The sequence below is a fragment of the Pandoraea anhela genome (assembly GCF_902459655.1).
Taxonomy (GTDB): domain Bacteria; phylum Pseudomonadota; class Gammaproteobacteria; order Burkholderiales; family Burkholderiaceae; genus Pandoraea; species Pandoraea anhela.
Map to the genome: position 1 here is coordinate 173,015 of NZ_CABPSB010000004.1, position 176,951 is coordinate 349,965.

Annotated in this window: 164 protein-coding genes, 1 tRNA gene, 1 other RNA gene and 1 pseudogene (1 of these 167 cut by a window edge); 59 read left to right on the plus strand and 108 right to left on the minus strand. The window is 62.3% G+C overall.

Features of this window, described 5'->3' with window-relative positions; genetic code table 11:
- The 27 genes from PAN31108_RS08085 to PAN31108_RS08215 form a co-directional block, all read right to left on the minus strand.
- On the minus strand, positions 1-957 hold the 5' end (the start) of the coding sequence (locus tag PAN31108_RS08085; protein WP_174994895.1) for an RHS repeat domain-containing protein. The gene continues 1,776 nt to the left of window position 1, outside the view; only the first 957 of its 2,733 coding nucleotides appear in the window; it begins with the start codon at positions 955-957; the stop codon falls past the left edge of the window.
- Positions 954-2,999 carry a hypothetical protein gene (locus tag PAN31108_RS08090; protein WP_150668363.1) on the minus strand — a complete coding sequence of 682 codons (2,046 nt, stop codon included), beginning with the start codon at positions 2,997-2,999 and terminating at the stop codon, positions 954-956. Before PAN31108_RS08090 ends, PAN31108_RS08085 begins: the two co-directional genes overlap by 4 nt.
- 101 nt (positions 3,000-3,100) lie before the next feature.
- Complete coding sequence (locus PAN31108_RS08095; RefSeq protein WP_150668364.1) at positions 3,101-4,114, minus strand: hypothetical protein; 1,014 nt, start codon at positions 4,112-4,114, stop codon at positions 3,101-3,103.
- A gap of 197 nt (positions 4,115-4,311) precedes the next feature.
- Complete coding sequence (locus tag PAN31108_RS08100) at positions 4,312-4,767, minus strand: MaoC family dehydratase (RefSeq protein WP_150668365.1); 456 nt, start codon at positions 4,765-4,767, stop codon at positions 4,312-4,314.
- Positions 4,768-4,937: 170 nt separating this feature from the next.
- Positions 4,938-5,414 (minus strand): DUF1178 family protein, encoded by a 477-nt coding sequence (locus PAN31108_RS08105; protein ID WP_150668366.1) that lies wholly within the window; start codon positions 5,412-5,414, stop codon positions 4,938-4,940.
- Positions 5,415-5,496: 82 nt separating this feature from the next.
- The gene (locus PAN31108_RS08110) at positions 5,497-6,090 is read right to left on the minus strand and encodes an NUDIX domain-containing protein (RefSeq protein ID WP_150668367.1); all 594 of its coding nucleotides are present in this window, start codon (positions 6,088-6,090) and stop codon (positions 5,497-5,499) included.
- Positions 6,091-6,169: 79 nt separating this feature from the next.
- Positions 6,170-6,481 (minus strand): DUF2818 family protein, encoded by a 312-nt coding sequence (locus PAN31108_RS08115; protein WP_150668510.1) that lies wholly within the window; start codon positions 6,479-6,481, stop codon positions 6,170-6,172.
- Positions 6,482-6,583: 102 nt separating this feature from the next.
- Positions 6,584-8,053: an NADH-quinone oxidoreductase subunit NuoN gene (nuoN, locus tag PAN31108_RS08120; RefSeq protein WP_150668368.1), complete on the minus strand. Its 1,470-nt coding sequence runs from the start codon at positions 8,051-8,053 to the stop codon at positions 6,584-6,586.
- 20 nt (positions 8,054-8,073) lie between these two features.
- Complete coding sequence (locus PAN31108_RS08125; RefSeq protein WP_150668369.1) at positions 8,074-9,555, minus strand: NADH-quinone oxidoreductase subunit M; 1,482 nt, start codon at positions 9,553-9,555, stop codon at positions 8,074-8,076.
- An 18-nt stretch (positions 9,556-9,573) separates the two neighbouring features.
- Positions 9,574-11,625 carry an NADH-quinone oxidoreductase subunit L gene (nuoL, locus tag PAN31108_RS08130; protein ID WP_150668370.1) on the minus strand — a complete coding sequence of 684 codons (2,052 nt, stop codon included), beginning with the start codon at positions 11,623-11,625 and terminating at the stop codon, positions 9,574-9,576.
- Between the two features lie 17 nt (positions 11,626-11,642).
- Positions 11,643-11,954, minus strand: a complete 312-nt coding sequence (gene nuoK, locus PAN31108_RS08135; protein WP_023596640.1) for an NADH-quinone oxidoreductase subunit NuoK — start codon at positions 11,952-11,954, stop codon at positions 11,643-11,645.
- 9 nt (positions 11,955-11,963) lie between these two features.
- Positions 11,964-12,599 carry an NADH-quinone oxidoreductase subunit J gene (locus PAN31108_RS08140; RefSeq protein ID WP_150668371.1) on the minus strand — a complete coding sequence of 212 codons (636 nt, stop codon included), beginning with the start codon at positions 12,597-12,599 and terminating at the stop codon, positions 11,964-11,966.
- An 88-nt stretch (positions 12,600-12,687) separates the two neighbouring features.
- On the minus strand, positions 12,688-13,179 hold the full coding sequence (gene nuoI / locus PAN31108_RS08145) for an NADH-quinone oxidoreductase subunit NuoI (RefSeq protein WP_150668372.1): 492 nt from the start codon (positions 13,177-13,179) through the stop codon (positions 12,688-12,690).
- Positions 13,180-13,202: 23 nt separating this feature from the next.
- A complete protein-coding gene (gene nuoH / locus PAN31108_RS08150) occupies positions 13,203-14,267 on the minus strand; it encodes an NADH-quinone oxidoreductase subunit NuoH (RefSeq protein WP_044455301.1) in 1,065 nt (354 codons plus the stop codon).
- On the minus strand, positions 14,268-16,580 hold the full coding sequence (gene nuoG, locus PAN31108_RS08155; protein ID WP_150668373.1) for an NADH-quinone oxidoreductase subunit NuoG: 2,313 nt from the start codon (positions 16,578-16,580) through the stop codon (positions 14,268-14,270).
- A gap of 29 nt (positions 16,581-16,609) precedes the next feature.
- Positions 16,610-17,902: an NADH-quinone oxidoreductase subunit NuoF gene (gene nuoF, locus PAN31108_RS08160; protein WP_047907635.1), complete on the minus strand. Its 1,293-nt coding sequence runs from the start codon at positions 17,900-17,902 to the stop codon at positions 16,610-16,612.
- On the minus strand, positions 17,899-18,399 hold the full coding sequence (nuoE, locus tag PAN31108_RS08165; RefSeq protein ID WP_150668374.1) for an NADH-quinone oxidoreductase subunit NuoE: 501 nt from the start codon (positions 18,397-18,399) through the stop codon (positions 17,899-17,901). Before nuoE ends, nuoF begins: the two co-directional genes overlap by 4 nt.
- 171 nt (positions 18,400-18,570) lie before the next feature.
- A complete protein-coding gene (locus PAN31108_RS08170; RefSeq protein ID WP_044455297.1) occupies positions 18,571-19,824 on the minus strand; it encodes an NADH-quinone oxidoreductase subunit D in 1,254 nt (417 codons plus the stop codon).
- A 9-nt stretch (positions 19,825-19,833) separates the two neighbouring features.
- Positions 19,834-20,433 carry an NADH-quinone oxidoreductase subunit C gene (locus tag PAN31108_RS08175; RefSeq protein WP_150668375.1) on the minus strand — a complete coding sequence of 200 codons (600 nt, stop codon included), beginning with the start codon at positions 20,431-20,433 and terminating at the stop codon, positions 19,834-19,836.
- A gap of 12 nt (positions 20,434-20,445) precedes the next feature.
- Positions 20,446-20,925, minus strand: a complete 480-nt coding sequence (locus tag PAN31108_RS08180; RefSeq protein ID WP_010807413.1) for a NuoB/complex I 20 kDa subunit family protein — start codon at positions 20,923-20,925, stop codon at positions 20,446-20,448.
- A gap of 48 nt (positions 20,926-20,973) precedes the next feature.
- Positions 20,974-21,333 carry an NADH-quinone oxidoreductase subunit A gene (locus PAN31108_RS08185; RefSeq protein WP_039368621.1) on the minus strand — a complete coding sequence of 120 codons (360 nt, stop codon included), beginning with the start codon at positions 21,331-21,333 and terminating at the stop codon, positions 20,974-20,976.
- A gap of 130 nt (positions 21,334-21,463) precedes the next feature.
- A tRNA-Leu gene (locus PAN31108_RS08190) sits at positions 21,464-21,548 on the minus strand.
- Between the two features lie 142 nt (positions 21,549-21,690).
- Positions 21,691-22,059, minus strand: a complete 369-nt coding sequence (gene secG, locus PAN31108_RS08195; RefSeq protein ID WP_150668376.1) for a preprotein translocase subunit SecG — start codon at positions 22,057-22,059, stop codon at positions 21,691-21,693.
- Positions 22,060-22,161: 102 nt separating this feature from the next.
- Positions 22,162-22,929: a triose-phosphate isomerase gene (gene tpiA / locus PAN31108_RS08200; RefSeq protein ID WP_150668511.1), complete on the minus strand. Its 768-nt coding sequence runs from the start codon at positions 22,927-22,929 to the stop codon at positions 22,162-22,164.
- 181 nt (positions 22,930-23,110) lie between these two features.
- Positions 23,111-24,115 carry an NAD(P)H-quinone oxidoreductase gene (locus PAN31108_RS08205; RefSeq protein WP_150668377.1) on the minus strand — a complete coding sequence of 335 codons (1,005 nt, stop codon included), beginning with the start codon at positions 24,113-24,115 and terminating at the stop codon, positions 23,111-23,113.
- A 335-nt stretch (positions 24,116-24,450) separates the two neighbouring features.
- The gene (locus PAN31108_RS08210; protein WP_150668378.1) at positions 24,451-24,879 is read right to left on the minus strand and encodes a response regulator transcription factor; all 429 of its coding nucleotides are present in this window, start codon (positions 24,877-24,879) and stop codon (positions 24,451-24,453) included.
- A 187-nt stretch (positions 24,880-25,066) separates the two neighbouring features.
- The gene (locus PAN31108_RS08215) at positions 25,067-27,001 is read right to left on the minus strand and encodes a sensor domain-containing diguanylate cyclase (protein ID WP_174994896.1); all 1,935 of its coding nucleotides are present in this window, start codon (positions 26,999-27,001) and stop codon (positions 25,067-25,069) included.
- A 453-nt stretch (positions 27,002-27,454) separates the two neighbouring features.
- Here PAN31108_RS08215 and mutS point away from each other — a divergent pair, with 453 nt between their 5' ends.
- Both mutS and PAN31108_RS08225 read left to right on the plus strand, forming a co-directional pair.
- Positions 27,455-30,154, plus strand: a complete 2,700-nt coding sequence (gene mutS / locus PAN31108_RS08220) for a DNA mismatch repair protein MutS (protein ID WP_150668512.1) — start codon at positions 27,455-27,457, stop codon at positions 30,152-30,154.
- A 9-nt stretch (positions 30,155-30,163) separates the two neighbouring features.
- Entirely contained in the window at positions 30,164-31,579 is a 1,416-nt protein-coding gene (locus PAN31108_RS08225) for a hypothetical protein (protein WP_150668380.1), read from the plus strand.
- A gap of 173 nt (positions 31,580-31,752) precedes the next feature.
- Here the strand turns inward: PAN31108_RS08225 and PAN31108_RS08230 are convergent, their stop codons facing one another.
- Positions 31,753-32,280, minus strand: coding sequence for an FKBP-type peptidyl-prolyl cis-trans isomerase (locus PAN31108_RS08230; protein WP_150668381.1), 528 nt, complete (start codon positions 32,278-32,280; stop codon positions 31,753-31,755).
- 86 nt (positions 32,281-32,366) lie between these two features.
- Between PAN31108_RS08230 and PAN31108_RS08235 the strand changes: the two genes are divergently transcribed.
- Both PAN31108_RS08235 and PAN31108_RS26330 read left to right on the plus strand, forming a co-directional pair.
- Positions 32,367-33,659, plus strand: coding sequence for a ribosomal protein uL16 3-hydroxylase (locus tag PAN31108_RS08235; RefSeq protein WP_246183838.1), 1,293 nt, complete (start codon positions 32,367-32,369; stop codon positions 33,657-33,659).
- 178 nt (positions 33,660-33,837) lie between these two features.
- Positions 33,838-34,095, plus strand: coding sequence for a hypothetical protein (locus tag PAN31108_RS26330; protein ID WP_072617452.1), 258 nt, complete (start codon positions 33,838-33,840; stop codon positions 34,093-34,095).
- Between the two features lie 133 nt (positions 34,096-34,228).
- On the opposite strand, the gene PAN31108_RS08245 is transcribed toward PAN31108_RS26330, so the two are convergent.
- The 10 genes from PAN31108_RS08245 to PAN31108_RS08290 form a co-directional block, all read right to left on the minus strand.
- On the minus strand, positions 34,229-35,020 hold the full coding sequence (locus tag PAN31108_RS08245) for an MBL fold metallo-hydrolase (protein ID WP_150668384.1): 792 nt from the start codon (positions 35,018-35,020) through the stop codon (positions 34,229-34,231).
- Between the two features lie 8 nt (positions 35,021-35,028).
- Complete coding sequence (gene bamC / locus PAN31108_RS08250) at positions 35,029-36,171, minus strand: NlpB/DapX family lipoprotein (protein WP_150668385.1); 1,143 nt, start codon at positions 36,169-36,171, stop codon at positions 35,029-35,031.
- 51 nt (positions 36,172-36,222) lie between these two features.
- Positions 36,223-37,140 carry a 4-hydroxy-tetrahydrodipicolinate synthase gene (gene dapA / locus PAN31108_RS08255; protein ID WP_150668386.1) on the minus strand — a complete coding sequence of 306 codons (918 nt, stop codon included), beginning with the start codon at positions 37,138-37,140 and terminating at the stop codon, positions 36,223-36,225.
- 42 nt (positions 37,141-37,182) lie between these two features.
- The gene (locus tag PAN31108_RS08260) at positions 37,183-37,782 is read right to left on the minus strand and encodes a class I SAM-dependent methyltransferase (RefSeq protein WP_150668387.1); all 600 of its coding nucleotides are present in this window, start codon (positions 37,780-37,782) and stop codon (positions 37,183-37,185) included.
- Positions 37,779-38,981 carry a tryptophan--tRNA ligase gene (locus tag PAN31108_RS08265; protein WP_150668388.1) on the minus strand — a complete coding sequence of 401 codons (1,203 nt, stop codon included), beginning with the start codon at positions 38,979-38,981 and terminating at the stop codon, positions 37,779-37,781. The genes PAN31108_RS08260 and PAN31108_RS08265 overlap by 4 nt, the downstream gene beginning before the upstream one ends.
- Positions 38,982-39,007: 26 nt before the next feature.
- Complete coding sequence (locus PAN31108_RS08270) at positions 39,008-39,673, minus strand: site-2 protease family protein (protein WP_150668389.1); 666 nt, start codon at positions 39,671-39,673, stop codon at positions 39,008-39,010.
- 97 nt (positions 39,674-39,770) lie between these two features.
- Positions 39,771-40,397 carry an L-threonylcarbamoyladenylate synthase gene (locus PAN31108_RS08275; RefSeq protein WP_150668390.1) on the minus strand — a complete coding sequence of 209 codons (627 nt, stop codon included), beginning with the start codon at positions 40,395-40,397 and terminating at the stop codon, positions 39,771-39,773.
- Positions 40,398-40,409: 12 nt separating this feature from the next.
- Entirely contained in the window at positions 40,410-41,243 is an 834-nt protein-coding gene (locus tag PAN31108_RS08280) for a 3',5'-nucleoside bisphosphate phosphatase (RefSeq protein WP_150668391.1), read from the minus strand.
- A 275-nt stretch (positions 41,244-41,518) separates the two neighbouring features.
- Positions 41,519-42,409, minus strand: coding sequence for an alpha/beta hydrolase (locus tag PAN31108_RS08285; RefSeq protein WP_150668392.1), 891 nt, complete (start codon positions 42,407-42,409; stop codon positions 41,519-41,521).
- A 102-nt stretch (positions 42,410-42,511) separates the two neighbouring features.
- On the minus strand, positions 42,512-43,444 hold the full coding sequence (locus tag PAN31108_RS08290) for a ferritin-like domain-containing protein (RefSeq protein ID WP_150668393.1): 933 nt from the start codon (positions 43,442-43,444) through the stop codon (positions 42,512-42,514).
- A gap of 49 nt (positions 43,445-43,493) precedes the next feature.
- Here PAN31108_RS08290 and PAN31108_RS08295 point away from each other — a divergent pair, with 49 nt between their 5' ends.
- The 3 genes from PAN31108_RS08295 to PAN31108_RS08305 all read left to right on the plus strand — a co-directional run bounded on the left by PAN31108_RS08295 (position 43,494) and on the right by PAN31108_RS08305 (position 45,914).
- Entirely contained in the window at positions 43,494-44,018 is a 525-nt protein-coding gene (locus PAN31108_RS08295) for a gamma carbonic anhydrase family protein (protein WP_150668394.1), read from the plus strand.
- 302 nt (positions 44,019-44,320) lie between these two features.
- Complete coding sequence (gene hslO, locus PAN31108_RS08300) at positions 44,321-45,253, plus strand: Hsp33 family molecular chaperone HslO (protein WP_150668395.1); 933 nt, start codon at positions 44,321-44,323, stop codon at positions 45,251-45,253.
- Positions 45,254-45,416: 163 nt separating this feature from the next.
- Positions 45,417-45,914, plus strand: a complete 498-nt coding sequence (locus tag PAN31108_RS08305; RefSeq protein WP_150668396.1) for a hypothetical protein — start codon at positions 45,417-45,419, stop codon at positions 45,912-45,914.
- Positions 45,915-46,084: 170 nt separating this feature from the next.
- Here PAN31108_RS08305 and ftsB read toward each other — a convergent pair whose 3' ends face one another.
- The 9 genes from ftsB to PAN31108_RS08350 form a co-directional block, all read right to left on the minus strand.
- On the minus strand, positions 46,085-46,510 hold the full coding sequence (gene ftsB, locus PAN31108_RS27070) for a cell division protein FtsB (protein WP_150668397.1): 426 nt from the start codon (positions 46,508-46,510) through the stop codon (positions 46,085-46,087).
- Between the two features lie 73 nt (positions 46,511-46,583).
- Positions 46,584-47,867 carry a phosphopyruvate hydratase gene (eno, locus tag PAN31108_RS08315; protein WP_150668398.1) on the minus strand — a complete coding sequence of 428 codons (1,284 nt, stop codon included), beginning with the start codon at positions 47,865-47,867 and terminating at the stop codon, positions 46,584-46,586.
- Between the two features lie 414 nt (positions 47,868-48,281).
- Positions 48,282-49,136, minus strand: coding sequence for a 3-deoxy-8-phosphooctulonate synthase (gene kdsA, locus PAN31108_RS08320; RefSeq protein WP_069341671.1), 855 nt, complete (start codon positions 49,134-49,136; stop codon positions 48,282-48,284).
- Between the two features lie 32 nt (positions 49,137-49,168).
- Positions 49,169-50,827 (minus strand): CTP synthase, encoded by a 1,659-nt coding sequence (pyrG, locus tag PAN31108_RS08325; RefSeq protein WP_150668399.1) that lies wholly within the window; start codon positions 50,825-50,827, stop codon positions 49,169-49,171.
- Positions 50,828-51,197: 370 nt separating this feature from the next.
- A complete protein-coding gene (locus PAN31108_RS08330) occupies positions 51,198-52,028 on the minus strand; it encodes an alpha/beta fold hydrolase (protein ID WP_150668400.1) in 831 nt (276 codons plus the stop codon).
- 180 nt (positions 52,029-52,208) lie between these two features.
- Positions 52,209-55,100 (minus strand): ComEC/Rec2 family competence protein, encoded by a 2,892-nt coding sequence (locus tag PAN31108_RS08335; protein WP_150668401.1) that lies wholly within the window; start codon positions 55,098-55,100, stop codon positions 52,209-52,211.
- Between the two features lie 44 nt (positions 55,101-55,144).
- On the minus strand, positions 55,145-56,011 hold the full coding sequence (locus tag PAN31108_RS08340) for a TatD family hydrolase (protein WP_150668402.1): 867 nt from the start codon (positions 56,009-56,011) through the stop codon (positions 55,145-55,147).
- Between the two features lie 195 nt (positions 56,012-56,206).
- The gene (gene lolD / locus PAN31108_RS08345; protein WP_150668403.1) at positions 56,207-56,932 is read right to left on the minus strand and encodes a lipoprotein-releasing ABC transporter ATP-binding protein LolD; all 726 of its coding nucleotides are present in this window, start codon (positions 56,930-56,932) and stop codon (positions 56,207-56,209) included.
- Positions 56,925-58,178: a lipoprotein-releasing ABC transporter permease subunit gene (locus PAN31108_RS08350; protein ID WP_150668404.1), complete on the minus strand. Its 1,254-nt coding sequence runs from the start codon at positions 58,176-58,178 to the stop codon at positions 56,925-56,927. Before PAN31108_RS08350 ends, lolD begins: the two co-directional genes overlap by 8 nt.
- A gap of 183 nt (positions 58,179-58,361) precedes the next feature.
- Here PAN31108_RS08350 and PAN31108_RS08355 point away from each other — a divergent pair, with 183 nt between their 5' ends.
- Both PAN31108_RS08355 and recJ read left to right on the plus strand, forming a co-directional pair.
- The gene (locus tag PAN31108_RS08355; RefSeq protein ID WP_150668405.1) at positions 58,362-59,441 is read left to right on the plus strand and encodes a regulator; all 1,080 of its coding nucleotides are present in this window, start codon (positions 58,362-58,364) and stop codon (positions 59,439-59,441) included.
- Positions 59,438-61,135: a single-stranded-DNA-specific exonuclease RecJ gene (gene recJ, locus PAN31108_RS08360; RefSeq protein WP_150668406.1), complete on the plus strand. Its 1,698-nt coding sequence runs from the start codon at positions 59,438-59,440 to the stop codon at positions 61,133-61,135. Before PAN31108_RS08355 ends, recJ begins: the two co-directional genes overlap by 4 nt.
- 23 nt (positions 61,136-61,158) lie before the next feature.
- Here the strand turns inward: recJ and PAN31108_RS08365 are convergent, their stop codons facing one another.
- Entirely contained in the window at positions 61,159-62,055 is an 897-nt protein-coding gene (locus PAN31108_RS08365) for a LysR family transcriptional regulator (protein ID WP_150668407.1), read from the minus strand.
- Positions 62,056-62,308: 253 nt separating this feature from the next.
- On the opposite strand from PAN31108_RS08365, the gene PAN31108_RS08370 reads away from it, so the two are divergent.
- The 4 genes from PAN31108_RS08370 to lysS all read left to right on the plus strand — a co-directional run bounded on the left by PAN31108_RS08370 (position 62,309) and on the right by lysS (position 65,781).
- Positions 62,309-62,530 (plus strand): hypothetical protein, encoded by a 222-nt coding sequence (locus PAN31108_RS08370; RefSeq protein ID WP_150668408.1) that lies wholly within the window; start codon positions 62,309-62,311, stop codon positions 62,528-62,530.
- Between the two features lie 102 nt (positions 62,531-62,632).
- A protein-coding gene (gene prfB, locus PAN31108_RS08375; protein ID WP_174994898.1) for a peptide chain release factor 2 occupies positions 62,633-63,737 on the plus strand; the annotation gives its coding sequence in 2 pieces (ribosomal slippage) (positions 62,633-62,704 and positions 62,706-63,737; 1,104 coding nt in all).
- Positions 63,738-63,740: 3 nt separating this feature from the next.
- On the plus strand, positions 63,741-64,220 hold the full coding sequence (locus tag PAN31108_RS08380; protein WP_150668410.1) for an Ivy family c-type lysozyme inhibitor: 480 nt from the start codon (positions 63,741-63,743) through the stop codon (positions 64,218-64,220).
- Positions 64,221-64,236: 16 nt separating this feature from the next.
- Complete coding sequence (lysS, locus tag PAN31108_RS08385; RefSeq protein ID WP_150668411.1) at positions 64,237-65,781, plus strand: lysine--tRNA ligase; 1,545 nt, start codon at positions 64,237-64,239, stop codon at positions 65,779-65,781.
- Between the two features lie 59 nt (positions 65,782-65,840).
- Here the strand turns inward: lysS and PAN31108_RS08390 are convergent, their stop codons facing one another.
- The 3 genes from PAN31108_RS08390 to PAN31108_RS08400 all read right to left on the minus strand — a co-directional run bounded on the left by PAN31108_RS08390 (position 65,841) and on the right by PAN31108_RS08400 (position 69,118).
- Positions 65,841-67,004 (minus strand): hypothetical protein, encoded by a 1,164-nt coding sequence (locus tag PAN31108_RS08390; RefSeq protein WP_150668412.1) that lies wholly within the window; start codon positions 67,002-67,004, stop codon positions 65,841-65,843.
- A 119-nt stretch (positions 67,005-67,123) separates the two neighbouring features.
- On the minus strand, positions 67,124-67,741 hold the full coding sequence (locus PAN31108_RS08395; RefSeq protein ID WP_150668413.1) for a hypothetical protein: 618 nt from the start codon (positions 67,739-67,741) through the stop codon (positions 67,124-67,126).
- 15 nt (positions 67,742-67,756) lie between these two features.
- A complete protein-coding gene (locus PAN31108_RS08400; RefSeq protein WP_174994899.1) occupies positions 67,757-69,118 on the minus strand; it encodes a glycosyltransferase family 87 protein in 1,362 nt (453 codons plus the stop codon).
- A gap of 279 nt (positions 69,119-69,397) precedes the next feature.
- Here PAN31108_RS08400 and PAN31108_RS08405 point away from each other — a divergent pair, with 279 nt between their 5' ends.
- Complete coding sequence (locus tag PAN31108_RS08405) at positions 69,398-70,105, plus strand: glycine zipper 2TM domain-containing protein (RefSeq protein ID WP_150668415.1); 708 nt, start codon at positions 69,398-69,400, stop codon at positions 70,103-70,105.
- 132 nt (positions 70,106-70,237) lie between these two features.
- On the opposite strand, the gene iscX is transcribed toward PAN31108_RS08405, so the two are convergent.
- The 11 genes from iscX to PAN31108_RS08460 all read right to left on the minus strand — a co-directional run bounded on the left by iscX (position 70,238) and on the right by PAN31108_RS08460 (position 79,157).
- Positions 70,238-70,432, minus strand: coding sequence for a Fe-S cluster assembly protein IscX (gene iscX, locus PAN31108_RS08410; RefSeq protein ID WP_046291488.1), 195 nt, complete (start codon positions 70,430-70,432; stop codon positions 70,238-70,240).
- A gap of 56 nt (positions 70,433-70,488) precedes the next feature.
- On the minus strand, positions 70,489-70,830 hold the full coding sequence (gene fdx, locus PAN31108_RS08415) for an ISC system 2Fe-2S type ferredoxin (RefSeq protein WP_150668416.1): 342 nt from the start codon (positions 70,828-70,830) through the stop codon (positions 70,489-70,491).
- Between the two features lie 21 nt (positions 70,831-70,851).
- Entirely contained in the window at positions 70,852-72,729 is a 1,878-nt protein-coding gene (gene hscA, locus PAN31108_RS08420) for a Fe-S protein assembly chaperone HscA (protein ID WP_150668417.1), read from the minus strand.
- An 87-nt stretch (positions 72,730-72,816) separates the two neighbouring features.
- On the minus strand, positions 72,817-73,347 hold the full coding sequence (hscB, locus tag PAN31108_RS08425; RefSeq protein WP_150668418.1) for a Fe-S protein assembly co-chaperone HscB: 531 nt from the start codon (positions 73,345-73,347) through the stop codon (positions 72,817-72,819).
- Positions 73,348-73,468: 121 nt separating this feature from the next.
- Positions 73,469-73,720: a DUF3565 domain-containing protein gene (locus PAN31108_RS08430; RefSeq protein ID WP_246183839.1), complete on the minus strand. Its 252-nt coding sequence runs from the start codon at positions 73,718-73,720 to the stop codon at positions 73,469-73,471.
- Positions 73,701-74,024 carry an iron-sulfur cluster assembly protein IscA gene (gene iscA, locus PAN31108_RS08435; protein WP_069341690.1) on the minus strand — a complete coding sequence of 108 codons (324 nt, stop codon included), beginning with the start codon at positions 74,022-74,024 and terminating at the stop codon, positions 73,701-73,703. The genes PAN31108_RS08430 and iscA overlap by 20 nt, the downstream gene beginning before the upstream one ends.
- A 29-nt stretch (positions 74,025-74,053) precedes the next feature.
- On the minus strand, positions 74,054-74,461 hold the full coding sequence (iscU, locus tag PAN31108_RS08440; protein WP_150668419.1) for a Fe-S cluster assembly scaffold IscU: 408 nt from the start codon (positions 74,459-74,461) through the stop codon (positions 74,054-74,056).
- Positions 74,462-74,479: 18 nt separating this feature from the next.
- Positions 74,480-75,703 carry an IscS subfamily cysteine desulfurase gene (locus PAN31108_RS08445; RefSeq protein WP_150668420.1) on the minus strand — a complete coding sequence of 408 codons (1,224 nt, stop codon included), beginning with the start codon at positions 75,701-75,703 and terminating at the stop codon, positions 74,480-74,482.
- A gap of 31 nt (positions 75,704-75,734) precedes the next feature.
- The gene (gene iscR / locus PAN31108_RS08450) at positions 75,735-76,262 is read right to left on the minus strand and encodes a Fe-S cluster assembly transcriptional regulator IscR (protein ID WP_044455252.1); all 528 of its coding nucleotides are present in this window, start codon (positions 76,260-76,262) and stop codon (positions 75,735-75,737) included.
- A 125-nt stretch (positions 76,263-76,387) separates the two neighbouring features.
- On the minus strand, positions 76,388-78,496 hold the full coding sequence (locus PAN31108_RS08455) for a site-specific recombinase (RefSeq protein WP_150668421.1): 2,109 nt from the start codon (positions 78,494-78,496) through the stop codon (positions 76,388-76,390).
- 184 nt (positions 78,497-78,680) lie between these two features.
- Positions 78,681-79,157 carry a low molecular weight protein-tyrosine-phosphatase gene (locus PAN31108_RS08460; RefSeq protein ID WP_150668422.1) on the minus strand — a complete coding sequence of 159 codons (477 nt, stop codon included), beginning with the start codon at positions 79,155-79,157 and terminating at the stop codon, positions 78,681-78,683.
- A gap of 749 nt (positions 79,158-79,906) precedes the next feature.
- Between PAN31108_RS08460 and PAN31108_RS08465 the strand changes: the two genes are divergently transcribed.
- The 3 genes from PAN31108_RS08465 (at position 79,907) to PAN31108_RS08475 (ending at position 82,308) form a co-directional block, all read left to right on the plus strand.
- Positions 79,907-80,335, plus strand: coding sequence for a hypothetical protein (locus PAN31108_RS08465; protein ID WP_150668423.1), 429 nt, complete (start codon positions 79,907-79,909; stop codon positions 80,333-80,335).
- A gap of 1,087 nt (positions 80,336-81,422) precedes the next feature.
- Entirely contained in the window at positions 81,423-81,908 is a 486-nt protein-coding gene (locus PAN31108_RS08470; RefSeq protein ID WP_150668424.1) for a hypothetical protein, read from the plus strand.
- Positions 81,909-81,975: 67 nt separating this feature from the next.
- Positions 81,976-82,308: a 7(1) septoil knot domain-containing protein gene (locus PAN31108_RS08475; protein ID WP_246183840.1), complete on the plus strand. Its 333-nt coding sequence runs from the start codon at positions 81,976-81,978 to the stop codon at positions 82,306-82,308.
- A gap of 74 nt (positions 82,309-82,382) precedes the next feature.
- On the opposite strand, the gene uvrB is transcribed toward PAN31108_RS08475, so the two are convergent.
- The gene (gene uvrB, locus PAN31108_RS08480; RefSeq protein ID WP_150668425.1) at positions 82,383-84,470 is read right to left on the minus strand and encodes an excinuclease ABC subunit UvrB; all 2,088 of its coding nucleotides are present in this window, start codon (positions 84,468-84,470) and stop codon (positions 82,383-82,385) included.
- A 391-nt stretch (positions 84,471-84,861) separates the two neighbouring features.
- Between uvrB and PAN31108_RS08485 the strand changes: the two genes are divergently transcribed.
- Both PAN31108_RS08485 and PAN31108_RS08490 read left to right on the plus strand, forming a co-directional pair.
- Positions 84,862-86,061 (plus strand): amino acid aminotransferase, encoded by a 1,200-nt coding sequence (locus PAN31108_RS08485; RefSeq protein WP_150668426.1) that lies wholly within the window; start codon positions 84,862-84,864, stop codon positions 86,059-86,061.
- Between the two features lie 220 nt (positions 86,062-86,281).
- Positions 86,282-87,523, plus strand: a complete 1,242-nt coding sequence (locus tag PAN31108_RS08490) for a polyhydroxyalkanoate depolymerase (protein ID WP_150668427.1) — start codon at positions 86,282-86,284, stop codon at positions 87,521-87,523.
- 139 nt (positions 87,524-87,662) lie between these two features.
- Here PAN31108_RS08490 and PAN31108_RS08495 read toward each other — a convergent pair whose 3' ends face one another.
- Positions 87,663-88,301, minus strand: a complete 639-nt coding sequence (locus tag PAN31108_RS08495; protein WP_150668428.1) for a TetR/AcrR family transcriptional regulator — start codon at positions 88,299-88,301, stop codon at positions 87,663-87,665.
- Between the two features lie 104 nt (positions 88,302-88,405).
- Here PAN31108_RS08495 and rsxB point away from each other — a divergent pair, with 104 nt between their 5' ends.
- Both rsxB and nth read left to right on the plus strand, forming a co-directional pair.
- A complete protein-coding gene (gene rsxB, locus PAN31108_RS08500) occupies positions 88,406-89,341 on the plus strand; it encodes an electron transport complex subunit RsxB (protein ID WP_150668429.1) in 936 nt (311 codons plus the stop codon).
- A 73-nt stretch (positions 89,342-89,414) separates the two neighbouring features.
- Positions 89,415-90,059, plus strand: a complete 645-nt coding sequence (gene nth, locus PAN31108_RS08505; RefSeq protein ID WP_069341704.1) for an endonuclease III — start codon at positions 89,415-89,417, stop codon at positions 90,057-90,059.
- Positions 90,060-90,203: 144 nt separating this feature from the next.
- Here nth and PAN31108_RS08510 read toward each other — a convergent pair whose 3' ends face one another.
- Both PAN31108_RS08510 and PAN31108_RS08515 read right to left on the minus strand, forming a co-directional pair.
- Positions 90,204-90,797 carry a malonic semialdehyde reductase gene (locus PAN31108_RS08510; RefSeq protein ID WP_150668430.1) on the minus strand — a complete coding sequence of 198 codons (594 nt, stop codon included), beginning with the start codon at positions 90,795-90,797 and terminating at the stop codon, positions 90,204-90,206.
- Between the two features lie 109 nt (positions 90,798-90,906).
- Entirely contained in the window at positions 90,907-91,779 is an 873-nt protein-coding gene (locus PAN31108_RS08515; protein WP_370819594.1) for a DMT family transporter, read from the minus strand.
- Positions 91,780-92,050: 271 nt separating this feature from the next.
- Between PAN31108_RS08515 and PAN31108_RS08520 the strand changes: the two genes are divergently transcribed.
- A complete protein-coding gene (locus PAN31108_RS08520) occupies positions 92,051-92,482 on the plus strand; it encodes a DUF1841 family protein (protein ID WP_150668432.1) in 432 nt (143 codons plus the stop codon).
- Positions 92,483-92,635: 153 nt separating this feature from the next.
- Here PAN31108_RS08520 and PAN31108_RS08525 read toward each other — a convergent pair whose 3' ends face one another.
- Both PAN31108_RS08525 and PAN31108_RS08530 read right to left on the minus strand, forming a co-directional pair.
- Entirely contained in the window at positions 92,636-93,049 is a 414-nt protein-coding gene (locus tag PAN31108_RS08525) for a c-type cytochrome (RefSeq protein ID WP_370819595.1), read from the minus strand.
- 25 nt (positions 93,050-93,074) lie between these two features.
- The gene (locus PAN31108_RS08530; RefSeq protein WP_370819601.1) at positions 93,075-93,383 is read right to left on the minus strand and encodes a c-type cytochrome; all 309 of its coding nucleotides are present in this window, start codon (positions 93,381-93,383) and stop codon (positions 93,075-93,077) included.
- A gap of 332 nt (positions 93,384-93,715) precedes the next feature.
- On the opposite strand from PAN31108_RS08530, the gene PAN31108_RS08535 reads away from it, so the two are divergent.
- The 4 genes from PAN31108_RS08535 (at position 93,716) to PAN31108_RS08550 (ending at position 97,524) form a co-directional block, all read left to right on the plus strand.
- A complete protein-coding gene (locus PAN31108_RS08535) occupies positions 93,716-94,558 on the plus strand; it encodes an AAA family ATPase (RefSeq protein WP_150668434.1) in 843 nt (280 codons plus the stop codon).
- A gap of 13 nt (positions 94,559-94,571) precedes the next feature.
- Complete coding sequence (locus PAN31108_RS08540; protein WP_150668435.1) at positions 94,572-95,747, plus strand: vWA domain-containing protein; 1,176 nt, start codon at positions 94,572-94,574, stop codon at positions 95,745-95,747.
- A 136-nt stretch (positions 95,748-95,883) separates the two neighbouring features.
- Positions 95,884-97,098: a benzoate/H(+) symporter BenE family transporter gene (locus PAN31108_RS08545; protein ID WP_150668436.1), complete on the plus strand. Its 1,215-nt coding sequence runs from the start codon at positions 95,884-95,886 to the stop codon at positions 97,096-97,098.
- Between the two features lie 87 nt (positions 97,099-97,185).
- Positions 97,186-97,524, plus strand: a complete 339-nt coding sequence (locus tag PAN31108_RS08550; RefSeq protein ID WP_150668516.1) for a DUF2322 family protein — start codon at positions 97,186-97,188, stop codon at positions 97,522-97,524.
- Between the two features lie 147 nt (positions 97,525-97,671).
- Here PAN31108_RS08550 and PAN31108_RS08555 read toward each other — a convergent pair whose 3' ends face one another.
- From PAN31108_RS08555 to PAN31108_RS08575, 5 genes are all read right to left on the minus strand, one after another.
- Positions 97,672-98,514, minus strand: coding sequence for a spermine/spermidine synthase domain-containing protein (locus PAN31108_RS08555; RefSeq protein WP_150668437.1), 843 nt, complete (start codon positions 98,512-98,514; stop codon positions 97,672-97,674).
- Positions 98,515-98,631: 117 nt separating this feature from the next.
- Positions 98,632-99,168, minus strand: a complete 537-nt coding sequence (locus PAN31108_RS08560; RefSeq protein ID WP_150668438.1) for a DNA-deoxyinosine glycosylase — start codon at positions 99,166-99,168, stop codon at positions 98,632-98,634.
- A 5-nt stretch (positions 99,169-99,173) separates the two neighbouring features.
- Positions 99,174-99,770, minus strand: coding sequence for a chorismate--pyruvate lyase family protein (locus tag PAN31108_RS08565; RefSeq protein WP_150668439.1), 597 nt, complete (start codon positions 99,768-99,770; stop codon positions 99,174-99,176).
- Positions 99,771-99,936: 166 nt separating this feature from the next.
- Positions 99,937-101,823, minus strand: coding sequence for a molecular chaperone HtpG (htpG, locus tag PAN31108_RS08570; protein WP_150668440.1), 1,887 nt, complete (start codon positions 101,821-101,823; stop codon positions 99,937-99,939).
- Positions 101,824-102,175: 352 nt separating this feature from the next.
- Entirely contained in the window at positions 102,176-103,621 is a 1,446-nt protein-coding gene (locus PAN31108_RS08575) for an aminotransferase-like domain-containing protein (RefSeq protein ID WP_150668441.1), read from the minus strand.
- 279 nt (positions 103,622-103,900) lie between these two features.
- Here PAN31108_RS08575 and PAN31108_RS08580 point away from each other — a divergent pair, with 279 nt between their 5' ends.
- From PAN31108_RS08580 to PAN31108_RS08600, 5 genes are all read left to right on the plus strand, one after another.
- The gene (locus tag PAN31108_RS08580) at positions 103,901-104,263 is read left to right on the plus strand and encodes a DUF2917 domain-containing protein (RefSeq protein WP_150668442.1); all 363 of its coding nucleotides are present in this window, start codon (positions 103,901-103,903) and stop codon (positions 104,261-104,263) included.
- A gap of 238 nt (positions 104,264-104,501) precedes the next feature.
- Complete coding sequence (locus PAN31108_RS08585; protein ID WP_150668443.1) at positions 104,502-105,197, plus strand: VOC family protein; 696 nt, start codon at positions 104,502-104,504, stop codon at positions 105,195-105,197.
- A 71-nt stretch (positions 105,198-105,268) separates the two neighbouring features.
- Positions 105,269-106,165 (plus strand): DMT family transporter, encoded by an 897-nt coding sequence (locus tag PAN31108_RS08590; protein WP_150668444.1) that lies wholly within the window; start codon positions 105,269-105,271, stop codon positions 106,163-106,165.
- 141 nt (positions 106,166-106,306) lie between these two features.
- Positions 106,307-107,497, plus strand: coding sequence for an aminotransferase-like domain-containing protein (locus PAN31108_RS08595; RefSeq protein ID WP_150668445.1), 1,191 nt, complete (start codon positions 106,307-106,309; stop codon positions 107,495-107,497).
- A 159-nt stretch (positions 107,498-107,656) separates the two neighbouring features.
- On the plus strand, positions 107,657-108,112 hold the full coding sequence (locus tag PAN31108_RS08600; protein WP_150668446.1) for a RidA family protein: 456 nt from the start codon (positions 107,657-107,659) through the stop codon (positions 108,110-108,112).
- Positions 108,113-108,323: 211 nt separating this feature from the next.
- Here PAN31108_RS08600 and PAN31108_RS08605 read toward each other — a convergent pair whose 3' ends face one another.
- Positions 108,324-109,592: an MFS transporter gene (locus tag PAN31108_RS08605; protein ID WP_150668447.1), complete on the minus strand. Its 1,269-nt coding sequence runs from the start codon at positions 109,590-109,592 to the stop codon at positions 108,324-108,326.
- A 132-nt stretch (positions 109,593-109,724) separates the two neighbouring features.
- On the opposite strand from PAN31108_RS08605, the gene PAN31108_RS08610 reads away from it, so the two are divergent.
- Complete coding sequence (locus PAN31108_RS08610; RefSeq protein ID WP_150668448.1) at positions 109,725-110,648, plus strand: LysR substrate-binding domain-containing protein; 924 nt, start codon at positions 109,725-109,727, stop codon at positions 110,646-110,648.
- A 62-nt stretch (positions 110,649-110,710) separates the two neighbouring features.
- Here PAN31108_RS08610 and PAN31108_RS08615 read toward each other — a convergent pair whose 3' ends face one another.
- The 9 genes from PAN31108_RS08615 to PAN31108_RS08655 all read right to left on the minus strand — a co-directional run bounded on the left by PAN31108_RS08615 (position 110,711) and on the right by PAN31108_RS08655 (position 121,571).
- Positions 110,711-111,163 carry a CopD family protein gene (locus tag PAN31108_RS08615; protein ID WP_069341724.1) on the minus strand — a complete coding sequence of 151 codons (453 nt, stop codon included), beginning with the start codon at positions 111,161-111,163 and terminating at the stop codon, positions 110,711-110,713.
- An 11-nt stretch (positions 111,164-111,174) separates the two neighbouring features.
- Entirely contained in the window at positions 111,175-113,511 is a 2,337-nt protein-coding gene (parC, locus tag PAN31108_RS08620) for a DNA topoisomerase IV subunit A (RefSeq protein WP_150668449.1), read from the minus strand.
- A gap of 277 nt (positions 113,512-113,788) precedes the next feature.
- Positions 113,789-114,628, minus strand: coding sequence for a transglycosylase SLT domain-containing protein (locus PAN31108_RS08625; RefSeq protein WP_246183841.1), 840 nt, complete (start codon positions 114,626-114,628; stop codon positions 113,789-113,791).
- 82 nt (positions 114,629-114,710) lie between these two features.
- On the minus strand, positions 114,711-115,130 hold the full coding sequence (locus PAN31108_RS08630) for a DUF4399 domain-containing protein (protein ID WP_217426289.1): 420 nt from the start codon (positions 115,128-115,130) through the stop codon (positions 114,711-114,713).
- Between the two features lie 150 nt (positions 115,131-115,280).
- Positions 115,281-117,260 carry a DNA topoisomerase IV subunit B gene (locus tag PAN31108_RS08635; RefSeq protein ID WP_150668451.1) on the minus strand — a complete coding sequence of 660 codons (1,980 nt, stop codon included), beginning with the start codon at positions 117,258-117,260 and terminating at the stop codon, positions 115,281-115,283.
- Positions 117,261-117,582: 322 nt separating this feature from the next.
- Entirely contained in the window at positions 117,583-119,514 is a 1,932-nt protein-coding gene (locus PAN31108_RS08640; protein ID WP_150668452.1) for an ATP-binding cassette domain-containing protein, read from the minus strand.
- Between the two features lie 134 nt (positions 119,515-119,648).
- On the minus strand, positions 119,649-120,104 hold the full coding sequence (locus tag PAN31108_RS08645) for a GNAT family N-acetyltransferase (protein WP_150668453.1): 456 nt from the start codon (positions 120,102-120,104) through the stop codon (positions 119,649-119,651).
- Between the two features lie 173 nt (positions 120,105-120,277).
- A complete protein-coding gene (locus PAN31108_RS08650) occupies positions 120,278-120,511 on the minus strand; it encodes a hypothetical protein (protein ID WP_150668454.1) in 234 nt (77 codons plus the stop codon).
- Positions 120,512-121,055: 544 nt separating this feature from the next.
- The gene (locus PAN31108_RS08655) at positions 121,056-121,571 is read right to left on the minus strand and encodes a hypothetical protein (protein ID WP_150668455.1); all 516 of its coding nucleotides are present in this window, start codon (positions 121,569-121,571) and stop codon (positions 121,056-121,058) included.
- Between the two features lie 158 nt (positions 121,572-121,729).
- On the opposite strand from PAN31108_RS08655, the gene PAN31108_RS08660 reads away from it, so the two are divergent.
- From PAN31108_RS08660 to PAN31108_RS08670, 3 genes are all read left to right on the plus strand, one after another.
- On the plus strand, positions 121,730-121,930 hold the full coding sequence (locus tag PAN31108_RS08660) for a hypothetical protein (protein WP_150668456.1): 201 nt from the start codon (positions 121,730-121,732) through the stop codon (positions 121,928-121,930).
- Between the two features lie 175 nt (positions 121,931-122,105).
- The gene (locus PAN31108_RS08665; RefSeq protein WP_150668457.1) at positions 122,106-123,824 is read left to right on the plus strand and encodes a glutamine--tRNA ligase/YqeY domain fusion protein; all 1,719 of its coding nucleotides are present in this window, start codon (positions 122,106-122,108) and stop codon (positions 123,822-123,824) included.
- Between the two features lie 241 nt (positions 123,825-124,065).
- Entirely contained in the window at positions 124,066-125,004 is a 939-nt protein-coding gene (locus PAN31108_RS08670) for an urea transporter (protein ID WP_174994900.1), read from the plus strand.
- Positions 125,005-125,313: 309 nt separating this feature from the next.
- Here the strand turns inward: PAN31108_RS08670 and PAN31108_RS08675 are convergent, their stop codons facing one another.
- Positions 125,314-126,810, minus strand: a complete 1,497-nt coding sequence (locus tag PAN31108_RS08675; RefSeq protein ID WP_150668459.1) for a cryptochrome/photolyase family protein — start codon at positions 126,808-126,810, stop codon at positions 125,314-125,316.
- Positions 126,811-126,942: 132 nt separating this feature from the next.
- On the opposite strand from PAN31108_RS08675, the gene PAN31108_RS08680 reads away from it, so the two are divergent.
- Positions 126,943-127,398: a hypothetical protein gene (locus PAN31108_RS08680; protein WP_150668460.1), complete on the plus strand. Its 456-nt coding sequence runs from the start codon at positions 126,943-126,945 to the stop codon at positions 127,396-127,398.
- Between the two features lie 256 nt (positions 127,399-127,654).
- Here PAN31108_RS08680 and PAN31108_RS08685 read toward each other — a convergent pair whose 3' ends face one another.
- From PAN31108_RS08685 to PAN31108_RS08725, 9 genes are all read right to left on the minus strand, one after another.
- Positions 127,655-128,164, minus strand: a complete 510-nt coding sequence (locus PAN31108_RS08685; RefSeq protein WP_150668461.1) for an MgtC/SapB family protein — start codon at positions 128,162-128,164, stop codon at positions 127,655-127,657.
- A gap of 32 nt (positions 128,165-128,196) precedes the next feature.
- The gene (gene dinB / locus PAN31108_RS08690; protein WP_246183842.1) at positions 128,197-129,345 is read right to left on the minus strand and encodes a DNA polymerase IV; all 1,149 of its coding nucleotides are present in this window, start codon (positions 129,343-129,345) and stop codon (positions 128,197-128,199) included.
- Positions 129,346-129,452: 107 nt separating this feature from the next.
- Entirely contained in the window at positions 129,453-130,166 is a 714-nt protein-coding gene (locus tag PAN31108_RS08695; RefSeq protein ID WP_246183843.1) for a hypothetical protein, read from the minus strand.
- Positions 130,167-130,585: 419 nt separating this feature from the next.
- The gene (locus PAN31108_RS08700; RefSeq protein ID WP_150668462.1) at positions 130,586-131,668 is read right to left on the minus strand and encodes a CaiB/BaiF CoA transferase family protein; all 1,083 of its coding nucleotides are present in this window, start codon (positions 131,666-131,668) and stop codon (positions 130,586-130,588) included.
- 109 nt (positions 131,669-131,777) lie between these two features.
- A complete protein-coding gene (locus tag PAN31108_RS08705; RefSeq protein WP_246183844.1) occupies positions 131,778-133,061 on the minus strand; it encodes a CaiB/BaiF CoA transferase family protein in 1,284 nt (427 codons plus the stop codon).
- 3 nt (positions 133,062-133,064) lie between these two features.
- Positions 133,065-135,119, minus strand: coding sequence for an aconitase family protein (locus PAN31108_RS08710; protein WP_150668463.1), 2,055 nt, complete (start codon positions 135,117-135,119; stop codon positions 133,065-133,067).
- A gap of 128 nt (positions 135,120-135,247) precedes the next feature.
- A complete protein-coding gene (locus PAN31108_RS08715; RefSeq protein WP_150668464.1) occupies positions 135,248-136,324 on the minus strand; it encodes an ABC transporter substrate-binding protein in 1,077 nt (358 codons plus the stop codon).
- A gap of 192 nt (positions 136,325-136,516) precedes the next feature.
- Positions 136,517-137,476, minus strand: coding sequence for a LysR family transcriptional regulator (locus PAN31108_RS08720; RefSeq protein ID WP_150668465.1), 960 nt, complete (start codon positions 137,474-137,476; stop codon positions 136,517-136,519).
- 575 nt (positions 137,477-138,051) lie between these two features.
- Positions 138,052-139,839, minus strand: a complete 1,788-nt coding sequence (locus PAN31108_RS08725) for an ABC transporter permease (protein WP_246183845.1) — start codon at positions 139,837-139,839, stop codon at positions 138,052-138,054.
- A 428-nt stretch (positions 139,840-140,267) separates the two neighbouring features.
- Here PAN31108_RS08725 and PAN31108_RS08730 point away from each other — a divergent pair, with 428 nt between their 5' ends.
- The 3 genes from PAN31108_RS08730 to PAN31108_RS08740 are packed head-to-tail and all read left to right on the plus strand — an operon-like array spanning position 140,268 to position 142,715.
- Complete coding sequence (locus PAN31108_RS08730; protein WP_150668466.1) at positions 140,268-141,377, plus strand: ABC transporter ATP-binding protein; 1,110 nt, start codon at positions 140,268-140,270, stop codon at positions 141,375-141,377.
- Between the two features lie 58 nt (positions 141,378-141,435).
- Positions 141,436-142,230: a thymidylate synthase gene (locus PAN31108_RS08735; RefSeq protein ID WP_150668467.1), complete on the plus strand. Its 795-nt coding sequence runs from the start codon at positions 141,436-141,438 to the stop codon at positions 142,228-142,230.
- The gene (locus tag PAN31108_RS08740) at positions 142,227-142,715 is read left to right on the plus strand and encodes a dihydrofolate reductase (RefSeq protein ID WP_150668468.1); all 489 of its coding nucleotides are present in this window, start codon (positions 142,227-142,229) and stop codon (positions 142,713-142,715) included. The genes PAN31108_RS08735 and PAN31108_RS08740 overlap by 4 nt, the downstream gene beginning before the upstream one ends.
- Before the next feature lie 29 nt (positions 142,716-142,744).
- Here PAN31108_RS08740 and PAN31108_RS08745 read toward each other — a convergent pair whose 3' ends face one another.
- The 7 genes from PAN31108_RS08745 to pmbA all read right to left on the minus strand — a co-directional run bounded on the left by PAN31108_RS08745 (position 142,745) and on the right by pmbA (position 150,657).
- Entirely contained in the window at positions 142,745-144,193 is a 1,449-nt protein-coding gene (locus PAN31108_RS08745; RefSeq protein WP_150668469.1) for a sensor domain-containing diguanylate cyclase, read from the minus strand.
- Between the two features lie 302 nt (positions 144,194-144,495).
- Positions 144,496-145,209 (minus strand): ABC transporter ATP-binding protein, encoded by a 714-nt coding sequence (locus tag PAN31108_RS08750; protein ID WP_150668470.1) that lies wholly within the window; start codon positions 145,207-145,209, stop codon positions 144,496-144,498.
- Positions 145,206-146,009 (minus strand): ABC transporter ATP-binding protein, encoded by an 804-nt coding sequence (locus tag PAN31108_RS08755; protein ID WP_150668471.1) that lies wholly within the window; start codon positions 146,007-146,009, stop codon positions 145,206-145,208. The genes PAN31108_RS08750 and PAN31108_RS08755 overlap by 4 nt, the downstream gene beginning before the upstream one ends.
- Before the next feature lie 18 nt (positions 146,010-146,027).
- The gene (locus PAN31108_RS08760) at positions 146,028-146,903 is read right to left on the minus strand and encodes a branched-chain amino acid ABC transporter permease (protein ID WP_150668472.1); all 876 of its coding nucleotides are present in this window, start codon (positions 146,901-146,903) and stop codon (positions 146,028-146,030) included.
- Positions 146,904-146,916: 13 nt separating this feature from the next.
- Positions 146,917-147,798 (minus strand): branched-chain amino acid ABC transporter permease, encoded by an 882-nt coding sequence (locus PAN31108_RS08765; RefSeq protein ID WP_150668473.1) that lies wholly within the window; start codon positions 147,796-147,798, stop codon positions 146,917-146,919.
- Between the two features lie 130 nt (positions 147,799-147,928).
- The gene (locus PAN31108_RS08770) at positions 147,929-149,080 is read right to left on the minus strand and encodes an ABC transporter substrate-binding protein (protein WP_150668474.1); all 1,152 of its coding nucleotides are present in this window, start codon (positions 149,078-149,080) and stop codon (positions 147,929-147,931) included.
- A gap of 218 nt (positions 149,081-149,298) precedes the next feature.
- Complete coding sequence (gene pmbA, locus PAN31108_RS08775) at positions 149,299-150,657, minus strand: metalloprotease PmbA (RefSeq protein ID WP_150668475.1); 1,359 nt, start codon at positions 150,655-150,657, stop codon at positions 149,299-149,301.
- A gap of 114 nt (positions 150,658-150,771) precedes the next feature.
- Between pmbA and yjgA the strand changes: the two genes are divergently transcribed.
- Complete coding sequence (yjgA, locus tag PAN31108_RS08780) at positions 150,772-151,377, plus strand: ribosome biogenesis factor YjgA (RefSeq protein WP_150668476.1); 606 nt, start codon at positions 150,772-150,774, stop codon at positions 151,375-151,377.
- Positions 151,377-151,997 (plus strand): molybdopterin adenylyltransferase, encoded by a 621-nt coding sequence (mog, locus tag PAN31108_RS08785; protein ID WP_150668477.1) that lies wholly within the window; start codon positions 151,377-151,379, stop codon positions 151,995-151,997. The genes yjgA and mog overlap by 1 nt, the downstream gene beginning before the upstream one ends.
- A gap of 86 nt (positions 151,998-152,083) precedes the next feature.
- Here the strand turns inward: mog and orn are convergent, their stop codons facing one another.
- Positions 152,084-152,701: an oligoribonuclease gene (gene orn, locus PAN31108_RS08790; RefSeq protein ID WP_150668478.1), complete on the minus strand. Its 618-nt coding sequence runs from the start codon at positions 152,699-152,701 to the stop codon at positions 152,084-152,086.
- A 102-nt stretch (positions 152,702-152,803) separates the two neighbouring features.
- Between orn and PAN31108_RS08795 the strand changes: the two genes are divergently transcribed.
- Together PAN31108_RS08795 and rsgA are read left to right on the plus strand one after the other, a co-directional pair.
- Positions 152,804-154,051: a M48 family metallopeptidase gene (locus PAN31108_RS08795; protein WP_150668479.1), complete on the plus strand. Its 1,248-nt coding sequence runs from the start codon at positions 152,804-152,806 to the stop codon at positions 154,049-154,051.
- Positions 154,048-154,989 carry a ribosome small subunit-dependent GTPase A gene (gene rsgA, locus PAN31108_RS08800; protein WP_150668480.1) on the plus strand — a complete coding sequence of 314 codons (942 nt, stop codon included), beginning with the start codon at positions 154,048-154,050 and terminating at the stop codon, positions 154,987-154,989. Before PAN31108_RS08795 ends, rsgA begins: the two co-directional genes overlap by 4 nt.
- An 80-nt stretch (positions 154,990-155,069) precedes the next feature.
- On the opposite strand, the gene PAN31108_RS08805 is transcribed toward rsgA, so the two are convergent.
- The 6 genes from PAN31108_RS08805 to rpsP all read right to left on the minus strand — a co-directional run bounded on the left by PAN31108_RS08805 (position 155,070) and on the right by rpsP (position 159,374).
- On the minus strand, positions 155,070-156,008 hold the full coding sequence (locus tag PAN31108_RS08805) for a CobD/CbiB family protein (RefSeq protein WP_150668481.1): 939 nt from the start codon (positions 156,006-156,008) through the stop codon (positions 155,070-155,072).
- 135 nt (positions 156,009-156,143) lie between these two features.
- Positions 156,144-156,830 carry a CoA pyrophosphatase gene (locus PAN31108_RS08810; RefSeq protein ID WP_246183846.1) on the minus strand — a complete coding sequence of 229 codons (687 nt, stop codon included), beginning with the start codon at positions 156,828-156,830 and terminating at the stop codon, positions 156,144-156,146.
- Between the two features lie 202 nt (positions 156,831-157,032).
- Entirely contained in the window at positions 157,033-157,419 is a 387-nt protein-coding gene (rplS, locus tag PAN31108_RS08815; protein WP_150668482.1) for a 50S ribosomal protein L19, read from the minus strand.
- A gap of 102 nt (positions 157,420-157,521) precedes the next feature.
- Positions 157,522-158,292 carry a tRNA (guanosine(37)-N1)-methyltransferase TrmD gene (gene trmD / locus PAN31108_RS08820; RefSeq protein ID WP_150668483.1) on the minus strand — a complete coding sequence of 257 codons (771 nt, stop codon included), beginning with the start codon at positions 158,290-158,292 and terminating at the stop codon, positions 157,522-157,524.
- A 60-nt stretch (positions 158,293-158,352) separates the two neighbouring features.
- Positions 158,353-158,994, minus strand: a complete 642-nt coding sequence (gene rimM / locus PAN31108_RS08825; RefSeq protein WP_246183847.1) for a ribosome maturation factor RimM — start codon at positions 158,992-158,994, stop codon at positions 158,353-158,355.
- Between the two features lie 128 nt (positions 158,995-159,122).
- The gene (gene rpsP, locus PAN31108_RS08830; RefSeq protein ID WP_017234865.1) at positions 159,123-159,374 is read right to left on the minus strand and encodes a 30S ribosomal protein S16; all 252 of its coding nucleotides are present in this window, start codon (positions 159,372-159,374) and stop codon (positions 159,123-159,125) included.
- A 200-nt stretch (positions 159,375-159,574) separates the two neighbouring features.
- Between rpsP and PAN31108_RS08835 the strand changes: the two genes are divergently transcribed.
- From PAN31108_RS08835 to PAN31108_RS08855, 5 genes are all read left to right on the plus strand, one after another.
- Positions 159,575-160,702, plus strand: a complete 1,128-nt coding sequence (locus tag PAN31108_RS08835; RefSeq protein ID WP_150668484.1) for a PQQ-dependent sugar dehydrogenase — start codon at positions 159,575-159,577, stop codon at positions 160,700-160,702.
- A 201-nt stretch (positions 160,703-160,903) separates the two neighbouring features.
- The gene (locus PAN31108_RS08840) at positions 160,904-161,713 is read left to right on the plus strand and encodes an META and DUF4377 domain-containing protein (protein WP_150668485.1); all 810 of its coding nucleotides are present in this window, start codon (positions 160,904-160,906) and stop codon (positions 161,711-161,713) included.
- A gap of 9 nt (positions 161,714-161,722) precedes the next feature.
- Entirely contained in the window at positions 161,723-162,172 is a 450-nt protein-coding gene (locus PAN31108_RS08845) for a TM2 domain-containing protein (RefSeq protein WP_150668486.1), read from the plus strand.
- A 12-nt stretch (positions 162,173-162,184) separates the two neighbouring features.
- Positions 162,185-163,117 (plus strand): Rossmann-like and DUF2520 domain-containing protein, encoded by a 933-nt coding sequence (locus PAN31108_RS08850; RefSeq protein ID WP_150668487.1) that lies wholly within the window; start codon positions 162,185-162,187, stop codon positions 163,115-163,117.
- A 227-nt stretch (positions 163,118-163,344) separates the two neighbouring features.
- The gene (locus PAN31108_RS08855) at positions 163,345-164,514 is read left to right on the plus strand and encodes a PA0069 family radical SAM protein (protein ID WP_150668488.1); all 1,170 of its coding nucleotides are present in this window, start codon (positions 163,345-163,347) and stop codon (positions 164,512-164,514) included.
- Between the two features lie 90 nt (positions 164,515-164,604).
- Here the strand turns inward: PAN31108_RS08855 and PAN31108_RS08860 are convergent, their stop codons facing one another.
- A complete protein-coding gene (locus PAN31108_RS08860) occupies positions 164,605-165,093 on the minus strand; it encodes an Lrp/AsnC ligand binding domain-containing protein (protein WP_069341766.1) in 489 nt (162 codons plus the stop codon).
- Between the two features lie 104 nt (positions 165,094-165,197).
- Here PAN31108_RS08860 and PAN31108_RS08865 point away from each other — a divergent pair, with 104 nt between their 5' ends.
- From PAN31108_RS08865 to PAN31108_RS08910, 11 genes and pseudogenes are all read left to right on the plus strand, one after another.
- Positions 165,198-166,484 carry a D-amino acid dehydrogenase gene (locus PAN31108_RS08865; protein ID WP_150668489.1) on the plus strand — a complete coding sequence of 429 codons (1,287 nt, stop codon included), beginning with the start codon at positions 165,198-165,200 and terminating at the stop codon, positions 166,482-166,484.
- Positions 166,485-166,580: 96 nt separating this feature from the next.
- Positions 166,581-167,714: an alanine dehydrogenase gene (gene ald / locus PAN31108_RS08870; RefSeq protein WP_150668490.1), complete on the plus strand. Its 1,134-nt coding sequence runs from the start codon at positions 166,581-166,583 to the stop codon at positions 167,712-167,714.
- Between the two features lie 319 nt (positions 167,715-168,033).
- Positions 168,034-168,732, plus strand: coding sequence for a bifunctional 2-polyprenyl-6-hydroxyphenol methylase/3-demethylubiquinol 3-O-methyltransferase UbiG (gene ubiG, locus PAN31108_RS08875; RefSeq protein WP_150668491.1), 699 nt, complete (start codon positions 168,034-168,036; stop codon positions 168,730-168,732).
- Position 168,733: 1 nt separating this feature from the next.
- Positions 168,734-169,459: a phosphoglycolate phosphatase gene (gph, locus tag PAN31108_RS08880; RefSeq protein WP_150668492.1), complete on the plus strand. Its 726-nt coding sequence runs from the start codon at positions 168,734-168,736 to the stop codon at positions 169,457-169,459.
- 117 nt (positions 169,460-169,576) lie between these two features.
- On the plus strand, positions 169,577-173,575 hold the full coding sequence (locus PAN31108_RS08885; protein ID WP_174994901.1) for a DUF748 domain-containing protein: 3,999 nt from the start codon (positions 169,577-169,579) through the stop codon (positions 173,573-173,575).
- A 30-nt stretch (positions 173,576-173,605) separates the two neighbouring features.
- Positions 173,606-173,976, plus strand: a transfer-messenger RNA (tmRNA) gene (gene ssrA / locus PAN31108_RS08890).
- A 178-nt stretch (positions 173,977-174,154) separates the two neighbouring features.
- Complete coding sequence (locus tag PAN31108_RS27075) at positions 174,155-174,535, plus strand: Arm DNA-binding domain-containing protein (protein ID WP_306440134.1); 381 nt, start codon at positions 174,155-174,157, stop codon at positions 174,533-174,535.
- A complete protein-coding gene (locus PAN31108_RS27150) occupies positions 174,496-174,978 on the plus strand; it encodes a tyrosine-type recombinase/integrase (RefSeq protein WP_370819603.1) in 483 nt (160 codons plus the stop codon). The genes PAN31108_RS27075 and PAN31108_RS27150 overlap by 40 nt, the downstream gene beginning before the upstream one ends.
- A gap of 258 nt (positions 174,979-175,236) precedes the next feature.
- Entirely contained in the window at positions 175,237-176,532 is a 1,296-nt protein-coding gene (locus PAN31108_RS08900) for an acyltransferase family protein (protein WP_306440135.1), read from the plus strand.
- Positions 176,533-176,613: 81 nt separating this feature from the next.
- Positions 176,614-176,724 (plus strand): annotated as a pseudogene (locus tag PAN31108_RS08905) (transposase); the annotation flags it as partial.
- Positions 176,725-176,768: 44 nt separating this feature from the next.
- A partial coding sequence (locus tag PAN31108_RS08910; protein ID WP_150668495.1) for a DUF1153 domain-containing protein occupies positions 176,769-176,951 on the plus strand: 183 nt, incomplete at its 3' end.

Below are 176,951 nucleotides of genomic sequence, written 5' to 3' on the forward strand. Positions count from 1 at the left end.
CGGCGCCTCGAATTCGCGCAGAATTTCGCGCCCCAGATCATCGTAGGTCAGTGTCGTCCTGAGCTTGTGCGCTCCGCCCTGCTTCAGGATCTGCTCGTGCACGCGATTGAAGGCATCGTAAGTCAACTCCACATGGATGTCGGCGCATTTCACGTCGGACAAGCGGGCGATGCTGGCATCGTAGTGGTATTCATGGACTTTACCCGTGACGTCCGTGTAACTCGACGGGCGGCCCGTCAATGTCCACGTGTGTTCCGCCACGCGCTCCCCTTCGTCGTCGGCCCATGTCTCCTCGCACAGATTGCCTGCGCTGTCGCGCTTGCAGGTGTACCCGAGCACAGACGGACCTCCCGTCTGGCTAGTGGCGCTCAGCATGAGACCCGACTGGGGATCGTAGTCGTAGGCCATCCGTAGCGTGCCCGACGTCCGATGCATCATGCGTGTGGGCAGCGACGGATTGACGTCGTATACAAGCGTATCGCCCGCGGGTGTCGTCTCCTCACACGGATGCACCCGGTCGCCGTCGAACTTCCATGTCGACTTTCGTGCACCGACGGTCTGGCACACCACGCGCATCAGCCCGTCGAACTCGCGCTCGCCGACCGGCACATCGTTCACGTAAATCCCGGCGACGGCATCGTCAAGCGAATGCGGCGCATACGTGTGCTTCACGACAGTGTCGTCAGGCAACGTCTGCGTTTCGATGCGATCGGCGACGTCGTAGGTAAAGGTCGTGGTGCCGACCTCGGGCTCGGTTACGCTCACACGCCGGCCCAGCCCATCGTAGACAAACACGTGGCGACTCACGAGCGAGTCGTCAACCCGCAGACGCTCCTCGCGCTCGACCTCGTCGAATCGATTCTTCAGGCTTACGCGACGGGCGCACTCCAGTTCCCCCGCGGCAAGCCATGACGTCTGCACGCGCGTCACCGGATTGAACGTCGTATGTTCGGTCACACCGTCGGCACGAATGACTTCGGTGCGGGGGACGCCCTCGTTTCGCCCACCACCAGGCCGGTGCCGTCGAAATGCCGTGTGACGACGATGCCCGACGGGCTACGTGTCTGGTGAGTGACGTCTCCACCGGACTGCTCGGGCAGACCATACACATGTTCGACCGAAGCGGCATATGCGCGCTCTCCCGTCGCGGGTTCGACGCTTTGCCAGGTGACGCGCCCGAGTGCATCGTGCTCATAGCGGAGAATCTCTTCGTCGTCCTCGCGTCGCGTTTCCAGTCCGCTGAATACCGAACGATGCACTTTCGTATGCGTCGATGTCTCGTCGAAATCGGTGGTCGTCGTCTCGTCGATCACAAGCTCGTTACCGACGATCTCGTAGGTAAAAGTGGTCGTCGTGGCAAAACCTCCGACGGTCTCGGTCTTGCTATGCAGACGGCCATGCAACAGTGTTGAATCCGGCACGTCGTGGTAATCGAATCCGACGCTCGCATACTCGCCGTCTTTCGTGCTCAGGCACTGCGATTCGCACAGGAGATGCGCAGGCGCGCCCGGTGCCAGTGAGGACAGCAATGCGTAGCGGTAAGTCACTGTCGTGGGCGAGACGGTGTCGTCAGCGACGGCCGGCGCCCTGACGACAGTCTTCTCCTTGCGTGGCGACGCCCATACAGGGTCCGGCGGACAACCGTCTTCTCCGGCAGGGTCGTAATAGGTCGTTCTCTCGACGATGCCGTCGGGGCCGGTTTCTTCGACCGGGTTGCCCCACGTGTCGTAACGGAAGGTCCGCACGTCTTCGCGCGAAACACCGTCGCGCTCATAGCGCATGACGCGACGTGAGGGCAACTCCACCAGATTGCTTTGCTCGTACCAGGTCTGGCCCGGCACGTCATGGAAATCCTCCAGCATTTCCTGAATACAATCCCCTTGCGTGCGGCGTTCGATGCGCATGGCATGGAACCGGTCGTACTCGCGATAAATCGTCACGAGCGTCTTCCCTTCGGCGTCGAGTTGTTTCTCCGTACTGTCGAACCGGTAGTCGGTGCGCACTTTGTAGAGCGTGTCGGTGCTGTCCTCCCAATCGACGCCCGCGCCGAAGCCAAGATAGTTTTCGGTCGAGTACTCATAGGTCGAGATCCGCTGGGGCTGCCCTGCGCCCGGATCCATCACATATCGAACGACGTACGGCGTACGCTCCGGCTCTTTGTCGGGCGGATCCGTGGCGCGTAGCGGAATGGCGTGCCCATCCTCCTTGTACACAATCGTCTCGACGCTGCCGGTCGGCGATTCCACCCGCGTAAGGAACGGCAATTCCGCTTCGGTGTAGCGCGTGTAACCCAGCTTCCACGCCGCGCTCTCTGGGGTCGGCAGCGAGATCGAGGAGACCAGATCGCCCGACAGATTGAGCCGAAACGCCGCCATCGCCCCTTCGGACGTTGCCACCGAGATCGTGACGGCGGCCGCGTCACGCGACACGCTGAGCAACTCGCGATCGTCGTGATCGAACACAGCGCTCAATGCCGCATTGCCACCGAAGCTTGTCCACGCCAGCTGCATGGCATGCCCTTCGGGTGAGCGGATCTCCACGGGTACATAAGGCGACACCGGGTCGGTCGGATCGAACCGCTCCAGGCGTTCGCTGCGCCCCGAGCGGAACGTAATCAGCACGGCATTCTCGAGACGTTCCGCCTTGAATGTCGGTAGTTTTCTGTCGGGGAAAGCAATGTCGTCTTCAGAGAGTATCGCCAGATGCGTCTCGCCATTGGAGAGCGTGAGACGCTTGCTCGCCGGCGCCAGCCGCGACGTTCCCCAGGACCAGCCGATGCCCAGACCGAGGTCCACGTTTTGCATGGCGCTGAACGAAACCGACAGCACGATATCCGGGCCGGACAGCGCGTTGACGGCAATCTCCGGCATTGCGATCCGGATGGAATAGGTTCCGGTGCGGGGGTCCACGCCCTTCTCAAGAAAACTGAGAAAACTCTGCGCGCCGGAGTACAACGTACTGCTATCCGCCTGTGAGCGATGCTGACGATTCCCGGACATGGATTCCCCCTCTTCAAGCCCCGCTCTCTAGCCGCTGACGATTGCCGACCAGTGCCGACCAATGCCGATGAATGCCGATGAATGCCGATGAATGCCGACGATCACTCGAGCCCCAGGTTGAGTTGCATGGCGTCGCACTGCTCGGTGACAGTCAATCGCAGCAAATTCTGGCTCCCGTACTGATCGCGCAGACGATAAGTGACGCTCGGGCCGCGCGCTGCGCTCTGATACGGGCCCAGCGCCGGATCCGAGATGAAGGCGACCGCAGCGCAGTCGGTGCGAGGCAAGTTGTTGCGCTCGTACCGATACGACCCGATGAACTGGGTCTGCGAGTATTCGACAGCGCGAATGCGCTCGTCGCTCGTAGGCGGTCGCGCGAAGCCGCAAAACGCCCCGGTGCGCGACGTGACGGCGAGCCAGCGGAAAGCACTGGCGAACTCGTCGAAGACTTCGATATCGCGAATCTCGCGTCGCACACCGTTCACCATCAGCCCGAGGTAATACACCGTGACGTTGATACCGCCTGCGACGGCGAATTTCTCCGGGGTCTCCCACTCGGTCTGCCATGCCGAGAGCGGAGGCGGGCCACCGGTACCGACCGAGATGACATCGACCTCCCCATCGACGCTGCTGACAACGTCCGAGTAAAAGATGCGGCCGTTGTCGAGTTCGATCGAAGCCGCCAGTCGCTTGCGCGTACCTTCGGCATCGCCGGTCTGGACGTAATAATGGAAGTACTCTCTTGCCGGAGCGGGGTCGTTGGGCTGGTTGGGCTCGTGGCGCGCGTTGGATGTGCCTTGCGCAGGGGATGCCTCGCCGGGAAGCGTCGTCGCCACCGGGAAAAAATCGTACATATTGCGCTGCGTGGATGCCCCCCACTTACGCGCCTCCACCGGCACGGAAGCATCTACGAGCGGTATTTCCAGCCGGGAGATACTGTCGATGATGCGCAGCGAATCCATTTCTGCCAGCGACAGCGGGGCGTCGGCAACGATCTCGAGTTGCAGCATTACCTGACACAAGCCGTTGTTGTACAGCCGCTGATCGGGTGACCAGATATCGACCTTGAACGTCGTGACGTTTGTCGCGAAGACGCCCGGTTTGCCTGCTTGCATGACGGCACCAGCCTGAGAAGTGTCGGTCCTTCGATACTAGCCGCGCAAAACAAAGGGGCAACTGTCAACGTTGACAGTTGCCCCGCGTGAAACCCGGTCGATACGCATGGCGCGAAGGGACCGCGCACTACCGCATCGCTATCGATGATCGCGCCGACACGCCATTCGAGCGAACGGCGAATATCGTGAAAAGATGCTCAGGCGCCCCGCTTCCGGTACAACCCGGTCCCGCGAAAGCGACAGACTTCCTCGCCGTGCTGATTCGTGGCGGTCCAGAGTTGACGCACGATGCCACGGTCGGGCCGGCTCGCCGACGCCCGCACTTCGAGCGTGCTGCTTGTCACCGTCACGGTATCGCCCGGACGCACCGGCTTGAGCCATTCGATCTGTTCGACCCCGGGCGAGCCCATGCTGGCCGAGCGCGACAACAGCTTATCGACGTTCATCCGCATCATGATGCTGCACGTGTGCCAGCCGCTGGCGACCAGGCCGCCGAAGTGCGACTCGCGTCCGGCCGCTTCGTCGACGTGAAACGGCTGTGGGTCGAACTGACGCGCGAATTGCACGATTTCGTCTGCCGTGAACGTGTATTCACCGAGATCGAACGTGTCGCCGACCGCGAAGTCCTCAAAGTAGTATTCGAGCGTTGCCATCCCAACCTCCCGTGGTACGAGTGATCGATGCGAGGCCGACAACGGCCCGCGTCAGGGACATTATGCATGAGCGCCACGCGCCGGTATGCGCCTGAACATCAGGAGACCTGAGCCGTGAACGAGAGATGGGCAAACTGACGGCGCCCGCAATGGCGCGTCCGCCCGAAACGCTATTGCAGCGTTTCCTTCGCCCCGTCGGGCAACGGCAACGACATGATGTCGATGCCCTCGTCGGCAAGCGCTTCGGCTTCCTCGCGAGAGGTCGTGCCGCGAATATTGCGCTCAGGCGCTTCCCGGTAATGGATCTTGCGCGCTTCCTCGGCGAAGTGATTGCCAACGTCTTCGGTGTTCGCCATGACGTGCCGCACCGCCTTCATCCAGAGCGTTTGCAACTGCCGTTGCGCGTCGGCGACTGCCGGCGACGGCACGTTGGCGTTTGCAGCGGCATTTCCTTGCTGCGCCTCGGGGCGCGACGTCGCGCCCGACAGGTTCAGGCGCGGCGCAGACGGCATGCGCACGATCGCCGTGTCGCCGCAGACCGGGCAGCTGACCAGCCCCCGGGACTGTTGCGAGAGGTAATCGTCCTCCGAGCCGAACCAGCCCTCGAAGGTGTGCTCGTGGGCACAACGCAGATCAAAAACCTTCATGATGCGACGGGTATGGCCCTGCCCCGGCGATTGACCGGGGCGGGACCCCAAAATAATCGAAAAGTGACCGTATGACGGGAAATCAGCGCAACGGCGAACGCTCGCCGGGCTGCCAGACTCCCGATAATATCTTTTCCAGCCAAAACGCGCCGATGATCGTCTTGACGTCCGTCACCCGCCCATCGCGCACCCATTGCAGCAACTCGGTCGCCGGCATCTTGAAGACGTCCAGAAACTCGCCTTCATCGAGCTTCTGCTCACCCTTCGTGAGATCGCGCGCCAGCCAGATGTCGATGAACTCGGTCGAATAGGAAATGACCGGGTGAATGCGCGTGAGATAGTCCCAGCGCTTCGCCATGTATCCCGTCTCTTCGAGCAACTCGCGCTGACCGCACACGAGCCCGCCTTCGGCTTCGTCGAGCTTGCCCGCGGGCAACTCCGTCATGACACGCTGAAGCGGATATCGATACTGACGCTCCATGAGCACCTGATCGTCGTCGAACAGCGGAATGACCATCACGGCGCCCGGATGGGTGGTGTACTCGCGAACGGCCGTCTTGCCGTCCGGCAGACGCACGCGATCGCGCTTGATGGTCAGGAAAGCGCCGTCGTACACGGTATCGCTCTCGATGCCCGTCTCGATCAGGTGCTGATCGTCGTTTTGAGGTTGGGTCATAAGCCCTCCACGGCTGAAAATTGGCGAACCCGAAATACAAAACGCCGCCCCCTGGGCGGCGTCTTGCAAAGCCATCATCTTACGCGGCGGCCGCCGGTCGATGACGCCACAAATACCGGTACACAAACCCGGGGAACGCGAATACGACAAACAGGCTGGCCGTCACGGCGTAGAACTCCCAGCCTTGCGAGAAGACGTTGCCGATGCCCGACTCGATCAGATAACCGAGCGCGCCGACGACGAAATACGCCACCACCATCTCGATCAGACGCAGCCACAACGGCTTGGTCGCCGACTTGCGCCCGAGAATGCCGAACAGCCGCTGGTTCACGAACGGCAGGTTCGCCCCCAGCACGGCCAGCAGAATCACCAGCATTCCCCCTGCCGACATGCCCATCGTTTGTGTCTCCTGCACGGCTCAGTCTGTCAAACGACAAGGCAGATCGTTCCGATCCGCCCCGCCCTGTCCCCGAAATGATGTCTTGCGGGCAGTTTAGCTGGCCAGCGTCAGCTTGATCGTACGCAGGCACCAGTCCATCAGCGAGCCCGGCATCAGGCCCAGATAGAGCATGGCCAGACCGTTGATCGACAGCACGAAGCGCATCGTACCGCTGCCTTGCAGCGCGTTGGTGTCTTCCGCCTTGTCGAAGTACATCAGTTTCACGACACGCAGGTAATAGAACGCGCCGATCAGCGATGCCACGACAGCCACCACGGCCAGCCACACCATACCGGCGTTCACGACCGCCTGCAGCACGGCCAGCTTCGCGTAGAAGCCTGCCAGCGGCGGAATGCCCGCGAGCGAGAACATCAGCATCAGCATGACGAAGGCGAACCACGGGCTACGCTGGTTCAGGCCCTTCAGATCCGACAGGTTTTCGGCTTCGAAACCCTGACGCGAGAGCAGCAGCACGATACCGAACGTGCCGAGCGTCGTGAGCAGGTAAATCACGCTGTAGAACAGCGACGAACCGTAAGCGTCGGCAATGCCGTCGATCTTGCCGCCCACCACGCCCGAGAGCATGCCCAGCAGCACGAAGCCCATGTGCGAGATCGTCGAGTACGCCAGCAGACGCTTGACGTTGGTCTGCACGATCGCCGTCAGATTACCGATCACCAGCGAGAGCACCGCCAGAATGATCAGCATCTGCTGCCAGTCGATCGCCAGCGGCAGCATGCCTTCGACGAGCAAACGCAGCAGCAGTGCGAAGGCGCCAAGCTTCGGTGCGCCACCGATGAGCAGCGTGACCGGGGTCGGTGCGCCCTGATAGACGTCCGGCACCCACATGTGGAACGGTGCGGCCCCCAGCTTGAACGCCAGACCGGCCACGACGAATACCACGCCGAACACCAGCACGATCTTGTTCACGGCGCCCGAAGCGATCACTTCGAAGACCTTGGCCAGTTCGAGCGAGCCCGTCGCGCCGTACATCATCGACATACCGTACAGCAGGAAGCCCGAAGCGAGCGCGCCCAGCACGTAGTACTTCATGGCCGACTCGGTCGCGTTCGTCGACTCGCGCCACACAGCGGCAAGCGCGTACAGCGACAGCGACATCAGTTCCAGACCGAGATACAGCGTCAGGAAGCTGTTGCCCGAGATCATCACCGACAGGCCGAGCAGCGAGAACAGGCTGAGCACGTAGAAGTCGCCGCGAGCCAGGCCGCGGGCTTCCAGATACTTCTGACCATAGATAAACGTGACGAACGTTGCCAGACCACCGAAGGCCTTGAGCAGGTTCGACATCGGATCGGCGACGAAGACATTGCCGAACATGTAGTGCGACACCGGGTCCGCGGCGTTGCACGCCCACAGCACCGACACGACAGTCGACGTGATGAGCGCCAGTACGTAGTTGAGCTTGCGCGTCTGGCCGAGGAACGCGTCGCACATCATGATCACGAGGATCATGAGCAGCAGGATGGCCTCCGGCAACGCAGGCAGCAGATTAATGTTTTGCATGATCTAGATGTCCTCCCCGATTACGGCAGCTTGGTCTGCGCCACGTGGGCGAGGAGGTTAACCACGGAGGTATGCATCAGGTCCGTAAAAGGCTTCGGATAGATACCCATGAACAGCGTGAGGGCGGCCAGCACTGCCAGCATGAAGAACTCGCGCTTGTTGATATCGATCAGCTCGCGCACATGATCGTTGGCGATCGCGCCGAAAATCACGCGCTTGTACATCCACAGCGAATACGCAGCGCCGGTGATCAGCGAGGTGGCGGCCAGAAGCCCCACCCAGAAGTTCAGCTTCACGGCGCCCAGAATCACGAGGAATTCGCCCACGAAGCCCGACGTTGCCGGCAGACCGCTGTTCGCCATCGCAAACAGCATGAAGAACGCGGCGAACTTCGGCATCGTGTTCACCACACCGCCGTAGTCGGCGATGTTGCGCGAGTGCATGCGGTCGTACAGCACCCCGATACACAGGAACATGGCGCCGGACACGAACCCGTGCGAGATCATCTGCACCAGTGCGCCCTGCATGCCGATTTCGCTGAACATGAAGAAGCCGAGGATCGCGAAGCCCATGTGAGCGATCGACGAGTACGCCACGAGTTTCTTCATATCGGTCTGCACCAGCGCGACAAGGCCGATGTAGACGACGGCGATCAGCGCAAGCGCGACCATGAAGCCCGACAGGTAGTGGCTGGCGTCCGGTGCGATCGGCAGCGAGAAGCGCAGGAAACCGTAGGCGCCGAGCTTCAGCATGATGGCGGCCAGCACGACCGAGCCGCCCGTCGGGGCCTCCACGTGGGCATCCGGCAGCCAGGTATGCACCGGCCACATCGGCACCTTCACGGCGAAGGCCATGAAGAACGCGACGAACAGCAGTATCTGCACGTTCATCGGCAGCTTCGCGGCGTACCAGTCGGTCAGCGTGAACGAACCCGTCACGTTGTACAGATAGATCAGCGCGATCAGCATCAGCAGCGAGCCGAGCAGCGTGTACAGGAAGAACTTGAACGCCGCGTACACACGGTTCGGACCGCCCCACACGCCGATGATCAGATACATCGGGATCAGCGTGGCTTCGAAGAACACGTAGAACAGCAGGCCGTCCTGCGCCGAGAACACGCCGATCATCAGACCCGACAGGATCAGGAACGCGGCCATGTACTGCGCCACGCGCTCGGTGATCACTTCCCAGCCCGCGATCACCACGATCACCGTGATGAGTGCGGTCAGCACGACCAGCCACAGCGAGATGCCGTCGATGCCGAGGAAATAGTTGATGTGGAAGCGCTCGATCCAGGTCGATTTCTCGACGAACTGGAACGCAGAGGCCTTGGCGTCGAAATTCGAGATCAGCGGCAGCGTGACCAGGAAGCTCACCAGCGAACCGATGAGCGACAGCGCGCGTGCGCCGCCCGGATTGCGGTCGTTACCCACCGCGAGGACAACGATCCCCGAAACGATGGGCAGCCAGATGGCCAGACTCAGAAGCGGTAGCGATTGCATTGTTATTGGCTCCCCCTTTTACTTGCCGTTCAACGTCACAAACAGCGTCAGGAGCCCGAGCATGCCGATGATCATGGCGAACGCGTAGTGGTAGATGTAACCGGATTGCACGAAGCGGATGACACCGGCGAACCAGCCCACCAGACGCGCGCTGCCGTTCACGACAGCGCCGTCGATCAGGCCCTGATCGCCCGCCTTCCAAAGGCCGCGACCGATCTTGAGCGCGCCCTTGGCGAAGACCACTTCGTTGATCTTGTCCATGTAGTACTTGTTATCGAGCAGCTTGTAGACGCCCGAGAACTTGTGCTTCAGCGCTGCCGGAATGTCCGGACGCTTGAGGTAGAAGAACGCCGCGAGGATGATGCCCAGCGCCGACAACGCGATCGGCAGCGTGCCGAACGAGTGCAGCGCCATGGCCACCCAACCGTGGAACTCGTGGCCGAGTTCTTCCATCGCCGGGTGATTCTCGCCGATGAAGATCACGTCCTTGAACGCCACGCCTTGCTTGAAGAACTCGCCGAACAGCATCGGGGCGATCGCGATGGCGCCGATGATGACCGACGGAATCGCCAGCAGGATCAGGGGAATCGTGACGACGGCCGGCGACTCGTGCGGCTTCTGGCCCGGGGCCAGACCATGGTGCTCGTCGTGCGAATCCTCTTCTTCCTCGTGATGCGCGTCGTGATGATCGTGCGCATGCGCCTGACCGAAACGCTCCTTGCCGTGGAAGACCAGGAAGTACATACGGAACGAGTAGAACGCCGTGACGAATACGCTCGCGACCACGGCAAAGTAGGCAAAGCCCGAACCCGGCAGATGCGAAGCGGCAACCGCTTCGATGATCGAGTCCTTCGAGTAGAAGCCCGAGAAGAACGGCGTGCCGATCAGCGCGAGCGAGCCCAGCAGCGACGTGATCCACGTGATCGGCATGTACTTCCACAGGCCGCCCATGTTGCGCATGTCCTGATCGTGATGCATGCCGATGATGACCGAACCCGCTCCGAGGAACAGCAGCGCCTTGAAGAACGCGTGCGTCATCAGGTGGAAGATGGCGACCGGGTAGGCCGACACGCCGAGCGCGACCGTCATGTAACCGAGCTGCGAGAGCGTCGAGTAGGCCACGACACGCTTGATGTCGTTCTGGATCATGCCCAGGAAGCCCATGAACAACGCCGTGATCGCACCGATGATCGTAATGAACGACAGCGCGGTGTCCGACAGTTCGAACAGCGGCGACATGCGGCTCACCATGAAGATACCGGCCGTCACCATCGTCGCCGCGTGAATCAGCGCCGAGATCGGGGTCGGGCCTTCCATCGAGTCCGGCAGCCAGACGTGCAGCGGGAACTGCGCCGACTTGCCCATCGCGCCGATGAACAGGCAGATGCACGCCACGGTGATCAGGCGCCAGTCGGTGCCCGGGAACGACAGCGCCGCGACATCGTTGGCCTTGGCGAACACTTCGCCGTAATTCAGCGTTCCGGTGAAGGCCAGCAGCAGGCCGATACCGAGCAGGAAGCCGAAGTCACCGACGCGGTTAACCAGAAACGCCTTCATGTTGGCGTAGATCGCGGTCGGACGCGTGTACCAGAAGCCGATCAGCAGGTACGAGACCAGACCCACCGCTTCCCAGCCGAAGAACAGTTGCAGGAAGTTGTTGCTCATCACGAGCATCAACATCGAGAACGTGAACAGCGAGATATACGAGAAGAAGCGCTGGTAGCCGGGATCTTCCGCCATGTAGCCGATGGTGTAGATGTGCACCATCAGCGAGACGGAAGTGACCACGCACATCATCGTGACGGTAAGCGTGTCGACGAGGAAGCCGATCTCGAGCTTGAGTTCGCCGATACGCGCCCATTCGTAGACCGTGGCGTTGAAGCTCGCCCCGTTCAGCACGTCGATGAAGGTCATGACCGACAGAACAAAGGCGACGAGCACGCCGAGGATCGTGACCGTGTGGGCGCCCGCGCGTCCGACTTGCTTGCCGAACAGGCCGGCAATCATGGAGCCGACGAGCGGCGCCAGCGGAATCGCGAGCAGCAGGTTGGGATTCAATGTGGATGCCATAACAGCGTTCGCTTTTGTTAACCCTTGAGGCGGTCGAGATCTTCGACGTTGACCGTTTCGAGCTTACGGAACAGCGTGACCAGAATGGCCAGGCCAATCGCAGCTTCTGCGGCGGCCACCGTAAGAATGAAGAACACGAATACCTGGCCGGCAATGTCGCCCAGGTAATGCGAGAACGCGACGAAGTTCAGATTGACCGCGAGCAACATCAGCTCGATGGCCATGAGCAGCACAATCACATTTCTGCGGTTGAGGAAGATACCGGTAATGCTGATCGCGAACAGAATCGCACCCAGCACCAGGTAATGCGCTAGCGACAACGACATCATGCTGTCTCCTTATTCCGCCGCCGGCTTGTCGGTGCCGGTGGATTGCTGCCGGGCTTCGGCGGGCATCGACACCAGACGCACGCGGTCGCGCTTCTTCACGCGCACCTGCTGGCTCGGGTCGGTCTGTTTGTGGTCCTTACGGGTACGCATCGTGAGCGCAACGGCTGCCACGACGGCCACCAGCAGGATCAGACCTGCCACTTCGAAGGCGAAGATATAGTCGGTGTACAGCGCAACGCCGAGCGCCTTGGTGTTCGGCACGTCCGGCGCGGACACAGCCTTGACCGGCGCGCGCGTGGCACCGTAGCCGCGCATCAGCACGAGGGCCGCCTCGACAATCATGATCGCGCCGACGGTGCTCGCCAGCGGAATGAACTTGCCGAAGCCGCGACGCAGTTCGTCGAGATTGATGTCGATCATCATCACCACGAACAGGAACAGCACCATCACTGCGCCGACGTAGACGAGCACCAGCATGATCGCCAGAAACTCGGCTTCGAGCAGCATCCAGATCGCCGCAGCATTGAAGAAGGCCAGCACCAGGAACAGTGCCGACTGTACGGGGTTGCGCGAGGTCACGACCTTGAGGCCTGAGACCACGAGGATCAGCGCAAACACGTAAAAAAGAAAGGTTGTGAATTCCATAATCACCGGGTGTGCCGAGAATTAGCCAACGAGCCAACGTCTGTTGCCGTACCGGGCGCGCTACCCATGCACCGCGCCCTGCCCTGCCTTAACGGTACGGCGCATCGGCCGCCTTGGCCGCCGCGATTTCGTTTTCGTAACGATCGCCCACCGCGAGCAGCATCTCCTTGGTGAAGTACAGATCGCCGCGCTTCTCGCCGTGATACTCGAGAATGTGCGTCTCGACGATCGAGTCCACCGGGCAGCTTTCTTCGCAGAAGCCGCAGAAGATGCACTTGGTCAGATCGATGTCGTAGCGCGTGGTACGACGCGTGTTGTCCGCGCGCACGTCCGACTCGATCGTGATGGCCATTGCCGGGCACACCGCTTCGCACAGCTTGCAGGCGATACAGCGCTCTTCGCCGTTCGGATAACGGCGCAGCGCGTGCAGACCGCGAAAACGCGGCGACAGCGGCGTCTTCTCTTCCGGAAACTGCACCGTCACCTTACGTGCGAACGTGTAGCGCCCCGTGAGCGCCATGCCCTTGAGCAGTTCCAACAACAGGAAACTGCCGAAAAAGTCCTTGATTGCCCTTACCATGGGATTCCTCTACTCCGTTCGCCTCAGCCCCAGATGTTCCAGGGCGACATGATCCAGCCCCCAACCACGATCACCCAGAGGATCGTCAACGGCAGGAACACCTTCCAGCCCAGACGCATGATCTGGTCGTAGCGGTAGCGCGGGAACGTCGCACGCACCCAGATGAATACCGACAGCAGCAGGAACACCTTGAACGCCAGCCAGAACACGCCCGGGATGAACGACAGGAAGCCGAACGGCGCACTCCAGCCACCCAGGAACAGCACCGACGCCAGCGCCGAGATGATGATCATGTTGATGTACTCGGCCAGGAAGAACAGGGCGAAGCCCATGCCCGAGTACTCGATCATGTGACCGGCCACGATTTCCGACTCGCCTTCCACCACGTCGAACGGGTGGCGGTTCGTCTCGGCAATGCCCGAGATGAAGTAGACGACGAACATCGGCAGCAGCGGAAGCCAGTTCCACGACAGCAGATTCAGGCCCATGCCCGCGAACATGCCGTGCTCTTGCGAGCGCACGATGTCCGACAGGTTGAGCGAGCCGGCCGTCATCAGCACGGTGACCAGTGCAAAGCCCATCGCGATTTCATACGAAATCATCTGCGCCGACGCGCGCATGGCGCCGAGGAACGCATACTTCGAGTTCGAGGCCCAACCGGCGAGAATCACCCCGTACACGCCGATCGACGAGATCGCGATGGCGTAGAGCAGACCGGCGTTCACATCGGCCAGCACGGCGCCCGGCTGGAACGGGATCACCGCCCAGATGGCGAAGGCCGGCAGCACGGCCATGACCGGCGCGATGGCGTAAATGCCTTTACTGACTTGCGACGGCGTGATCACTTCCTTGAGCAGAAGCTTCAACACGTCGGCGATCGGCTGGAGCAAACCAGCCGGACCGACGCGGTTCGGACCGAGACGCACGTGCATCCAGCCGATCAGCTTACGCTCCCACAGAATCAGATACGCCACGCACAGCAGCAGAATCACGGCGACGACGAGAATGCGGACCAGCGCCCACACCGTCGGCCAGGCAACGCCCAGCAACTGCGTGCCGTATTGATTGATGACTTCGTTCAGGCTCATTTACGCCTTCTCCACCGAAATTTCACCGAACATCGCGCCAAGCGCGGCGGACGCCGGCGTGGCCGCCGGCACGCGCACCACATTCGCGGGCAACGTTTCCGAGCGAACGGCTGGCAGCGTAACCACGGCGTCGCCCTGACGCACGCGGACGGCATCGCCCTTGGCCAGCCCCAGGCTGTCGAACAGCGCAGCCGGCAGCGTGGCACGCAGCGCAGCCTTGGCGTCGTTGGTCAGTTGCAGCGACGGCGCACGGCGCACGAGCGCGTCGGCGGCGTAGATCGGCACATCGGCCAAACGCTCCAGCCCCTGAGCGGGAGCCTTCGGCGCGGCAAGCGCGGCCTTGGCGCGGTTGTCGAGCGACGCTGCCGAGAAACCGGCCAGCGCCTCGTCGCGCACCTGTTCGGCAGTGTCCTGCTCGAAGCCTTGCAGCTTGAGCAGATTGCCCAGCACGCGCAGCACCTTCCAGCCCGGGCGGGTCTCGCCCAGCGCACGCACGACACCGTTGAAGTGTTGCGGCAGACCTTCGGCATTCACGAACGTGCCGGCCGTCTCCGTGAACGGTGCGATCGGCAGCAGCACGTCGGCGTATTCGAGGCCGTGCTTGAACGACGAAAGCGAGACAACCATCTTCGCAGCGCTCAGCGCGGTGAGCGCTTGCTTCGCATCGGCCGCATCGAACTCCGGCTCGGCGTTGAGCAGCAGGTAAGCCTGACGCGGTTGGGCGAACAGCGCTGCGGCGCCCTTCGCGTTCGTAGCCTTCACGGCGTAACCGCCGACTGTGTTGGCGCCTTCCGTCAGGAAGCCCAGCTTCGCGCCGGTGATGTCAGCGATCACTTGCGCGATCGCGTGCAGTTGAGCGAATTGCGGATGCTGCACCACGGCGTTACCCAGCAGAATCGCACGACGCTCACCGTTGATCAGCGAAGCGGCGATGGCCTTGGCCGTGTCGCTTGCGCTCACGCCGGCCAGTTCTGCCGGCGCGGCAACACCCTTGGCTGCCGCGGCGGCTACGGCGATACCGGCCAGTTCGCCCACCCAGGCACTCGGTGCCGCGATGATCTTGTTGGCGAGCTTCACCAGCAGATCGTCGTCCGCGCCGTGCAGCACGTTCAGTTGGCCACCGGCCTTCACTGCCGAGCGCAAACGCGAGGCGAACAGCGGATGATCCTTGCGCAGGAACGAACCAACGACCAGAGCGCTTTGCAGCGTATCGAGTTCGGCGATCGGCAGGCCGAGCCACGGCGCGCCCTGCGTGCCGCCCGACACGTCAGTCTGGCGCAGGCGGAAGTCGACGTTGTCGCTACCGAGCGCGCGCACGAACTTCTGCAGCAGGTGCAGTTCCTCGACGGTCGCGTGCGGCGAAGCCAGTGCAGCAACGGCGTCGGCGCCGAAGTCGCGGATGATGTCCGTCAGACCGTGACCGACATATTCGAGGGCCGTCTGCCAGTCGACTTCATGCCACTCGCCGCCTTGCTTGAGCATCGGCTTGGTGAGGCGCTCGTCGCTGTTCAAACCTTCGTACGAGAAACGATCCTTGTCGGAGATCCAGCACTCGTTGACCGCTTCGTTCTCAAGCGGCACGACACGCATGACCTTGTTGTTCTTCACTTGCACCACGAGGTTCGCACCCACGCCGTCGTGAGGACTCACCGACTTGCGGCGCGACAGTTCCCACGTCCGGGCGCTGTAGCGGAACGGCTTCGAGGTCAGTGCGCCGACCGGGCACAGGTCGATCATGTTGCCCGAGAGTTCGGAGTCGACCGTCTTGCCGACGAACGACGTGATTTCCGAGTGCTCGCCACGACCCAGCATGCCGAATTCCATGACGCCGGCCACTTCCTGACCGAAACGCACGCAACGGGTGCAGTGGATGCAGCGCGACATCTCTTCCATCGAGATGAGCGGGCCCACGTTCTTGTGGAACACCACGCGCTTCTCTTCCTGATAGCGCGATGCCGACTTGCCGTAACCGACGGCCAGATCCTGAAGTTGGCACTCACCGCCCTGATCGCAGATCGGGCAGTCGAGCGGGTGGTTGATCAGCAGGAACTCCATCACCGATTGCTGTGCCTTCACAGCCTTCTCGGAGTTCGTACGCACGATCATGCCGTTGGCCACCGGCGTAGCACATGCCGGCACTGCCTTCGGGGCCTTCTCGACCTCGACCAGGCACATGCGGCAGTTCGCAGCGATGGACAGCTTCTTGTGGTAACAGAAGTGGGGAATGTAGGTGCCGTTCTTCTTGGCAGCCTGGATCACCATGCTGCCTTCGGGCACCTCGACCTTTTGGCCGTCAATTTCGATTTCAACCATAGCGGTTCAATGCCAAGCGTCAAAAGGGATTAGTGAGCGCCGACCAAGCAATGCTTGTGCTCGACGTGGTAGGCGAACTCGTCCCAGAAGTGTTTGAGCATGCCGCGCACCGGCATCGCTGCGGCGTCGCCCAGCGCGCAAATGGTGCGGCCCATGATGTTCTCGGCCACCGAGTTGAGCAGATCCAGATCTTCCTTGCGGCCTTCACCGTGTTCGATACGGTTGACCACGCGCCACAGCCAGCCCGTCCCCTCACGGCACGGGGTGCACTGACCGCACGATTCTTCGTAGTAGAAGTACGACAGGCGCAGCAGCGACTTCACCATGCAGCGCGTCTCGTCCATGACGATCACCGCCCCCGAACCCAGCATCGAGCCAGCCTTGGCGATGCTGTCGTAGTCCATGGTGGTTTCCATCATCAGGCCAGCCGGCACGACAGGCGCCGACGAACCGCCAGGAATCACCGCCTTCAACTTCTTGCCGCCACGCATGCCGCCGGCCAGTTCGAGCAGTTCGGGGAACGACGTGCCCAGCGGCACTTCGTAGTTACCCGGCAGCTCGACGTCGCCCGACACGGAGAAAATCTTGGTGCCGCCGTTGTTCGGCTTGCCCAGTTCCAGATACTGCTGCGGGCCGGTGGCCAGCAGGAACGGCACTGCGGCAAACGTTTCGGTGTTGTTGATGGTCGTGGGCTTGCCGTACAGACCGAAGCTCGCCGGGAACGGCGGCTTGAAGCGCGGCTGGCCCTTCTTGCCTTCGAGCGATTCGAGCAACGCGGTCTCTTCGCCGCAGATATAAGCGCCGTAACCGTGGTGCGCATGCAGCTGGAACGAGAAATCCGTGCCGAGAATGTTGTCGCCCAGATACCCGGCGGCGCGCGCTTCTTCCAGGGCCTCTTCAAAGCGTTCGTACACTTCGTAGATTTCCCCGTGGATGTAGTTGTAACCGACGGTGATGCCCATGGCGTAACCGCCGATGGCCATCCCTTCGATCAGCGCGTGCGGGTTGTAGCGCAGAATGTCGCGATCCTTGAACGTGCCGGGCTCGCCTTCGTCCGAGTTACAGACGAGGTATTTTTGCCCCGGGAACGCACGCGGCATGAAGCTCCACTTCAGGCCGGTCGGGAAGCCTGCGCCGCCACGACCGCGCAGGCCCGACGCCTTGACGTCGGCAATGACCTGCTCCGGCGTGATGCCCTCTTTCAGAATACGCGCGAGCTGCTGGTATCCACCGCGCTTGACGTAATCTTCGAGGTGCCAGTTCTCGCCGTTCAGATCGGCAAGAATCAGCGGCTTGATGTGACGGTTGTGCAGCGACGTCATGCTTTCTCTCCTGCGGCGCCCTTGGCCTTGAGCTCGTCGATGAGCGCATCGACCTTGTCTTCGCTCATGAAGCCGCACATGCGATGGTTGTTCACCAACATGACGGGCGCGTCGCCACAAGCGCCCATGCACTCGCCTTCCTTGACCGTGAAGAGGCCGTCGGGCGTGATATCGCCATACTCGACGCCCAACTTTTCCTTCAGGTACTTGGCCATCTCTTCGCCACGCGTGAGCTGGCAAGGCAGGTTCGTGCACACGGTCAACTTGAACTTGCCCACCGGGCTCGTGTTGAACATGGTGTAAAAGGTTGCGACCTCTTGCACCGCGACCGCGGGCATTTCGAGGTAGTCCGCCACGAACTGCATCACTTCGGGCGACAACCAGCCTTTTTCGACCTGCGCTACGGCAAGCGCGTGCATCACCGCCGACTGCTTCTGCTCGGCAGGGTATTTGGCAACGGCACGGTCGATTTTCTTCAGGGCTTCGGGAGAAAGCATTTCCGATCCGACTGTTTTCTAAAACGTTATCCCCGCTCGTGCCAGCGCGGGCGCGCCGAAGTTTTCGACGGCCCACGCACGACTGGCACGGCTACTGGAACGGCAATGGCATCGACCTGCGAAACCCTGCCGAAATAAAACCTGCGGGCGCCTGAGGCGCCCGCTGCGCATTTAGCGATCGATCTCGCCGAACACGATGTCCTGGGTACCGATGATCGCCACAGCGTCTGCAATCATGTGACCCTTCGCCATCTCGTCGAGCGCGGAAAGGTGGGCGAAGCCCGGCGCGCGAATCTTCAGGCGGTACGGCTTGTTGGCACCGTCCGACACCAGATAGATGCCGAACTCGCCCTTCGGGTGCTCGACAGCGGCATAGGTCTCGCCGGCAGGCACGTGGAAGCCTTCGGTGAAGAGCTTGAAATGGTGAATCAGCTCTTCCATGTTCGACTTCATTTCGACACGCGACGGCGGCGCCACCTTGTGGTTATCCGTGATCACCGGACCCGGATTCGCACGCAGCCACTTCACACACTGGCGGATCAGGCTGGCCGACTGGCGCATTTCTTCCACGCGCACCAGATAACGGTCGTAGCAATCGCCTTCCTTACCCACCGGAATTTCGAAATCGAGGCGGTCGTACACTTCGTACGGCTGCTTCTTGCGCAGGTCCCAGGCAATGCCCGAGCCGCGCAGCATCGCGCCGGAGAAGCCGAGTTGCATCGCACGTTCGGGCGACACCACACCGATACCCACCAGACGCTGCTTCCAGATACGGTTGTCGGTGAGCAGCGTTTCGTACTCGTCGACACACTTCGGGAAGCGAATCGCGAAATCTTCGATGAAGTCGAGCAGCGAACCCTCGCGGGCTTCGTTCATCTTCTTGATTGCGCGCTCGTTATGAATCTTCGACGCACGATATTTCGGCATCGTGTCCGGCAGATCGCGATACACGCCACCCGGACGGTAGTAAGCCGCGTGCATACGGGCGCCCGAGACGGCTTCGTACACGTCGAACAGGTCCTCGCGCTCACGGAAGGCGTACAGGAACACCGCCATCGCGCCCACGTCGAGCGCGTGCGAGCCGATCCACATCAGGTGGTTCAGCACGCGCGTGATCTCGTCGAACATCACACGGATGTATTGTGCGCGAATCGGCACGTCGACGCCGAGCAGCTTTTCGATCGCCATGACGTATGCGTGCTCGTTGCACATCATCGACACATAATCGAGACGATCCATGTACGGCACGGACTGGAGGAACGTCTTCGATTCGGCGAGTTTTTCGGTCGCGCGGTGCAACAGGCCGATGTGCGGATCGGCACGCTGGATCACTTCGCCATCCAGCTCGAGCACCAGGCGCAGCACGCCGTGCGCTGCCGGGTGCTGCGGACCGAAGTTCAGGGTGTAGTTCTTGATGTCTGCCACAAGGCCACCTTAATGTTTCAGACCGGCGTAATGCGCTTCGCGGATGATGCGCGGCGTGATTTCGCGCGGCTCGATCGTCACCGGCTGATAGATCACTCGCTTCTGCTCCGGGTCGTAACGCATCTCGACATAACCCGATGTCGGGAAGTCCTTGCGGAACGGATGACCGATGAAGCCGTAGTCCGTGAGAATGCGGCGCAGGTCCGGATGACCTTCGAACACGATACCGACCAGATCGAACGCTTCGCGCTCGAACCAGTTGGCCGAACTCCACAGGTCGATCAGGGAGGTCACGACCGGCAGATCGTCTTCCGGTGCGAACACGCGCACACGCAGACGCCAGTTGTGGGTGAGCGAGAGCAGATGCGAGACGGCGGCATAACGCGGACCGTCATAAGCGCCATCGCCGTAAGCCGAATAGTCCAGACCGGCAACGTCCATCAGTTGCTCGAACTTCAGCTCGGGATGATCGCGCAAGGTGCGCGCCACTTCGAGATAGTCGCTCGCCTTGACGGTAAGCGTGAGCTCGTCGAGGGCTTCCACCAACTGCTCGGCGCGGGCGCCGAGCACGTTTTGCAGGGTGGTCTTGAGTTGTTCTAGTTTAGACATGGGCGGGAGCGGTTATTTACGCGCGATCGTCGCAGTCCGCTTGATCTTCGACTGCAACTGGATGATGCCGTAGACCAGCGCCTCGGCCGTCGGCGGACAGCCCGGCACATAGACGTCGACCGGCACGATGCGATCGCAACCGCGCACCACCGAGTAGGAATAGTGATAGTAGCCGCCGCCATTGGCGCACGACCCCATCGAGATCACCCAGCGCGGCTCGGCCATCTGGTCGTACACCTTGCGCAGCGCAGGCGCCATCTTGTTGCACAGCGTGCCGGCCACGATCATCACGTCCGACTGGCGCGGGCTGGGGCGGAACACCACGCCAAACCGGTCCAGATCGTAACGCGCCGCACCGGCGTGCATCATTTCGACGGCACAGCACGCGAGGCCGAACGTCATCGGCCACAGCGAACCCGTGCGCGTCCAGTTGATGAGTTTGTCAGCCGTAGTGGTGACGAACCCTTCGCGCAAAACCCCTTCGATGCTCATATGCTTACCCTGAATCCTTCTGCAATGCTGCCAATTACGTTGACGGCCTTATTCCCAGTCGAGCGCACCGCGCTTCCACAGGAAAACGAAACCGACGAGCAGCTCAAGCAGGAAACCCATCATGGAGATAAAGCCCACCCAGCCGATGTCACGCAGGGCAACGCCCCACGGAAACAAGAATGCCGTTTCGAGATCGAACAGGATGAAAAGGATGGCGACGAGATAGTAGCGCACATCAAACTTCATGCGCGCATCTTCGAATGCCTCGAAGCCGCACTCGTACGGAGAGAGTTTTTCGCTGTCGGGATTGTTGGGGCCGAGGAATTTACCGACGCCAATCAGGACCGCCCCAAGACCGCCACCTACCAAAAGAAACAGCAGGACGGGATAATAGGTTCCGAGGTTCAACTCTACCCTCTTTCGGTTAGTTCAAAGAACCGCTCTCGTCGATGGTGTGGGGACCGGAAAGCGGATGAACGGTGAGCACAAAATAAAATGCCAGCCAAAGCATAAACGCAAGGCTGGCATCGTAGAACTGTGGTGCCGACGGCGAGACTCGAACTCGCACAGCTTTCGCCACTACCCCCTCAAGATAGCGTGTCTACCAATTTCACCACGTCGGCATTCATAGTCTGCAATCCGCTGTCACTTACGAATCGCTTCAAGACCGCTATAGTAGCGCCCTTCGGCATTTTGTTCAATGCACAAATCGATTTTTTTTCAACTTTCTTTACAACGTATTACTTGTCACAAACGCGTCGCGAATCACTTCGGCACGTCTTGCTGATTCGCCACCGAGGCCGGCGCCGGCGCACTTGCAGCAGCAGGTGCGGACGCCGCGACCGGCGCTGTCGCCGCAGGCAAATTACCAAGGACACCGATGTTTGCCGCCGGCTTGTACGAGCCCAGATAAGTGAGGCCCAGCGTGGTCACGAAGAACACGGCAGCCAATACAGCCGTGGTGCGCGACAGGAAGTTGGCCGACCCCGACGCACCAAAAAGACTGCCCGACGAACCGCTGCCGAATGCCGCGCCCATGTCGGCGCCCTTACCATGCTGCAACAACACCAGACCGATGATGCCCAGCGCGGAAAGCACCTGCACCACGATCAACAACGTTTTCAACAACCCCATCTGATCACCCGTAGAGAAGAATCCAATTCGTCCGGAGCACGGCAAAAATTGATGCGCCGCGTCATGACTTATTTCACGCCGTTACAAAGAACGGCATTGACGTCAGCGCGGCAGGCCCGCCTCGCAAATCGCCAGAAAATCGACCGCCTTCAATGCCGCACCGCCGATCAGACCACCATCGACGTCAGCCATCGAGAACAATTCCACCGCGTTGTCCGGCTTCACGCTGCCGCCGTACAACACCGCCACATCCGATACCGCCTCACCTTTCGCGCGCAGCAGCGAACGCAGATGCGCGTGCACTTCCTGCGCTTGCGCCGACGTCGCCGTCTTGCCCGTGCCGATCGCCCAGACCGGCTCGTAAGCCACGACGATCTGCGCGGCCTGCTCGACCGTCAGCGCAGCCAGCACGGTTTCGAGCTGACGCGACACCACCGCCATCGTTTCACCCGCCTCGCGCTCGGCCAGCGTCTCGCCGATGCACACGATCGGCGTCATACCGGCATCGAGAACACGCAACGTCTTCGCCGCAACGCTCGCATCGGTCTCGCCGTGATAAGCACGACGCTCCGAGTGACCCACGATCACGAACCGCGCGCCGAACTCGGCGATCATCGGCGCAGCGACTTCGCCCGTGAAGGCGCCGCTCACCTGGGCCGACACATCCTGCGCACCGAAGCTCAGCACCTGCCCCGAGAGACGGGTCTGACATTGCGCGAGATAAGGGAACGGCACACAAACGGCGGCGGTCACGCCCGGTGCGCTCAGCACAGGCGACGCCAGCAGGTCGCCCAGCAGCGCCTCGTTGCCGGCCAGACTGCCGTGCAGTTTCCAATTGCCCACGACGAGCTTGCCAGCCTTGCGGCTGATGGTGCGAGCCGAAGCTGCGGTACCAGTTGTCACGCCTTATCCCCCAATGCGTATGGACGAAAAACCTCTCATTCTAGTGCGTCCGGGGCATGGGGGTCAATTTCGCTGGCTTTGCATCGAGCGAAACCGCACAAATCGGGGCGATGATGCGGTTTCACCCGACGAACCGGGCCAAACGTGCTTACCAGAACAGCACGATCTTGCCGACGTGCGCGCTCGTTTCCATGAGCGCGTGGGCTTTGTCTGCCTGTTCCGCAGGAAACGTCTGATAAATCACCGGATGAATCTTGCCTGCGGAGAACAACGGCCAGACCTTGTCGTGCAGTTGCTTGGCGATCGCCGCCTTGAACGCGACCGAGCGCGGACGCAGCGTCGAGCCCGTCACCGTCAGACGACGACGCAGCAGCGCCCCCATATCCAGCGTCGCCTTGCTACCGCCGAGCAGGGCGATGATCGCAATACGTCCGTCGAACGCCAGCGCCTGCACTTCGCGCGGCAGATAATCGCCGCCCACCATGTCGAGCACGACGTCGACGCCGCGATCCTGGGTGAGTTCCTTCGTCACGGCGACGAAATCCTCGGTCTTGTAGTTGATGCCGCGCTCCGCGCCAAGCGCCTCGCAGGCGCGCGCCTTATCGTCGGAGCCCGCCGTGGCGAACACCCGGTGGCCGAGCGCCACGGCCAGTTGGATCGCGCTCACGCCGATACCGCTCGTGCCGCCCTGCACCAGCAACGTCTCTTTCTCTCCGGCTTCGGTTTCGCCAAGACGCGCACGATCGAATACGTTGCTCCATACGGTGAAGAACGTCTCGGGCAACGACGCCGCCTCGACATCCGATAGCCCCTGCGGCACCGGCAGCACCTGCGCGAGCGGGGCCGCGCAATATTCGGCGTAGCCACCGCCCTGCACCAGCGCGCACACCCGTGAGCCGACCTTCAGGCCCCAAGGGTTGTCCGCGCCGTCGAGCGCACCGTCGACGATCTCGCCGGCCACTTCGAGACCCGGCAGATCCGACGCCCCCGGCGGCACCGGATACTGCCCGATGCGCTGAAGTACGTCCGGACGGTTCACGCCCGCAGCCTTCACCTTGATGAGCACTTCGCCCGGCTTGAGTTCGGGACGCGGCCGCTCGGTGAGCTTGAGCACTTCGGGTCCGCCGTACTGGGTGATCTCGATCGCCTTCATCGTGTCTGTCCTCGTTTCTCGGGGCGGCGCAGCGGCGCCCCTCATGATCGGGAGGGAATGGCCGCGCAGGCACGCACCATCCGCAAAAATTATGTCGAGCCGGTACCTTATCACCGACGGCGTGATCGCGCCGGCTGTCCATGCGAGTCGGGTCCGTCGGCGAGAACATTCGGAATTTTCGGGACACGCGATCGCAATCGCCATCGAGGTGACGGGATGCGTGGTGTGCACCGGCATGGGCCGGCATGGACGGGCGCGCCGCAACGATCCCGAAGACCGTTCGCGACGCGCCGGGTTGACCAGCAATGCGCGGACCTGGCTTGCACCGGCGCCCCCTAGGTGACGCCCTCGCCCCCTTCGTCGATCAGCCCGTGCCGCACGGCGTAGCCGATCAGTTGCGCGCTGTCGTCGAGCGCAAGCTTATGCAGGATGTGCGCGACGTGAGACTCGACCGTGCGACCGCTCAGGTGCAGCGCATGGGCGACCTCGTTGACGGCCAGACCGTCGACCAGCATATGAAAGACTTCGTTTTCTCGCACCGACAGACTGCGATGTCTCGCATCGTCGTCATGTCCGTCGGCTTTCGACCGGGTGAGCGGCCCCCGATGCGATGCCCGCGGCAAATCACGGCGCGCCCCGTCGCGCCACCCCGCGTCGGAAGCCGCCCGCGTGACTGCACGGCCTCGTCCGCCTTCCAGTTTCATGCCCACCTCCGCTTGAGAAGACTTCCCCACACCCGAACCGTCGGCGATATCGGAAAGCATGTACGTCGCCAACGGCGGGCGTTGCTCATTGTGCGGCAGACAATGGATGTTCGTAACTTCAGGGAAGATGATCGCCGCGGCACTTTCGATTGCCTGCGACTAACGCCCGACCGGGGACGTGCACGCCGCAGCCCTGGAAAAAGCGAGCGCGCCGCCAACGTCTCTCGACACCCCGGTGAGCGCCCGCTTACTGAAGACGCCCCGCGGTACCGAAAGCGGTTTCCTGGCTGAGAACGAAACGTCCGCGCCCGCCATGCTTGGCGTCGTACAGGGCACGGTCGGCGGCTTCGAACAGCATGTCGGGCGTTCGGTCTTCACCACTCGCGACGACCGCCACCCCCACACATGCGCCGACCGAGACTTCGCCGACCGACAGCATCATCGGCCGGGAGGCCGCGTCGAGGAGCGCCATGGCGGCCCGTTCGATATCGAGCGGGTCCTGGACATCGCGCATGATGACGGCGAATTCGTCGCCACCGAAGCGGGCGATCACATCGGCCTCCCGCACACTGGCGACCATGCGTTTGGCCAGACGCCGCAACAACTCGTCGCCGAGCGAATGGCCCCACGTATCGTTGACGACCTTGAAGCGATCCAGATCGACGAACAGCAACGCCTGCGCCCCCGCCCCTTCGCGCGCGCGCCGCACCGCCGCCGTCAACGCCTGATCGAAGCCCTTGCGGTTGAGCAGCCCGGTGAGGTGATCCGTATGCGACTCGCGTCGCCAGCGTCGCTCGTTCGAACGCTCGACGCTGATGTCGCGAACGAACACGTGAACCCCCGCGAGCACGTTATGCGTCGCCCACTCGGGTTGGTAGCTCACTTCGAAGCAACGGTACGACGCGTCCTCGCCGAAATCCCACACGAACGTTGCCGCCTCACCCGCGAGGGCACGCGCCAGATACGGCGCAAATTCGCGGTAGAGCGACGGTCCGAGCAACTCACGCGCCGTGGCGCCGATAATGCGCTCGCGCGGACGCCGCAGCCGCACCTCGCAGGCCCGATTCACGAATGCGAACCGCTCGTCGCCATCGAGAAACGCCACCAGATACGGCACCCGGTCCGCCACTTCCTGCATGCGCCGCACGCTCGCCCGCGCCGCTTCGCGCGACATCTCCAGCGCCTCGGTCCGGTCGCCCAACTGTTGCATCAGGCTGCGAAACGTGTTCGCCAACGCGCCGATCTCGTCCGCACGCTGCACCGGCAGCGACTGCACGGCGCGCATATCGCCGGCACTGCGCTCCACGAGAACGCGCAACGTATCGAGCGGACGCAACAGACGACGCGCGACCCACCACATGACGAGCGCCGCAATGCCGATGGCCGCGATGGCCAGCAGGAACACCTGACGCCGCACGCGCGAGATCGGACTGAACGCCTCGGCGCCCGGCAATACCGCCACCACGAACCACCCCGTCGTCGCCATCGGCGCACGTGCGATCAGCGGAAGCATATGCACGAGGTTATTCGCACCGACATCGCGCACGCCGCACAGTGTCTGCGACGGCCCGACGGCAGTGAGAATCTTCGTGACATCGGACTGAATCACATAACGCGGAGGCGTCTCGTTGGAAATGAGGCAATAGCGCCCCGTCTCACCGACACGGTTGCTCGCCAGATCGACGATGAAGTTTTGCCGCAGCAAGTTGATCGCACCGCCGACCACCGCGATGACCTTGCCTTGCGGGTCCGTCACGGGCACGGCGAGCACCACGCCCGGCGAGCGCGTGATCTTGCCGGCGATCACACTGGATGCGGCCTGCGGCGCGCCCGCCAGCAACTGCCGGAAATAGTCGCGATCGGCAATGTTGATGGGCATATCGGGGAACGTCGAGTCGTAGAGCATACGACCGTCGGACGCCGCCACGAATACGGTATTGAAGGTCTCGGGCATCGACACCGAGAGATTGACGAACCGCTCGAACTGCGCGCTGGTCATGACGTTGGGATCGCCGATGTTGCGCGCCACGCGATGGAGAACGAGAAATTTGGAGCGCAACTTGTCGTCGAGCTGATCGGCGGCGAGTTTCACGTGCGTATCGAGTTGCGCCTGCATTGCGCTACGCAACTCGCCATAGACGAAAAACTCGATCCCGAGGGCCAAGCCGACGATCAATATCATCGAGACGAGTGCTGTCGCCGCTGCGACCCGTCCCTTCAACGACTTCACCATACTGGCCCGAACGAAAGTAGCTTTTGTCTTGCTTTTGCTTGTTTTTGCGAGAGCTTACCACCCAAAACGACACATTTCCGGGAAACTTGAGAAAAATTCCCTGCGTCGTGCGACACCCTCACCGACATCGATGAGTGACATTGACAGGGATGGGATACCGGTGGATATCGAACCCGTCGTAAAATTGCGCATCCAACGCGCCACGAGGGTGCGAACCGGCCGATCGTCGCAGCGCCAGCCGCCAGCGCATGGCGACCCGCTGCAAGATGCGCCCGACAGGCGCCTTGCCGGCATACCTCGTGGCCCGACTCGCCCGACCCGACTTCATTCATGACGAGCACTCAAGCGACACCCGCCCCCGCAGCACCGGCAGCCACCGCGTCGAATCCAGGGAATCCCGGCATGCCCCCTCATGGCGCGACACCCGCCATGACGCCGATGATGCAGCAGTACACCCGCATCAAGGCCGAGCATCCGAACATGCTCGTGTTCTACCGCATGGGCGATTTTTACGAGCTGTTTCATGACGACGCCGCCAAGGCCGCGCGTCTGCTCGATCTCACGCTGACCGCACGCGGCCAGTCCGGCGGTCAGCCGATCCGCATGGCAGGTGTGCCGCATCACGCCGTGGAGCAGTATCTAGGCAAGCTGGTCAAGCTCGGCGAGTCCGTCGCCATCTGCGAGCAGATCGGCGACCCCGCCACCTCGAAGGGGCCGGTCGAACGCAAGGTCGTGCGCATCGTGACGCCCGGCACGCTGACCGACGCCGCGCTGCTCAGCGACAAACTCGACCAGTACCTTCTCGCCGTCCAGATGCCGCCGGCCCGCCGCGCCAGCGAGCGCGTCGCGGGTCTGGCGTGGCTCTCGCTGGCGAGCGGCGAACTGCGTCTGATGGAAGTGGCAGCCGATAAATTGCCGCGCGAACTCGAACGCATTCGGCCCGCCGAGACGCTCGTGCCCGACAGCGTTGCCGAAGCTTTCGCCGGCCTCTCGCTCGGCACCACCACACGCGTGCCCGACTGGCACTTCGATATGTCCGCCGGCACGCAACGCCTGCGCGATCAACTCGGCGTGGCCAGCCTGACGGCGTTCGGTTGCGACGGCCTGGATCCGGCGCTGGGTGCGGCCGGCGCGCTCTTGCAGTACGCAGCCGCTACGCAAGGCCAGTCGCTGCGACATGTGCAAAGTCTGAACGTGGAGCGGGAAGCGGCCTATATTGGCCTCGACGCCGCGACCCGCCGTAATCTGGAACTCACCGAGACGCTGCGCGGCACCGAATCGCCCACGCTGCTCTCGCTGCTCGACACGTGTGGCACGACCATGGGCAGCCGTCTGATGCGACATTGGCTGCACCATCCGATGCGCGATCAGGAAGTGCCGCAATCACGCCAACTGGCGATCGCGACGTTGCTCGAAGGCCCCGGCGCGTGGCGCGCGCTGAACACCGAACTGCGTCACGTTGCGGACGTCGAGCGCATTACCGCGCGCCTGGCGCTGCTCACGGCACGGCCGCGCGACCTGTCGAGCCTGCGCGACGCCCTGCGCCGCCTGCCCGAACTGCACACCACGCTGCGCGCCGTCGAAGCCCGCTCACCGCTGCTGGCGATGCTGCACGAAGACCTGGCTATCCCGGACGACGCGCTCGCGCTGCTCACGAGCGCCGTCGCGGAAGAACCGGCGGCGATGGTGCGCGACGGCGGCGTGATTGCGCGCGGCCACGATGCCGAACTCGACGAGTTGCGCGACATCTCCGAGAACTGCGGTCAGTTCCTCGTCGATCTGGAAACGCGCGAACGCGCGCGCACCGGCATCAACAATCTGCGGGTCGAATTCAACAAGGTGCATGGCTTCTATATCGAGGTCACGCGCGGTCAGACGGACAAGGTGCCGGACGACTATCGCCGCCGCCAGACGTTGAAGAACGCCGAGCGCTACATCACCCCGGAACTGAAGACGTTCGAAGACAAGGCGTTGTCCGCGCAGGAGCGCTCGCTCGCCCGTGAAAAGATGCTGTACGACGCGCTGCTGCAAGCGCTGCTGCCGCACATTACCGAGTTCAAGCGAATCGCACAGGCGCTCGCCCAGCTCGACGTGCTTGCGTCGCTGGCCGAGCGCGCCGAAACGCTGGGCTGGGTGAAGCCCGAGCTGGTACAGGACCGCGTCGTCGACATTCGTCAGGGACGCCATCCGGTCGTCGAACAGCAGGTAGAGCGCTTCATCGCCAACGATTGCTCGCTGGGGGACCCGCGCCGCCTGTTGCTCATCACCGGCCCGAACATGGGCGGTAAGTCGACGTTCATGCGTCAGACGGCGCTCATCGCCCTGCTCGCTTATGTGGGCTGCTACGTGCCCGCCGAGTCGGTACGCATCGGACCGCTCGACGCGATCTTCACGCGCATCGGCGCGTCGGACGACCTCGCCGGCGGACGCTCGACCTTTATGGTGGAGATGACCGAGTCGGCGGCGATTCTGCACACGGCCACCGATCAGAGCCTCGTACTGATGGACGAAATCGGGCGCGGCACTTCGACCTTCGACGGCCTCGCGCTGGCATGGGCCATCGCGCGCCACCTGCTTGGCCACAACCGTTGCTACACGTTGTTCGCCACGCACTACTTCGAACTCACGCAGTTGCCCGACGAGTTCCCGCAATGCGCGAACGTTCACCTGTCGGCAGTCGAGCACGGCGAAGGCATCGTGTTTCTGCACGCCGTGCAGGACGGCCCCGCCAGCCAGAGTTACGGCTTGCAGGTCGCCCAACTCGCCGGCGTGCCGATGCCGGTCATTCGCGCCGCACGCAAACATCTCGCGCTGCTCGAACAACAGGCGCTCGATCCGGCGGCCCCACAGCTCGATCTGTTCGCACCGCGCGCCGCCGTGGACACGTTCGAGGACGAGCGCGACGATTCGGACAATGCCGCAGCGTCGCATGCGAATAGCGGTGGCGGAGACGCGCAAAAAGCGGTCGGCGCCTACGACCCGGCGGCCGAAGCGACGCTTGCTCGCCTCGCGCAAATCGATCCGGACGACTTGCGTCCCCGCGAAGCGCTCGACCTCCTCTACGAACTGCGAAGCCTGATGAGCGGCCGCAGCCACGACTGACGTCTCGCCATGCCGAGCCCGCGTCGCCCGCGCATTTGCCGTCACACGTGCATCGGCCTGCTGGCCGCGTGCGGCGTGGCGCTTGCACTGGCGATCGGCGCTGTCCCGGCCTCCGCTTCATCGGCCAACGCGAAGGGTTCGGCGAAAGCACAACCCAAAGCGCAACCCAAAGCGCCCGCGAAGCTGCCGCCCTTCGAGTTTGCCGTCCTGGGCAACACGCCTTTCAATAATGCCGACGTCCCCGTCACGCGAAACGTACTGGCGAGCATTGGCGACAGCGATGCGGCGTTCGTGGTGCATGCGGGCAACATCAAAAGCGCTGGCGAGTCTTGCCGGGACGACCTCGTGACGCAGCGCCTGAGTCTGCTCGCGAGTTCTCCCAAGCCGATGATTTACGTGCCGGGCGCGAACGACTGGGCGGACTGCGAGCGAGCGGCGGACGGCAGCTACAACCCCGTGGAGCGGCTCGATTTCCTGCGCGATCACGCGTTCGACGACGACGCCCTGCTCGGCCCGGGGCCACTCGGATACGCGCAGTTCGACCTTACCCGGCAAAGCGATATGGCGCGCTTTCGCCAGTATCACGAGAACGTGCGATGGTTCTATCGCGGGGTGGTCTTCGTCGGCGTCAATCTGCCGGGAAACAACAATAACTACCGCTCTGCGGGCGGCCGAAACGGCGAGTTCGAAGACCGTGTGATTGCCACACGCGTATGGCTACAGCATGCGCTCGTCTACGCGCAGCAAAAGGACGCGATCGGGATGGTGGTCATCGCGCAGGCGGACCCCGAGTTCGAACCGGCGCGCACTGGCGGGCTGAAAGGGATCTTCTCCGATCGCAACGGACGTCGCGGGGTAGACGGCTACAAGGACTTCCGTACGCAGTTGCAGCGGCTCGCGGCGCGCTTCAAAGCACCGATCCTGCTCATCGACAGCGGCAAGACAATGCATCACGCACAGCCGTTGCACGACGCGCACGGCGCGCCGGTGAAGACGTTCACGCAACTGAGCACTTACGGTTCACCGGCGACGAATCGATGGGTGCGCGTGCTGGTCGACCCGAGGAAGGCTCAACTCTTCAGTTTCGAAAGCGCGACACTGCCGCCAAACGGCGCGGCCACGTCGGCAACCGGTAGCCCGCGTCCGGGCAGTAACGCCTCTACGACGTCTGCATCGAACGCCGATCCCTCGCGGGCGTCCCCCGGGGCCTCCGCATCGGCAACGTCGCCAATGTCGGCAACGTCCGGCATAGGCGCCACGCCGACCACGTCGACACCCACCGCCATGCCCTACTCGGCGCTGTATCCGGCCTCCGGACTGTCGAGCGGTGCCCTGATCAGTTCGGACCCGAATCAGGGCGTCATGCCCATCGGTCCGGCGCTATTGCCCAGCGCATCGTCGCGCGGCACGACACACGGCAAGTAAGCGGCTGGCCACAACTTTCCGGCCGATGCGACACGCACCACAGCGGCAAGTACGGCGTGCGAGCACAAAACACAAACGCCGAGCAGGCGCATCGTCAACTCACGATGCGCCTGCCCGGCGTTCCTGGTCCTACCGCGCCAGACGATGCGTCGCACGACGCATCGTCGCGCTATTCAATGCAGCGTCGGTGCGTCGTCTTCGTCTTCGTCGACGATTTCGAGTCCCGATGCGCCGTGCGCATGCTGGTGCTCGATTTCTTCTTCGGTGGCCGCACGCACGTCGGTCACTTTCAGTTCGAAGCGCAGCGCCATCCCTGCGAGCGGGTGATTGCCGTCGAGCACGACCTTGTCTTCGGCAACGTCCGTCACCGTGTAGATCAGCGTATCGGACTCTTCGTCACCGTCTTCCGGCGTGCCTTCGAATTGCATGCCGACTTCGAGCGGCTCCGGGAAACGGCCACGCTCTTCGATCTTGATCAGCTCGGAATCGTAGTCGCCGAAGGCGTCCGTCGGTTCCAGTTGCAGATGCGTTTCAAAGCCGACGTCCTGACCATCGAGCGCTTCCTCGATCTTGGGGAACGTGCCATCATAGCCGCCGTGCAGATAAACCATCGGCTCGGCGCCGCTTTCTTCGATCAGGTTGCCCTGAGCGTCCGACAACTTGTAAGTCACCGAGACGACGGTATTCTTTTCGATCTTCATCAAACTCTCCGAAAAACAGCCCGCATTATACGCGCAGCCGTATGACAGCGCCCCGGCAACGGCTGTATCGATTACCTCGGTTACGCATGACGACCTCTCGCCACCCCTCGCCCAAGCCGGTCGATCCGACCCGTTCGAACCATTCGAACCGTTCAACGCCGTCGACACACTCGACACCCTCAACGCTACTCGGCGGCCTCACGCCCGACGCGTTCATGAAGCGCTACTGGCACAAGCGCCCGTTGCTCATCCGGCAAGCCATCCCCAACTTCACCGCGCCGCTCCCGCGTGAAGCGCTGTTCGCGCTTGCGGCGCAGGACGACGTGGAATCGCGTCTCATCAGCCACGCACGCAAGCGTTGGCAACTCGACCATGGTCCGTTCGACATCGACGATCTGCCGCCGCTCACACGCAAGCACTGGACGCTTCTCGTACAGGGCGTGAATCTTCACGCACCGGCCGTGGACGCGCTCATGCAACAGTTTCGCTTTATTCCCGACGCGCGTCTCGACGATGTGATGATCAGCTACGCGACGGACGGCGGTGGTGTCGGCCCGCATCTCGATTCGTACGACGTTTTTCTGCTGCAAGCCCATGGCAAGCGTCGCTGGCGCATCGGTCCGCAACGTGACACGACGTGGCGCGAAGACGTGCCGTTGCGCATCCTCAAACACTTCGACGCCGAAGAAGAGTGGGTGCTGGAGCCGGGCGACATGCTGTACCTGCCACCCGGCTACGCACACGACGGCGTAGCCGAAGGCGAATGCATGACGTACTCGGTGGGATTTCGCGCGCCGCTCGAACAGGAAATGCTGCAAAACTTCCTGTACTACCTTGCGGAAAACGCTGCGGAACTGCCGTTTGCGCGTCATTTCGCTGGCCGATACGCAGACCCGAAACAACCGGCCGTCAAGCATCCTGCGGCCCTGCCCGATGCGATGATCGACACCCTGCTCACGCAGTTGGAACGCGTGCGTTGGGGGCAAAAAGAAGTGGAAGATTTTCTCGGGCGCTGGCTGAGCGAACCGAAGTCGCATGTGTTCTTCGACCCGCCGGAAAAGCCGCTTTCGACGACACGTTTCGTGCACGAAGCATCGTCGCGAGGACTCACGCTGTCGGCAAAGACGCAGTTGTTGTATCGACGCAACCGATACTACGTCAACGGCGAGCCTCTCGAAGTCCCCGTCAGTGCGCGCTCGACGTTACGCATACTTGCCGATCAACGGCAACTGGATGCCAGCGAATGTGCGAAATTCGAGCAAAAAGACCAAGAAATCGTTGAAATTCTGTACGATTGGTACGCTTCGGGATGGCTGCAACTCGGGGCCGACTCGAACGTCGTACGAAAGTTGCGCGCCGTAAGGAAAAAAGCGGGGTAAATGCGCGAGATTGACGTGACGCGTTGGGGAAAACCCAATATAATTTCTCGCCAAGCAGCTTGCATGACCAAGGGTAATCCTCAATTGCCAATGTCTCGCAATCGGCTTTGCGCTGGCAAGAGCGTATTACCGTAACTAATATTCATTCGCTTGTCTTCTACCATAAAAGGACGTGATCATGAAGAAGTCTCTCCTCGTCGCTTCGTTGTTGGCTATCGCCCTGACCGCCTGCGGCAAGAAGGAAGAAGCCGCTGCTCCGGCTGCTGACGCTGCCGCTTCGGCTGCGACGGCTGCTTCGGACGCCGCTTCGGCTGCTGGCGCTGCTGCTGATTCGGCTGCTTCGGCTGCCGGTGCTGCTGCTGACACGGCCGCTTCGGCTGCTGGTGCTGCTGCTGACGCCGTCGCTTCGGCTGCTGACGCTGCTGCCAGCAAGTAAGCTCTCGCTGCCGCGAGGCAGTTGAGCAAAAAAAGCCGGTCTTATGACCGGCTTTTTTACGTCTGTACCTTTTGCCCGCATCGCACAGATTCGCCCCCCCCCGGCCAGACACCGGATACGCGAACGCGCAGCCTCAACACGTCAGCCAGTCGAATCCGCCCGCCTGCGTCGCGACCAGTATCTCCGTCGCTGCACTCCCGATCACGGCGGACATCGCCTCCATTGCCAGCGTCGGCGTATTGTTCTGCTCGCTCAGATGCGCACAAATGACGCGTTGCAGTTTCGCGCGATCGATGGCATCGAGAATTTGCGCAGCCGCATCGTTGGCCAGATGACCATATGTTCCGCCGATACGCGCCTTGAGCGACGGCGGATACTTGCTGTTCGCCAGCATCTCACGATCATGGTTGCATTCGAGCACCAGCGAATCGCAGCCGCCGAGCGTGGCAATCAGATGCGCTGTCGGACAGCCCGCATCGGTCAGCACGCCGAGACGCCGCGCGCCATCGGAAAACACGAACTGCAAGGGCTCGCGTGCGTCGTGAGGCACAGTGTAAGGATGAAGTTCGAGGTTGCCGACCGCCAGTCGCTCATCGGAGCGACACCAGCGCACGAGCGTGTCGTCGCCATCGGCTTTGAGCGTAGCGCCGACCTTGACGGCCTGCCCCGTCCCCCAGCTCATGATGAGCGGGATCCGGTACTTGCGCGTAAGGGAAAGGGCACTGCCGATGTGATCGGCGTGTTCATGCGTGATGACGATGGCATCGAGCGACGCCACGTCGACCGAGCGCGCCGCGAGGCGCCGCTCAACCTCTCGCATCGAGAAACCGCAATCAAGAAGAATACGTGTCGTGGAGGCGCCTTCCGACGCCTCCACCAGCAGGGCATTGCCTTCGCTGCCGCTGCCTAGACTGGCGAACCGCACACCCCGCCTTAACGGAGCTGGTTGCCGATCACGCTGATGATCGTTTGCGCGATCTGCGAGTTGTCGACGTTACCCTTGTCGTCGAGCACCTGCACGCGCGTCTGGCTGTCGCCACGACCTTGCACGTTGACGCTGTACTTCTTGGCCTTCTTCTGATCCTGCACTTCCTTCGCGTGGAACAGGCTGTAGAAGAAACCGTTGTCCTTGGCAAGCGATGCCGGATCGACATAACTCACGAAGTACAGACCCTTCGCGCGATCACGATCGTCCACGGTAAAGTTGCCGCGATCGAGCGCGACGCCGACACGACGCCATGCGCGGTCGAACGGTTCGTTGATGTCGAGATACGCCGCATCGGCCGTCTTCACGACCTGCGACGACGGACCGCCAGCCTTGGCATTTTCCACCTGAGCCTTCGCCTGATCGGCCTGAGCACCGAAGCGCTGCATCAGCTTGGTCAGCATGATCGCTTCGAGCCCCGGATCGTTCGGTGCCGGCTCCCACTTGGTCGTATCCTTCTGCGAGTTCGTGAACACTTCCACCATGCGACGGTGCGTGATGTAAATGTCCGTGCCGCCATTCGGATCGCGTTCGACACGCGTGCGGAAACGATCGCGTTCGCCGGTCGAATACAGGCCGTCGAGCACCTTGCCGAGCAGATCGCGGATGATGTCCTGGTTGAGCTTGGCACGGTTTTCGGCCCAGTCCGTTTCCATCACACCGGTGTCTGCCGAATCGATGGTCAGCACGAAGCCGTTTTCCTGCCAGAACTCGCGCAGCGTCGGCCACAGATCGCCGGCCGGCTTCTGAATCACGAGCCAACGCTCGTTGCCATCGCGCACGACCTTCATGCCGGGCACGTCCGGCAGCACGGTGTCGGTCGGGTTAGCCGCAACGACCTTCTGCTGGCTCTCGTAGGTCGACAGCGTGGCAGTGCCGCCCGGCGACACATACTTGCGGTCAGCGGCCTGAACGTTCGTCAGATCCGGCGGAACATCGAGCGAGGGGCCGGTCTTCGAGCTTTTGTAATCGACCTTATCGGACGAAAGCGCGCTCGACAACGAGCTGCATCCGGCAACGAGGGCCAACGAGGCAATAGCGGCCCATGCCAGCACGGGACGAGCTACGGAGTTACTGACGATTCGTTTCATGAGTCGCAAAAAAATGGGTGGGCAATCTAACCCGGGTGCCTGAACGACAGCTTAGACAACAGCGATGTTGGCCGACTTGAGGGCGTTGAGCACCGTTTCCTGATACGACTGCGCCAGCGGCGTGAGCGGCAGGCGAATGCCCGACGCGATCATACCCATCTTTTGCAGCGCCCATTTCACGGGGATCGGATTGGCTTCGACGAACATGGCACGATGCAGTTCGAACAACTTGAACTGCAACTCACGTGCCTTGGCCACATCGCCGGCCAGCGCAGCCGCGCACAGTTCGTGCATCGCACGCGGTGCCACGTTGGCGGTGACCGAGATATTACCCTGACCGCCCATGAGCATGAGCGCAACGGCCGTCAGGTCGTCGCCGCTGTAGACGGCGAAGCTCTTCGGGGCACGCCGGATCAGGTCGATGCCACGATCCAGATTGCCCGTGGCGTCTTTCACACCGATGATGCCGGACACGTCGGCCAGACGCAGCAGCGTTTCGTTGCTGGCGTCCGCCACGGTGCGGCCGGGCACATTATAGAGGATGACCGGAAGCTCACCGGCTTCGGCAATGGCGCGGAAGTGCTGGTATTGCCCTTCCTGCGTGGGCTTGTTGTAGTAAGGCACGACTTGCAGCGAAGCGTCGGCGCCGACCTTCTTCGCATGCCTGGTCAGCTCGATGGCCTCTGCCGTCGAATTCCCGCCGGTGCCGGCGATCACGTGCACCTTGCGCCCGCGCGACTGCCCGGCTTCCGCCGTCTGCTTGACGGCGATCTCGATGAGTTCGCAGTGCTCTTCGACGTTGACCGTCGGCGATTCGCCCGACGTGCCGACGATAACGATACCGTCCGTGCCCTCGTCGACGTGCCAGTTGATCAGGTTACGCAGTGCTTCACGGTCAAGGCTGCCGTCCTCTGCCATCGGCGTGACAATCGCGACGATACTGCCTTGAATCGGAGTTTGGGTAGTCATGTTTGATCGAACAATTCAGCGATAAGGGTGGATTGTAGCGGATTACGCTGTCGCCTCGTACAGCGCGGCAGTCCCGGGGTTTTCCCCGGGGGCGGACGCACGCGTGGCGCACAGCCGCTGCACACACGCCGCACGCGGCGAGGGCAGCGTGACATCCTCGAAACCCGCGACGCGCAGCCCCGCGTCACGCGCGACGTCGAGCAACTCGCCCGGCGCCAGCAGGAACAGCGGATTGGACGGTTTCCCGTACCTTTCGTTTCCTTGAGCGAAAGTTTCGTAAATCAGGACGCCTCCCGGCGCCACGCTTGCCGCGATACGCGCCAGCAGCGGCCGATGCAGATAGTGGGTGACGATGACCGCATCGAAGGTCATGCCGGCGGGCAACGGCCACGGCGCCCCTTCGAGGTCGGCGGCCACCGTCGTCACATGGGGCAGGCTTGCCATTGTGGCAAGGGCCGCCGCGTCCCGATCGATCGCCGTGACGTGCACCCCGCGCGACGCCAGCCAGCGGGTGTGACGGCCCTGACCGCACGCCAGATCGAGCGCATGGGCGCCGGGCGCAATGAGATGCGCCCAACGCACCAGCCACGACGACGGCGCCCCCGTGCCGTGCACGATGCCCGAGACGGCGACGTCCGTCATGAATACTGAAGCCCCATGGCTTCACGCACGTCGCGCATGATTTCCTGCGCCGATTTGCGGGCCTTCTCGCAGCCGTCGGCCACGATGGCGCGCAGCAGCGACGGATCGTCCATGTACTTCTGTGCACGTTCGAGCATCGGTTGCTGCTCGCGCAGAATGCCTTCGATGACCGGCTGCTTGCACTCGATGCAGCCGATGCCGGCGCTGCGGCATCCGGCCTGAACCCACTCGCGGGTGTCCTCGTCGCTGTAGACCTGATGCAGCTGCCACACCGGGCATTTGTCGGGATCGCCCGGATCGGTGCGACGCACACGCGCCGGATCCGTCGGCATGGTCCGCACCTTCTTGGTGATCGATTCGGCGTCCTCGCGCAGACCGATGGTGTTGTTATAGGACTTCGACATCTTCTGTCCGTCGAGGCCCGGCATGCGCGACGCCGGCGTCAGCAGCGCCTGCGGCTCCACCAGAATCAGCTTGCGCGCGCCTTCGAGGTAGCCGAAGAGACGCTCGCGGTCGCCCATGGACAACGACTGCGATTCGGAGAGCATGGCGCGCGCCTGTTCGAGCGCCTCGTCGTCCCCTTTTTCCTGATAGGCATTGCGCAGTTCCAGATAGAGCTTCGCACGCTTGCCGCCGAGCTTGCGCGCCGCCGCGAGCGCCTTCTCTTCGAAACCGGCTTCGCGGCCGTACAGATAGTTGAAACGGCGTGCGATTTCGCGCGTCATCTCCACGTGCGGTACCTGATCCTCCCCCACCGGCACGTGCAGTGCGCGATACAGCAGAATGTCGGCCGCCATGAGCACCGGATAGCCCAGAAAGCCGTATGTCGACAGATCCTTCTCCTTGAGCTTCTCGATCTGTTCCTTGTACGTCGGCACACGTTCGAGCCAGCCCAGCGGCGTGCTCATGCCGATGAGCAACGCCAGCTCGGCATGCTCGGGCACCTTGCTCTGGATGAAGAGCGTGGCCTGATTCGGATCGATCCCTGCGGCAAGCCAGTCGATCAGTACGTCCCATACGTTCTGTTCGATGACTTCCGGCGTTTCATAGTGTGTGGTGAGCGCATGCCAGTCGACCACGCAGAAGTAGCACGGATACTCCGACTGGAGCTGAATCCAGTTCTTGAGCACGCCGTGATAATGGCCCAGGTGCAAACGACCGGTCGGTCGCATGCCGGAGAAAACGCGTTCGGGGTACATGGTCTAGTGATGAGTCTGCAAAAACTTCAGGAAACCAGCGACAGCAGCGGCGTGAGCATCCAGACGATCACGTCGCGCCCCCACTGGATCAACGGCCAGAGCCACACTCGGCCAAGCACACCGCTGACGACCAGCGCCATCACGATGAAAAAGCCGTAGGGCTCGACGCGCGAGAGCGTATAGGCTGCGCGCGCAGGTAGCAGCGACACCAGCACGCGTCCGCCGTCGAGCGGCGGCACCGGGAACAGATTGAACATGCACATCACGAGGTTCACCACGAGACCGGCCTGCGCCATCATCATGAAGAACGGCTCGCGCACGCCGGCGATCTGGAGCCCGACACCGAGCAGGGCCCAGAGAATGGCTTGTGCGAAGTTGCAGAGCGGGCCGGCCAGCGCCACCCAGATCGTATCGACGCGTGGATTGCGCAAACTGCCGAACGCGACGGGCACCGGCTTGGCGTAGCCGAACAGGAACGCCCCGCTCGTCATGAAATAAAGTGCCAACGGCACGAGAATCGTGCCGATCGGGTCGATGTTTTTGAGGGGATTGAGGGTCACGCGCCCCATCAGAAATGCGGTGGGGTCGCCGAAGTGCTTCGCGACATAGCCGTGGGCGGCCTCATGCAAGGTAATCGCGAAGAGGACGGGGAGCGCATAGACCGCAATGGTCTGGATCAGGTCGGCATTCATAGCCGGCTATTGTAACAAGCAGACATGCACGCCAGTATTACCCGCCCTTACAAAGATTCTCGCACCCGGTGTTGCCCGCGCGACCGCGCCCCGTCGATCAGGACAGTCCGAACGGCGCCAGCGAGCCGCGTCCGCGACGCAGCACCTCGGGCGGCGTCACCGTCAGATCGACCACCGTCGACGGCTCCTTGGGACATGCGCCGCCATCGATCACCAGATCCAGCTGCTTTTCGAGCCGCTCGCGAATCTCTTCGGGGTCGTTCAACGGTTCGGTGTCGTCGGGCAGGATCAGCGTCGTCGCCAGCAGCGGCTGCCCTAGCGCTTCGAGCAACGCCAGCGTGATCGCGTGCTCCGGCACGCGCAGACCAATGGTCTTTCGCGACGGGTGCGAGAGCCGTCGCGGCACCTCTTTCGTCGCTTCCAGAATGAAAACGTACGGCCCCGGCGTGGTCGCCTTGATCAACCGGTACTGCCGGTTGTCCACAATCGCGAACTCGGCCAGTTCGGACAGATCGCGCACGAGCAGCGACAGCATCTGCTTCTCGTCGAGTCCGCGAATGCGACGCAACCGGTCGACAGCCTGCTTGTCGTCGATATGGCAGGCGATCGCATAGCTCGAATCGGTGGGCAACGCCACGATGCCGCCCTTGTCGATGATCTGGGCAGCTTGCTTGATGAGACGTGGCTGAGGATTTTCCGGGTGAATCTGGAAGAATTGCGACATAGTGTCGGAAGGTTACTGCCAGCGGCTCCAGACCGGCGTGAGATCGTCGGGCAACGCAGGCAGCTTACCGAGCAGCGCACGGCTCTCGGTCGGTCCATGGAAATCCGAGCCGCGCGAGGCCAGAAATCCGTACTGACGCGCGACGTCGGCATACTCGCGGTACTGCTCCGGCGTATGGCTGCCGGTCACCACTTCGATCGCTTCGCCCCCCAGGTCTCGGAACTGATCGAACAACACCCCGAATTCGAGCGGCGAGAATTTGTAGCGCCCGGGATGCGCCACGACCGCGATGCCGCCCGCGCCCCGAATCCATTGCACGGCGTCTTCGAGCGTCGCCCAACGATGCGGGACATAGCCGGGCCGCCCCTCGGAGAGGTACTTCGCGAAGACGTCGGAGACGGACGCGCACTTGCCGATCTCCACCAGAAAACGGGCGAAATGCGTGCGGGAAATCAGATCGGGATTGCCGACGAAGCGCAGCGCGCCTTCATAGGCACCGGGAATACCGGCGGCGGCCAGTTGCTCGCTCATCTGCTGCGCCCGCGCTGCGCGGCCGCCCCGCGTTGCCGCGAGTCCGTCGATCAGCGCGGGATTGTCGGCGTCGATATTCAGGCCGACGATGTGCACCGTCCGGTTCGCCCACGTAATCGAAATCTCGACGCCGCTCACGTAGCGCATGCCTAACGCTTCGGCGGCTGCCCGCGCTTCGCGTTGCCCGCCGATCTCGTCGTGATCCGTCAACGCCCATAGGTCGACGCCGGCCTCGAAAGCGACCTGCGCCACATCGGACGGCGACAGCGTGCCGTCCGACACCTTGGAATGACAATGAAGATCCGCGTTGAGCATAATGAGCCGCCAGGGGAAATACCGCGTGGCACCGAAGCGCCGCGGAGCCGTCTGGCTTCCCCGACACCGGCGTGTGACGTGGTAATGACGGCTTCATTCTACCGCTCAAGTGCACGCGACGCGAGTTGCCCGCGCTCCCCCGCCATCCCGGCTCGCGCCGCACCCGGTTCGTGGCGCCGCTTCTGCCCCGCTTCTGTCTCGCTTCTGTCTCGCTTCTGTCTCGCTTCTGACTTGCGCTCGGCACACCGCTGCCCCGCCGCCGTCTGCCTCGCCACTCACTCGCGGCAGAAGTCCTCGATCAGGCGCGCCACGGCTTCCGGCTGATCGTGATGCAGCATGTGGCCGGCATCGGCGACGAAGGCTTGCGTCAAATTCGGAAAGACCTCGAACCGTTCGCGGAAAGCCTCCTTACCCTGCGCCCCGGCGAAATGCTGAAGCACATCAGACTCCGTGGCTTCGACGTTCAGCACAGGCGCGCTGACATTGCCCCACACCGCCATCGCCTCATCCAGCCGATAGGGATAAGGGTTCGCGATCTTGTGCGCGGCATCGGCAAGCAAATGCCATTGCCCGTCCTGCGCCTGGCGCGCCCATCGCTGCGCCAGCCACTCCGCCCGCTCGGACGTGAGGCGCGGGTTGGTCTTGCGCAGGCGCGCCGCCACGTCGGCGAGCGATGCATAGGGGCGCAGCGTCGGCACCGTCTGGACATCGTCGAGCCAGCGACTGAGCTGGCGGATCGCCGCAGTCGGCGACGACGGCGGCAAGCCGAACCCCTCCAGATTCACGAGACGTCGCACGCGGGCGGGCCGCACGCCCGCGTACAGGCACGCAACGTTGCCCCCCATGCTATGACCGATCAGGTTGATGGCTTCACCGGGTTGCGTATAGACGTCGAGCAAGGCGTCGAGATCGGCGAGATAGTCGGGGAACCAGTAGCTGCCGGCGCGCCCGTCCGACACGGGCCAGTCGGTCAGACCGAAGCCGCGCCAGTCGGGGACGAGTACATGCCAGCGCTGCGCGAGCGTTTGGGCCACGAAATGAAATGAGGCCGACACGTCCATCCAGCCGTGCAGAGCGAACAACTTCGGTGCGCCGGGCGTGCCCCATTGACGAACATGATGGCGCAGGCCGCGCACCGTCAGAAACTCGGATCGGGAATCGATCATGATGCGGGCAGACGATGAATATCTGAACGATTGAGGAACGTCGAGTATATCGGTCGGCGCCGGCGCCCCGGTAGCGGCGTCAAAAACGAACCGGCTGCGCCGTCACTCACCGGCCTGAAGGGCGGCCAGTTCATCGTCGTCGAAGCCTGCGGCCCGGCGCGCCTCGAAATTGAACGGCCCTCGCAGGCGCGGCGCGCCGTACTGCGCCGCCAGACGCGCGTACGTCTCGACCGGCTCGCACCCGGCACGCTCACAGCCCCAGCGATACCAGCGGTTGCCGATGGCCACATGGCCGATTTCGTCGCGCAGAATGATGTCCAGAATGGCGGCGCCCGCCTGGTCGCCCGCGCCGGAGAGTTTTGCCCGGATCGGCGGGCTGGCGTCCAGACCACGCGCCTCCAGCGTACGCGGCACGAGCGCGAGACGCGCCAGCCAGTCGCCGGACGTGCGCCGCGCCATGTCCCAGAGGCCATTGTGGGCCGGGAAACACCCGTAGACGTAGGCGTCGCCCAGCGTCTTCAGATGCGCGGCCAGCAACGAGAAGTGGTAAGCCTCTTCGGCGGCGACCTGAAGCCAATCGTCGTAATACTCGACAGGCAGACCGTCGAAGCGCCACAGCGCGTCGAGCGCGAGGTTGATCGCGTTGAATTCGATGTGCGCGAGTGCGTGGAGTAAGGCGGCACGCCCTTCGACCGTCGTCACCGCGCGCTGCTTCAACTCCCGTGGCGACACCAGGTGCGGTGCCGCCGGACGCCCCGGAATCCCCGCGTCGCCCTCCCCGTCCCGATTCTCTGCCAGCGCAAACCGGCGCTGCGGATACCAGAGGGCACCGCCATCGCGCACGCTCTCGCGCAGCACTGTCACGCCCGCCGCTTTCTCTTGGGGATCGCAAACACGCAGAAGCTCGAGCGCGCGCCCACGTGCGCAGGCCGGGAATGCCACGGATTCGCTGGAGCGTGGAGCTTCGGACGGCGCATCGCCGGGTGCGCGGCGCAGCGGAGGTTCGGCGCCGGGTGCAGGAGTGAAATCGACCATGACGTTACAATAGCGGTTTCGTCGATTTTAACCGCGAACCAAAGCCGCTATGCCGATCTATAAACTTGGAGACAAGACCCCGCAGATCCACGAGAGTGCTTTCGTGGCCGACACTGCCACCATCATCGGCGAGGTGATTCTCGCGGAGAACAGCAGCGTGTGGCCGGGGGTGGCGATTCGCGGCGACAACGAACCGATCAGGATCGGGACGGGGACCAATGTCCAGGAAGGTGCGGTGCTGCACGCCGATCCGGGATATCCGCTCACGCTCGCCGAGGGCGTGAGTGTCGGCCATCAGGCCATGCTGCATGGCTGCACGGTCGGCGAGAACTCGCTGATCGGCATTCAGGCGGTGTTGCTCAACGGCGCCGTCATCGGCCGCGACAGCCTCGTGGGGGCGGGTGCGCTGGTGACGGAGCGCAAAACGTTTCCGGACCGTTCGCTGATCCTCGGCGTGCCTGCCAAGGTCGTTCGCGAACTGACGGATGAGGAAGTGGCAAACCTCAAGCGAAACGCCGACGTCTACGCAACGCGCCGGCAGGTGTTCAAGGAACAGTTGGTGCGCATCGGCTGAGCGCACGCCCGGCGGCGTCGCGTGCCGACGATTCGGCGCACGAAACCTCGCTGCCAATGTGTTGAAAATGCGGCGCGCGCCCTCATTTATGGCAGCAATGGCAACATCGACGCGCCAATCTTCGGCTGTGTGCCACCGGCCTCGCGGGAAACGAGCGAATCATGAGGAGTTCGTGCGGCTGTCGTGCGATTGTCGTGCGAATAGAACGCGAATCGAACGCAAAGCACGTCTCGCGCCGTCCGCCCCCGCCGGACACCGCCGGCACACCCATCGCCGTTGCCGCATTTTTCAGGAATTCGACCGTGTCCGACCAACTTCAGAAATTCATGTTCGACGCCGCGCCCGTACGCGGTGAATACGTCAGCCTCGACGCGACCTGGCGTGCCGTGCTCGATCGTCACGACTATCCGACGCCCGTGCGTCACCTGCTCGGCGAAATGATGGCTGCCGCCGCGTTGCTCACGGCCAACGTCAAGTTCGACGGCGCGCTGGTCCTCCAACTGCACGGCGATGGCCCCGTGAGCATGATCGTCGTCGAATGCAATGCCGACCTCACCATGCGCGCAACGGCGAAGTACAGCGGCGAGATCCCGGAAGACGGCACGCTCAAGTCGCTGCTCAACGTCAACGGTCGGGCGCACTTTGCCATCACGCTCGATCCGCGCGTCAAGCAGCCCGGTCAACAACCGTATCAGGGCGTGGTGCCGCTCTCGGACGAACACGGCCCGCTGCCTGATATGGCGTCGGTGCTCGAACATTACATGCATCATTCGGAGCAGCTCGATACCCGGTTGTGGCTGGCGTCTGACGACAATCACGCCGTCGGCATTCTGCTGCAAAAGTTACCGGGGTACGGCGGCACGGCGGGCAGCGGTGCCGAGCATGCGCCGGAAGACGACGACACCTGGAATCGCGTCTGCCAGTTGGGCAACACGCTCAAGCGCGACGAAATGTTGAGTACCGACCGCGAGACGATGCTGCATCGCTTGTTCTGGGAAGAAACGGTGCGCATATTCGACCCGCTGCCGACGGCGTTCCGTTGCACGTGTTCGCGCGAGCGCGTCGCCAATATGCTGCGCACGCTGGGCGAGGCCGATGTCATGAGCGTGTTCGACGAGCGTCCGAACGTGGAAGTGGCGTGCGAGTTCTGCCGCCAAACCTATCAGTTCGACAAGGTCGACGCCGCGCAACTCTTTACCGAGCAGCCGCACGCCGCACCGGCCGGACAGCACTGACAGCATGAATAGCGGAAGATGGGAAATCTCCGGCGCACGGAACGACCGGCGCGCCGGTGAATCTCAGCTTACATCCGGTGGAATGCGGTGCGTCGGCACCTCGCCTGCCCCGCCCGCCTGACGTCATTGCCGCCCCTCGCCGGGCCTTACGGGTTATTGCACCATGTCCCGACTCACTGCCACTTCGCTCTCTTGTGCTGCCGCACCGACGCAAAACGGTCGCACGTCGTCGATCCTTCGTGGCTCGATCCTGCTATCACTGCGGACCCGCCCAGCCCGATCGTCAGCCGGTGCGCTTGGCTTGCTGACCCTCACGCTGGCCGCCGGTTGCGCACCATTACAGCTACCGCCCCCCGATGCCCCATCGGCACGCCTGCCTGATGCGCAAAACGTCGCGCCGGCAGCGATGACGGATGCCCAAAAGCAAGACCTCACGCAACTGAACAAGCGCATCTACGACGAACAGGAAACCGCCATCGAACGCGAGCGCGCCCAACGCGCGCTCGATAATGCGGTACGCAGCTACAACAGCAACGCGTACTTCTATGGCGGCTGGGGCGGCCCCGGTTGGTATGGGCCCGGCTGGTACGGACCGGGATGGTATGGCCCCGGCTGGTATGGCGGCCCACGCTCGTCGGTCGGCGTGAGCATCGGCTTCTGATTCCGATTCGTCTGTCGACAAAAAAATGCCGCTTCGATTTACGTCGAAGCGGCATTTTTCGTTCCGGGGCAATGGCAAGCGACCGAGGAAAGCGGTGCACTACCCGGCTAGCCCGCTACCCTGGCCCGACACGACGTCTGCGCCGCCGGGCCAACGACCGTCCGTCATGATCAGTGATGTTGCGCCTTGTGAGCCGACGCTGTCTTGCCCTTCGTCTGCGACGGCGGGGGTGGCGGCGCGGACGCGACCGTCTTGTGCGCCGGTTCGGAAGACGACACGAGCGGTGCATCGGCCCCGGATGCACCCTGCGGCGCACCGGCGCCATCCGCACCAACGAATTGCACGAACAGCTCGCCGTCCTTGACCATCCCCAACTCGAAACGAGCGCGTTCTTCGATCGCCGCCGTGCCGTCCTGCAAATCCTGCACTTCGCCGGCCAGGCGATCGTTACGTTCTTTCAACTGCTCGTTCTTCTGCTGTTCGGCGCTCAACTCGTCGCGCAGTTCGTGCACGTACAACCAACCACCGTGGCCGAACCAGAGCGGATACTGGATGACCACCAATAGCAGCACCAGTACCAAGGTCACCATTCGCATGCTTTCGCCTGGCAAGAATTCCGGGAAGCGAGCCCCGACCTGAGTCGGGGTTCAACATCCCGGGGAATCGGAATTAGCGCAGATTGTAGAACGTTTCCTTGCCCGGATACGAAGCGATATCGCCGAGATCCTCTTCGATACGAAGCAGTTGGTTGTACTTGGCGATACGGTCGCTGCGCGAGAGCGAACCGGTCTTGATCTGACCGGCATTGGTGCCCACAGCGATATCGGCGATGGTCGAGTCCTCGGTTTCGCCCGAACGGTGCGACACCACGGCCGTATAACCCGCGCGCTTGGCCATTTCGATGGCGGCGAACGTCTCGGTCAGCGTACCGATCTGGTTGATCTTGATGAGAATCGAGTTGGCCACGCCTTGCTCGATGCCCTGCTTCAGGATCTTCGTGTTGGTGACGAACAGGTCGTCGCCGACCAGTTGCACCTTCTTGCCAAGCTTGTCCGTCAGGATCTTCCAGCCGGCCCAGTCGTCTTCCGACATGCCGTCTTCGATCGAGACGATCGGGAACTTGTCGCACAGGTTAGCGAGGTAATCGGCGAACTCTTCCGAGCTCAGCGACAAGCCTTCACCGGCCAACTCGTACTTGCCGTTCTTGTAGAACTCGGTCGAGGCGCAGTCCAGCGCCAGCAGCACGTCGTCGCCCAGGCGATAACCGGCGTTCTCCACAGCTTGCTGAATGGTCGTGAGGCACTCTTCATTCGATGCAAAGTTCGGTGCGAAGCCGCCTTCGTCGCCCACAGCCGTGCTCATTCCCTTATCGGCGATGAGCTTCTTGAGCGCGTGGAAAATCTCGGCGCCGCAACGCAGGGCTTCACGGAAGCTCGACTGACCGACCGGCATCACCATGAATTCCTGGATGTCCAGACTGTTGTTGGCATGCGCGCCGCCGTTGACGATGTTCATCATCGGCACCGGCATCTGCATCGCGCCCGAACCACCGAAGTAGCGATACAACGGCAGGCCGGCTTCTTCGGCGGCGGCCTTGGCGACGGCCATCGACACGGCCAACATGGCATTGGCGCCGAGGCGCGACTTGTTGTCCGTGCCGTCGAGTTCGATCAGGGTCTTGTCCAGGAACGCCTGCTCGGCAGCATCCAGGCCCATGATCGCTTCCGAAATCTCGGTGTTGATGTGCTCGACAGCCTTTTGCACCCCCTTGCCGAGGTAGCGCGACTTGTCGCCGTCACGCAGTTCGATCGCCTCACGCGAACCGGTCGATGCGCCCGACGGCACTGCCGCACGGCCCATCACGCCCGACTCCAGCAGCACGTCGCACTCGACCGTCGGATTGCCGCGCGAGTCCAGCACTTCGCGCCCGATGATATCTACGATTGCACTCATGTATTCCTCGGTATCTATAAGACAAAAACGCTAAAGGGAACCTGCTTCGCGCCGCGATCCTGCCGGTGACTTGCCGCAACCACGCCGGGCGCTGAACGAGAATCGGCAGCGCGCCGAATCCTGACGTGGATACCGATGCCGCGCATCGTGTGCGCGCGCCGGCCGGACAATACGTAGACGGGGGAACAACGGCGCCTCGAAATGAGGCACGGCGGCCTGTGGGATGACATCGATGTCGACGGTGCGCTCGGCGTGCTGCACGCGAGCATCTCCTCGGGGACTCGCCCTCGCGGCGATCGCTCACGACCGCTGCGCGACAAGCTTAACGACTCGACGCCATACTGCCAAGGCGTCTGACCGCTATACCCGTCCTGTGGGCGTGCTGATAGTGGCCCCAGGACGGCGTGTCTCATTTCAGTTGAAATTATTTTCCAGGAACTGCCCCTGCTTCACCGCCGCGTCGATGGTCTTGAGCGTGGTGAGCAGTTCACGCATACGGCCGAGCGGCACGGCGTTGGGGCCGTCCGAGAGGGCGCAGGCCGGGTCCGGGTGCGTCTCCATGAACAGCCCCGAGACGCCCACGGCCACCGCGGCACGCGAGAGCACGGGCACAAACTCGCGCTGGCCGCCCGAGCTGGTGCCTTGCCCGCCGGGCAGTTGCACGGAGTGTGTGGCGTCGAACACGACCGGCGCACCGGTCTCGCGCATGATCGCCAGCGAGCGCATGTCCGAGACCAGATTGTTGTAGCCGAACGAAACACCGCGCTCGCAGGCCATGAACACGTCATCCGGCAGGCCGGCTTCGCGTGCAGCGTCGCGCGCCTTGTCGATGACGTTGATCATGTCGTGCGGTGCGAGAAACTGGCCCTTCTTGATGTTCACCGGCTTGCCCGACTGGGCGCAGGCACGGATGAAATCGGTCTGGCGGCACAGAAACGCCGGCGTCTGAAGCACATCGACGATGGGCGCGGCCACGGCCACGTCCTCTTCCGTGTGCACGTCCGTGAGGACCGGCACGCCGAGTTGACGGCGCACTTCCTCGAGGATTTTCAGGCCCTGCTCACGGCCCGGACCGCGATACGACTTACCCGAACTACGGTTCGCCTTGTCGAACGACGACTTGTAGATGAACGGAATGCCGAGCGCGCTCGTGATTTCCTTGAGCTGCCCCGCCACGTCGATCGTCATTTGCTCCGATTCGACGACGCAGGTGCCCGCGATCAGGAAAAACGGCTTATCCAGGCCAACATCGAAACCGCACAGTTTCATGGGAACTCCTTGTTTCTCGCTCGCTGCGCGTCTTAAGCGGCCTTCTTGCGCGCTTGCTGGCCTGCCAGCGCCGCTTCCACGTATGCCTTGAAGAGCGGATGGCCGTCGCGCGGCGTCGAGGTGAACTCGGGGTGGAACTGCACGCCCACGAACCACGGGTGCACCTGCTGCGGCAATTCCATCATCTCGGGCAGGTTTTCCGTCGGCGTACGCGCCGAGATCACCAGACCGGCGGCTTCGAGCTGCGGCACATAGTGGTTGTTGACTTCATAGCGATGACGGTGACGTTCGTTGACCGTGTCGCCGTAGATGCGCGAAGCCAGCGTCCCGGTCTTGACCGGCACACGCTGCGAACCCAGACGCATGGTGCCGCCCAGATCCGAATCTTCCGTACGTTGTTCGATCTTGCCGTCACGATCCTGCCACTCGGTGATGAGGGCGACGACCGGATGCGGCGTCGACGGCTCGAATTCCGTGCTGTTCGCGTCCGCCAGATTCGCGACGTCGCGTGCGAACTCGATCACGGCCAGTTGCATACCGAGGCAGATACCCAGGTACGGCACGCGATTTTCACGGGCGTAGCGGATTGCCTTGATCTTGCCTTCGGTCCCGCGACGGCCAAAGCCGCCCGGCACCAGGATGGCGTCCAGATGCTTGAGGGCGTCGGTGCCGTCCTTCTCGATCTGTTCGGAATCGATGTACTCGATGTTCACGCGCGTTTCCGTATGGATCGCGGCGTGACGCAACGCTTCGATGAGCGACTTGTACGATTCGGTCAGATCGACGTACTTGCCGACCATACCGATCGTGACGTCGTGCTTCGGATTCTCGACGGCATGCACCAGACGCGTCCACATGGACAGGTCGGCCGGCTTGGCTTCGATCTTCAGTTCTTCGCAGATGATCCGGTCCATGCCCTGGTCGTGAAGCATTTGCGGAATCTTGTAGATCGTGTCGACGTCCCACACCGAAATCACGGCGTCTTGCGGAATGTTCGCGAACAGCGAAATCTTCGCGCACTCGTCTTCCGGAATCTGACGGTCGGCGCGGCACAGCAGCACGTCCGGCGAGATACCGATTTCGCGCAGCTTCTGCACGCTGTGTTGCGTCGGCTTGGTCTTGAGCTCGCCGGCCGTTGCAATGTACGGCACAAGCGTCAGGTGCACGAAGGCCACGCTGTTGCGGCCCAGGCGCAGATTCATCTGACGAGCGGCCTCGAGGAAAGGCAGCGATTCGATGTCACCGACCGTACCGCCGATTTCGACGATGGCGACGTCGGGATGGCCGTCCCACGTCGAACGCGCACCGCGCTCGACGAAGGCCTGAATTTCATTGGTGATGTGCGGAATGACCTGAACGGTCTTGCCCAGATACTCGCCACGGCGCTCTTTGCGGATCACCGATTCGTAGATCTGGCCGGTCGTGAAGTTGTTCGCACGACGCATCTTCGCGCTGATGAAGCGCTCGTAGTGCCCCAGATCGAGGTCGGTTTCCGCACCGTCCTCGGTCACAAACACCTCGCCGTGCTGGAACGGGCTCATCGTGCCCGGGTCGACGTTGATGTAGGGATCAAGCTTGAGGAGGGTGACTTTGAGGCCACGCGATTCGAGAATCGCGGCCAGAGATGCGGCAGCAATTCCCTTACCAAGAGAGGAAACCACGCCGCCCGTGACAAAAACGAATTTGGTCATCGCAGTAATTGCTCGCGGGAAAGCCGGATTATACCCGAAAGCCGCCTCGCCCTCGACGTGCAGCGCGGCAAATTTTGGCCTTGACAGGCATCGCGCGCGGCGTCCCGTCACGACCGGCGCGCTCGCCAACGAATCTGCCGCCCTGCCATCCCGGTTCAGTACAGTCGGCCTCGCGCGCGCCCCGATCAGACCGCAATCAGGTATGCATCCGGCTTCCGTTCAGGTTCCAGCAGGCTTGCATTGACCGGCTGCCGGGGCACCCGGCGTGAGTTTGGCCGGTCGCGCCCGGGGCACTATGCGCCATCGACGCCAATGCGGGCAAATGCCTGCTTCCCGCATGCCAAAGACCGGGGTGCGACTTCCTGAGCGATCACGCCGCCAGCGACCAGCGATGTTCGCCTTTCAGTTCCGCGAGCATGTCGCGAATGGCGGCGGCAGTCTCCAGCGGACGCTCCATCGGGAAAAGATGGGTACCCGGCACGTACCGAAGATGCGTCCCGACGATGCGCCGCGTGGCGCCGATCCCCGCCTGACGCAGTTCGCGAGACTCCGTACCGGCCAGAAATCCGACCGGCACCGGAACGCCGCGAAGGGCGCGCACGGCAAGCGACGGCGGCAGCGTCAGATAGATGCGATATTCGATTTCCCGTGCGAACGCCAATCGACGCGCCTCCCCCTCGCCCGTGGGCAACGTGCCGCAATCGATGTAGTCGCGAAGCACATCCGGATCCCAACTGGCGAATGCGGGTTTGCTCGCGAAGTGCTGCCATGCACTTTCCCAGTCCGGCCATTGGTCGCGACGCTTTTTCGTCACGCCGGCCGGCGACATCCGTTCGTACAAGCCGGTCAGCATGCCCAGACGCAGCATTTGCGTACGCCAGCCCGGCGTAACGATGGGTGAATCCACCATCACCACGCCACGCACACATTGCGGCGCCTTGAGCGCCGCCATCAGGCTGAGGAAACCGCCCAGCGAGTGCCCCACGAGCCAGACCGGCTCGCCACGATATTGGCGCACGAGTGTATCGACGAGTTCATTACGCAAATACCGCCAACCCGGCGTGACGGGATAACGCGGGTCATGACCGATGCGGTCGATCGCGCGTACGTCGTACTCGTCGGCCAGCGCGCCGAGCATCTTGCGATAAACGCCGGCCGGAAAACCGTTGCCGTGCGAGAAATGGATGATGTCTCTTGTCATGGGATGCTTTGTCCTGGCGAGCCTGCATCGCGCCCGTTGATCAGGTCGCATGACACTCGCCGGTCCATTCTAGCGAACCGCCCGTGGAGTACCGGTAGAGGTTTCCATCGAATCCCCAGGCCTCTGCGATCGAAACGCCCGCATTTTTCAACGTGAGCCCACCGAGCCGCGATGCCGGTCTCAGAACGTCTCCGGAAGATCGACATGCCAGTACCGCCGATATTGCTCCCGGTATGCCGTCGCGTCGATGCCGTCAGGGGTGCTGGAAAACCTGACGCCCCCATGCGTCACGCTCTGCCAGACGCGCGCGCCCAAGGCGCGGTAGCGCGCCACCACACGCGGCTTCGGATGACCGAAGCGGTTGCGATAGCCGGTTTGAAACACCACGTGAGCGGGCGACACTGCTGCCACAAACGCGGGCGTCGACGACGTCGCACTGCCGTGGTGGGGCGCGAGCAGGATGTCCGAGCGCAACGCCAACGCGGGAAGCCCCATGCCTCGCGACATCATCGCCCTTTCTTGCGGCGCCTCCGCATCGGCCGCGAGCAACGCGCTGTGCCGCGCGTTCGAGATGCGTAACACGCAACTAACGCTATTGGGTCCGTTTTTCCCGCCCCATCCCTCCCTCAACGCGGTCCTGTCGGGGTGCAAGAACCGAAAGGTAATGCCATCCCATGTCCATTGCTGCCCGACAAGACAGGTCCGATGCGACTGCGCGGCCCGACGCACCCTGTGCCCCTGAGGCAACGACGAGAATAGCGGCGTCGATGGGAACGCCCGCAGCACGCTCAGCGCACCACCGAAGTGATCGTCGTGCGCATGACTGACGACCATGCGATCGAGCCGTTGAACGCCCAACGCTCGTAAATAGGGCACGATCACGCGTCGACCGGTATCGCTGCGCCGCCCGATGGGCGGCCCGGCGTCGAAAAGCAGCGTGCGCGTTGCCGTTTCGACCACCACCGCATTGCCCTGCCCGATGTCGAGCATCGTCACGCGAAACTCGCCCATCGCAGGTCGTACCGCCGACGCAAGAAACGCCGGCCCCATGAGCGCAAACCCGGCAATGCGAACGCCAAGCCGCAGCATCGATCTTCCACACCCTCCGGATGGCATGGGCATGAGGCAGACGACCACACCGGCGACAGCAGCGGCTTGCGCCCACACGGGCGAAACCGGCGCACGCCACACTGCCCAGGGGACCGCCGCGAGCATGCCGAGCCAGTCCGCGAGCCAAGCCACCACCGCATGCGCGACGGCGAGCGGCCAATGCGCCAGCCCGACGGGCAGCAGCAGGCTCACCAAGGCGAGCGGCGTCACGATCAACGTCATGACAGGAATGGCAACGGCGTTCGCCAGCGGGCCGAGCAAAGGCACAGCGCCGAACCATGCCAACGTCAATGGCACCAACCCGATCGTGACCGCATACTGCGCGCGTGCCGCTTTCGCCAGTCGAACGCCAAGCACGCCGCCCCAAAACCCGACCGTGCCACGCAAGCGCACCTGCGCCTGCCCACCCCCGTGCCTGCCGCTCGATGCATCGCCCGCCACATCGACGTGCGCCGGGCCTGCGACATCCACCTCCGTCCCCTCGGATTGGCGACGCGTCGGGACCAGGGGCGTCTCCCGACGCCTGCCCGCCATCACCAGCGCCGCGACCGCGCCGAACGAGAGCCAAAGGCCGGGCGTGACGACTGCCCACGGATCGAGCGCGACGACAACCGCCAAGGCCCATGCGAGCACATACGAGGGTGCCGCGAACCTCCCGCTCAGCAGCGCCAGGACGACAATCGTCACCATCCCCACCGCACGCCTGACCGGAACACCCCAGCCAGCCACCGCACCGTACGCCACCGCTGCCAGCAAGCCGGCGACCGCCGCAGCCTTCGGTGCCGGCCACCAAAGCGGCAAGCTGACGCGCCGAAAGCAGGACCGACGCCAAAGCACCCCGACCAGTCCCGCAAATGCCCCAGCAACCAGTGACACGTGCAGCCCGGAGATCGCCAGCAGATGACTGACGCCCGTATCGGCAAAGGCTTGCCAATCGTCGTCCGCTATATCGCTGCGCTCGCCCAGGGCCAGCGCCATCAGCACACCGCCGTATCGCGCCGACGCCCCCAGCGCTGTCCGAAAGTCGTCCCGCAGGCGCTCGCGCCAGGCGGCAAAGCCATAGCCCGGCATCGGCCCCACCTGTAATCGAAGCGCTCGATGTTCCCGTGATGCCAAGTCCTTGCCGTAAGACGGCCTCACATATCCCGACGCACGAATTCCTTTTACCAGCGCCACCAGCTCGGCATCGACACCGTGCCAATTGGCGAAGCCTCTCGGCACCTTGAGCCGCACCGGCAATCGCCATCGCTCCCCCGCCCGTGGCAGGCTCGGGCCGGGTGTCGCCCGCCGCTCGCCCGGGTGCGCGGCGGCCATGGCACCGCCTTCGTGGACGCCGGAGCGTTCGCCGTCCACGCCAATGTCGCGACGCCGCCCGCGCTTCCGTCCGAATTTGCCCTCGAACGACGCGCGCCCCGACCAAACCAGTTCGATATGCCTCGGTACGTGAACGGCCGCGCCAGCAGGGCCCGCGACGAAGGCCTCCTCGACGTCGAATGCGAACCGCACGCCGTCTCCGGTAGGCGCCGGCAGCCCCGCGACGACACCCGTCACCGTCACGTCCACGCCCTCCAAATCGGGGGGCAAACGATCGTTGAGCCTTGCCTCGGCACGCCACGCTGCCCAGGCGTACCCGCCGACACCGGCGCAGACCGCGAGTACCATCACCGTCACGTATCGCCGCCAATCGGCGGCAACTGCACCTGTGCGCTCTGTCCACCCCGTCCGCTCCGTCCACCTCGCCACGCCATCGACGTTGCCTCCGACCGACTTACAGGGAGCGGCATCGCCGTCTTCCCGGCGCCTCGATGCCATCAAAGCGATCCTTAACGTGCCTAGCGCCCCCACACCGAACACACCTCCGGCGATGCCGACGGTCACGGCGAACCACCGCCCTGCCGGCAATACGGGCACCTGTTGCAGCCACCAGATGCCGGCGACCCAAGCGAGCAGCACAACTCTCATGACGTCACCACGTCATGTCCGCCTATCCGCGCGACGCCGTAGCGTCAGCGCGAATGCCCGGGAGCGTCTTCGGAAATCGGAGAGGAGAGAGAAGCGTTGGCCGCAGCGCCGTCACCGGGCCTCATCGCCATGGCGCCGGACAAACGCGGCAGCACTCGCCACGCATTCGCACACGCGGCTTTCGACAGCGCGTCGGAGGAAACGCCCCGCAGTTCCGCCAATACTTGCGCAATGCGCGGCAGTTCCACGGGACTATTGCGTTGCTTGTAGCGCCATTCCGGTGCGATATCGGGAGCGTCCGTTTCCAGCACGATGGACGAGAGCGGCATTTCCACCGCCAGACGGCGAATCTGCAACGCCCGGTCGAACGTCATCTGTCCACCGAACCCCAGACAGAATCCACGCTCGACGAACATGTCTGCCTGCTGGCGGCTTCCGTTGAACGCGTGCGCGATACCGCCACGCGGCGTGAAGATGCGCAGTTGTTTCAGCAAGGCATCCTGCGACCGGCGGACATGGAGGATCACGGGCAAATCGAAGTCGCGAGCGATCTTCAACTGCTCGACATAAAAGTATTGCTGGCGCTGCGGATCGAGCGTGTGGACGAAGAAATCCAGCCCGATCTCGCCAATGCCGACGAAGCGCGGATCGCTCATCGCACGCGCCACGGCACGACGCAGCGTGACGAGGTCGTCGTCACGCGCGCTCGGCGTGTAAAGCGGATGAATGCCCAGCGCATAGGCCCCGCCGGGTATCGCGCCCGCAACCGCACGCGCGGCGTCGAACGTGGCGCATTCGACGGCGGGCACCACGAGGCCCGTCACGCCCGCAGCAACGGCGTCGGCAATCACGGTCTGGCGGTCTGCATCAAACTCGGCCGCGTCGAGATGGCAATGGGTGTCGATCCACATGGTCAGGTGTCCTTGAGCGTCAATTCTACGGGTCAGTGACAAGGCTCGCACGTCGCGCCGGCCATGACCATCGGACAACACCGCATCCGGGTCTAGGACGTTGCCGAAAATCACGCCGAGCACCCACCGCAAAAATGCAAAACGCCGGGGCATTGCCCGGCGTCTCCTGATACTCGGCCAGCAAACTTGCAAAGCTCAAGCCGGCTCCAGCACACCGTCTCGCAACCGCAAGGCACGGTCGCAGCGACGCGCCAGATCGATATCGTGGGTGACGATCACGAAGCTGGTTCTGAGCGTCTCCGACAGTTCCAGCATGAGCTCGAACACGGTCTCGGCGGTATGCCCGTCGAGGTTGCCGGTCGGCTCGTCCGCCAGCACACAGGCCGGCTGCGTCACCAGTGCCCGCGCCATCGCCACGCGCTGACGCTCGCCCCCCGACAACGCCGATGGACGGTGCTTCACTCGCGACCCGAGCCCCACGCGTTCGAGCATCACCTGCGCCGCGGCGCGCGCCTGCTCGGTCGGCAGACGACGAACGCGCAACGGCATCGCCACGTTATCCAGTGCGGAGAACTCAGCCAGCAAATGATGGAACTGATAGACGAAACCCAACGACTGGTTGCGTTGCGCGGTCTTGTCGCGCTCGCGCAGCGACGAAAACGGCTTGCCCAGCAGCGACACTTCGCCGCGCAACGGATCGTCGAGCCCGCCCAACACGTGCAGCAAGGTGCTCTTGCCCGAGCCGGACGCCCCCACGATCGCGACCTTCTCGCCAGGGGCCACGTCAAGGCTGGCCCCGTTGAGCACCGTCACGTTCAACTGGCCTTGGCGGAACGTCTTGTGCAGATCTCTCGCGCTCAGCACAGGGCCGTCGTACGCCAGATTCGGCACGGGGGCCATCGATTGATTCGCGTTACTCATAGCGCAGGGCCTCCGCCGGTTTGACGCGCGAGGCACGCCAGCTCGGATAAATCGTCGCCAGTGCCGAGAGAATGAAGGAAATCACCCCGATACGGATCACGTCGGACGACTGCAGATCCGAGGGCAATTCGGAAATGAAGTAGATGTCTTGCGGCAGGAAGTGAATCCCCAACAAGCGCTCGATGAAAGGCACGATGGTGCCGATGTTCACCGAGATCAGGCAGCCCAGCCCCACGCCGAGCAGCGCGCCCGCAAAGCCGATGGTCACGCCCTGCACGATGAAGATCTTCATGATCGAGCCGGGCTGCGCGCCGAGCGTACGCAAAATGGCGATGTCCGCATACTTATCAGTCACCGTCATCACGAGCGACGACACCAGATTGAACGCCGCGACGGCAATGATGAGCGTCAGGATGATGAACATCATGCGCTTTTCGGTCTGCACCGCCACGAACCAGTTCTTGTTCTGCTGGGTCCAGTCGCGCACCCACATGTTGCCCGACAGCGTTTTGGCCAGTTCCCGCGCCACGAGCGGTGCCTGCTCCATATCCTGAATTTTCAGACGCACGCCCGTGGGCCCGTCCAGGCGGAACAGCGTCTCTGCGTCATGCAGATCGATCAACGCCAGCGAACTGTCGTACTCGTAGTGCCCGGCCGTAAAGATCGCGACCACGGTGAATTGCTTCACACGCGGCAACACCCCCGCCGGCGTAATGGTGCCCTGAGGCGCAACCAGCGTGATTTTGTCGCCGATGCTCACCCCCAGCGCTCTCGCCAGCTCCCTGCCGAGCACGATGCCGAAGCTGCCGGGCGTGAGGTTCGAGAGGGTGCCGTCGGTGATCTGTTTGCCGAGATCGGAGACCTTGGCCTCCTCGCCGGGAACGATGCCGCGCAGCACCACACCGCGTACGTTGTCGTCGCGCGTGAGCATGGCCTGCTCGCCGACATACGGCGCAGCCGCAATGACGCTCTTGTTCTGTAGAGCTTCGGCGGCCGTCCGCTGCCAGTCGGGCAAGTTGCCGTCGACCGCGAAGACCTCGATGTGCGCCAGCACGGAAAGCATGCGGTCCCGAACTTCCTTCTGGAAGCCATTCATCACCGAGAGCACTACGATGAGCGCCGCCACGCCCAGCGCAATGCCGGCCATGGAAATGAAGGAAATGAAGGAAATGAAACCGTTGCCGGATGATCGCTTGCCGGTGCGCGTATAGCGCCAGCCGATCTGCCATTCGTATGGGAATTTCAAACGGATTCCTGATTCTTGATAAGGATCGATCGGAACGCACCGACGCCGGCCTTCGCCAGCGCTGGTCAGCCACCCAAGCCCCGCACCCCGGCCCCTGCCCGGCGTGCTGGACGGCACGTTCCGTACCTGACGTCAGGGTCACCCAACTGCCAGCGCGAAGTTTGCCATACAATTCGCCTCGACATGGATACACCTGCCCTGCACTTTCTCTTGCCGTTCGCGCTCCCCGCGTCGGCTCATCTGCCCGCACTGCTGGCCGAATTGGAGTTGCCCGCGCTCGAAAAGTTGCTCGCGCGCGGCGTTCAGTCGGCGCAGGACGTGCCGGAAGACCCTTTCGTCCCCACACTGCCCCACGAGCGCTGGCTCGGCGACGCCTTCGGCCTGCCCGGCGGCCCGGCGCGCGCCCCGCTTGCGCCCTTCATGTTGCTAGAGGACGGCGGCACGCTCGACACCCGATTCTGGTACTGCGCGCAACCCGCCCACATCCACATCGCCACCGACCATCTGGTCCTGACGGATCCGGCCGAGCTGGAATTGAGCGCTGAGGATTCTGCCGCCCTTTTCGCCACGGCGCATGCGCTGTTCGCCGAAGAAGGCGCCGAACTGATCGCCCCGCGCCCGGACCGGTGGTACGTGAGTGCCCCGGCGCTCGGCGACCTGCTCACGGCATCGCCCGGACGTGCCGCGGGGCGCAACGTCGACATCTGGCTGCCGCAAGGCAAAGCCGAACTGACCTGGCGGAAGTGGCAGAACGAAGTGCAGATGGCGTGGTACGACCACCCGGCCAATCAGGCGCGCGAAGCACGCCGGCTGCCGCCGGTCAACGCACTCTGGCTGTATGGCGGCGGTCAGCGCATCGCCGCTCCCCGCATGAACCGTCCGTGTGTGACCGTTCTGGCTGACGCCACCGCAACGCGCGGGCTGGCAAACCATATGCAGATTGCGTTGCACCCGACATCTGCCGGCATCGGGAGCGCCGATGGCCGCACGCTGGTGCAGCTCGACACCCTGACACCGCATTTCCTGATGGAAGACTGGGCGCGCTGGCGCGATGCGCTGGTCGACATCGACCGTACGTGGCTCGCGCCCGCCCTGGCCCGCGTGACCAAGGGACAGGCCCGCGAGGTTGCACTGACCCTGTGCGGCGACAGCCACAGCGTGACGATCCGCGCCCGCAGCGGCGATCTGCGCAAATTCTGGCGCCGCCAGACGTTGCCGGCCCGTATGACTGCGATGGCCCGACTCGGCGAGCAAGTGGCATGACCGACATCGTCACCCGCCGTGTCGACGATGCAACGGCCGACGCGCTGTCGCGCGACGGCATTCATCCCGTGCTTGCCCGCCTGTTCGCGTCACGCGGCGTGTCGGAGAGCGCCGAGACCGAAACCGCCCTCGCCCGCCTGATACCGCCTACGCAACTCAAAGGGGCGCAAGAAGCGGCCGTATTTCTTGCGGACGCCATCGCCGCCGGCAAGCGTATGCTCGTCGTGGCCGACTACGATTGCGACGGTGCGACGGCCTGCGCCGTGGCCGTACGCGGGCTACGCATGTTCGGTGCGAAGGTCGAGTATCTCGTGCCCAATCGCTTCGAGTATGGCTACGGTCTCACGCCAGAAATCGTCACGCTGGCCGCAAAGGGCAAGCAAGGTCCGCCCGACGTCCTGATTACGGTCGACAACGGTATCGCCAGTCTCGACGGCGTGGCTGCCGCGCAGATGCTCGGCATCGAAGTCGTCGTCACCGACCACCACTTGCCGGGCAGCGAGTTGCCCAACGCGCGCTGCATCGTCAACCCGAATCAGCCCGGATGCGAGTTCCCCAGCAAGCATCTGGCGGGGGTCGGCGTGATGTTTTACGTACTGCTGGCATTGCGCGCGGAGTTGCGGGGACGCGGCGCGTTCGACGCCCGCGAGCAACCGCGTCTCGATACGCTGCTCGACCTCGTCGCGCTGGGAACCGTAGCGGACGTGGTCAAACTCGACGCCAACAACCGCATTCTGGTGGCGCAAGGCCTCTCGCGCATGCGCGCCGGACGGATGCACCCCGGTATCAACGCCCTCTTCCGGGCGGCCGCCCGCAATGCGCGTCAGGCCGGCAGTTTCGATCTCGGTTTCGGCCTCGGTCCACGCCTGAACGCTGCGGGGCGGCTCGCCGATATGTCGCTGGGCATCGAATGTCTGCTCACCGACGACGACGCCCGCGCCTGGACGCTCGCGCAGGAACTCGACGCGATGAACCGGGAGCGGCGCGAAATCGAAGCCGGCATGCAGCAGGAAGCGCTGGCGGATCTGGCCCGTTTCGATCCCCGCACGGCAACCACGCTATGTGCGTTCAACGAAACGTGGCATCAGGGCGTGATCGGCATCGTGGCCGCGCGCCTCAAAGAGAAGTTCTATCGGCCGACCATCGTGTTCGCCCCGGGCGACGACGGTCAGATCAAAGGCTCGGGCCGCTCGATCCCGGGTTTTCATTTGCGTGACGCCCTCGATCTGGTTACCAAGCGCGAACCCGGCCTGATCGGCAAGTTCGGTGGCCACGCGATGGCGGCCGGCCTGACCATCGCCGCCGATGCACTGCCGCGCTTTCAGGCGGCGTTCGAAGCCGTCGGGCAGGCTTGGCTCGATGAAAAGGCGCTCTCGCGCGTGATCGAAACCGACGGCGACATCGGCGACGATTGCTTCGTGCCGCCATTCGTCGCCATGCTCGACGCTCAGGTCTGGGGACAAGGCTTCCCGCCGCCGGTCTTCTCCGGAGAGTTCGAGGTCCTCTCGCAAGCGATCCTCAAGGACAAGCATCTGAAGCTACAACTCGGCCGAGGGCGCATGCGCTTTAACGCCATCTGGTTCAATCATGCGGATACGCTGCCAAGTCGGGCGCAGTTCGCGTATCGGCTCGCTGCGGACACCTTCAACGGCGTATCCCGCGTGCAGATGATCATTGAACACGCACAGGGCTGATGCGGTCGATGTCGGCGACGTAACTACGCGGGCTGCGCTTCAGCAACGTATTCGCGCATGACGCGCAGGAACGCCTCGCGCGCCGGATGCACGTCGACCCCACGGTGCCGGACAAAGAAGTTCGGCACCGCCGCCAACTCCTCCATCGCATGACCGATGATGTTCGCCTCCTGCCGGTAGCGCTGATAGATACCGCGTGGCACGAGGGAGTAGCCCACGCCGGCGCCCACACAAGCGACGATCGTGGCGTAGCTGCCGTAGCTCAGGATGCGTCCCGGCGTGACCGCGTTCGCCGCGAGCCACTGCTCCATCGTGCCGCGATACGGACAGCCCGGCGGCCACATCAGCAACGTGGCACCTGCCAGATCGGACGCCTCGCGCACCCGCCCCACCCGCGCCGGTGCGACCAGCACGATCGGCTCGCGGTAAATCTCGTCCGCCACGACCGACATTTGCGTCTGCGCCTCCAGACACGCCGTACCGGCAATGAGCGCCGCGTCGACACGACCATGCTGAATTTCGTCGAGCAGGTTCAGCGACGTATCCGTCACCAGATTCAGGCGCACCTTCGGATACGCGGCATGAAATCGGGCCAGCACGGCCGGCAACCGCGACGTGGCCGACGATTCGATCGCCCCCAGGGAAAAGTCGCCCGACGGCTCGTTCGCCGGGTTCAGCGCAGCGCTCGCTTCACGCGATAGCGCCAGAATCCGGTCGGCGTAGCCCAGCAGCGTGCGCCCGCTCGGGGTGAGTTGCAACCGGCGTCCCTGCCGGTGAAACAGTTTGACGCCGACGGCGTGTTCGAGCGACCGGATACGCGCCGTCACGTTCGACTGCACGCAATGCAGCGCCTCGGCTGCGCCCGACACGCTACCCTCGTCGACGATGGCTTTGAAAGTCTGAAGTTGCAGAAAATCCATGAGAGGCCCCGGGGGCGAAGCGCTTCGCGACGACACTGCGTGCGCCAGAAATCGGCAACGTCGGTCGGCGCGTACGCCTGAGATGGTACGTGACGGACGTCGACACTTCAATAATAGTGAACGGAATCTCCTAAACAATTCACTTTTTTAGTGATAGGGAAAGGCATAAGCTTCGGGTTATCCCTAGTGCGACGTGCGCCCAAGCATCCCGCTCCCGGCCCTCACGTCGCCCCCTTGTGAAGGAAGTCACATCATGTACCGCCCTCTGTCCGCCGCCGCCAACCTCAACGCCTACGCTCCGGTGGTTGCTGCGCCGGTCACGCCGCTCGGTCTGTTCTTCCGCGTCGTCGACCAGTGGCGCATGCACTATGAGCAGAAGCTTCAAGCCGAGGCGCTGGCATCGTTCGACGACACGTCGCTCGCCGACGTGGGCTACGCTCGCGACGCATTCGGTCTGCGTCAGACGTCGCGCTGAAGCACTGTCCGAAAGTCGTCAAAAACCCCCGAAAAGTGAGGGAAACGGGGGCTTCGCTGCGCTATAATTGCGGTTTTCCCGAATTCGCAACCGTCATAGCTCATGGAAGCAGAACGCCTCAACGCCCTCGAATCCCTGCTCGCCGACCTTCGCACTCGCGTCGGCGAGCTCAGGGGGTATCTTTGACTTCGATGTCAAGCAAGCTCGCCTGATCGAAGTCAACAAAGAACTCGAAGATCCCAACATCTGGAACGACGCCAAGCGTGCGCAGGCACTGGGCAAGGAGAAGAAGGCGCTCGACAGCGTGGTCACGAATCTGACCGAACTCGACGCCGGCATCTCCGACACGCAGGAGTTGTTCGACATGGCCCGTGAAGAGGGCGACGAAGACTCCCTTCTGGCGCTCGAGAGCGACACGCAGGGACTCGAAGCGCGCGTGGGCGACATGGAGTTCCGCCGGATGTTCAACAACCCGGCAGACCCGAACAACTGCTTCATCGACATTCAGGCCGGTGCCGGCGGTACCGAGGCCAACGACTGGGCCGGTATGCTCCTGCGCCAGTATCTGCGCTATTGCGAACGCAAGGGCTTCAAGGCCGAAGTTCTCGAAGTGTCGGATGGCGACGTCGCCGGCATCAAGAGCGCCTCGCTCAAGGTCACCGGCGATTACGCATACGGCTATCTGCGCACCGAGACCGGCGTGCACCGTCTGGTACGCAAGTCGCCGTTCGACTCGTCGGGCGGCCGTCATACGTCGTTCGCCAGCCTGTTCGTGTACCCGGAAGTCGACGACTCGATCGATATCGAAATCAATCCGGCCGACGTGCGTACCGACACCTACCGCGCCTCGGGTGCAGGCGGTCAGCACATCAACAAGACCGACTCCGCCGTGCGTCTGACGCACATTCCGACGGGCATCGTCGTGGCGTGCCAGAACGACCGCTCGCAACACCGTAACCGCGCCGAAGCGTGGGACATGCTCCGCTCGCGTCTGTTCGAACACGAGATGCGTAAGCGTCGCGCGGAGCAGGACAAGCTCGAATCGAGCAAGACGGACGTGGGCTGGGGACATCAGATTCGCTCGTATGTGCTCGATCAGTCGCGCGTCAAGGACCTGCGCACCAGCGTCGAGACCGGGAATACCGGCAAGGTGCTCGACGGCGATCTGGACGACTTCATCTCCGCGAGTCTCAAGCAGGGAGTGTAAGGAATGGCGTTTGTCCGCACGCTAGCCGTGTGGGTGGTGAGCGCGTTGTGTCTGCAGCGCGCCGCCGTGGCTGCCCCGGCGAGTACGCCAGGTGCACCGGGTGCAAGTCCCGAGACGGGACCGTACCTGCATGAACTGCTCAAGCGCCCGGATTTTTCGGGCGCTTATGCACGCATCGTTGCACCGCGAAATGTGCCCGCGTGGGTGCGTCAGGGCGGAACGTCGACGCCGTCGCAGCGCGTAAGCGTTGCCGGCAAGCCCTGGCTGCTGGTGCAGAGTTGCAAGCCGCATGACTGTCCGAGCGAGTACGTCCATATCCTGTACGAACCGCGCTCGCAAACGATCGCGGCGCTGTTTGTGCGAGACCCGAGTGCAGCGGCCAACGCCAGCCCGCACCAAGACCGCACCGAACTGATCTGGCTGGGCGCGCCCGACGGCTCGCTCAAGAATGCCCTGCTCCACACGCTGCGTTTTACCGAATAACTTCATCGTTCGCATCATGACCGATCAAAACACCCAGGCCGATTCGGCCAATCAGGCCAACGACCTGCCGCAGGACGACAACAAGCTCATCGCGGAGCGTCGCGAAAAACTGACGGCGATTCGCGCGGGCGGCGTAGCGTTCCCGAACGATTTTCGTCCCGAGCAGCACGCCGGGGACCTGCAAGCACGCTACCAGGACGTCGACAACGAAACGCTCGAAGCCGAACCTGTCGCCGTGTCGGTGGCCGGTCGCATGATGCTCAAGCGCGTGATGGGCAAGGCCGCGTTCGCCACCGTGCAAGACGGCAGCGGTCAGATTCAGTTCTTCATCGGCCGCGACGATGTCGGCGCCGATTCCATGGCTGCCTTCAAGGGCTGGGACATCGGTGACATCATTGCCGCCACCGGCACGCTGTTCCGCACGCGTACCGGTGAACTGTCGGTCAAAGTCAAGACGCTGCGTCTGCTGGCCAAGGCCCTGCGTCCGTTGCCGGACAAGTTCCACGGCCTGGCCGATCAGGAAACGAAGTATCGCCAGCGCTACGTCGATCTGATCACGTCGCCGGAGACGCGCAACACGTTCCGCGCGCGCGCCAAGGCCATCGCGTCGATTCGTCAGTACATGACGAACGCCGACTTCATGGAAGTCGAAACGCCGATGCTGCACCCGATTCCGGGCGGCGCCGCAGCGAAGCCGTTCATCACGCATCACAATGCGCTCGACATGCAGATGTATCTGCGTATCGCGCCGGAGCTTTATCTGAAGCGCCTGATCGTCGGCGGCTTCGAGCGTGTGTTCGAAATCAACCGTAACTTCCGTAATGAAGGCGTGTCGCCGCGTCACAATCCGGAATTCACGATGATGGAGTTCTACGCGGCTTATACGGACTACCGCTGGCTGATGGACTTCACGGAAGCCCTGATCCGTCGCGCCGCCGTCGACGCACGCGGCACGGCAACCATCGAATATCAGGGTCGCGAACTGGATCTGTCCAAGCCGTTCCATCGACTGACGATCGTCGAGGCGATCCTGAAGTACGCGCCTGAGTACACCGAGGCGCAACTCGCCGATATCGACTTCGTGCGAGGCGCACTCGCCAAGTACGGTGTCAAGACCGATGCACCGCAGTTCAAGAATGCCGGCCTCGGCGCGCTGCAACTGGCGCTTTTCGAAGAGACTGCCGAAAGCCAGTTGTGGGAGCCGACCTTCATCGTCGATTACCCGGTGGAAGTCTCGCCGCTGGCTCGCGCCTCGGACACGCTCCCCGGCATCACCGAACGCTTCGAGCTCTTCATTACCGGTCGCGAAATTGCCAACGGCTTCTCGGAACTGAACGATCCGGAAGACCAGGCCGCACGCTTCCGCGCGCAAGTCGATCAGAAAGACGCCGGCGATGAAGAAGCTATGTACTACGATGCCGACTACATTCGCGCCCTCGAATACGGCATGCCCCCGACGGGCGGTTGTGGCATCGGTATCGATCGCTTGATCATGCTGCTCACCGACAGCCCCAACATTCGCGACGTGCTGCTTTTCCCGCATCTTCGTCGCGAAGACTGATCGTCCGGCACGCAACACGCAAGACGAAGCCGCAGCCCCCGTCGGAGGCTGCGGCTTTTTTACAGCGACGCGCGCGAGCGACGCACACGCTGCGACGAAGCCGACTCATCGTCGGCATCACGATCTTCGGAGTCGGCCACCGGGACTGACGATGCGCAAACCGCAGCAGACGCAGGAGATGCGGCGGAGGTCGAGGCGAGCGTCGATGTTTCCGAGCACGCCTGCCGACGACGCGTCAGCGCGTCCTCCCCCTCCTTTCCGATAATCGAGTCCCGCCAATCGGCACCGGCACATTCCCGCATGAAATCGGCAATCTCGATCGCGGAGACCGACGTCGGTTGCCCATCGGCCGACATGCGCTCGACCGTTTGCGTCACGTTAGCCAAGCAGTCCACCAAGCCGCCCGCGTGCATGTGAAACGACACGATGCGGGCGCAAATCTCATCCACGAGTTGCCCCGACTCGTAGGTCGCGAGATGCGGAAGCACGGCGCGCCCGACAGCGCAAAACAGTTGGGTATTCGGGTCGGACGCCCATACGCCTTCATCGACCGATGGCATCACCGAACGCCACGACGGCGCAAGCGCGCGCCAGCCGAGGTCGTACTCCAGCGCCGCCATCGTCCCCGGTTCGAAACCGGGCTCACGGAGGTACACCGACGGGAGCGACAACGCCTCGACCGTAGCGAACTCGCTGGTGTCCACAGGAAGGGCGACGTCACGAACCCTATCGGCATCGAGGGCATCGACGGCATCCGCATTCGATAACGGCGGTGCGTCGGCGCGCCGAAGCTCGCCGGCACCAACCCCCAGGCACGACATGCGATCCGCGACGTCGGCGCCGACCTGTCCCGGGCGGACGTCAGTCGGGCAACCCGCCACGGCGCGCGCGGCACCGAGCATTTCTATCCACACGGCGCTCACCCGGTTTTCGTTGAGAAATGCGACACGATCCGGCTCGGAATGAAGATGCATGACGGTGCGCCCCTCAACCTGTACTTCGACGGGGGACGCCTGCGGCAACACCGTATGGCATTGCTCGCGCGGACGCGGCTCGGCGACAGCCCGAAGAACACGCGCGCTGTCGAATTCGTCAGCGAACGCAGCAAGGTGTACCGACCCGATGGGGGAGAGGAACAGGGATGACGCTTGGGCGGTCGATGAGGGCGTATAAGGTGCGTAGGGACTTGCCGCGTACGACGATACCGAGGGCAAAGCTGGCATACGTAGTCTCCGGTGAAGGCAACGGGATGTGCCCTCGACGAGTCTAGGTAGCGTCCCGCGCGGCGTTTTGGCGTCGCGAGCGCAGGCTATGTGAAACGAGACAACACAGAAAGCCCGTTTCAGAAAGCCGGCGTACCCCGATAAGCGGACGGCCAGTCGCCATCGAGTCGCAACCAGCTACGCGAAATGGGGAGAATCGCCCCCGTCGACGCCCCCTCGATCAACTGACGCAACGCGAGTGAAGACAGCGTCTTCGGATCCGTAGGGAATGCGACAAGAAAGGTACGGTTCACGGCAATCGCGACGAATTCCGTCACCTGGAAATGCTCGGTCAGCGACTGATAAAGATTGCCCAACACGAGCGCACCGGCCGGTGCCATCCAGTTGCCGCGAGAGCCGCCGATCATCGTGCCGTCGTCCAACCGCGCAATGCCGAATTCGAAGTGGCGTGCCGTCCAGGCGCGCGAGAGGTTCGATGCCGCCTGTGCAAACGCCGCCTCGAACGTCAACCCGGCGGCATGCAGATCGTCGCCCTGCAAACGCCGCAGGCCCGTGGGGCTATCGAGCACCAGCGTGACGAAAACGTCATCGGAAAACGGCTCGCTCACCGCGCCATCCGGATCGTGGGTGTCGACCCACGCACGTTGCACCACGTACGGATACAGATGCGGATGGCTCGCAGCGTCGAGCGGACTTTCGAGGGTGGGTAACGTATCGATCATGAGTGTGGGACCCATCGACAGATGCAGCGTTCACAGACGATGCGTGCCATTATGCGCGCTTGGCCCATGCGACGCTTTCTCCGAACCTGAAGTGCGGAATGCGCCTAATACAACCCCAACAACCCCAACAAGCCCACCAAGCCCACCAAGCCCATCGCGCAGAAAACGTAGGGCAATCAGCACCATCAGCGCAGGCAGCAGCACCACGCCCCACTGCCCCATCGGCGTCCAGAGGACTACCAGGTACGCTTGCAGCGGCAGCAGCCAGAGCGCGGCCCGCAAACGTGCGTCGAGCCAGGCCTGCCTCGCGTTTGGCCAGGTGCCTTCGCCGCCCGCCGACAGACACAGCAAGGGCACGATCAGCCACACCAACTCGTAGTAAAGCAGGTATGGCTGGCAGAGCAGCGTCGCCGTGATGGCCGCGGCGACCCGCAACGGCAAAGACGCGCGCTTCGCCCACAGCCACGCCGTCAAGAGTATCGATGGCACTGCGACGAGGGCGTATAGCGCGTACGCCGCAGACAACGTCATCCCATGTAACCGCGCCGCAGCAAACACCGTGGGCATCGCGTGCCAGATATCCCCAGCCCCTTGCTGCACCACCTCCACGTTGAACGTCGACACTGCCGCGAAAAACGCACGCCATAGCGTGACTCCCTCCCATGCGAGCGTGAGGGCACAGCCGATCATTCCCGTCGCCATCATCGTCAGCAAGGCGCGCCATTGCCGCCCGCATAACCACCACAGTGGCAGCAATACGGCAAATTGCGGCTTGATGACGAGCAGGCCGCCGCACAACCCAGCAAGCAACGGACGCGTTCCGGAATAGGTGAGCGCGACGCTCATCAGCAATAGCGTCACCACCGAATTCTGGCCGGCCAGAATCGCCACCCAAAGCCCCGGAAATGCAATGACCACGAGCCATGGCCACCCCGACCCACGCCGCAATGGCCTCACCGCGAGCGCAAACAACATGACGCTCACAACGGCGTACGTCCCATACGCCCACGCATAGGGCAGCTTCGAAAGCGGTTGAATCAGCCACTGAAATGTCGGCGGATAAAGCCAATGTCCAAATGCTGTGTAGCTCGGAAAAAAGCGGAGCTGTACCGCATTCAGCGTGCCGGGGTCGAATGCCGCAAGGGCGCCGAGATGCTCGGTGATCCAGGAGACGGTCCAGTAGACGCGCAGGTCATGGCCCAGCGGCGGCATGCCTTCGGCACCTCGGCTCTCGCTCGTCAGCCAGCTGAAGGCCCAGGCGCCGAGCGCCGCCCACTGCAACAACATGACGAGCCCCGCCGATATCACGATGCCACGCGGCAGTCCCGCCGAGCCCGGGGGCATGCGTGGAGGTATCGACGGCCATGCAGACGGCAGCATCTGTCGATTCATGTCTCGCCTCTCCCACGACTTGTTTCTTTTGTTAAGACAGCGGCCGGCGTCGCTCTCGGATTTCATCCTCGCCCGAGGAAAATATTTATATTTTTCAATAGGTTAGAAGATCACTTAACCTCAACTGCAGACCACCATGACGATGCACATCTTACATCGCGTTACAAAATGAAACGGATGCCGCGTTGGCGGTGACGGAAACTTTTCTCATGCGAAATCGCCCGTGCACGCCAGCACGCAGAAGGGGATTCACACTTACCGCACGATGGAGAAAACAACATGGATAACGATCTGCAACCGCGCCGCATGCATCCGTTGGTCGCTGCCGCCGCCGGCAGTATTGTCGTCGTCAGCCTGCTCGGCGTGGCCGCCATCACGGGCGCGCTGCCCGTCGCCAAGAGCACCGACGGCCCCGCAGCGACCAGCAATAGCGCCCAGTATGCGTTGACTGGCCCGCAACAAGCGTCGCCAGCGACCCCATCAGCGCAAACGCAACAGTCTGCGTATGCCGCCCCACAAACGACGCAGACGGCACAAACCGCACAAACGGCACAATACACACCGCAACGAGCGCCCGCACAGCGCCCCCCTGCCCCGCAGCCCTCGTACGCTCAACAGACGGCGGCGCCAGCACAGCCGCAGGCCGCAACCTGCTCGACATGCGGTACGGTGGAGTCGGTGCAACCGATTCGCACGGAAGGTCACGCGACCGGGTTGGGCGCCGTCGGCGGCGCCGTCGCTGGCGGTCTGCTCGGCAATCAATTCGGCGCGGGTAACGGCCGTACGGCCATGACGGTGGTCGGTGCGCTCGGCGGTGGTTTGGCCGGGAACGAAGTCGAGAAACGCGTCCGCTCGGATACCGTTTATCGCGTGTACGTCCGCATGGACACCGGCAAGACGCGCTATTGGACGTATCAGTCCGCCCCAGGCGTGCAACCCGGCGACCGCGTGCGTCTGGAGAACAACGGACTGGTGCGCGCCGGCTAAGCGGTCAGCCTTCGTCAGCTTCAGCTTCGCAGAAAACACAAAAGCCGCTCGACAGCTTATGTCTGAGCGGCTTTTGTTTTGAATGCCTCGTCGCAGCGACGTTCCCGTCAGCCCGAGGCCTTCCGGCCTGAATCAGTCGGCTTCGTCGATCCAGGCCAACTGAATGGCTTCGAGAATCTTCTCACCGGAGCGATCCGGCGCGTCGTCGAAACCGTCAAGCGCGATCACCCACTTGTGAAGATCGGTAAAACGCACATATTGCGGGTCGACATCGGGATGCGCTTCCGTAAGCGCAATCGCGATTTCCAGGCTGTCGGTCCATTTCATGGGGAAACTCCTTTTGTCCTATCTCGTCACCGCATGATGCCCAAGGGGCATCGCGCTCAGTGATTTTCCTTGGCGTGGTTGATCGTGTATTTCGGAATCTCGACAACCAGATCCGCATCGTCCGGCATCAGGGTCTGGCACGACAGGCGCGAGGTCGGCTCCAACCCCCAGGCCTTGTCGAGCAAATCCTCTTCTTCGTCTTCCGCCGGCGTCAGCGACTCGAAACCCTCGCGCACGATCACGTGGCAAGTCGTGCATGCGCACGACAGCTCGCAGGCATGTTCGATCTCGATGTGGTTGTCCAACAGGGCGCGGCACACGGACGTGCCCGGCGCGACCTCCAGCACAGCGCCCTCCGGGCACAGCTCGACGTGAGGCAATACAACGATTTGTGGCATGGCTTTGATTCCGTGTGTGTCTTACAGTTTGTCGATGTCCGCAACGCGACGACCGGCCAGCGCGGCGCGGATGCTCTTGTCCATGCGGCGTGCGGCAAACGCGTCGGTCGCGTGCGAGAGCGCGTCGGTCGCGGTCTTGATGGCGACCTGATCTTCGCCGGCGGCCTTCTGCCGCAGATCGGCCAGCAGGCCGTCGATCTGCGCACGCTCCCCGGCGTCGAGCAATTCAGGGTCGGCCTGCAGCGCGCTGTCGATCGCAACCAGCAGACGCTCGGCTTCCACCTGCTGCTCACGCAGTGCGCGGGCACGCATGTCCTGCTCCGCTGAGCCGAAGCTGTCCTGCAACATGCGGGAAATGTCTTCGTCGGCCAGACCGTACGACGGCTTGACCTCGATGGAAGCGGCCACGCCCGAATGCATTTCCTGGGCGAAGACGGACAGCAAACCGTCGGCGTCGACCTGATACGTCACGCGAATGCGTGCGGCACCTGCCGTCATCGGCGGAATGCCACGAAGCTCGAAGCGCGCCAGCGATCGACAGTCGGACACCAGCTCACGTTCGCCTTGGAGCACGTGAATGGCCATCGCCGTCTGACCATCCTTGAACGTGGTGAATTCTTGCGCACGCGCGACCGGAATCGTCGCATTGCGCGGAATGATTTTCTCGACGAGGCCGCCCATCGTTTCCACACCGAGCGAGAGCGGAATCACATCGAGCAACAGCCAGTCGTCGCCCTCGGCCTGATTGCCTGCCAGCAGGTTCGCCTGGACGGCGGCACCGAGCGCGACCACCTGGTCCGGATCGAGATCCACGAGCGGCTCGCGGCCGAAAAAGTTCGCCACTGCGGCACGCACTTGCGGCATGCGCGTTGCGCCGCCCACGAGCACGACACCCTTGACGTCTTCCGGCCCCATGCCGGCGTCGCGCAACGCCTTGCGCATCGGCCCGATCGTGCGCTGTACCAGCGGGGCGCCCAGCGTCGTGAACTGCTCGCGCGTCAGTGCCAGCGAGACACGGCGATCCCCCGACAGCGTCAGTGCGATCGGGGCCTGTTCGGCGTCCGTCAGCGCTTCTTTGGCGGTGCGTGCGTGGTCCAGCAAGCTGCGTACGTCTTCCGGCGTGAGCGATGCGCTGTCGATACCCGCAGCCTGCACGGCCCAGCGATAAATTTCCTGATCGAAATCGTCGCCGCCAAGCGCCGAATCGCCGCCTGCAGCGAGGACTTCGAACACCCCCTTCGTGAGACGAAGAATCGAGATGTCGAACGTTCCGCCACCAAGGTCGTAGACCGCGTAGAGGCCTTCCGCGCCATTGTCCAGACCATATGCAATCGCAGCAGCCGTCGGTTCGTTGAGCAGACGCAGCACATTCAGGCCCGCGAGTCGCGCGGCATCCTTGGTCGCTTGCCGCTGGGCGTCATCGAAGTACGCAGGCACGGTAATAACGGCACCGACCAAATCATCACCCAGCGTATCCTCGGCGCGCTGGCGCAACGTGGCAAGAATCTCGGCAGACACTTCGACCGGGCTCTTCACGCCACCTGCGGTGTTCATCTGCACCATGCCGGGCGCGTCGACGAAGTCGTAGGGGGCGTTGTCCGCATGGGCAACGTCCGCGAGACCCCGGCCCATGAAACGTTTGACGGAAACGATGGTGTTACGCGGATCGGTGGCCGCAGCCGTTTTGGCGTCGTAACCGATCTGGGTGCGGTGCCCCCCCAGATAACGTACGACGGACGGCAGCAACACGCGGCCCTGATCGTCGGGAAGGACTTCGGCCACACCGCTGCGCACGGAGGCAACGAGCGAGTGCGTCGTGCCAAGGTCGATGCCCACAGCGAGTCGCCGCTGGTGCGGCGCAGGGGACATGCCGGGTTCGGAAATTTGCAGAAGGGCCATGACTTTGCAATGCGGACGACACGCCGGTGCGTGCGCCCTGTTCTCAAGCGGTTCTCAATGACATGTGACAGCGCCGCACCGGGGCCGTCACGCGTTTTCCAGCGCTTCGATGCGCTGTGCGATGTCCTCTTGCGCGCGCGCAATGAACATCAGTTGTCGCACGGCTTCGGCGGCGGGCTGCCATGCAGCGCTGTCAAGCCATTCGCACAGTTTGGCGAGCCGCACGCGACGGTCGTCACGCAAGGTCTTGGCGAGCACATCGAGCGCACCGACGTTACGCGCGTCCACGGCGTCGTCGATGGCTTCGCGCCATTCCATTTGTTGCATCAGGAAATCGGGGGCCATCGCGGTGTTGTTTTCCGCGCCCACATCGATGCCCTGCAACGTCAGCAGATACGTCGCCCGTTGAAGCGGGTCACGCAGCGTGCGGTACGCAGCATTCGCCTGCGCAGCCCATTGCATGGCCACGCGCCGCTCCGCCTCGCTTGCGCTCGCGAATCGATCCGGGTGCACGCGCGATTGCACGGCACGGTACGCAGCTTCGAGCGCATCGTTGTCGAGCGCGAAGCCCTGCGGCAGATCGAACAGCGTGAAATAGTTGTCAGTCAGTGCACTCATCGCGCCCGTTCACCACATTGGATCTACGACCGGGCCGACACTCGGCCCGTAAAAAAAGCGGCTCGCGCCGCCTTGCTGCCTACGCCACTGCTCTTGCCTGCCGATTGCGCCTGCCGTCGCCTCAGGCATCCGACGGCTCACCGCGTTCGCACTTCCGGCAGGGCAATTCGCTGCCGAGCATGGCGTCGCGCCCTACGGCGCTTTGCGTCCATGTCCGGATCTGCCACGGGGGGAGATGCCGGACATGTTGCCCATGCCCACACGCCAGACGCGCTACCCACTGGCCTTCGTCATCCAGACGAAAACCGACGATCTTGCGTAAAGGCGGCGGATCGGCCGGCAATGCCGCTGCGTCAGACGCGGAACGACTCACCGCAACCGCACTCGTCCTTGACGTTCGGGTTGTTGAAGCGGAACCCTTCGTTCAGACCTTCGCGCGCGAAGTCCAACTCGGTGCCGTCGATATAAGGCAGACTCTTCGGATCGACGATCACCTTCACGCCGTGGCTCTCGAAGACGGTGTCTTCGTTCGCCACGTCGTCGGCGTACTCCAGCTTGTAGGCCAGGCCCGAGCAACCGGTCGTCTTCACGCCCAGTCGCAGGCCCACGCCCTTGCCGCGCCGCGTCAGATAACGCGAAACGTGCTGCGCGGCCTTCTCGGTCAATGTAATGGCCATCTTGCCTGATTCCTTATTCGTCGCGCTGCTTACGCAGCCTGAGCCGTCTCGGCCGTCTGGCCGTGCTTCTGCTTGTAGTCGGCAACGGCCGCCTTGATCGCGTCTTCGGCCAGAATCGAGCAGTGAATCTTCACCGGCGGCAAAGCCAGTTCTTGCGCGATTTCGGTGTTCTTGATTGCGAGTGCCTGATCGAGCGTCTTGCCCTTGACCCACTCGGTGACCAGCGACGACGAGGCGATCGCCGAACCGCAGCCGTAGGTCTTGAACTTGGCGTCTTCGATCACGCCGGCTTCGTTCACGCGGATCTGCAACTTCATGACGTCGCCGCAGGCCGGTGCGCCGACCATGCCCGTACCGACGGCGTCGTCGCCCTTCTCGAACGAACCGACGTTACGCGGGTTTTCGTAGTGATCCAGAACTTCCTTGCTGTACGACATGGCTAACTCCTTAAATGCTCAGTGTGCGGCCCATTGGATCGAATTCAGATCGACCCCGTCCTTGTACATTTCCCACAGCGGCGACAGATCGCGCAGCTTGCCGATCTTGCTCTTGAGCAGTTCGACCACGTAGTCGACTTCCTGCTCGGTCGTGAAACGACCCACCGTGAAGCGGATCGAGCTGTGCGCCAGTTCATCGTTGCGGCCCAGGGCGCGCAAAACGTAGGAAGGCTCGAGCGAGGCCGACGTGCACGCCGATCCCGACGACACGGCCACATCCTTGATCGCCATGATCAGCGACTCGCCTTCGACAAAATTGAAGCTGATGTTCAGGTTGTGCGGGACACGCTGCTCCATGTCGCCGTTCACATACACTTCTTCCATTTCCGTCAGACCGGTCAGCAGACGATCACGCAGCATACGAACGCGCTCGTTCTCGACGGCCATCTCTTCACGGGCCAGACGGAACGCCTCGCCCATACCAACGATCTGGTGCGTGGCGAGCGTACCCGAACGCATGCCGCGCTCGTGGCCACCACCGTGAATCTGTGCTTCGATACGCACACGCGGCTTACGGCGCACGTACAGCGCGCCGATACCCTTCGGACCGTACGTCTTGTGCGCCGAGAACGACATCAGGTCGACCTTCAGTGCGGCCAGATCGATCGGCATCTTGCCGGTCGCCTGGGCGGCGTCGACATGGAAAATGATGCCTTTCTCACGGCAGATGTCGCCCAGCGTGGCGATATCCTGAATCACGCCGATTTCGTTGTTCACCGCCATGATGGACACGAGAATCGTGTCGGGGCGCAGCGCCGCCTTGAAGACATCCAGATCCAGCAGGCCATCATCCTTGACGTCCAGATAAGTGACTTCAAAGCCTTCGCGCTCGAGCTCGCGCATCGTGTCGAGCACCGCCTTGTGCTCAGTTTTCACTGTGATGAGATGCTTGCCCTTGCCTTGATAGAAGTGGGCAGCCCCCTTGATGGCGAGGTTGTTCGACTCGGTCGCGCCCGACGTCCAGACGATTTCGCGCGGATCCGCGTTCACCAGCTTGGCGACTTCCTCACGCGCCTCTTCCACTGCCTGCTCGGCAGCCCAGCCAAACGAGTGGCTGCGCGACGCAGGATTGCCGAACTGCTCGCGCAGGTACGGCAGCATCTTGTCCACGACACGCGGGTCAATCGGCGTGGTGGCGCTGTAATCCATGTAGATGGGGAGGTTGAGGGTGTCGTTTTTCATGGGGTGCTCCAGGATCGTGCCGTGGCGCCTGTTATGAACGGGCCATATCGAAGACCGAATTGGGGATGCGCGTCGTCATTGTCTGGTTGCTGTTACCGGACTCGCGCGTGTCGCGCAGCACAGCTTGCTGTGCCTGCTTGCTGCGCTGCTGCTCGACCAGGTCGCGCAGCGAAACGGAATCGAGATACTCGACCATCTTCTGGTTGAGTGTCGCCCACAGCTCGTGCGTCATGCAGTGACCGCGATGGCCGTCCTGCCCTTTCTCGCAGTTACCTTTGCTTCCGCACTGTGTGGCGTCGAGCGGTTCGTCGACAGCAATGATGATGTCGGCGACAGTCACCTCTTCCGCGCGTCGCGCAAGGCTGTAACCGCCCCCCGGCCCACGTACGCTTTCCACGATTTCGTGGCGGCGCAGCTTACCGAACAGCTGTTCCAGATAGGAGAGGGAAATTCGCTGACGCTGACTAATGCCCGCAAGCGTCACGGGACCCGCGTCCTGGCGCATGGCCAGGTCGATCATCGCCGTGACGGCGAAACGGCCTTTCGTGGTAAGTCTCATGATGAAGCAGGGGATTAATCTCGACTATTTTCGTCAAGTATAAATTCCCTACGAATTTAGTCAAGTACTTCTGGCCCATTTTTTGCGGAAGTTCCCCTTTCGATCAGGGCAACTTCCCAAACTGCTCATTTTTCGGGACGCGCCTCCATGCGCGGGGAGCGCAGGGGGAACAGCAGCACCAGAGGATTGCGCAGCACGGCGCGCCAGATAGCACGGTGGATTTGCCGACGGTCGCCCAATCGCAGTGGACGCGATCTGAGCGCCATGTGGAATGCTAACGCAAAACTGACACCGACGTTGAGCAGGGCCATCGTCCCGACACCCGCGACGGCGAGCCAAAGCGCCGAATCGTGCAGCACCGGCAGCCCCAGCACCCCGATCGACGTGGCAATCGAGCCCGTCGACAGCGTGACGTGACGGACCTCGAACGGCAGCGCAAATGCGGTGAGCACCGCGGGCACCAGTCCCAGCATGAAGCCCAGCGTCAGATTTCCCAACACCGGTGCGATGTGACGTCGACACCAGTCCGCCAGACGCTCCGCCCCGCTCCGGCCGAAAACGAACCGCAGACGGCGGTTGTATGTCAGCACGTCGCCAATGCCATGCAGCGCAAACCAGTTGTCGGCCCACCCGGAGATCAGACTGGAGCACCACAAAAGCACGCCGGTCAATGCCGCAAAGAACGGCGTCACGCCCAGGATCGAGAAAGAATGCAGCGTGGCCTGCGCCTTCTCCGGCGTAATCGTATTGACGCCAAGCGCCGCCGATACGGCCCATTGCACCAGCAGGCAGAACGGGAAGACCATCGCCAGATTGCCGAAGATGGCCGCCGCCTGCGTTCGTACCAACGCGATCACTTCGCCCACGAACGCGTCCATCCCCGCCGGCGTATCGACGTCGTCGAGCTTGCTGGCAATCGCGGGGGCGGTCATTGCGGGCTGCTTGGTGGCAAGCGTGAAATGGCAGAAATGCATGAACAGGAAGCACACCGCATAGTTCGCGCCGGCGAAGAAGCCTTCGACGATCATCGGCAGATGCGCGCCCGCAATCATGAACTTCAGGTAGACCGTCACAACCGTCACCAGTCCGCCGCCGCACGCCATTTTCAGCATCGAAAAGTATTCGCTGCGGTTGCGTGCAATATAGTGCTCGCCGGTCTCGGCGCTGCGCTCGACCACTTTACGCGCCAACAATCCAAACGACGTCCGCGCCAGTTCGCCGACACTTTGACTCGCCTTGTTGGCCCGCACCAGATCTGCGAGAAGACGAACGCGCGCGGCTGCCCTGTCAGCGCGATCCCCGTCCGTCAGCCAAGCCTCGAGCAGACGCTCGAGCCGTCGGATACGCGCCTTGGCGCGCTCGACCTGAAACACGATGTCGACGCTGACACCGTTCTCGTCAAGATGCGCGTACACCTGACGCACCGCACGGCCACAATCGTCCAGCAGGGCGCGAAATACGTTGATTTCCTGGACGAAACGCTGTGATGGCGGCGCCCCGTGCGCAAATGCCTCGCCGGCATCTTCGAGGGCCTGCATGGCGCGCCCGAGCCGGTAGAACGGCGACTCGTTGACGCGGGCGTAGGTCAGACGCGAGCGCACCGCCTGGGACAACCCCGTCGATGCAATCTGATCGACCAGATGGTGCATTGCGGCCAGCAAATCCTCTGCAAACGGATTCCAGTCGGTTTCAGCATCGTCTGCCTCACCGTAATGCAACAGTTCGATGAGATCGCTCAGCAGTTCCGGTGGCATCGCGGCGATCCAGTCGGCCGCATCGCCGTCGGGGAACATCAGCGAGCACAACGCCGAGAGATCGCGCCGCGTGGGCGGCGGCGGAATCAGGGCCTTCTCGATGCGCTCGACGAGCGCGCCCCAGAATCCTGGACGCACCGGCATGCCGGTATCGCACAGCAGCGAAATCGCGTCGCTTTCATGGATGACGCTTCGCAGTGTGCGCGCCACGGGCAGGCGCCAATGCGGGTTACGGTCGAGCATTTGCAGCAAATAGCGCAAGCGCGTATGTGGGCGATATCGCACCGCTTCCCCGTCCGCGCGTGCCTCGTTGACCAGCGCGCCGCGCTTTTGCACCCAGTGCGCCAATTCGATGAGCCATTGGTTGCGAAGAGCCAGCGGCGCCGACGGGTCGGCATGAGCGAGCAGTTCGTCGAGCTGGTGGCCAGCATGACGCGATGCGCGCCATTTACGCCAGTACGAATTGAGCGAATTGAACATCTGTCGGGAAATGCGGGATCGAAGGAGAACAAAAAGCAGAGAAGACCGGCGCCACAGGCAGCCGGGCGTTAGCACAGGGCTGAATGCGTCCCATATGTGGCGGTCCGCATCATAGCGTCGAAAGCCCATCCACCGATACTGCCGGGCCGACCTGCGGCGCAATGACGCACAGCGGCCCGGGCGCTCAACCGCGCGTTTCCAGGTGCGCAAGCAACCCGTCGAGACCGTCTTCAATATAGTCGAGCACGGTCTCGAACCCTTGCGCGCCGCCGTAATACGGGTCGGGCACCTCGCTGGCTTCGTGACGCGTCGCAAAATCCATCAATCGCACAATCTTGTGACGATACGCTGAGGGACAACGCGCCATCAGCTCGGAAACGTTGGCGTCATCCATCGCGACAATCCATTCGAAGCGCTCGAAATCGTCGGCCTCGACGCGCCGCGCACGAAGCGCACTCAGATCATAGCCGCGCCGCAGGGCAGCGTCTTGCGTGCGCGCATCCGGTGCGTGACCGATGTGATAGCTGTGCGTTCCCGCGGAATCGACCTCGACGACCTCCGACAATCCGGCCGCAACCAGACGATGACGAAAGATGCCATCGGCGCTGGGGGACCGACAGATATTTCCCATACATACAAAAAGAACCGATGTTTTTTTCATAACAATCAATCAGTTGAATTTCATTTCCCAGATGGTGGCAACAATAGCGCCCCGCCGAACATTAGCATCCCGCCGCTACATCGCTACACCGCCACGTCGTCAGGTCGTCACACCGCTACCCCGTTAAGCGTTCATTTGGGCCGCGACCGATTCGCCGCCCCCCGAGCAAAAGAATCCACTAGAGGAACGCTGTGCTCGTAAAGTCATTCGGGCTAATCATCCGAGTTACGTAATGGGAGAGGTACGCCAATCGCCTGGATTTCGACGGGTCGCGAGCGATCTGCAAGATCGTCTTTTCGAGACAATCTCAAAAATTGAGACAAATGTTTCCGACTCATCGGGGAGTTGGATTCCGAAAAGAAAGCTGATCCATCTGACGAAGAGCCCCATCTCCGTTGGGCATTTTCACGAAAATCCCAGACCACGAAGTGCCTCGGACTTTCGAAACGCTTCCCTATCAATCAAAGCGCCAGTGGCACACATTCCGCGTCGGCATCTCGTACCGACCACACGCCACTTTCCCCGCCCCACAAGGCGCTACGGCCCGTCAATCAAGCACTTTCAGATCTCTGCCTTGCCGGATTTCAGTCATTCCCTCCCTCCTCCCATCGGCAGGCTTCTTATACGCTAACAGCGGTATCTTCGTGCGTTCTCACGGAACGCCACCTTACGCAGGTTGATCGGCGCTTTTAAAAAAAGCTCAAATCGTGTTACATTGTTTTGCTTTCAGAAACAAAATCGATACAAAAATGTGGCTGGACGTCCCATCTGAAGCGAAACTTGGATTTATCTTCGGCGGTTATGCAGGAATTGCGGTTGCGGCAGCGATTATTTTTGAACTCGCGTTGATCGGGCTACGCGAACGAAATCGGCGGCGCGCCAAACCTGAGCACACATACCGAATGGCAATGTTTATTCTTTTCGTGCTAATCGCTGCGGGATTCGATTTCCTTCGCGGATTCGGTATCGTTCAGACGCCCCGATATGCCGACTTTATGTCGATCTATCGCCCCGAGAGCTATTGGTACCTGGCCCGCGGCATCATTAGTACGCTACTGCTTCTCGTCTTTGAAGTCGCCGAGCGTACCGTCGTCGCCTACCTGAGCACCCTTTTCAGCGGCAGGCAGCATATGGCGTCGGACTCGATCCCGAGCGAACGATCAGGCACCCACCAATAGCGGTGTGAAACTCTCAGCTCAAGTCATCCTGCGAGTTGATTGCGCTTCAGCGGCATGAGTGCACTCGCTCGAGTGAGCACGCCGCAGACAGATCGTCGAGCGCGGCACCGCAATCCCGAGTGACATCATCCTGCGGACTTGTTTCGAGTCACGGCAGGAGCAGCAGAGTCAACGCGCTGCCCCGGCGAAGTCTAAGCGCTTCGGGACTGTTTGCTACGCGCCGGACTGCGGTCCCCAACCTAATCACCATGAGGGAACATTCCCGATCTCTGCGGTAAGCCGCAAACCGCGTTCTGGTTTAAGGCGCGACATGTCGAGTCGAACACCAAGAGAAACCTCTTCCGTCTCGGGAACTGTGGCGGCGCGCCTTCCGTCTTCACTGCGCTCCCGTCGACGTTCGATTACACGCAGTTTTTAGTACCGGAATTGCGTCAATAGGCATGATCAAGACGGTCGCACGCCTGTGCGATCGCAATTCCTTGACCAGCGCAGCAGTTCTTCAGCCAACGTGAACCTGGAGGCCATCTTAGCTGCGCTGCACTTCAACACCCGGTGATGGGCGTCCTTGAGCGCGCCGCCATCCGACGCAATGGCGTTGCGGGTCACGGCATGTACCCCATCAATTCGTAGACGCACAAGCCGTCGTCGCACGACTCGATGTCGGAGCATCCGGCGCCTCATGTTCAGCCGCACCTGAACGCCCCCCCCCGCAATGCATGCGGCCTTGCGGGAAGCGCCGAATTCCGTCGATACGAAAAACAGTATCTTTTCTTATCAATCAATATGCTGCTGATTTAATCGGCAACCCACGGCACTGTAGACGTTCGCCTCCGGCACGCTTCACATTTCGACTGTGCCCCGATTTAACTCCGCGCCATCCCTCTTCAAGATTCCTGGCAGGCGCCTCGCAGCCTACTCCGCCCCCGTACTTCGACTCGAATTGCATTTTGGATAACCACGATTCACAAGAGTTGGTTATGATCGCGCTGGCAATGATTTAGCATTGCCAACAAAAACTTCTCGATGCCTGCAAATCGATAACGACATCCAGAACAATACTTTCCAATCATTACACAGAGGATCCAGAATGCGTTTTCCACGTAAGGCCGCTTTGGCAGGCCTGCTTTCAGTCGCGGCAATCTCGGCACATTCGCAAGACATCTCGGCAGAGTTCTCACGATGCTCGGCAACGCAAAACGATAAGCAACGCCTGGCATGCTATGACGCCATTCGGGATCGTGCCGCTGCGGGCGCCAAGACTTCACAGGACAAGAACGGCAGCCAGCAAGTCGCGCTCGCAGATCTGAAAACGGATATCAAGGATCTCGTGGGCAAACGCGTTTCGACTAAAGGCAATATTCAGGCAGTCGGCGGCGAAAAGATGGTGTTGCTCAAGAGCGACATGATGGATATGACACCCGTGACGATGAACGGAGAAAATCTTCCCCGAGACGACCGAAAAAAGCTTCTCAACGACTGCCAGCACTCCGTTTGTAAGGGCAGCGTGACTGGCCGCATCCGTAAAGGCCCGCTCGGTCCGGAACTGGTCGCCGAAACGGTCGTCTGGCAATAAGCGATGACTGCCGGCAATGCTTTCGGATCGGCATTGCCGGCGCGTACTTTAATAATTGCGACGCAAAATGATAAGAACCATCATCGCCAAAAGCCTTTTGCCTGCACTGATATGCACACCGCTCCTCGCGCATGCAGCAGAGATCGATAAGCGGAGTTGCAGCCTTAAAGGCATCCCCCTTCACGGAAAGGTAAAAATCGTCAAGAATTTTGCCGACTTCAAGATCGAAGTCGTTCCGTCATTTCCCGATCTCAAGGTGGAAAAGGTGAGTTCCTTTGCCGACCGGTGCGGGCAATGGCAAATCGTCGACTCATTTCCCGACTTCACCGTCGAAATCGTCAACTCGTTCGGCGATTTCCGCGTAACGTGGGTCAATAGTTTTCCGGGCGTCGGAAACTAGCCAATAACGGGGGTACCGGCGAGGCATCGGTAGCCATCCCGGACATCCATCGTCCGGCCCCCTGACCTGCCCCCTCAGACCTTCGGCCCCAACTCCGCCTCGCTTGCGCCGTCGGTGCCAAACACCAGCGCCTTGACGTGCAACAGTTGGTCGCGCACCTTCGCGGCCTTCTCGAACTCCAGGTTGCGCGCATGTTCCTGCATCTGCTTTTCGAGCTTCTTGATCTCGCGAGCCAGTTGCTTTTCCGACATGTCCTGGTAGTGCGCCTGTTCCTTGGCCTCCGCCATTTCCGCCTTGGCGTCCTGCGGATCATAGACACCGTCGATGATGTCCTTGATGCGCTTTTTCACGCCCTGCGGCACGATGCCGTGCGCCTCGTTGTGCGCCATCTGCTTCGCACGACGACGTTCCGTCTCGCCGATCGCCCGCTTCATCGACTCGGTCATCTTGTCTGCGTACAGGATGGCCGTGCCGTTGACGTTGCGCGCGGCTCGACCGATCGTCTGGATCAATGACCGCTCGGCGCGCAGGAAGCCTTCCTTATCCGCGTCGAGAATAGCGACCAGCGACACCTCGGGAATATCCAGCCCTTCGCGCAACAAGTTGATCCCCACGAGGACGTCGAATGCGCCCAGACGCAAATCGCGAATAATCTCTACGCGTTCAACGGTATCGATGTCGCTGTGCAAATAACGTACCTTCACGCCGTTGTCGGACAGATACTCCGTCAGTTGCTCAGCCATGCGTTTGGTAAGCGTCGTCACCAGCACACGCTCTTCAACGGCAACGCGCTTGTTGATCTCCGAGAGAACATCGTCCACCTGGGTACGCGCTGGACGGACCTCGATAATCGGGTCGATCAGCCCGGTCGGGCGCACCACCTGCTCTACCACTTGCCCCGTACGCTTCGCCTCGTAGTCCGCAGGGGTCGCCGAAACGAAGATCGCCTGCCGCATCTTGCGCTCGTACTCGGCAAACTTTAGCGGACGATTATCGAGTGCCGAAGGCAAACGGAATCCGTAATTGACGAGGTTTTCCTTCCGCGCCCGGTCACCGTTGTACATGCCGTTGAACTGACCGATGAGCACGTGCGACTCGTCGAGAAACATGAGCGCGTCCGGGGGCAAATAATCGACGAGCGTCGGCGGGGGCTCGCCGGGCGCAGCGCCGGATAAGTGCCGTGAATAGTTTTCGATGCCTTTACAGAAACCGAGCTCCTGCAGCATCTCCAGATCGAAGCGCGTGCGTTGCTCAAGACGTTGCGCCTCGACCAGCTTGCCGTCCTTATAGAAGAAGTCGAGCCGCTCGCGCAATTCATCCTTGATCGTCTCGATCGCTCGCAACACCGTGTCGCGCGGCGTCACGTAATGCGACGACGGATATACGGTAAATCGCGGCACTTTCTGGCGGACACGTCCCGTGAGCGGGTCGAACAACTGGAGCGAATCGACCTCGTCGTCGAACAACTCGACCCGCAGCGCCAACTCGGCGTGCTCCGCCGGGAAAACGTCGATGGTGTCACCGCGTACGCGGAACGTACCGCGTCCGAAGTCGGTTTCGTTGCGCGTGTACTGCATCGCGATCAGCCGGGCGATGATTTCCCGTTGTCCCAGCTTGTCGCCCTGACGCAACGTCAGGATCATCTGGTGGTACTCGCTCGGATTCCCGATACCGTAGATGGCGGAGACCGTAGCCACGATCACCACATCGCGCCGCTCCAGCAAGCTCTTCGTTGCCGACAAACGCATCTGCTCGATATGTTCGTTGACCGACGAATCCTTTTCGATGAAGAGGTCTCGCTGGGGAACGTAGGCTTCAGGCTGGTAGTAGTCGTAATACGAGACGAAGTATTCCACTGCATTGCACGGGAAGAACTCGCGAAATTCCGAGTACAACTGCGCGGCCAGTGTTTTGTTCGGCGCGAACACAATAGCGGGACGACCCAGCCTGGCAATCACATTAGCCATCGTGAACGTCTTGCCTGAGCCGGTCACCCCAAGCAACGTCTGAAATGCAAGCCCGTCCTCCACGCCCTCCGTCAGTTGCGCAATCGCAGTGGGCTGATCGCCGGCGGCGGGAAACGGACAGTAGAGCTGGTAGGGCGAATCCGGGAACGTCAGGAACTTGCTTTCGTCGAGATCGTTATCAGCCGCAGGAGTCATGGCGGGGGCGCGAGCATGAGAGACGTAATCTGGCATTCTAGCGCGTCGGACGATTCCCTGACGCCGATGGGTAACGTCGCCCCTTGCAGCAGTCTTCCCTGTCGGCACCACCCCATCCGGTTCGCCGCGTCGTCATCCGCCAACGGCCGCGCCCCGGCGGATCGACGCCCTCGCCCCTGCGGCCTCGCCTGTGGCGTGATATCACGACGTTTTCGTCAAATTCTGGCAATACGTGGCACTTTTCGTGCCGAAAAGGCAGCATTTCGCAGTCTGAGGGCCGGTGTTTACCACAAGCGCGGGTAATCTTCGCTAAAATAACGCGCTGGGCCGATCCTGCGTCAGTTGCCGCCGCCCCGCTGCATTTTCCTACCACCTGCCTCGAGCCGTCGAAATGACTCTCTTTTCCGCTGTCGAACTCGCCCCGCGCGACCCCATTCTTGGTCTGAACGAAGCCTACAACGCCGATCACCGCACCGATAAGGTGAACCTGGGCGTGGGCGTGTATTTCAACGCGGAAGGCAAACTGCCCCTGCTCAAGGCCGTCAAGGCAGCGGAAGAACAACGTGTGGCCGCCGGTCTGCCGCGCGGCTACCTGCCGATGGAAGGCATTGCCGCTTACGACAAAGCCGTCCAAGAAATGCTGTTCGGCAAGGAATCGCCTGTGCTGGCCGAAGGCCGCGTCGTCACGGCGCAGGCACTGGGCGGCACCGGCGCCCTGAAGATCGGCGCCGACTTCCTCAAGCAACTGAACCCGAACGCCGCGGTCGCCATCAGCGACCCGAGCTGGGAAAACCACCGCGCCCTGTTCACGGCCGCCGGCTTCAACGTCGTTTCGTATCCGTACTACGACGCCGAATCGCATGGCGTGAACATCGCCGGCATGCTGGACATGCTCGGCAAGGAACCGGAAGGCACGATCGTCGTGCTGCACGCGTGCTGCCACAACCCGACCGGCGTCGATCTGACGATGGATCAGTGGGCGCAAGTCGTGGAAGTCGTGAAGGCCCGCAAGCTGGTGCCGTTCCTCGACATCGCCTACCAAGGTTTCGGTGACGGCATCGACGCCGACGCCGCCGTGGTCCGCCTGTTCGCCGCTACCGGCCTGAACTTCTTCGTCTCCAGCTCTTTCTCCAAGTCGTTCTCCCTGTACGGCGAGCGCGTTGGCGCTCTGTCGATCGTCACGGGCAGCAAGGACGAGTCGACCCGCGTGCTTTCGCAACTCAAGCGCGTGATCCGCACCAACTATTCGAACCCGCCGACGCACGGCGGCTCGGTGGTCGCCGCCGTTCTGGGCAACGCAGAACTGCGCGCCCTGTGGGAAGAAGAACTGGCCGAAATGCGTGAACGTATCCGCGCGATGCGTCTGGCACTGGTCGAGAAGCTGCGCGCCCACGGCGTGGAACGCGACTTTTCGTTCGTGATCAAGCAACGCGGCATGTTCTCGTACTCGGGCCTGAGCGCCGATCAGGTCGAACGTCTGCGTGAAGCGTTCGGCATCTACGCCGTGAGCACCGGTCGTATCTGCGTGGCGGCACTGAACGACAAGAACATCGATCACGTGGCTTCGTCCATCGCGCAAGTGCTGCGCTAAGCTCTTGTTCGCATCCAATGAGAAAGCCCGCCCGTTTCGGCGGGCTTTTTTTGGGACCGACATTGTTGCGCCGCAACAACGATAGTTAATGACAATCGCCGAAATAAGCTAAGACTATCGGCATGATGCGGAAATGCCATATATCAGGGTTATGCTGCGTTGCACAGCCGCGATAAACGGTTGCATAATCCCCCCCATCATCCGCCTCAGGGCACACAACATGCTGTATCAGATTCATGAGTACAACCGTGCGTGGCTGAACCCCCTCACCACGTGGGCAAAGGCGGCGGCGACGACCTTCGTCAACCCGGGCAGCCTGCTTGCCATGATGCCGGGCGCACCCCGCATCGCCGCCGGCTACGAACTTCTTTACCGGCTCGGCAAAGACTACGAAAAACCCGAATTCAACATCAAGGCAGTCGAGGTCGACGGTCACAACATCCCGGTCGTGGAAATGACCGCGATGGAAAAGCCGTTCTGCCGTCTGCTACGCTTTAAGCGGTACGCTGACGATGCCAGCGCCGTTGGTCAACTGAAGGACGACCCTGTAGTTCTGGTCGTCGCACCGCTATCAGGTCACCACGCAACGTTGTTGCGCGATACGGTCTCCACGCTGCTCAAGGACCACAAGGTGTACATCACCGACTGGATCGATGCGCGCATGGTGCCGCTCGAAGCGGGCGCGTTCCATTTGGACGACTATGTTGCGTACATTCAGGAGTTCATCCGCCACATCGGTGCGGAGAACCTGCATGTCATTTCGGTCTGCCAGCCGACGGTCCCGGTGCTGGGCGCCATTTCGCTCATGGCATCCAACGGCGAAACGACGCCCAGGACCATGACGATGATGGGCGGCCCCATCGATGCCCGCAAGAGCCCGACTGCCGTCAATTCGCTCGCGATGAACAAGTCGTATGAATGGTTCGAGAATCACGTGATTCACGCAGTGCCGGCCAACTACCCCGGTGCGGGTCGTCTGGTCTATCCCGGCTTCCTGCAACACGCGGGCTTCGTCGCCATGAATCCGGATCGCCATCTGAAGTCGCATTGGGACTTCTATCTGGATCTGATGCGCGGCGACAACGACGACGCCGATTCACACCGTCGCTTTTACGATGAGTACAACGCCGTACTCGACATGTCGGCCGAGTACTACCTCGACACGATCAAGACGGTATTCCAGGACTTCAGCCTCGCGCGCGGTACCTGGGATGTCGCCGGCGAACGCGTGCGGCCGCAGGACATCAAAACCACGGCGCTTTTCACCATCGAAGGCGAACTGGACGACATCTCCGGAAGTGGCCAGACGCAGGCTGCGCACGAACTGTGCACGGGCATTCCGGCCAAGCGCCGTGCGCATTTCACCGCGCCGAAGTGCGGGCATTACGGGATTTTCTCCGGTAGCCGCTGGCGTAATGTGATCTATCCGCAGATTCGCGATTTCATCGCGAAGCACGCCTGAGCCCTGAGCGTCACCGCCGTTCACTGATCCTCGTTCGCTAATCCGAACGGCCATACCAAAACCGCCACGTGAGCTCAGGCCCACGTGGCGGTTTTGTCTTTGGGAATCAACCCAGAAGCCGCAGATCGCGGCGCTACGCTCACCGCGTACGCAACGAGTCCAGCAGCATTTGCGTATTGAACGACGCGTACGTCGTTCTCGCCGCTTCGCTCATCATGTCGCGGCCCATCACGATAGACAACGTGTGCCGATTGGACATCACGTAATAGCCCATCGCCGAAATGGTCACATACAGATCGACGGGATCGATGCCTTCCCGAATCTCGCCGCTGTCCTGACCCCGCCTGAGCGTCTGCGCCAGCAGTTCCACGATCGGTGAGACTTGCTGGCGAATTTCCGTCGACTGACGCATCGACTTCGCCTCGTGCAGATTCTCGTTATTGATGAGCTGGATCAGTTCCGGATGGTCGGCGTAGTAATCCCACACGAAATGGGCCAGTTCGGCCACGGCATCGAGCGGCGCGAGCAGATCCAGCTTGAGCCCGTGTTCGGCACGGTTGAACTCGCCATAGACTTCTTCAAGCACGGCCAGATACAACTGGTCCTTGTTGCCGAAGTAGTAATAGAGCATGCGCTCGTTGATCTCGGCTCGCCGTGCAATGCTGTCCACACGCGCCCCACTCGAACCACGTTCCGCAAACTCCTCGATCGCAGCGGCAAGAATGCGCTGGCGGGTGCGTTCCGGGTCACGTTTGATCTTCGTTTCTAGTGTTGTCATGATCGGCCGGTCGTTCTCATCGGGCGGAATTATGGCACAACGGTTTCAGTGTTTCTGCAAAATGCAGGATAATTCGAATTTCCGCCGAATCCCCCACAAAAGACGTGTCCGAAGTCAACGCGCTCGCTCAGCGCATCGATGCCCTATTGCCCCAGACGCAATGCACCAAGTGCGGTTACGCAGGTTGCCGTCCGTACGCCGACGCCATCGCCAGCGGGCAAGCCAGCTACAACCAGTGTCCACCGGGCGGGGCGGAGGGCGTCGAACGTCTTGCGAAACTGCTCGGCCGCCCGGTCATTGCGCTCAACCCCGAGAACGGCGTGGAGCGACCGCGCCCGCGCGCCGTCATCGATGAGTCCCTGTGTATCGGCTGCACCTTGTGCATTCAGGCCTGCCCGGTGGATGCGATCGCCGGCGCCGCCAAGCTGATGCATACGGTAATCGCGGATCGCTGCACAGGCTGCGATCTCTGCGTACCGCCCTGCCCCGTCGACTGTATCGAAATGGTGCCGGTCACCGGGGAGCAGACTGGCTGGGACGCATGGTCGCCAGCGCTGGCCGACGAGGCGCGCGCCCACTTCGAAGCCCATCAGGCGCGTCTCGCGAAAGACAAGGCGGAGCGCGAGGCGCGTCTTGCGGCGCGGACCGCGCGCGTTGCCACGGGGGCACCGGGCCCGTCGACTACGCCGGTGGCGGCCCAACCTGACGCGCCGGTCACAGCCGACGCCGCCAACATACCGGCGGCTTCGCCAGACACCCCGCAGTCTGCGCCCTCATCAAACGACGTCGCCAACATGACCGACATGACCAACGTGACGGATGAGGCCGCCGCAGCCGCTGCGCGCAAGCAGACGATCATTCAGGCGGCCCTGGAACGGGCGCGTCAGAAGAAAGCCGCATTGGCGGCTCAAGGGCTCGGGCCGAAGAATACCGAAAACGTATCCGCATCGGTACAGGCGCAAATCGACGAAGCGCAAGCGCGTCGCAAGCGACTCGGGCTGGCGACGGACGACGATCCTTCCGGAAAAGACAAGGCCTGATCAAGCGACGACACGCTTCGATGGCCCCCCTTCCCGACAACAAGACAGACGCCATTCCCCACGCGCCCCCGCCATGAACGACGCCAAACGCCGTGCCCTGTTCGAGACGCTGCAACAGCTCAATCCGACGCCGACGACCGAATTGGAATACACGTCGCCATTTGAATTGTTGATCGCTGTATTGCTCTCCGCGCAGGCAACCGATGTCTCCGTCAACAAAGCCACACGCAAGCTCTACGCTGTGGCCAATACGCCGGCGAAGATGCTCGCGCTCGGCGAAGCCGGCGTGTCCGACTTCATCAAGACGATCGGCTTGTACCGCACCAAGGCCAAGAACGTCATCGCCACTTGTCAGTTGTTGCTCGATGTACATGGCGGCGAAGTCCCGCGCTCGCGCGAGGCATTGGAGTCGTTGCCGGGCGTCGGCCGGAAGACCGCGAACGTCGTACTCAATACGGCATTTGGCGAGGACACGATTGCCGTCGATACGCATATCTTCCGCGTGGCGAACCGTACCGGCCTGGCGCCTGGCAAAGACCCGCTGGCAGTTGAACTGGCGCTGGAGCGCGTCACGCCACGCGAATTCAAACACGACGCGCATCACTGGCTCATCCTGCATGGCCGTTACGTGTGTAAAGCACGCAAACCGGAATGCTGGCATTGCGCCATCGAACCGCTGTGCGATTTCCGTCCCAAGACGCCGGCGCCCAAAGCCTGATCATTGCCGGCGCCACGACACGGGACACGACGCGCCGACGCACGCCCCCGCGAACGACAACGGGCGGCCCGATAGCGGAACCGCCCGTTTTGTCTTGCAAGCGTCGAAAGACGCGTTTGCCGCGCAGCTTACGCAGCAAACGTGTCAGACGATACGTGCCGCTTCGTCGAACGACAGACGCGGATTGCGGGGGAACAACTTGCTATGGTCGCCGTAGCCAAGATTACAGATGAAGTTCACACGCCATTCGGTGCCAGCAAAGAACGCATCGTTGACCTTCTGTGCGTCGAAACCGGCCATCGGGCCGCAGTCGAGGCCCAGTGCGCGGGCCGCCAGGATGAAGTACCCGCCCTGCAAGGAGCTGTTCATATGCGCCGCACCGGCGGCCTTCGTGGCATCGGCCGAGAACATCGGCACCATCGTGGCGGCGCCGTTCGGGAACAGCCGGGGCAAGTGCTCGTAGAACTTCAGATCTAACGCAATGATGGCCGTCACCGGCGCCGTACGCGTCTTGTCCACATTCCCCGGCGCCATGCATTCGAGCAGCTTCGCCTTCGCTTCCGGGCTCTTCACGAACACGATGCGCGCAGGGGTGGTGTTAGCAGACGTCGGCCCCCATTTCACGAGATCGTAGAGTTCGCGCAGCGTTTCGTCACTGACCGGTTTGTCAAGCCACACATTGTGCGTGCGGGCGTCGGTGAACAGTTGGGCGATAGCTTCTTTAGTAATGCTGCTCATGATGGTTAACCTCTGGTGTTGAAGAGCCAACGATAGGCTCGCGATAGGCGATTGTACCGTCGTCGCATGACGAGCACAGGCGGGACTGAAATCCCTGGAGGGTCAGGGATCAGGCCCTTGATGCGCTCTCGGCGTCCGCGCACGCTCCTCTGGCCGAGAGCCAGACCACGCCCGCGAGGATCAGCGCGCCGCCGCCCCATTGCACCGCAGTGAGCGTTTCACCGAGCAGCATGGCCGCAAGCAGCACGGTGACGACGGGCTCCAGCGTCGAGAGCATCGACGCACGTCCTGCGCCAAGACGTTGCAAGCCGGCGAAGAACGTGAGAATGGCGACAACCGTCGAGCACACGGCAATGGCGGCAAGTGCCCCCCATCCCGCTACCCCGGCAGGCCAGTGCAGTGCCAACCCCTGCGATGCGCGAATCGCGGCCATGACACCGAAGGACACCGTCGCTGCCACGCAAACGAGCGTCGCCGTCGCCCGTGCGTCCACACCGCGCGTCACTCGTGCGCCGATGACGATGTACCCCGAGTAGATCAGTGCCGCCGCCACGGCCAACGCCACGCCCAGCGGCTGGCCTTGTCCGCCACCTACGGTAAACGCCGTTCCCAGCGAACAGAGCATCAACGCGCCCAGTTTCACTGGCGTGAGCCGCTCGTGAAGGAATATCGCGGCCAGAATCGTCACAAAAACCGGGTACAGATACAGGAGCAACGCAACGAGCGATGCCTGCGCATACTGGAGCGCGCCGAAAAAGCAAAGCGATTGCCCGACATAGCCGATTCCTCCCATCATCGCGATATACAGCGACTGACGGCGTGACGGGAAGCGAACACGCTGCAAGCGGCACCAGATCATCAGCAGCACGGCCGCCACGAAGAAGCGGAACAGCAGCATCGCGACGATATCCGCCCCGGCCGCCGTAGCGCCTCGCGCGAAGATCGCCATGGCGCCGAAGGCCGATGCCGATACCGCAATCAACGCAACGCCTCCCCATGCAGATGGTGCAGGCGTGGGCGGCAAGGCCGGAACGTCACGAGCGGCCGGAGCGATAGGGTTGCGGGGGCTTTGCGGCATGATTGAGCGAATTGAGCGACAATACGGCGTGTTTTTCTTGCGTTATTGGTGTGATCCGGTCACTTCCGGACCGCCGGGCATGTTGCGGCCGCACGGTACAGCACAGGCTGATGCGCCATTGTAGTCATGGCAAAGCGCGCTGCAAGATGCCCCAAAAGAACCCCACGGAGTCCCCATGTTCAATCCGAGCCGAGACGAAGTCCGGCAATTCTTCTGCACCACCTGGCAAAAACAGCGTAGCGGCGGCATTCTCACGCCGCTCGAAACGATTGCCGCCGACTGGATCCACGAACACCCCGAGTATCACGATGCCCTCGCCGATACGGAAGAGGCCAGCGCTCGCGATTACTCACCCGAGGCCGGACAGACCAACCCCTTCCTGCACCTGTCGATGCACCTCGCGATCAGCGAACAAGTCTCGATCGATCAGCCCCCGGGTATCCGTGCCGCCTATGAAAAGCTGACGAATCGTCTCGATTCGCCGCACGAAGCACAGCACCGCATTATGGAGTGCCTCGGGCAGACGCTTTGGGAAGCGCAGCGTAGCGGCCAGCCCCCTGACTCGGACGCATATTTGCAACGTATCGAACAGCAGGCGTCGCGCTGAGCGCCTGCCTCAAAGGGCAACGGCCGTTGCGGCACTACGCAATCAGCGCTGGTCGCGGCGTCGAACGCGCGCTCTCCGAACGAAAACAAACGACGGTTGCCGTGTTGGCAACCGTCGTTTTTTCATGCGCTCCCCCGGAGTAACGGCGAACGCTTACTTCCTGGTGACCAGATCGCCCGGCAGGGATTCGATGTAAGCCGAGATGTCCAACAACTCCTGCGACGTGAACGGGCGCGGCTTGCCGTCCTTACCGATCGTCGCGGGATTGGACATGACCTGCGTCTTCATGATCGCGTTACTGCGGCCGTACACGAGGCTGGTTTCGTTCTGATAAGCACGTAACGCGTTATACACGTAGTCAGCGTACTGACCGGCCAGCTTCGGGTATTCGGGGGCAATGGGCGCGTTCAAATTGGCGCCGTGGCAACTGGCGCACATTCCCTTGTCGACCAGCGCTTTGCCTTTAACGACGTCACCTGCGGCCATGGCCGAACCGCCAAGCGAGGCGAGCACCGCACCGAGCGTGAGCGACACCGCAGCAGCGGTCTTTGCCATCGAATGCTTCATCTTGTTCTCCTCAGCCACGCACGATTTACTTTTGGGGATTGACCGGCGACGACGCGGTCTGCGCAGCATAGTACGCAGCAATGTCGACGATATCCTGATCGGTCAGCGTGTACGCAATGGCATGCATGGTCGAGAACTTGCGCTCGCCCTTCTTGTATTCGTTCAGTGCGTTCTCGATGTACTTGGCATTCTGGCCGCCGATGCGAGGGGCCCGATAAACCGCGGGGAAAGCGGTGCGATATTCGGCAATGCCATGGCAGCCGATGCACATGGCGACCTTGCTCTTCGCGGCGTCGAGATCGGGCGCGAGCTCGGCCGCATGCACCGCCGGCATCAGCGACGTGCTGCCAAGCACCAGCGCCATCATCGTGAGGAACTTTTTCATGGTCTTCTTGGGAACGTTTTTGGTTGGAATACCGGCCCGCAACACGCAGGTCGACGTCCCGGCTCCAAGGCTGCCGACCTGTGAAAAAAGCAATCGATTGTAACCCACACCCTCCCGGGCGCAAACTCGGTGCTGACCCGCACAGTTCTCCGAAGTTTCCCCACAAGCCCTTGATATCAATGCACATTTTCAACGCCCGAGCGAGCCTTATGCGCAATGTCTTATACTGAACTTTTTCCCTGCCCGGCTGGCTGGCCGGCTGTTTGCGGACGGCTCAGACAATGCGCTTCGAAGGCTCTTCCCAGTACGTCGCCACCGACGACCTCAAGCTCGCCGTGAACGCGGCATCCACGCTGCAACGACCGCTGCTCATCAAGGGCGAACCCGGCACCGGCAAGACCATGCTCGCCGAAGAAGTCGCCGCGGCACTCGACATGCCTTTGCTGCAATGGCACGTAAAGTCCACCACCAAGGCGCAGCAAGGCCTCTACGAATACGACGCGGTCTCGCGCCTGCGCGATTCGCAGTTGGGTGACGAGCGCGTGCGCGACATCGCCAACTACATCGTCAAAGGCGTGCTCTGGCAGGCCTTCGAAGCCGACCAACCGGTCGTGTTGCTCATCGACGAAATCGACAAGGCCGACATCGAGTTCCCGAACGATTTGCTGCGCGAACTCGATCGCATGGAGTTCTACGTATACGAGACGCGCGAGCTGATCAAAGCCCGGCATCGTCCGCTCGTCATCATCACATCGAACAACGAGAAGGAATTGCCGGACGCTTTCCTGCGCCGCTGTTTCTTCCACTACATCAAGTTCCCGGACCCGGCGACGATGCAGTCGATCATCGACGTTCATTTTCCGAACATCCGCCGTGAGCTGGTCAGCGCCGCCATGTCGACGTTCTTCGAAGTGCGCGAAATTCCAGGCTTGAAGAAAAAGCCGTCGACGTCAGAGCTCATCGACTGGCTCAAGTTGCTGATGGCCGAGGAGATCGGCCCGGAAGCCCTGCGTAGCGCCGACAACAAGCTGGCGATCCCGCCGCTGGCGGGCGCACTGCTCAAGAACGAGCAGGACATGCACCTGTTCGAGCGCCTCGTTTTCATGAACCGCGCCAACCGGTAAGCGCGCCAATGTCATGCTGATCGACTTTTTCTACACCCTGCGCGCGGCGAAACTGCCGGTCTCGGTCAAGGAATATCTGACGCTGCTCGAAGCGCTGCAGCGTCAGGTCATCGCGCCCTCACTGGACGACTTCTACTATCTTGCGCGCCTCTCGCTCATCAAGGACGAGAAGCATTACGACAAGTTCGATCAGGCATTCGGCGCCTATGTCAAAGGCGTGCAACAAGTGGTGGATGCATCGGGTGAGGTGCCGCTCGACTGGCTCAGGAAACGTATGCAACGCGAGTTGTCGCCCGAGGACAAAGCACGCATTCAGGCACTCGGCGGGCTGGACAAGCTCATGGAGCGACTGAAGCAACTGTTCGAGGAGCAGAAGGGTCGCCATGAAGGCGGCAATAAGTGGATCGGCACGGGCGGCACGTCGCCGTTCGGTAACGGAGGGTTCAATCCGGAAGGCATTCGTATCGGCGGCGAGAGCAACGGCAATCGCACCGCAGTCAAAGTATGGGACCAGCGTACATACCGTGACTACGACGATACCGTAGAGCTTGGTACCCGCAACATCAAGGTGGCGCTGCGGCGTCTACGCAAGTTTGCGCGAGAAGGCGCCGCCGAGGAACTCGATCTCGACGACACCATTCGTTCGACGGCGGCCAACGCGGGCTGGCTCGATCTGAAGCTCGTGCCCGAGCGCCACAACAACGTGAAAGTCCTGATGCTGCTCGATGTCGGCGGATCGATGGACGACCACATTGCGCGTACGGAAGAGCTTTTTTCGGCGGCGAAGTCCGAATTCAAGCATCTCGAGTTCTACTACTTCCACAACTGCGTCTACGACTATCTTTGGCGGCAGAACCGACGCCGTCACAATGAACGCTTCGAGACGTGGGACGTGTTGCGCAAGTACCCATCCGACTACAAGCTCATCTTCGTCGGCGACGCGACGATGAGTCCGTACGAAGTGCTGCAACCGGGCGGCTCGGTCGAATACAACAACAAGGAAGCCGGGGCCGTCTGGCTGCGACGTTTCATCGATCGCTTCCCGCATCATGCGTGGCTCAATCCGGAACCGGAAGCGATTTGGCAGTATCGTCAGTCGATTTCGGTGATCCGCCAATTGTTCGCCAATCGCATGTATCCGATTACGTTGGCGGGACTGGAGTCGGCGATGCGGGTGCTCAGCAAGTAACCACGCACCTTCGCATTTCGGCGGCGTTCCCGCCGAAAGCGTGCCGGAACTGCCACCGCCTCTCGCGCGCTACGTGATTTACGGATACGCCGCAAGACACAATAACAATGCAACAAGACAGAGACACCACGCCATCATGACGTCCCGCTCTTCGCCCGTTCCGCCCGTGCCGCCCCTGCCGCCGCTGAGACCATTGGCGGACACCTCACCGTCGGCCATCGTGGCAGGTTTCGTCGCGATGATGACCGGCTACACCAGTTCCCTCATCCTCATGTTTCAGGCCGGACAGGCCGCACATCTCACGCCCGGCCAGATTTCCTCGTGGATCTGGGCACTGTCCATCGGCATGGGTGTGACGACGATCGGCCTGTCGCTGCGTTACCGCACACCGGTGGTCGTGGCATGGTCGACCCCGGGGGCGGCACTCCTGATTACCTCGCTCCCCGGCGTGCCCTACGGCGAGGCGATCGGCGCTTTCATCGTCTGCAATGCCCTCATCGCCATTTGCGGCCTGACGGGTGGCTTCGAGACGATCATGCGGCGTGTGCCGCCCGCGTTGGCGTCCGCGCTGCTCGCGGGCATTCTGTTCCGGATCGGGCTGGAGATTTTCGTCGCAGCGCAACATCAGACGGCCCTCGTGCTCTCGATGTTCTTTACCTACCTCGTTGTCAAACGCTTCGCCTCGCGCTACGCAATCTTGTTGGCGCTGATCGTGGGAACCGCTGTCGCCGGCGGACTCGGGTTGCTCGATTTCAGCCACTTCAACATCTCACTCGCGAAACCGGTTTGGACGACGCCGGCGTTCTCGCTATCGGCAACGATCAGCATTGCAATCCCGTTGTTCGTCGTGGCAATGGCCTCGCAAAACGTACCGGGACTGGCCGTGCTTCGGGCCGATGGCTACACCGTTCCCGCATCGCCGCTGATTTCGACAACGGGGATCGCATCGGTGCTGCTCGCGCCGTTCGGCTCGCACGGCATCCATCTGGCCGCCATTACCGCCGCCATCTGCACCGGGCGGGAAGCCCATGAAGACCCCGCCAAACGCTATACGGCAGCGGCGTGGTCCGGCGTCTTCTACCTGGTAGCGGGTACGTTCGGTGCGACCATTGCCGCCCTGTTTGCCGCATTTCCCAAGGCGCTGGTCGTCTCCATCGCGGCCCTCGCGCTGTTCGGCTCGATCATGAACGGGTTGGCCAATGCCATGCATGACGCGACGCAGCGTGAAGCGGCACTCATCACGTTTATGGTGACGGCATCCGGCCTGACGCTGCTGTCCATCGGCTCGGCCTTCTGGGGACTGATCGCCGGCGTGCTGACGCTGACGATTCTGCAATGGCGCCGCGCCTGAGTCTGTCGCGCCGAGGTGATACCATTCGGCCCGCAACGTTTTTCAACTCACTTTTGACGTAATCGCAGGAGCAGCAGAACCATGGCAGTGATCGAACCGACCCCGGTCTTCAAGGACAACCTGGCGCTGATGGCCGGCATCGGCAGCATCGAAGGCATCGCCCGCATAGACCTGCGCAACGGCAGTGGCGCCGTGGTGGGCACCATCGAGAACGCGCCGGGTAAGCAAGGCTCGCTCGCCGTGTACCACTATCTGAAGCAGGCATTCGGCACACTCGACGCCCAAGCGGCCGAGCACGCGCTGGCCGTCTTCGCGGAGCATACGGCCGACGCCCGCAATCGCCCGGGCGCCCATCCGAACGTCGATCGCCTGCTCGCTATCGTTGCGGGCGGCGAGTCGCTGACGATCGACGAGGTCGCGGCCTGAGGCCGCAGCGGACACGTTGGGTGCAGTGAATGCACTGGATAAGCTGGGTACGTTAGCTACCGCCTCCAGCGCGCAATAAAAAGCCAGCCGTCCGGCTGGCTTTTTTGCATCTTCCGCAAGCGACGGCCCGCGGCTACGCATCACGCGTCAGACCGTAAGTACCGGCCCGCCATCGCCGTTGGCTTCGCGCAGTTGCTTGACCCAACGCTTGGCGGGCAGGCCCGTGGAAGCTTCCACGACCTTGGCGCGCGCTTCCACGTCTTTCCATTGCACCGACAGCAGCGGGCCGTTGAAGGCCAGTACGATCACGTTGCCGTCGTGCACTTCCGGGAACTCGATCACACGGTTGTCGAACGCCTGACGCAGGCGACGGATGTTTTTCGGATAGCTGTCGTGATCGCCGAAGAGGTTCATCGTCAGCATGCCCGGCTCGCGCAGCGTTGCGCGACAGGCTTTGTAGAACGCCGGGGTGTCATGCACCGGGCCGCGCGCAGTGGCGTCGTAGAGATCGACTTGCAGCACGTCGACGGTGCCGTGATTTGCGGTGTCCGTAACGAAGTCCCAGGCATCGGCTTCAACGACCTTAAGACGACGCGAATCGCTCGGCAGGTCGAACATCGTACGGGCGGCCACGACCACGGCCGGGTTCAGCTCGACAGCCGTAACTTGAGTACGCGCAAACTGTTTAGCCGAAAACTTCGTGATCGCCCCCGTGCCGAGGCCGAGTTGCACCACGTGCTTCGGTGCGCGCATGAACAGCAGCCACGCCATCATTTGCTGCGCGTACTCGAGTTCGATCCGGTCGGGCTTGGACAAACGCATCGCCCCTTGCACCCACTCCGTGCCGAAATGCAGGTAACGCACGCCACCGATTTCGGAGAACGTCACCGGCGCGAAACGCGGCTTGTAAGTCGGACGCGGGGAACGGGCGGCACGATCGTCTGCGACGAACGCTTCGGCTTCGATGGATTTGCGTTTGATGAGGGTCATGTGTCCTTCAGTAAAGCTCGGGAAATTCCGATGGGTCCGCATTGTACCGGGTTCGGCGCGTATGCCTTCGGGAGCGGTACGTTCGCGACGCATACGTACCTTAGTGACGACCACGACTCAGCAAGAGCTCACCGATCCGGAATCGTCAAGCCATTCGCGCAATGCGAGCCACGCGTCGCGCTTCGTCGCCAACGGAATCGTATAAGCGGGACTGCTTGAGGGAAGCAGCACGACCGGCAATGTCACGCCGCCCTGCGCGAGCGCGCGCTGTCCGATGCGCGCGGCAGTCCCACCGTTGAACGCGACCGCGCGAAGCGACGGCAAGGTCTCGATCAGCCCGACGAGATCGCTGCCTGCGTGCAGGCGGATATTGCTGTCGAGGCTGCCTTCGCGGCGCGCTTGCGCCACCACGTCCCAAAGCCCCACGCCGCGTGCCCGCAGCACATTGAGCCGCACCTCATACGCAAGCGACGGAAGCGGCTCGCCGATCACCTCACCGACGAGATACCAGAAGCGGTTTTGCGGATGAGCGTAGTACTGCTGCTGCGCCAGCGACACTTCGCCCGGCAGACTACCGAGGATCAGGAGGCGCGTGTGCGTATCCACGACAGGTGGGAAGTTGCGCTTCAGCGCGGGAACGGCAGGCGTCGGCATAGCGCTCAGTCCCGTTCCGTCACGCCGTGGGCCGCCTGCAAACGCCGCCAGAAACGCGGCAAAAACGCCTCGGTGACGAGCAGTGGCGCACCATGCCGCAAAAACACCGAGCGACGTGCCCACAGCCGTGCGCGCGGATGGGTGCCGATCAAAGGATCACGCGCATCGTGCCGCGCCCGCGCATGCAGCAGATGGCGGGGGCCTAGCGGACGGGATACCAGCACGGAGCGCGAGACCGTGGGGTCGTGATATAGCAGGTCGGCGAGCGGACGTGTCCGCAAGCGACGCATCGCCTGCCAGATCGAGCGACTATACGTAAGCGGCGTAACACTGTGCGCCACGACCACAGGTTCGTCGTCGACCAGCAAGATGACGTCGCGCGCCCACATCGGGGTACGCAGCGGCACACCGATGGCGCGGCATTGATCCGCATCGGCAGGCATCACCCGCTCGGCCACGACACGCACGCTCACGCGCCCCAGCGTGGACAGATGGCGTGTGAGCGCCCCGCCCCGGGTCAGCCAGTCCTTGTGACGACGCGTAAGCGCCGGTGCCGGGACAGCCTGCCAACGCCGCCCGCTTACTTCGAATGGGAAAGTCATGGCTCGGCATTATAAAGGCGCAACCGGGTGACGCGCCGTGCACCGTGTCGGCATCAGATGCACGCCCCAAGCTCCGCAATGCACGGCTACCGACCAATCTGCACAACGCAAAAAGGCCCCCGCGACATTTCGTCACGGGAGCCTTTCGATGTCAGGCTGCCAAAAATCAGCGGGCTGCCAGCAACAGCGCGTTGGTGCGCTTCACAAACGCGGCCGGATCCTCAAGACTGCCGCCTTCGGCCAGCAACGCCTGATCGAACAGCAATTGCGTCCAGTCCGCCAGATCGGCGCTCTGCGCGCTAAGACGCTTGATCAGCGCATGCTCCGGATTGATCTCGAGAATCGGACGGAACTCCGGCATCTTCTGCCCGGCGGCCTTCATCAGACGCTGAAGCGTGCCGCTCATGTCGTTTTCGTCCGACACCAGACACGACGGAGAATCGGTCAGACGGAACGTCACGCGCACGTCCTTGGCCTTGTCCGCGAGCACTTCCTTCATCTTCTCGACAAGCGGCTTGAGGTCGTCGTTGGTTTTCGCCTGCGCTTCCTTCTCGCCGGCATCCTCCAACGCGCCGAGATCCAGATCGCCGCGCGCCACGCTCACGAGCGCCTTGCCGTCGAAATCGTGGACGTAGGACAACATCCACTCGTCGACACGGTCGGTCAGCAGCAGCACCTCTACGCCCTTCTTACGGAATACCTCGAGGTGCGGGCTGTGACTTGCGGCCACCCAGTTCTCGGCGGTGACGTAGTAGATCTTGTCCTGACCTTCCTTCATGCGGCCCACGTAGTCCGCCAGCGACACGTTCTGCTCGGCCGAATCGTTGTGCGTGCTCGCAAAACGCAGCAGCTTGGCGATGCGCTCGCGGTTGGCCTGATCTTCGCCCGTGCCTTCCTTGAGCACTTGACCGAAAGCGCCCCAGAATTGGGTGTACTTCTCCTGCTGGTTCTCCGCCAGGTCTTCGAGCAGCCCCAGCACGCGCTTTGCGCAACCCTCGCGAATTGCCTTCACATCCCGGCTTTCCTGAAGAATTTCGCGCGAGACGTTCAGCGGCAGATCGGCGGAATCGACGACCCCACGCACGAAGCGCAGATAGTTCGGGAGCAGCTGCTCGGCGTCGTCCATGATAAACACGCGCTTCACGTATAGCTTGAGGCCACCTTGCGAATTACGGTCCCAAAGATCGTAGGGCGCATGGCCCGGCACATACAGCAGTTGCGTATATTCGCTACGTCCCTCTACGCGGTTATGCGTCCACGCGAGCGGCGGCTGCATGTCATGGGCGATGTGCTGGTAGAACTGCGTGTACTGCTCGTCCGTAATCTCGCTCTTGCTGCGAGTCCACAGCGCGCTGGCCTGGTTGACGGTTTCGTCCGTATCGGCGGGCACCATCGCCTGCTTCTCTTCGTTCCACGATTCGCCGCGCATCACGATGGGCAGTGAAATGTGATCGGAGTACTTGCGGATGATCGACTGCAGTCGCCACGCCGACAGCAATTCGTCCTCGCCTTCACGCAGGTGCAGCGTGATCGCCGTGCCGCGCTGTGCACGTTCGATGGTTTCGACGGAGAAATCGCCTTCGCCGGACGACGACCAACGCACGCCCTCAGCGGCGGGCAGACCCGCGCGGCGCGATTCGACCGTCATGCGGTCCGCGACGATGAAACCGGAGTAGAAGCCCACGCCGAATTGACCGATCAGGGCGGCGTCTTTCTGCTGATCGCCGGACAGGCGCGAGAAAAACTCTTTGGTACCGGACTTGGCGATCGTGCCGAGATGCGCAATGGCTTCGTCGCGGCTCATGCCGATGCCATTGTCCTCGATCATGATGGTGCGGGCGTCTTTGTCGAACGAGACGCGAATCTTGAGTTCCGGATCCTGCTCGTACAGCGCGCCGTCGTTGATCGCTTCGAAGCGCAGCTTGTCGGCGGCGTCCGAGGCGTTGGAGATCAGTTCGCGCAGGAAGATTTCCTTATTGCTGTACAACGAATGAATCATCAGTTGCAGAAGCTGTTTGACTTCTGCCTGAAAGCTCATGGTTTCTTGCGCCATGGTCGGGAACCCTCGTGAATCGGTGAGATGGATGAAATATCGACGCGAATCGCGCCAACCGCGCCGCCGGGCGCACTTGCGCGCGCGCTGCCGCAACGGCGGTACAGGTCGGAACATAGGGACTGGCCGCCGCATTTCAAGGCCGGCGAAAGGGTTATTTTGCCCAGAACAACAGGAAGCGGCCGTGAAACACAGCAAGACCCGGCAAAAGCCCAAGGCGGCACCGGAGCGCCCTTAAGCCCATACCTTAAGCCCCTTATACGCAACTGACGGGTTTGTCGCCCCACGCCCTCGGAAAGCCCGAGCGCGCCGCCTCCCCTACCAACCGATGGGCTGGGCAGCACGGCAGGCGTCACGCCGCGAGTTCGAGCTGTCGCGACAGGAAGGACAGCATCGACGGATCGCTGGAGCACGCGACATTCATGCGCATCCATGTGCTCGGCGCCTGACGTGGCGAGAACAGCGCTCCCGGCGCGAACAGAAATCCCGCTTCGTGACCGGCCGCGGCAATGGCACTGGTATCGATCCCCGTATCGACCCAGAAAAACATGCCGGCGGTCGGCTCGCCAAACATCCGCAGCCCCAGTCGCTCCAGGTGACGTCGCGTGCCGTCGCGAACCTCGTCCAGCCGCGAACGCAACCGTTCGACGTGACGTCGATAGTGCCCTTCGGTCAACGCTTTGTAGACGATGCGCTCATTGATCTCCGGTGTGGTCGAGCCGGAGAGCATCTTGTGATCGACAAACGTCTTCGCCAACTCCGGTGAACACGCCACGAACGCCACCCGCAGATTGGCCGCAAGCGTCTTGGAGAAGCTGCCCATATAAATCACGCGCTTGAGCTGATCGAGGCTCGCCAGACGCGCCACTTGTTGGTGCGGCGGGCAAAGATCGCAGTAAATATCGTCTTCCAGCACCATGAAGTCGTACTGCTCGGCCAGCCGCAGAATCTGGAACGCACGCGCCGGCGTGAGCGACGTGCCGGTCGGGTTCTGCAGAATCGAATTGAGAATGAGCAGCTTGGGACGATGCTGCTGCACCAGACGCTCCAGCGCCTGCATGTCGAGCCCGTCGGGCGCGTACGGCACGCCGATCGTATGCGCCCCCTGTGACGCAATCCGGCCAAACATCACGAACCACGCGGGGTCGCCCACCAGCACCGTATCTCCCGCGCCGACGTATAGACGCAGCAGGAAGTCCACAGCTTGCGTAATGCCAGACGTCAGCACGATCTGCTCCGGACGTGCGCCTATCTCAAGCTCGGCGAGTTGCGTCTGCAGTTGCACGCGTAGCGGCAGGAAGCCCTGCGGATTGCCGCTCTGGAGCAGGTGTGCGCTCGACTGGCGGCTCATGGAACGCATGGCGGACGTCATCATGTCCGCGTCGAGCCAGCCCGGCGGCAGATACCCCATGCCCGGACCGCGCTCTGGCGCCACCTGGTGCAACATGCTGCGCACGAGCCACGCGACGTCCAGCGGGCCCGGCGTCATTATCGGTGCAGCCGCATTCTGCGGCGGCAATGCCGGACGCTCGCGCACATAGAAACCCGAACCGCGCCGCGCCTCGAGATACCCCTGGGCGACCAGCCTTTCATACGCTTCGACGACAGAAAAACGCGATACGCGCTTGTCTTCGGCCAACGAGCGGATCGACGGCATCCGCATTCCCGGCAAGAAAACGCGCTCTTCGATACGCAGTCGCGCCCAATGCACCAGTTGATCGACGAGCGTCATGCGCGCCGTGTCGAGCGCGGCGTTGTCCGCCAGAATGAACGGAGAAATGCGGTTCGTTGTCGTCATCGTCGTCTACCTTGTCGGCGTGCTGCGCAAGCGGCGTCTTGCCCATGGACCACATCGGTCGTGCCGATGCGGCCAATGTCGAGGTTCACGGGTCGGCGTTCCTCGTCGGGTTGATAGGGCCACTTCGGCCAAAGTGTCAGCCGATGCGACTCATGGGTCGCCACTCTACGCCAACCAAATTCCCTGTCAATTCCGAACTGTACCGAAAACTTGCTCGGCATCTGTATCGGTACTGTACCGGAATTAACCGATAAAGTGTCTACTCAACTGGAGACCGCCATGCGTGAAATCCGACTCTTCGAACTGGACCCGGGACAGACCGTTTTCTGGCAGAGCCCGGCTGTCGAATCGCCTCAGTCGCTGCAAGTGCTGCAAGGCGTACTGTGGCTGACGGTGGAAGGCGAACCGGCCGACCATTGGCTGCGTGCCGGCGAGAGCTTCGAGATTCGAGGGGGTCAGCGAGTGTGGCTGGGCACCTGGCAGGACGGCGCACGCATGCGCGTAAGCCAGCCCGCGACGACGCTGTCACCGTCAGGGCGTGGCAGCGCCGTACGCAGCGGATGGCGTCTGGCGTGGCGCGAAATTGCCGCCCGCGTACCCCATCTGACGAATCGGGCGGTGACGCCGCTCTCTCGCGGGTGAACCGGGGCGCGGGAGATATCGCGAACATCGCGGATGTCGCGGATGTCGCGGATAGGCGAGTCAAGCCTGAAAGCGCGACCTCGCCCCGACAGGCCGACAGGCACGCGAAATCGACATGGCTCGTCCGGCACACCTTCCTTTGCGCATGGAATGCGCAAACGTCACGTAGCAGACGTGTCACAGGTAAGCTATCGCTTTTGCGGCCCGCTTCGGCCGCCGGACTTAGCCAGAACCGAATATGACCGCACTGAATGCCTCCGGGGCCTTGAAACTGGATCACCTCGTCGTCGTCGCACAAACGCTGGAAGCGGGTGAAGCGCATGTCATCGAGCAACTGGGCCTCACCGACGTTGTGCCGCAACGCGGCGGCAAGCATGCCCGGATGGGAACGCACAACAGTTTGCTGGGCCTGTGGGGAGGCACCTATCTGGAGATCATCGCGATTGATCCGGAGGCACCGGCGCCGGACCGTCCGCGCTGGTTCGGGCTCGACGACGAGACGGTGCAGGCGCGCCTTGCCAGAGGGCCGTACCTTGCGCATTGGGTGGCGCGCGTGGACCGTCCGCGTTCGTTACCCCGATGGCAGGCGCAGTATCCTCAGCGGTTGGCGCCGGTCGTGGCGATGCAGCGCGGTGCGCTGACGTGGCAGATCGGCGTACCTGACGATGGCGGCCTTCCCTCATGGCAAGGTGCGGGACAGGGACTGTTACCTACGCTGATCCAGTGGGATACCCCGCAGCATCCGGCGGATTCTCTACCGTCCGCAGATTGCGCAGTCACCTCATTGCGTGGCTTCCATCCGCAGGCAGCGTTGATCACAGAACAATTGCAGTGGCTGGGCGCCGATACGCTCATCCACGTGGAAGCAACGTTGGTCGAGCCTTCGCTCGCCGCAGAAATCGAAACCCCTCAGGGTCCCCGCACCTTGCGGTAGACCTGAAGGATCCAAACGCCCGGCCACAGCGCATGGCGGGCGGATCATCACCAGAACTACGAGGCGACACCATGAATTCGCGTGAATCCCGGGGCATGCTGATCGGATTGATCGGCGTGCTTATCTTCAGTCTGACGTTGCCGATGACGCGCATCGTCGTAGCGGAAGTCAACCCGCTGCTCAACGGGCTGGGGCGCGCGCTGGTAGCCGCTGTTTTCGCCGGCGCGCTGCTCTGGTGGCGCAAGGAACCGTTGCCGACGGGGTCCCAACTCAAGAGCCTCGCCGTGACCTCGCTTGGCGTGATCATCGCCTTCCCCGTGTTTTCGGCCTGGGCGATGAAGACGATCCCGGCGTCGCATGGCGCCGTCGTCAACGGTTTGCAACCGTTCTTCGTCGCGATCTACGCATACTGGCTCGGTGGCGAGCGTCCATCGCGCGGTTTCTGGGTGTTTGCACTGCTCGGCAGTGCGCTGGTCATCGCTTTCGCGCTGCGCGCCGGAGGCGGCAGCCTGCACGCAGCGGACGGCCTGATGCTGCTCGCCGTCGTCATCGGCGCACTCGGCTACGCAGAAGGCGGCAAGCTCGCCCGGGAGATGGGCGGCTGGCAGGTCATCTGTTGGGCACTCGTCGTGTCGGCGCCGGTACTGCTGCTGCCGGTGGGATGGCTGGCATGGCAGCAACCCTGGCCTGTGAGTGGCAGCGCCTGGGGCGCCTTCGCGTACGTAACGCTCTTCTCGCAGTTCATCGGCTTCTTCGCCTGGTATGCCGGTCTCGCCATGGGCGGCATCGCGCGTGTCGGCCAAGTACAATTGCTTCAGATTTTTTTCACGATTGCGTTGTCCGCCCTCTTTTTCGGCGAACAGGTCGACGCCGTCACGTGGCTGTTTGCCGCTGGCGTCGTGACGACCATCGCACTCGGCAAGCATATGAAGATCGGCGCTTCGCGACTCACGGGCAAACCGGTCTGACGACACATGACGGCGCATGCGATCCCTGCGCCGTGACGTGTCAGCCCCCTGGCGTTGCGTCTGCCTCCAAGCGCTCGGCACCCGCAACGCCCGATACTCGCGGCTCCATCAGAAAGGCCGCCCACTCCAAGCGAGACCATCATGCACGATTGGCAATATTCGCAACGCGCCCGCAATCTGACCAGTTCGGCCATTCGCGAAATTCTCAAGGTCACGGAGCGCCCCGACGTCATCTCGTTCGCCGGCGGCCTGCCTTCTCCGGCCACTTTCCCCGTCGCACAAATGCGTGCGGCCGCAGAGCGCGTTCTCACCGAATCGCCGCAAGCTGCGCTGCAATACAGCGCAACCGAAGGGTACGCCCCGCTGCGCGAATGGATCGCGAAACGCTACTCGCGCGACGGCCTGACGCTCGCTCCCGAAAACATCTTGATCACCACGGGCTCGCAGCAAGGGCTCGACCTCATCGGCAAGATTTTCATCGATGAAGGCAGCCGCGTGCTCGTCGAGGCGCCGAGCTATCTGGGCGCTCTGCAATCGTTCTCGCTGTTCGCGCCGAACTATGTGCCCGTGCCAACCGACGATCAAGGCCTGCTTCCCGAGGCACTTACGCCGGCATTGGTCAAGGACGCCCGCTTCCTTTACGCCATGCCGAACTTCCAGAATCCGACGGGGCGCCGCCTCGCGATGGCGCGTCGTGAAGCGCTGGCGGCCGTAGCGAAGCGCGACGGTCTGGCGATCATCGAAGACGACCCGTACGGCGAACTCGATTACGAGGGGCAGCGACTGCCGAGCCTCATGTCGCTCGCTCCGGAGCACGTGCTCTACATGGGGTCGTTCTCCAAGGTGCTCGCCCCAGGGTTGCGACTGGGCTTCATCATCGGTCCGACGGCAGTGATTGCCAAACTCGTGCAGGCCAAGCAAGCTGCCGATCTGCATACGCCCAGCCTCACACAACGTATCGCTTACGAAGTCGTGAAAGACGGTTTTCTCGACACGCATATCCCGTCGATTCGTACGCTGTATGCAGCACAGGCAAAGGCGATGCTCGCGTCGCTCAAGCAGCACATGCCGGCCGATGCCACGTGGACCACGCCTGCGGGCGGTATGTTCATCTGGTTGACATTGCCCGCCGGCATCGACACCATGCAGCTACTGGAAAAAGCAATTGCGCAGAATGTGGCGTTCGTGCCCGGCGCGCCGTTCTACGTCGGCACGCCGCAGTCGAACACGCTGCGGTTGTCGTTCGTCACGGTACCGCCGGAGAAGATCGAAGTCGGCGTGGCCCGTCTGGGTGCGCTGATTGCGCAGGCGCTGACACGACGCGCCGCCTGATCGTCCGATCGCCCCATCGCGCGCCGTCTGGCCCAAGTCCGACTCGGACGATGGTCAGACGAACCGTCGGTGATCTCCATCAATTGCCAGACCAGCCCCCACCGGTCACCCCACCCGATCGATCGGCCCGATTTCAACGCAACTGCAAGGAAGCCGTAAATGTCCGTCTACGACAAACTGAAGCAACTCGGCATCGAACTGCCGACCTCCGCCACCCCCGCCGCAGCCTACGTGATGGCGGCCCAGACCGGCAACACCGTGTTCCTCTCCGGCCACCTGCCGAAGAAGGACGGCAAGGTCTGGACCGGCAAGCTCGGTCAGGACGTGAGCGTCGAAGACGGTAAGGCGGCCGCACGCGCCGTGGCCATCGAACTGATCGCCACGCTGCATGCGCACACCGGCGACCTGAACAAGGTCAAACGCATCGTGAAACTGATGAGCCTCGTGAACTCGACGCAAACATTCACCGACCATCATCTGGTGACCAACGGCGCGTCGGAACTGTTCGGTGAAGTGTTCGGCGACGCCGGCAAGCACGCCCGCTCGGCGTTCGGTGTTGCGCAGATCCCGCTGGGTGCGTGCGTCGAGATCGAACTGATCGCAGAACTCGCGTAAGCGCGCCGGCACCGCCGCAAGCGCTCGCCAGAGGCGACTTAGTAGTATGCGTAGCATGGGGAATGGCGCGGACATCGTCCGCCCTGACCACATTGGTCACCCTGGCCACCGTATTCGCCACGGCCGCCAGCGCCCGTGAATACGACAACAGCCACCCTCGGGTGGCTGTTGCGTTATGAACGCGTGCGTCCTAGCTGCAGGTACGTCTCGCTCAGGCCGGTTTCCCCGATCCGTAAGCGCGTCGCATGGCAATCGCAACGGCCAGCGAAATCACCACAGCGAACGATAGCAACGCGACCACGCCATGCCAGCCATGCGACTTGAGCACGACGCCCGAGAAGCTGCCAAGCAGGCTGGAGCCAAGGTAGTAGAAGAACAGATACAGTGCCGACGCGATGGCCCGCCCTTCCGTGGCACGGCGTCCCACCCAACTGCTGGCGACGGTGTGAGCGCCGAAGAAACCGAACGTAAAGATCGCCAGCCCGATCACGACACCCGGCACCTGCGTCGACAGCATCGTCACGAGTCCGACCATCGCCAACGCCACGAGCACCCAGAGCAGTCGCGGACGTCCGACACGGTCCGACAACGGCCCGGCGATGAACGAACCAGCCACGCCAATCAGGTACATCGCGAAAATGGCGCCGATAGCGGCGTGCGGCAGGTGGAACGGCGGCGCCGACAAGTGGAATCCGAGATAGTTGTAGACGCTCACGAAGCTCCCCATCATCAAGCCCGCGAACAGATACAAGCCCAACAACGCCGGGTCGCCTAGGTGGCGACGCGCATGGCCCAGCGCTTCGCGCACGCTCATGTGACGCGGCGTGAAACGGCGCGAATGCGGCAGACTGCGGGCGAACTCCAATCCCATCGCCAGACAGATAAACCCTATTAACGCGACAGACACACGCCACGAGAACATGTCGGCAACGAATGCGGCCATCACCCGGCCGGCCATACCGCCCAGAATGTTGCCGCCGATATAAAGCCCCATGGACATGCCCAGCGCGCGCTGGTCGATTTCTTCGCTCAGGTAAGCCATGGCGATCGCCGGCAATCCCGACAACGCGAGGCCCTTGAGCGCCGCCAGAATCACCAGGGTTTCGAAATTGGTGGAGAACGCACTGGCCAGGGTGAGCACCGACGAACTGAGCAGCGCCAGGGTCATCATGCGCTTGCGGCTCACACGATCTGCGGCCACACAGGTCACGAGCAGGCCGAGGGCCATCATCATCGTGGCGGCGGACACCGACCAGCTCGCCTGCGCAGGACTGATGCCGAACGTGGTCGTCAGCAACGGCAGCAGCGACTGCATGCAGTAAAGCTGTGCGAACGTCGAAAAACCGCCGAAAAAGAGCGCCCGGCTGATGACGGCATATTCACGTGTGCCGCGTGCCACGCCGGCCGGTAGCTTGGGCGCAGACGCCTCGGCGGCAGACACGCCACCGGAACCGAGAGGTAAGGAGTTTGTTGATGCCATGACGATGGCTCGCCTCGCGCGAACCAAGGGTGAAATGTATACAACGCATCATAAGTTTGCCGTTACCTTGCGTCCAATATATATTTAGACCACATTTCTATACATAAAACAGATCAATCAGGGGGTCGACGCATGGAACTTCGTCATCTGCGCTACTTCGTGACTGTCGCAGAAGAACTGCACTTCAGCCGCGCGGCGCAGAAGCTCAACATCGGCCAACCGCCCCTGTCGATGCAGATCCGTGCGCTGGAAGACGAGTTGGGCGTGGCGCTTTTCGAACGCTCGCAACGACGCGTCTTTCTCACCACCGCAGGGCGGGCCTTCCTCGTACGCGCGCGCCAGATCCTTGCCGACGCCGACGCGGCGCGTCTCGAAGTCCAGCAGATCGCCGGGCTCGACGCCGGGGAGCTACGCATCGCCTTCACGACGTCGGCGCCGATGACGAATCTGATGAAGCGCGTCCTCACCGGCTATCGCCAGCGATATCCGCGCGTGACGCTTACGCTGAGCGAATCGCCATCGGAGAATCAGCGCGAGGCTTTGATGGGCCGCACACTGGACATCGGCCTGCTGCGTCAGGCGGAAGATGCGCCCCCCATGGCAGGACTCAGTTTCGAGACGTTGATCGACGAAGCGCTGGTCGTCGTGCTGCATCAGGGGCATCGGCTTGCACGGCACGCCAGTCTGTCGATCGCCGACCTGGCGGACGAAGCGTTCATCATGCATCCCCACGGGGTGGGCACGGCCATCGACGGCCAGATTCGGAGGATGTGCGAGCGCGCGGGGTTCACGCCGCGCGTCGTTCAGGAAGCGCGCGAGTCGACGACGATCGTCGCACTCGCGGCGAGTGGATTGGGCGTTGCGGTACTGCCGGCCGCCGTACGATGCATTCAGATCGAAGGGGCGCACTTCATGGAATTCAGCGAACCCGACGCGCATGCCCCGTTGCTACTGGCCAGACGTCGCGACGACAATAGCCCGCTCGTTCAGGCCTTCGTCGCGATGTGTCATGAAGTGGCGGGCCATCTCCGTGAGGAACGCGGGTCTGCCACCTGATGTCGTGGATGTCGTGGATGAAGTGAACTTCGGCCGGTCGGCATACGATCGGCCCGCCCGCCTCAGCCTCGCAGCGACGCCGCCAATCCGATCACGACGATCCCCAGCACGAGATTCAGAATCACGAGCCGGCGAATGCCGTTGACGGCAGCCGCACCGTCGGGCCACGACTGCGCCTGTACCGCACGCTGCAAGCGCGGGAACAAGGCAAAGCGGATATGCCCGAACACGAGCATCATCAGCACACCGATGCCCGCCATGGCATGCACCGGCCAACGGGCATGCAAACCGCCCATCCCCATCATCATGTGCCCGCCGGAGAGCAAAATCAGCACGATAGCGACGCCGACCCACGTGAAAAAGCGCGTGAACGCCGCTTCCCACAACGGCAGGCGTTGCTGCGGCGAAAGCTCGGACGACGCCGGTCGCAGACACACCAGCGCGAAGAACATTCCACCGATCCAGACGGCGACACTGACCAGATGCAGGAACAGGCTGAAGGCGTAGACACTCATGCGTGACCCTCTCAGGATGCCGTCGGCGCGGCCGGCAATACCGGCTCGAGCGAACGCGGTTTGAACGTCGCGAACTTCACTGCCGGCGAACGGCCCTTGCGGGCACGCTTGCCGATGTTGGGGGCCAGCGACGCGCCCGAGAGCGTCTCGGATTGCACCTTGCCGCCCCGCACCTCACCGTACACCGTGACACCGGCTTCGCTGATCGGCACCACCGACACCAGTGTCTGCTTGCCTTCCAAGCCAATCAGCGTGACACCACGCCCGCCACCGGTCAGCGCCTTCATCTCATCCATGCCGAACACGAGCAGACGCCCGTCGCTCGACAGACAGGCCACCGCATTGGCGCCCTGCCAGATCGGTGTCGGGGCCAACGGCTCGGCACCATCGTCGATCGTCATGAACGACTTGCCCGCCTTCACGCGACTGACCATGTCGCCCAGTTTGGTCGTAAAGCCGAAGCCCGCCGTCGTTGCCAGCAGCAGCGGCTGTTCGCCGGATGCAGCGTAGTAATGCAGCAAACGCGAGCCCGACTCCAGTTCGATCAGCGAGGTCAGTGGCACGCCATCGCCGCGTCCGCCCGGCAGCAGCGCCACGGCGACCGAATAAACACGGCCGTTACTACCCCACGCGATCAGCGGATCCACAGTCCGGCACTCGAAGGCGCCATACAACGCGTCGCCCTGTTTGAACGAGAAACCCTGCGCGTCCAGTCCATGGCCTTTGAGCGCACGTACCCAGCCCTTGGCCGACACGACGACCGTCACCGGCTCATCGATGACACGCGCCTCTGCCACCGCGCGCTTCTCTTCCTGGATCAACGTGCGACGCTCGTCACCGAACTGCTTCGCGTCGGCCTCGATCTCCTTGATGATCAGACGCTTCATCGCACTGTCGTTGGCCAGCAGATCTTCGAGCTTGGCCTTCTCATCGCGCAACGATGCCAGTTCCTGCTCGATCTTGATCGCTTCCAGACGCGCCAACTGACGCAGACGAATTTCCAGAATGTCTTCCGCCTGACGTTCGCTCAACCGGAACGTGTCCATCAGCGCGGCTTTCGGCTCATCGGATTCGCGAATGATGCGAATGACCTCGTCGATATTCAGGAAGACGATCATCCGGCCTTCAAGAATATGAATGCGGTCGTCGACCTTGCCCAGACGGTGGCGCGTACGACGCGTGACCGTCTCGAAGCGGAAGCCGATCCATTCCGTGATGATCTCGCGCAACGACTTCTGGCCCGGACGGCCGTCGGCGCCCACCATCACGAGGTTGACCGATGCACTCGATTCGAGACTCGTATGCGCGAGCAGCATCGTGATGAATTCCTGCTGATCGATACGGCTGGACTTCGGCTCGAACACCAGACGCACCGGGGCGTCCTTGCCCGATTCGTCACGCACGGCGTCGAGCATCGCGAGCATCGATTGCTTCAGGTTCTGTTGCTCGGGCGTCAGCGATTTCTTGCCGAGCTTGACCTTCGGATTCGTCAGTTCCTCGATCTCTTCGAGCACCTTCTGGCCCGACGTATTCGGCGGCAGTTCGAACACCACCACCTGCCACTGACCACGCGCCATTTCCTCGATCTTCCAGCGCGCACGGACTTTTAGACTGCCACGGCCGCTCTCGTAAGCGCTGCGAATCTCTGCCGCGCTCGAGATCAGTTGACCGCCCCCCGGGAAATCCGGGCCCTGCACGTGGGTCATCAACTCGCCATCGTCGAGCTTCGGGTTGCGGATCAGCGCGACCGCAGCCGACGCCACTTCACGCAAGTTGTGCGAGGGGATTTCCGTCGCCAGACCCACCGCAATCCCGGAGGCGCCGTTGAGCAATACGAACGGCAGACGTGCCGGCAACAAACGCGGCTCCTGCGTCGAACCGTCGTAGTTCGGCACGAAGTCGACCGTGCCCGCATCGATTTCATCGAGCAGCAGCTTCGCAATCGGCGTAAGGCGCGCTTCCGTATATCGCATGGCCGCCGCGCCGTCGCCGTCGCGCGAACCGAAGTTGCCCTGACCGTCGATGAGCGGATAGCGCATCGAGAAGTCCTGCGCGAGACGCACCAACGCGTCATAAGCCGACTGGTCGCCGTGCGGGTGGAATTTACCGAGCACGTCGCCGACCACGCGCGCCGACTTCACCGGCTTGGCGTCGGACGCGAGGCCCATTTCGTTCATCGCGAACAGAATACGGCGCTGCACCGGCTTCTGGCCGTCGCAGACGTCCGGCAGGGCGCGGCCCTTGACCACACTGATCGCGTAGTCCAAATAAGCGCGCTCGGCATACGCGCCAAGCGTTAGCGTGTCGTCATCCGACGGTTGCGTAAAGAGATCTTCTACTTGTTCCATAAAACCTGTGGGTTTGCTGCGAACGTTTGACGAGAGTTCGGGTGGACGTTGACCGCGAGATCATACCAAGCTCGCCGGTACATTTCGGTAAAAACGCGTCTGAATGGCAAAGCGAGATGTGATTTTGGGATCGGCGGCAGGCAAAACCGCCGGAATTCCGACCGTGTTTCGGAAGGTTCCGAGCGGTGGTATCACGCACTGCCGCCCATCACCCCCTCACCCCCTCACCCCCGTCACGCCGTAACGGTGTCGCCGACCGACGATACCGAGGTCCGCTTCAGTCGGTGGCGGGAGGCGTCGACAACGCTGAGGGCGCCAGGTCACGTACCGACGCGTTCGGCATGGTAGCAGGCACCACCGGCAGGCCCTCAGGGGCGCCCAGAATTACGTGGATGCGGCCGTCGCGGGAACCGTTCACGCGGGCATTACCGAGTTTCGCGTTGCCCGCTCGTACAAGGCGGTTCCCCGGCGTCGCGTCGCCCCCGTCGGGACTGAAACGCCGGTACAGCGCCAGGACTGCCGCAACGTAATCCCGCGTCTCGGCATAAGGGGGAATCTGGTCCGCATGTCGCGCCACGGCACCCTCACCCGCGTTGTACGAGGCCAGCACCAGTTCGAGACGGTCGGGATAGCGCGCTTGCAGGTCTCGCAAATAGCGTGCTCCTGTCAGCACATTGATTCGCGGATCAGTGAGCTTCTCTGCCACCGTGCGACGCGCGTCCGAGCGCAATCCGTAACGCTCGCCGGTCGCCGGCAACACCTGCATCAGACCGACGGCGCCTTTGGGCGACACTGCATCGCTGTCAAATCCCGACTCCGCCGCAATGACCGCCTTCAGCAAGGCCGCATCGACGTGAAATTTCTGTGCGGCCTGCGAAATCACGGGCGTCAGTTTTTTCAGATTGGGATGACGCGACAGGGCATCGTAAAGACGCGAGCGGTCGCTGCCGCTGACCGTGTCGCCTTGCGCTTGCGTACGCCAGTCGACACTGCCGTCGTGACCGACGACGAGCCGATAGCGCGCATCGAGTTTGCGCGCCGCGAGATGCGCCACACCGTTTTCGTCGACGTAACCGTAGAGTTCGGCGTGCGCGAGCGGCGTTGCGATAAGCAGCATGGCTGCCAACGCGGGACCTGCGAGTTGCCGCAGAGAGACTTTTTGGCGGCACGCACGCATGCGCGCCGCCATCGAAACTCGACTATTGCTGACCTTTGACATGCACCTTGATCGTCTGGCTCATGGCCGGACCGTACGACTGGTGCGCACCGTTGGCGAATTGCATCGTCAGCGTGTGATCGCCCGGCGTCAGATCGACGCTCGTCTCGGTCTGCCCTTTGCCGAAATGCAGGTGGGTCTCGTCGGTGGGAACGACCTGACCTGCCGGAACCGGATCGCCGTCGATGATGAGATGGTGATGGCCGGTTTCGGGCACCATTTCGCCCGCCGGTTTGATCGCCATGCCCGCGACGCCGAACTTGACCACCACCGGGTTCGAAACCGTCGCGCCATTGGCAGGCGAGACGAAGAAGACGCGCGGCTGGGCCGACTGTGCCAAGGCGGTAGCGCTTGCGCCAGCAAGCAGCATCGGCACGAAAATGCAACGCATAGAACGCAACATAACGCGACTCCCGGAGGGTGAAGGCTGGATTATCCCACTATGTGAGCACTCACGCTGGTTTGCTCGACGCGAGTGCGGCGAAAATGCTTTTTCCCACAGCCCCGATAAGCGCCAACACCCCGCCGGGCGGGGCGCTGCGGCATTTTCCGCTCAGATGTCGGCTTCCACTTCATTGCCCTTGGCTTCGAGCCAGCTACGGCGCTGCGCCGCCTCGCCCTTGCCCATGAGCATGTTCATGCGGGTCACGGTCGCGTCGAAATCGAGGTGTCCCAATGCGACCGGGCTCAAACGACGCGTGTCGGGATTCATCGTCGTTTCCCACAACTGCTCGGCGCTCATTTCGCCCAGCCCCTTGAAGCGGCTGATGGACCACGCGGATTCCCGTACGCCGTCCTTGCGCAGCTTGTCGAGAATCGCTTCGAGTTCGCCCTCGTCCAGCGCGTACAGCTTCTGCGCGGGCTTCTTGCCACGCGCCGGGGCATCGACACGATACAACGGCGGGCGCGCCACGAACACATGTCCCTTGGCGATCAGTTGCGGGAAATGGCGGAAGAACAATGTAAGGAGCAGCACCTGAATGTGCGAGCCGTCCACGTCGGCATCGGAGAGGATGCAGATCTTGCCGTAACGCAGATTCGACAAATCGGGGGTGTCGTTCGCGCCATGCGGATCCACACCGATCGCCACGGCGATATCGTGCACTTCGTTGTTCGCGAACAGACGATCGCGTTCGGTCTCCCACGTGTTGAGGACCTTGCCGCGCAACGGCAGAATCGCCTGAAACTCCTTATCGCGCCCCATCTTCGCCGAACCGCCCGCTGAGTCGCCCTCGACCAGGAACAGTTCGTTGCGCGTGATGTCTTCCGTCTCGCAATCGGTCAGCTTGCCCGGCAGCACCGCCACGCCCGAGCTCTTTTTCTTCTCGATCTTCTGGCCGGCACGCGTGCGCGCCTGCGCCTGACGAATCACGAGTTCGGCCAGCTTCTTGCCATGCTCGACGTGATGATTGAGCCACAGTTCGAGCGCGGGGCGCGTGAACGACGACACGAGACGCACCGCGTCACGGCTGTTCAGACGCTCCTTGATCTGCCCCTGGAACTGCGGATCGAGCACCTTCGCCGACAGGACGAACGACACGCGCGAGAATACATCTTCCGGCAACAGCTTCACGCCCTTGGGCTGAAGATTGTGCAACTCGATGAAGCCGCGCACCGCCTGGAAGAGCCCTTCGCGCAGCCCGGACTCGTGCGTGCCGCCGGCGGGCGTCGGAATCAGGTTGACATAGGATTCGCGCACTTGTGCGCCGTCTTCCGTCCATGCCACCACCCATGCCGCGCCTTCGCCTTCGGCAAAGCTGTCTTCGCTGCCGTCCGCAAAACGTTCGCCTTCGAACAGCGGAATGAGCGGCTCGGCGCCGCCGAGCGACTCGACGAGGTAGCCACGCAGGCCATGCTCGTAGAACCACGTCTGCGCTTCGCCGTTCTTTTCCTGACGCAACGTCACACGCACGCCGGGCAGCAGCACGGCCTTCGAGCGCAGCAGACGTTGCAACTCACCCAGCGGTAGCGTCGGGCTGTCGAAATACTTCGCATCGGGCCACACGGTCACACGCGTGCCGCTCTTCTTTTCGCCGCGTTGCGCCGCGCGCGAGTGGAGCGCCACGTTGACGTTGCCGCCATCGGCGAATTCAAGCTCGGAGACCTGACCGTCGCGCCAGACCGTGACGGCCAACCGCGTCGCCAGCGCATTCGTCACCGACACCCCCACCCCGTGCAAGCCGCCCGAGAAGGTGTAAGCGCCGCCAGCAGCCTTGTCAAACTTGCCGCCCGCGTGCAGACGCGTGAACACGATTTCGACCACCGGCACGCCTTCTTCCGGGTGGATGCCGATAGGAATGCCGCGGCCGTCGTCCTCGACACTCACCGAACCGTCCTTGTTCAGCGTGACGAGAATCTGCTTGCCGTAGCCGCCGAGCGCTTCGTCCGAAGCGTTGTCGATGACTTCCTGAATGATGTGCAGCGGATTTTCGGTGCGGGTGTACATGCCCGGGCGTTGCTTGACCGGCTCAAGGCCCTTCAGGACCTTGATGGACGCTTCGCTGTACTGGGCAGGCGTATTTTTTTTCGACATAGCGTGACTGAATTGGGGTTCGATGCCCGGCGATTATCCACATTTCCTGTGGACAACCACGGGGAAAACCCATTAACACATGGCAAAAGTGACGCCGGATCAACGACTTGTGTTGCGGCGCCCACATAATGGGCACTCGGGGTTCGCGCAATGTCGGCCGACGGTTCGGCAAACACGACACCCCGGATGAATCGCGGCCTATTGTACTGTCACTCGCGGCGCGCTCGAATGACATCGCCAACCGCCTCATGGCATCCAACGAAACGCGGCCGGAAAACCGGCCGTCATTCCCGATGCCCGCGATGCGGCGGCTCGCGCGAACTTACGCGCTCTCGCCGCGTTGCTTGGCTTCGAGCACTTCCCAGCGTTCGAGCGCTTCGAGCAATTCCAGTTCAATCGCTTCGAAACGTTCGGACAACGCCGCCCCTGCTGCCGGATCTTTCACAAAGATCGAACCGTCTTCGATCTTTGCCGCGGCGTCCTTCTGCTCGTTTTCCAGCGACGCGATGCGCTCTGGCAGTCCGTCGAGTTCGCGTTGCTCCTTGTAGCTGAGCTTAACTGTCCGGTTCGTGCCGCGCTTGGGCGCCCCTGCGGCTTCCTTCGGCGCATCGTCCACCGGCGCACGCTGCGCGGCGAGCGCCGCAGAACGCTCGCTCTGAACCTGCCAATCGGTAAAGCCACCCACGTATTCACGCCAGTTGCCATGGCCCTCGGCGGCAATGACCGACGTCACCACATTGTCGAGGAACGTGCGGTCGTGGCTCACGAGGAACACGGTGCCGCTGTATTCCTCCAGCAGTTCTTCGAGCAGTTCGAGCGTCGGGATATCGAGGTCGTTGGTCGGTTCGTCTAGCACCAGCACATTCGCCGGACGCGCGAACAACCGGGCGAGCAACAGACGATTGCGCTCGCCGCCGGAGAGCGACTTCACCGGGGAGCGCGCACGCTCCGGGGAGAAAAGGAAGTCGCCGAGATAGCTCATGACGTGCTTGCGCGTGCCGTTGATCTCGATCCAGTCGCTGCCGGGGCTGATGGTGTCGAGCAGATTACGCTCCGGGTCGAGTTGGGCGCGCATCTGATCGAAATACGCCACCTGAAGATTCGTGCCGACGCGGATCTGCCCGCTGTCCGGCGTGATCTCGCCGAGGATGAGCTTGAGCATCGTCGTCTTGCCCACCCCGTTGGGGCCGACCAGGCCAACCTTGTCGCCCCGCATGAGCGTGGCCGAAAAGTCCCGAACGATAACGCGTCCACCGTAGGACTTCGTCACGTTGGTGAGTTCCGCCACGATCTTGCCGGACTTCTCCGCCTGCGCCACGTCCATGCGCACGTTGCCCTGCTGCTCACGGCGTTCGGCGCGCTCGGTACGCATCGTTTTCAGGCGCTCGATACGCGACACGCTACGCGTGCGTCGCGCCTCGACGCCTTTGCGAATCCACACCTCCTCCTGCGCAAGCAGTTTGTCGAACTTCGCGTTCTCCACCCGCTCGATTTCCAACTGCTCAGCTTTACGTTCCTGGTACTGCGTGAAATTGCCGGGGTACGAGAGCAGACGTCCCCGGTCGAGTTCGACGATGCGTGTAGCGACGCGATCGAGGAAGCTCCGGTCGTGGGTAATGAACAGCAGCGCGCCGCGATAGTTGACGAGCAACTCTTCAAGCCAGCGAATCGCGTCGAAATCGAGATGGTTCGTCGGCTCGTCGAGGAGCAGCACGTCGGGCTTGGCGACCCAGGCCTGCGCGAGCGAGACGCGCTTTTGCATCCCACCGGACAGCGCGCCCACGCGGGCATGCCCGTCGAGTCCGAGTTGCGCAATCGTCGTCTCCACGCGTGTCTTGAGTTGCCAGGCGTCGGCCGCATCGAGCGACGACTGCAAGGTGTTCAGACGGGCGAGCAAGGCATCGTGCTCCGCCCCTTCCGGTGCGACTGCCAGCGCCTCGGCCGTGCGGTCGTATTCCGAGAGCAGTACGTGCGACTCCCCAAGACCGAGCGCGACGGCGTCGAACACGGACTGCTCGGGATCGAACTCCGGCTCCTGCTGAACATAGACGGTATGCAACCCGGCCTGACGCGCCACCAGACCGTCGTCGGGCGATGTAAGGCCGGCAACGATCTTGAGCAGCGACGACTTACCGGCGCCATTGCGGCCGATGAGCCCGACGCGCTCACCGGCTTCGAGCGAAAAATCGGCATTGTCGAGCAATGCCAGGTGACCGAACGCCAGTTGGGCGCCGGTGATGGAGTACAAGGCCATGTGTCGGGAAAGTCTCTGGAACGCGTGAACCGCGATGGGAGATATTGTAGTGCCGGGCGCGATGCCCCGGCCGATAAAGCGTGATGCGCCACGAACCTGCGTTCGATGGCCGCAGCGGCGCACCCGCTGTCGGATCACGCCTGCCGGGCCACCGGGCGCACCATCTCGATATGCAAGATGCCATCCTCGTCGTACGGCTCGCTCGCTTTGACGAAACCGAACGCACCGTAGAATGCCTCCAGATGCGCTTGCGCGCCGATGCGCAAGGCCGCCGTTGGCCACTGCGCATCGGCAATCGCAACGGCCCGCGCGAGCAACTCGCGTCCGAGCCCCGTGCCGCGATGGGACGACGCCGTGATCACGCGTCCGATCGACGCTTCCTCATAGGCCAATCCCGGCGGCAAGAGGCGCAGATAGGCAGCGATCTGCTGTGCGTCCTGTGCAACAAGGTGAAGGCTGCGCGGATCGCGTCCGTCGATGTCCTGATACGGGCATTGCTGCTCGACCACGAAGACGGCGTTGCGTGCGGCCAGAATGCGATAAAGCAGCGCGCTGCCCAACTCGTCGAACGACTTGCACATCCATTCCATTACCGACGCTCCAGCCTTTGCATTGAGAAAGGCGGGACTATAGCACCGTCGCAAAGCGACGATGCCAAGATCGCGCACATCGGATGGATGGGGGGAGAAAACGGGAAAGCGCGGCGAAACGGCTGGGAAAGCGCCGGGAAGCCGACGGAAAAGCCCGAGGAACGGCGTCTGACTTACTGGTAGTAGACGATGCCTTGCTCGATGTCGGCACGGGCGTTGCGCTCGGCGTCGGCGAGGGCGTTTCCTTGCGTGGCGAAGCCGTAGGCCGTTTGCACCTGATAGGCGCCCACTTTTTCCAGGCCCTGCTGCGTCGGACGGTGAATCTCATAGAACGCGTCCCAACGGGCGTTGTCTCGCTCGATAGCGTGGACGCTGTACTGGAATTCCTGATATTGCGTTGTTTTCATTTTGTATCCTTCTTTACTGCAAAAAATTTGACTAATAACTATCCCTCTCGAATCGGCTTACGGTGTTGAGAGTGCAAATTTGCACAAATGTTTCCGTGAAGTGCACGCAGCGTAGCTGTCAAATATGACAGTCGCACGACAAAAAGGTGACTGACATACGACAACGAACGCGACGGAACGTTGCACACGGCGCAAGACCGTATGCGCACCGACGACGCGCAAAACCACGCGCCATTCGAGCGTTCTTTACGACTTCCTGTTTCGGGGAACGATGGTCGACCGTCTTTTCGTAACGGCGACTCGAACGTCTAAGCGTTCAGAGTGACATGCGTCGACACCTATCGTGCGACACATCTGTAGTGATTTTCGTGCCACACGCTGGCCGACACCGGGCGGATTCGGCATCCGCCGGGCATTTTATGCCACGTGGACTGCGTCTAACGCACCCGAAGTTGACGGGCGGATGAATGCAGTTGACGAATCATATCAGAAAAATGTCGGGGCTGCACCAAAGTGCGTCGCCCCGTCATGGGCCGGCCCGCGATCAGGGCGACGCCTGAGCGTCGTCCATTTGCCGCAGCACCCAGTACATGTACCCCGCGAACGCGCCGAAAATCACGTGGCCGGCTACCATCGCCCACCCGCGCGACGCGATGAACCACGGGAACATCTGGGTCATCACATAGAAGTTCACGACATAGACGATCAAGCCGAAGATCCCGCCGGCAATCGACACGGTGACGACGTCCGAATCGAGCCGGAACGGTGCGATGATCGCCCCCAGCACCACGCCCAGCACGACACCGATGGCCGCATGGACCATCAACGCCATGGCGACGATGGACAGGTCGAACGTGGCGGGCTGCGACACAATCCCCGGACCCAGCACGATGGCTGCCACCATACGGGGCGGCACCCACGGGCTTTGGCCCGAGACGAGCAGCACCATGAGCATTTCGACGGCGGAAAAGAAGGCGCAGGCCACAAAGCCGGCGACAGCGGCAGCCGCCCAGTCCGGCGAGCGGTGCGTATAGCGATGCGAGCTGAGATGCAGTTCCATGATTTCCTCCGTTGAGGGACGCTCACAGAGCCGCCGGCACGACCGGCAGTGTTTCCAGCATAGGACACAATCCGGGAAACATGTCCGGGTGAGCCGGTCGTCTTCCTTATACTTGTCGGCAGGCCTCGCATTGGGCGGGCCGCTTAGGGAGATGTCTCATGGGTAATACATCCGGCTTTCTCGCTTTGCTCGTCAGCATCGTGCTCATCGGCATACCGGTGTGGCGCATTCTTTCCCGGCTCGGCTTATCGCCCTGGTTCACCGTGCTGGCCTTCATCCCGATCGTCAACATCATTTCGCTCTGGCTGCTCTCGTACGCCAACTGGCCGGGCCAGGGCGCGCCGGTCCAGTCGAGCTGAGTCTGCGAAATGAATCGACACGGAGCGGCATGACCCGGCATGACGCGACATCATGGTGCGATGTCGCGTCATGCGGTGGTCCTTTACGTGACGTCGCGTGGCGCCGAGATGACGCTCGCCCGTGGTGCAGTGCGGTACGGTAGAATATTCGCCAAACTCCAAACACTGGACAGGCATGAGCACAGAGCTGAACGCGGCATCCAATTTCATCCGCAACATCATTGACGAGGACAATCGTTCGGGCAAATGGGGCCAGCGCGTCGAAACGCGCTTCCCGCCGGAGCCGAACGGCTATCTGCACATCGGTCACGCCAAGGCCATCTGCGTGAATTTCGGTATCGCGCGCGACTACGATGGCGTGTGCCATCTGCGCTTCGACGACACGAACCCCGAGAAGGAAGAAACCGAATACGTCGACTCGATCATCGACATGGTCAAGTGGCTCGGCTTCAGCTATCAAACCCCGCAGAAGGAGCATCTTTACTTCGCGAGCGACTACTTCGAGCAACTGTATCAAGCCGCCGAGATTCTGATTCAGCGTGGCAAGGCTTACGTCGACAGTCAGAGCGCCGAAGACATGCGCGCCAATCGCGGCACGCTCGTCGAACCCGGCAAGGATTCGCCATTCCGCAGCCGCTCGGTCGAGGAGAACCTGGACCTGTTCCGCCGCATGCGCGCGGGCGAGTTTGCCGATGGCACGCATGTGCTGCGTGCGAAGATCGACATGGCGTCGCCCAACATCAACCTGCGCGACCCGGCCATCTATCGTATTCGTCACGCGCATCACCACCGAACGGGCGACGCCTGGTGCATCTACCCGATGTACACGTACGCGCACCCGCTCGAAGATGCCATCGAGAACATCACCCACAGCTTGTGCACGCTGGAGTTCGAAGATCAGCGTCCGTTCTACGACTGGGTGCTCGGCGAGTTGGCTGACGCGGGCATGTTCACCCGCCCGACACCGCAGCAGATCGAATTCGCCCGTTTGCAATTGACGTACGCCATCACGAGCAAGCGCAAGCTGCGTCAGTTGGTCGACGAAAAGCACGTCGACGGTTGGGACGATCCCCGCATGCCGACGCTCGTCGGTCTGCGCCGTCGTGGCTTCTCCCCCGAGAGTCTGCAACTGTTCTGCGATCGCATCGGCGTGGCCAAGTCGGCGTCGTGGATCGACATGAGCATTCTCGAACAGGCACTGCGCGACGACCTCGACCCGAAGGCCCCGCGCGCCACTGCGGTGCTCGACCCGCTCAAACTCGTCATCGACAACTACCCCGAGGGCAAACAGGAGGACTGTCAGGCACCGGTGCATCCGCACTTCCCTGAGCGCGGCATGCGTACGTTCCCGATCTCACGCGAGCTGTGGATCGAGCGCGAGGACTTCCAGGCCGAGCCGGTCAAGGGCTTCTTCCGTCTGTTCCCGGGCAACAAGGTGCGCCTGCGCTACGGGTATGTGGTGGAATGCACGGGCTTCGATACGGATGCCGACGGCAACGTGACGGCCGTGCACTGCAATTACTTCGAAGACAGCCGTTCGGGTACGCCGGGCGCGGACAACTACAAGGTCAAGGGCAATATTCACTGGGTCAGTGCACCGCATGCGCTGGCTGCGGAAGTCCGCATCTATGACCGCCTGTTCCTCGATCCGAATCCGGATGCCGGCGACAAGAACTTCCTCGACGCCATCAATCCGAACGCCAAACGCGTGACGCAAGCCTACGTCGAGCCGGGCATGCTGAACTTCGCTCCGGAAGATCGCGTGCAATTCGAGCGTCACGGGTACTTCGTCGCGGACCGTCACGATTCGGCGCCGGGGAAACCTGTTTTCAACCGGATCGTCTCGCTCAAGGACAGTTGGGCGGTGAAGCCGGCCAAGGGCGGCGGCAAGTAAGCCACCCCGGACATTCGATCCTCGCTGAATCAAACCCGCGCCCTCGTGCGCGGGTTTTGTTTTTCGGCAGTGCCGACACGTGGTATCGGCAATTCAAATACCGACTATAACGAGGCAACTCGCCCGGCAATGAGGGTTCGGCGTAAGCTCGCGGCCATCGCCCCTCGGATCATCGCAGCCCGACCCGATGGAGGCCCAAGTCGCTATTGTCGGGTCTGCCCACCCTGTCGTCGTTCCGACCATGTCCGTGCCACGCTCGTCTTCCGTATCGACGCCGCCCACACCGGTCGCCTCGCCGTCGCCGGTCGGCAAGCAGCGCTGGCTGATTGCCGAGCTGCGCGCGACGATGTCCAACTTTGCACAGATTTACTTTATGCCGTCGGCCGGCCTCGGCGCGTTGCTGTTGGCTGTGCTGGCACTGGCCGACCTGCCGGCTGCCGTGACGGGGTGGGCCGCCAGCGCAGCCGCATCGGGTTTCGCCATCGCGTTACGCTTGCCGCGCGATCAACGCCGGGCGGGCCTGCTTGGCTATAACAGCGCACTGACGGGCATCGCGTTCGGCGCGTTATGGCAACCGGACGCCACCTTCGCCGCCTGGCTGACCGTGTGCAGCGGCATGACCGTCGTCGTGACCGCCATGCTTGCCCGACACCGGCTGCCCGCCCTGACGGGGCCCTTCGTGGCGGCCATGACGCTATCCTGGGCCGCGCAGCCCTGGCTTGCACTGACGCCACGCATCGGTGCACTGTCGTGTGACGCCGCTACACCGGGCTTCGTCTTTTGTGCCGTGGGCCAGGTCGTCTTCATCGCGCCGCTGGTGTTAGGGCTGCTGACCTGGTACTTGCTGGCGCTCTGGGACTTGCGAGCCACGCTGTGGGCGTTAGCGGCAGCGGTCGCGGTCTGGATGATCTTCACGGCAATGTCGAAGCATTGGCCGCCCATGGCCATTCAGGCCGGCGGGGTCGGCGTCAACGCTTTCCTCGCCGCGCTTGGACTCGGGGTTTTCGGACATCCCCCTAAGCATCGCCTGACCGGCGCCATGCTGGCTGCGGCGATTTGCGTCATGCTGGGCACATGGTTGGCGCCGTTGGGCTGGCCCTATTTCACTTTGCCGTTCAACCTCGCCGTCTGGCTTGTGCTGAGTGTCGCTGCAATACGCAAGCGAGCGCGCAACGCCTAAAAAAAATGCCCGGAACGCTGACGTTCCGGGCACTCGCTCAACGCGAACCCCGTGGTTCGAAGCTGCCGTCTGTGCGGCCAAGGATTTTCTCCAGCTTCCCCGTGTGGTTTTGGCCTGCCCTTGCTCAATGCTGAGCATGTCGAGCACATCATCTGTTGTTTTATTGCTTCCTCCCACGTCCGCTAACGCCCCCCGACGTTGCGAACCGATATCGAAGCCCAGGCCTCTTGCGTGCCGTACCCCTATCAACGGCCGACGACGACAAAAGTTGACCGGGGTATACACGGATCCGGAAGCCCCCTGGGGGACTCAGTCGTCACCGGATTCGCCGCCCGCCCCGGTCGACGCCGCAGGGGTTTTCACGACGGCGTACCGCGCCAGCGTCTCCTTGCGCGCGATATCGTGGGCAACGAGGGGCTGCGGATAGTCGCGCCCGAGCGTCACTTTGGCGTCCGCCAGCGCCTGCGCGTCGGCACGCCACGGCGCATGAATCGCCTTATCCGACAAATTGGCCAGTTCGGGAACGTATTTCCGGATGAAGCGGCCTTCCGGATCGAATTTTTCCGACTGCGTGATCGGATTGAAGATACGAAAATACGGTTGCGCATCGCAACCTGTGGACGCCGCCCACTGCCAGCCGCCATTGTTGGCCGCCAGGTCGAAATCGTTCAACTGACGGGCGAAATACGCTTCCCCGCGTCGCCAGTCGATTCCCAGATCTTTGACCAGAAAGCTGGCCGTGACCATGCGCAACCGGTTGTGCATGTATCCGGTCTGGTTGATCTGGCGCATGGCGGCATCGACCAGCGGATACCCTGTGCGCCCTTCGCACCATGCCACAAAGAGGGCATCGGCGGCCTTGCCTGTGGCCCACTCGATCGCGTCGTAAGCCGGCTTGAATGCGTTGCCCACGACTTCGGGGTGATGGTGCAGGATCATGAAATAAAACTCGCGCCAGATCAGCTCGTTGAGCCATGTCTTCGCGCCATTGCCGGCCTCACCGCCCTGCAGCATGGCCGCATGCGCCTCGCGCGCCAGCGTTCGGATCGAGATCGTGCCGAAACGCAGATGTACCGACAGATAGCTCGGCCCTCGCACCGCCGGATAATCGCGCCGTTCGTGGTAATGCGGCATGCGGGGCAGAAAGTCGTCGAGCAACTGGCGTGCGCCCGACTCCCCCGCGCGAATCGCCATGCGGCGCGCCGCCGGTATGTCGAATCCCATCGATGCCAATGAAGGCATATCCCCCGCACCGCGCGATGGTTTTGCCAGCCGCTTGAGATCGGCCGGCCGACCGTGAGGCGCCAGATCGACGGGGCGGACCTGCTTGAGCCACGCGCGCGAATACGGCGTGAAAACACTGTAGGGCTCACCCTGCGCCGTCAGAATCTCGTTCATCTCGAAGATCACCTGATCCTTGACCGTCTCGAACGCGATATCCGAATCCTCAAGCGAACGCGCGACAGCGCGGTCGCGGGCGACAGCCGCAGGCTCGTAATCGCGACCGGCAAACACCGCCTGCACACCGAGCGATTTGGCCAGCGCTGGGATTTCCCGCGTCGGATCGCCGTGCAGGACGATGAGGCCACCGCCGGCGTCCCCCAAGGTCTTCGCCAACTCGCCGACGCTGTCGTGAATGAATGCCACACGACGGTCGTCGCGCGACAAGGCTTCGAGGATCGTCGTATCGAAAACGAATGCGACATACACCTCGCCGCAGGTCGCAAGCGCTTGCGCCAGCGTCGCATTGTCCGAGCAGCGCAGATCGCGCCGCAGCCATACCAACCCTTTTTGAAATTCGCTCATGTCCGAATGGCGCGACCGAAGTGCGCCGCTGTCTGGTTAAGTCGCAGGTGTTTTGCAGAATCCGGGAGGAATCCGCCAGATCCCGTAACATAGCGAGATCGTGGACTTTACGCCATCGGCCTTGATTACCTCATGACTCGGAAGTATCCGATTTCGGTCTGCCTGCGCCGCATCGCGCCGACCCTTTGCAGCGCGGCGGCCGTCATTATCCTCGCCGGCTGCGCCGCCCCATCGAAACCCCACGGCGATTCAACGGCAGCGCGCCAGACGGCCCCGGACGCCGCCACGTTGCGCGAGCGTCATCTGGCCGCGGCCGACGCCGCTGCGGACCAATACCGCACCTGCCTCTACGGCCACGTCGCGCGGTACATCCATCTCGTGCCGGACCCCGCCCGTCTGGCCGACGAAGCCGCCGCCGAATGCGCACCGATTACCGAGCGATTTCGCCGCGAGCGTCAGGCAGCCATCGTGACGTACACCTCATCATCGGACGCCGCCCAGCAAGCCGACGCCGCCACCCTGACACTTCAGGCCGATGGACTGCGCGTGGCCCGCGCACGCGCCACGGAGTTGCGCGCGCTTCAATGAAGTCAAGCACCAACTTCAATCGCACGCTTCAGTTACGTAGTGACCCGAACGTGCTTTCCCTAATCGGGCAAGCCCCGATTGGCGAAATACGGGCAGGTGACCAAAATGAAATCGCCCTCTTACGTCCTTTTGGGGGTACTGCGACAACGTCATTTGCCCGCTTCGGCGGGCATTTTTCTTCGGCATCCACAAGAATTTGCCCAGGACGTTCAGGGTGAGGAGACTGCGATGTGCGTCTTCCGCAAAAGCGTCGAGGTCACTTGTCGTCGCGCACACGCGGCGCCGGCGCGTCCCCGTCCGGCGAGCGATTTTCCGACTCGTCGTGCCCCAACCATCGGTGTGCGAGCGACTCGAGACGCCCGCCGAGCGCCAGCACGATAAGCAGCAGGACCATGGCCACTAGCGCGATATGCCAGCGCCCGAGACCACAAATGATGCCGATCCCCGTCGTGCTCCAAAGCGCCGCCGCGGTCGTGAAACCATGGACCGACGCGCCGTGGCTGGGCCGGACGATGCACCCGGCACCGAGAAAGCCGATCCCGGCCACGATACCCTGCACGACCCGGCTTACCGACGATCCGTCATAGGGCAACGCCGTCCCCGGGAACGGTACGACGGCGAGCACGAACAAGGCCGATCCAAAGGACACGATGGCCAGTGTCCGCAAGCCGACGGACTTGTGATGCAGATTCCGGTTAAGTCCGACCAATCCGCCGAGTATCAGAGCAGCGGTGAGCCGCAACGTGACTTCGATGATCTCTGCCATCCCTCACCTCGCTTGTCTGCGCGATTCAAGATTCAAGTCTGTGTCGTGGCATTATCGCTCGACGAAAGCGATGCGTGATCCGGCCGATGCAGTGCGTCGTGCCCGTCGTCCCAATCGTCGAACAAGCGCAACTGGCGTGACGCCTGTGCTTCGAGCAGTCGCACCCCCACGCCCATCAATCGAACCGGACGACGTTTTCGCCCCACGGCCTCGGCCAGCAGCTCACGGCATTGCGCCGGGTCGACGCCAAGTGCGCCGGCCTCCGCCGTCGTGCGCGAAAAATCCGCGAAGCGAATCTTGACGAACACCTTGGCGATGGCCAATGGCTCGTTGCGACGCGCCCGACCGATCCGCTCGGTCAATTGACGAAGCAAAGGGTCGAGCGCCGCCTCACACTCCGCCAACGTTCGAAGATCACGCGTATAAGTCGTCTCGACGCTGATGGACTTGCGTTCGCGATCCGGGCTGACCTCACGCGTATCGATTCCGCGACAGCGCTCGAACAAGCGTTGGCCGAACACCCCGAAGCGTTCGGTCAGATCAGCCATCGAGTGGCTGCGCAAATCTGCGCAGGAATCCACGCCCAGCGCACGTAGTTTCTCGGCCGTGACCTTGCCAACCCCAAACAGCCGTTCGACGGGCAGCACGGCGACGAACGCATCGACTTGCGCAGGCTTTACGACAAACATGCCATCGGGCTTGCGCCAGTCGCTGGCGATCTTGGCGATGAACTTGTTGGGCGCCACGCCCGCCGACACCGTCAGTCCGACTTCCGATGCGACACGTGCCCGGATTTCTCGCGCAATCAGCGTAGCCGACCCACCGCAGTGCTCACTATCGGTGACATCCAGATACGCCTCGTCCAGCGACAACGGTTCGACCAGATCCGTATAATCGCGATAGATTGCCATGATCCGCTTCGATGCGTCCTGATAGCGCTGCATCGAGGGCGGAATGATGCGAAGCGCCGGGCAGAGTTTCAAGGCTTGTGCTGACGGCATGGCAGAGCGCACCCCGAAGGCTCGCGCCTCGTAATTGCATGTGGCCACGACACCGCGCTGATCCGGCTGGCCGCCCACGGCCAGCGGAATTCCGCGCAGCGACGGATCGTCACGCATCTCGACGGAAGCGTAAAAACAATCGGCGTCGCAATGAATAATCTTGCGCAGGGACTCTGTCATGGTGGGCGGCGAAAATACTGTGCAAATATACAGCATTCGCACATTTCATGCGCTTCATCGGTTACAGTTGTTCCGGCCATCGTATCGACGCACGGCTCGCCGACGAGTCACCGTACTGGCAAGAACTGAAGGAATTGCGCCCCTAACAAGTTCTGCACATAACCGATGCCGGCACGTCGATACTTCTCGTCGAGCATCTCCGCGAGGAGATCGAGCCGGCCGATGATCTTGCCGAACTCACGCTCGAAGCTGACATTGCGTACGTCACCGATCTCGTTGGCCAGCAGTAGCGGTTTGCCCGTCATGTCGCGACGACTCGCCAATAACCACGCCGCAATTTCCACATTGCGAGCTGCGTTGTAAATGCGTTGCGCGTCCAGCCCGTCACTCAGGTAGAACACCGTCGTTCCCCCATGCGCCGCGATGATCGTGTCGGCAAGACTGTAGACGAACGCAGCAACGCGATCTCCGCTGAACGTCGGGTCCAAAGACAGCGACAATGCCCTCACGTCCCGGAGATCCTTCAACTCTGCCAGCGTGCGACGTCCCTCGACGGCGGCACGCAACTGTGCGAGCGCATCGGCTTGCGTCGCCACACCACGCTTGCGCCACTCACGGGGATTTCGCTTATAGAGCTTGTCGGCCAGTAGAAACAAGCTCTCCAGGTTCGCGCGCATGCCCAGCGTGGCCATGCGATTGATATCCGTCTGCGCGAGATCTGCGGTCGTCATCGACGTCGAGCGCACCTTGCCGTGATCCACCGGGACGTCCTGATACGAGGCGCAGCCCGCACATATGACTGCCATCATGGCAGCACTCATGGCAACGCTCCTGGCGCCCCCCGTGGCAGCCCTCGTGACAACGACCGCTGCCCGCCACCGTCGCGCTGCGCGAACCGGCGATGGCCGTGGTGGGAGCGAAGCAAGCCTTCGATTCATAACGGTGCCGTCTTTGAGTCAGCAAAGACTCTACGCGATCAACGCCCTTCTTTCGCGTCTACGCCCGACGAAAAATTGTGACATTCGGTAACGGATTATTATCAGGCGACCTGATCAACCCGTTACCCGTACCTTCACTCGCCATCGCGTGCTCTCCCGAGCCTATCGCCTGTGTGACCTCCTGCGCATCTATGAATCTATGAATCTATGAATCTATGAATCTATGAATCTATGAATCTAGTGCAGCGAATGCCGTCAGAACCGCCCTCAGCCATCGCCCCAAGCGAGTCGGCGTCTTCGCATCAGGGCAGCAACGCCTCTCGCGTTTGCGCAAACAGCGGATGCGCCATCGCCTCCTCAAGGCGCAGTACCGGTGTCACACAGCAATCGGCTTTGGCGAAACGCGCCGTCCAGTCCGCTTGCGAAGCGCTGGCGAACACGACCGCTAACTCAGCCTGAAGCGTTAAGGCGTCCTCGCCACCGATCGCTTGCCCGAGCGACCAGTGACGCGGTTTCCAATCGCTGCGTTCGAGTACATCGCACAACGTCTCCCAGAACTTCAGTTCAAGCGCGCCCACGGCCATATAGCGGCCGTCGAGCGTGCGATACACCTGATAGCACGGCACGCCGCCGTTCAACAAATCCCTGCCCGCGCGCGAAGCCTTGCCTCGACAGTGAAGCGCGACCGCAGGAACGAGGTTCGAACGAAACACTTCGTGCGTCATCGAGATATCGAGCCAGCGCCCGCGTCCGGTACGTTGCGCGGCGACGAGCGCCGCCAGCACCGATTGCACGGCCGCTTGTGCGCCGCCGTACAGGTCTCCAATCTGAAAATTCGGCACGATGGGCGCATCCCTCGCGTCGCTGAGTTGATCGAGCACGCCCGCGTAGCCGATGTAGTTGATGTCGTGCCCGGCTGCTTGCGACATCGCCCCTTGCTGCCCGTAGCCCGAAATCGACGCCATCACCAGCGAAGGCCGAATGCGCGCCAGTGTCTCGAAATCGAACCCCAATCGCGCCATGACGCCAGGCCGGAACCCTTCGATCAAGATGTCCGCATGGGCGACATGATCCAGAAAAATCGCACGGTCGTCGGCCTGCTTGAGGTCGAGTCGCTCGACCGACTTGCCACGGTTGAGCAGTCGCCAGAATGCGCCAGGGGCAGACTCCCCTTCACGCAACATCATCTCGCGGGCATAGTCACCTGCGCCCTTGTCTTCGATCTTAATGACATGCGCCCCCATTTCCGCGAGACGCAATCCGGCCAGCGGGCCCGGCAAAAGGCGCGTCAGATCAAGGACGGTCACACCGGACAGCGGTCTGTCCGGTGCATCATGCGACGAAAACGATTCGCGGGCATTGGCGGCGTCGAGAGCTTCGGTCATGGCGTGGATGTGGTGACGGTGGATGTTCGTACCGTACCGCGCTCGTCCATGGCGCCGCAAGCAGACAACACGCCGAAGTCCTTCGGACAATGCCTAAAAACCGAGCCCTTCAGCGGCGACTGGCACCGTCTTGCCCAAAAACGGGACCGGCGGGGTCGCCCGCACCGGATACGTCGTCCGGCATCGATCCGTCCGCCGGTCCCGCCACCACCCCCTCGCTCAACAGGCGCGCGATCTGGTTATCGAGATATCCCAGATCCCGCAGAATCTCATTCGTGTGTTCGCCTGACGCCGCTAATGGACGGCGCGCCGGCAGGCGTTGCCCTGCCATGGTGATCGGTAGCAACGGCACCTGCGTACGCTCGCCGTCGGGGGTCGTCAGATCGCCCAGACCACCGCTCGCCAGCAAGTGGGGATCGTCGAACAATGCCTCCGGCTTCACGATCGGCGCAAACGGCAGCCCGTGGCGCTCGAACGCCGCAGCGAGGTAATCGGCGTCGAAACCCCGCATCATGTCGCGCAGCAACGGCAGCAACCAATCCCGGGCAAGCACCCGGTCGTTGTTCGTCGCGAGTCTCGGGTCGTCCGCAAGATCCTGACGGCCGAACACGTCGCAGAAAACGCGCCATTGACTATCGCTGACGACGGCCAGGAATATCTGGACACCATCGCGTGCGGCGAACACGTCGTAAACACCCCAGGCGGACACGCGCGCCGGCATCGGGTCGGGGGCGGTGCCGGTAACTGCGTACTGCTGCATGTGCTGCGCCGCAAGCAGAACGCAATTCTCGAAGAGCGCTCCCTGCACTTCCTGCCCTCTGCCCGTCGTCTTGCGTTCATAGAGCGCCGCCAATGCGGCGAGCGCGCCGAATACGCCGCCCATGATGTCGTTGACCGATGTCCCCGCACGCAACGGTTGTCCAGGGGGGCCCGTCATATACGCAAGTCCCGCCATCATCTGCACGACTTCATCAAGTGCCGTACGCGCCGCATAAGGACCGGGCAGAAAGCCTTTGAGCGAGACGTAGACGAGCGCCGGGTTCAACCGCGACACGGTCGCATAATCCAATCCGATCTGACGCATGCGCCCGGGTTTGAAATTCTCCGTGAGTACATCCGCCGTACCGACCAGCCGCAGGATCAATTCCCGGCCCTCGGGGCGAGTGATGTCCACGGCGAGGCTACGCTTATTGCGGTTGAACGTTCGAAAAAAACCCGCGCCGGTCCCTAGCAGACGCCGCGTGGCGTCGCCACCGACCGGCTCGACCTTGATGACGTCGGCACCGAGATCGCCGAGCACCATACCGCACGCCGGCCCCATGACCATATGAGAAAACTCCACGACTCGAATGCCTTTCAACGGCATTGGCGCCGTGGGAGATGCGTCCTGCATCGGCTAACCTCCGGGACCCGCTCGTGACGCCTCACCGCTGCGCCACGCCGGCGTGCAAGCCGTGTGCACGGTGCGCGCAGTGTGCGCCGTGTGAGAAGCGAATCCATCGCGTCGTAATTGATCGAAGCCGACGATATACCCCGCCAGGGCACTCGCCGCCACCGTGGCCGGACTGCCCAGCCACATTTGCCCCGGGCCTGAGCGTCCGGGGAAGTTCCGGTTCTGCGCACTGATGACGACGTCGTCCGATGCCGTCGAAACGCCGGGCCCCGCGTTGACACAGGCCCCGCAGCCCGGTGACAGCATCGTTACGCCTGCGGCCGTGAACACAGCTGCGTAGCCCTGCGCCTCGCACCATTGGCGAACGTCTTCGCTTCCATACTGCAAATAAAAGCGCACGCCATCGGCGACGCGGTGGCCTTGCGACAGTCCCCAGGCGAGCACGTCGTGGCACGCCCGCAGATCGTCGCGCTTGCTCCCGGTACACGATCCGCCATAAGCGATATCGATCGGTACTGCCGCCGAGAGCTCGGCCAGCGCCACGCCGTTCCCCGGATCTCCGGGACTCGCCACCATCGCACCTAACTGCGCACAATCGATTTCAATCACATGCGCATACGACGCCTGCGTATCGCTCGTCATCCACGCCTCCAGCGTTACTTCGATTCCGCGTCGCTCCCGCAAATACCGTACGGTTTCGTCGTCGGGCACGATCAGCCCGGTCAGCCCTCCGATCTCGGCCACCATGTTGGTCAGCGTGGCGCGCTCGTCGGTCGACAAGTGTGCTACGGCCTCACCGGAGAATTCGATGATTTGCCCGATCGCGCGGCCATCGCGGATGTACGGCAAATGAAGCAGATGCAAGGCGAGATCCTTCGCACCCACGCCCGCCGGCAAGCGCGAGCGCAGATGGACAAGGCAGGTGCCGGGCACCGCAAGTCGCGCATCCCCGGTCAGCCAGGCATTCGCCATCTCCGTGGCGCCCACACCGAAAGCGAAAGCGCCGATGGCGCCGCAATGGGGCGTGTGAGAGTCCGTGCCGACAATGACTTGTCCCGGCAGCGCATAGCGCTCCAGCATCAGCGCATGGCATATCCCCTCCGAGCCGCCGCCTGCGGCGCGTCCATGAAGACGCAGACCGTATTGCGCGCAAAACTCGCGTTGGACCGTACCTAAACGCTGCGCCGCATCCACGATCTGCGGTGAGCGGCTGCCATCTTCTGAAAGCGCGTCCAGATGTGTCAGATGATCCTCGAAGCACAGCACCGTGGCCGGCTCGTGCAATTCAGGGACGTCGCCGCCGAATGCGTGGCGCAGGAAGCTCACTGCCATCGGCGTGACGTATTCATGAGAAAAACGCCAGCTTGCGGGGACGAACACCGCATCTCCCGCCCTTACGCGGGCAACGCCCAACGCTTTCGCGACGATCTTTTCGCCGTAGGTCATGGCGCCCGCCGCATGCGCAGGCTGCGGCGGCGCGATATCGCCCGACAACCGCCGTCGCGTATAACCGAACAGCCCGCCGCTGCGCACGACAGCCTCGCCCAACGGATCGCAATCCTCGAGAAATGCGTCGATCGGGATTGCCTCCCCGTTCTGCAACCGCTCCGCCAGCGTGAGATCGGTCGACATCAGCAGCCCCAGGTTCTGGCAATTTTGCGCATAAATGCGCTCGAAGCTTTCCGCAATCACGATACGGATGCCTGCGCACCATTCGGCAAACGGACTCGCCTCTCGCGACGAGCCTTTGCCTCGCCGCAGCCCGGCCACCGACAACGCGAAGCCTCCTTCGCGCACCGCCTTCGGCTTGACGGGAAAAACGCCCGCCGGGTCTGCGGTGTCTTCGTTGCACCGTAAGCCCACGTAAGCGTAGTCGCCCAGCGACTCGTCGAACGCAAGACACGCGCGGGCGGGCGTGATTTCGTCGGTGGATATCTGGTCGCGCAGCGCGCCGGCCTCTGCCCGCGTCAATACTTCGCCGGCCAGTTGGCGGTCAATCGCCTCGGCCCGGTCGCTCAACCACAGCACCCGACCATTCAATTGCACGGTGGCTTGCATGAGATCGCTCCTCGAATGTTCCCGCATGGGTTCACCCGTTGGAATTGCAAGTTACGTGCCGACGCCGCAGGCGACAGCGAGGGAAAAGTAAAGTCATGATGTCCAAACGCTCGTTCGTCAGACAACACTCAGGGGTATTGGCGATTCGCCTGCGTGGCAAACGTATTCGTCCACGTGTCGCCCAACCGGATCTGCGACCGTTGAACCTCGGGTGAGAAGGCGCTCAGCGCCCTGAGCGCCGTCGCCGGCCCATCGGCCGGCATCATGCCGTCGGGGGAGAAGGCCTCACGACAATTGGCGAACGCCTTGAGATAGAGCACCTTGTTGCCGAGCAGATAAGGCTCGGGCACCGTCTTGAGCAATTGCGCTGCCGATGCATGTTGCAGCCACTTGTCGGCCCGCACGATCGCGTTCGCTAATGCCTGTACCGTTCTCGGATTTTTCTGAATGAAGTTTTGGGGTGCATACATCACGGCCGCAGGCATCGGACCACCGAACATTGCGCGGGTGCCTGCCTGCGTACGTGTATCGATCAGCACCTTCACGTCGCCCGACTCCTGCAACAACGTCATCATCGGATCCACATTGGAAACCGCGTCGATTTCTCCGCTGCGCGTCGCGGCTACGACGGTCGCACTGCTCCCCACGCCAACGATCGATACATCGGTCGGTTTCAGTCCGACTTTCGTCAGTGCAACGCTCACCAGCATGTGCGTACTGGACCCCGGCGCGCTCACTCCGACACGCATGCCCTTCAAATCTTTGACCGACGTCACTTCGTTGGCCCTGCGCTTGACGACGCCAAGCACGAGTTGCGGCGCTGCCCCAAGCACGACGAACGACTGGTAGGTCAGTCCCTTGGTCTGCATGAGCAACGTATGCTCGAACGCACCGGTCCCCACATCGGCGCTGCCGCCAACGACGGCCTGCAACGCCTTCGAGCCGCCCGCGAAGTCCTCGATGGTGACATCAAGCCCCTCGTCCGCGAAGTAGCCGAGTCGCTCTGCGATGGTGAGGGGCAAGTAGTAGAGGCCGGGCTTACCGCCCACGGCGATGGTGATCTTCGGCTTTTCGAGCGGCTGGGCCGGTGCAGCGGACGCCCCGGCGCTCAGGCTGAGAGCGATAAAGCCCAACGCCATCAGCGTAAGCACGAGAATCAGACGTCCCACGGCTTCGCGCACGCGGCGCGCTTCGGCATGTGTCATCGCGTGTCTCCTCCCGCATAAGGCGGGATACAGGCGCGCCCCGGCTCGTCGGCCGGAATCGCTATCGGCTCCCAGAGCATCCGCCGCCCGCGACACCTCGACAAGAGGTGTTTCGGCATGCCAGACGTCGCGGTTCACGATGGCTGTTCTTCGGTAGACGCGTTGCGCGGATGCCGATACGGGATGATCCCGTCATGCGTCATTCGTCTCAGGTCCTGGATTGCCTTGATTCCCGTGCCCCCCCGCAACGTTTCGCGCACACAAGTGATCGACCAGCATGCGAGACGCAACAGGTAGGGCGTCGTACCGGCGAACACAGACGACGAGGCGTCGCTCTGCCCATGGGTCGGTCAACGGCACCATGCGCAACGCCTCGCCGTCCGTTACCTGGGAGTAGATGCCCACCGCTTCCCGGGGCGCGATGGCCAGCCCGAGTTGGGCCCGCACCATGCGGCACACCGCCTCGAACGTCGAGACATGGATACGAAACTTGACGGTTTTTCCCTGCTCGGCGGCCAGACGCCGAAACACGGTGTACATGGCGCTGTCCGGATGAACGCCGATCTGGTCGAAATCCAGCGTTTCGATGAACGACAGCTGCGGTGCGCACGCAAGCGGATGGTCCCGGTGCAGCACCGTCACGATCTGGTCGTGGCGATAGGGAAAGACCTCGACGTCGCGGGTGTCGACGGCATCCCAGCAAATGCCGATATCCGTGGCGCCGTCCGCCACGCCGCGTACGACCTGCACGCTGGTGTGCTCCTCGAGATCGACCTTCACCCCTTCGTGCCGACGCAGGAAAGCGCCGAGTTCGTCTGGCAACGTTTCGACGATCGAGGAAACGTTGGCGAAGATGCGGATATGGCCCCGTACGCCGCTGGTGTATTCCGACAGGTCGCCCTGCATCTTCTCGAGGCTGCGCAGCACATTGCGTGCGTGATGCAGCAACGCTTCGCCCGCCGGGGTAGCCCTGACGCCCCACTTATGGCGCTGCAAGAGCGCCGAGCCGACCAGCGATTCGAGGTCGTTGATCCGCTTGCTGACGGCAGAAGGCGCGATGAACTCGCGCTCAGCCGCACGGGCAATGCTGCTTTCTTCGCAAACCGCGACGAACAACCGTAACGAAACGAGATCGATCCGCCATAGCGCCATGCCCGTCTCCAGAAGGCACTGCATTGACAGCGATTTTGCGGCGCATGTGGCAAAAACGCCACTCGGGGCCACCCCTGAAGACGCACGAAAACAACAGCCGATCAACGCGCCGTGTGTGTGATCCGAAACGAATCACAGGCCACGCTCCGGCAATCGGGAAGCCATGACCTTAGAGGGAGGTGTGGGGAAGCAACGACCGGAGCGCCCCAGTGACACGGAACCGACGCCGTCTCGACAGGTTGCACGCTCCCATCGGACGTCCTGCGTCCGGTGAAATGTCCTTGCGCCGATCCCTCCCAGGACAACCGCCTAACGCATCGCCCCCATCAGCAGAACGGCACTCCAGCCGCCGTCAGCCGTGTTGCGCGGTGCCTCAGGCGGCGGTGCCGTCGCCAAGGCCATGAACAGCCAACATTTGCAAATGACGATCGCAATCATTTTGTTGACGCTCAATCATCCCGGCATGGTCGCCGGGTCTGATTTGACTATAGTGCGACGCTATCGACGCGGCAACTGTGAAACGTTTCTAGATTTAACAAACGGCGCCAAGACGGAGCCGGTGGCCGGCCTCTACCTTACTGACGGCGGGCGATCGCGCGGGCCAGCACCAGCACAGGCAGCAACCCGACGAGTACCAGCGTCAGGGCCGGCACCGCCGCCTCGGCCAAACGCTCATCGGCAGCGAGGTGGCTGGTAATCACAGCGAGCGTATCCATATTGAATGGCCGCAAGGCGAGCGTGGCGGGCAGCTCCTTCATGACGTCGACGAACACAAGCAACGCTGCCGTCAAGACGCTTCCCCGCAACAACGGCAAGTGGACACGACGCAACATCGACCACCCACCTACCCCCAGGCTGCGGGCGCTGGCGTCGAGATTCGGGGCGATTCTGGCAAAACCCGCATCCACGCTTTGAAGCGCGGCCGGTAGAAACCGCACGAGGTACGCGTAGATCAATACGCCGCCGGTCCCGGCGAGCACAAGACCGTTCGCGCCGAAAAAATTCCCCAGCCAGGTGTCCAGATGCAAGACCGGCGTGAGGATGCCTAACGCGATGACCGCCCCCGGAATCGCGTACCCAACGCCGACGAGCCTCACGGCGATACGTGTGATGCGTCCCGGTGCGAGTCGCTGCGCATAGCCGAGCACGAGCGCGAACACGCATGCCACGAGCGCGGCCACTGCCGCGAGGCGCACCGTGTTGTAGACCCATTCGCCATAACGTGGCCACGGCACCTGATCCAGCTCGGAAACGGCCAACCGCAACATAATCAGCGCCGGCAGCGCGAAGCCGATGACGAGCGGCAGCGCACAACCGATGGTGGCAAGCCCGCCACGCAGGCCTCTGAGATGTGTGCGGCGTGCCGTCGTCGGCGCCCGTCCCGGCGCACCGTAATAACGCAGCCGCGCACGGCTGCGTGCTTCCGCGATCAGCAGGACGAGCACGGCAACCAAGAGACAGGCGGACAACTGTGCAGCCGCCACACGGTCGCCCATCGAGAGCCAGGCGCGATAGATGCCCGTCGTAAACGTCGGCACGCCGAAGTACGCAACGGCACCGTAATCCGCCAGGGTCTCCATGAGGACGAGGGCCACGCCCGCCACCAATGCCGGACGCGCAAGCGGCAAGGCCACGCGCACCAACGCTTGCAACGGCGTACAACCCAACGTACGCGCGGCTTCGAAGAAGCGCTGACTGTGCTCCGTGAATGCCGTACGCGCCAGCAGATAGACGTAGGGATAGAAAGCCCCGGCGAAAACCCACGCCGCGCCATACCAGGAGCGGATTTCCGGGAACCAGACGAGCCGGTCGGCTCCCAGTAACCGGCGCAATGCCGTTTGAACCGGCCCGGCAAACTGAAGGAAGTCGGTATATGCGTAGGCAGTGACGTAGGCCGGCATCGCCAGCGGCAGGATCAACGCCCATTCCAGCACGCGCCGGCCGGGAAAAATGTAGTGCACGACCAGCCATGCGCTTCCCACGCCCATCACCAGTACGCCGCAACTGACTGCCAGCGAGATGCGGAGCGAATTCAGCGCATACTCCGGCAACACGGTGTCGAGCATGTGGGCGAGGACCGCGCGCGTGTCCGCATCTCCGGCCCCGAGCGCCGCCAGGATGCCGAACATCGGCACGAGCACGACGAACGCCGGGATCCATGCCACAAGCCGCCAACCGGCGACGCCGCGGACATGTCGGCGACGATGGCGTGGCGAACCCGGCGACTGGCGGCTCGCAGGCGTCTGCCCACCGGTCGGCGCGACGGTCGTGTGGGCGGAAGATACGCCAACAGGTGTGGCGTCAGTCAGCATTTCAACGGGCGCAGACGCTGCGGCGGCGCGGGGCGGGGGCGTCGATGACATCGGCAAATCGTGATCGGAAGCGGTAAAGGAATTTATCGGAATCTATTGGGCGGCCTCGATGGCTAGCGGGGCAATCGAGATACATCGGGAAATCATCAGGAGACGAATCAGGAGACGAATCAGGAGTCGAACCCGGAGTCGAACCCGGAGCAGAATCCGGACGACCTCGTACAACTCTATGCATACGCTAACGGCAGACATCGTAAGACCGCGTGCCATGACCGCCTGAAATACCATCTATGACGCACATTGCGTATCGCAGAGGGGAACCGGAAGACACGCTCCGGTCTAAAGCGTTGTAAATTATACGCATTCCCATCCGCATCTCCGACGCAGCGACCCACGGAAAGTGCCCGCAGGCTGAGTAAGCAGCGCGCCTCGCCCTCTTTCCCGTTCCCGCTGCCTCTTCACCAATACTTCTCACACCGATGCCCCTGCCCTATCTGTTGCTCGACCATATCTCCGTCAATTACGACACCGCAGGACACGTTCATACGGCAGTACGCGATCTGTCACTGTCCCTTGCTCGCGGGGAGATAGGTTGCCTGCTGGGCCCGTCGGGGTGCGGCAAGACGACAGTGCTCCGTGCCGTCTGCGGCTTCGAACCGCTGGTCGGCGGGAGAATCGTGCTTGACGGCCACGAGGTCGCCAATGCGCAGAGCAGCGAGCCGCCTGAGCGCCGCCATGTGGGCGTCGTGTTTCAGGACTATGCGCTGTTCCCTCATCTGAACGTTGCCCAGAACATCGGTTTCGGTCTGGGCCGCATGCCACGCGGAGAACGTCAGGTGCGTGTCGAGACGCTCGCCGAGCGTGTCGGTCTGGCGGGCGCGCTTCGGAAGTATCCGCATGAGCTATCGGGCGGACAGCAGCAACGCGTGGCGCTCGCCCGTGCGCTGGCGCCCTCCCCGGCCCTGCTGCTGCTGGACGAGCCCTTTTCGAACCTCGACCTCGATCTGCGCGAACGGCTGGCCGTCGAGGTCCGGGAAATCATTCGCGCGAGTGGCGCCACGGCGATTCTCGTCACGCACGATCAACACGAGGCGTTCGCCATGGCCGACCGCATCGGCGTGATGCATGCAGGCGCGATCGCACAGTGGTCGCCCGCGCGCGACCTCTGGCGTACGCCCGCCAATCGCGTCGTCGCCGACTTCATCGGACGCGGTGCACTGATTCCCGGGACTTTCCGCGGCAATGCGCAAGGCGGTGGCATTTCGATAGAACTCGGGGAAATTTCCGTATCGTCGACCCTGGCCGACAAGCTGCTGCGCAACGCCGCCAGGGACGCCTATCCGGTAAGCGTCGATGTTCTGCTTCGGGCAGATGACCTCTCGCACGACCCGGCCAGCCCGTTTGAAGCCACCCTGGTAAGGCGCGCGTTTCGCGGGGCCGACCAGTTGTATACGCTGCGTCTGGCGTCGGGTGCGGAAGTCGTTGCCCGCGTGGACGGCGAACTGACGCACGAGGCCGGCGATCGCGTGGGATTGCGGCTGGCGGTGCAACATCCGGTAGCGTTCGCCGCGAGTTCGACCACCGCCTGATACCGGCAAGGACGCCGTCACTCAGAGGCTGGTAAAATCCGCCAAAACGGATGGGCCTATGAAACAGTACCTCGACTTCATGCGCCATGTACTCGAACATGGCACAGACAAGACTGACCGCACCGGCACGGGCACGCGCTCGGTGTTCGGCTACCAGATGCGCTTCGACTTGCAGGCAGGATTCCCGCTCGTCACCACGAAAAAAGTGCACATCAAGTCCATCGTGCACGAACTCCTCTGGTTCTTGCGGGGCAGCACCAACGTGCGCTCTCTGCAGGAAAACGGCGTATCTATCTGGAACGAATGGGCCGATGCCGAAGGCGAACTCGGTCCTGTCTACGGCGCGCAGTGGCGCTCGTGGCCGACCCCTGACGGCGGACATATCGACCAGATCACGCAGGTCGTGGACCAGATTCGCTCGACGCCCGATTCGCGCCGTCTGATCGTCTCCGCCTGGAATGTCGGCGAGATCCCTCGCATGGCATTGCCGCCGTGTCACGCCTTCTTTCAGTTCTACGTTGCGGACGGCAAACTTTCCTGCCAGCTCTACCAACGTAGTGCCGACATTTTCCTCGGTGTGCCTTTCAACATCGCCAGCTACGCGTTGTTGACACACATGATGGCGCAACAAACCGGACTGGAAGTCGGCGACTTCATCTGGACGGGTGGCGACTGCCACCTGTACAACAATCACCTCGACCAGGTGCGCACGCAGCTCGAACGCGAGCCGTTCCCGCTGCCGAAGCTCGAGATCGCGCGTAAGCCCGACTCGATCTTCGACTACCACTTCGAGGATTTCCATATCACCGGATACGAAGCGCATCCGCACATCAAGGCACCGGTGGCCGTATGACGATTCTGACGCTGGTCGTCGCCCGCGCCGAGAACGGCGTGATCGGGCGTGACAATCAATTGCCATGGCGTTTGCCGGAAGACCTCGCGCACTTCAAACGTACGACGCTCGGCAAGCCCGTGGTCATGGGACGCAAGACGTACGACTCGATCGGCCGCCCCTTGCCGGGACGGCGTAACATCGTCGTATCGCGCAATCCGGATCTGAAGATCGGCGGTTGCGAAGTCGCCGGCTCGCTGGTGGATGCCATGCGTTTGTGTGTTGGCGTCGAGGAGATCTGCCTGATTGGCGGCGCGCAGTTGTATGCGGAGTCGCTGGCGAGTGCCGACAAGGTCATCGTGACGGAAATCGCCAAGGCATTCGAGGGGGATGCGCACTTCCCGGATCTGCCTGCTGCGCAATGGCGTGAGACGGCACGCGAAACGCATCACTCACCGGCGCCGAACGATTTCGACTATTCGTTCGTAACGTACGAACGCATCTGATATCCCCCGTTCAGGCGTATGGGCGAGGCTCAGACGCCAAGGTTCTCGCGCGGCACGTCGGTTGCCGCGCCGCCTTCCCTACCAAGGTCCGCCACCTGCGCGGGCGCGCCCTTCGCCACGTGCACCCGATCGCGTCCCAGACGCTTCGCCGCGTATAGCGCTTCGTCCGCCAGTGCGACCAAACGCTCCGGCGTATCGCGCAGGTTCCCCTGCTGCGGTACGTGCGTTGCGCATCCTACGCTAACCGTCACCACACCCTGCGGCCCCGAGCCGGGGATGGCCAACGCCCGCACGCTCTCGATCACACGCGTAGCCACGAAATGTGCGCCCTTTTCGTGGGTTTCCGGCAACACGATCACAAACTCCTCGCCGCCATATCGGGCCACGAGATCGGTCGGACGATGCGTTGCCCGCATCAACGCACGGGCGACGAGCTCAAGGCATTGATCGCCTACGGGGTGGCCGTACTCGTCGTTGTAGCGCTTGAAGTGATCCACATCGACCATCAGCAGCGAAAGCGGATGACCGGCGCGGCGCGCCTGCTCGAAGTCCCCCGGAAAACGGTCGTTGAAATAGCGGCGATTGTGGATACCGGTCAGTGCATCGCGATTGCTGTACTCGATCAGACGAAGGTGCGCGCGCGTCAGCTCTCGATACAGGCGCGTCACCTCCCACACCAGCACGCAAACCAGCAGTCCCGGGGCCGACATACTGAAAAAGCGGGCGAGATACCACCCTAGCGAGAATCGGACCGTGCTCATCAGACTGAGCACCGTGTCGGTCACACAAGCCAGCACGGCCAGCGCCACCCAGAGGTCGAGAACGGTACGTAACCGTCCAACGCCCAACACGACGACGAGGGCCACCAGATTCAACACGAGAAGGACGATGCCGGTTCCCCCCGAGGAGAACTCGCCGGGCGCCGTGGCCGGCGTCAAAGCGGGCGGCAGTTTGAGCGTCAATGCCGTTAAACACAGCAGCACCGCCACCGCGATCGGCAGGCCAACGTAAAGGCCGAGACCCCGGCCGATGGGGGACAGTTGCGTTACGGCCGTGGGGCTGAACAGGCGCCGTGCGAGCATCGCGAGCAGGACGAGCGTCGGAAATCCCGCATGCCAGAAAACCCAGATCCAGCCGGACGTCGTCGGATGTGCCCCGAACAGTCCGGTCGGCGCGAAAAGTCCGGGAAACGTCAGCAACTGCATGGCGACGGTGAGCGCGGTAAAAGCATAGGCGCCGGCCAGCAAACCGAACACCGGCAATCGGCTGACCTGAAACTGGGCGGAGAGCAAAAACGATGCGATCGTTGCCGTTGTGAAAACGGTGAGTCCGCACATCGGCAGGAATGGCGCGACAGCCGGCAACATGGCCGTCGCCTGCGGCGCCGCCAATAGCAGGGCGGCCAGCACGACGATCGCCAGACAGCCGGCAAAAGCCCGCTGTCCGCGCGAAGCATGCTCCATCAGAAAGCCGTCCATGAAATCCCTTCCCCTCTATCGAGCGCGATATCGATTCGACGAAGTCTCGTTGGCAGCCTCGCCGCAAACGCCGGCGGCGACCGGATAAGCCGCAGCATGCACCAATTCCGACGGCCTGCCAACGTGTCTGCCGTTGGCCGATACCGACAAAAACGGCATCGACCAGCTATCGTCAAATAGCCCGTCGACGCCGTGGACGTCCCGTCGCAGCCTTCGTTCGGCAAGTGGCGCGCCTTCGTTACCGTCGAGACGCTCGATACTGCGGCGCCCGGACACGACTTACACTCACCGGTGTACCGGGCTTAACCGCCGAGATAGGCCTCCAGCACGCGTGGGTTGCCCAGCAGATTCCGGCCGGTGTCGTCCAGCACCACCTTGCCCGTCTCCAGCACGTAGCCATGCTGTGCGATCTTGAGCGCCTGACGCACGTTTTGCTCGACCAGGAAGATGGTCAACCCATCGGCGTTGATCTCCTTCAACGTGCTGAAAATGCCTTGCACGATGATCGGGGCGAGCCCCATCGACGGCTCGTCCAGCAGCAACAGCTTCGGCCGTGCCATGAGCGCACGCCCGATCGCCAGCATCTGCTGCTCGCCGCCCGACAAGTTACCTGCCATCTGGTCGATACGTTCCGCCAGTCGCGGGAAACGCTCGAGCACTTTGTCCAGATCCGGCTTCACGTTCTGCTTGTCGCGCCGCGTGTAGGCCCCCAATTCAAGGTTCTCGCGCACCGTCATAGTCGTGAGCGTGGCACGTCCCTCCGCCACCTGCACCAATCCGCGTTGCACGATCTTGTTGGGTGCCAGATCGCCGATGTCCTCACCTTCGAAGAGGATCGTACCCGCCTGCTTCTTGATGAGACCGGACAGCGCCAGCAGTGTCGTCGACTTGCCCGCGCCGTTCGCGCCCACGAGCGAGGTGATCTCGTGCTCGCGCAATGCAAAATCGACGCCTTTCACGGCCTCGATATGCCCATAGGCCACTTTCAGGCCCTTCACTTCGAGCAGCGCGCTCATGCCTTGTCCTCCGCGCCAGCCGCCAAGGCGGGCGCATCGTCGTCGTCATCGTCCCGGCCCAGATAGGCTTCGATGACCTGCGGGTTGTGCTTGATCTCGTCAGGCTTGCCCTCGGCAATGATGCGGCCGAAGTTCAGCACGGCAATGCGCTCGCACAAGCCCATCACGAAGCGCATGTCGTGCTCGATCATGAAGATCGTGTAACCGCGCGCCTTGATGTTCTCGATTTCGCTCATCAGATCGACCTTCTCGCCCGTGTTCATGCCGGCGACCGGCTCGTCGAGCAGCAGCAGCTTGGGCTCGGTCGCCAGTGCGCGCGCCAGTTCGAGCTTGCGCTGATCGCCGTACGAGAGGTTATCGGCAATGTCGTACGCCTTATGGTCGAGCTTGACCCACGACAGCAGCTCGTGGGCACGCTCGCGAGAGCGCTTCTCCATGTCGCGAAAACCCGGCAGCGACAGCAGCAGCCCCGCCGGGCCATACGAGAGATGGCGGTGCATCCCGACCACGACGTTCTCGATCAGCGTCATCTCCTTGAAGATGCGGATGTTCTGGAACGTACGCGCGATGCCTCGCTGCGTAATCCGGTGGGGCTTCTCGCCCGGCAGGCTTTCACCGTCGAACGTGATGCTGCCGCCCGTGGGCTGCAACAAGCCGGTGATCAGGTTGAAGACGGTCGTCTTACCGGCGCCGTTCGGTCCGATCAGACCGAAGATCGTGCCTTGCGGCACTTCGATGTTCACGTCCTGCAGCACGTGAAGGCCGCCGAATCGCTTGGAAATATTGGAAAGCTTAAGCATGTCGTGTTCCCCGTCCGCTTACGTGGAAGACGCCGAACGCGCCTTACCGGCACGGAACCACCGGCGAAAACGCATCGGATCCCAGATGCCCTTGGGCAGGAACAGCACGATCAACACCAGAATCAGGCCGTTGACCACGAGGCGGAAGTCGTTGAACGCCCGCAGCAACTCCGGCAACAACGTAAGAATCGTGCTGCCCAGCACCGGGCCCACGAGACCGTTGATACCGCCGAGAATCGCCATCGTCAGAATTTCGACGCCACGGTCGAACCCGAATTCGTTCGGTCCGATAAAGAACGTCAAATGCGCGTTGAGCGCGCCGGCCAGCCCCGCCAGCACCGCCCCCAGCACGAATGCCAGCATCTTGTAGCCCGTGACGTTGATGCCCATGAGCCCTGCCGCCGTCTCGTCTTCCTTGATCGCCTCGAACGCACGCCCCACCTTCGAGCGACGAATCCGCCACAGCACGGCAAGCGTGATCACGACCGCACCCGCCACGTGCCACCATTGCGTGAGCTGCGGAATGCCGTTCAGTCCGAGCGCACCGCCCGTCAAATCTTCGGTATTGAGGATGAGCACGCGCACGACTTCACCGAAGCCGAGCGTTGCCATGGCCAGATACACCCCCGACAGACGCAGTGTCGGCTTGCCGATGATGAACGCAATCAGCGCGGGCGCCGCCATGCCGCCTGCAAGCGATACGGCAAACGGCGTCTCGTAATTCATTGTCAGCAACGCTGCAGTGTACGCCCCGATGCCCATGAACGCCGCGTTCGCCATCGCCAGCATGCCGCACGAAAGCGTGAGGTAAATCGACAGGGCCAGCAGCGCATTCGTGCCGAGAGTCAGCACGAGATTGCTGTAAACCGCCCAGAAATTATTGAACCAGTCCATTGCGCCCCCGTGATTACGCTTTGCGTTCGAGCACTTTGCCGAACAACCCCTGCGGACGCACCAGCAGGATCAGGAACAGAAGGCCGAACGCCACGGCGTCGCGCATGTTCGAGCCGATATACGCCACCGACAACACTTCGGCGAAGCCGAGGAACAAGCCGCCGATCATCGCGCCACGAATGTCGCCCATGCCGCCCAGAATGATCACGGCAATGCCCTTGTGCAGCATCGGCTGCCCCATGAGCGGGAACACGGCGTTGGAGTAAAGGCCGATCAGCACGCCAGCCATGCCGCCCAGCCCTGCCGCGGCGAATGACGTCGCCAGGAAAAGACCTTCGACGTTGATGCCCAGCAGGTACGCCGCCTTCGGCGACTCGGCAATCGCGCGCAGAGCGCGCCCCAATTGCGTCTTCTTAATCGTGGTAATGAGCACGGCCATGAGCGCAAACGAGATGAAGATGATCGCCAGCTCGAGCACCGTCATATGAACGCCGGCCACCGTGAGCGTGTCCTGCGGGACGACGTCGTACGGAAAACGCAGGTTTTCCGCACCGAAGATGCCCTGCACACCGTTGTTGAGCAGAATGCCCACACCGATGGTCGCGATCATCGGGATCAGGTGAGGTGCACCGCGTTTGCGCAACGGTTTGAGCACCAGCACGTCGATGAGCAGGCCCAGCAGGCCGGCGACGACGACGGCCGTGACGATGGCCGCCCACAGCGGCAGATGCAGACGCACGACGGCTTGCAGCGCCGCATAGGCGCCGACCATGAAGACCGCGCCGTGCGAAAGGTTGATGACGCCGAGGATGCCGAACACGAGTGTGAACCCGAGCGCGAACAAGGCGTACACGCACCCGAGGGAGAGCGCGTTGACGAGTTGCTGTTCCAGCATGGTGTGTATTCCAGCCTGAGGGACGGAAGCGCGCGTCGTGAGGGGGTGCGACGTGCGCCAGAAACGCCGATGGGCGTAGCGCCTTGCGGCCCTACGCCCATGCGGACTTCTTCAAGTACTGCCGGGCTACTTACTTCTCGATGACGTACTTGCCACCCTTCGTCACACTGACGATCGGTGCTTGCTGTGCGTCGTAGCCGGCCGGCTTGCCGTTCTTGTCCGTTGCCTGACGGAAGGCGAACTTGCCCGTCGCGCCTTCATGCGTGACCTTCGGCAGTGCATCGCGCAACGCCTTGCGGTCGGCGATGAGATTGCCCGAAATCTTCACGTTCTTGATCGCGTCTGCGGCAATGTACATGGCGTCGTACGACTGCGCCGCGAACTGGTCCGGCGCCACGTTGTACTTCGCCTTGTAAGCGGCGATGAACTTCGTATTGGCCGGCGTGTTGTTCTCGATCGACCACGGGCTACCCACCCACAGGCCGTCCGAGCTGCCCTTGGCAAGATCGAAGATCTTGACCGAATTCATCCCGTTGCCGCCGATGAACGGCACGTTGATGCCTAGTTGGCGGGCCTGCACCATGATCGGAGCACCTTCGGCGATCAGCGCCGACAGCACGATGGCGTCCGGGTTGGTGGCCTTGATTTTCGTGAGCTGCGCCTTGAAGTCCACATCGCCCTTGGCGAACGTCTCGGTCGTCGTCACCGGGATCTTCAGGTCTTCGAGCGCCTTCTTGAAGTTGTCGTAACCGCTCTTGGTGAAGACATCGTCGTTGCCGTACAGCACAGCCACCTTCTTGATGCCCGTGTGCTTTGCCGCCACCTTGATGGTCTCCGGCAGCACGTCGGCTTCGGTCACCGAGTTACGGAAAATATAGTCGCCGATCGAGGTAATGCCGTCCGCCGTATTCGACGTGCCGAAAGCGACCGTCTTGCCGGCTTGTGCAATCGGGTCGGCAGCCTGTGCCGAATTCGACAGCGTCGGACCGAACACCATGAGCACCTTGTCCTGGAAGATCAGCTTCTTGAAAACGTTGATCGCCTCTTCCTTCTTGCCCTGCTCGTCTTCCACCTGAAGCACGAGCTTATTGCCGTTGATGCCGCCGGCAGCGTTGATTTCGTCAGCGGCGAGCTGGAAACCGTTCTTGATCGCGATACCGTACTGCGCCGCGCCGCCCGACAGTGCCTCGGCCACACCGATCTTCAGATCGGCTGCATGGGCCGCAGCCACCATCCCCGTAGCGACAAGTGCGCTCAGCAACTTGGTCATGGTGCTTTTCATGAGTCCTCTTCCTCCAATACCTAGTCTCTAGTTATGAGAAGGCGCGCCTTATGAGCGCGCCCATTACCCTAACTACCGTGTCCGTTCTTAAGCCACGGCTTAAGAAAACTCCTAAGGATATCGCAAACTGCCTGCAACGGGCACGACAATTGAGCATTTGCCCCGCAATGGCGCACAAATGCAACGTGTTTGTGGCGCCATAACGGGTTTTCGCAGCATCAATGACCGGCAACGGTCATTTGTTCAATCAGGATTGACCCGACCTCCTTCGTGCCGCGCACGAGCGTGTCCGCCCCGATCGCCACGATCTGTCGGAACATGTCGTTCAGATTCCCCGCCAGCGTGATTTCTTCGACCGGATACTGAATTTCGCCATTCTCGACCCAGAAGCCGGACGCGCCGCGCGAGTAATCGCCGGTCACATAATTCACGCCCTGCCCCATCAGTTCGGTCACCAGCAGACCGGTGCCGAGCTTGCGCAACATGGCGCGGAAGTCGTCGGTCGGTGCCGTGAGCTTGCTGTACATCCGCAGATTGTGCGAACCACCGGCGTTGCCGGTCGTTTGCATCCCCAACTTGCGAGCCGAATAGGTCGACAGGAAGTAGCCTTGCACCACGCCATCACTGACCACATCGCGAGCGCGCGTCTTCACGCCCTCCTCGTCATAAGGTGCGCTGCCCATCGCGCGCGGCACGTGCGGATCTTCGTGAATGCCAACGTGATCGGCAAATACCGGTTTGCCCAGCGTATCGACGAGGAAGGTCGCCTTGCGGTACAGCGCGCCGCCACTCACGCCCTGCACGAATGCCCCCAGCAAACCGGCGGCCAGCGGGGCCTCGAAGAGCACCGCACACTTACGCGTGGAAAGCTTGCGGGCGTGCAGGCGCGCCAGCGCACGCTCGGCCGCATACCGGCCGACCGCCTCGGGCGAGGCCAGATCGCCCGCAGCGCGCTTGGACGTATACCAGTCGTCGCGCTGCATGTGGCTGCCGCTGCCGGCAATCGGCGACACCGACAGGTAATGCCGCGAATACGGGTAGCCCGAAAGGAAACCGCGTGTCGTGCCGAGCATGAACTGAGAGTGCTGGGCCGATACGGCCGCGCCCTCGGAATTCCGGATGATGGGACTCACGTCGAGCGCCGCCTTCTCCGCGCGACGCGCCAGCTCGACCGCCTCGTCTGCCGTAATGCTCCACGGGTGGAACAGCGACAGATCCTGCGGGTGCATTTCGAGGAGTTCGGACTCGGCAAGTCCCGCGCAATCGTCTTCCGCAGTGAAACGGGCAATGTTGTACGCCGCGTCGACCGTGTCGTGCAGCGCCTTGCGCGAGAAGTCGGACGTACTCGCGTTGCCGCGACGCTGACCGATGAAAACGGTCACGCCGACCAGCTTGTCGCGGTTACGCTCGATGGTCTCGACCTTGCCGCGCCGCACCGAGACCGACAGACCGTCGCCCTCGGAGATTTCGGCTGCGGCGTCGGTTGCGCCGAGCGAACGGGCGTACTGCAAGACGTCGCCGACGATTTCCTTGAGTTGATCCTGGGTATGCGTGAAGTGCTGGGTCGCTTGGGACATCGGCGCGATTCGGTCAGTGGCTGAATAGGAACCGCCATCTTAGCGCGAGTTGCGCGCCATCGTGCGTACCCCGGCAACTATTTGGACGCCTCGCGCCGCGTTACAATAGCGCCTATGACGCACATTCAACGCTTTAACCGTATCGCCCACAGCGAGCTTTCCGACGAAGGCCCGAGCAAATCCCAGCGCAAGCGCGAGTCGCATGCCCTTCAGGATCTGGGCGAAGAACTGGTCAACCTGGCCAAGGACGCGCTCGCCCGCGTGCCAATGCCCGAAAACCTCGAACGCGCCGTCCGCGACTGCCGCACGATCACCGCGCACGAAGGCCGCCGCCGTCAATTGCAGTACGTGGGCAAACAAATGCGCACGCTCGACGAATCGGAAATCGAGGCCATTCAACGCGCGCTGGACGTCATCAAGGGCGTCTCGAAGGCGGAAACCGCCAAGCTGCACGCCCTGGAGCGCTGGCGCGAGCGCCTGATGGCCAAGGACGAGGCGCTCACCGAGTTGCTCGCCCAATATCCGGGCGCCGACGCTCAGCAACTGCGCACGCTGATTCGCAACGCCCGCCGCGAGCAGGCCGCGCAGAAGCCGCCCAAGGCGTTCCGCGAACTCTTCCAGGTACTCAAGGACCTGCTTGGCACAGGTCCGGCGGCGGCCGAAACTTCGGACGACGCCGATAACGATCTGCCGGAATTCCCAACGCGTGAGGATTATTGATGGTGACGCGCTCTCATCCGGACGAACTTCGCGTAGGGCTCGTGTCGATCAGCGACCGGGCCAGCCAGGGCACCTATGAGGACCAGGGCATTCCGGCGCTTCAGGCGTGGCTGGGCAGTGCCCTCACGTCGCCGTGGGTGGCGCATACGCGTCTGATTCCCGATGTCGCCGACGGCATCACCGCGACGTTGATCGAACTGATCGACACGTTGCAGTGCGATCTGGTGCTGACGACCGGCGGCACAGGCCCGGCGCGCCGCGACGTCACGCCCGAAGCCACGCTGCGTGCAGGCACCAGGGAAATGCCGGGGTTCGGCGAGCAGATGCGCCAGATCAGCCTGCGCTTCGTGCCGACGGCGATTCTGTCGCGTCAGGTCGCCGTCATTCGCGAGACCGCAGATCATGCAGCGCTTATCATCAATTTGCCCGGTCAGCCCAAGTCCATCAAGGAAACCCTCGAAGGATTGCGGGATGACGACGGCCAATCGGTGGTGCCAGGCATCTTTGCTGCGGTGCCATACTGCATCGATCTGATCGGTGGCCCTTACATCGAAACCGACGAAGCCGTCTGCAAGGCGTTCCGCCCGAAGAGCGCGATTCGCGCGCCGAAGTCCGCCTGACCGGCATCCGCCGTCCTCTTCATAGCGAGCACACAAAGCAAAACGCCAGCGAATACGCTGGCGTTTCAGTACCCGTCGACGGCAACTCAGGCCGTTGCGCCCGGCACTGCCGTCTTCAGGAAGTGCTCACGGTAGTACACCAGTTCGTCGATCGATTCGTGGATATCGGCCAGCGCCGTATGGGCGGCCCGCTTGGTAAAACCCTTGTACACCGTGGGCTCCCAGCGACGGCACAGTTCCTTGAGCGTGCTCACGTCCAGATTCCGATAATGGAAGAATGCTTCGAGTTCGGGCATGTAGCGCGCCATGAAACGGCGATCCTGGCAAATCGAATTGCCGCACATCGGCGACTTGTTGGGCGGCACGTACTGGCTCAGGAACTCGATCAGTTGCGCCTGCGCAGACGCCTCGTCCACGGTCGACGCCTTGACGCGATCGATCAGACCCGAGCGGCCGTGCGTCGATTTGTTCCAGTCGTCCATGCCGTCGAGCACCGCGTCGGACTGGTGAATGGCGAACACCGGGCCTTCGATGCGACGCGTTAGCGCCGAGTCCGTGACGACGACCGCCACTTCGATAATTCGGTCGCTGTCCGGCTGCAAACCGGTCATCTCCATGTCGAGCCAGACCAAATTAAATTCGGCGCGTGCAAGCGTCGTCTGGGCGTCGGCAGGCGTGGGATTTTGGGATGGGAGGGAAGACATGATCGGAAGACTCTGGAAAACGCATCGGTGGGCGACCGGTACGGCGCCTCGCCGGTCGAAAGAACTTATAATTCTCGCATACTTCGGATTCTCATCAAGCGCATGTTCACTTATCTCTTCGTGATCTTCCTGCTGGCGATGGTCATGACCAAGCTCTGGCTGGCCGCCCGTCAGGTCCGCCATGTCGTTGCCCATCGGGCTGCCGTACCCGAGCGCTTCGCCGACACGATCACGCTGACCGATCATCAGCGCGCCGCCGATTACACGGTGGCTCGCACCCGTCTCGGCATGGCCGAAATCTTCGCGCAGGCCGTGCTGCTGGTCGCCTTTACGCTACTCGGCGGGTTGAACGTACTGCATATTGGTATCGCCGAGTGGCTCGGCGAAGGCTACGTCGGGCAGATCGCGCTGATCGCGGCGGTCTTGCTGATTTCCGGCATCGTCGATCTGCCGTTCACTTATGTCCGGCAGTTCGTCATCGAGCAACGTTTCGGCTTCAACCGGATGTCGCTCGGGCTGTTTATCGACGACATGGTGAAAGGCACCGCCGTCGGCGTCGTCCTCGGATTGCCGTTGCTGTTCGTCGTGCTGTGGCTCATGGACCGCGCCGGGCCGCTCTGGTGGATTTACACGTGGGTCGTCTGGGTGGCGTTCAATCTGTTCGTGCAATTCATCTTTCCCCATGTCATCGCCCCGATGTTCAACAAGTTCGAACCGCTCTCGGATGCCTCGCTTGCGCAGCGCATCGAAGGGTTGATGCAACGCTGCGGATTTGCAGCGCGCGGTTTGTTCGTGATGGACGGCTCGAAGCGCTCCGCGCACGGCAATGCTTACTTCAGCGGCTTTGGTCGCGCCAAGCGCATCGTATTCTTCGATACGCTGATCGAACGTCTCTCACCCGCCGAGATCGAGGCAGTCCTGGCCCACGAACTGGGGCACTTCAAGCGCCGCCATATCACCAAGCGGCTGGTCGTCGCGTTCGCATTGTCGCTCGCCTTCCTCGCGCTGCTGGGCTGGCTCACCGGACGAACCTGGTTTTACACGGAGCTGGGAGTCATGCCGTCGATGACGGGCAGCAATAATGCACTCGCATTGGTGCTTTTCTTCCTCGTACTGCCGGTGTTCGGATTCTTCGCCAGCCCGCTTGGCAGTCTGACCTCGCGCAAACACGAGTTCGAAGCCGACGCGTTCGCTGCCAGCCAGACACAGGCGAGCGATCTGGTGAACGCACTGGTAAAGCTCTATCAGGACAATGCCTCGACGTTGACGCCCGACCCCGTCTACACAGCGTTCTACTACTCGCATCCCCCCGCTTCCCAGCGCATCGACCGACTGCTGGGGCACGCATGAAGCGCGGCGGAAAAGGTAAGGCATCGCCGGTCGAGACACCAGTGCAGGAACGACGCCACGGTCGCGTCACGGCGGCCCATGGCCGCCATTACGTTGTCGAAGCCGACGACGGTGAAACGGTGCTGTGTTTCCCCCGAGGCAAGAAGAGCGAGATCGCCGTTGGCGACGAAGTTGCCTGGGCACGCACCGGGGATCAGGGCGTGATTGAAGAGATTCTGCCCCGTCGCAATCTGCTCTATCGCTCGGACCAGTTCAAAAGTAAGCTTTTCGCCGCCAACATCGACCAATTGGTGATCATGTTGGCCACCGAGCCGTACTTCAGCGAAGATTTGCTCGGTCGTGCGCTTGTCGCTGCGGAAGCGAACGAGCTTCGGCCGTTGATCGTACTCAATAAGACCGACGTAGCCGACGCGTTGCCGGCAGCTCGCGAGCGGCTCGCGCCATATCGCGCATTGGGCTACGAAGTGCTGGAGCTATCGGTACGCGCGGACCCGGAGGCAGCCAAGACACAATTGTTGCCGCGTCTGGCACATCAGGCATCACTGCTGCTCGGGCAATCCGGCATGGGGAAATCGAGCCTCGTGAATCTGGTCGTGCCCAATGCGGATGCGGCAACACGCGAAATCTCGACCGTCCTGAATTCAGGCAAACACACCACGACGTTTACGCGCATCTTCCATTTGCCCGAAGGCGGACTGCTCATCGATTCGCCGGGCTTCCAGGAGTTCGGCCTGCATCACCTCAAGGAAGGCGCTCTCGAGCGCGCATTTCCAGAGTTTCGCCCCTTGCTCACAGGTTGCCGGTTCTACAATTGCCACCATCTGAAGGAGCCGGGCTGCGCGATTCTCGAGGCAGTAGCCGATGGCCGAATCTCATCACAGCGTCATGCCCTTTACGCTCAGCTCGTCCACGAATCCGAACAGCAGATTCCCTACTGATCCGCAACGGCAGTGACTTCGAGAAAAGAAAAACCCCGCATATGCGGGGTTTTTCTTTAGTGAACTCGCGCTATCCGGTGTCAGCCAAGCCACACAGCCAACGTCAACAGCAACAGCAGCAGCATCCACAGCAGAACGGCGCGCCACACCAACCCCACGGCAGCCTGCAACGTACGCGGCGTGCATTCGCTGCCGACCGGCAGCACGGCATCGTCCCCTTGATTGAGCGCATCGACGCTGGAGACTTCCGCCAGTGGCCCGGTGAGCCTTGCCCCGAGGGCGCCACTCCCCGCCGCCAGCAAAATCCCCTCATTTTCGTTCGGCCACTGCTTGGCGTAATGGCGCCATGCGTAGATCGCATCTTCAAAATTGCCGACGATCGCAAAGCCGATGGCAGTCAGGCGGGCCGGCACCCAGTCGATCACGTAGAAAGCCTTGCGTGCAAACGCACCGAACGCCGGGCTTCGGTCCGGTGCAGGTTCGGTCCAACGACGGGAGAGATACTCGGCCAGACGATACAACACCGCACCCGCGGGTCCAATCGGCATGAGAAACCAGAAGAACACGCCGAACACATGACGGTGCGAAGCAATCACGGCATGCAGCAGCGTATGGCGCACGATCTCGTCCACCGGCATATCGACGGTATCGATCCCGATCCACTGACGCAGGATTTCTCGCGCTTCGTTAACGTTATCGTTGTTCAGCGCGACATGAATGTCGGTGAAATAGTGGCTGAACTGCCGGAAACCCATCGTCAGGTAGACGATGAGGACGTTCCAGGCAAATCCAAGGAAAATGTTGACCCGCATCAGCAGGTAGTAGACGACGCCAACGACCAGCACGAACGGCACGACGACCACCAGCCACGCGAGCACACCGTGACGCGGCTGACCGGCGTCGAACGACTGCGAAGTATGGGTCGCGTGGGAGCGAATCAGGTTGTAGATCGGGTTTTGCGTGGAGAGGGCACGCACCTGCTCGAGGATCAGCGCGAGGAGTACCGAGAAGAATGTCATGCGTGCGATCAGATCACCAGACGGAATGGTGTAACGATAGCACAGCTTCTCGCAAAAGCCCGCCCCGTGCGCCTCTGCGACGCACACACTTCATCTCACGAGCAGACAATTCGCACGCGCGGATCCGGTTGCGCGTCAGGCCCGCAGGAGTTGGTAGAAATTCCGTAGCATGCCCGCCGTCGCACCCCAGATGAAATACTCGCCCCCGGCGGGCTTCGGATAAGGCATGGCGTAGAACCGGCGCTCACCGACCTGATAGTTGAAGACACGAATCTGGTGATGCACGGGATTCATCAGAAAATCCAGCGGCACCTCGAAGATCTCGTCCACCTCGCCGGTGTCGGCGACCAGATCGAACGGGGGCGTCACCAGCCCCACAACAGGCGCTACGCGAAAGCCTGTGCCCGTCACATAGTCGGGCAAACTTCCGATCACCTCTACCGCCCCGGCATCCAGTCCGATTTCCTCGCGCGACTCGCGCAGGGCGGTCGCAATCGGCGTCGGATCGTCCGGTTCGCGACTTCCTCCGGGAAAACTCACTTGCCCGGCATGCGTACTCAGATGCTGTGTGCGCTTCGTCAGCAACACAGTAGTCCCATGGGGACGCATGACCAAAGGCACGAGAACCGCCGCCGCGCGTGGCGTAAACAGCGCGGGGGAAACGGCCTCGACGACGCCGGACTCAGGCATCCAGATCGGCGGGCTGGCCAGCCGGTCCCGTATCGCCGAGGGAGTCAACCGCTCTGCCGGCACCGCAGGCTCGCCCTCACCTGTCGAGACGATGGGCAATGCTTCCGGATGCAGGATGAGAGGTGGGGCCACGTAGACCTTTGAGAGATGGATGACTTCGCTATTTTAGCGAGGAAGCTGAAATCACGTGAACGCAAAGAAAATGCCATTCGTATGGCAATTCGACGCCTAGCGACGTGATGCTGCAGCGCCGCATCGGCACGCATGCGGCATCGCGCAACGAAAAAAGCACCCCAAGGGGTGCTTTTTCCATGCGGCTTTTGCTGCGTCCGACTTACTCGGCAGCGACGGTCTTGCTCTTGAACGAGAGCTTTTCCTTGATACGTGCCGACTTGCCCGAACGCTCGCGCAGGTAGTACAGCTTGGCGCGACGAACGTCACCACGACGCTTGACTTCGATGCTGGCGATCAGCGGCGAGTACGTCTGGAACGTACGCTCAACGCCTTCACCCGAAGAGATCTTGCGAACGATGAAGCCCGAGTTCAGGCCACGGTTACGCTTGGCGATCACGACGCCTTCGTAAGCCTGAACGCGCTTGCGGTTACCTTCAACCACGTTCACGTTGACGATCACGGTGTCGCCCGGGGCGAAATCGGGGATCGTCTTGTTCGCGGTCAGACGCGCGATTTCTTCTTGCTCGATCTTAGCGATCAGATTCATTTACCACTCCTTGTGCCATCGTATCGGCGTTATATACCGGCGAACCGGCCCCGACAGAGGATGGGGTCAAACCGAATGCCGTCCCCATGACGACATCCGAGCCTACTTGGCCGACGTATCGACCTGCAGGCTTGCCAGCCATGCCTCATCGGCACGGCTGAGCATTCCGTTCGCACGCGCGCTCTCGATCAGATCGGGCCGCTTGCGCCAGGTATTGGTCAGCGCCTCGCGACGCCGCCACTTTTCAATCTCTGCGTGATGCCCGCCCAACAGCACATCGGGCACGCGTACCCCTTCATATTCTTCGGGCCGCGTGTAATGCGGACAATCGAGCAACCCGTTGACGAAACTATCCTGCTCCGCCGACTGCTCATCGTTCAACGCACCCGGCAACAACCGGATCAGCGAATCCATGAGTGCCATGGCGGGCAACTCTCCGCCCGACAGCACGAAATCGCCGACACTGACCTCTTCGTCCACCACGCGATCGATCAAACGCTGATCGATCGCTTCGTAACGACCACACAGCAGAATCAGGCCTTGCTCCTGCTCTCTCAGTTCCACAACCCGGCGGTGCGTCAGCGGCTTGCCCTGCGGCGACATCAGCAATACTCGGCCGCGTGGTACGCCAGCTTCCGCCTGCGCCGCCTTCGCGGCAGCGATCGCATCATCGAGCGGTTTGGCAAGCATTACCATGCCCGGACCGCCGCCATAAGGGCGATCGTCGATCGTGCGGTAGTTGTTATGCGTGAAATCACGTGGATTCCAAAACCGCAAACCGTAGCGCGACTGCTTGAGCGCCCGGCTGGTGACGCCCCAGTCGGTCAGTGCCCGAAACATCTCGGGAAAGAGCGTGACGACGTCAAACTGCATCAAACCGGTTCCGTCCAGAGGTGCCCGAACGCCATCGCGACCGGGCGGTCAATCGGATTCTCAGTAATCGAGACCCCAGTCGGCCACAATACGCCCCGCCTTGACATCGACGGTCTGAATATATTGGCCGACGAACGGAATCAACCGTTCAGCGGTCTTGGCCGGCTTGTCGTCCTCGGCGGGCACGTCATACGCTACACGCAACACGGTGTGCACGCCGTTGTCGAGCAAACCGACGACCTTACCAAGCCGTTCGTCCTGCAAATTCGTTACCTGGGCACCGATCAGGTCCACCCAGTAAAACTCGTCCTCACCCGCCGAGGGGAACGCGCTACGCGGCACCCAGACCTGAAGTCCTTTGAGCGCCTCGGCCGCCGTCCGGTTTTCGCTGCCGCGCAGTTGCGCGACCACGGTCCCGGAATGGGCTCGACTGTAAAGCACATTCGCCTTGGTGAAATCGGACGCCCCCGGGCGACGGAAATACCAGCAATCTGCGGACAAAAGACTTTCGCCCTCGCCCGTATGCGGCTGCACCTTGATCCAGCCGCGAATCCCGTAGGCATCGCCGATGTAACCGAGCTCGACGAGATCGTCGGGCACTTCGGCCACCGGGGCGAGCACCTGCTCTGCGCGCATGCCGGAGGCGCGACGCGCTTCAGCACCGATCTTCAACGGTACCCGCTCACGTGCGGAACGAACCATGCCAATCCAACCTTGTGACGAACACACGGCGGTGCCTGCTCTGAATTGCTCCAGAGCAGGCACCGCCGTTTAATTCTCATGCCATCGGCAAACCGACAGCAATGCGTACAGCTCAACTATCTGAAAGCTTAGGCAGCAGCCTTGGCGCCTTGCTTGATCAGACGAGCCACGGTCGGCGACAGTTGTGCGCCAACGCCTTGCCAGTACGTCAGACGGTCCTGAGCAATGCGCAGACCTTCCGTGCCTTCGGCAGCGACCGGGTTGTAGAAGCCAATACGCTCGATGAAGCGGCCATCGCGGCGGTTACGCGAGTCGGTTGCAACGATGTTGTAGAACGGGCGCTTCTTCGCGCCGCCGCGAGCCAGGCGGATAACGACCATATTAAATCCTTGTGAATCCAGAAGTGTTCGGACAGAAAACGCGTGATTATAGCGCAAAACCCTCGTCAAAACAAACACTTCGCCAAATGGAGATGGATGCCGACCGGCCGCGCCCGAATTGGGCGTCCTGCGCGGCGTCGCCGCGCCCCGGCGAGCACTGGTCTACAATGCACGCATCCTTTGCGCGAAGCGAGTCCTGCATGCGACGATTTCCGGACGGATGGCAAGCCTTTCTGGGTGCGATACTCTTCTGCGCCGCTCAATTTGCCACTGCGCGAGATGCCCTTCCGATAGAACGCCTGGCGCTGCCACCCGGCTTTTATGTCGAAGTGCTGTCCGATCAGGTCCCCGGCGCCCGGGGCATGGTGTTGGGGCCGCGAGGAACCCTGTTCGTGGGCAGTCGGGCACAGGGTAGCGTCTACGCGATTACCCTCGACCCATCTCGCGCCTATGCGGCCAAAGTCCGCACAGTGGCCTCGGGATTGAACATGCCGGTGGGCGTCGCAATGCGCAACGGCGCCCTCTACATTTCAGCCGTCTCGCGCATCGTCAAACTCGACGATATCGAAAGCCACCTGGAGAATCCGGGCAAACCCATCGTTGTTTACGACAAGCTCCCGACCGAAAGCCATCACGGCTGGCGATATATTGCCTTCGGCCCCGATCAGCGTCTGTATGTCGGCGTGGGCGCGCCGTGCAACGTCTGCAAGCGTGACGAAAATCGTTACGCAATAATCGGCAGCATGAAACCCGACGGCACGGATTGGCGCGTCATGGCCCGCGGGGTGCGCAACACGGTAGGTTTCGACTGGCAACCGGGAACCAACGCGCTTTGGTTTACGGACAACGGGCGCGATCTGCTCGGTGACGACGTGCCCGACGACGAACTCAATCGGCTCACCAGCGCTGGCGAGCATTTCGGCTTTCCGTATTGCCACGCGGGCGACGTTTCAGACCCTGACTTCGGTCGGGAGAGGGCCTGCCGCGCCTCGACACCTCCGAAGGCGAAGCTTGGCGCACATGTTGCTGCACTCGGCATGCACTTCTATATAGGTAAACAATTTCCCGAGGCGTACCGCGGCAGCATCTTCATTGCCGAGCATGGATCCTGGAACCGAAGCCGTAAGGTCGGATACCGCGTGATGCGCATCGTGCTCGACCCCAAAGGCAACGTTGCCAAGCAGGAAGTCTTCGCCCAGGGCTGGCTGGGTGAGGACGAAACCGTCTGGGGACGTCCCGTCGATCTGCTCACGCTACCCGACGGGTCATTGTTGATCAGCGACGACCACGCGGGTGCCATTTATCGCATCACCTATCGCAAGCCCTAAATCCATCTGACATCACCTCATGCCGCCCAATGACAGTCGACGATCTTGCTCCACCGTTTTCCCGGACCGCCGCAAGGAACTGTCGCTTCACATGTCCGGTCAACCTTTCATGGCACTCACGGCACCGTTAGAACCCCTCCCCCGTTCAACGCGACATTCCCGCCGTCCCTGCCCTCTCCGACACTTCGCCCAGACAAGATCATGACTCAACGCCGACTCTCGCTCCTGCCGTCTTCCTTCGCCGCCTACCTGGCGACACTTCTGGTACCCGCCGCCCTGCTGGCGGGATGCGCCGCGCCTTCGGGCGGTGGTGCCAATCCGTCGTCCGACGCCACCGGCAATGCCGCCGCAGCAACGGCGCCGGCCGACATTCTCGGCACATGGCAACTGGTGAAATGGGAGGGTGCCAACGACGCGCCAAGCATGCCGGAGGGACGCACGATCAATCTCACCTTTAACGACAAAGGCGCGTTTTCCGGCACCGGCGGCTGCAATCGCATCTTCGGTCAATACACGATTGGGCCGGGCAAGGGGCAAGTCACCATTCAAGCACCTGCCGCGACACGTATGGCCTGCCCCGATTCGATGGCGTTCGAATCGCGCTATCTGAAGACACTCCCGAGCGTGACCCGCTTTGAACGCCGGGACACACAACTGACGCTGAGCACGCCGAACGGCGAAACGCTGACCTACGCGTCGCAAACACTGCTCAATCGTCCCGTCGCGAACACTGGCAATAGGACAACCGAAGATCGGGTTCTCGACATCGACTCGCAAATGGCGGATTGCGTGGGTGTGGCGCCGCGGAAATGCCTGCGTGTGCGCGCTGCCGACGACTCCGGTAAATCGCAGTGGGAGCTGTGGTATGCCCACATCGATGGCTTCGACTGGAAGCCGGGCGTAGAATACCGCGTGAAAATCCATGGCGAGCCCGTCGCCAATCCGCCCGCCGACGCTTCGAGCATGCGCTGGACGCTCGTCGAAGTCATTCGCGAAACGCCTGCCCGATAACCATGCCAAATGAACGCAGTCGCCTATAAATCCAAGACCCTGACCGCCGGACTCGCCATGCTGTTCGGCACACTCGGCCTGCACCGCTTCTATCTGTACGGTGTTCGCGATCGCTTCGGCTGGGCCCATATCGTGGGCTCGGCATGCGGCGTGGCCGGCTGGGGACTCCTGGTGACCAGCGAACTGCACTCTCTCGCGGGATGGGTCCTCACGATCATCGGCGCCGTCTCGCTGTTTTCGGCATTCCTTGCGGCCATCGTCTACGGCCTGCGTCCCGATGAGCGGTGGAACGCACAATTCAACGCTGACGTCGCGAACAAGTCGCGCTCGGGCTGGATTGCCGTGATCATCGTCAGCGTATCGTTGTTTGTGGGCGCCATGCTGATGATGGTCGGCTTTGCCGTGGCATTCCAGACGTACTTCGAAATCCACGACACGCCGAACCGCCTGTCGCAGTAATCCCCGACTGCAATGCTCAACGCTCTTTCTCCCAGCATCCGGCCAACGCTCGGTTTCATCGGCGCAGGGCGCGTGGCCCGGGCGCTGGCGAGCGCAGCGACCCGCGCGGGATACGAAGTCACCGTCGTTGCAAGCCGGAATATCGACAAAGCGCGACACATCGCCGCGACATTGCCGGATTGCGCGGCATGGCATGTCATGCAATCCGACGACATGAACGCCGTCTTCTCGAAAGCGGATCTTGTTTTCCTCACCGTGCCGGACGATGCCATCGCCGCCTGCGCGGCACACCTGACGCCTCAAAAGGGGCAGGCGCTGGTTCATTGCAGTGGAGCATCCGAGGTCGGGCTTCTTGCCCCCTCGACACGGAACGGCGGGCAGATCGGCGGCTTTCATCCGCTGTTTCTCTTCGCCGGGCTCGACGACGATGCGACCCGGTTGTCCGGCTGCGCGATCACGATTGAAGCCGAAGCGCCGCTGAACGAAATCCTTGAGCGTTTCGCCGGCGACATAGGGTGCCGCGCGCTGTCGATACCGCCGGGCGAGCGCATGCGGTATCACGCGGGCGCCAATTACGCCGCCAGCTTTCTGCTGTGTCTGCTCGACGAGGCAACGCACCTCTGGCAAGCCATCGGCATGAATGAGGCTGACGCCCGTGACGCCATGTGGCCGCTCGTCATGGGCACGCTCGACGCGGCTCGAGAACGCGGGCTCTCTGGCGCGCTTGCCGGCCCGGTCTCGCGCGGGGACGCAGGCATCGTCCAGCGTCACACGGCGGCCCTTGCGGCAATGGGCGGCAACCACGCGACGCTCTATTCGCTGCTGACCTTGCGCGCGATTCATCTGGCGCGCCAGCGCCCCAACGCCGATGTCGCGGCGCTGGACACCATCGCTCGAACGATCGCTCCCTACGTGCCTCCAGCCACCCCCGAAGGCAACGCATAAGGTCAACCACGACTCGCAACATTTCCAGTACGCTGCTACCGCCCTTAGCGGCAGGCGGGCAATGTTGCCCAATTCACGACTCGCATCGCTCGAACCACGCGAACCACGCTCACGACCCATCTTTGGTCTCCTTCGTCGAAATACTGTATAAAAACACAGTATAATGACAAGCGTTCCCTGTGCCCACACAACGCTCGTGTCGGGCATGGATATTCAGGAGACGAGTCATGGCATCTTCATTTGTACCGCCCCCGTCCCGTAAGGGCCGGGGCGCTGTCGCCAATCTCGAATCTCGTTTCTCGGAGTACCGTCGCGAAAGCGACGAGAACCGCCATGAATCGGACGCGGCCCAAGAATGCGAGGTCAAATTCGTCACACAGGTCGCACTGGAGAACGCACGAACGATCATCTCCCGGAATACCTCTCCGGACATTCCGTTCGACCGCTCGATCAACCCCTATCGGGGATGCGAGCATGGTTGTACTTATTGTTTTGCCCGCCCGACGCACGCCTACCTCGGGCTCTCCCCAGGCCTGGACTTCGAAACCCACCTGTACGCGAAGCACAACGCGGCAGAACGCCTCGACGCAGAATTGCGCAAACGGGGCTACCAACCGGCCCTGCTCGCCCTCGGCGCCAATACCGATCCCTATCAGCCGATCGAGCGGGAATATCGCATTACGCGGAGCGTGCTCGAAGTGCTGGAGCGCTTCGGGCATCCTGTCGGCATCACCACCAAATCCGCCCTTGTCACGCGCGACATCGACATCCTGTCATGCATGGCTCAGCGTGGGCTGGTGCGTGTTTTTATCTCTGTGGGAACGCTCGACGCAGAAATCGCCCGCAAGATGGAGCCTCGCGCAAACACGCCTCCGAAGCGTATCGAAGCGATACGCAAGCTGACAGACGCCGGCATCCCCACGGGGGTCGTCGTCGCGCCGATCGTGCCCGCACTCACCGATTTCGATATCGAGCGAGTGCTGACGACGGCAGCGGATGCCGGCGCAACCTACGCCGCCTACGTGATGCTGCGATTACCAAGAGAGGTGCACGACATTTTCGTCGACTGGCTGGAGGCGAACTATCCGATGCGAGCCCGTCATGTCATGAGTTTGATCGAGCAGGTTCGCGACGGAAAACACAATAGCGCAGCGTTCGGCACCCGAATGCGCGGCACCGGCTTGCATGCAGAACTGATCCGGCAGCGATTTCATCTGGCAGCCCGCAAGTTGGGGCTTAACCAAGCCCGACCGCCCTTGAGAAACGATCAATTCCGCGTGCCGGACGCGGCGCCCGCCGGCAACGGGCCTGCAACGACGCATGGCCGGGCGCAGCACGACAGGACGACCGGCACTGAGTTCACGGGGAAATTCGATCCGCAGATGCCGCTATTTTGAGTTGCTGGATCGGGGACCGTCGCCACCGCGCCGAGGCCTATGAGCCTTCAACGCGCCAGAATGCGCCGCCACGCCGGACGCGCCCGCACATCACTCTTCGACGTGGACGGTCAGCGTTTCCTTGATTTCTTCCATTACGACGTAGCTTTTCGACTGCACGGCCCCCGGCAGTTGCAGCAGGATATCGCCCAGCAACTTGCGGTACTCCGACATCTCGCGAATTCGTGCCTTGATCAGGTAATCGAAGTCGCCGGAAATCAGGTGACACTCCATCACTTCGGGGATCCGCAGCACTTCGCGGCGGAACTGATCGAACATGTTGCCGGATTTGTGATCGAGCGTGATTTCGACGAACACGAGCAACGCCGCGCCCAGCGCCGCCGGATTTACCCGGGCGAAGTACCCCATGATCACCCCATCGCGCTCCATGCGTTTCACACGTTCGATGCAAGGTGTGATCGACAGGCCGACCTGCTCGGACAGGTCTTTCATGGACATGCGCCCGTCCTGCTGGAGCAACGTCAGGATGCGGCGATCGAGACGATCCAGCGTCCGGACCGATTGCTGCTGCACTCTCATGATTTTTTCCTGAATTCAGCCTATATACATTAACTAAACCTACGAATCCGAGAATAGCATGCGAATTATTACTGCATAACCATGGTTTTACAGGAGTCAAGGCAATGAAGGTCATCGTTCTCGGCAGCGGCGTCATCGGCGTTACCAGCGCCTATTACCTGGCGAAGGCCGGGCACGACGTCACGGTGCTCGATCGCCAAGCTGGCCCGGCGCTCGAAACCAGCTTCGGCAACGCCGGCCAGATTTCGCCCGGATATGCGTCGCCGTGGGCTGCCCCGGGGATTCCGACGAAAGCCGTCAAGTGGCTGTTCCAGAAACACGCCCCGCTCGCCATCCGCCCGGACGGCACGCTTACGCAGCTCAAGTGGCTCTACCAAATGCTGCGTAACTGCACGCCCGAGCGTTACGCGGTCAACAAGGAACGGATGGTGCGGATCGCGGAGTACAGCCGCGATTGTTTCCGTGAACTGCGTGCGGAGACCGGCATCGCTTACGAAGGCCGCCAGGCGGGTACCCTTCAACTTTTCCGAACGGAAGAGCAACTGGCGAACGCCGCACGCGACATCGCAGTGCTCGAGGAGGCCGGCGTGCCGTTCGAACTGCTCGACCGCAACGCTCTTGCCAATGCGGAACCCGCACTGGCCGCCGTTTCGCACAAGCTGACCGGCGGGCTGCGTCTGCCGAACGACGAAACGGGCGACTGCCAGATGTTCACGACGCGTCTGGCCGCAATGGCCGAAGCGCTCGGCGTGAAATTCCGCTACGACATGGCGATCGATGGGCTGCACGTCGCCGGCGACAAGATCGAGGGCGTCGTTTGCGCAGGAACGTTGCAGCGTGCAGACGCCTACGTCGTCGCACTCGGCTCGTACTCCACACCGTTCCTTCGCGGCATCGTTGACATTCCGGTGTATCCGCTCAAGGGCTACTCGATTACCGTACCGATCGTCGACGAATCGCGCGCGCCGGCCTCGACAATTCTCGACGAGACCTACAAGATCGCCGTGACGCGATTCGAAAACCGTATCCGTGTCGGCGGCATGGCGGAAGTCGTCGGCTACAACAAGGCGCTGAATCCGGCGCGTCGCGCAACGTTGGAAATGGTCGTCAACGATCTTTACCCGGGCGCGGGCAACACTGCCGAAGCATCGTTCTGGACCGGACTGCGCCCGATGACGCCGGACGGTACGCCGATCGTGGGCGCCACTGCCCTGCGCAACCTGTTCCTGAACACAGGGCACGGCACGCTCGGCTGGACGATGTCCTGCGGGTCGGGCCAATTGCTCGCCGACCTGATGTCAGGACGCCGGCCTGCGATTCTGGCCGACGACCTGTCCGTGGCGCGCTACAGCGGTGCCCCCAACGCACAGGGCGAACCGGCCTTCGCCTGATCTTCGAAACGGCACCTTCGGGTGCCGTTTTTGTTTGGGCCCTCGCTATTGTCGTCATCGCTTTTCGCTGTGCCATCACAACAAAGGAGACGCATCATGAAGATCGGTGTACCCAAGGAGATCAAGAACCACGAATATCGCGTAGGCATGACGCCCGCAGCCGTACGCGAAGTGGTAGCCCGCGGGCACGAGGTATGGATCGAGACGCAAGCCGGTGAAGGCATCGGCATGGACGACACGGTGTACGCTGCCGCCGGCGCCCGCATCGCGGCCAATGCCGTCGACGTGTTCGACCGCGCCGAGCTGATCGTCAAGGTCAAAGAGCCTCAGGCCATTGAACGTGCCAGATTGCGGCCCCACCACACCCTATTCACCTATCTGCACCTTGCGCCCGACCCCGATCAGACCCGGGATTTGATCAAAAGCGGCGCCACGTGCATTGCGTACGAAACCGTCACGTCCGCGAACGGCGGCCTGCCGCTGCTGGCGCCGATGTCCGAAGTCGCCGGACGCATGTCGATTCAGGCCGGCGCGACCGCACTGGAAAAGACCCACGGCGGATTGGGCCTGCTGCTCTCCGGCGTGCCCGGGGTGGAAGCCGGCAAAGTCGTGATTTTGGGCGGGGGTGTCGTCGGTACCAATGCAGCAACAGTGGCGGTCGGCATTGGCGCGCAGGTCACCGTCATCGATAAGTCGGTCGATGCCTTGCGTCGCATCAGCGCTCAGTTCGGTGGACGCGTGCAGACCGTCTATTCGACACAGCATGCCATCGAGACACATCTGCGCGAAGCCGATCTGGTGATTGGTGGCGTGCTCATTCCAGGTGCGGCCGCGCCGAAGCTCATCACTCGCGCGATGCTCGGCCTGATGCGCAAGGGGGCGGTGATCGTCGATGTCGCCATCGATCAGGGAGGGTGCTGCGAGACCTCCCGTCCGACCACCCATGCCGATCCTGTTTACGTAGTCGCCGGCGTCGTGCATTACTGCGTTGCCAACATGCCCGGCGGCGTGCCCCGCACCTCGACCTTCGCACTGAACAATGTGACGCTGCCGTTCATTCTGCAACTGGCCGACCATGGTGCGCTGGCCGCGATGCGAGCCGACTCGCATCTGCTCGCCGGCCTCAATGTGGCGCGCGGCATGGTGACGAATCGTGGTGTGGCCGACGCCCTCGGACTGGTCTATCACGATCCCCACGCCGTACTCGCCCAACTACCGGCAGCCGCCTGATCGGACGACGTCGATAAGCAACCGCCGGGGTGTGCTGGCCTTCCCCTCACACAGCATCGCCCCGGCGCATGCGCCCGAGACTCATCCGGAATCGTCTGGAATCGTCCGAACGCTTCCGAAAACGCCCGGCCCGGACAAATGCCTTGCCGCTCACCTCCCAGCCAGCCAGGGCCTCGCGGCGCCTCGGGCTTTGGACATGGGCGCACTCACTTCGTTATACTTGCCCCATCTCGACGGCGCCCGCCGACCACCCGGTACACAGGGCACGCGCAGCCATGTCGCACCCGCTCTGCGCCGAGCCGTCAATGTCCATGAGCAAGTGATGAACGCCGACCCGCAAGAACTCAATAAATTCAGTGAACTGGCCCACCGCTGGTGGGATCCGCACAGCGAATTCAAACCGCTGCACGAGATCAACCCGCTGCGCCTCGACTGGATCGAGCAGCACGTGCCGCTGCAAGGCAAGCGCGTGCTGGATATCGGCTGCGGCGGCGGCATCCTGTCCGAATCGATGGCGCGTCAGGGGGCTCGGGTCAAGGGCATCGACTTGTCGAAAAAAGCCCTCGGCGTGGCCGATCTGCACAGTCTGGAAGCCGGACTCAACATCGAGTACGAAGAAATTTCGGCCGAAGCCCTGGCCGCGCGTGACGCCGGCACCTACGACGTGGTGACATGCATGGAGATGCTCGAGCACGTGCCGTCGCCGGCATCGATCGTCGCGGCCTGCGCCACGCTCGTCAAACCGGGCGGTCACGTGTTCTTCTCCACGCTGAACCGCAATCCGAAGGCCTGGCTGCTGGCCGTCGTCGGCGCAGAGTACTTGCTACGCATGCTGCCGCGCGGCACCCATGACTATGCGAAGTTCATTCGCCCATCGGAGCTGGCCTCGTTTGCGCGCGCGAGTGGCCTGACGGTACGCGACCTGCGCGGAATGACCTATAACCCGATCAGCAAGCGTTACTCGATCAATCGCGACACCGATGTCAACTACATGATCGCGTGCACGCGCGATGCCTGATATGTTCGAGCCCCCCGCCCGCGTCTCCCCTTCTCCCGACAACACCTTGTCGACGCAACTGCATGGCAACATCCGTGCCGTTCTGTTCGATCTGGACGGCACGCTCGCCGACACCGCGCCCGACCTCGTCGCTGCGGTCAACAAGGTGCGTACCGATCGCGGCCTGCCGCCGGGGCCGTACGAAACCCTGCGGTTGCAGGCGTCGCATGGCGCACGTGGACTGATTGGCAGTGCGTTCGGTGTCACACCGGACGATGCGGCATTTGCGTCGCTCAGAGACGCGTTTCTCGCTAATTACGAAGCCGCGTTGTGTGTACACAGCCATTTGTTCGACGGTATTCCGGCACTGCTCGCGGCGCTGGCCGAGCGCGGCATGCCGTGGGGCATCGTGACCAATAAGGCAGCTCGCCTGACCCATCCGCTCGTCAAACTGTTGGGCCTGTCGGAGGGCGCCGCTTGTGTGGTATCCGGGGACACCACGCCCCATAGCAAGCCGCACCCCGCGCCATTGTTATATGCCGCCGAGTGCATCGGTATTGCGCCTTCACAGATCGTGTACGTCGGTGACGATCTGCGTGACGTGCAGGCTGGCAAGGCCGCAGGTATGGCCACGGTGGCTGCGGCGTACGGTTATTGCGGCGACTCGCTCGCACCTGCACAGTGGCAGGCAGACGCTGTCGTCGAACGCGCGGGCGCGATCGCCCCGCTGGTGATGTCGCCGGCATAACCCGCCGGATCATCGCTCGCCAGGGCCGGGCCGCCACGCGGGGCCACGGCTTTGGGAATGTGCCGCCGCGCTTCAGTGGCGCTGCGTATGCTTCACGGGCTACTTACGGGAGACCGCATGGCCGAGCAAGCGAACGATCGCAAACCAACAACGGAATCATCCGCAGGCGGGAACCGTCTGCAACAGGGTCTCGCCCGCGCCCAAGCGCTCGGGCGCGACCCTGGCGTGCGTCGTCGCGCGCGCAAAACCGGCCTTTGGGCCGCCGGCGTCATCGCCGTTTTCGGTGTCGTCGGCTACTTCACCGTACCGGCGGTGCTCAAGCATTACGCGGTAGACAAGCTCTCGGCTTACCTCGAACGGCCGGTCAGCGTGGGTGACGTCAGTTTCAATCCCTATACGCTTCGCCTCGACCTCCACAAGGTGCACATCGGCGACAAGACGCCGGGTCAGCCGTTCGTGGATATCGGCGAGCTGCGCCTGAATGCGTCGTGGAGCTCACTGTTTCGCTTCGCGCCGGTGATCGGCGAGTTGTACGTCGACACCCCCGTCGTCAACATCGTGCGTACCGCGCCGCAGCGCTTCAATTTCTCGGACATCATCGATCGGGCGACGTCGGGACCGCCCTCGCCCGAGCCGTCCAAGCCGGCACGTTTCGCGCTGAACAACCTACAGATCAAGAACGGCACGATTCGCTTCGACGACAGCTTCCAGAACGAAAAGCATGTGGTCGACAATTTGCAAGTCGGCGTGCCCTTCATTGCGAACCTTCCGTCCGACGTCGACATCTTCGTGCAGCCGCTGCTGCAAGCGTCCATCGACGGCGCACCGCTGCACCTCTCGGGTCAGACCAAACCGTTCGCCGATTCACTTGAATCGACCGTGGACATCAAGCTCGACCGGCTCGACGTGCCCAAGTACCTCGGGTATTCGCCGGTCACATTCCCCGCGCAAATCAAGAGCGGCGCCGTCAGCACCGATCTGAAGTTGCGATTCACGCGCGACAAGGACGGTAATCACGTGCGGCTCACGGGCACCGCCGGGTTGGCGGACGCCGTGGTCAACGAAGCTGACGGCTCACCGCTTGTTGCGGTCAAGCAGGTCGACGTGAAACTTGGCAAGGTCGAACCACTGAACAATGTCTATCACATCGACAGCGTGCGGATCGACGGACTCGATCAGCAAGTCACGATGGAGAAGGACGGCTCGATCAACGTTGTGAAGGCGCTCTTGCCACAGCGGCCGGTGCTCAAGGCGGTGGGTAAGGCCGTCGACGAGGCTGCGGCATCGCCCCGGGCAAGCGAGGCGGCCAAGTCGGCGCCGAAAGTCGCTGCCGAGCAAACGGCTCGACCGGCCACGCCCGCCTCGGCAGCCGAAGCCGCACAGGCAAAGGCGGAAGCGGCAGCGCAGTCTTCGCCACTCGACCTGTTGGTCGGCGAAGTCGCGCTGGTCAATAGCAAACTGCGGTTCACGGACGAACGTGGTGCAAAACCCGCAAGCGTCTCGCTCGAGAACATCCAGATCGGTGTGAAGCAGTTTTCGACGCTGGGCAAAGACCCTGCTACCTACGATGCGTCGCTCGGCATCCAGAGCGGCGGCTCGCTCAAGGCTCACGGCCAGTTCAGCCTGCCCGCGCACAACGCGAGCGGTGAACTCGATGCGCAATCGATCGCCCTCGCCCCCTTGCTGCCGTTCGCGCAAGGCGCGCTATCCGGCGAGTTGAAGAGCGGCACGGTAGGTGCGCAGGCGAAGTTCAGCGCGGCATTCGCGCCGGACAAGCAACCTAACGTTCAGATCGAACCGGCCACGGCCACGCTGGAAAAGATCGAATGGCTCACGGGCCAAAAGGGCGACGCACCGCTCAAGCTCGCAAAGGCGCAGGCAAAACTGTCGCACTTCGATCTCGGCGCCCGCCGGGCAATCGTCGATGAAGTGAGCGTTAGCGGACTCGATGTCGCTGCGCGCCGTGATAAGGACGGCAAGATCAATCTCCTCGCCCTGACGGGCGACGGGCGACCCAAGGCCGCTGTCGGTAATGCCAGTGGGAACGGGGTCAACGCGCGCGTCGGCACCGAACGCGGACGCCGTACGTCGCCCAAGGCTTCGTCGGCATCGAACACGCAGACCACGGGTAGCCAATGGCAGTGGAAGGTCGGCAAGGTCAACGTGGAGAACGCGAGCATCGGGTTCGAGGACCGGGCCGTCAAAGGCCGTCCGATCAATGCGAAATTCGCACCGCTCAATATCAAGGTGCAGGGCGCATCGCAGGACATGAGCAAGCCGTTGCAGTTGGAGATCAACGGCACGCTCAACAAGAAAGGCTCGCTCAACGCTGCGGGGAATATTACGCCACAGCCCTTGTCCGGCGACCTTCAGGTCAAGACACAGCAACTCGACCTGGCCGCCTTCGATTCCTACATGAGCGACGAACTGAACGCGAGCATTGCCAGCGCCCTGCTGTCGAGCAACGGTCGCGCGACCTTCGTCATGAAGGGCGACACACCGCAAGCGACGTATCGGGGTGACGCCACGCTCGGCAACGTCCGTCTGCTCGACAAAGTCACGACCGACGATTTCGTGCGGTGGAATGCGCTGTCCCTGCAGCAGATCAATCTGGCTGTCGGCAGCGGCAAGCCGAACGTACAGTTGGGCAGCATCGCCCTCTCGCGCTTCTACGCGCGTCTGATCATCAACGCCAACGGTCGCCTGAATCTGGCCGATGTCGTCGGCAATAAGGAAGCGCCCCGCTCCCTCACGCGAGCGAACGAGGGCATTCCGCTTGATGCGGCGTCCGCAGCCAAACCACCGCTAGATGCGGCCGCATCCGCCGTTGAGGCCGGGCAACCGACCGACGTCGAGAAGCAGGAACCGTCACCGGGCCAGACGACCGTCGAGCGCGGTCCGGGTTACGGCACCGGCAAGGCGCTACCTGCGGACGTCCACATCGGACGTATTACGCTGCAAGGCGGCAACGTCAATTTCACGGACAACTTCGTCAAGCCGAACTACACCGCCAATCTCACCGACATCGGCGGGCGCATCGGCGCCTTCGGTACGGCCACGAAGGAGCCCGCGGAGGTCGCACTGCAAGGCAAGGTCAACCGCAATGCGCCGATCAACATCAACGGCAAGATCAATCCGCTCGCGCCGATGGCGTTCGTGGATCTCGGAGCCAAGGCCGATGGCATCGAACTCACCAATCTCACGCCTTACTCGACGAAGTACGCGGGCTACCCCATCGAAAAGGGCAAGCTCACGGTCGACGTGCATTACCTGCTCGATCAGGCGAAGCTGACGGCGAACAACCACATCTTCATCGATCAGTTGACGTTCGGCGACCGGGTGGAGAGCCCGACGGCGACCAACCTCCCGGTGCGTCTGGCCGTGTCGCTGCTGAAGAATTCACGTGGCGAGATCGATGTGGACATTCCGATTTCCGGTTCCCTGGACGATCCGCAGTTCAGTCTCGGCGGCGTGATCTTCCGGGCGTTCGTCAATCTGATCGTCAAGGCGGTGACGGCACCGTTCAGCTTGCTGGCCTCCGCATTTGGCGGGGGCGATCAGGAGTTGGGCTACGTTGAATTCGCGCCCGGCAGCGCTCGTCTGACGCCGGAGGACGAGAAGCGTCTGGAGACGCTGGTGAAGGCGCTGAACGATCGTGAAGCGCTCAAGCTGGACATTGTCGGCCGCGTGGATCCGGCCAAGGACACCGACGGCCTGCGCAGCGTCGCCGTCGAGCGTGCGATCAAGGCGCAGAAGGTCAAGGCATTGGTCGGCAAGGGGGAAAGCGTCGATGTCGACAACGTGCAGGTAACGCCGGAAGAGCGCAGCAAGTATCTGACCGCGGCCTACAAGGCGGCGGACTTTGCAAAGCCGCGCAATATGATCGGCTTCACCAAGTCGTTGCCGGATGACGAAATGGAAAAGCTCATGGAGACGAACGTCAAGGTGGACGACGACGATCTGCGTGCGCTGGCGGAACGGCGTGCTCAGCGCGTCAGGTCGTGGCTCGACGGCAAAATCGCGTCCGACCGGCTGTTTGTGGTGGCGCCGAAGCTCAATGCGGATGGCATTCAGGACAAGGGCGCCACGACGCGTGTGGACTTCGCACTGAAGTGAGGCATTTGTGTCATAATTCACACCTCCACAGGGGCCGACATGGTTTCGACGTGGGTAGCGAAGCGACTCAGGGCATACCGAGGACCCGTCACCTCGTTAATCAATGGGAAAAACGTAACTGCAAACGACGAAACGTTCGCACTGGCAGCCTAAGGGCCGCCGTCCTCTGCCTAGTTCACTGACGGACTAGCGTCGCAAGACCGGTAGCAATACCGCCAGAGGTCATATACGTCAGTTAAGCCTTGGTGGCGTCACGACGCCAAGGTCGAAAACTTAGTGAATCGCTGTTGCGTAGCGTGTTCGTCCGCGACAAGACAGTTAAATCAAATGACAGAACTAAGTATGTAGAACTGGTCGTAGAGTACTTGCGGACGCGGGTTCGATCCCCGCCGGCTCCACCAAACACCATTACACAGTAGTTCGCAGTTTTCCTTAAAACCCCGACGAGGCTTGCTCTGTCGGGGTTTTTCTTTTCCTCAATCGGTTATACTCGTTCGCAATTTTCCGGTGGTCCGTGGTGGTATATGTGGTGGCATCCGCCGTACCATCGGAATCCGATACCACCAACACGATCCTCTCATGCCGCTTACCGACATAGCCGTCCGCAAGGCCACGCCGGCAGACAAGCAATACCGCCTCGGCGACGCCGCTGGCATGTATCTCGAAGTCCAGCCGAGCGGCGCGAAGTACTGGCGTCTGCGGTACCGCTTCGAAGGAAAGCAGAAGACGCTAGCGCTGGGCGTGTATCCGGCCGTCAGTTTGAGACGTGCACGAGAATCCCGGGACGCGGCCCGGACGCTACTCGTCAAAGGCGTTGACCCTGGCGCTTCTCGTGTCGCCGTGAAGGCCAATCGCGAGCATCTTCGTCAAACTCGTTCGAGAGCATTGCCAGAGAGTGGCATCGTAAGTTCTCGGCGGATCTGTCGGAGTCACATGCCGCGCGCAACCTACGCCGTCTAGAGGCCCACGTCTTCCCGTACTTTGGACAATCACCCGTTGCTGACGTCGTTGCTCCGGCTATTCTCGAAGCCCTCCAACGCGTGGAAGCCCGCAGCAATCTTGAGACAGCGCACCGGCTGCACTCGATTATCGGGCAGGCGTTCAGATATGCGATTGCCACCGGTCGAGCCTCTCGTGACCCAAGCGCCGACCTATGCAGTGCGATCCTGCGTAAGCCGGTTCGTCACTATGCCGCGATCATTGACCCGGAGCACCTTGGAAAGACACTTCCGATCATTCATGCATATGACGGAAATTCCGTAGTAACGGCCAGGTTGAAGCTGGCACCGTATCTGTTCCAGCGACCTGTCGAGCAGCGACTGGCGCCCTGGTCAGAATTTGATCTTGATGGCGCAACGTGGCAAATACCGCCGCACAGGATGAAACGCACGAAAGACGAATAGGCAAATGGGGCCGCTCATATCGTACCGCTCGCGCGTCAGGTGGCGGATATTCTTAGTGACCTTCCCCGGCTGACGAGGACAAGTCGGCACGTGTTCCCAAGTGTGCGCGGCGGTGTGTGTGCCATCAGCGACGGGACACCCTCCACGGCACTTAGGCTCATGGGCTTTACTTCGAAGACTGTGACACCTCACGGCTGGCGTGTGACCGGCAGAACTCTGTCAGTCGAGGTACTTAGACTTCCGGCAGAAGTCGTAGAAATGCAACTAGCCCCACTGTTAAGGACTCACTCGGCAGGGCATACAACCGCACGTAATGGCATCGACAAGCGATGCAGGCATGGGCAGACCTCGATAGCCCGAGAATGGGTAGCTTATAATTCAGCCATCAAAAAGGCAAGCTATCAACTACTCAAACATATGAAAAATAAAGACATACCGGGGCTTACAGGGCTGCGCGGCGTTGCCGCTCTCCTGATCCTCTTTCATCACATCGTTCTGTTAATGCTCCCGCTTAAAAACAGTCCAATCGGCCCTGCAGCGGACAAATCCGGGCTACTCGGGATGAGCCTGTTTTTTGTACTTAGCGGCTTCGTCATCCACTACAACTATGCCGATCGCATAGCAGGAGGGATGCAAGGCATTGTGCAATTCCTTGTGGCTCGTTTTGCGCGACTATTCCCGCTGCTCATCGTCTTTGTGTTGGCGAATTTCGCTTATAACTTGACAGTGTCACCTAACTATTGGGACACCATCGGTTACTACCTGACGATGACGCAATCTTGGGTCTATGGCATCCGGCACAGCGATAACATTTCTTTCTCACAGCTTTATGCGAACAACGCTTGGTCTATCAGCACGGAAGCTTTAATGTACCTAATGTTCATCCCGGTGGTTTTCATGTCCGGAATGGGAAAGGCCAGCTTCAAGCGCGGCATGGTCTTCCTGGCGATCGCAATTATAGGCCGTATCGTGTTCATCCAATTCAGCCTGACTATCGGCGGCAGAGCGCTAGAGGCGACTTACGGAAAGTCCGATTTCCCTGCTGAGCAGTGGCTGATTTATCTGAGCCCATATGGGCGATTCTTCGAGTTTCTTGCCGGCGTCGCTTTGTCGGAGATTTGGGGCTCAAGGCGCGTGCGTTCGCGCACTATCGTAAATGCTACCGGAGCCATCGGAGCTGCCTATATCGTTGGCTCTCTGCTCTACGGGACGTTCATTTTCTCCAAGATGTTCTATGCAACAAACGTTCACATCGGCTACATCATCGCAGTGCCAGCGCTGATTTTCTGGATTTGCGAACGGGGAGATGTTCTAATCGGAATGGCAGCAGAAAAAATTGGCGAGATGAGCTATTCGATTTACATCATGCATAGTCCGCTAATCGTACTGCTGAGAGTAGAGCCCGGGAAATGGAGCAGCGCAGAGATGATTACTAACACAACCATCTGTGTACTCCTGACATTTTCGTTCTCGTGGCTATCCTATCGGTACATCGAACGCCCCGGGCAGCGGGCTATAAAGAGGATGGTACCCTCGTCACCTTTCGCGCTCTAACCTCAGTTGTAATAGCGACGTCTCCCCCGATTTGAGTAGCGCGACGATTTAAAGTCCAATCACTTAGTCAGGAGATTGGACATGAAAAATCGATTCACCGACGAGCAAATCATCGGCTTCCTGCGCGAAGCCGATGCCGGGATGGCGATCAAGGCGCTGTGCCGTCAGCACGGCTTTTCCGAGGCGATGTATTGACCCAGTGAAAACCTGCTCAAGTCATAATCGAGGAAAAGACGATGAGCAAGGCGATGGAAGAAGACATCAAGCGTTGGACAGCGAAGCGCAAAAGTGCGCTGGTGCTGGACATCATTCAGGGCAAGACGACGGTGGCCGAGGCCAGCCGTTCATACGACCTATCCCCCTCAGAAGTTGAGGGCTGGGTCGAGGACGGCAAGCGTGGAATGGAAAACGCGCTACGG

Excerpts from the sequence above, each read along its gene's own strand:
- PAN31108_RS08090 (WP_150668363.1), bottom strand. The coding sequence starts at position 2,999 with ATGTCCGGGAATCGTCAGCATCGCTCACAGGCGGATAGCAGTACGTTG.
- PAN31108_RS08095 (WP_150668364.1), bottom strand. The coding sequence starts at position 4,114 with ATGCAAGCAGGCAAACCGGGCGTCTTCGCGACAAACGTCACGACGTTC.
- PAN31108_RS08100 (WP_150668365.1), bottom strand. The coding sequence starts at position 4,767 with ATGGCAACGCTCGAATACTACTTTGAGGACTTCGCGGTCGGCGACACG.
- PAN31108_RS08105 (WP_150668366.1), bottom strand. The coding sequence starts at position 5,414 with ATGAAGGTTTTTGATCTGCGTTGTGCCCACGAGCACACCTTCGAGGGC.
- PAN31108_RS08110 (WP_150668367.1), bottom strand. The coding sequence starts at position 6,090 with ATGACCCAACCTCAAAACGACGATCAGCACCTGATCGAGACGGGCATC.
- PAN31108_RS08115 (WP_150668510.1), bottom strand. The coding sequence starts at position 6,481 with ATGTCGGCAGGGGGAATGCTGGTGATTCTGCTGGCCGTGCTGGGGGCG.
- nuoN (WP_150668368.1), bottom strand. The coding sequence starts at position 8,053 with ATGCAAAACATTAATCTGCTGCCTGCGTTGCCGGAGGCCATCCTGCTG.
- PAN31108_RS08125 (WP_150668369.1), bottom strand. The coding sequence starts at position 9,555 with ATGCAATCGCTACCGCTTCTGAGTCTGGCCATCTGGCTGCCCATCGTT.
- nuoL (WP_150668370.1), bottom strand. The coding sequence starts at position 11,625 with ATGGCATCCACATTGAATCCCAACCTGCTGCTCGCGATTCCGCTGGCG.
- nuoK (WP_023596640.1), bottom strand. The coding sequence starts at position 11,954 with ATGATGTCGTTGTCGCTAGCGCATTACCTGGTGCTGGGTGCGATTCTG.
- PAN31108_RS08140 (WP_150668371.1), bottom strand. The coding sequence starts at position 12,599 with ATGGAATTCACAACCTTTCTTTTTTACGTGTTTGCGCTGATCCTCGTG.
- nuoI (WP_150668372.1), bottom strand. The coding sequence starts at position 13,179 with ATGGTAAGGGCAATCAAGGACTTTTTCGGCAGTTTCCTGTTGTTGGAA.
- nuoH (WP_044455301.1), bottom strand. The coding sequence starts at position 14,267 with ATGAGCCTGAACGAAGTCATCAATCAATACGGCACGCAGTTGCTGGGC.
- nuoG (WP_150668373.1), bottom strand. The coding sequence starts at position 16,580 with ATGGTTGAAATCGAAATTGACGGCCAAAAGGTCGAGGTGCCCGAAGGC.
- nuoF (WP_047907635.1), bottom strand. The coding sequence starts at position 17,902 with ATGACGTCGCTGCACAACCGTCACATCAAGCCGCTGATTCTTGCCGAT.
- nuoE (WP_150668374.1), bottom strand. The coding sequence starts at position 18,399 with ATGCTTTCTCCCGAAGCCCTGAAGAAAATCGACCGTGCCGTTGCCAAA.
- PAN31108_RS08175 (WP_150668375.1), bottom strand. The coding sequence starts at position 20,433 with ATGTCTAAACTAGAACAACTCAAGACCACCCTGCAAAACGTGCTCGGC.
- PAN31108_RS08180 (WP_010807413.1), bottom strand. The coding sequence starts at position 20,925 with ATGAGCATCGAAGGGGTTTTGCGCGAAGGGTTCGTCACCACTACGGCT.
- secG (WP_150668376.1), bottom strand. The coding sequence starts at position 22,059 with ATGGGGTTGTTGAAAACGTTGTTGATCGTGGTGCAGGTGCTTTCCGCG.
- PAN31108_RS08205 (WP_150668377.1), bottom strand. The coding sequence starts at position 24,115 with ATGAAGGCGATCGAGATCACCCAGTACGGCGGACCCGAAGTGCTCAAG.
- PAN31108_RS08210 (WP_150668378.1), bottom strand. The coding sequence starts at position 24,879 with ATGCTTTCCGATATCGCCGACGGTTCGGGTGTGGGGAAGTCTTCTCAA.
- PAN31108_RS08215 (WP_174994896.1), bottom strand. The coding sequence starts at position 27,001 with ATGATATTGATCGTCGGCTTGGCCCTCGGGATCGAGTTTTTCGTCTAT.
- mutS (WP_150668512.1), top strand. The coding sequence starts at position 27,455 with ATGCCCCCTCATGGCGCGACACCCGCCATGACGCCGATGATGCAGCAG.
- PAN31108_RS08225 (WP_150668380.1), top strand. The coding sequence starts at position 30,164 with ATGCCGAGCCCGCGTCGCCCGCGCATTTGCCGTCACACGTGCATCGGC.
- PAN31108_RS08230 (WP_150668381.1), bottom strand. The coding sequence starts at position 32,280 with ATGAAGATCGAAAAGAATACCGTCGTCTCGGTGACTTACAAGTTGTCG.
- PAN31108_RS08235 (WP_246183838.1), top strand. The coding sequence starts at position 32,367 with ATGACGACCTCTCGCCACCCCTCGCCCAAGCCGGTCGATCCGACCCGT.
- PAN31108_RS26330 (WP_072617452.1), top strand. The coding sequence starts at position 33,838 with ATGAAGAAGTCTCTCCTCGTCGCTTCGTTGTTGGCTATCGCCCTGACC.
- bamC (WP_150668385.1), bottom strand. The coding sequence starts at position 36,171 with ATGAAACGAATCGTCAGTAACTCCGTAGCTCGTCCCGTGCTGGCATGG.
- dapA (WP_150668386.1), bottom strand. The coding sequence starts at position 37,140 with ATGACTACCCAAACTCCGATTCAAGGCAGTATCGTCGCGATTGTCACG.
- PAN31108_RS08260 (WP_150668387.1), bottom strand. The coding sequence starts at position 37,782 with ATGACGGACGTCGCCGTCTCGGGCATCGTGCACGGCACGGGGGCGCCG.
- PAN31108_RS08265 (WP_150668388.1), bottom strand. The coding sequence starts at position 38,981 with ATGTACCCCGAACGCGTTTTCTCCGGCATGCGACCGACCGGTCGTTTG.
- PAN31108_RS08270 (WP_150668389.1), bottom strand. The coding sequence starts at position 39,673 with ATGAATGCCGACCTGATCCAGACCATTGCGGTCTATGCGCTCCCCGTC.
- PAN31108_RS08275 (WP_150668390.1), bottom strand. The coding sequence starts at position 40,397 with ATGTCGCAATTCTTCCAGATTCACCCGGAAAATCCTCAGCCACGTCTC.
- PAN31108_RS08280 (WP_150668391.1), bottom strand. The coding sequence starts at position 41,243 with ATGCTCAACGCGGATCTTCATTGTCATTCCAAGGTGTCGGACGGCACG.
- PAN31108_RS08285 (WP_150668392.1), bottom strand. The coding sequence starts at position 42,409 with ATGATCGATTCCCGATCCGAGTTTCTGACGGTGCGCGGCCTGCGCCAT.
- PAN31108_RS08290 (WP_150668393.1), bottom strand. The coding sequence starts at position 43,444 with ATGGTCGATTTCACTCCTGCACCCGGCGCCGAACCTCCGCTGCGCCGC.
- PAN31108_RS08295 (WP_150668394.1), top strand. The coding sequence starts at position 43,494 with ATGCCGATCTATAAACTTGGAGACAAGACCCCGCAGATCCACGAGAGT.
- PAN31108_RS08305 (WP_150668396.1), top strand. The coding sequence starts at position 45,417 with ATGTCCCGACTCACTGCCACTTCGCTCTCTTGTGCTGCCGCACCGACG.
- ftsB (WP_150668397.1), bottom strand. The coding sequence starts at position 46,510 with ATGCGAATGGTGACCTTGGTACTGGTGCTGCTATTGGTGGTCATCCAG.
- eno (WP_150668398.1), bottom strand. The coding sequence starts at position 47,867 with ATGAGTGCAATCGTAGATATCATCGGGCGCGAAGTGCTGGACTCGCGC.
- kdsA (WP_069341671.1), bottom strand. The coding sequence starts at position 49,136 with ATGAAACTGTGCGGTTTCGATGTTGGCCTGGATAAGCCGTTTTTCCTG.
- pyrG (WP_150668399.1), bottom strand. The coding sequence starts at position 50,827 with ATGACCAAATTCGTTTTTGTCACGGGCGGCGTGGTTTCCTCTCTTGGT.
- PAN31108_RS08330 (WP_150668400.1), bottom strand. The coding sequence starts at position 52,028 with ATGACAAGAGACATCATCCATTTCTCGCACGGCAACGGTTTTCCGGCC.
- PAN31108_RS08335 (WP_150668401.1), bottom strand. The coding sequence starts at position 55,100 with ATGAGAGTTGTGCTGCTCGCTTGGGTCGCCGGCATCTGGTGGCTGCAA.
- PAN31108_RS08340 (WP_150668402.1), bottom strand. The coding sequence starts at position 56,011 with ATGTGGATCGACACCCATTGCCATCTCGACGCGGCCGAGTTTGATGCA.
- lolD (WP_150668403.1), bottom strand. The coding sequence starts at position 56,932 with ATGAGTAACGCGAATCAATCGATGGCCCCCGTGCCGAATCTGGCGTAC.
- PAN31108_RS08355 (WP_150668405.1), top strand. The coding sequence starts at position 58,362 with ATGGATACACCTGCCCTGCACTTTCTCTTGCCGTTCGCGCTCCCCGCG.
- recJ (WP_150668406.1), top strand. The coding sequence starts at position 59,438 with ATGACCGACATCGTCACCCGCCGTGTCGACGATGCAACGGCCGACGCG.
- PAN31108_RS08365 (WP_150668407.1), bottom strand. The coding sequence starts at position 62,055 with ATGGATTTTCTGCAACTTCAGACTTTCAAAGCCATCGTCGACGAGGGT.
- PAN31108_RS08370 (WP_150668408.1), top strand. The coding sequence starts at position 62,309 with ATGTACCGCCCTCTGTCCGCCGCCGCCAACCTCAACGCCTACGCTCCG.
- PAN31108_RS08380 (WP_150668410.1), top strand. The coding sequence starts at position 63,741 with ATGGCGTTTGTCCGCACGCTAGCCGTGTGGGTGGTGAGCGCGTTGTGT.
- lysS (WP_150668411.1), top strand. The coding sequence starts at position 64,237 with ATGACCGATCAAAACACCCAGGCCGATTCGGCCAATCAGGCCAACGAC.
- PAN31108_RS08390 (WP_150668412.1), bottom strand. The coding sequence starts at position 67,004 with ATGCCAGCTTTGCCCTCGGTATCGTCGTACGCGGCAAGTCCCTACGCA.
- PAN31108_RS08395 (WP_150668413.1), bottom strand. The coding sequence starts at position 67,741 with ATGGGTCCCACACTCATGATCGATACGTTACCCACCCTCGAAAGTCCG.
- PAN31108_RS08400 (WP_174994899.1), bottom strand. The coding sequence starts at position 69,118 with ATGAATCGACAGATGCTGCCGTCTGCATGGCCGTCGATACCTCCACGC.
- PAN31108_RS08405 (WP_150668415.1), top strand. The coding sequence starts at position 69,398 with ATGGATAACGATCTGCAACCGCGCCGCATGCATCCGTTGGTCGCTGCC.
- iscX (WP_046291488.1), bottom strand. The coding sequence starts at position 70,432 with ATGAAATGGACCGACAGCCTGGAAATCGCGATTGCGCTTACGGAAGCG.
- fdx (WP_150668416.1), bottom strand. The coding sequence starts at position 70,830 with ATGCCACAAATCGTTGTATTGCCTCACGTCGAGCTGTGCCCGGAGGGC.
- hscA (WP_150668417.1), bottom strand. The coding sequence starts at position 72,729 with ATGGCCCTTCTGCAAATTTCCGAACCCGGCATGTCCCCTGCGCCGCAC.
- hscB (WP_150668418.1), bottom strand. The coding sequence starts at position 73,347 with ATGAGTGCACTGACTGACAACTATTTCACGCTGTTCGATCTGCCGCAG.
- iscA (WP_069341690.1), bottom strand. The coding sequence starts at position 74,024 with ATGGCCATTACATTGACCGAGAAGGCCGCGCAGCACGTTTCGCGTTAT.
- iscU (WP_150668419.1), bottom strand. The coding sequence starts at position 74,461 with ATGTCGTACAGCAAGGAAGTTCTGGATCACTACGAAAACCCGCGTAAC.
- PAN31108_RS08445 (WP_150668420.1), bottom strand. The coding sequence starts at position 75,703 with ATGAAAAACGACACCCTCAACCTCCCCATCTACATGGATTACAGCGCC.
- iscR (WP_044455252.1), bottom strand. The coding sequence starts at position 76,262 with ATGAGACTTACCACGAAAGGCCGTTTCGCCGTCACGGCGATGATCGAC.
- PAN31108_RS08455 (WP_150668421.1), bottom strand. The coding sequence starts at position 78,496 with ATGTTCAATTCGCTCAATTCGTACTGGCGTAAATGGCGCGCATCGCGT.
- PAN31108_RS08460 (WP_150668422.1), bottom strand. The coding sequence starts at position 79,157 with ATGAAAAAAACATCGGTTCTTTTTGTATGTATGGGAAATATCTGTCGG.
- PAN31108_RS08465 (WP_150668423.1), top strand. The coding sequence starts at position 79,907 with ATGTGGCTGGACGTCCCATCTGAAGCGAAACTTGGATTTATCTTCGGC.
- PAN31108_RS08470 (WP_150668424.1), top strand. The coding sequence starts at position 81,423 with ATGCGTTTTCCACGTAAGGCCGCTTTGGCAGGCCTGCTTTCAGTCGCG.
- PAN31108_RS08475 (WP_246183840.1), top strand. The coding sequence starts at position 81,976 with ATGATAAGAACCATCATCGCCAAAAGCCTTTTGCCTGCACTGATATGC.
- uvrB (WP_150668425.1), bottom strand. The coding sequence starts at position 84,470 with ATGACTCCTGCGGCTGATAACGATCTCGACGAAAGCAAGTTCCTGACG.
- PAN31108_RS08485 (WP_150668426.1), top strand. The coding sequence starts at position 84,862 with ATGACTCTCTTTTCCGCTGTCGAACTCGCCCCGCGCGACCCCATTCTT.
- PAN31108_RS08490 (WP_150668427.1), top strand. The coding sequence starts at position 86,282 with ATGCTGTATCAGATTCATGAGTACAACCGTGCGTGGCTGAACCCCCTC.
- PAN31108_RS08495 (WP_150668428.1), bottom strand. The coding sequence starts at position 88,301 with ATGACAACACTAGAAACGAAGATCAAACGTGACCCGGAACGCACCCGC.
- nth (WP_069341704.1), top strand. The coding sequence starts at position 89,415 with ATGAACGACGCCAAACGCCGTGCCCTGTTCGAGACGCTGCAACAGCTC.
- PAN31108_RS08510 (WP_150668430.1), bottom strand. The coding sequence starts at position 90,797 with ATGAGCAGCATTACTAAAGAAGCTATCGCCCAACTGTTCACCGACGCC.
- PAN31108_RS08520 (WP_150668432.1), top strand. The coding sequence starts at position 92,051 with ATGTTCAATCCGAGCCGAGACGAAGTCCGGCAATTCTTCTGCACCACC.
- PAN31108_RS08525 (WP_370819595.1), bottom strand. The coding sequence starts at position 93,049 with ATGAAGCATTCGATGGCAAAGACCGCTGCTGCGGTGTCGCTCACGCTC.
- PAN31108_RS08530 (WP_370819601.1), bottom strand. The coding sequence starts at position 93,383 with ATGCCGGCGGTGCATGCGGCCGAGCTCGCGCCCGATCTCGACGCCGCG.
- PAN31108_RS08535 (WP_150668434.1), top strand. The coding sequence starts at position 93,716 with ATGCGCTTCGAAGGCTCTTCCCAGTACGTCGCCACCGACGACCTCAAG.
- PAN31108_RS08540 (WP_150668435.1), top strand. The coding sequence starts at position 94,572 with ATGCTGATCGACTTTTTCTACACCCTGCGCGCGGCGAAACTGCCGGTC.
- PAN31108_RS08545 (WP_150668436.1), top strand. The coding sequence starts at position 95,884 with ATGACGTCCCGCTCTTCGCCCGTTCCGCCCGTGCCGCCCCTGCCGCCG.
- PAN31108_RS08555 (WP_150668437.1), bottom strand. The coding sequence starts at position 98,514 with ATGACCCTCATCAAACGCAAATCCATCGAAGCCGAAGCGTTCGTCGCA.
- PAN31108_RS08560 (WP_150668438.1), bottom strand. The coding sequence starts at position 99,168 with ATGCCGACGCCTGCCGTTCCCGCGCTGAAGCGCAACTTCCCACCTGTC.
- PAN31108_RS08565 (WP_150668439.1), bottom strand. The coding sequence starts at position 99,770 with ATGACTTTCCCATTCGAAGTAAGCGGGCGGCGTTGGCAGGCTGTCCCG.
- htpG (WP_150668440.1), bottom strand. The coding sequence starts at position 101,823 with ATGGCGCAAGAAACCATGAGCTTTCAGGCAGAAGTCAAACAGCTTCTG.
- PAN31108_RS08575 (WP_150668441.1), bottom strand. The coding sequence starts at position 103,621 with ATGACGACAACGAACCGCATTTCTCCGTTCATTCTGGCGGACAACGCC.
- PAN31108_RS08580 (WP_150668442.1), top strand. The coding sequence starts at position 103,901 with ATGCGTGAAATCCGACTCTTCGAACTGGACCCGGGACAGACCGTTTTC.
- PAN31108_RS08585 (WP_150668443.1), top strand. The coding sequence starts at position 104,502 with ATGACCGCACTGAATGCCTCCGGGGCCTTGAAACTGGATCACCTCGTC.
- PAN31108_RS08590 (WP_150668444.1), top strand. The coding sequence starts at position 105,269 with ATGAATTCGCGTGAATCCCGGGGCATGCTGATCGGATTGATCGGCGTG.
- PAN31108_RS08595 (WP_150668445.1), top strand. The coding sequence starts at position 106,307 with ATGCACGATTGGCAATATTCGCAACGCGCCCGCAATCTGACCAGTTCG.
- PAN31108_RS08600 (WP_150668446.1), top strand. The coding sequence starts at position 107,657 with ATGTCCGTCTACGACAAACTGAAGCAACTCGGCATCGAACTGCCGACC.
- PAN31108_RS08605 (WP_150668447.1), bottom strand. The coding sequence starts at position 109,592 with ATGGCATCAACAAACTCCTTACCTCTCGGTTCCGGTGGCGTGTCTGCC.
- PAN31108_RS08610 (WP_150668448.1), top strand. The coding sequence starts at position 109,725 with ATGGAACTTCGTCATCTGCGCTACTTCGTGACTGTCGCAGAAGAACTG.
- PAN31108_RS08615 (WP_069341724.1), bottom strand. The coding sequence starts at position 111,163 with ATGAGTGTCTACGCCTTCAGCCTGTTCCTGCATCTGGTCAGTGTCGCC.
- parC (WP_150668449.1), bottom strand. The coding sequence starts at position 113,511 with ATGGAACAAGTAGAAGATCTCTTTACGCAACCGTCGGATGACGACACG.
- PAN31108_RS08625 (WP_246183841.1), bottom strand. The coding sequence starts at position 114,628 with ATGCTGCTTATCGCAACGCCGCTCGCGCACGCCGAACTCTACGGTTAC.
- PAN31108_RS08630 (WP_217426289.1), bottom strand. The coding sequence starts at position 115,130 with ATGTTGCGTTCTATGCGTTGCATTTTCGTGCCGATGCTGCTTGCTGGC.
- PAN31108_RS08635 (WP_150668451.1), bottom strand. The coding sequence starts at position 117,260 with ATGTCGAAAAAAAATACGCCTGCCCAGTACAGCGAAGCGTCCATCAAG.
- PAN31108_RS08640 (WP_150668452.1), bottom strand. The coding sequence starts at position 119,514 with ATGGCCTTGTACTCCATCACCGGCGCCCAACTGGCGTTCGGTCACCTG.
- PAN31108_RS08645 (WP_150668453.1), bottom strand. The coding sequence starts at position 120,104 with ATGGAATGGATGTGCAAGTCGTTCGACGAGTTGGGCAGCGCGCTGCTT.
- PAN31108_RS08650 (WP_150668454.1), bottom strand. The coding sequence starts at position 120,511 with ATGAAAACAACGCAATATCAGGAATTCCAGTACAGCGTCCACGCTATC.
- PAN31108_RS08655 (WP_150668455.1), bottom strand. The coding sequence starts at position 121,571 with ATGGAACTGCATCTCAGCTCGCATCGCTATACGCACCGCTCGCCGGAC.
- PAN31108_RS08660 (WP_150668456.1), top strand. The coding sequence starts at position 121,730 with ATGGGTAATACATCCGGCTTTCTCGCTTTGCTCGTCAGCATCGTGCTC.
- PAN31108_RS08665 (WP_150668457.1), top strand. The coding sequence starts at position 122,106 with ATGAGCACAGAGCTGAACGCGGCATCCAATTTCATCCGCAACATCATT.
- PAN31108_RS08670 (WP_174994900.1), top strand. The coding sequence starts at position 124,066 with ATGTCCGTGCCACGCTCGTCTTCCGTATCGACGCCGCCCACACCGGTC.
- PAN31108_RS08675 (WP_150668459.1), bottom strand. The coding sequence starts at position 126,810 with ATGAGCGAATTTCAAAAAGGGTTGGTATGGCTGCGGCGCGATCTGCGC.
- PAN31108_RS08680 (WP_150668460.1), top strand. The coding sequence starts at position 126,943 with ATGACTCGGAAGTATCCGATTTCGGTCTGCCTGCGCCGCATCGCGCCG.
- PAN31108_RS08685 (WP_150668461.1), bottom strand. The coding sequence starts at position 128,164 with ATGGCAGAGATCATCGAAGTCACGTTGCGGCTCACCGCTGCTCTGATA.
- dinB (WP_246183842.1), bottom strand. The coding sequence starts at position 129,345 with ATGACAGAGTCCCTGCGCAAGATTATTCATTGCGACGCCGATTGTTTT.
- PAN31108_RS08695 (WP_246183843.1), bottom strand. The coding sequence starts at position 130,166 with ATGAGTGCTGCCATGATGGCAGTCATATGTGCGGGCTGCGCCTCGTAT.
- PAN31108_RS08700 (WP_150668462.1), bottom strand. The coding sequence starts at position 131,668 with ATGACCGAAGCTCTCGACGCCGCCAATGCCCGCGAATCGTTTTCGTCG.
- PAN31108_RS08705 (WP_246183844.1), bottom strand. The coding sequence starts at position 133,061 with ATGCAGGACGCATCTCCCACGGCGCCAATGCCGTTGAAAGGCATTCGA.
- PAN31108_RS08710 (WP_150668463.1), bottom strand. The coding sequence starts at position 135,119 with ATGCAAGCCACCGTGCAATTGAATGGTCGGGTGCTGTGGTTGAGCGAC.
- PAN31108_RS08715 (WP_150668464.1), bottom strand. The coding sequence starts at position 136,324 with ATGACACATGCCGAAGCGCGCCGCGTGCGCGAAGCCGTGGGACGTCTG.
- PAN31108_RS08720 (WP_150668465.1), bottom strand. The coding sequence starts at position 137,476 with ATGGCGCTATGGCGGATCGATCTCGTTTCGTTACGGTTGTTCGTCGCG.
- PAN31108_RS08725 (WP_246183845.1), bottom strand. The coding sequence starts at position 139,839 with ATGTCATCGACGCCCCCGCCCCGCGCCGCCGCAGCGTCTGCGCCCGTT.
- PAN31108_RS08730 (WP_150668466.1), top strand. The coding sequence starts at position 140,268 with ATGCCCCTGCCCTATCTGTTGCTCGACCATATCTCCGTCAATTACGAC.
- PAN31108_RS08735 (WP_150668467.1), top strand. The coding sequence starts at position 141,436 with ATGAAACAGTACCTCGACTTCATGCGCCATGTACTCGAACATGGCACA.
- PAN31108_RS08740 (WP_150668468.1), top strand. The coding sequence starts at position 142,227 with ATGACGATTCTGACGCTGGTCGTCGCCCGCGCCGAGAACGGCGTGATC.
- PAN31108_RS08745 (WP_150668469.1), bottom strand. The coding sequence starts at position 144,193 with ATGGACGGCTTTCTGATGGAGCATGCTTCGCGCGGACAGCGGGCTTTT.
- PAN31108_RS08750 (WP_150668470.1), bottom strand. The coding sequence starts at position 145,209 with ATGAGCGCGCTGCTCGAAGTGAAGGGCCTGAAAGTGGCCTATGGGCAT.
- PAN31108_RS08755 (WP_150668471.1), bottom strand. The coding sequence starts at position 146,009 with ATGCTTAAGCTTTCCAATATTTCCAAGCGATTCGGCGGCCTTCACGTG.
- PAN31108_RS08760 (WP_150668472.1), bottom strand. The coding sequence starts at position 146,903 with ATGGACTGGTTCAATAATTTCTGGGCGGTTTACAGCAATCTCGTGCTG.
- PAN31108_RS08765 (WP_150668473.1), bottom strand. The coding sequence starts at position 147,798 with ATGCTGGAACAGCAACTCGTCAACGCGCTCTCCCTCGGGTGCGTGTAC.
- PAN31108_RS08770 (WP_150668474.1), bottom strand. The coding sequence starts at position 149,080 with ATGAAAAGCACCATGACCAAGTTGCTGAGCGCACTTGTCGCTACGGGG.
- pmbA (WP_150668475.1), bottom strand. The coding sequence starts at position 150,657 with ATGTCCCAAGCGACCCAGCACTTCACGCATACCCAGGATCAACTCAAG.
- yjgA (WP_150668476.1), top strand. The coding sequence starts at position 150,772 with ATGACGCACATTCAACGCTTTAACCGTATCGCCCACAGCGAGCTTTCC.
- mog (WP_150668477.1), top strand. The coding sequence starts at position 151,377 with ATGGTGACGCGCTCTCATCCGGACGAACTTCGCGTAGGGCTCGTGTCG.
- orn (WP_150668478.1), bottom strand. The coding sequence starts at position 152,701 with ATGTCTTCCCTCCCATCCCAAAATCCCACGCCTGCCGACGCCCAGACG.
- PAN31108_RS08795 (WP_150668479.1), top strand. The coding sequence starts at position 152,804 with ATGTTCACTTATCTCTTCGTGATCTTCCTGCTGGCGATGGTCATGACC.
- rsgA (WP_150668480.1), top strand. The coding sequence starts at position 154,048 with ATGAAGCGCGGCGGAAAAGGTAAGGCATCGCCGGTCGAGACACCAGTG.
- PAN31108_RS08805 (WP_150668481.1), bottom strand. The coding sequence starts at position 156,008 with ATGACATTCTTCTCGGTACTCCTCGCGCTGATCCTCGAGCAGGTGCGT.
- rplS (WP_150668482.1), bottom strand. The coding sequence starts at position 157,419 with ATGAATCTGATCGCTAAGATCGAGCAAGAAGAAATCGCGCGTCTGACC.
- trmD (WP_150668483.1), bottom strand. The coding sequence starts at position 158,292 with ATGCAGTTTGACGTCGTCACGCTCTTTCCCGAGATGTTTCGGGCACTG.
- rimM (WP_246183847.1), bottom strand. The coding sequence starts at position 158,994 with ATGGTTCGTTCCGCACGTGAGCGGGTACCGTTGAAGATCGGTGCTGAA.
- rpsP (WP_017234865.1), bottom strand. The coding sequence starts at position 159,374 with ATGGTCGTTATCCGCCTGGCTCGCGGCGGCGCGAAGAAGCGCCCGTTC.
- PAN31108_RS08835 (WP_150668484.1), top strand. The coding sequence starts at position 159,575 with ATGCGACGATTTCCGGACGGATGGCAAGCCTTTCTGGGTGCGATACTC.
- PAN31108_RS08840 (WP_150668485.1), top strand. The coding sequence starts at position 160,904 with ATGACTCAACGCCGACTCTCGCTCCTGCCGTCTTCCTTCGCCGCCTAC.
- PAN31108_RS08845 (WP_150668486.1), top strand. The coding sequence starts at position 161,723 with ATGAACGCAGTCGCCTATAAATCCAAGACCCTGACCGCCGGACTCGCC.
- PAN31108_RS08850 (WP_150668487.1), top strand. The coding sequence starts at position 162,185 with ATGCTCAACGCTCTTTCTCCCAGCATCCGGCCAACGCTCGGTTTCATC.
- PAN31108_RS08855 (WP_150668488.1), top strand. The coding sequence starts at position 163,345 with ATGGCATCTTCATTTGTACCGCCCCCGTCCCGTAAGGGCCGGGGCGCT.
- PAN31108_RS08860 (WP_069341766.1), bottom strand. The coding sequence starts at position 165,093 with ATGAGAGTGCAGCAGCAATCGGTCCGGACGCTGGATCGTCTCGATCGC.
- PAN31108_RS08865 (WP_150668489.1), top strand. The coding sequence starts at position 165,198 with ATGAAGGTCATCGTTCTCGGCAGCGGCGTCATCGGCGTTACCAGCGCC.
- ald (WP_150668490.1), top strand. The coding sequence starts at position 166,581 with ATGAAGATCGGTGTACCCAAGGAGATCAAGAACCACGAATATCGCGTA.
- gph (WP_150668492.1), top strand. The coding sequence starts at position 168,734 with ATGTTCGAGCCCCCCGCCCGCGTCTCCCCTTCTCCCGACAACACCTTG.
- PAN31108_RS08885 (WP_174994901.1), top strand. The coding sequence starts at position 169,577 with ATGGCCGAGCAAGCGAACGATCGCAAACCAACAACGGAATCATCCGCA.
- PAN31108_RS27075 (WP_306440134.1), top strand. The coding sequence starts at position 174,155 with ATGCCGCTTACCGACATAGCCGTCCGCAAGGCCACGCCGGCAGACAAG.
- PAN31108_RS08900 (WP_306440135.1), top strand. The coding sequence starts at position 175,237 with ATGCAACTAGCCCCACTGTTAAGGACTCACTCGGCAGGGCATACAACC.